Genomic DNA, 224,402 nt, shown 5'->3' on the forward strand with positions numbered 1-224,402 from the left:
GCCGGCCAGGGCGACGGCCAGCACACCGGCCCCGGCCGGCGCGGTCCGCGGCGCGCGCCACCGGGCACGACGGCCGACGGCAGTGGGGGCGGCGGTCCCGGCGCCGACGGCGCTGCCGGCGCGGTGCGGGTGACCGGGCGGCCGCGCGGAGGGCAGCCGCAGCGTCATCGTCCCCGGTTCGTCCGGCGACGGCTCCGGCAGCGCCGCGGCGAACTCCCGGGCCAGTGCGTCCGGTACGGGCCGGTCGGCGGGCTCCTTGGCGAGGCAGCGCTCCAGCACCGCGCGGACGGCTCCGGTCACCCCGTCGAGGACGGGCGGACTGTGGACCACCCGGTAGCCGGCCAGATAGGGGCTGTCGGCGTCGAAGGGGCCGCGTCCGGTGACGCAGTACACGAGCAGCGCGCCGAGGGAGAAGACGTCCGAGGCCGGGCCGACCGTCCGGGCGTCGGTGAACTGCTCCGGGGACATGAAGGGCGGGGTGCCGATCACCTGCCCGGTCTCGGTGAGGGTGTGGTGGCTCTCCGCCGCCCGGGAGATGCCGAAGTCGATGACCCGGGGGCCGTCCTCGGCCATCAGCACGTTGGCCGGTTTCAGGTCGCGGTGCACCACGCCGGCCCGGTGTATGTCCCGCAGCGCCTCCGCCAGGCCCAGCGCCAGCGGCCGCAACTCCGCGACGCGCAGCGGGCCCTGGTCGCGGATGCGGGCGGCGAGGGACTGGCCGGGCACGTACTGGGTGGCCATCCAGGGCGACTCGGCTTCCGGGTCGGCGTCCACCACGGCGGCGGTGAAGGCGCCGCTCACCCGGCGCGCGGCGTCGACCTCCTGCCGGAAGCGGGCACGGAAGACGGGATCCTGGGCGTACTTGGCGTGCACGACCTTGACGGCGACCTCGCGCCCGGAACGCGATCTGCCCCGGTAGACCATGCCCATGCCGCCGGCCCCCAGCCGGTCGACGAGCCGGTAGCCGCCGACGGACCTCGGGTCTTTCTTGTGCAGCGGCACGGCGCCCCCTAGCTGCCCCAGTGGTTCCAGGCGCCAGAATACGGAACGGCGACGCGAGGCCGGCCCGGCGGAAGGGGCGTCCGCGCGCCCTTTCACAGAAGCGTCACACGGACCCCCGCCGCCACGCGCTTCGGCTACCGCGTCCCGGCCGAGCGCGGGAACATGCCGTATGGACCCCTACGAGATGGACCCCTACGGGACCCCGTCCGACGAGCCGGCCGAGCACCGCCGCTTCGCCGCCCACCTGAAGCGGCTCGCCGAGGCCGGGGCGGCCGACGAGATGTCGGTGATCAGCGCCGTCCTCCGCGATCCCGACCGCACGATGGCTCAGTCCGCCGTCGTGCGGCACCTGGACCTGAGGGCCGAGCGCCTTCACCTCGAACCCGCCTACGAACCGTGGCGGGAGTCGATGGCGCTCGCGGTCGTCCACCATCCCTTCCTGACCCGCCGCCTGGAGGAGTGGACCCTCCTTCGCGTCATCGTGCTGAAGCGGCCCTGGAGTCCGGACGCCCTGCTCGCCTCGTCCGACTGGCTCCAGCGCAAGGTGGCCGCCGCGTCCCGTGCCGACGCCGACGCGGTCGGACTCCTGGCCGAGCGCGGCCGCACCCGGCGCGTCCGCCACCTCGCCAGGACCACCGGCCGGGACCAGCGAAGGGCGGTCGTCACGCCAGCCACGCCCCGTCGCGCATGACGACTCGCCCGCGCAGTTCCCGCTCGCCGCGCCAGGCGCGCACCGTCCTCGGGACCACGCGCACGTACACGAAGGAGCCCTCCTCCCCGCGCGGGTCCCACCCGAACGTGTCGGCGAGGGCCCGCGCGCCGTCCGCGGGCGCCTCCTGGTCCGGAAAGCACTCCGCCTCGCCCTGGAGGAGCACCACGTCGTAGGTGTCCGGCAGCGACAGGCGCACGCGCGGCTCCGCGCGGACGTTGCGCGCCGTCACGGACGCGGCGTCGGTGCACATCCACACCGCCCGCCCGTCCCACGCGAACCACAGCGGCACCTGGTGCGGCCCGTGCTCAGGATGCGCCGTCGCCACCCACATGTCCCGCTCGACGGCCAGCCGTTCCCGGGTGTCGCGTACGCGCTCCGCCGTCGCGCGGCGGACGCCTTCCGTGCTCTCCATGCGGACCGACCCTAGCCAGCGGCCCCGGGGCGCGCCTGAGGCGCGGGACCTACTCCCGGCGGCCGAGGAACCCGGACCGGCGGAAGTAGGCCGCCCGCCGTCATGGCCGACGAAGCGGCAGCCCGTTCCGTGGACCTTGTAGCGGTACGGGCCGATGCGACCACTCCGCTCGATCCGGCGCGACCGGACCAGGCCGATGACGTCCGTTCCAACGGATGACGGGAGGGTTCTCCCGTGCGCGGAGGCGGAGGCGACCGCCCGTCAGGGCTGCGGCGAGTGCGGCCGATTTCCCCATCCCGCCCATCCGCGGCCGCGGCAGGCCCGGGAACCGCCGGCCCGCGTCCCCGTCGGGGACCCGCCGCCTCGGTTAACTTGCCGCTCCCGGGCATACGCATCCCATGACCTCATCGTGGAGCAGAACCAGCCGCCGGGACCGGGAGCGGGAGTCCCGCCGCGGTGGCCGCGCGGCCCGCGCCGCCGGGTGCTCGCTGGTGGTCGCGCTCCTCGCGCTGACGGCCTGCGGCCACAGCGACGGCGACCGCGACGGCCGGCCGCTGCCCGGAGCCGCCCGCGGCGAGAGCGGCGGGGAGTTCGAGAGGGCCGCCGTCGCGCACGGCAGCCGTCTCGTCATCACCACCGAGGGCGGTGTGCGGGTCGTCGGGACGGACGACGACAGCGTGACGGTGGAGGACGGGACGTTCGCCCACTGGGACGGTGACGGCGACGCGGGCACGCACACCCTCGACCTGCCCTGCGACCAGGGCGACGACCGGACCAGGGACAACTGCGGCGGCATGCCGCTCGTCCACGTGCCGGCCGGCGTCACCCTCACCGTGCGGGCCCGCAACGCCGGGATCGACGTGAGCGACGTGCGGGGCGAGCTGAGCCTGAGCACCGTCAACGGCGACGTCACGGTGCAGGACTCGGGCGCGAAGGAAGCCCGCCAGCACCTGGTGACCCGGAACGGATCGGTCCGCGCGACCGGTCTGGCCGGCCGCGGCGTGGGCGCGGAGACGGTCAACGGCGACGTCGACCTGCTGTGCACGACCTCGCCGGACACCCTCGACGGCGTGTCCCGCAACGGCTCCGTGCGGGTGACCCTCCCGGCCGACGCCCCGCCCTACGCCACCGACACGCGAACCGTCAACGGCCGCTCCACCGTGGACGTCCCGGCCGCCGGTGCGACGGACCACCGGTACCGGCTGACGCTGCGCACCGTCAACGGCGACACCGAGGCCCACCGGGGCTGAGGGACCCGGCGGGCGGCATACGGCGCCCGGCGTCGGCCCGGCGGACCGTCCGCGTCGGCCGGCGGGACCGGCCGGGGAGCGGCCGGCCCCGCCGTCCGGCTACTGCGACACGCGCACGTAGTCGACGAGCATCCTCTGCGGCAGCACGGTGGTGGCGTCCGGCGCTCCGGGCCAGTCGCCGCCCACCGCGTTGTTGAGGATGATGTAGAACGGGTGGTCGTACACCCACGGTCCCCGGGTCTGCTCCACCGTCGAGCGGTCCGCGGTGAAGAAGCTCTTGCCGTCCACCGAGAAGGTCATGCGGGTGGAGTTCCAGTCCAGGGCGTAGGTGTGGAAGGCGGAGGCGAAGTCGCTGCCCGCGACCGTGTACGGCGAGCCGTAGCCGTTGCCGCCGTTGTACGCGGGGGCGTGCAGCGTGGAGTAGACGGAGTCCGCGACCTTGCCGACGTGCTCCATGATGTCGATCTCACCGCAGTTGGGCCACGGCGTACCGGTCTTGAAGTTCGAGCCCAGCAGCCAGAAGGCCGGCCACAGGCCCTGAGTGCCCGACACCTTGATGCGCGCCTCGACGTGGCCGTAGGTGAAGTTGAAGTGGTCCGAGGTGTTGATCCGCCCCGAGGTGTACTGCCCGTTGGCCTCCTTGCGCGCCTCGATGACGAGGTTGCCGTTGCCGTCCATCGACGTGTTGTCGCCGTTGGTGTAGTACTCCAGCTCGCCGTTCTGGCCGTTGCCCGGGTCCTGGGTCCACTTCGCGGTGTCCGGCTTGCTGCCCGCCGGGCCGTTGAACTCGTCGCTCCACACCAGGTGGGTGGGGTTTCCCGGGTCCGCCGGGGGCGCCGGCGGAGCGGTGGGGCTGCCGCCCGTGCCGTACACGTCGAAGGTCCACAGCGAGTAGCCGTAGCCGTTGCTGCGCGCGGTGCCGTACATCCGCACCCAGCGGCCCGTGCCGTCGACGTTCAGCGTCTCCTTGAAGCCCTTGCCGCTGGAAGTCGAGTAGATGCTGGTCCAGTTGACGCCGTCGGGCGAGGTCTGGATCTGGTAGGCGCTGGCGTAGGCGGGGTCCCACTGGAGGACGACCTTGGTGATGTGCGCGCTCGCGCCGAGGTCGACGGCGATCCAGCCCGGGTCCACCCAGCCGTTGACGTCACTGGTCGCCCAGCGGGTGGCCGGATCCTCGTCGAACGCCTTCGCCGGAGTGCAGTCGAGGCAGCTGTTGGCGTTCTGGTACGTCGAGGCGGTGGCCGGCTTCTTGTACGACAGCAAGGTCGCGCCGTCGCCCGGCGGGGTCGTCGTGCCTCCGGTGAAGACCTGGAACTCCCAGAGCGAGTAGCCGTACTGGGTGGCGCGGGCGGTGCCGTACACCCGGACGTAGCGGCCGGTGCCGGTCAGGGAGACCAGTTCGGTGCCACCGGCGCCGCTGCTCGTGCTGTAGACGCCGGTCCAGGAGACGCCGTCGGTGGAGACCTGGATCTGGTACGCCTTCGCGTACGCCGTCTCCCAGCTCAACTGGACGCCACAGACGCTCTGTACGGAGCCCAGGTCGACCTGGAGCCACTGCGGGTCGGCGGCCGCGCTGGACCAGCGGGTGCCGGAGTCGCCGTCGACCGCCGCGCCGGCCGGGGTGCCGGCGTTCTCGGTGGAGGAGGCGGTGGCGGGCCTGCGGAGCGCGGCGTTCGCCGTCGAACACGCGCTGCCGGTGCCGGCCGTGCCGTACACCTGGAACTCCCAGAGGGACACCCCGTACTGGGTCGCGCGCTGGGTGGTGGTGAGGCGGACGTACCGCCCGGAACCGCTGACGGTGAGGTTCTCGGTGCCGCCCTTGCCCGTCGTGGTCGTGTAGAGGCTCTTCCACGTGGTGCCGTCGGTGGAGGTCTGGAGCTGGTACACGGTGGCGTACGCCGTCTCCCAGGTGAGGGTGACGGAGCTGATCGTCGATCCGGTGCCGAGGTCGACCTGGAGCCACTGCGGGTCGCCGGCCGCGCTGGACCAGCGGGTACCGGGGTCGCCGTCGACCGCGGCGGTGGCCGGGGTGCCGCCGTTCTCGGTGGAGGAGGCCGTGACCGGCTTCCCCTGCGAGAGGAGGGTTCCGGCGGCGCGGGCCGGGGCCGGCGTGACGGCCAGGGCGAGCGCGGCGACGAGCGCCGTCACACACGCCAGGACCGTCATGCGGAAGGGTCCGTGAAGGGATCGAGAGGTCCGTGAGGTCCGAGAGGTCCGAGAGGACCGGGAGGATGGAGCCGGGGGTCTGCCGAACACAGCGTCTCCTTGATGTCGCCGAGCGGTGCGGGAGCGCGCGCTCCGGCCGCCGACGGGCATCGAAGCCATCAGGGGCAGGGCAGGGCTTCGCGGGACGTCAGGAGGGCGAGCGGAGAGCGGGGCCAGGAGGGCGCCCTCCGGAACCATGCCCGCCCGCCATGCACCGGTCAAGAAGTTCCACGTCTTTTCTTTTACCTTGACTTAAGTGAGCGGACTTCCCTCCCCCGCGCCGGCCGCCCGGTGCGGCGGCCGGCGGCTGATCCCGGCGGCCGTCAGCGGTTGACCGACCGCATCCCCGCCTCGTCGTAGCGCTCGCCCGCCGCCTGGGGCAGCTCGGCGTCGATGCGGGCCAGGTCCTCCTTGGTCAGCTCGATGTCGACCGCGGCGGCGTTCTGCTCCAGGTAGGCACGGCGCTTGGTGCCCGGGATCGGCACCAGGTCCTCGCCCTGCGCCAGCACCCAGGCGATCGCGAGCTGCGCCGGGGTGACGTCCTTCTCGGCGGCGATCTCCTTGACCTTCGCCGCCAGCCGCAGGTTCGCTTCCAGATTGGCGTCCGTGAAGCGGGGGTTGGCGCGGCGGAAGTCGTTCTCGTCCAGCTCGTCCGGGGAGCTGAAGCGGCCCGCGAGGAAGCCGCGGCCCAGCGGCGAGTACGGCACGAATCCGATGCCCAGCTCGCGGCAGGCCGGCAGCACCTCGGCCTCCACGTCCCGCGTCCACAGCGAGTACTCGCTCTGCACGGCGGTGACGGGGTGGACGGCGTGGGCCCGCCGGATGGTCTCCGCGCTCGCCTCGCTCAGCCCGATGTGCCGCACCTTGCCCTCGGCGACCAGCTCGCCGAGCGCGCCGACCGTCTCCTCGATGGGCACGTTCGGGTCGACCCGGTGCTGGTAGTAGAGGTCGATGTGGTCGGTGCCCAGACGCTCCAGCGAGCCGTGGACGGAACCGCGCACGTGCTCGGCCGAGCCGTCCTGGCGGCCGATGCTGCTCATGTCGCCGGGGACGGCGTCGTCCATCCGGTAGTTGAACTTGGTGGCGATGACGTACTCGTCGCGGTGGCCCCTGATCGCCTCGCCCACCAGCGACTCGTTGGTCAGCGGACCGTAGAGCTGGGCGGTGTCGAGGAAGGTGACGCCGATGTCCAGGGCCCGCCGGATGGTCGCGATGCCCTCGTCCTGGTCGGTGGTGCCGTAGAAGGCGGACATCCCCATGCATCCGAGCCCGATGGCCGATACCTGGAGGTCCCGCAGACTGCGCTCCTGCATGAGGGTCCTTTCCCGCACTGTCGATCGTCGTCCGTCCGGCGCGAGGGCCTGCTTCCATCCAGCGACGGTTTCCGCCGCCCCGCATCCCGTGGCGGGCGGCCCGCCACGCGCCCTCGCGAGCCGTACGTCCGCGACGCTACGAGTTGAAGTGCGCTCCAAGTCAAGCGGCGCGGATCGGTGGGTGCGATCTGTGGTGCCACGTGGCGCGGTCGATGGCTCCGCGTGGTGCCACTCGGTGCGCCAAGTGGTGCCACCATGAGGATGCGAGGGGGTGCGAGAGCCTCAGGAGTGCTATTCGGAGCCAACTTGTTCTGTGTATTTCCGCAGTTCAACGGGGTACGTGTCGGATCGCTCGCGGACTCGGTGCCAAAAAGACTTGCGGATGATGCCACTTTGACGCCATGATGGCGTCATGGATCTCACCCCGTACGTCGACACCCTCCGCCGCGAACTGGCGGTGGCCGCCGAAGCCGGCGGCGACGAAGCCCGCGAGCTGGCCGAGCGGCTCACCGCGCCCCTGGAGTCGGCGACCCGGCTGACGCTGCTGCACGTGCTCTCCGCCGCGATGGACGAGATCACCCGCGAACTCGCCCCCGGCTCGGTCGACGTGCGGCTGCGCGGGCTCGACCCCGACTTCGTGGTGACGCCGCCGCCCGCCGACCGCGTCCCCATGGACGAGGCCGCCGCCGTACCCGCCGAAGCGCTCGGCTCCCCGGCGCCGGCCGACGGCGACGAGGGCGGCACCGCCCGCGTCAACCTGCGTCTGCCGGCCCATCTCAAGGCCCGCGCGGAGGAGGCCGCCGCCCGCGAGGGCCTGTCGGTCAACGCGTGGCTGGTGCGCGCCGTCTCCGCCGCGGTCGAGGGCGGCGCCCGGCCCCGCACCGCGGAGCGGGCCAAGAACACCGGACACAGCTTCACGGGCTGGGTGCGCTAGCCGGACCGCGCTCCTCCCGCGCCCCTTCCTTCCCCTCACGTCCCTGCGCGCCGCCTCATCCACAGCACGCTCCCGCGGCCGGGACGCCCCAAGACTCACGAGGACGGTACAGCCATGCCTTCTTTCGACACTCCCGGACCGATCGCGGTGACCGCCCACGTCGGCGCCGGATCCCTCCACCTCACCGCGGGCGACCGCACCGACACGGTCGTGGAGGTGCGCCCCGGCGACCCGAAGCGGGACAAGGACGTGCGGGCCGCCGAACAGACGGAGGTCGGCTACGCGAACGGCGTCCTGACCGTCCGGACGAAGGAGCGCGTGTTCATCGGCCCCTCCGGCGTCGTCGCCGTGACGATCGACCTGCCCACGGGCTCGCACGTGGACATGACCGGCTCCTGGACCCAGGTGCTCGGTGAGGGCCGGCTCGGCGAGGTGCGGGTGAAGACCTCGGGCGGCGACGTCCGCCTCGACACGGCCGGCCCACTCCAGCTGACCGCCTCCCACGGCTCGATCACGGTGGACCGGGTCGAGGGCGCGGCCGAGATCACCACCAGCTCGGGCAGCCTGCGCGTCGGTCACGTCGACGGCTCCGCCGTCCTGAAGAACTCGCACGGCACCACGGTCGTCGGCAGCGCGACCGGCGAACTCCGGGTGAGCGGCGCCAACGGCGACATCGACATCCGGCGCGCCGAGGACTCCGTCACCGCCACCACCGCCCACGGCACCCTCCGGGTCGGCGAAGTGGTGCGCGGCGAGGTCCAGTTGAAGACCTCCTACGGCGCCATCGAGGTCGGCATCCGCGAGGGCACCGCCGCCTGGCTCGACGCCCACTCGGACTCCGGGCAGGTGCGCAACACGCTCACCGCCTCCCGGACCCCCGCGGAGACCGAGGAGACCGTGAAGATCCACGCCCGCACCCGGTACGGCACCATCGACGTCCGCCGCGCCCGGCCCTGACCGCCGGCCCGTCCGCGGCGGACCCGTCCGCGCCCCCGGTGACGTCAACCTCCCGCAACCAGTGACTCCGGCCTCCTGAAAGGGGAGTGCTCCATGCCTACATCTGTCATGCCCACGTCCAAACGAAACGGTCCGCGGCCGCCCGCCGCCGTCTTTGCCGTCGGTCTGCGCAAGTCCTACGGCGACAAGGCCGTGCTCGACGGCATCGACCTGGCGATCCCGGCCGGATCCGTGTTCGCGCTGCTCGGACCCAACGGCGCCGGCAAGACCACCACCGTCAAGATCCTCTCCACGCTGATCGCCGCCGACGGCGGACAGGCCCAGGTCGCGGGCCACGACCTCGCCGGCGATCCGCAGGCCGTGCGTGCCGCGATCGGCGTCACCGGACAGTTCTCCGCCGTGGACGGCCTGATCACCGGCGAGGAGAACATGCTCCTCATGGCCGACCTCCACCACCTCACCCGGCGCGAGGGGCGGCGCGTCAGCGCCGGCCTGCTGGAGCGCTTCGACCTGACCGAGGCCGCCAAGAAGCCCGCCGCCGCCTACTCCGGCGGCATGAAGCGCCGCCTGGACATCGCCATGACCCTGGTCGGAAGTCCGCGGATCATCTTCCTCGACGAGCCCACCACCGGCCTCGACCCGCGCTCACGGCACGCCATGTGGCAGATCATCCGCGAACTCGTCGCCGGCGGCGTCACCGTCTTCCTCACCACCCAGTACCTCCAGGAAGCCGACGAACTCGCCGACCGCATCGCCGTCCTGAACGACGGCCGGATCGTCGCCGAGGGCACCGCCGACGAACTCAAGCGGCTCGTCCCCGGCGGCCACGTCCGCCTCCGCTTCACCGACCCGGCCGCCTACCGCGCCGCCGCCTCGGCCCTGGGCGACGCCACCCGCGACGACGCGTCCCTCACCCTGCGACTCGCCGGCGACGGCAGCCAGCGCGCGCTGCGCTCCGTCCTCGACCGGCTGGAGTCGGCCCGCGTCGAGGCCGACGAACTGACCGTGCACACCCCCGACCTCGACGACGTCTTCTTCGCCCTGACCGGCGGCGCCGACGTCCCCGACCAGCACGAGGAGACCGTCCGATGAACTCCCTCCCGCTCGCCGCCCGCGACGCCTCCACGATGCTGCGCCGCAACCTCCTGCACGCCCGGCGCTACCCGTCCCTGACCCTGAACCTGCTGTTCACACCGGTCATGCTGCTGCTGCTCTTCGTCTACATCTTCGGTGACGTGATGAGCGCCGGCATCGGCGGCGGGGCGGGACGCTCCGAGTACCTCGCCTACCTCGTGCCGGGCATCCTGATGCTGACCATCGGCGGCACCACGATCGGCAGCGCGGTGTCCGTCTCCATGGACATGAACGAGGGCGTCATCGCCCGCTTCCGCACGATGGCGATCCACCGCGGGTCGGTGCTCATCGGGCACGTCGTCGGCAGCGTCCTCCAGTGCGTGCTGAGCGTGGTCGTGGTCGGGGCCGTGGCGGTGGCCATCGGATTCCGGTCCGTGGACGCCACCGTCCTCGACTGGGTCCTGGCGGTGGGGCTGCTGACCCTCGTCTCCCTCGCCCTCACCTGGATCGCGGTCGGCATGGGCCTGTCCAGCCCGAACGCGGAGGCGGCGAGCAACAACGCCATGCCGCTGATGGTCCTGCCGCTCCTGTCCAGCGCCTTCGTGCCGGTCGACGCGATGCCGGGCTGGTTCCGGCCGATCGCCGAGTACCAGCCGTTCACCCCGGCCATCGAGACGCTGCGCGGGCTGCTGCTCGGCACCGAGACCGGCCACAACGCGTGGCTGGCCGTGGTCTGGTGCCTGGCGCTGGCCGTGCTCGGCTACGTGTGGTCCCGGTCGCTCTTCGAGCGCGAGCCGAAGTAGCGGCCACCGCGCCACCGCGCCACCGCGCGCGGCCGTTTCGGGTGCCGGCCTGCCGGGCCGGCCGACGAAACGCGCGCACCTGACGTGAGTGCGTCGTCGCTCCGGCCGGCCGTGCTCGGCGTGCTGATTGATCTTCGAACGAGGTATCTTCCTCTCGCGGCGCGTCGAGCGTCTCTCCGCGCCGCGACAGGGAGGGAACACATGCGCGTATCACCGCTTCGGCGTCTGGCCACGTTGGCCACGACACTGGGGCTCGCCTCACTCGGGCTGCTCGGCGCGGGCGGCGCGCCCGCACAGGCCGCGACCGGCGACTGCCCGTCGGGCTACTTCTGTGCCTGGAAGACCGAGAACGGCACCGGCACCATGTTCAAGACCAACACCGACAAGGCGACGCTCGGCGCCTGGGACAACACGTTCAAGTCGGTGGTGAACCACACGTCCAAGTACGTCTGCCTGTACGACGACCCGGGCTACGGTCAGGCCGGCTCCGTCGACGTGTGGGCGCCGGACCCCGCGGGCACGGAGTGGGGCCACGCGTTCGGCGCCACCAGTTCGGTGAAGTTCGTGTCCACCGAACGGGAGTGCTCCCTGGGCCCCTACCCGCAGTGGTACTCCTCGCCCGCGCCCAAGGCGGCGGGCTTCGGCGACCTGGACGGCGACCGCCGGGCCGACGTCCTGGTCCGCGACAAGGCGGGCCGGCTGTGGTTCCTGCCCGGGGACCAGTCCGGCAAGCTGGTCGGCACCGGCGGCTGGAACGCGTTCAACGCCCTCGTCCGGCACGGCGACTTCAGCGGTGACGGCCGCGAGGACGTGATCGCCCGCGAGAAGTCCACGGGCAAGCTGTGGCTGTACCCGGGCACCGGCACCGGCGCTCTCGGCGCGCGCAAGCTCGTCGGCACCGGCGGCTGGAACGCCATGAGCCGGATCGCCGGCGTCGGAGACCTCTCCGGCGACGGCCGCGCGGACCTGCTGGCCGTCGAGAAGTCCACGGGCAAGCTGTGGCTGTACCCGGGCACCGGCACGGGCGCTCTCGGCGCGCGCAAGCTCGCCGGCACCGGCGGCTGGAACGCCATGAACGCGCTGGTCGGCGCGGGCGACATGAACGGCGACGGCCGTGCCGACCTGGTCGGCCGCGAGGCGTCCACCGGCAAGCTGTGGCTGTACCCGGGCAAGACCGGTTCCCTCGGTTCCCGGAAGCTGATCGGCGCCGGCGGCTGGAACGTCATGGACACCATCCTCGGCCTGGGCTACGTCAACGGCGACGCACACGTCGACCTCGTCACCACGACCACCAGCGGCTTCGTCGGCGACGGGTGCCGGGGCGCCGGCTGCCAACTGGTGTACGACGGCCGCGGCGACGGCGCGCTGAACGCCGGAGCGGTCACGGGCGACGACTGGTGGAAGCTGAACGGCGTCTTCTGACCGGGCACGACCACTGATCGAGCGAAGGGCCTCCGCCGTCGGGCGGGGGCCCTTTCGCCGTCCCCTGGGGTCCGCCGTCGCCACCGCACCGGCGCGGGCCATGGTGCCGGGCCCCCGGGAGGAGAAACGGGGAGTGCTCCCCACTTCATGCTAGGGTCGTCCGACGCCTGTGCGGGGAATGGTCCCCGCTTCTGTCCCGGGAGCCGCCGATGTGCCCGCAGCACCAGCACCCCACCGTTCGACTCGCCGATCTCACCCACGACTTCACCGCCGATCCCCACTCCGCCTTCACCGCGCTGCGTTCCCGCGGGCCCGTCCACCACGTGCGTTTCCCCACCGGGGACGAGTCCTGGGCGGTGGTCGGGCACGAGGAGGTGCGGGCCGCGTTCGTCGACCCCAGACTGCGCAACGACGTGCGCCACTCGGCCGAGTTCGAGGACGACGGGCTGTACGCCGTGGGCCGCAACATGCTCCAGGTCGATCCGCCCGACCACACCCGTCTGCGCACGCTGGTGGCGCGCGAGTTCACCGCCCGCCGCGTCCAGGCGCTGCGCCCCCGCGTCCAGGAGGCGGCCGGCGCGCTCCTGGACGCCGTGGCCGCCGACGGCCGCGCGGACTTGGTGGCCGCGTACGCCCACCCGCTGCCGCTCACCATCATCTGCGAGCTGCTCGGCGTGCCGGAAGCGGACCGGCCCGTCTTCCAGGCGTGGTCCGTGAAGGTCGTCGCCCTCGACGAACCGGAGGAGTCCGGCCGCGCCTCGCGGGAGATGGCCGCGTACCTCATGGGGCTGGCGGAGGAGAAGCGGCGGCAGCGCGAGGCGCCGGAGAGCGATCTGCTGCACGCCCTGGTCCGCAGTCACGACGGGGACCGCGCCGACGGTCACGACGGGACGGACGGGAAGGACGGCAGGAACGGAAACGCCGGTGACCGCGCCGACCGGCTCAGCTCCGAGGAACTGCTCGGCATGGCCTTCCTGCTGCTCGTCGCCGGGCACGAGACCACCGTCAACCTGATCTCCGGCGCCGTCCACCTGCTGCTCGGCCATCCCGAGCAGCTCGCCGCCCTCCGCGCCGACCCCGGCCTGCTGGAGGGCGCCGTGGAGGAGACGCTCCGCTTCGAGCCGCCCGTGCCGGCCGGCGCCTACCGCTACGCCGCCGAACCGGTCACCCTCGGCGGCGTCCGGATACCCGCCGGCGCGCGCGTCGTGCTCTCCATCGCCGCCGCGAACCGCGACCCCGCCCGCTTCCCCGCCCCCGAACGGTTCGACATCCGGCGCGATCCGGCCGAGACCCGCGCCCACCTCGCCTTCGGGCGCGGACTGCACCACTGCCTGGGCGCCCCGCTGGCCCGCCTGGAGGCGACCGCGGCCCTGCGCCTCCTGCTGGAGCGCTTCCCCCGCCTGGCCTTCGACGGCGACGGCGCCCCGCGGTGGCGCACCAGTCTCATGCGGGGACTGCGGGAGCTGCCGGTGCGCTGGTAGACGCACCGCCTCCCCGGCGCCGGCTCCCTCCCGGCACGGAGCCGGCGCGCCCGGGGAGGCGTCCCCGGCCGCTCGACCGGCGGTAGCATGCGGTCCGGGGAGTGCTCTCCGCCGCGGGGAGAGGACGAGGACGATGGAGTCGGGGATGGGTGGCCACGCGCCGACCGGGCGCCGCGACGCGCTGCGCAACCGGACACTGCTGACGCGGACGGCCCGCGAGGTGTTCGCCGAACAGGGCTTGGACGCCCCGCTGGACGTCATCGCCCGGCGCGCGGGGGTGGGCAACGCGACCCTCTACCGTCACTTCCCGACCCGCGCCGCGCTCGTGGACGAGGTCTTCCGGGACGCCCTCACGGAGACCATGGCCGCCGGCACCCGAGCCCGCGCCGCCGAGGACGCCTGGACCGGGCTGACGCGGTACCTGCACGCCGTGTTCGCGACGCTCGCCGCGGACCGCGGCACCAACGACCTCATGACCACGAGCCTGGAGGGCGTGACCTCGCTCGACGCCGTCCACGCCCACAACCGCGCCACCGTCGAGGAGTTGCTCCGCCGCGGTCAGGCGCAGGGCACCGTCCGCGCGGACCTCACCACCGAGGACGTCCTCCTCGCCCTGGCGGCGCTGGGCCGGGTCGTCCCCGCGCTGAGCGCGGCCGGCCCGGACGCCTGGGCCCGCCCGCTCGCCCTGCTCCTCGACGGCTTCCGCGCCCGTCCGGCCGCGCCCGCGCTGCCCGCGCCGCCCCTGACCGAGGCTCAGCTCGGCACCGTACTCCTCGCACTCGGTCCGCACCGGCGGCGTTGAGGACGGCCGCCTTCGCCGCACGGAAGGACCGGGCGTACCGCTCCGGGCGCCCGCACCGTGCGTAGGGTCACCGGTATGACGATCAACGTACGCCGATCCCGTCCGGAAGATCACGCGGCGATCCTGTCGCTCATGGACGCGGCCCGCGGAGCGGGGCTCAGCGACGAGGAACGGGCGCGTCGCGGATTCGTGCAGGGCAACCTGACCGGCGAACTCCTCGACCGTTTCGAGGAGGGGCCGGGCGTCTTCGTCGCCGACGCCGCGGGAGAGCTGGCCGGGTTCGCGATCACGAGCGAGCCGAGCCGCCTCCCGCCGCACCATCCGGCCGCGGCGGCAGTCGCCGCGGTCCTCGGGGCGGCGGACGGGCGCGACCTGGGCCGCCTCTTCCTCTACGGCCCCGTCGCCGTCGACGAACGCTTCCAGGGGCGCGGGGTGCTGACGCGGCTGCTCACCGCGCTCTGCCGCGCCCTGGCGGACGACTTCGACCTCGCGGTCGCCTTCGTGGAGACGGCCAACGAGCGTTCCCTGGACGTCCACCGGCACTACGGGATGACCGAGGCCGCCCGCTTCGAGGCGGCCGGACGCGCCTACGTCGCCTTCACCTTCTCCCCGGCGGCCTTCGCGCGGGCACGGCCCTGAGGCGCGCCTGCCGGGCGCGCGGACGTCGCCCGGCCGGCGGGTGACCCGCTAGCGGGCACGGCTCGCGACGAGCTGGGCGAGGCCGTCCAGGACGCGCTCCAAACCGAAGGCGAAGGCGTGCTCGGGGTCGTGCATGCCCTGGTGGGCTTCGCCCGCGGCGCTTCCCACCCGGGCCGCGAGGGGGAACCGGGCAGGGTCGAACACCTTGGCCAGAAGGGGTGCGTGGGCCGCCCACCACTGCCCGTCGGACAGGGCGCTGTCGCGGACGGCGGCCTGGGTGTCGAGGTCGGCGCGGGCGACGGACTGGACGAAGCCGAGCAGGAAGGTGAGGGCTGCGTCCCGCTCGACGTCGTCGAGGCCGAGGCCGTCGAACGCGGCCAGTTCGTGTTCGTACTTGGTCATGAGTCCCGGACCCAGCGGCGGGCGCGCGGTGGGCAGGGTCGCCACCCAGGGGTGGCGCCGGTAGAGGTCGCGGTTCTCGTGCGCGACGGCCGCCACCCTCGTACGCCACGGCGCGGCCGTGTGATCGGTGCGCGGCATCCGCCAGTAGGCGGCGTCCAGCATGAGAGCGAGCAGTTCCGCCTTGCCCGGGACGTACGTGTACAGCGTCATCGGCGTGACGCCCAGCCGCTGGGCGACGCCGCGCATGGTCAGCGCGTCCAGCCCGCCCGAGTCGGCGAGTTCGACGGCGGCCCGGACGACCGCGTCGACCGTCAGACCCTGCTTGGGGCCGCGCCGGGGGCCGCCTCGGTCCGGCTCGCGCCACAGCAGTTCCAGGGTGCGGGCCGGATCGTCCGCGCCGCTTCGTTCCTTGACCATGCGCCCATCCTCCCCCCTGGGAGGCCGGGTCCTCAGCCCACCCCTTCCACTCTGTACGTTGTATAGAGTACTTTGTACAGAGTTTGTTGGTCCCGAGCGCCAGGAGAAGCCATGAAGATCACTTCCACCGCCGTCTCCCTGACCGTCGACGACGTCCCCGCCTCCGCCGCGTTCCTGACCGCGCACTTCGGCTTCCAGGAGGCCATGGCCGCTGAAGGCTTCGCCTCGCTGGTCCGCGAGGACGCCGCCGATGTGATCTTCCTGCGGCGCGGCATCGAGGTCCTCCCCGAAGACGTCCGGGACCAGCGCGCCGCGGGGGTGCTCATCGCGTTCACGGTGGCCGACCTGGACGCCGAGTACGAGCGACTGCGGGCCGAGGGCGTCCGCGTCACCATGCCGCTGCGGGAGGAGCCGTGGGGCGAACGCCTCTTCCAGGTCACCGACCCGAACGGCGTGATCCTCCAGCTCGTGTCCTGGACCGCACCCGACGGGCGGTGAGCGCGTTAGCCTTGCGGGGTGATTACCTGCGTAGTCGAGTACGTGATCGATCCGTCCGAGATCGAGGCGTTCGAGCGGTTCGGTAACCGCTGGATGCGGCTGGTGGCCCGACACGGCGGAACGCACCACGGGTACTTCCTGCCGGCCGAGGGGGCCAGCGACAAGGCGCTCGCCCTGTTCAGCTTTCCCAGCCTCGCGGCCTACGAGCGGTACCGGACCCTGTTCGGCAACGATCCGGAGTTCATCGAGGCGGACCGCATCAGGGACGACAGCGGCTGCGTACTGCGCTACGAACGCACCTTCATGCGCCCGCTGCTCCCCGAGCCCCCGCGGGAGGGCACCGGGGACCGCTGACCGCGCCCGCGCGTCCCGGCCGCCGCGTGGGAGGCGGCGCTACGAACGGGGGCCGGGAGACGGCGCGGAGAGCTGGTCGCGCACCCAGGCGGGATCGGGGTTGGTGTGCGGCCGGCCCGCCACGACGACGGTCGGCACGGTCTCGTTCCCGTCGTTGGCGGCCCGCACCGCCGCCGCTCCCGCCGGGTCGCGCCAGATGTCGACCCAGTGCGCCGCGCGGGCGGCGCGGCCCAGCCGGAGGCGCAGGCGTACGCAGTACGCGCAGCCCGGCCGCCAGAAGACAATGGGCCGGCCGTCGGCCGCACTGCGCCGCTGCGCCTCCCGCGCGCCGACCGAACGCGGGAAGACCAGGGGCGAGTTCACCCCCGCGAGCGCCAGGAACGCCAGCAGGAGTGCGGTGGCCCCGCCCGGGTCTCCCGCGAAGAACTCTCCCGTCGCGGCGACCGAGCCGCAGAGCGCGAACAGGGTCGGCACAGTCCACACGCGCATCATGGTGACGCAGGCTACCGGTGATCCGAGGCGTTCGCTTAGGCGGCCAGGTCAGGTCAGGCCGGGCCGGTGCGGATGCGGATGCGGATGCGGGGGAGCGCACGGCGCCGGCCGGACGCCGGCGCTGCCCGCGGCGGAATCGCGACATCGGTCGGCGGGCCGGCCCGTGGCGCGGGCCGCCCCGCCGCAGGAGGGTGGATCCATGCCATGGATCAGCTACCGGGCGGACGACGCCTGCCTCCTGCACGCCGCCGCCATCGGCGCCGGACCCACGGTGGTCCTCCTGCACGCGGGCGGCCCCGACCACACCAGCATGCTGCCGCTCGCCGAACGGCTCGCCGACCGGCACCGCGTCGTCCTGCCGGACCTGCGCGGCTACGGCCGCTCGGTTTGCACCGACCCGGCCCGCCACACCTGGGCCCGCTACACGGCCGACGTGATCCGCCTCCTGGACCACCTCGGCGTCGCGCGTGCCGTACTCGCCGGTGCGGGCCTCGGCTCCACGATCACGCTCAGGACGGCCGCCGCCCACCCGGACCGGGTGCGCGCCGCCGTGCTGATCGGGGTGGAGGACATCGAGGAGGACGACGCCGCCAGGGAGGCGGAGGTCCGCTTCCTCGACGCGTTCGCCGCCCGGATCGCGACCGGGGGGCTGGAGGCCGCCTGGGCGCCGATCCTCGGCCGACTCCCGCCGATGGTGGGCGCCATGGTGCGCGACGCCCTGCCCCGCTGCGACCCGGCGAGCATCGCGGCCGCCGCGGCCATCGGACGCGACCGGGCCTTCCGAAGCGTCGCCGACCTCGCCGCCGTCACCGCGCCGGCCCTGGTCTTCCCCGGCGCCGACCCGCGTCACCCGACGGCACTCGCCCGCCGGGTGGCCGCCACCCTGCCCGGCGGCCGGCTCGCCGCGCCCGCCCTCGACGCCCGGCTGCGCACCGCCGAGGACCTGGCCGCCGCCGTCGCCCCGGCCGTCCGCGCCTTCCTGAACGCCTTGGACACGGACCCCGACTAGCGGCGGACGACCGAGCGGATCCAGGCCAGTTGCCGGCTGATCTCGCCGGCCTCGGCGACGTGCTCCCGGTCGGAGCCGTCGAAGACGCCGAGGAGGACTTCGGCGCCGCGCGGGGCGGTGCTCATCACCGGGCCGCCGGAGTCGCCGCCGGCGGGAATGCCGGACACCTTCTCCATGCAGAAGTCCGAGCCGCCCGGGGCGGTGTGACCCGCGCAGCGCGGATCGTCCTGCCGTACGACCCGCAGCGTCGACTGCTTGAGCACGGGGGACTGGCACGTGTTCTCGTCGCCGGTACAGGTGGCGCCCCAGCCGTACTGCCGTACGACCTGGCCCGGACGGACCCCGGTCGCAGCCAGGCGCGCCGGGCGGATCTTCATGGGCGTCACCTTGATCAGCAGCATGTCGGCGCGCGCGCTCCCGACGCGCTTGCCGGGCAGCGGCCTGACCGTGACTCCCTTGCGCATGTCGAGGCTGCCCACCCGGAACGAGATCCGTTTGTCGGCGACCGGCTGCCCCTGCTCGTAGAAGCAGTGCGAGGCGCTGATGATCCACTGGGCGGTGACCGCCGTGCCGGTGCACGCCGGTTTCCCGTCGACGAGCATGCGCACCGCCCACGGGCCGTAGTCGCTCCTGGCTCCGCCGATGACGGCGGAGGCCGGCGCGGCGGACAGGGCCCCGCCCGTCACCAGCAGGAAGAGGGTCAGCAACAGGACACGAACTCGACGCACCATCAAAACGGCTCCTCTCGTCGGCGCACGGGCCGTACGCCCGGGGAGAGGGGCCGGAAGGCCGGAAAGTTCCCTTTCGTACGCGAAAAGCCGCTGGAGCGCCGCGTGTTCACCCGCCCGTGCGCGGCCGCCGCCGGGGAGGTCACCGGGCGCGTCGCGCGGCCCACAGCGGCAGCCGTTCGAAGAAGTCGACGGCCTCCGCGCGCCACCGCGGCCGCCAGCCGGCCGCGATGGCGGCCGCCTCCTCGGCGGTACGGCGGATGTCCGCGCGCATCCGTGCGTCCACGCCGTGCCGGCCGGCGAGGCCGCGGACCTGCTCGACGGTGCCGGCCGGGCAGCCGGGGTCGGCGAGCGCCGACTCCACCAGCTCGCGTTCCGGGCCGGTCGCCGCCGCCAGGACCGCGCACACCGCGTAACTGCGGCGGCCCGCGCGCAGATCCGACCCGGCCGCCCGGCCGGTCGCGTCGGCGTCGCCGAACAGGTCCAGGTAGTCGTCGCACATCTGGCCGCCGATCCCGACCAGCGTCGCGTACCGCGCGAGTTCGCCCTCGTGGGCGGCCGGGTCCGCGCCCGCCGCGAGCAGGCCCAGCCGCAACGGGGCGAGCACCGAGTACCGGGCGCTCTTGTACTCGGACACCAGGTCCAGCAGCGCGCGGTCGGGCAGCGGGCCGAAGTCGCGTTCGAGGTCGAGGAACTGTCCGACGACGGTGTCCGCGCCCACCGTCGCCTGCACGGCCGCCATCGCCTGCCGCAGCTCACCGGGCACGGGCGCGGTGAGCAGCACCCGCACCGACAGGAACGCGGCCAGGTCCCCGGCGAGGACCGCCAGCCCCAGCGCCGTCTGCGGACGGTCGGCGAAGCGCTCGCGGTAGGCGTAGTACACCGACGGCGCTCCCCGGCGCACCGGGGAGTCGTCGACGATGTCGTCGTGGATCAGGCCGTGGGTCTGGAGCAACTCGACGCTGAGCGCGGCCTCCTCCAGCCCGGCCACCGCCTCGGAGGTCACCAGCCGGGCCGCCTCGTACAGCAGCGCGACGCGCAGCCGCTTCCCGCCGCGCAACGACATGTCCCGCACCAGTGCCAGGGCCTCGGGCGCGAACGAACCGAGCGGGGACAGCTGGTGGGCGACCGTGTCGAAGTAGTCGGCGAACCGGGCGTCGAAGCGGTCCCGGTGTGCGGTGAGCCGGTCACGGACACCGGTCTCGGTCTCGGCGGGCATGGCTCTCTCCGGGGCGCTCGGCAAAAGCGGGACGGCGCCGGCGGGCACCGTCGGTCCGCATTCAACACCACCGCGCCGAACGCGCCCGCACCCGCTCAGGCCGACTGGATCAGTCCGGCCCGGTAGGCGAGCGAGACGAGCTGGACGCGGTCGCGCACGTCGAGTTTGCAGCGCAGCCGGTAGAGGTGGGTGCGTACGGTGGTCACTCCGATCGACAGCTGCTCGGCGACCTCCTCCGTGGAGTGGCCGTGTGCCAGCAGGGTCAGCACCTGGCGCTCGCGGGCGGTGATCTCCTCGGTGGGGATGCGCAACGCCTCGCTGCGGCCGCGGCTGTCGCGCCGGTACCAGTCGACGAGCCGGGTGGCGATCTGCGGAGCGAGTGTCGTCTGGCCCTTGGCGGCGGACCGTACGGCGGCGCTCAGCTCCTGCCCCGTGGCGCCGCGGACCAGTACGCCGTTGACACCGAGGTGCAGCAGGCTGACGAGGGTCTCGTCGTCGTCGTTCATGGCCAGCGCCACGACGCGGGGCGGCGTCTCTCCGGGCTCACGGAGGAGTCGGCGGATCATCTCCGTGCCGTTGATGCCCTGGAGGTCCAGACCGGTCACGACCACGTCGGGCCGCTGGGCGCGCGCCATCATGATCGCTTCCATACCGCTGTTGGTGGTGCCAATGACCAGCATGTCCGGTTCGGCCTCGATGAGACTGCGAAGCCCGTCAAGAACGATCGGCAGGTCGTTGCAGACCAGTACTCGAAGGGACATTTGTCATCCTTGGGTCGGGGATGGTGACACCCTCTTCGTTCAGCCGCATCACGCTATCAGCATCTGATCTGCACATGACCCTTTCATATCAAGGGAGATGGCATCTCTTGACGTGCGACAACAAGGCTTCGGCTCCTGTCGGTCCTGTCAAGACGTCCTCCATGAACATCCCGTGGCGCCGGCCCCGCGCCCGGTGCCCCGGCCGGAACGGACGCGCGCCGTCCGCACCGCTGTGAGCCGGGGTAAGCGCAGCGTTGAACAGCCCTGCGACGCAGGTCAATGCGGCGCGGACGACCGCCCGGAAAGCGGTGGGTAGGTTCGGCCGTCGGTGGCGCCCGCAGCCACCGCATCCGAACCGGTTTCAGGAGGTCCCCATGGTCGTCTGTCCTGAGTGCGAGGAGGGGCTGGCTCTCCCGGCCGGGTCCAGGAAGGGCGAGATCCTCGACTGCTCCGGGTGTGCGAGCGAGCTCGAAATCCTCGCCCTCGACCCGGTCCTGGTCGCCCTGGCGCCCGAGGTCGAGGAGGACTGGGGCGAGTGACCGGGCACCGCTCCCTCCTGGGCAACCGTGACTTCATGGTCTTCTGGGCCGGAGACACGGTTGCCCAGTTCGGCAGCCAGGTCACGCTCCTGGCCGTGCCGCTGACCGCCGCGGTCACCCTGAAGGTGGACGCGAAGGCGATGGGTGTGCTGAACGCCGCCTCCTACCTTCCGTTCCTGGTGCTGACCCTGTTCGCCGGCGTCTGGGCCGACCGCTACCGGCGCCGGCCGGTGATGCTGGCGAGCACCCTGTGCCGCGCCGCCCTGCTCGCCCTCATCCCCCTGCTGGCCGCCCTGGACGAGCTGAACCTCGGCTACCTGGTCGCGGTCGCGCTCGCCGTCGGCGTGTTCACGGTCCTGTTCGAAGTGACGTACCAGTCGTATCTGCCGTCGCTGGTGGACCGCGACAACCTGATGGAGGGCAACAGCAAGCTCCAGGTCAGCGCGTCGGCGGCACAGGTCGGCGGTCCGGCCCTGGCGGGCTGGCTGGCGGGCTGGCTGACACCGCAGACGGCGATCCTGGTCAGCGCGATCGCGTTCGCCGTCTCGGCCGGCGGACTCGGTCTGGTCCGCAAGCGGGAGCCCGCCCCGCCCCGGCCCGTCGAACACCCGCCGGTACGGGGGCAGATCGCCGAGGGACTGCGGTTCACCTTCGGCAACCGGGTCCTGCGCGCCTGCGTGCTGGAGGCCGCCACGTACAACATGTTCTGGCTGGTGCTGGAGACCGTCTTCCTGCTCTACGCCACCCGGGAACTGGGTTTCTCGCCCGGGACGGTCGGTCTGGTCCTGGGCGGCGGCGCGGTCGGCTCGCTGGCCGGTTCGCTGATCGCCAAGCGGATCTCCGAGCGCCTCGGCCTCGGCAACACCGTCACGCTCGCGATGGTGCTGGGCTGCGCCGCGCCGGTGCTGGTGCCGCTCGCGGGCGGTCCGCGCCCCGTGGCCCTGGGGCTTCTCCTGCTGTCGTTCTTCATCGGCGGGGTGGGCACCATGGTCGCCAACATCCAGGTCGTGAGTCTGCGGCAGACCATCACACCCAACGCGATGCTGGGCCGGATGAACGCCAGCTACCGCTTCCTGTCCTGGGGCGTGGTGCCGCTGGGCGCGCTGCTGGGCGGCTGGCTCGGCGACTCGATCGGACTGCGCCCGTCGCTGTTCGTGGGCGCGGCCGGCCTCTTCGCCTCGGCGCTGTGGATCGTGTTCTCCCCGATCCGCGCGATGAGCGAACTCCCGCCGCCCGCCGACGACATGGCGGCGGACGCGGCGGACGACGGCGGCACGGACGACGCGGTCGAGGCGAAGACCGGCGATCCGAACGCGGAAGCGGTCGCCGACCACTGAACGGACCGAGAGGCGGAACTCGTGAACACGTTGCCGGTGCAGGAGTTGGTGTCGAGGGCCGCCGAGGCCCGTCCCGAGGCGATCGCCGTCGTCCAGGGAACCCGCCGCCTCACCTATCGGACCCTGGTGCGCCGGGCCGAGTCGCTGGCGCTCCGGCTCCAGGAATCGGGAGTGTCGCCGGGCGACCGCGTGGTGCTGGCCACGACCCGGTCGCCCGAGATGGTGGTCGGCATGCTCGCCGTGCTCCGGGCGGGCGCGGCGTACGTCCCGGTCGACCCCGGCTATCCGGCCCAGCGGCTGGAGTTCCTGATCAGGGACGCCGGCGCCCGCCTGGTGCTCACCGAGCCGGAGGTGCGGCCCGCGCTGCCCGCACTCGACTGCCCGGCCCTCGACGTGCCGCGTGACGAGGACGGCGGCGAGCGGCGAGCGGCCCCCGTGCACACGGACGGGTCGGACCTCGCCTACTGCATCTACACCTCCGGCTCCACCGGCCTGCCCAAGGGCGTGGAGATCGTGCACGAGGGCCTGTCCCACCTGGTCGCCTGGCACCGTGAGGCGTACGGACTGACCCCGCGGGACCGCACCACCCAGATCGCGGGCACCGCCTTCGACGCCTCGGTGTGGGAGATCTGGCCGACGCTCGCCGCCGGCGCCGAACTGCACCTGGCCGCCGAGGAGCACAGCTCGGCGGCCGAACTGGTGGAGTGGCTGACCGGGGCGGGGATCACCGTCTCGTTCCTGCCCACCCCCCTGGCCGAACTGGTGATCGCCGAGAAGTGGCCGACCGGAACCCGGCTGCGCTACCTGCTCACCGGCGGCGACCGGCTGCACCGCCACCCGCCCGCGGGACTGCCGTTCACCCTGGTCAACCACTACGGCCCGACCGAGTGCACCGTCGTCGCCACCGCGGGCGAGGTGCCCGCGGGCGACGAGGACCGCGAGCCGTCCATCGGGCGGCCCATCCGCGGCATCGAGGCCCGGCTGCTCGACGACCGGGGCGCGGACGTGCCCGACGGCGCCGAGGGCGAGCTGTTCCTCGGCGGCACGGGACTGGCCCGCGGCTATCTGAACCGGCCGGAGCTCACCGCGGAGCGCTTCGTCACCCTGGAGCCCGACGGCTCGCGGTACTACCGCACCGGAGACCTCGCCGTGCGCGACCCGGACGGCAGCCTGCGGTTCGTGGGCCGCGCCGACGGCCAGGTCAAGCTGCGCGGCTTCCGGATCGAACTCGGCGAGATCGAGTCCGCGCTGTGCGCCCACCCGCGGATCAGCGGCGCGGCGGTCGCCCTGCGCGAGGACGTCCCCGGCGACCCGAGGCTGGCCGCCTACCCGGTGTTCCGGCCCGGCGAGCGGCCGGACGCCGCCGCACTGCGCTCCTGGCTCGCCGAACGGCTCCCCGGACACCTGGTCCCCGCCTCCTTCACGCCGCTGGACGCGCTGCCGCTCACCCGCAACGGCAAGGTCGACCGGTCCGCCCTGCCGGCCCCCGCCGCGGGCCGCGACGAGCTGGCCGGCGCGTACGTGGCGCCGGCCGAGGGCGTCGAGGCCGACCTCGCGCGGCTGTGGCAGGAGGTGCTCGGCGTGGACCGGGTCGGCGCGCTGGACGACTTCTTCCTGCTGGGCGGCAACTCCCTATCGGCGGCCCGGGTGACGGGACGGCTGCGCGAACGCCTCGCCGTCGAACTGCCGCTCACCGCGGTGTTCGCCGAGCCCACCGTCCGCGGACTGGCCGGCGCGGTGGCCGCCGCGCCCCGGCGCGCGGACGCACGGCCCGAGCCGGCGACCGCCGACCGTTCCGGGCCGCTGCCGCTGTCGCCGTCCCAGCGCCGGATGTGGCTGATGCACGGCCTCGACGACTCCGGCACCACCTACAACGTGCCGCTCGCCTTCGAGCTGACCGGACCGCTGGACGAGGCGGCGCTGCGGCAGGCGCTGCGCTCGGTGGTGGAGCGCCACGAGGCGCTGCGCACACGTTTCGTGGTCGAGGGCGGCACACCCCTCCAGGTCGTCGGCGCCGTGCCCGACCTCGACCTCCCGGTGGTCGAGGTCCGCGACGACGCGGAACGGCTCGGCCGCGCGGAGCGGATCGCCCGGCACCGCTTCGACCTCACCACCGGTCCGCTCATCCGCTGCGAACTGCTGCGCCTGGGGGAGGAACGGCACGTCCTGCTGGCGGTCCTGCACCACATCGTCTTCGACGGCTGGTCGCTCGGCGTGTTCAGCCGCGACCTCGCCGACTGCTACGAGGCGGCCCGCGCCGGCCGCGCGCCCGCGCCGCCCCCGGCCGTGCAGCCCGCGGACCTCGCCGGACAGCTCCAGCACGCGGCGGACGCGGCGGCGCAGGGCCCCCACGCGGAGTACTGGCGCGGCGCGCTGGAGGGCGCGCCGCAGGACCTCGCACTGCCCACCGACTTCGTACGCCCGTCCCGGCCCACCAACCGCGGCGGCCGGGTGAGCCTCGACATCGAGCCCCGGACGCTGGACGCGCTGCGGACCCTGTGCCGGGCCGAGGGCGTCACCCTGTTCATGGCCCTGGCCGCGCTCTGCCAGGCGTATCTGAGCCGGATCACCGGCGCCGAGGACGTGGTGATCGGCAGCCCGGTGGCCGGCCGCGACGCGCCCGGCAGCGAGCCGCTGGTCGGCTGCTTCATCAACACCCTGCCGCTGCGCACCGACCTGAGCGGCGAGCCCGGTTTCCGCGACCTGCTGCACCGGGTCCGCGCCGTCGTCCTGGGCGCGTTCGAGCACCAGGACACGCCGTTCGAGCGGATCGTGGAACTGGCCGCGGCCGGCCGCTCCGCCGACCAGAACCCGGTCTACCAGGTGGTGTTCGCCCTGGAGGACGCGCACCGCGCGGAGTTCGGCCTCGGCCCGCTCAGCGCCACCGTGACCGAACTGGACGCCGGCACCGCGCGCGCGGACCTCAGCTTCTCCGCCACCCCGCACAGCGGCGGCCTGCGGCTCACCGCCGAGTACCGGTCCGACCTGTACGCCCCGGACACCGTCCGCGGGACGCTCGCGACGATCCGCACCCTGCTCGACGCCGCGCTGACCGAGCCCGACCGGCCCTTCACGCTGCTGCCGCTGCTCGACGCGGACGAGTACCACGACCAGGTGCACACCTGGAACGACACCGCGCGCCCCTTCGAGGACGCGGCGACCGTGCACGAGCTGATCGAGCGCCGGGCGGACGCCGCCCCGGACGCGGTCGCGGTGGTGTTCGAGGACCGCGCCGCGCTGACCTACGGCGAGCTGGACCGCCGCGCCAACGCGCTGGCGCACCGGCTGCGCGACCTCGGCGTCGGCCGGGAGAGCCGGGTCGGACTCTGCGTGGAGCGCTCGCCGGAACTGGTGGTCGCCGTCCTCGCGGTGCTCAAGGCCGGCGGCGCGTACGTGCCGCTCGACCCGGCCTACCCCGCCGACCGGCTCGCCTTCATGCTCGCCGACAGCGCCGCCCCGGTCGTGGTGACCCAGTCCGCGGTGCGCGGGCGGCTGCCCGGGACGACGGCCGCGGTGATCGAGCTGGACACCGACGAGACCTGGACCGCGCTGCCCGACACCCGGCCCGAGCCGCTCTCCGGGCCGGACGATCTCGCCTACGTGATCTACACCTCCGGTTCCACCGGACGGCCCAAGGGCGTGCTGATCGAACACCGCTCGGTCTGCAACTTCATGGCCAACGTCCACGAGATGTTCGGCCTCGGCCCCGACGACCGGATGCTCCAGTTCGCCTCGCTGAGCTTCGACGTCTCGGCGTTCGAGATCTTCGGCGCGCTCACCAGCGGCGCCCGGCTCTGCCTCGCCCGGCAGGAGACCCTGCTGTCGGTGCGCGCGCTGAGCCGGTTCATGACCGAGCAGGGCATCACCGTGATGGACATGCCGCCCGCGGTGATGAAGCTGCTGCCCGGGCAGGAGTTCCCGGCGCTGCGGATCGCCTTCGTCGGCGGCGAGGCGTTCTCCGGCGGCCTGGTCGACGACTGGTCGGTCCCCGGCCGGCGCTTCATCAACGGCTACGGACCCACCGAGGGCACCGTGACGGTGATCGCCGAGGAATGCCGCCCCGGCGCCTACGAGGGATCACCGCCGATCGGACGGCCGATGGGCAACATGCGGGCCTACGTCCTGGACCGGCGCCGGCAGCTGCTGCCGACCGGGACACCGGGCGAACTGTGGATCGGCGGCGCCGGACTGGCCCGCGGCTACCTGGGACGGCCCGAGCTGACCGAGGAGCGCTTCAAGCCCGACCCGTTCCTGCCCGACCCGGACGCGCGGATCTACCGGACCGGCGACCTGGTCAGACTGCTGCCCGACGGACGCCTCGACTTCCTCGGCCGGGTCGACGACCAGGTCAAGCTGCGCGGCTTCCGGATCGAACTGGGCGAGGTCGAAACGGTGCTGGCCGAGCACCCGGGGGTGCGCGCCGCCGCCGTGCTGCTGCGCGAGGACAACCCCGGCCACCCGAGGCTGGTCGGGTACGCGGTCGCCGCGGACGACGCCCTCACCGCGGCCGAACTGCGCGCCCACCTGGCGGACCGGCTCCCGGCGCACATGGTGCCGGACGCCTTCGTCCTGCTGGAGGCGCTGCCGCTCAGCCCCAGCGGCAAGATCGACCGCCGCTCGCTGCCGGCTCCCGCCGCGGCCGACCTCACGGCGGCCCGCGCCGTCGTCAAGCCCCGCAACCGCCGTGAACGCACGCTCGCCGAACTCTGGTGCGCCCTCCTGCACGTACCGGAACTCGGCGTGCACGACAACTTCTTCGAACTGGGGGGCAACTCCATCGCCGCGGTGCAGCTGGTGTGGGACATCCACAAGAGCTTCGGAGTGGAGCTCGCGCTCCGCGAGGTGTTCGACCATCCCACCGTGGCCTCGCTCACCCCTCGCATCGAGGCGGCGATGCTCGCCGCGCACGCCGCCCGAGCCTCGTTGGCCGTGGACCCGAAAGGCAGCGCCCGATGACCGAGAACCTTGCCGACCTCTCCGCCGAGGAGCGCGAACGGCTCCTCGACCTGCTCCAGGACGAGGCGGCCGACGGCCCGTCCGACCGGATACCCGCGGCCGCGGCCCACGGTCCCGCCCCGGCCTCGTACGCGCAGCGCCGCCTGTGGTTCGTCGACCGCTTCGACCCCGGCAACCCGGCCTACAACGTGCCGCTGGCGGCCCGGATCACCGGTGACCTCGACCTGGACGCGCTGGCCGCGGCGCTGCGGACGGTGGTGGACCGGCACGCGGCGCTGCGCACCGCCTTCCGCGAGGCAGACGGCGAACCGGTGCAGGTCGTCGCCGGGCGGGCCGAGGTCGAGCTGACCGTCCTGGACCCGGAGCAGGCCGGACCGGTGGACGAGTGGATCACCGCCGAGACGCACCGCGTCTTCGACCTGACCGAGGGCCCGCTGCTGCGCGCGGCGGTGCTGCGCGAGGCGGCCGACTCGCACGTGCTGCTGCTGGTGGCGCACCACGCGGTCGTCGACGGCTGGTCGCTGGGCGTGGTGATGCGCGAACTCGGCGACTACTACGCCCAGTCGAGCGAAGGCCGTACGGTCGAGCAGGCCGCGCCGCCGGTGCAGTACGCGGACTTCGCCGCCTGGCAGCGCGGCCGCCTGGACGACGGCGCGCACCGCGCCGACCTGGAGTACTGGCGTACGTCGCTGCACGGCGCGCCCCCGGTGCTCACGCTGCCCCGGGACCGCCCGGCGCCCGGCGCCGAGCGCTACGCCGGAGAGGTGTGCTCGGCCCGCGTCCCCGCCGGGACGCTGACCGGGCTGCGCGCGCTGGGCGCCTCCGGCGGCGCCTCCACGTTCATGATCACGCTGGCCGCCTTCCAACTGCTGCTCGGCCGGCTGGCCGGCACCGAGGACGTGGTGGTCGGCGTCCCCACGGCCGGCCGCTCCCGGCCCGAACTCGCCGACGCGGTGGGCTGCTTCCTCAACACGCTGGCCCTGCGCGCGGACCTCGGCGGCGAGCCGACCTTCCGCGGCCTGGTGGAGCGGGTCAGCCGCTCCACCCTCGCCGCCTACGAACACCAGGAACTGCCCTTCGAACACCTGGTGGAGGAGCTGCGGCCGGAGCGCGGCGCCGCGCACACCCCCTTCTTCCAGGTGATGTTCAACCACACCAACACGGTGGAGACCGCCGACCGGCTGGGCCCGCTGCCCCTGGAGTTCCTCGAACCGTCCCGCCCGCCCGCCAAGTTCCCGCTCACCCTCTACGCGCGCGAGACCGGCGACGAACTGGTGCTGCAAGCCGTCTTCCAGACCGCGCTGTACCGCCCGGAGCGCGTCGAACACCTCCTCGGCCAGCTCGTCCGGCTGCTGGAACAGGCCGCCGCCGCCCCCGACACGCCGATCTCGCGCCTCTCCCTGGTCCTCCCCGCCGGCGAGCGGACGCTGCCCGATCCCGCGCGGACGCAGAAGGCCGAGCCCCAGCCCACCGTGCGCGACCTGGTGCACGCGCAGCTGGTGCGCGCCCCCGACGCGACGGCCGTGGAGTGCGGCGCCCAGCGCTGGAGCTACGCGGAGCTGTGGGAGCGGGCGGAGGCCATCCGCACCGCCCTCGGCCTGCGCCCCGACAGCGCGGAGCGGCCCGTGGTCGCGGTCTCCGGACACCGCAGCCCGGCCCTGGCCGCGGCGATGCTCGCGGTGCTCGCGGGCGGCGGCGTGCTGGCCACCGTCGACCGGCAGCTGCCCCGGCTGCGCCAGCAGAGCCTGCTGAGCCGGTCCGGCGCCACCCGGGTGGTCCTGGTCACCGCGCCGGAGGACGGCGAGGACTCGCCGCTGCGCCGCGACGGACTGGGCGTGCTGGAGGTGCCCCGGGACACCGGGCTCCCGCTCGGCGACCTCGGGCCGTGCGAGCCGGGCCGCACCTACGGCAGCGAGGCCGGATACCTGTTCTTCACCTCCGGCACGACCGGCGTCCCCAAGGGCGTCCTCGGCCGGGAGAGCGGACTCGCCCACTTCCTGACCTGGCAGCGCGACACCTTCCAGGTCGGCGCCGGCGACCGGACCGCCTTCCTCACCGGGCTCTCCTTCGACGTCGTGCTGCGCGACCTGCTGCTCCCGCTGGTCTCCGGCGCCACCCTGTGCGTGCCCGAGCGGGGCGACGAGCTGCTGCCCGGCGAACTGCCCGGCTGGCTGGCGCGGGAGCGGATCACCGTGCTGCACACGGTGCCCGCGCTCGCGACCGCCTGGCTGGCCGAGCGCCCCGCCGAGGACACCGGGCCCACCGCCCTGCGGCTGGCCTTCTTCGCGGGCGAGCCGCTCACGGACACCTTGGTGGAGCGCTGGCGGGCGGCCCACCCGGACAGCACCGTGGTCAACCTGTACGGCCCGACCGAGACCACCCTCGCCGCCTGCTCCTGGACCGTCCCCCAGCCGCCCGCCGCCGGCGTGCAGCCGGTCGGCCGCCCGCTGCCGGGCGGCCAGGCGCTGGTGCTGAACGCCTCCGGGACGCCCTGCGGGATCGGCGAGGTGGGCGAGATCGTCCTGCGCACCCCGTACCGCAGCCTCGGCTACGTCTGCGTCGAGGAGGAGGAGACGGGCGCACGCACCGCCTTCCGGCCCAACCCGGCCACCGGCGACCCCGACGACCTGCTCTACCACACCGGCGACCTGGGCCGGCACCGGCTGGACGGCACACTGGAGATCCTGGGCCGCAGGGACCGCCAGGTGAAGATCCGCGGCGTGCGCGTCGAACCCGACGAGGTGGCGGCGGTGCTCGCCCGGCACCCGGGCGTCCGCCGGGCCGTCGTCGCGGGCACACCGGCACGCGACGGGGAGGTCCGGCTGACCGCCTACGTGGTGGCCGCCACCGAACCCGCCCCGACCGCCGCCCAGTTGCGCGGCTACCTCGGCAAGCGGCTCCCGGCCGCCGCGGTGCCCGCCGGCTGCCTCTTCCTGGACGCCGTGCCGGTCACCGCCAACGGCAAGACCGACTGGGCGGCGCTCCCGAAGCCGGAGGCGGCCGCCGAGGAGGAGTGGGTGGCGCCCCGCACCGGCACCGAACAGCGGCTGGCCGCGCTGATGGCCGAACTGCTCGGCGTGGACCGGGTCGGCGCGCACAGCGGCTTCTTCGCCCTCGGCGGCCACTCGCTGCTCGCCATGCAGCTGGTCTCCCGCATCGCCGACGCCTTCGGCGTCACCCTGCCGCTCAAGGCGGTGTTCGAGAACCCGACCGTGGCCGGACTCGCCGAGCTGGTCGACGCGGAAGCGGTGCGTGCCGATGGCGACTGACCACCCGGCCGTCCAGGAGCACCCCACCTCGCCGACCCAGCGCCGGCTGTGGCTGGTGGACAGGATCGCGCCCGGCGGCTGCGCCTACACCGTGCCGCTCGCGGTACGCGTCCACGGCGCGCTCGACGAGCGGGCGCTGCGCGCCACCCTGGACCGGATCGTCGCCCGGCACGAGGTGCTGCGCACCACCTTCCACCTCGTCGACGGCGAACCGGTGCAACGGGTGCACCCGGCCCGGCCGCTGCCGCTGGCCGTGCGCGACCTGACCGGCGAGTCCGACGCGCGGCGGTGGGTGGACGAGGCGGTCGAGCGTGCCTCCCGGCAGGTGTTCGACCTGGCGACAGGCCCCCTGTTCACCGCCGAGCTGCTGCGGATCGGCCCGACGGAGCACGTGCTCTCGCTGGCCGCGCACCACATCGTGATCGACGGCTGGTCGCTGGGCCGGCTGCTGTCCGAACTGGAGACCCTCTACGCGGACTTCGCCGCCGGCCGCCCCGACTCGCTGCCGCCGCTGCCGCTCCAGTACGGCGACTACGCGCGCCGCCGAAGCGGCCCGGACGGCGAGGGGTCCGGCGAACGCGAGCGCGCCTACTGGCGCACCGCGCTCGACGGCGCCCCACCGGTGCTGGAACTGCCCTCCGTCCACCCGCGCACCGGCGCCGCCGGGAGCGGAGCCGGAGCGCTGCGCACCGCGCGACTGCCGGCCGCGCTCGCCGAGGACCTGGCCGAGCTGGCGGAGCTGCACGGCGGCACCCTCTTCATGACCCTGCTGACCGCCTTCGACGTGCTGCTCCACCGCTACACCGGACGCACCGACCTGGTCGTCGGCACCCCGGTGGCCGGACGGCTCAGCGCCGACGTCGAGCCGATGATCGGCTGCTTCATCAACACCCTGCCGCTGCGCGTCCGGATCGACCCGCGGCGGACCTTCACCGACCTCCTGGGCGACGTCCGCGAAGTGGCGCTGGGCGCCTACGACCACCAGGCCCTCTCCTTCGAGGAGATCGTCGACGCGGTCCAGCCGGACCGCTCCGCCCCGCTCGCCCCGCTGTTCCAGGTGATGTTCGCGGTCAACAACACCCCGCCGCCCGCCGCGCCCCGCGGTCCGCTGCGTGTCGAGCCGCTGCCCGCGCGGCGCAGCGAGGTGAAGTACGACCTCAACATGTCGGCCGCGTACGGCCCCTCGGGGATCGACCTCGCGGTCGAGTACCGCACCGACCTGTTCGACGAGGGCTGGGTGGACCGGTTCCTCGCCCAGCTGCGCACCCTGCTCCAGGCCGTGGTGGAGGACCCGGACCGGCCCGTCGGGGACCTGCCGGTGCTGCCCGCGGCCGAACGCCGACTGCTGCTGCGCGAGTGGAACGCCACCGCCGTCGACCACCCGCCCGTGGACGCCGTGCACGAGCTGATCCACCGGCAGACGGACCGGACGCCCGAGGCCGTGGCGGTGTCCTTCGAGGGCGCCGAGCTGACCTACCGGGAGCTGGAGGGGCGCGCCAACCGCCTGGCCCACCGGCTGCGCGCGCTCGGCGTGCGGCCGGGTGAGCTGGTGGGCCTGTGCCTGCACCGCTCGACGGAACTGGTGATCGCGCTGCTCGCGGTGCTCAAGGCGGGCGGCGCCTATGTGCCGCTCGACCCGGACCACCCCGAGGAGCGGCTCGCGTTCGTGTGCGAGGACGCCGGGGCGAAGGTGGTGCTCACCCACGCCGCCGCCCGCGACCGGGTGCCCTCGGCCGCCCCGCTGGTGATGGACCTGGACGAGGAGGCCGCCGCCCTGGAACGGTGCACGCCGCACCGGCCCGAGCCGGTCAACGCACCGGACGACACGGCGTACGTCATCTACACCTCCGGCTCCACCGGAACGCCCAAGGGCGTGGTCAACAGCCACCGGGGCATCGTCAACCGGCTGCGCTGGATGCAGGACCGCTTCGGCCTGCGCGGCGACGACACCGTGCTCCAGAAGACGCCGTACGGCTTCGACGTCTCGGTCTGGGAGTTCCTCTGGCCGCTGATGACCGGCGCCCGGCTGGTGGTGGCCCGCCCGGACGGCCACAAGGACCCGCGCTACCTGGCCGGTCTGATCCGCGCCGAACGGGTCACCACCGCCCACTTCGTCCCCTCCATGCTGGAGGTGTTCCTGGAGGTGGAGGAGGTCTCGGACCTCACCTCGCTGCGCCGGGTGGTGTGCAGCGGCGAGGCGCTGCCGGCCGCCCTGGCCCGCCGCTTCCTGGCCGAGGCCGGCCACTGCGGCCTGCACAACCTGTACGGCCCCACCGAGGCGGCCATCGACGTCAGTCACTGGGAGTGCCGCCCCGACGAGCCAGGGCCGGGCGTCCCGATCGGGCGCCCCATCGCCAACACCCGGCTGTACGTGCTCGACGAGCGCGGCGCGCCCGCCCCGGTCGGCGTCCCCGGCGAACTGTGCATCGCCGGCGTCCAGGTGGCGCGGGGCTACCTCAACCGGCCGGAACTCACCGCCGAGCGCTTCGTCACCGACCCCTTCCACGGCGGCCGCATGTACCGCACCGGCGATCTGGCGCGCTGGCGGCCGGACGGCGCGCTGGACTTCCTCGGCCGGCTGGACGACCAGGTGAAGCTGCGCGGCTTCCGCGTCGAACTCGGCGAGGTGGAGGCCGTCGCCGGGGCCGTGGACGGGATCCGCAACGCCGTCGCGCTCGCCCGGGACCAGCGGCTGGTCCTCTACGCCGTCGGCGACCGCGAACGGGTCGACACCGCGCGGCTGAGGGAGGCGATGGGCCGCTCGCTGCCCGAGTACATGGTGCCCGAGACCGTGGTGTGGCTGGCGGAGATCCCGCTGTCGCCCAACGGCAAGGCGGACCGCAAGGCGCTGCCCGACCCCGGCCCGGTCACCGACGAGAGCGAGCACGTCGCGGCCCGGGACGGTCTGGAACTGGCGCTGGTGGCCCTGTGGGAGGACGTCCTCGGCCGTCGTCCCGTCGGCGTCACCGACGACTTCTTCGACCTGGGCGGGACCTCGCTGCGCGCCGTGCGGCTGCTGTCCCGGGTGGCCGCCGAACACGGCCGCGAGCTGCCGCTCTCCTCGCTGTTCGCCGGCGGGGCGACCGTCGAGCGGATGGCCGCCGAGCTGCGGACCGGCCCGTCCGGCGCCTGGTCGCCGATCGTGCCCATCCGGGCCGCCGGCTCCCGGCCGCCGCTGTTCTGCCTGCCGCCCGCGGTCGGCAACGCCCTCAGCTACCTCGACCTGACCCGGCACCTGCCCGAGGACCAGCCGGTGTACGGCCTCCAGTCCTTCGGCCTGGACGCCGGACAGCACCCGGTGGACCTGCTGGAGGAGGCGGTGGAGCACTATCTCGACGCCATCGTCGGCGTGCAGCCGGACGGCCCGTACCACCTCGTCGGCTTCTGCGTCGGCAGTGTGGTCGCCTACGCCGTCGCCCAGCGGCTGCGCGGGACCGGGCGCGAGGTGGCCTCGCTCACCATGCTCGACGGCGGCCCGCCGAACCTCGACAACGGTCTGGAGCAGGCGGACGAGGCCGACCTCGCCGCCTGGTTCGGCTGGGAACTGGGCCGGGCCGCCGACCGGCGCCTGGAGATCGACCCGGACGAGCTGCGCACGGTGCCGCCGGAGCGGCTCACCGAGGAGCTGCTGTCCCGGGCGGCCGCCGCCGACGTCCTGCCCCCGGACACCGCGACCGGCCAGCTGTCCCGGCTGATGGCGGTGTTCAACGCGAACGTCAGGGCGGTGCGCGGGTATCCGCTCACACCGTGGGACGGCCCGCTGACCGCCGTACGCGCCGCCGAGGAGCCGCACAGCCCGGTCACCGGCTGGCAGCGGCTGCTCGACCGGCCGCTGCGGATCCACGACGTCCCCGGCGACCACTACACCATGATGCGACCCCCGCACGTGCCCGCGCTCGCCGAGCTGCTGGCCCGGGCGACCGACCCCGACACCCCCGGCGGTGCCCGATGACCACCACCGACCAGACCGCCACCGACCCGGCCGCCACCGACCCGGCCGCCACCGACCCGGCCGCCACCGATCCGGCCGCCACCGATCCGGCTGCCCCGGAGCCGGCCGCCGCCGATCCGGCTGCCGCAGAGCCGGCCGCCACGGTGACCGATCCGGCCGCCACGGCGACCGCCCGCGCCGGTCTTCCGCTCGCCGAGCGGGCGCTGCGCGTACGGCAGCACATCGTCGCCATGGCGGCGAGCCCCGAGGGGGCGCACATCGGCGGAGCGCTGTCCGCCGCCGACATCCTCACCGCGCTCTACTTCGACGTGCTGCGCGTGCGGCCCGAGGAGCCCGAGTGGCCCGGACGCGACTACTTCCTGCTCAGCAAGGGCCACGCCGCCGCCGGCCTGTACGCGGTGCTCGCCGAGCGCGGCTTCCTGCCCGTCGAGGAGCTGGACACCTACGCCCGCAGCGGCAGCCGCCTGGGCGGCCACCCGCTGCGGACGGTGCCCGGCGTCGAGTTCCCCACCGGCTCGCTCGGCCACGGACTCGCCCTGGGACTCGGACTCGCCCTGGCCGCCCGGCGGGACGGCAGGGACAACCGGGCCTACGTCCTGCTCGGTGACGGCGAACTCCAGGAAGGCAGCGTGTGGGAGGCCGCCGACTCGGCGGCCCGACTCGGCCTCGACAACCTGACCGCCGTGGTGGACCGCAACCGCCTCCAGATCAACGGCAGTTCGCACCGGGGCAACCTGGCCGACCGCTGGCGGGCCTTCGGCTGGCGGGCCGTGGAGATCGACGGCCACGACCTGGACGCGCTGAGCGCCGCACTGCGCGAGCCGCCGGCCGAGCCGGGCGTCCCCACCGTGCTGCTCGCGGACACCGTCAAGGGCAGGGGAGTGCCGTTCCTGGAGAACCGCGCCAAGAGCCACTACGCCCTGCTGTCGCCCACCCTCAGGCACCGGGCCCTCAAGGCCCTCGCCGCCGCGTCGAGGACGGAGCAGGACCGATGACCGCCCACCCGCAGGACCTCGCCGCGACGACGGGCCGCGACGCCTTCCGCCAAGCCCTCACCGAGCACGCCGGACAGGATCCCCGGATCTGGTGCTGCGACTCCGACATGGGCGGCGTCGCGCAGGGCTTCGGCGCCGCCCACCCCGAGCGCTACGTGGACCTCGGCATCGCCGAGGCCACCATGATGACCACGGCCGCGGCCCTCGCCGCCGCCGGCAAGGTCCCCTTCGTCCACACCATGGCCTCCTTCGCCGCCCTGCGCGCCGGCGAGCAGGTCAAGGTGGACATCGCGTACAACAACCTGCCCGTGCACATCGCCGCCACCCACGGCGGCCTCTCCGGCGGCCACTTCGGGCCCACCCACCAGTCCCTGGAGGACATCGCCGTCATGCGGGCCCTGCCCCACATGACGGTCGTCGTCCCCAGCGACTCGGCCACCGCCGCCCGGCTGGTCCCGCTGCTGGCCGGCCTCCCCGGCCCCAGCTACGTACGGCTCGCACGACGTGCCACCGCCCCCGTCGGCCCGGCCGGCCGGCCGTTCGCCCTCGGCCGGGCCGACGTCCTGCGCGAGGGCGGGGACGTGACCCTGGTGGCCTGCGGACCGCAGCCGGTGCTCGCCGCCCTCGGGGCCGCGGACCGGCTCGCCGCCGACGGCCTCGCCGCCACCGTCCTGGACATGGCGACCGTCAAACCGCTCGACGTGCCGGCCCTGGTGGCCGCCGCCGAACGCACCGGCCGGGTGCTCACCGTCGAGGACCACAGCGTCATCGGCGGCCTGGGCAGCGCCGTCGCCGAGGCGCTCGCCGAGCACTGCCCCGTGCCGCTGCGCCGGATCGGCGTGCCCGACCGGTTCTGCGACCGGGTCGGCGGCCACGACGAACTGCTCGCCCACTACGGCATCACCGACGAGCGGGTGTACGAGACCGCGCTCGCCTGGCACAAGGGAGTTGACGTCCTGTGATTTCCGCTCGGCTGCCCCGCACCTACGACCCCGCCCGCCTGGCGGAGGACCTCGACCGGCTGCGCACCCTCCCGCAGGCCCCGCAGCCAGGCCCGTACCACGACGGCGAGTGGACCGGCGTCGACCTCTACGCCCAGGGCGGCGGCAGCGGCCCCGCCCCCCAGCTCGAACCGTTCCGGCCCACCCCCGCGCTCGACCACGCCCCCTACCTCGCCGAGCTGCTGGCCGGCCTCGACGTGCCCAAGCTGATGGTCCGGCTGCTCACCCTGCCGCCGGGCGCCGACATCGGCGAGCACAACGACGCCGGCTGCAACCCCCAGTTCGGCTCCGTGCGGCTGCACGTGCCGATCCGGACCCACCCGGACGTGGTCATGGTCGTCGACGGCGAGCGGATGCGCTGGCAGCCGGGCGAGCTGTGGTGGGGAGACTTCTCCAAGCGCCACTGGCTGCGCAACGACAGCGAGGTCACCCGGGTGCACCTGGTGATCGACGTGCTGATCAACGACTTCGTGCTCGGTCTCTTCCCGCCCGAGCTGGTCGCGCGCTGGCGCGAGGAGGGCACGGGCATCTCGGCGTACCGGCCGCCGCTGCCCCGCGACGACGCCGCGCTGGAGCGGTTCACCGGCGGCTTCCTGCTGCCGAACCAGCTGATGCCCCTGTTCGGCGGCGGCAAGGGCCTGGAGTCTCTGGTCGACGGGGCGGTCGCCGAGCTGACCGCGCGGGACGGGCGCCTGGTCGTCGGACTGAACGGCGAACCGGCCTGCGCGCTGGAGCGGGTGGCCGGGAGCACCTTCTCCGTGGTGGGCCAACCGGCGGGCGTCGCCTGGGAGTTCGACGAGTCCGCGGTGCCCACCGTGGTGGTGCGGGGAGTGCCGGAGGACCTCTACGCGGCCCAGCTCGGCTTCCAGCGCGGCCCGGTCGTCGCCGAGCAGCGTTTCCCCCTCGAACGGGTGGCGAAGGCGGTCTCCTGAACCCGGCCCGGTAGCCTGCCCTGCGGGCAGCGGAACCAGGCGCGGAGGAAGCCGTGAGCGAACCAGGCAAGGCGGCGGCCACGGTGGCCGGCCCCGCCGCGTGGGCGGACGTCGAGACGCTGCTCGGGCAGCGCGGATCGGTCAAGGGCTGCTGGTGCATGTTCTTCCGGCAGACGCCCCAGGAGCGGCGCACCGAGTGGGGCGAGGGCAACCGGCGGGCGCTGAAGGAACTGGTGGACGGCGGGCGCGCGCCCGGACTCGTCGTCCACCGCGACGGCGAACCGGCCGGCTGGTGCTCGGTCGCCCCGCGCGCCGAGTACTCCCGGCTGGACCGCTCCCCGGTCACCAAACCGGTGGACGACACGGAGGTGTGGTCGCTGGTCTGCCTCTACGTCCACCCCCGGCACCGGGGCGCGGGCGTCGCGCGCGAACTGGTGCGGGCGGCCGTCGAACACGCCCGCGGCCGGGGCGCCGCCGTGCTGGAGGCGTATCCGGTCGACGAGGCGCTGGGACCCGTGCCGACGGACGCCGCCTACCACGGGCTGGTCGGACTGCTCGCCGCCGAGGGCTTCGAGGAGGTCGCCCGGCGCACCCCGAAACGGCCCGTGATGCGGCTGCGGCTGCGGCCGGCGGACCGGGACGCGCGCTGAGGTTCAGGCCCCGCGCTCGCGTGCGTCCAGGGCGCTCTCCAGTGCGCCCGTCACCATGTCCACCAGGGTGCGGACCAGGTCGCCGCCGGGGTCACGGTCCGGGTTGACCTCGGTGACGACCAGCCCGGCCAGGTGCGCGGCCGAGCACAGTTCGGTGAGGCAGTCCCGGGCGACGTCCAACGGCAGCCCCTCGTTGAAGTGCGGGAAGTTGGCCAGCGGGAAGTCCACCGAGTCGATGACGTCGACGTCGAAGTGCAGCAGGAAACCGTCGTGGCCGGCGGTCAGCTCCTCGCGGGCCGCCCGGGCCGCCGACACCGGGTCCGCGCCGGGCGCCGTGATCTCCGTGCACGGGTGGGCGCGCAGCCCGTGCCGCGCCATCCGCTCACGGGCCGGGGCGCCCAGCTCCGCCGGCTCGTGCCCGAACGCCACGATCGCCGAGGCCGGCAGCAGCGGTGTGCGCGGCCCCGCCCGGTACAGCTCGGGCGCGCCCTCGCCGAGCAGATGGGAGAGGACCATCGTGTCCAGGACGCCCGAGCGGGTCGTCTCCGGGACGGAGAGGTCCAGGTCGCCGTCGAAGTACAGCAGTCCGGTCCGCGGCCGCCGGGCGACCTGGGCCGCGACCACGCCCAGGGTGACGGTGCAGTCGCCGCCCATCACCAACGGGAGCGCGCCCGCGTCGACGATCCCGCCCACCGCGACGGCGACCGCCTCGACGACCTCCACCACCCGGTCGAGGTTCTGGCTGGTGCGGCGGGCCGGGTCGGTGCGGAACGGGACCACGGGCAGGTCCCCGTGGTCCGTCACCTTCCACCCGGCCGCCGCCAGCCGCTCGGGCAGTCCCGCCGCCCGCAGGGCCGCCGGGGCCTTCTCCTGACCGGGGCCGTGCGTCCCGGCGCAGGACGGGACACCGAGCAGTGCGATCTCTGCGGCCACGGGCTCTCCCGGTCGTCTCGTCAGCGGCCCGAGACCCCCGGCACCGGCATCCGGTCGGCCTTGAGCGCCAGATAGTAGGGCAGATGATAGTCGGCGAACTCGGCCAGCAGCGGGTTGTTGTCCACGGTGTCCGCGTACGAGGAGGCCACCTTGGTGAAGCCGCTGGTACGGCTGGTCGACTCGTGCCAGGCGCTGGTGGAGCGCCACTCCTCGCGGAGCCCCGGCTGCCAGCTCAGCGCCTCGGCGCGGAAGTCGATGCCGACGGCCGCGCAGTAGGCGCGCACGGTCTCCTCGGGCGCGGCGAGCAGGTCGTCGGAGTCCACCACCACCGGGGTCCGGGAGGTGTGCGCCGCCACCGCGTCGTGGATCTCGCCGAGCCGGGCGACGCCGATCTCGTCCCGGGTGAGGGCGGGGTTGAGCGCGTAGTGCGAGGCGACGATCTCCGCGGGGTGCCGGATGATGAACGTGTGCTCGGCCTCGGCGAGGAACTCCGTGTCGGCGAGCAGCCCCGGGTAGTGGAAGTCGGTCGTGTCCTTGAAGAACACCGGTGTCCGCGCGGACAGTTCGCGCAGCGCGGCGATCAGTTCGGACTCGCTGTGCACCGTCCGTCCCGCGACGTCGGCCTTGCCGAAGTCGGCGACGTGCGAGAACGGCTCGTGCACCACCGTGTAGTCGCCCCGCTCCGCCATCATCCGGAGGAAGGCGGTCGAGCGGGAGCGCGGGGCGCTCCACAGGGCGAGGATACGGGAGGGTTCTCGGTCGGTCATCGGCTGCCCTTCCAGGTGGGGACGACGGTGCGGCCGATCGTAGGGCCATCGCGTCCGGCGCGGGCGGGGCCCCGGGGGTTTCGCGGCCCCGTCGTCCGGCCTCGTCATCGTCCTCGTTACGCGGCCGTCAACGGCTGTAGTCACGGCGTTGATCCGGCCGCTGCTGGGGTCAACGCGGCGGACCGGCGGCGCTCCTCATTCGAGCGGACGTGCGGGTGACCGCCGGCCCGTAGCGTGCTGGCATCAGGGCGCCGCGGTTGCGATCCGGTCGGCCGGGCGCGGAGGACGACCGTGGACGGAGATCGGGTGACAGCCTCGGCCATCGAACGTCCGGCCGGTGGAGGCGGGGAGACGGCGCTGCACGCCGTCAAGCGCTTCCTGCCGGTCCGGTTGGACAAGCACTGGAACAACCGGGCCGTCTCCGCGGTGGGGGAGACCGGCGCGGGCCGGTTCAACGTCTGGCGCAATTCCTTCCCCGCCGAGCACCTGCCCGCCCCGGGCGGCGAACTCGTCGTCGGCGACGTGCCGTACCGGTTCCCGCAGACCACCGCGGACGGCGACAACATCCGCTGTGCGGGCCAGTACCTGCCGCTGCCCGAGGGCCGCTACGACTGGATCCACCTGCTGGCCTCCGGCGAGCGGCGGGTGGAGAGCGAGCTGGCGCTGCACTTCGCCGACGGCGAGGTCGACTTCGAGGCGGTGCGCGTCTCGGACTTCTGGGCCGCTCCGGCCCGCTTCGGCGAGCGCGAGGCCGCCCGCACCCCGGTGATGCACTACCCGCACCACGTCCAGCAGGGCGTGGCGGCGGTGCTGTGGTCGCAGCGGGTGCCGGTCACCCGGATCGCGACCCTGCACGGCGTGCGCCTGCCGCGGCACATCGCCCTGCACGTGCTCGCGCTCACCCTGGAGTCGGTGGGCCCGGCCGCCCTGGACGGTGACCGGTGACCACCGCCCTCCTGCCCACCGCCGCCGGCCTGTGGTACCGCGATGTGATCAGCTGCCTGTGGGCCACCCTCGCCGAGAACATCGCCCGCGCCGGGGGCGCACCCCTCGACGTGCTGGGCCTGCACTGGGAGTTCCGCTTCCGGCCGGGCGACGTGCGCTCGGAGGAGTTCTACTTCGCCGGCGCCCACCCCGACGACGTGGCCCGCAGCATCGCGCCGTACCACGGCATCTCCTCGCGCTGGCACCGCGCGGCCGACGACGACGACCCGCTGGCGGAGCTGGCCGCTCTGACCGGCCGGGGGATGCTCCCCGTCGCGGCCGTGGACAACTTCCACCTGCCGTTCCGGCCGGCCTACGGGGACGTGCACGCCGCACACCTGATCGTCGTCCACGACGTGGACCGGGCGGCGGGCACGGTCACCGTCTCCGACGCCATGCCCCCGGCGTTCTCCGGGGTGATCGACGCCGCCGCCTTCCGCAGGTCCTGGGAGTCGGCGAACCCGAGCGACGAGCAGGACGCGTTCTTCAGCGACTCGCGGATCGACCGCCGCTACCTCACGGTCACCGTGGACGAACTGCCGCCCCTGGACCGCGGACTCCTCAAACGGGCGCTCGCCGCCGACGGCGAGCGGTTCGCCGAGGGCGACGAACGCGGCCCGGCGGGCGACTGGACCGGACTGCCGGGTCTGCGCCGCTTCCTGGACGACCTGCGCGAGGGCGCCGCCGCCGGCGAACCCGGCGCGCTGCGCGACGCGTATCCGTTCGGCTGGGGGATGCAGGCCCAGGCCGGCCTGCACGGCGAACTGCTGCGCCGCCTCGGCGTCGAGCACGACGTCCCGGAGCTGCGCGAGGCCGGCCGCCGGGTGGAGGCGGTCGCGCACGCCTGGACCGGCGTCCGGCTGTGCGCCGCCCACGGCCACCCCGACCCCCGCGCCGCCCTGCGCGAACTGCACGGGCACGCCGCCCGCCTGGAGGAGGCCTACCATCGCGGGGTCGCCGCGGTACACGATGCCTGGAGGGCCCTGTGAGCAGCGCCGACACCGCCCCCGCCGCCGACGCCAAGGCGCGTCGCCTGGCCGCGCTCGGCGGCCGCCCCGCCGTCCCGCGCGACCTGCGCAACCTGCCCTGGCCGGTGGTGACGGACGACGACCGCAAGGCCGTACTGGACACCCTGGACGGTGAGTCGCTGGTCTCCAACGCCGACGGGGAGACGCCCGTCAGCCGGCTGGAGCGGGCGTGGGCCGACCGCTGCGCCACCCGCTGGTGCGTGGGCACCTCCAACGGCACGACCGCGCTCCAGCTCGCCCTGGCCGCGCTCGGCGTCGGCCCCGGCGACGAGGTGATCGTGCCCGGGCTCAGCTTCATCGCCAGCGCGCTCGCCCCCGTCCACCAGATGGCGGTACCGGTCTTCGCGGACGTCGACCCGGTCACCTTCACCCTGGACCCGGCGGCGGTGCGCGCCGCGATCGGCCCCCGCACCGCCGCGATCCTCCCCGTCCACCTGCACGGCCACCCGGCCGACATGGACGCCCTCGGCGAACTGGCCGACCGGCACGGCCTGGCCGTACTGGAGGACGCGGCGCAGGCCCACGGCGCCCGCTACCGGGGCCGCCCGGTCGGCGGTCTGGGACGCGCGGGGGTGTTCAGCCTCCAGGTCACCAAGAACCTGCCCACCTGCGGCGAGGGCGGACTGCTGGTCACCGACGACGAGGAGGTGGCCCGCGCGGCACGGATGGGCCGCCAGTTCGGCGAGGTGATGGAGCCGGGCCGCGACCGCGACTACGTCTCCTACCGGCTCGGCTGGAACCACAAACTCAGCTCCGTGCAGGCCGCGTTCACCCTCAGCCAGCTGGACCGCTTCGACCGCTACGAGGCCGACCGGACCCGCAACGTCGAGGCGTTCCTCGCGCGCCTGGCCGAACTGCCCGGCCTGACCGTCCCGACCGTCGCCGAGGGCAGCACGCACGCCTGGCACATCCTGCGCTTCCGCCTCGACCCGCGGGCGGCCGGCCTGCCCGAGGAGGTCACCCCCGGCGCGTTCCGGGCCGCGGTGCACCGGCTGCTGCGCGCCGAGGGCGTGCCGGTCTCCCGCTACCAGCTGATGCCGCTGTCCGAGCAGAAGGTCTTCCAGGACCGCGTCGGCTTCGGCTCCGGCCACCCCTGGGCGGCACTGGACGGACCGCCGGCCGAGAACGGCGACCTGCCCGTCACCCGCGCCGTCGTCGAGGACTCCCTCACCCTCCAGAAGCGCCACCTCAACCCCGACGCCGGCGAGGCGCTCCAGCGGTACGCCGACGGCATCGAGAAGCTGTGGGCGAACCTGGACGTCGTGGCCCGGATGGCGGGCGCCTCATGACGTACGAGGTCCCCGAGGTCGCCGTGCTGGTCTCCCGGGTACGGGCCGAGGAGAAACGGCTGTTCGAGGCGCTGGAGCGCCGCTCGGTGCCCTGGGTGCAGCTCGACGCCCGCACCCTGCGCGGCTCCGCGCACCCCGGCCGGCCGCGCCCGCTGCCCGTCGTGCTGAACCGGGAGATCTCCCACACCCGGGCCTGCTACGGCGCCGAACTGCTGGAGGCAGCCGGACACGAGGTGGTGAACTCGGCCGCCGCGACCGCCCTGTGCGGGGACAAGTGGCGCACCAGCGTCGCGCTGGCCCGCGCCGGGCTGCCCACCCCGCGCACGGTGCTCGCCCTCACCCCCGAGGCCGCGCTCGACGCGCTGGACGAACTGGGCGGCCCCGCCGTCATCAAGCCGCTGGTCGGCTCCTGGGGACGGCTGGTCACCAGGATCATGGACCGCGCGGCCGCGGAGGCGGTGCTCGAGTACGTCGCGGCGCTGCCCTCACCCCAGTCGCACGTGGTGTACGTCCAGGAACTGGTCGAGAAGCCCGGCCGGGACATCCGGGTGGGCGTCGCGGGCGGCGAGGTGATCGGCGCGGTGTACCGCCGCTCGGACGGCTGGCGCACCAATGTGGCCCGCGGCGCGCACGTCGAACTGTGCGAGGACGCCGAGGAGTTCGGGCCGCTGGCGCTCGCCGCGGCACAAGCGGTCGGCGCGCGGATCGCGGGGGTCGACCTGATCGAGGACGCAGACGGGAGGCCGCAGGTGCTGGAGGTCAACGCCGGGCTGGAGTTCTCCGGACTCCAACGGGCGCTGGGGGAGCGGACGTCGGTCGCCGACGCGCTGATCGACGTGGTGCTGGGGAGGCGGCGGTGGTGACCCGGGTCGCGGTGGTCGGCGGCGCCGGCTACATCGGCGGAGACCTGATCCGCATCCTGCTGGGCCACCCCGAGGTGGAGCTGGTGGCGGCCACCTCGCGCACCCTGGCCGGCCGCAGGGTCGACGGCGCGCACCCCAACCTGCGCGGTCTCACCGACCTGACCTTCGTGGAGCCGGACCGGCTCGGCCGGTGCGACGTGCTGTTCACGGCCGTGCCGCACCGCGAGAGCATGGGACAGCTGGGCCGGTTCGCCGCCCTCACGGACCTGCTCATCGACCTCTCCGGGGACTTCCGGCTGCGTGACCCCGAGGTCTTCGCCGCGTACTACGGAGTCGAGCACACCGCCCCCGGCGAACTGGCCTCCTTCACACCGGGACTCCCGGAGCTGCACCGCAAGGAGCTGATCGGCGCGGACCGGATCAGCGTGCCCGGCTGCATGGCCACGGCCGCCGTCCTCGCCCTGCACCCGGCCGCTGTGGAGGGCCTGGTCACCGGTGAGGTGACGGTGGACGCCAGGACCGGTTCGAGCGGCTCCGGAGTCTCCGCGGGCGCCGAGAACCTGCACGCCGAACGCAGCGGCGCCCTCCGGGTGTTCGCACCGCACGGCCACCGCCACGAGGCCGAGATCGCCCAGGCGACCGGTCTGCCGACGCGGATGACGGCGACCGGCGTCGAGGCGGTGCGCGGCGTGCAGGTGCTGTGCCGGGTCGCGCTGGCCGACGGGGCGGACGAGCGCGCGCTGCGGGCCGCCTACCGGCGCCACTACGCGGACGAGCCGTTCGTCCGGGTCGTGGCGCACAAGCGCGGCCAGTACCGCTACCCGGAGCCCAAGCTGCTCTCCGGCTCCAACTTCTGCGACGTCGGCTTCGCCGTCGACCCCGCCGCCCGGCACGCCCTGCTGATCGGCGCGCTGGACAACCTGGTCAAGGGCGGCGGCGGAGGCGCGGTGCAGTCCATGAACGTGCGCATGGGCTGGCCGGAGCGGACCGGACTCGGCTTCCCGGGGCTGCACCCGTGACGTCCCAAGGGAGAACACCCGTGCCCGAACCCCTTCGGCCGCCCGCCCCCTCGGACCCGGCCGCGCCGCTGGTCGTGAAGGTCGGCGGCAACGCCTCCGTCGACCTCGACGCGGTCGCCGACGACATCGCCGACTACGCCCGCGCCGGCCGTCCGGTCGTCCTCGTGCACGGCGGCTCCGCGGAGATCGAACGGCTCGCGGAGCGCCTCGGGACACCGCTGCGCACCCTGGAGTTCCCCGGCGGCGTCACCAGCCGCCACACCGACCCGGCCACCCTGGAAGTGGTCCTGCTCGCCCTGGCCGGCGCCGTCAAGCCCCGGCTGGTCGCCCGGATCAACGCGGCCGGCGCCGTCGCCGTCGGCCTCACCGGACTCGACGGCGCCACCCTGCTCGCCAGGCGGAAGCGCAGCCTGCGCGCCCTGGTGGATGGCCGCCCCATGGTGGTCCGCGACGACCACAGCGGCCGGATCACCGAGGTGTCCACCGCGGTGCTCGGCCGGCTGCTCGCCGACGGCGCCGTACCGGTGCTCTCCCCGCCCGCGCTGGACGAGGACGGACACCCCGTCAACGTCAACGCCGACCGGGCCGCCGCCGCCGTCGCGGCCGCCCTCGGCGCCCACGCGCTCCTGCTGCTCACCGGAGCGCCGGGAGTGCTCGACGACCCGGACGACGAGGGCTCGCTGCTCGCCGAGTGCGCCCTGACCGCGTCCGGGCCGGTGCCGCACACCGGCGGCGGGATGGCGGTCAAACTGGCCGCCGCACGCGAGGCACTGCTCGCCGGGGTCCCCACCGTGCGGATCGCCGACGGCCGGGCCGCCCGCCCGGTCGGCGCCGCGGTCGCCGGGGCCGGGACCCGGATCACCCTGGAGACCCGGAGCAAGGAGGAGGCGAACCGATGAAGCTCGTGCACCAGGGTCAGGACGGTTCGGTCAGCGAGACCACCGCCCTCGGCGTGCTGCGCAGAATGCTGGAGATCCCCTCGCCCTCGTACCACGAGGCCGACCTCGCCGACTATCTGGTGAAGGGCCTGGAGGAACTCGGATTCCAGTCCTACATCGACCGCGTCGGCAACGTGATCGGCGAGATCGGCGCCGGCGACGGACCGGTGGTGATGCTCCTCTCGCACCTGGACACCGTGCCCGGGGAGGTGCCGGTGCGCTCGGAGGACGGCCGGCTCTACGGCCGCGGGGCGGTGGACGCCAAGGGGCCGCTGGCCACGATGATCTGCGCCGCCGCCGCACTGGCCGACCACCCCGGCCGGATCGTGGTCGTCGGCGCGGTCGAGGAGGAGACGCCCTGCTCCCGCGGCGCCATGCGGATCAGGGCGGAGATGCCGCGGCCGGACTACGTGGTGGTCGGCGAGCCGAGCGGCTGGTCGACGGTGGTCCTCGGCTACAAGGGCAAGCTCGACCTCCGCTACCGCGTCGAACGCCCGGCGACCCACCCCAGCAACCCCGAGCCCAAGGCGACCGAACTGGCCGCCGCGGCCTGGCGGGAGCTGCTGGACCTGCTGGGCCCGGACGCCGACCACGGCTCCTTCGACCGGCCCGGCGCCACCCTGTGCTCCTTCAACGGCGATCTGGTCGCCGCCGAGGCCGAGTTCAGCATCCGCACCCCGCCCGGCTTCGACTCCGAGGGCCTGGTGGAATCGCTGCGCTCCCGATGTCCCGAAGGGCAGCTGACCGTGGTCAACTCGGTCGCCGCCTGTCACGCCGGACGCGGCAGCGAGGTGGTCAGGGCGCTGTCCGTGGCCATCCGCGACCAGCACGCCCGGCCCACCATGAAGGTGAAGACCGCCACCTCGGACATGAACACCCTGGCCGAGGTGTGGGACGTGCCGATGGCCACCTACGGCCCCGGCGACAGCAGACTCGACCACGCGGACGACGAGCACATCATGATCGCCGACTATCTGCGCGGGATCGCGGTGCTCACCGCCGCCCTGCGCGAACTCGCCGCGCCCCCGGCCAGGACCAGGATGCGGGTGGTGCGATGAACGGCGCCACCGTCTGGCTGACGGGTCTGCCCAGCGCCGGGAAGTCGACGATCGCCCGCGCCCTGGCCGAACGGCTGCGCCCCGGCCGCCGCGTGGAGGTGCTGGACGGCGACGAGATCCGCGCGCACCTGTCGCCCGGCCTCGGCTTCAGCCGCGAGGACCGGATCGAGAACGTACGCCGCGTCGGCTGGCTCGCCCAGCTCCTAGCCCGCAACGGCGTCCTGGCCGTGGTGCCGGTCATCGCCCCCTACGCCGAGGCGCGCCGCGAGGTGCGCGCCGCCCACGAGGCCGCCGGCACCCCCTATCTGGAGGTGTACGTCGCCACCCCGCTCGACACCTGCGCGCAGCGCGACGTCAAAGGGCTCTACGCGCGCCGGGCGCGCGGCGAGCTGACCGGGCTCACCGGCGTCGACGACCCCTACGAGCCGCCGGAGGAACCCGAGTTGACCGTGGACACCCGCGGCTGTGCCCCCGCCGGGACGGCGGCGCAGGTGCACGCCGCCCTGCGGGAGAGGGGGCTCGCATGACGGTGACCGCCGAGGTGCGCACCGGGCTCGACCTGCTGGAGGCCGAGGCCGTGCACATCTTCCGGGAGGCCGTGGGCCAGGGCGAACGTCCGGTGCTGCTGTTCTCCGGCGGCAAGGACTCGATCGTCATGCTCCACCTGGCGCTCCGTGCCTTCACCCCCGCCCCCCTGCCGTTCGGCCTGCTGCACGTCGACACCGGCCACAACTTCCCGGAGGTGCTGGCGCACCGCGACCGCGTGGTGGACAAGCACGGGATACGTCTCACCGTCGCGTCCGTGCCCGGGTACCTGGCGGACGGCCGGCTCCAGGAACGCCCCGACGGCTCCCGCAACCAGCTCCAGACGCTCCCCCTGCTGGACGCCATCGCCGACGGGCGCCACGACACGGTGTTCGGCGGCGGGCGCCGCGACGAGGAGAAGGCCCGCGCCAAGGAGCGGGTGTTCTCGCTGCGCGACGCGTTCGGCCAGTGGGACCCGCGCCGGCAGCGCCCCGAACTGTGGTCGCTCTACAACGGCCGCCACCGTCCCGGCGAACACCTCAGGGTGTTCCCGCTGTCCAACTGGACCGAGCTGGACGTGTGGCAGTACATCGCCCGCGAGGGCATCGAACTGCCCGAGATCTACTACGCGCACCGGCGCCCGGTGTTCCGCCGGGACGGCATGTGGCTGACCCCGGGCGACTGGGGCGGCCCACGCGCGGGCGAGGAACTGACCGAGCGCACCGTCCGGTATCGCACCGTCGGGGACATGTCCTGCACCGGGGCGGTCGAGTCGGCGGCCCGCACCGTCGACGACGTGATCGCGGAGGTGGCCGCCTCCGAACTCACCGAGCGCGGCGCCACCCGTGCCGACGACCGGGTCGGAGACGCCGCCATGGAGGACCGCAAACGCGAGGGGTACTTCTGATGACGACCGTCACGGGCGGGCTGCTCAGGCTCGCCACCGCCGGCAGCGTGGACGACGGCAAGTCCACGCTGGTCGGACGGCTGCTGCACGACTGCCGGGCGATCTACGCCGACCAGTGGGCGGCGGTCGAGCAGGCCAGCCACCGGCGCGGCCACGACGGCGCCGATTTCGCCCTGCTCACCGACGGGCTGCGGGACGAGCGGGAGCAGGGCATCACCATCGACGTGGCGTACCGGTACTTCGCGACCGCCCGCCGCCGCTTCGTCCTGGCGGACACCCCGGGCCATGTGCAGTACACCCGCAACATGGTCACCGGCGCCTCCACCGCCCAGCTCGCCGTGATCCTCCTCGACGCCCGCCACGGCCTGGTCGAGCAGACCCGCCGGCACCTCGCGGTGACCGCGCTGCTCGGGGTGCCCGAGGTGGTGCTCGCGGTCAACAAGATGGACCTGGTCGGCTACGACGAGGACACCTTCCGGGGCCTGGCCGAGGAGTTCGCCCTCCTGTGCGCCCGGCTCGGGGCGGCGTCGGCCGTCGCCGTCCCGATCTCCGCGGTGCACGGGGACAACGTGGTCAACCGCTCGGAGCGGATGCCCTGGTACGACGGGCCGACCCTGCTCCGGCACCTGGAGGAGGCGCCGGTCGTGGAGACGGCGGCGGCCGCCCGGCTCCCGGTGCAGTACGTGATCCGGCCCCGCACCCCGGAGCACCCCGACTACCGCGGCTACGCCGGGCGTCTGGAGTCGGGCGCCCTCGCGGTCGGCCAGGAGGTGGTGGTGCTGCCCGCCGGGCACCGCACCACCGTCACCGGCCTCGACCGGCTCGGCCGGCCGGTCGACCGCGCCGTCGCGGGGGACTCGGTCACCGTGCTCCTCGCCGACGAGCTCGACGTGGCGCGCGGCGACCTGATCGCCCCGGCCGAGGCGGCGCCGACCCCGGTGGACGAGTTCGCCCTGACGGTCTGCCACCTCGCCGACCGGCCGCTCGGCGCCGGCGCCCGGGTCCTGCTGCGGCACGGCACCCGGGTGGTCCGGGCGATGGTCACCGAGCTGGTGGACCGCACCGACATCGGCACCCTGGCGGCCACCGCGCGACCGGCCGAACTGCGGGCCAACGACATCGGCACCGTCCGGGTCCGCACGGCCCAGCCCGTCGCCCCGGACCCCTACGAGGAGAACCGCGGCGGCGGCGCGATGCTCCTCGTCGACGACCAGTCCGGCGACGTCCTCAGCGCCGGGATGACCCGCCGCGAGGGCCTGCCGCACTGACCCGCGGGGAGGGCCCGCCGCACGCGACCCTCCGGGAGACGCCACCGCGCCGGCCCGGGCCGGCCCGCTTCCCGCGACGGACCGACACCGCCGCCAAAAGCGACCGGCCCCGCACCGCACCGGGCACGCACGTCAGCCCTCGCCGTGCGAGCGGGACAGGCGGAGTGCCGAGGCGAGGAAGAAGATTCCGCCGAGCGCGGCGTAGCCGGCGAGGGAGGTCAGCGACGGGGTGTCCTGTGCGGCGCTCCGGAGGAAGGACGCACCGGCCAGCACCGAGATGCCACCGCTGACGATCATGGCCCACTGGCCGCCCATCGATCGGCGCGCCACCCCCACGAGGAGCTGGACCAGGCCGGAGACGACCGCCCAGGCGCCCCAGACGCGCAGCACGTCGGCGACGCCCGAGGCGCCGGCGGCGGCGACGCCGACGGCGGCGAGCGCGCTGACGGCCATGTTGGCGTACAGGCCCTTGACCGGCCCGGCGGCGGTGCGCGCCGACCTGGCGTCGACGACGGCGGCGGCCACGTCGAAGGCGGGATAGAGGAACAGCAGCAGCCTGGCCCCGGCGGTGAGGTCGGAGCCGGACAGCACGAGGAGGACCGCCCAGACGGCGGCGAAGACGAAACGGACGAGATACAGGCGGCGCAGGGCGGGCGCGCCACCGACGTGCTCGGCGGAGCCGACGAATGCCGTGGGTTCCATGGGTTCCATGGGTTTCTCCAGGGGGTTGAGGGCGGATGCGAGCGGTACGACGCTCGGCCGTAGGTAGAGAGACCGTTCTCTCTTTTTGGTAGCCTGGCACATCCCGTACCCGTCACACAAGAGAGACCGTTCTCTCCGTTACGATGGCCGCTATGACACCGACGGCAGCAGGCACCGGCAGGAAAGTCTCCGCGGCCCGGGAGCGGCTCCTGGCGACCGCCGGTCAGCTCTTCTACGCGCACGGCATCCACACGGTGGGCGTCGACCGGCTGGTGGCCCAGGCGAAGGTCACCAACGCCACCTTCTACCGCCACTTCCCCAGCAAGGAGGATCTGGCGGTCGCCTACCTCGACGGCGTCGACCAGGCGATCCGCGCCCAGATCGACGCACTGACGGCCACGGACGCACCGCCCGGCGACGTCCTGCGGGGCATCGGCGCGTCCCTGGTCGAGCAGATCCGCTCGCCCGGCTACCGCGGCTGCGCCTTCCTCAACGCGGCCGCGGAGTTCCCGAGCCCCGACCATCCGGTCCACCGGGCCGTCGTGCGACACCGCGAGTGGTTCCTGCGCACGGTCACCGGACTGTTCGCCGACATCGCGGGCGCTTCCGCCGAGCACGCCGGCCGGCACTTCGTCATGCTCCGCGACGGCGCGATGAGCGCCGGCTACCTCGGCGATCCCGTCCTGGCCGGCGAAACCCTCCTGCGCGGCATCGAGGGCCTGCTGCGCGTGCACACCGCCCGCGGGCTCGACGAGGACGCCGTCCCCGGGTCCGACCTGCCGCCGGCGGCCACGGCGGTGCCCGACGTCGCCTGCTCGCCGCCCCGCGCGTAGCGGTCGGACCGATCAGGCAGGCCGGGCCGCGCCGCCCCGGCCGCGGCGGCCGTGCCTGGGCGGTGACGCGGCCGCGCCCCCGGTCCGCCGGACGCCCGAACCGGGCAGCCGAGGCGACGCACACGGGCAACAGCACGGAGGAGATCCCCGCCGTACGCGCCTGAACAGCGGCTCCGCGCCGCCCGCCCGGGCGACATCGGGCAGCTTCCGGCCCGCTCCGGGCCCGTCCCCGGTGAGGACCGGCCGGTATAAATGTGCGTCAGGACCGGGCGCACCGTGCCCGGACCGGTCGTACGGAAGCCGAGGTGAGTGCGATGAACGCCGCGGAGCGGCAGAGCCGGATCCTCGCGCTCGCGCGTCACCAGGGAAGCGTCGAGGTCACCACCATGGCCGCGGACCTGGCCGTCGCGCCGGAGACCATCCGGCGCGACCTCGGCGTCCTGGAACGCAGGGGCCTGCTCCGCCGCACCTGCGGCGGCGCCTACCCCGTCGAGGGCGCGGGTTTCGAGACGGGCCTCACCGAGCGGGAGACCCTGCACGTCAAGGACAAGCGCCGGATCGCCGCGGAGGCGGTCAGGCTTCTCGGTGACGCGGAGACCGTGTTCGTGGACGAGGGCTACACCCCCCAGCTCCTCGCCGCGCTCCTCCCCGGCGACCGGCCCCTGACCGTGGTCACCGCGTCCCTGTCCACCGCGGCCGCGATCGTGGACTCCCCGCAGCTCACCGTGTTGCTCCTCGGCGGCCGGGTCAGGGCGCGGACCCTGGCCACGGTGGGCTCCTGGGCCTGCGCCATGCTCGGGCGGTTCGTGATCGACCTGGCGTTCATCGGATCCAACGGCATCTCCCGGGAGCTGGGCCTGACCACCCCCGATCCGGTGGTGGCCGACGTCAAGGCCAAGGCGCTGGCCGTGTCGCGCCGGCGCGTGTTCATGGGACACCACAGCAAGTTCGGAGCGAGCAGCTTCTGCCGCTTCGCCGAGGTGGGTGACTTCGAGGCCGTCGTCACCGACACCGGACTGTCCAGCGCCGAGGCGCACCGCTACTCACTGATGGGACCCCGCGTCCACCGGGTCTGACCCGCTCATCCCGCCCCCCACCCGCCGCGTACGGCTCCGCCGAAGCCGTACGGCGACACCGCCGTGCCCGCACGGCCGCGACGCACCGTCCGACGCCCCCACCACCGACCGTCCGACGCCCCCTCCCGCTCACCGTCCGCCGCCCCCACCACCGTCCGACGGCCCCCGCACCTCCTCCTCGCCCTTCGCCGCCCCCACCCGTCCGTTCACGAAAGGGACGATCATGACTTCACGACCGACCGGTCCACGCACCGCCGTGCCGTTGTGCGCGCTGGCCATGTGCGGCGCCCTGCTCACCGCGTGCGCGGGCGCCGGCGGCGCGCAGGGCGGCTCCGGCGCGCACTCCCTCAACGTACTGATGGTGAACAACCCGCAGATGGCGGACCTCCAGAAGCTGACGGCCGCTCACTTCACCAAGGAGACCGGCATCAAGGTGAACTTCACGGTGCTGCCGGAGAACGACGTCCGCGACAAGATCAGCCAGGACTTCTCCAGCCAGGCCGGTCAGTACGACGTGGCGACGATCAGCAACTACGAGACGCCGATCTACGCCCAGAACGGCTGGCTCGCCCCACTGAGCGGGTACGCGCGGAAGGACACCGCCTTCCAGCAGAACGACATCCTGCCCGCCCTGCGGGAGTCCTTGACGGTGTCCGGCAAGGTGTACGCCGAGCCGTTCTACGGTGAGTCGTCCTTCCTGATGTACCGCAAGGACGTCTTCGCGAAGAAGGGGCTGACCATGCCGGCCCACCCCACCTGGCAGCAGGTGGCCGCCCTCGCCGCCGAGGCCGACGGCGCCGAACCCGGCATGAAGGGCATCTGCCTGCGCGGCCTGCCGGGCTGGGGCGAGGTGATGGCCCCGCTGACCACCGTGGTCAACACCATGGGCGGCACCTGGTTCGACAAGGACTGGAAGGCCCAGGTCGACAGCCCCGCCTTCACCAGGGCGACCGAGTTCTACGTCGACCTCGTGCGCGCCCACGGGGAGAAGGGCGCCCCGCAGTCCGGGTTCGCCGAGTGCCTCAACGACGTCGAGCAGGGCAAGGTCGCCATGTGGTACGACGCCACCTCCGCCGCCGGGTCGCTCGAAGCCGGCGGGTCGCCGGTGGCCGGGAAGATGGGATACGCGCCCGCGCCGGTCGACCGGACCAAGAGCTCGGGCTGGCTCTACACCTGGGCCTGGGGCCTGCAGAAAGCGAGCAAGAACCAGGACGACGCCTGGAAGTTCATCTCCTGGGCGTCGAGCAAGAAGTACGAGGAGTTGGTGGGCAAGCAGCTCGGCTGGTCCCGGGTCCCGGCGGGCAAGCGGGCCTCCACCTACGCCAACCCGCGGTACGTCGCAGCGGCGTCCGCCTTCGCCGGGGCCACCGCCGACGCCCTGAAGTCCGCCGACCCCGGCGACCCCGGGGTGCAGCCCCGCCCCGCCCCCGGCATCCAGTTCGTCGGCATCCCCGAGTTCACCGACCTGGGCACGCAGGTCTCCCAGCAGATCAGCGCCGCCATCGCCGGGAGGACCAGCGTCGAGCAGGCGCTGAGGACCAGTCAGGCACTCGCCGAGAAGGTCGCCGCCCGGCACGCGGACAAGTGACCCCTCCCGATCCCCCCGACGTTCCCGGACTCCCCACCCTGCCAGGCGGGTTGCGGACACGGGAGCACAGCGGAGGCACACGATGACCCTCACACCCTCGCTCACCGGGCGCACCCGCACACCGCGGACCGCGCGACGCTCCGCACGCCCGCGCCGGGCCCGTGGGACGTGGGCCCGGCGGGCCCCGCTGCTGCCGGCCCTCCTCTTCATGATCGTCGTCACCCAGCTGCCGTTCGTCGGCACCGTGGCGATCTCGTTCATGCGCTGGAACGCCCTCGACCCCGACGACCGGGCCTTCACGGGCCTGCGGAACTACCAGGAGGCCGTCACCGACCCGGAGTCGCGCTCCGCCCTGCTGACGACCGTCACGCTCACGGTGACCGTGGTGCTGGTCAGCCTGGTGCTGGGCCTGGCGCTCGCCCTGCTGCTCGACCGCCGCTTCCGCGGCCGCGGCATCGTCCGCACCCTGCTGATCACACCGTTCCTCGTCGTGCCGGTGGCCTCCGCGCTGCTGTGGAAGCACGCGCTGTACAACGCCACCTACGGGCTGATCAACGGCTCGCTGACCTGGCTGTGGAGCCTGTTCGGCAGCGACGACCCGCCGCAGCCCGACTGGCTGTCCTCGCTGCCGCTGCTGTCGGTGGAGGCGTCGCTGATCTGGCAGTGGACGCCGTTCATGATGCTGATCCTGCTGGCCGGACTGCAGAGCCGCCCCCTGGACGCCGTCGAGGCGGCCCGCGTGGACGGAGCGAGCACCTGGCAGGTCTTCCGCTACCTCACCTTCCCGCACCTGCGCCGCTATCTGGAGCTGGCCGCGCTGCTCGGCGGCATCTACGTGGTGCAGAACTTCGACGCCGTCTTCACCCTCACCGGCGGCGGCCTGGACACCGCCAACCTGCCCTACGCCGTCTACGAGACCTTCTACCAGGCGCACGACTACGGGCAGGCCTCCGCGGAGGGCGTCCTGGTCGTCCTGTGCTCCCTGCTCGTCGGCAGCTTCGCGCTCCGGACGGTCTCGACCCTGCTCCGAGAGGAGACGCGCTGATGGCCGCGACCCACGCCCCCCGCACCACCGCCCCCCGCGCCCCGTACGGCCCCGGCGCCGCGGCCCGCCGCCGGCGCGGCGCACTCGGTCTGCTGGCCTGGCTCTGCGGCGTCGTGTTCTTCCTCCCGGTGGCCTGGATGGTCCTCACCTCGCTGCACGGCGAGTCCGACGCCGCCACCAACCCGCCGAGCCTCGCGGCGCCGCTGACCCTCCAGGGCTACCGGGAGTTCTTCGGCGCGAGCACCGGCGTCTCCCCCTGGCCGCCGCTGATCAACTCGCTCTCCGCGAGCCTCCTCTCGACGCTCCTGGTGCTGGTGCTGTCCATTCCGGCCGCCTACGCGCTGTCCATCAAGCCGGTGCGCAAGTGGACGGACGTCATGTTCTTCTTCCTGTCCACCAAGATGCTGCCCGCGGTGGCCGGACTGCTGCCGGTCTATCTGATTGCCCGCGACACCGGCCTGCTCGACAACATCGCGCTGCTCGTCGTCCTTTACACCTCGATGAACCTGCCGATCGCGGTGTGGATGATGCGTTCGTTCCTCGCCGAGGTCCCGGTCGAGATCCTGGAGGCGGCCTCCATCGACGGCGCCGGACTGCCTACCGTCCTGGCCCGGATCGTCGCGCCGGTCGTCGCCCCCGGCATCGCGGCCACCTCGCTGATCTGCTTCATCTTCAGCTGGAACGAACTGCTCTTCGCACGGGTGCTCACCGGCGTCGTCGCCGGCACCGCGCCCGTGTTCCTCACCGGCTTCGTCACCAGCCAGGGCCTCTTCCTGGCCAAGGTGTGCGCCGCCGCCGTCTGCGTCTCCCTGCCGGTCCTCGTCGCCGGATTCGCCGCCCAGGACAAACTCGTCCAGGGCCTGTCCCTTGGAGCAGTCAAGTGAAAGCCGCTGTCATCAGCTCACCCGGCCAGGTCGGCGTCGAGACCGTCGACGATCCCGCGCCCGGCCCCGGTCAGGTCGTGGTCGAGGTCGCGGCCTGCGGCCTGTGCGGGACCGATCTCCACATCCTCCAGGGCGAGTTCGCGCCCACCCTGCCCATCGTCCCCGGGCACGAGTTCGCCGGCGAGGTCGTCGCGCTGGGCGCCGGGGTCCGCGGCCTGGCCGTCGGCGACCGGGTCGCCGTCGACCCCTCCCTGCACTGTCACACGTGCCACTACTGCCGTATCGGGCGCGGAAACATGTGTGAGCGCTGGAACGCCATCGGCGTCACCGTCCCCGGCGGCGCGGCGCAGTTCGCGGTCGCTCCCGCGGCCAACTGCGTGAAGCTCCCCGAACACGTGCGCACCGAGGACGCCGCCCTCATCGAACCGCTGTCCTGCGCGGTGCGCGGCTACGACATCCTGCGCGGCGCCCTCGCCAGCCATGTGCTGATCTACGGCTCGGGCACCATGGGCCTGATGATGCTGGAGCTGGCCAAGCGCACCGGGGCGGCCACGGTCGACATGGTCGACGTCAACGCGGACCGGCTCGCCACCGCCCGCACCCTCGGCTGCACCGACGCGGCGACCTCCGCCGACGCCCTCGACCGCCCGCGCGGCTGGGAGGTGGTCATCGACGCCACCGGCAACGCCCAGGCGATCCAGGACGCTTTGGGCCGGGTCGGCAAGGGAGGCACGTATCTCCAGTTCGGCGTCGCCGACTACGCGACCCGGGCCACCATCGACCCGTACCGGATCTACCACGAGGAGATCACCATCACCGGCTCGATGGCGGTCCTGCACAGCTACGAACGCGCCGCCGAGCTGTTCGCCGGCGGTGTGCTCGACCCGGACGTCTTCATCAGCGACCGGCTGCCGCTGGCCGACTACGCCGAGGCCCTGCGGCAGTTCCAGGCCGGCAAGGGCCGGAAGATCCAGGTCCTGTGCCGCTGACGCCGGAACATCGCGGTCGTCCCGCACGTTGGCCGTGAACATGAAGATCGGTGAGGCTTCGCGTGCCAGCGGTGTGAGTGCGCGCTCGTTACGGCACTACGAGGACGAGGGCCTGATCGTCCCCGGCCGGTTCGGCAACGGGTTCCGCGACTACTGCCAGTCCACCGTCGACCGGGTGCTCGTCATCCGCTCACTGCTGGAGTCCGGGCTGCCCGTGCGGCTGATCAGGGAGGTCCTGCCCGGCCTCACCGACCCGCCGGACGCCGGCGCCGACGTGGTGTGCGCGGAGTTCCTGCACGAGGTGCGCGACTACCGCGACCGGCTCGCCGCCCGCATCGCCGCGCTCGGCGAGCAGCAGGCGGCGCTCGACGCCTACCTCCGGCAGGCCGACGGCACCGGTCCGCGGCCGCCGCTTGACCTTGACACCAGTGTCAGGCTTCTACGTTCGGCCCATGGAGATCACAGAGATCACGCAGATCACGGAGACGACGGAGATCGACGGGCAGCGGCACAGCGCTGAGCGGACGATGCGAGCACTGGTCCAGCGGTCGCACCGGGGCCCGGGGGACCTGACCCTGAGGACCGATCGGCCCCGTCCGGTCCCGGGGCCCGGCGAGTACCTCGTCCGGGTGGGCGCCGCCGGGGTCAACTTCGCCGACGTGACGCAGACGCACGGAACGTACGGCGGGGGCCCGCGGGCACCCTACCCGGCGGGCTTCGAGGCCGCGGGCGAGATCGTGGGCGTCGGCCCGGACGTCGAGGACCCGCTCCCGCTCGGCGCCCGCGTCGTCGGCACCGGCCCCGGCGCCTTCGCGCAGTACATGACGATGCCGGCCGCGGGCGTGCTCCCGGTGCCCGCCGGCTGGAGCGACGCCGAGGCGCTCGGCCTGGTGCTGAACTGGGCCACCGCCCTGGCCGCGCTGAAGCCGCTGGGCGAGATCAAGGCGGGTGAGGCGGTCCTCGTGCACGCCGCGGCCGGCGGCGTGGGGCAGGCCGCCGTCCGCCTCGCCCGCCACTACGGCGCGCGGGTGATCGCCACGGCGTCACCGGCCAAGCACGACACCGTCAGGGCGCTCGGCGCCGACGAGGTCCTGGACAGCCGCCGCCCCGACCTGGCCGAGGAGATCGCCCGCCTGACCGGCGGCGTCGACCTGGTCCTGGAATCAGTGGGCCGGGCCACGTTCGAGACCAGCCTGTCGGTCGCCAAGCCCTTCACCGGACGCGTCGTCGTCTTCGGCGCCGCGTCCGGCGAGGCCACGGTGACCACACATGAGTTGATCTTCACCCATCAGGTGCAGATCAAGGGCCTGCACATCGGCGCGCTGGCGACCGCGGCGCCCTCGCTCCACCGGTCGCTGCTCGCCGAGATCGATACCCTCATCGCCCACGGCGTGTACCCGCCCGGCAAGCCGCACGTCCATCCCCTGGCCGAGGGCCCGGCGGTGCTGCGTCAGCTCGAAGCCGGCCGGACCAGCGGCAAGCACGCCCTCGACCCCTGGCGTTGAACGCGCGGCCGTGCGACGTTTCCTGACGGCCTATCAGGGAATTCGCGGGACATGGATCACGGTATGACAGTGCGGACGGCGTCCGAAGGCGGTACGTCCGGTCCTGTCCTCATCCCCATTCTGTGTCTGCTCCTCGTCATGGGACTGGTGCAGGTCATACGGCCGCAGTTGCTGTGGCGGTTGAACAGCCGGCTCCAGCGGGGATGGGTGAAGAACCCCGAAGCGACCGAGCCCACCCGTAAGGGGTACGCGGTGCAACGGGTGTCGGGAGTGCTGTTCCTGGCCGGCGTCGTGTGGATGCTCGTCCTGCAGTTCTGACGCGACGCCGGAACACTCAGCTCCTCTTCAGTTCCTCGGCGAGCATCACGATGATGCCGCTGGGACCGCGGACGTAGGTGAGCTTGTAGACGTCCTGGTAGTTGGCCACGCCGCGCAGCGGACGGCATCCGTGTCTCGCGGCCGTCTCCAGGGCCGCGTCGATGTCGTCGACCTTGAACGCGACGCGATGCATGCCGATCTCGTGGGGGCGGGTGGGCTCCGACTCGATCGCCTCGGGGTGGAGGTACTCGAAGAGCTCCAGGCGGCCGTGCCCGTCCGGCGTCCGGAGCATCGCGATCTTGGCGTGATTGCCGTCGAGGCCGACGGCGGTGTCGGTCCACTCACCGCTGACCGTGTCACGGCCGACGACCGTGAGGCCGAGATCGGTGAAGAAGGAGATCGCTGCCTCGATGTCGCGCACGGCGATGCCGACGTTCTCTAAGGTGATGGCCATGCGCCGCATGCTATCGAGCCGGGCCGACCGGACGCCGGCAAGGACGCGGCCGCGCACCGGACGTCGTCGGCCCCGGCACGGAGAGCCCCCCGCCGATACGTCCGCCGAGACGGCGGGAAGAGAGCGGGCGCGGACCGATGAGTTCCTCCGTGATCGGCGGTCACAGCTCATGGTCGGTGCGCCGCGGCCGCGGGAGCGGTCGAGGCGTGCACCGGCCCGACCCGCGAGAACCGCCACGAGACACCGAGGAACCCTTCATGCGCACCCTCATCAGCACCGCCTTCATCTCGCTCGACGGCGTCGTGGAGGCCCCGGGCGGCGAGCCCGGCTACCGGAACTCCGGCTGGACCTTCAAGGACGTCGCGTTCCTCCCCGAGGCGTTCGAGCTCAAGGGCCGGGAGCAGAGCGAAGCCACCGCGATGCTGCTGGGCCGGACCAGCTACGAGTCGTTCAGCCAGGTGTGGCCTGACATGGCGGACTTCGCCGACTACAAGGCGATGCCGAAGTACGTCGTCTCCACCACCCTCGCCGAGGGCGACCTGGTGACGAACTGGGGCGAGACGACGATCCTGCGCTCGCTCGACGAGGTCGCCGCCCTGAAGGAGACCGAGGGCGGCCCGATCATCGTCCACGGCAGCGCCGCCCTGAACCGGAGCCTCTCGGACGCCGGCCTGATCGACCGCTACCACCTGCTCGTCTTCCCGCTGCTGCTCGGCGCGGGCAAACGCCTGTTCAGCGCCACGGACAAGGACACCCAGAAGCTGAAGCTGGTCGAGCACGAGGCCTACGCCAACGGCCTGCAGAAGAACGTGTTCGACGTCGTCCGCTGACACGGCTCCCGCATCCGCCCGGCCGTCCCGTCGCCGGCCGGTCCGCCCGCCCGCCTTCTCCGAGCGGTCGCGCCCCGACCTATAGTCGGGCGCATGAGCCGTTGGAACGAGCTGACCGGAGCCACGTCCGGGGAAGAGTACGCCGCGCGGTTCGCGGCCCTGGCCCGCGGCGGCGAGGACGTGCACGGCGAGGCACGGTTCTGCGCGGCCCTGGTGCCGGCCGGAGCGCGGGTGCTGGACGCCGGGTGCGGCACCGGACGGGTCATGATCCGGCTCGCGGAACTCGGGTACGACTGCGTCGGGGTGGACCTCGACGCGTCGATGCTGGCGGTGGCGCGCGAGCAGGCGCCGCACCTGCCGTGGTTCCACGCCGACCTGGCCGCGTTCGAGCCGGCCCGGCTCGGCGTCGCGGGCGACTTCGACCTCGTCGTCGCCGCGGGCAACATCTTCCCGCTGCTCGCCCCCGGCACCGAGGCCACGGTGGTCGGGCGGCTGTCCGCGGCCCTGCGCCCGGGCGGTCTGCTGGTCGCCGGTTTCGGCCTGGACCGGGCCCACCTGCCGGTGCCGCCCGGCATCACGCTGCCGGAGTACGACGACCACTGCGCCGCGGCCGGACTCACCCTCGTGGACCGCTTCGCCACCTGGGACGCCGCCCCCTACGACGGCGGCGGCTACGCCGTCAGCGTCCACCGCCGCTGAGGAACGCCCGACCACCCCGAACCCGCCGCACACCCGGAACACCCGGAACACCCCGAACACCCCGGCGCCCGGCCGGACATGCCGTCGCGCGCGACCCGCGCCGGGCCGCCGTCCGGGTCGTTCGAGGCGCCCCGGCCGAGCGGCCCGCGCCCCTCGTCGCCCCGCCGCACGGCGAACGCCTCGGCGACGGTTCGCTGGACCGGGTGACCGCCGCACCGCCGTGACACCGCCCAACGGCCCCGCGCCGCCGCCCCGTTCCCGCTCCGTTCCCGCTCGGTTGGCGCCCCGTTCGATCTGTGCGGCAAGTGTGACGGCCGTATGCGGGTTCTGCGGGCGCCTTGCATCGGCGAAGTGGGTGCGGGACGGTTGCTACGAGGCTTCTCCTCGCCCAGAGCGGAAGGGTGGTGAGGTACGCGCGATGCGTGCCTGTCTTTGTGTCTGCTTCCCGCGGTTCGCCCGTCCGCCCGCGCAGCGCCGACCTCACGGTGGGCGCCACGTGGGATGACGCCCCCTGTCCCGTGCTGGTGATCGACCGGCACGGCGGCCTGGTGCGTCTCAACGAGGCCGCCCGAGCGCTCCTGCCGGACAAGCCCAGCCGTGGCTGGCTGCGCGAGACGGCGCCCTCCTGGTTGTCCGAGGCGCACCTGAGCCTCCTCGCCCGCTCGCGCGCCGGTGAGGACCGTCCCCCGTTCGGGAGCATCGGCGACCGGGTCTTCGAGGCGCACCCCACCGCCTGCGCCGACGGCGACGTGGTGTGGTGGCTCGTCGACGACACGGACCGCCGCCTGGCCGAGACGGCCCTGAAGGTCACCCGGGACCGCGCCGACGTCCTGTCCGACGCGTCCTCGACCCTGCTGTCGACGCTGAACGTGCCGCGCTGCATGGAGGTGTCCGCCGCCCTGGCCGCCGAACACCTCGCGGAGGCCGCCGTCCTGGTCGCCCCGGCGCAAGGGCGGCACCACCCCCTCACCTTCGCCCGGCGCGGCGAACCGGTCACGCAGGTCATGCGGCCGATCGACACCCGCAGCGTCCCCGGCCTGACCGAGGCGCTCCAGGGATTCCCGCCGGTGCCGGCGCGCTGGCTGAACCCCGCCGACCTTCCCGACTGGGTGATCCCCGACGGGTTCACCGGACCGGTCGGCTCGGTGATCGTCACCCCGCTGCCCGGGCACGGGGTGCCCGCCGGCACCCTCGTCCTGCTGCGCTCCAGCACCGAGCAGGTGTTCACCGAGGGCGAGGAGGTCTTCGCCCGGCTCTTCGCGGCCCGGGTCGGCGCCGCCCTCTCGGCCGCCCGCCTCTACACCGAGCAGGCCACGATCACCGCCACCCTGATGCAGGAACTGCTGCCGCCGTCCCTGACCCGCGTCCACGGAGTGGACTACGCCGGCCGCTACCGAGCGGCCGGCGACCGCGAGCGGATCGGGGGCGACTTCTACGACGTCCACCCCGGCGCCGGTCCCGAGCAGGAGACCCTCGTCGTGCTGGGGGACGTCGCGGGAAAGGGGCTGAACGCGGCGGTGCTCACGGGCAAGATCCGCAACACCCTGCACGCCCTGCTGCCCCTGGCCGACGACCACCAACGGGTGCTCGACCTGCTCAACGGGGCCCTGCTCTCCTCCCACCACACCCGCTTCGCCACCCTCGTCCTGGCCTCCGTGCGCCGCCGCGCCCACCAGGCGCGGCTGCGGCTCACCAGCGCCGGCCACCTGCCGCCGCTCGTCGTCCGCGCCGACGGCGCCGTCGAGGAGGTCCCCACCCGCGGCACCCTGGTCGGCGCGTTCCCCCAGGTGTCCACCCACACCGTCGAGACGGTGCTGAACCCCGGCGAGACGTGCCTGCTGTACACGGACGGCATCACCGAGGCGCGCGGCGGTCCCCTCGGTGACGAACTGTTCGAGGAGCACCGCCTGAGGAGGGCGCTGGCCGACTGCGCGGGGATCCCCGCGGAGGCCGTGGTGGAACGGGTGCAGATGCTCGCCGCCCAGTGGCTGGGGTCGGGTCGGCACGACGACATGGCCGTCGTCGCCATCAGCGTGCCCGGCCCGGCGAATTCGACGGAGGAAGGGGAGTGTGGGGACCGGAAAGGCGGGTAACCGTCGGCAACGACAGCCCGTGGACCGACAGGGGCGAGGTCGATCGACTGGGAGGGACATCATGGCGGCGGCGACCGTGCAGACCACCGAACGCACCGTGGACGTACCGCGGATCGCGGATCCGACCAAGGTGGCTCCCAAGGACGCGCGGGAGTTGTCGAAGCTGTTCTTCGACCAGCTGACGGTGCTGGAGGAGGGCACGCCCGAGCACCAGTACGCGCGCAACACGCTGATCGAGATGAACATGTCCCTGGTCCGCTTCGCGGCCGGCCGCTTCCGCAGCCGCGGCCCGGAGGAGATGGAGGACATCGTCCAGGTCGGCATGATCGGGCTGATCAAGGCGATCGACCGGTTCGAGCTGTCCCGCGAGGTGGAGTTCACCTCCTTCGCGGTGCCGTACATCGTCGGGGAGATCAAGCGCTTCTTCCGCGACACCTCCTGGGCCGTGCACGTGCCCCGGCGACTCCAGGAAGCCCGCGTGCAGTTGGCCCGCGCCACCGAGGAACTGCGCAGCCGGCTCGGCCGGACGCCCACGACCCGGGAACTCGCCCAGCTGATGAGCCTGCCGGAGGACGAGGTCGTGGAGGCCCGTCTGGCCTCCAACGGCTACAAGTCCGCCTCGCTCGACGCGGCCCTGGGCGGCGGTGAGGAGAGCGAGGCGGCGCTGGCCGACTTCATCGGCGACGACGACGCCGCGCTCGGTCTGGTCGAGGACTTCCACGCCCTCGCCCCGATGATCGCCGAACTCGACGAACGCGACCGGCAGATCATCCACTGGCGGTTCGTGGAGGAGCTGACCCAGAAGGAGATCGGCGAACGCCTGGGCATCTCGCAGATGCATGTGTCCCGTCTGATCAGCCGTATGCTCGCCCGCCTGCGCGACGGAATGCTGTGCACCGACTGAGCCGGTGAGGCGCGCCCGGACCGGTCCGCGGCGCGCCGCCCGCCTCGTGCGGGGCGTGCCGCACGCCGTACGGACCGGTCCTCGCCCTCCGGTTCTCCGGACTCCGATCCGCCATGAGAATCTGGTCGGGCAAGGGGAGGAGACGGAGTGTACGGAGGGTACGGAGTGTTCCGAGCCGACGTCACCGACGCGGGTGCGGACGACGCACACGACATGAGCGGGCGGGGCGGCCGCGCCGCGTCTCGCGGAGCATCCGATGGCACGGTGAGCGAAGGCCGGGACGTATGACGGGCGTGGCAGGGGAGAGGTTCCCCGACGCGGAAGGCACCGGCCACTGGGCCGACAGCGGGACGGAAAGCGATCTTCGGGCGTTGTTCGGTCAGTCGACGGCCGTCTTCGCGTCCCTGGCGGGACCCGCCCACATGCTGGAGTCGGCCAACACGGCGTTCTTCGAGGCGATCGGCGGCGAGGGGCGCCACCGCCTGGGCGTGCCGCTCGGGCACCTGATGCCGGAACTGGGCAGGCAGGGCTTCCTCGGACTGCTGGACCGGGTCTACCGCACCGGAGTGCCGTACTCCGGCCGGGACGCCCGGGTGATGCTGGGCACCGGCGCCGACGCCCGCGAGGCGTTCTTCGACTTCACCTACGAGCCCCGCCGGGACACCGGCGGCAACGTGATGGGCGTCCGCGTGATCGGGGTGGAGACCACCCAGGTCAAGCAGGCTCAGCGACTGCTGGCCGAACAGCGCGCGCTGCTGGAGCAGATCGCCCGCCAGGCGCCGCTGCCCGAGGTCCTGGAGGGCATGGCCCGCGCCATCGAGGAACTCGCCCCCGAGCAGGTGCTCGTGTCGGTCCTGCTCGCCGACGAGGACGGACGCCACCTGCGGCACGGCGCGGCCCCGAGCCTGCCCGACTTCTACAACGAGGCCATCGACGGCATCGCGACCGGCGAGGGCGTCGGCTCCTGCGGCACCGCGGCGCACCGGCGCGAGATGGTCGTCGTCACCGACATCGGCACCGACCCGTTCTGGGACGACTTCCGGCACCTGGCGGACAAGGCCGGTCTCGGCGCCTGCTGGTCTACGCCCATCCTCGCGCGCGACGGCGGCCTGCTGGGCACCTTCGCCACGTACCACCGAACGCCGCGCGCCCCGCAGGCGAGCGACCTGGCGCTGGCCCGCGTCTTCGCCGGCACCGCCGCCCTGGCCATCGAGCGGCACCGGGCGGAGCGCGGACGGCTGGCCGCCGAGACGCGCGCGCGGGCGGCCCGCGACGACCTCGCCTTCCTCCTCGACGCCAGTACCGCCCTGGCCTCCGACCTGGACTACGGCCAGACGCTCCAGCGCGTCGTCGACGCCTGCGCCCCCGCGCTGGCGCCGCTGTGCGCCATCGACGTCATGGAGTCGGGCCGGGTCCGGCGCATCGCCGTCGCCGCCCCGACCGACCGCCGGCGGGACCTGCTCTCCTCTCACATCCCCGTCTACGACGCGGCCGACGACGCCGTGGCCCGGGTGCTGGCGTCCGGCACCACCGAGGTGGCCCGGCGCACCCCCACCGGCCCGGGCCCCTGGCAGGAGCTGGGGGTGACCGGCTATCTGTGCGCGCCGCTGCTGGAGCGCGGGAAGGCGTTCGGCACCCTGACCCTGCTGAGCACCGGCGGGCACGCCTTCGACGGTCACCGGGTCGCCCTGGCCGAGGAACTCGCCCGCCGCGCGGCCGCCGCCGCGCGCAACGCCCGCCAGTACACCCAGCGGGTGGCGCTGGCCAGGGACCTCCAGGCCGGCCTGCTGCTGCCCGACCTGCCCGAGGTGCCCGGCGTCGACATGGCCGCGCACTACCACCCCGCGGGCGAAGGGCTCGACATCGGCGGCGACTTCTACGACGTCTTCCCGCTGGAGGACGGCCGGTGGGCCTTCATGCTGGGCGACGTCTGCGGGCGCGGGGCCGTCGCGGCCACCACCACCGCCCTGGTGCGGCACACCGCCCGAGCCATCGCCCCGCTGCTGCCCGGGCCGGACGCGGTCGTCAACGCCGTCAACAAGGCGCTGCTCGACCGTCCGCCCAGCCACGGAACGGGCTTCGTCACGCTCGTCCACGGCCATCTGACCCCGACCCCGGACGGCCTGGAGATCGAGCTGGTCCGCGCCGGCCACACCCTCCCGCTGGTCCTCGGCGCCGAGCGGAGCGTCCGCGCCGTCGAGGCGGCCGGCCTGCTGCTGGGCGTGGCCCGCGACCCCCGGGTGAGCACGCACCGTCTGCGCCTGGCCCCGCACGAGAGCCTGCTCCTGTACACGGACGGCATCACCGAGGCACGCGGCGGCGACGGCGAGGAGTTCGGCGAGGAACGCCTCGCCGACGTCCTGGCCCGCGTCGGGCCCCGGCCCGCGGCGCGGGACGTCGTCGCCGCGGTGACCGGGGCGGTGCGCTCCTTCACGGCGGGCCACGACGGCGACGACGACCAGGCGGCGCTCGTCCTGACCGCCACCGGCGCCACGGCCGGTGCGCCGTGACCGATGCGGCGAACCGGGGCGGTGCGCCGGCGTGCGCGGTCGCGTGGCGGGTACACGGAGTGCGTGGAACGGGGGAAACGCCATGCGACAGGTGCGACCAGTCTTCGACGGTGAGGGCGCGACCGGCCTCGGACCCATCCGGGCCGCGACCGCTCCCCAACCTCTGCGGGAAGCGACCGCTCCCCAGCCCCTACGGGAAGCGACCGCTCCCGAACCCCTACGGGACACGACCGGTCCCGAACCCCTGAGGGGGAGGCCCGCGCCCGGGCCCCTGAGGGCCGCGTCCGGCCCCGGGCCCCTGCGGGACGTCGTCGCCCTGGACGGCGACGGCAGCTGCATCTCCCAGGCCCGCCACCGCGCCGCCGACTTCCTCGCGCGCGCCCGGGACGAGTACGGACTGCCGGTCTCCGCGCGGGCGATGGACGTGACCCGGCTGGTGGTCAGCGAACTGGTCACCAACGCCCGCAAGTACGCGCCCGGCCCGGTGCGGATGGAACTGCGCGTCGTCGGCGCCCTGGTGGAAGTGGCGGTGTGCGACGGCGAGCCGGTGCTGCCGGTGGCCCGGACCGCCGACGCCCGGCGGGTCGGACAGCACGGCCTGGAGATCGTCATGGCCGTGGCCCAGGACTTCCACGTACGCCGGGACCGCACCGGCAAGCGCGTCACCGTCCGCATCGCCCTGACGGACGCCCCGGGCGCACCCGCGGGCGGGCGCCGCACGCCCTGAGGCGCGCGGCCCGCCGCCCGCGCCCGCCCGCGCCCGTCCGACCCGCGGACGGGCCCGCTAGCCGAGCGCGGAGGCGACGGCCTCCTCGACGTCGGCGTGGAGGGTGAAGAACTGGTCGAGCCCTGTGATCTTGAACACACGCCCGAGGTCGTCCCGCAGGCCCGCGATGCCGAGCACGGAGCCGGCGGCCTCGGCCCGGTGGTGGGCGTTGATGAACACGGTCAGGCCGGTGGAGTCGCAGTAGAGCAGCTCCGACACGTCGAGGATCACCGCGACGCCGGCGGCGTACGGGACGTCGTCGATCGCCTGACGGAGGGAGGGAGCGGTGTGATGGTCCAGTTCACCGGCGACCTTCAGCACCACGAGGCCGGCGCGGTGGGGCTGTGGGGTGACGGTGAGGGTGCGATCTGTGTCGGTCACTGGGCTTCCTGTCCCGCGGGGTTCTACGAAGCGTCCTCGCGCCGGGGTCGTGGCACGCGGTGCTGGCTTGCGCTGGGCCGGTCGAGTGCACGGTTCAGCTCGTCTATCCTACGGAGTCGCACCGCTCTCGCAGAGAGCGGCACCGGGACTTTCAGGCAGCGGAAGACCGGACTCCCCGTGGCGGCCTCGGCGTCGGCCGGCAGGCCGGCGCAGCCACGCGGATCCGTGGGAACACCGGATCGAGTCCTTCCGCGGGAAGTCGCGTACAGGACGTGGACACGGGTGAGGGCCGGGGCAGGCGACCGGCCGTGAACGAACGAAGGGGAAGTCGCGTGGCGCGGCCCGAGAACGCTGAGCACGAACCACCGGCGGCGGAAGAGCTGTTCGCGGCCGACGCGGTGGTGGGCCGTGACCTCGCCCGGGTGGACTGGGCGGCGACACCGCTGGGAGCGCCGGCCGGCTGGCCGCAGAGCCTGCGGACGACGGTGAGCATCCTGCTGTCCTCGCGCTTCCCGATGTGGATGGCCTGGGGACCGGACCTGACGTTCTTCTGCAACGCCGCCTACCGCCGCGACACCCTCGGCCAGAAGTACCCGTGGGCGCTGGGCCGTCCGGCCGGCGAGGTGTGGGCGGAGATCTGGGACGACATCGGCCCCCGGATCGACACCGTGCTCAGGACCGGGGAAGCGACCTGGGACGAGGCGCTGTTGCTGTTCCTGGAGCGCTCCGGATACACCGAGGAGAGCTACCACACCTTCTCCTACAGCCCGTTGCGCGACGACGAGGGCCGGGTCGTCGGCATGCTCTGCGTGGTCAGCGAGGACACCGAACGCGTCATCGGCGAGCGCCGCATGGCCACGCTGCGCGACCTCGGCTCCGACCCGAGCGTGATCCGCACCGAGCAGGAGATGCTCCACTTCGCCGGACGGCAGCTCGACCGCAACCAGAGCGACCTGCCCTTCACCCTGACCTATCTGCTGGAGGACGACGGCACGGCCCGGCTGGCGGCCGCCACCGGACTGCCCGGCGGACATCCCGCGGCCCCCGCCGCCGTGGCCTTCGAGGACCCCGACGCGGTGTGGCCCGCGGCGGCGCTGTCCCGCTCCGAGGCGACACTCGTACGGCTCGACGGCGCGCCGTTCGCCGGGCTGCCCGGCGGCGCCTGGCCGGAGCCGCCCACGCAGGCGCTCGTGGTGCCGCTGCTGCGCCAGGGCGACACCCCCTACGGGTTCCTGGTGGCCGCTCTGAACCGCTACCGGGCGCTGGACGACGCCTACCGCGGCTTCATCGAGCTGACCGCCGGACAGCTCGCCACCGGCATCGCCTCCGCCCGCAGCTACCAGGCCCAGCAGCGGCGCGCGGAGGAACTGGCCGAGCTGGACCGGGCGAAGACCGCCTTCTTCTCCAACATCAGCCACGAGTTCCGCACCCCCCTCACCCTCATCATGGGCCCGGTCGAGGAACTGCGGACCCGGCTCGCCCCGTCCGACGAGCACGTGCGCGAGGAACTGGACGTCATCCACCGCAACGGGCTGCGGCTGGGCAAGCTGGTCAACACCCTGCTCGACTTCGCCCGCATCGAGGCCGGCCGGATGCAGGCCCGCTACGAACCGGTCGACCTGGCCACCGTCACCGGCGAGCTGGCCAGCGTCTTCCGGTCCGCGATCGACCGGGCCGGACTGGACTTCCACGTCGACTGCGCGGCGCCGGACCGGCCCGTGTACCTCGACCGCGGCATGTGGGAGAAGGTGGTCCTCAACCTGCTCAGCAACGCGCTGAAGTTCACCTTCGAGGGCTCCGTCCGCGTCGCCACCGGCGAGCGGGACGGCCGGGCGGTCGTCACGATCACCGACACCGGCATCGGCGTCCCGGCGGCCGAACTGCCCCGGCTGTTCGAGCGGTTCCACCGCATCGAGAACGCCCGCTCCCGCTCCAACGAGGGCAGCGGCATCGGGCTGGCGCTGGTGCGCGAACTGGTCGGCCTGCACGGCGGCACCATCACCGCCGACAGCACCGAGGGCGAGGGCACCCGCTTCACCATCAGCCTGCCCTTCGGCGCCGCCCATCTGCCGCCCGAGGCGGTCGCCCCGCACACGCCCGCGGGCGCCGTCTCCGCCTCCGCCGACCCCTACCTCCAGGAGGCGCTGCGCTGGCTGCCCGCCGACCCCGGCGCCGCCGCCGGCGCGGACGGCGTGCCGGAGCCGGCCGGGGAGACCGGCGCCGCCCACGTCCCGGGCCCCGCCGCCCGGGCCCGGGTGCTGGTCGTCGACGACAACGCCGACATGCGCGAGTACCTCACCCGCATCCTGACCGGCGCCGGCTACGAGGTCGATGCCGTCGCCGACGGCCAGGAAGCCCTGGACGTCCTGCGCACGGACGCGCCCGACCTCGTGGTCAGCGACGTGATGATGCCGCGCGTGGACGGACTGCAACTCGTGGCGGCGCTGCGCGCCGACGCGCGGACCGCCGCCGTGCCGGTGCTGCTGCTGTCGGCCCGGGCCGGTCAGGAGGCGTCCATCGAGGGTCTGCGGGCGGGCGCCGACGACTACCTCGTCAAGCCGTTCGCCGCGGCCGAACTCCTTGCCCGGGTGCGCGCCAACGTGGAACTGGCCAGGCTGCGCGGTCACCAGGCACGCTGGCGCACCGCCCTGGTGGACTCCCTCCAGGAGGCGTTCTTCGTCTGCGACGACACCGGCGCCGTCATCGAGACCAACACCGCGTTCACTGACATCCTCGGCTACGGACCCGAGGGCCTGCCCTACGCGCCGGTCCACCCGTGGTGGCCGGACGCGGACACCGACCACGAGGCCCACCGGCTGGTGAGCGAGGCGTTCGACCGGCTGCGGACCTCCGCCCGGGGTTCGTACACCATCCCCGTCAAGCACCGCGACGGGCACCGGCTGTGGGTGACCGCCACCTTCGCCCAGGCCCAGGACCCCGACAGCGGCCGCGCCGTCACGGTCGGCACCTTCCGCGACGTGACCGCCGAGCACTACGCCATCCAGCGCGAGAGCGCCCTGGCCGCGCTGACCACCGGCCTGTCCCGGGCCACCAGTCTGCCCGACGCCCTCTCCGCGGCGCTGGGCGAGCTGCGCACCCTCTGGCGGGCCCGGTGCGTGCTGGCCGCCGTGTTCCAGCACGGCGACACGCCGTCGCTCACCGCCACCGACGCCTCCGCCTGGCAGGACCTGACCGCCGAGCGCCGTCGCGCGCTCACCGGCCTGCGCGAGCAGGCCCCGCTCACCCCGGTCGCCGACCACACCGGCGCCGGCATCCTGCTGGAACACCCCGAGGGCCCGCTCGCCCTGTGGATCGACCTCGGCGACGACCGGCCGTTCACCGGCGAGGACCAGCTGCTGCTGTCGCTGCTGTCCGGCCATCTGGCCCAGGGCCTGTCCCGCGCCCACCAGATCGACCAGCAGCGGGAGACCGCCCTCGCCCTGCAACGCGCCATCCTCGGCCCCTCCCGGCTCCCGGACGGCTTCGCCGTGCGCTACGAACCGGCCACCCAGCCGCTGGAGGTCGGCGGCGACTGGTACGACACGATCACGCTGCCCGACGGCCGGATCGGGATCGTCGTCGGCGACTGCGTGGGCCGGGGACTGGAAGCGGCCACCGTCATGGGCCAACTGCGCAGCGCCTGCCGTGCGTTGCTGCTCCAGGACGCCGGCCCCGCCCAGACCCTGATGGCCCTGGACCACTTCGCGGCCGGCATCCCCGGCGCCCCGTGCACCACCGTCTTCTGCGGCGTCCTCGACCCCGGGACCGGCCGCCTGACCTACTCCAGCGCCGGGCACCCGCCGGGCATCGTCACCCACGCCGACGGCACCACCCGCCTGCTGGAGGACGGGCGGTCCATCCCGCTCGCGGTCCGTCCCGGCACGGCCCGCCCCGAGGCGGAGTGCCTGCTGCCGGCCCGCGCGACCCTGCTGCTGTACACCGACGGACTGGTCGAGCGCCGGCGCCGCCCCCTGACCGCCGGTATCGGCCAGGCCAGCGAAGCGGTCCAGGACGGCCGGAACGCCACGGTCGACGACCTCGCCACGCAGGTCATGGACCGCCTCGCCCCGGCGGACGGGTACGACGACGACGTCGCCCTGCTGCTGTACCGTCACCCCGCCCCGCTGGAGGTCTCCTTCCCGGCCGAGTCCTCCCAGCTCGCGCCCGTCCGCAAGGCGCTGCGCAGCTGGCTCGGCCAGTGCGACCTGCCGCCCGGCACCGTGCAGAGCATCCTGGTCGCGGCCGGCGAGGCGTGCGCCAACGCCGTCGAGCACGGACACCGCCACGCGCCCGGCGAGATCGTCCGGCTGCGGGCCGAGGCCCTGGTCGACGATCTGCACCTGACCATCGCGGACACCGGACAGTGGAAGCCCCCGCAGCCCGAGCTGAACGCCCACCGCGGTCGCGGTGTCGCCCTGATGCGTGCCCTGATGCAGCACGTCACCATCACTCCTGGCCCGTCCGGAACCATCGTCGACATGCACATGAGGATCGCCTGATGACCACCCCGCTCTCCCTCGTCCCCGGCCGGTGCGCCGACGGCCGCCCCCGGCTGACGGCCGCCGGGGAGATCGACATGAGCAACATCGGCGCCCTCGCCCAGGCACTCGACGACACCCCCGGCCCGCTCGTCCTGGACCTGACCGAGGTGGAGTACCTCGACAGCGCGGGGCTGAGCGTGCTCTTCGCCCACGCCGACCGGCTCGAACTGATCGCCTCCCCGCTGCTGACGCCGGTCCTGACGATCTCCGGTCTCGCCGATCTGGCCACGGTGCACGCGACGGACGACCCCGACACCCCGGGCGGCCTCCCCGGTCGGCACTGACCCGCGGCGGCGGGCGCCCCCCTGTCCGCCGTGGACCCATAGGCCCCCGATAGACTCCCGCGCATGGTCCGTTCGTCCCGTGGTGCAGCGCATCCCGGGATGTGGCGGCGCGAGAAGGGCACCGAAGTGCGCACGGCCGCCGCGCTTCCCGCGCGCGCCGAGGCCGCCCACGTCATCACGGCCGGACTCCACGTGCCCGCCGTTCCCACGGAGTGGTCACCGCACGCGCACCTCCTGCACGAACTCGTCTGGGTACGCGGGGGAACGCTGACCTCCCGCGTGGCGGACCGCGTCTTCACCGTGTGCGAGGGGCACGGCCTGTGGCTGCCCGCCGGAGTGGTGCACGCGGGCCGGGCGACGGCCGGCGCCCGGTTCCACGACGCCTTCTTCGACCCCGCCCGCACGCCGTTCGCCGGCGAGCGGCCGCAGGCGATCGCCATGACACCGCTGCTGGAGTCGCTGCTGACCCATCTCTCCCGCACCGATCTCGACGCGGCGGCCAGGGCACGGGCGGAAGCGGTCGTCTTCGACGTGCTGAGCCCCTCGCACCGCCAGTTCGCGTTGCCGCTGCCGGGCGACGCGCGGATCGACGTGATCGCCGAGACCCTGCTGGACGATCCCGCCGACGGCCGCTCGCTGGAGGACTGGGCGGGGTGTCTGGGCATCAGCGAGCGCACGGTCACCCGGGCGTTCCGCCAGACGACCGGACTGTCGTTCGCACAGTGGCGGCAGCTGCTGCGCGTGCACCGGGCGCTGACGCTGCTGTCCGAGGGATGCGACGTGCTGACCGTCTCCGAGACGCTCGGCTACGCGCAGCCCAGCACCTTCATCGCGGCCTTCCGGCGGGTCATGGGCACCACGCCGGGCGCGTTCTTCGACGCCGCCGACCGCACCCCCGCGACCGACCCGGTCGGCCCTGACGACCCGGCCGTCCCGAACGACTCGCGGAGCGACGCTGCCTGACGTCGCGTCAGGCCCGACCCGGCGCGGACCGCGTCCCGGCGGTGTCCGGAATCCCGTATCGCGTGTCCAGAACTCCTGATTGTCGACATGGCGAGCGGACTATAGCCTGCACGGAGTTAGGCAACCCTTAGTTCTTGTTCGCCGCGCACGGCGTCGTCCGTGCGGGGGAGACTGCGCTGCCCGGTCGCGGGCGGCCGGACGGAGGGTGCCGCAGCCCCGTGTCCCTCCGACCCTCCGGACTCCCCGATGCCCACGAGCCCCACCCGCCCCGCCGGCCGCCCGGCGCGGCGTCCCGCCCCCGGCACGCCGTCGCCCGCCCTGCACGGGCATGACCTCGTGCTGCGCCACGGCGGCGTCCCGGTCGTCCACGGCGTCTCGCTGGCCCTGGCGGCCGGCCGGGTCACCGCTCTGGTGGGGCCGAACGGCAGCGGGAAGTCCACCCTGTTGCGCGCGCTGTGCCGCCTGCACCGGCTGGACGGCGGCCGGGTCACGCTCGGCGCCGCCGACGGAGGACCCGAGCGGGACGCGGCCCTGCTCAGCGCACGCCGGTTCGCCCGCGAGGTCACGTTGTTCTCCCAGTCCAGGCCCGCGCCGCAAGGACTGACGGTCGCGGAGGTCGTGGCCTTCGGCCGCCACCCCCACCGGCGCGGTTTCGCCGGGCCGACCGACGGGGACCGCGACGCCGTCGACCACGCCATGGGCGTCACCGGCGTGCGGGAGATGGCCGGCCGGCCGGTCGGGGAACTCTCCGGCGGCGAGATGCAGCGCGTCTGGCTCGCCGCCTGCCTGGCCCAGGACACCGGAGTCGTCCTGCTGGACGAACCGACCAACCACCTGGACCTGCGCTACCAGATCGAGACGCTCGACCTGGTGCGCGACCTGGTCGAGGACCACGGCATCGCGGTCGGGATCGTGCTGCACGACCTCGACCACGCCTCCCGCGTCGCCGACACGCTGGTCCTGATGCGGGGCGGCCGGGTGCACGCGGCGGGCGCCCCCGCCGACGTCCTGACCGCCCACAACATCGGCGAGGTCTACGACATCCGCGTCGAGGTCGAGATCGACCCCCGCACGGGCCGGCTCCGCATCGACCCCCTCGGACGCCACCCCGCCTGACGCGGGACACCCCCGCCGCGAGGCGACGCCAGAACGCACGAACGCACGAAAGCAAGAAAGAGGAACCTCCATGAACCGTGCCCACCGCCTGGCGGCGTCAGCCACCGCGGGGCTCTTCGCCTTCGCCGCGACGGCCTGCGGCACGACCGCCGTCGACAAGCCCGAGGCCACCGGCGCCGCCGGAGCTTCGCCCGTGTCCGAGAGCTGCGCCCAGGACACCACGGCCACGTCGACGAAGCCGGTCTCCTTCACGGACGGCGTGGGCCGCACGGTGAAGCTCGACAGGCCCGCCCGGCGGATCGCGGTCCTGGAATGGCAGCAGATCGAGGACGCGCTGACCCTGTGCGTCACCCCCGCCGCCGTCTCCGACGCGAAGGGGTACCGCACCTGGGTCAGCGCGGAGAAGCTGCCCGCCGGCGTCACCGACATCGGCACCCGTGAGGAACCCGACCTCGACACCCTCTACGCCGCGAAGCCCGACCTGATCGTCGTGGAGGCGTTCGCCGCCGACGACGAGATGATCGCGAAGCTGGAGAAGCGGGGCGTCCCCGTGATGGCCACGAAGGGCGCGAACCCCAAGGACCCGATCGGCAACATGCGCGACGTGTTCGGCATGATCGGCAAGGCGACGGGACGCACCGAGCGCGCCGGCCAGGTGCTCAAGGAGTTCGACGACCACCTCGCGAAGGCCAAGCGGCGGGTCGCCGACGCCGATCTGCCGACGAAGGACTTCCTGTTCTTCGACGGATGGCTGGAAGGCGGCAACCTCACCGTCCGGCCCTACGGCGAAGGCGCGCTGTTCACCGAGATAGGCGAGCAGCTCGGCATGCGGCCGGCCTGGACCGACGCCGTCAACAAGGCACACGGGGACGGCGGCGTCGACCCCGCCTACGGCCTCGCCCAGACCGACGTCGAGGGACTCACCGCCGTCGGCGACGCCAACCTCTTCTACGCCAACGACGAAGGCGCCGGGGGATACGTGGCGGCCCTGGCGAAGAACCCGATCTGGAAGACCATCCCGGCCGTGAAGGAAGGCCGCGCGCACGCCTTCCCCGCACGGGTCTGGGGCGCCGGCGGCCCGCGCTCCTGCGAACAGGCGATCGACGCGTACGTCGACGTACTCGACAAGAAGTGAGCACCCGGCAGAAGGCGGCGCCCCGGACGCACACGGCGCCCTCGTCGGACACGGCGACCCCGTCGGACACGGCGCCCCGGGGGGACCTGCCGCGGCGCGCCGAGCGCGGCGGCGGCCCCGCCGGAGCGGCCGTCCTGGCGGTCCTGCTGGCCGCCACCGTCCTGGTCGGCCTGTGGCACCTGACCCAGGGGACGTCGGGCGTCGGCGTCGGCGATCTGGTACGCCACCTCGCCGGGCGACGCGACGGCGGCGGGGCGCCGGTCGGCGAGATCCTCACCGGCTCGCGCCTGCCGCGGCTGTTCGCGGGCGTGACGGTGGGCTTCGCCCTCGGCTGCGCCGGCGCGCTGCTCCAGTCCGTCACCCGCAACCCGCTCGCCTCCCCGGACACGCTCGCGGTCACCGCCGGGTCCTACTTCACCCTGTCGGTCGTCGCGGCCACCGGCCTCACCGTCCCGCTGTGGGCGTCGGGCGCCGTGGCCTTCGCGGGCGGACTGGCCGCCGCGGCTCTCGTCCTGCTCCTGGCGGGCCGGGCCGCCGGCACCACGGGCACCCGGCTGATCCTCGCCGGGTCGGCGACCGCGATGGCGCTGGACGCGGGGACGTCGATGCTCCTCGTCCTGTTCCGGCAGAACACCACCGGCCTCTTCGCGTGGGGCAGCGGCTCGCTCGCGCAGTTGAACATCGACGCCTCGACGCGGGCCCTCCCCCTGGTGGCCGTGGTGCTGTGCGCCGCCCTGGCGCTGTCGAGGAGACTGGACGTGATGGGCCTCGGCGACGACGCCGCGGCCGGCCTGGGCGTGCCGATCCGGTCCACCCGCGTCGCCGCCGTGCTCTGCGCGGTGCTGCTGACCGCCACGGCGGTGACCCTCGCCGGCCCGATCGGCTTCGTCGGCCTCGGCGCGCCCGTACTGGCCCGCCTGCTCGCCGGACGGGTCCGGGCGCTGCGCCGGCACCTGCTCCTGGTGCCCGCGGCCGGGCTGCTCGGCGCGCTGCTCGTCCTGCTCGCGGACGCGTCGCTGCGCGCGGTGCAGGGCGCGGACGGCGCCGCCGCCATCCCGACCGGCGTGCCCACGGCCCTGCTCGGCTCCGTCCTGATCGTGGTCCTCGCGCTCCGCCTCCGCGACACCGGCGGTCCCCGGCAGGCGCCGCCCACCCGGGTCGCCGTACGGTCGCGCCGCGCGTTCGTCCTCGTCGTGTGCGGCGCGGCCTCGCTGCTGGCCGGCGCGGCCCTCGTCGCGGTCCTGGCCGGAAGCCTCTGGCTGCGCACCGGCGACGTCGCGCTCTGGCTCCAGGGCGCGGCCCCGGACCTCATCGGCCAGGCGCTGGACGACCGGGTCCCGCGGGTGACGGCCGCGATCGTCGCCGGCGCGGCGCTCGGACTGGCCGGGTGCGCCGTGCAGAGCGCGGTGCGCAACCCGCTGGCGGAGCCCGGCGTGCTCGGCATCACCGCTGGCGCCGGTCTGGGGGCGGCGGCCGTCGTCACCTCGGGCCTGTCCGGCGGGCGGCCGCTGCTCGTCGCGGCCGCGGTCGGCACGGGGCTGGCCACCTTCGCGTTGATCGCGCTGCTGTCGTGGCGCGGCGGCTTCCTGCCCGACCGGTTCGTCCTGATCGGCATCGGCTGCGGGTACGGCCTCAGTTCCGTCACCACGTTCCTGCTGCTGCGCGCCGATCCGTGGAACACGCCCCGGATCTTCACCTGGCTCTCCGGCACCACCTACGGCCGCACGCTGCCCGACGTCGTACCGGTCGCGGCGGCCCTGGCGCTCGCGCTGCCGGTGCTGCTCGTCCTGCGCGACCGGCTCGACCTGCTCGCCGTCGACGAGGACACCCCGCGCATCGTCGGCGTCCGCCCGCAGCGTGTGCGCTTCGCCGCGCTGGCGATCGCCGCGGTGCTCGCCGCGCTCAGCGTGGTCGCCGTCGGCGTCGTCGGTTTCGTGGGGCTCGTCGCGCCGCATCTGGCCAGGTCGTTGGTCGGCGCCCGGCACGTCCGCGTGATCCCGGTCGCGATGCTGCTCGGCGCGCTGCTGGTCTGCGTGGCCGACGCCCTCGGCCGCACCCTCGTCGCCCCGTCCCAGCTGCCGGCCGGCCTCATGGTCGCCCTGGTCGGCGCTCCGTACTTCATCTGGGTGCTGCGGCGCTCCCGCGCATGACGGGGACGCCGGACCACCGAGAGCACACAGACCGCCGCGACAGCAGGAACCGCCCGTGAAGAAGAGCACCGCCGACCACCACGTCGTCGTCCCGTTCGCGTCCGACGCACCGCCGCCCGCGCTGCTGAGGATCGGCCCCCCGGAGGTCCTGGAGCGCTGGCGCACCGCCGACCGCCTGCCCCACGCACCTCGCCTCGTGGCCGTCCCGGACGGCGACGGCGGCGACTGGACCGCCGCGGCCCTGGCGACGGCCCGCCCGCACACCTCCTATCTGAAGATCGTCGACGCGGTCGGCGACGTGCCGGCCGCCGTCGGCGCGGTGGTCGCCCACGCCCGCCGCCAAGGGCTCGCACAGGTCAAGTGGGAAGGATGGACGGCGAGTCCCGAGGCCGCCGCTGCCGCCGGCTTCACCCCGCTGCGGCCCGCCCGCGCGGAGGCCGAGGACGCGGCGGGCCCCGGCACCGGTTACGTCCGCTGGCTGGGGGGCGAGCCGGTGGCGGAGCCCCCGTACTACCGCCAGAGCACGCACTTCACGTGCGGCGCCGTCACCGCGCTGGTCGCGCAGGCGCACGCGGGCGCGCTGTCGCCGCAGGCCCTGGACCGGGAACGTGAGCTGACGCTGTGGCGCGACGCGACCAACTTCCCCGCCTGCGAGCCGGTGGGGCTGGGCGTCGCCGTGCGCCGGGCCTGGCCGGCGTCCCCCGTCACGGTCCACCTCGACACGGACCGCCCCGTCCTGCTCGACCACTACCCGCGGGACGAACAGGAGTGGCGCGCCCTGCTCCAGCGCGCGTCCCGGACGGACGCCGAACGGACCGGTGTCCCGATCGACCCGCGCCCCCTGCCCCTGGCGCGGATCCGGACCGCGATAGGGCGGCGGGACCAGGTGCTGCTGCTGATCTCGCTGGCCGCGATGCAGGGTTTCGACGTCCCGCACTGGGTGCTCTGCCACGGCGCGGTCCCCGGCGCCGTCGTGATCGAGGACCCCTGGACCCACGCGGCCACCGGCGACACCTGGGTCGACGCACACCTGCTGCCCGTTCCCGACGCGTCGCTCGACACGATGGCGACCCTCGCGCCGGACGGCTTCCGCGGCGCGGTGACGATCGGCGGCCCCGAAGGCGCCGTACGCCCGCACCCCGCACCCGCCCCCGGGTAGTCCGGCGGAACAGCGCGCCGCGCGGCCGCGGACAGCCGTCGTATCCGCTGTCCGCGGCCGCGCTCCGCTCAGCGGACGTGCACCGTCACCACATCGGAGGCGTGCAGGCGCACCGGCTTCTGGTCGTGCTTGCTGGTCAGGCCGTACAGCACCGCACGGAAGCGCAGGTCGCCGCGGCGCGCGGAGGTGCCCTTCGCGGTGACCTTCGCGTCGCCCCGCACGGCGGCGCTGCACGTCTCCTGGTGCCACCCCTCGCCGAACCCGTTCTCCTCCAGGCACAGCTGGTGCAGATAGCCGGCGCTGTCGTCGCCGCCGTGCGCCGTGACCGTGATGGTCTTGCCGACCTGGGCGGTGCGCGGCGCCGTAATCTCCACGGAGCCCTTGGCGAACGCCGGCGCCGCCGCCAGCGCCACCGACGCCAGACCCAGCGCGCCGATCACCGCCGCCCGGCCGCCCCGTGCCGTCATCCCGGTCTTCTTCGTCCTGGTCATGGACGTTCCTTCCTCGGGTCCGCGCAGGTGGCGAGACCCGACCCCGGTACGAGGCGCCCGATGCGCCCCGCTGTCCACCCAGAGGGGCCGGCCGCCCCGCTCGTTGCGCACCGCGCGCTCCGTTACGAAACCTGGACAAACACCTCCTGCCCTACCCGGTCCCTTCGGCGGACGCCCAAAAGCTCACGCCAGGGCGAACTTCTGGGCGGCGGCGCCGTTGCAGTCCCAGATCTGGAGGCGGGTGCCGTTGGCGGTGGCGCCCGAGGGCGAGTCGACGCACCGGCCGGTGGTCGGGTTGGACATCGAGCCGTCGGCGTTCACCACCCAGTTCTGGTAGCCGCCGCCGTTGCAGGTGGCCAACTGGAGCTTCGTACCGGCCGCGTTGACGCCGCCCGCGATGTCCAGGCACTTGCCCAGCGTGCGCAGCGTCTGGCCGCTCCACGTCCACTTCTGGTCGAGCGAGGTCGCCTGCTGGCAGTCCCACAGCTGCACCGCGGTGCCGTCGCCGCCGGTGTCGTCGCCGGCCACGTCCACGCACTTGCCGCCAGGACCGTAGATCGGGGTGCCGATGGCGAACTTCTGCGCGCCGGAGCCGTTGCAGTCCCAGATCTGGAGGCGGGTGCCGTTGGCGGTGGCGCCCGAGGGCGAGTCGACGCACCGGCCGCTGGCCGGGTTGCGCAACGAGCCGTCCGGCTGCCGCACCCACGACTGGTAGCCGCCGCTGTTGCAGGTGGCGAGCTGCAACGGCGTCCCCGCGCCGCTGTTGCCGCCGGCGATGTCCAGGCACCTGCCGAGGGTCCGCAGGGTCTGGCCGCTCCAGGTCCAGTGCTGGTCCTTGGCCGCCTGCTGGCAGTCCCACAGCTGCACCGCGGTGCCGTCGCCACCGGTGTCGTCGCCGGCCACGTCCACGCACTTGCCCCCGGGACCGGTGATCGTCTGACCGCTCACCGAACCGCCGCCACCGCCCCCGGAGCCGGGCGCCTTGTTGTAGACGGCCACCGAGTCGACGACCAGCTTGCCGCCGGAGACCGTCGCCGCGTTCGGGCCGCCGCCGAAGGCGTCCGGGAAGCCGCCGCCGATCGCCAGGTCGTAGATGATGAAGAAGGGGTGGTCGATCGCGTCGGACCAGGTCGTCGCGTCCACCTGATCGGCGCTGACGGTGTAGAAGTTGTTCCCGTCGAGGTAGAACCGGACCTGCTCCGGTGACACCGAGCGGTCGATCTCGGCGGCGTAGTCGTGGAAGCCGGTCTGGCAGCCCGGGCAGGGGCGTTCACCCGAACCGATGCCGGTCGACTCGTTGCACGGCCCGCCCGGGTTCACGCCGCAGTGGATGGTGCTGAAGTCGGAGCTGCGGCCGTTGATGTCCTCCATGATGTCGATCTCGCCGGACTTCGGCCAGGTCACACCGGAGCGCAGCGGCGCGCCGAGCATCCAGAACGCCGGCCAGTACCCCGCGCCGTTGGCGGTGGTGACGTTGGGCTGCTGGAGGACGGACTCGATGCGCACGACGCCGCCGGCCGGGGCGCCGAACGACGCCGACTGGGTCTCCACGCGCCCGGAGGTCCATCCGCCGCGCGGGTCGGAACCGGAGTGCAGGGCCTGGAGCACCAGATGACCCTGGCCGTCGTAGGAGACGTTCGAGGTGCTGTTGGTCATGGTCTCGATCTCACCGGTGCCGAAACTGCTGCCGGGGCCGGTGTCGTACTTCCACAGGCTCTGGTCGATGCCGGTGCCGGACGCGCCGTTGAAGTCGTCGCTCCAGGTGAGGGTGAAGCCCGGCGGCGCCGCGGGCACGGCGGCCCCGGCGTCCGGCGTCGCGGTGAGGGTGGCGGCCACCGTCATCGCGACGACGGGGGCCAGGGTGAGCGCTCTTTGCCGGCCGCCGCGCCGCGACCCCGCCGAGCCCGCCCGCGGGTCCGCAGCGCTGAACAGACGTCTCAGGAATGTCATGTTCACAGCATGTCGACGGGGTGGACGCTCGACAAGACGACCGGCACGCCCGCCTTTCCGGAGCCCCGCGAAAAACCGTTTGGCGGACCTCCGCGGCCGCTGCTACGTTCCCGGAGGCCGTGCCGAAGGACGAGGAGGTGGTACCCGTGAACGCAGTATCGACATGGGTGCTTCCCCCTGGGGTCACGGTCGGGCGACGGGTCGCCCGGGAGCGCCGTTCCTGAGCATTCCCGAAAGGCACGACCATGCACTTCACGTCCGAACAGCGCCTCGAAGACGGCGTCCTGGAGCGCGATTTCACCCTCGGCGACCTTCCCGGCATCCTGTGGACGCCCGCGTCCGCGTCGGCGTCCGCACCGGCGCCGCTGATCCTGCTCGGCCACCCCCCGCTCGGACTGCGCGTGATGCGTCCCCGGCTGGCGGAACGGGCCCGGCACGCAGCGGCGGACGGCTTCGCCGCGGCCACCGTCGAACTCCCCGGGAGCGGTGACCGGCCCCGCTGGGCCGCCCTCGAACAGGCCCGCGCCGACCTGCGCCGGGCGATGCGGGCCGGCGAGCCGGTCGGCGACGAACTCGTCGACGCGCTCGTCCTCCCGCTGGTCGACAAGGCGGTCCCGGAATGCCGGGCCGCCCTGGACGCGCTCCTGGCGCTGCCCGAAGTCGGCGGTCCCGTCGGCTACTCGGGGGGAGTGATCTCCATCGGGATCCGGCTGGCGGTGGTCGAGCCGCGCATCGCGGCCGCCGTCCTGTTCGCCGGGAGCCTCGTCCCGCGCGCCCTTGTCGAGGAGGCCCGGCGGGTCGCCATTCCGCTGCACGTCCTGCTGCAGTGGGACGACGAGGGCAACGACCGGCAGGCGTCCCTGGACCTGTTCGACGCCTTCGGCTCCCCGGAGAAGTCCCTGCACGCCCACCTGGGCGGGCACACCGGCGTCCCGCGGTTCGCGGGCGACGCCGCGGCCCACTTCTTCACCCGGCACCTGAGGTGACGCCGGGGCCCGGGTCCGTACCCGGCAGCTGAGGCGAGACCCCCGGCCCCGGCCCCGGCGTCGGGACCGGGGGTCCCCGTCCTCAGCCGTCCTCAGTCGTCCTCAGTCGTCGTCGGTCGCCCTCGGTCGCCCTCGGTCGCCCTCGGGCGTCGTCGGACCTCGTCAGACCTCGTCGTCCAGCCGGGCCAGCCGGGCCGTCACGTCGTCGGCGAGGCGCGTCAGCAGGCGGGCGAGGTCGTCGCGGTCCTGCCCGGGCCAGTCGGCGATCGCGTCGGCGAACCAGCCGAGGATCGAGGCGACGTACCGGTCGGCCGCCTCCCGGCCGGCCTCGGTCGGTTCGACGAGGCTGGCCCGGCGGTCGAGGGGGTCGGCGACGCGCCGTACCAGACCGCGCTTCTCCAGGGCCTGGACCTGGCGGGTGATGTGCGGTCCGACGACCTGCATGCGCTCGGCGATCTCGCCGATCCGGAGCGCGCCGTCGGCCGTGCGCAGGGACACCAGGACGCCCATGGCGGGCCGGTCGAGGGTGAGACCGGCGGCCTCGACGGCACGGTCGACCAGGCGGCCCTTGCTGAAGGCGGCGCTGAGCTGGGTGATCCGGGGCAGCACGGTGAGCAGGGCGGAGTGGGGAGTCTCCGGCCCGGACGCCCCGGGGGACTCGGGGGCCATGACACCTCCATTTACATACCTGAGTTAGGTATCTATAGTGACGGGGACGGTTCGCGTCGGCCACTGCCGCGCGGCCCGAACAAGGATACCTAAGGTACGCATCTTTACGGAGAGGCTTCGACGCCGTGCACCCCACTTCACGCCCCGCCCGCCGCGTCCTGATCTCCGGGGCGAGCATCGCCGGTCCCGCGCTCGCCCACTGGCTCGACCGCTACGGCTTCGAGGTCACCGTCGTGGAGAAGGCCGCGGCCGTGCGCGGCGGCGGCTACGCCATCGACATCCGCGGCACGGCCCGCGAGGTCGTGGACCGCATGGGCCTGCTGCCGCGGCTGCGGGCCGCGCACGTCGACACCCAGCGCATCACCTTCGTCGACGCGGCCGGCACGACGGTCGGCTCGCTCTCGCCCGAGCAGATGACCGGCGGCGCGGCCGGCCTCGACCTGGAGATCCGGCGCGGCGACCTGGCCGACGCGCTGTACGCGCCGCTGCGCGACCGGGTCGAGTTCCTCTTCGGGGACTCCATCGCCACCCTGGACGACGACGGCGACGCCGTGCACGTCGAGTTCGCGGGCGGCGGCCGCCGCAGCTTCGACCTGGTCATCGGGACTGACGGACTGCACTCGAACACGCGCCGGCTGGTGTTCGGCCCGGAGGAGCCCTTCCACCACTACCTCGGGCACGTCTTCGCGGGCTTCACGCTGCCCAACGAGTTCGGGCTCGGCCACGAGGGCGTGATCTGGAACGAGCCGGGCCGCAGCGCGGTCCTGTACGCCCACGAACCGTCCGAGCGGGTGCACGGCTTCCTCACCTTCACCCGCGCCACACCGCCCTTCGAGGCGTTCCGCGACCCGGGGGCGCAGCGCGACCTGGTGGCGAGCCGCTTCCCGGAGCGGGTGTGGCACCTGCCGCGCCTGGTGGCGGAGATGCGGGAGGCCGACGACCTGTTCTTCGACATCGTCAGCCAGATCCACCTGCCCAAGTGGTCGCACGGCCGGGTGGCGCTGGCCGGCGACGCCGCGCACGCCACCTCGTTCCTGTCCGGGCAGGGATCGAGCGTCGCCCTGGTGGGCGCGTACGTCCTGGCCGGGGAGCTGGCCACGCACGCCGGGCACGCGGAGGCGTTCGCCGCGTACGAACGCCGGATGCGGCCCTTCGCGGAGCGCAACCAGGCGCTGGCCACCGGCGGCGGCACCGTGGTCACGCCGACCACGCGCGAGCAGCTGGAGGCCCGCAACAGGGTGCTGCGGGACGCCGGCGCGACGGCGCGGGCCCTGGTGACGGCGGGCGCGGAGGAGGGGCGCGCGGCGCACTCCGGGCTGGCGCTGCCCGACTACCCCGACTACGCGACCGGCTGAGCCGAGTCGCGCGGGGCGGGTGACGGAGCCGTATGTGCGGGACGCCGGCCGGATCCTCGTGGTTTCCGCCAGGTGTGAGCGGCCGCCCGGCCGGGTGAGACTGCCGACCCGAGGTCGCGCGGGCCCCCGGGACGGGGACCGGGAACGCGCCGGACAGGCTCTAGCCGCACGTGGTCCGCGCGGCGAAGTCGTCGAGCAGGGCGAAGGTGCGCTCCGGCTGTTCGAGGTGCGGCAAGTGCCCCGCCTCCGCTACCACTTCGAAGCGGGCGTCCGCGAACGAGGCGGCGTACTCCTCGCCGTAGGCCGGGGTCACGATGCGGTCGCTCTCGCCCCACAGGACGAGCGTGGGGACGGTGACGGCCGCGAGGCGGGGCCGGAGCGCGGGATCGCTCATGGCGGGGCCGCCCGAGTAGCGGCGCAGGCTCTCCATGTTGGCCTGGAACACGGCGCGTCGCTCGGCCGGGACGGTCGCCGGGTCGACGTAGAAGCGCTCCGCGTCGTGGTACGCGTACGCGGCCACGCCCCGCGCGTCCAGGGCGAAGAAGTCCCGCACCGGTGCGCCGTCGACCTCGATGCCGACCGCGTCGATCAGGGCGATGCCGCTGATCCGGCCCTCGTCGTCGGCGGTCGCCAGCTCCGCGGCGATCCAGCCGCCGAGCGAGGAGCCGACGACCAGGACGTCGACGAGGTCGCGCTCGCGCAGGAGGCGGAGGTAGGCGGCGGCCAGGTCGGCGACGCGGGTGGAGTCGTCGGGCCGGGGCGTGCCGTTCCAGCCCGGGTGGGTGGGGAGCAGGACGCGGGCGGTCGCGGCGAGGTGCTCGGCGATCGGGGCGACGGTGGCCGGCCCGCCGCCGCCGTGCAGGACGAGGACGGGGCGGCCGTCGGCGGGGCCGTACGCGGTGATCATCTGCTGGGTCGTCATGCCGAGGACAGTAACTAAGGATGTTTATATAAGCAAGTTTATTCGCGATGTTAGTCTGGCCGGCATGGCCGTTGAACTGCAGATCCTCGGAAGGGCCGTGAAGGCCGTCCAGTACCGTCAGCACCGGGCGCTGGACAGCCGCCTCGCGTCCGTCGGCAGCACGCTCGCGCAGTGGGACGCGCTGCGGGCGATCAGCCGCACGCCGGGCGCCAGCGCGCGGGAACTGGCCGCGGCGACGTTCCAGAGCGAGCAGGCCTTCGGCACGCTCGCCGGGCGACTGGTGGCCCAGCGGCTCGTCGACCGGCGCCCCGGGCACGGCCGGCGCATCGAACACCACCTCACCCCCGAAGGGCAACGGATGCTCGCGGCCGGCCACGAGGTCGCCGACGCGGTCCTCGCGGAGTGCTTCGAGGCGCTGACGGCGACCGAGCGGGACGCGTTGCTGGGACTGCTGCGCAAGCTCGGAGGCGAGGGGAAGGCCGGGGCCGTCAGCTCCCCGGCGTCCGGGACGCCGGGGCGCTGACGGCCCCGGTCCCGGCACGTACCGGCGTTGTCTCGCCGCCCGCCGGTCCCGGACGTGCCGGCGTCGTCTCGCCCGCCGGTCCGGGGAAACAGCAACGCCGTCTCGCCCGCGGGCCGGTTATCCTGCTTCGTTCGAACAGGCCAGGGAGGTCCTTCAGCATGAGCAGCGCCACGTCCCCGTTCCCCGAGCGGATCCGGCTCGCGGGGGAGGGCCTCGTCCTGCGGGACTGGACGGAGACGGACCTCCCGGCCATGCCGGCGCTGTTCGACCACCCCGACATCGCGTACTGGACCCCGCTCGTCTCGCCGTTCGACGAGCAGGCCGCCCGCGCCCGCCTCGACAAGGACCGGCGGCTGCGCGCGGAGGGCACGGCCATGCTGCTCGCCGTCACCGTGGACGGCGGCGCACCCCTCGGCGAGGTGATGGTCCGGCGCGCCCCCGAGGGCACCGAACTCGGCTACGCGATCGGCCCGGCGCACCGGCGCCGCGGCCTGGCGGCACGGGCGGTGCGCGTCATGGCGGCGTACGCCTTCGAGCACCTGGGCGCGGAGCGGGTCATCCTGGAACTGGAGGCCGAGAACACGGCCAGTGTCGCGGTCGCCACCAAGGCGGGCTTCAGCCTCCTGGACGTGCCCCTGATCACGGGCGAGGAGAAGGGACGGCCCTTCGCCCTGCAGACCTGGGGCCTGGACCGCGGCTGAGGCCGGCCCCCGCCCCGGGCGCGGCACGACGGGGGACGGCGGCGGCCCAGCCGGGGGGAGGGGCGAAGCCGCCCGTCCCACACCTGCGGGCGGTCAGTGGTCGAGGGCGTCGGGGAGGGTGGGGTGGCAGTCGATGACCTCGTCGATCCCGACGATCTGGAGGGTGCGCAGGACGGCGGGGACGGGTGCGGCCAGACGCAGCCAGCCTCCTGTCGCGGCGGCGGCGTGATGGGCGTTGATGAGGATGTTGATGCCGCTGGAGTCCATGAAGGTCACCTGTCCCATGTCGACCGCGATGCGCACGGGGCCGGTGGCCTCGACGTCCAGGGCCCGGCGCAGGGTGTCGCCGGTGTGGTGGTCGATCTCCCCGGCCAGGGTCAGGACGTGAATGCCGTCGGCGGTGGTGGCGGTGACCGACAGCCCGACGTCAGGGCGCGGTGACTGATCAGCAGATTGTGTCTCTGTCATATGTCCTTCGGGCATGTGGGTGATACTGGCACATCAAGACCTTGGCCCGCAGCGCTGCCCTGAACGGTGCGGGCGACGCCCTTGACGCCGCCGGGCAGCCGGGGGAGGGGGTGCGGGCGTGTGCCGCGTGGAGGCGGGCAGGCGCGCGGGGTGCCGACGGGGGAGTGAAGGCGGCAGCATTGGAATCAGTGCCGGTGGATCAGGACGGCGTCACGCCGGACGAGCAGGCCATCCAGACCACGGTCACCCTGGACGGGGACGGCGCCGACATCGCCCACGCCCGCCGTCTGGCCGCCGATTTCCTCGCCCGGGTGCGGGACGGGCACGGCCTGACCGTCTCCCGGCGCGCGATGGACCTGACGCAGCTGGTGGTCAGCGAGCTGGTCACCAACGCCCGCAAGTACGCGCCCGGCCCCGCGCTGCTCGACCTGTGCGTCATCGGCGACATGGTGGAGGTCTCGGTGTGGGACCGCGATCCGGTGCTGCCCGTCGCGCGGGCCGCGGACGCCGGCCGGGTCGGGCAGCACGGCCTGGAGATAGTGATGGCCGTCGCCCAGGGCTTCGAGGCGCGGCGCGAGCCGGTCGGCAAGCGCGTCACCGCCCGCCTCGCCCTGACCGACGACCCCGGCGGCTCCCTGAGCGGCCGCCCGCCCCTTTAGGCGGCTGCCTCAGGGCGGGAGTGCTTCGCCGGCCGCGCCGGGTTCGCCGGGTTCGCCGTCGTAGGGCGCGGCCGCCGGGACAGGAGGACGTCGTGGCCGGAAGAGGTCTGTGTGCCGGAGGACACCTCGACGGCGTGGGCGCCGCTGTCTAGGATCGTGCGCACGCATCGCGTGTCGGTCACCGGTCGGGTGAGGCATGGAGGTGCCGTGAGGTGCCTTGCGGAGGCTCTCCACCTATGTCAGTCGAGTTGAATCACACCATCGTCCATGCCCGGGACAAACGGGAGTCGGCCGAGTTCCTGGCGCACGTACTGGGGCTGGCGACCGGGACCGAATGGGGCCCGTTCATCCCCGTGACCACCGCGAACGGGGTCACCCTGGACTTCGCGTCCGTCCCCGCGGAGTCGATCGTCACGCAGCACTACGCGTTCCTGGTCTCCGACGAGGAGTTCGACGCCGCCTTCGGGCGCATCCGGCAGGCCGGGATCACGTACTACGCCGATCCGCACCTCAAGCAGCCCGGAGAGATCAACCATCACCACGGCGGGCGCGGCCTGTACTTCATGGATCCGGCCGGGCACGGCATGGAGATCATCACACGGCCCTACGGCAGTCCGGAGCAATCGCCGACGGCTTCGTGAGGAGGGGCGGGCCTGGACGGGAAGTGCCCGGGCCCGCTCCTGCCCGGCCCGGTGCACGGCGCGCGGTCCTGGTCGACGCGGCGATCGAGGTACCGGCCCGCGAGGGCGCACGCGGCCTGACGTTCCGGGCCGTGGACGCCGAGGCGGCCGTTCCCGCGGGCACGGCGTCCAACTGGGTCGTCGGTCGGGACGACCTGTTCACGCAGACCGGCGCCCGGGTCTACGAGCGGCTCCGGCCCGACGAGGCCACGATCGCCCGCCAGCAGACGGCCGGCCCGACCGGGACGCCTACGCGGAGCTGATGCGGAAGCGAGCCCTACGGAGCCGGGACCGCCGTCGCTCCCGGGGCCGCCGGTCGCCTCACCGTTCCGTCGGGGACAGCCGCCACAGCGGTGGGGCGTGCCGGGCTGGGGACGCCGCGAGCAGGTGGGCGCGCAGTTCCGCCGACTGCTGCGGGCGCAGCGCCAGTTCCTCGGCGATGCGGCGGGTCGTGACGTAGGCGATCCCGCGGCGCGCGGTCGACCGCTCCCAGTCGGCGAAGCGCTCGGGGAGGGTGGCGCCGCCTTCGGGGGAGGGGGGTGAGGCGGTGCCCTGGTGTGCGCCGGCCGCCCGTGCGCGTTCCCGTGCGATCTCGGAGAAGCCGCACACCTGGAGGCTCGCCCGCTCCGCCGCGTCGAGGTCCGTGGTGCCGGCCAACGCCCGCGCCAGGGTGTTGAGTTCCAGCGCGCGATCCAGGGTGAGCCGGTAGAGGTTGGGGCTGGCGTCGGTGAGGGTGACGGGGTCGGGGGCGTCGCGCGTTCCGCAGACCCCGCGTATGCCCCGCGCCGCGGCGACCAGCAGGGCGCTCGCCTCCGACGGGTGCCAGGCGAAGACGCGCTCCACGACGTGTGTGTCGGCGGCGGTCAGGGCACGCAACGGCGCTCCGAGCAAGGGCAGCAGGGACGCTTCGGGAACCTCCGAGTCGAGCCCCGGCCCGGCCACGTGCACCGAGGTGGAGAGCGGGGCGTGCGCGCAGGCGGCGAGGGCGAGCGCGTCACCGAGCGGACTGCGCAGGGTGGGCTCGCTCCCGTCGGCCAGGACGTCGCCCCCGACGTCCACGATGTCGACGTGATTCGTACCGCAGTACGCGGCGGCCTCCGTGATCTGCCGGGCGAGCCCCACCGCCCCGCCGTACGGGTCGAGCAGCCCCAGTTCCGCCCGCAGATCCGCGGCGAGCCGGGGCAGCAGCGAGCCGGCGGGCGGCCGGGGCGCGGAGTCGGGGGTGACCAGACGCAGCGTGGGGCCCGCGGGGACGGTGCCGGTGAAGTCGGACGGCCGGCGCGGACCCGGCACCGGATCGACCACCAGCCGCTCCCAGGCGTAGGTGAGGATCAGCGCGGGTTCGTCGGGACCGTGGAGGGCGGCGTGCGTCATCGCCGTCGTGATGGCGTCCCCGCCCCCGCCGGCGGCCAGCAGAAGTCGCTTCATGGACGACATACGTATCTCAACGGCCGCGCCGATTCCAGGGTTTCCCGGCACTCGCCGGCCGTCCGGGGCCCCGCCATGTCATGCCAAGTGTGTCCGGGCAAGGCGCGGAAGGTGTCAACTTCGGTAAAGGAACCGCCAATTACTTCGGCGGATCACCTCATGTCGTCCGTCACCCTGTGTCGAGCAAGCTGTCACATGGCGCGACCGTCGGACGGGATCGACCCCCGATCTCGATTCCGATATCGACCTCGGAAGGAAGCATCGCTCACGTGGCAACCTCGTTACCGCTCCGGATTTCCCGCTCCGCCCCCGACGAGCCGACGACCCCGTACAAGCAGTACGTGTACGCCTACCCGCACCAGAAGGCGTACCGGCTCGGCGAGGACCGGCCGCTCCTCACCGATGTGTGGGCCGGTGAGCGGCTGGACGCACTCTCCCTCTACGTCCACATCCCCTTCTGCGAGATGCGTTGCGGTTTCTGCAACCTCTTCACCCGCACCGGGGCGCCCGAGGACGTGACCCGCGGCTTCCTGGACACGCTGGAGCGGCAGGCGGCCGCGACCCGGGAGGCGCTGGACGCCAACGGCACACCCCGCTTCACCCTCGCCGCGTTCGGCGGCGGCACCCCGACGTATCTCACCGCCGACGAACTGCGCCGGCTGTGCGACATCTGCGAGAACGTGATGGGCGCGGATCTGGCGGCCGTGCCCTGGTCGGTCGAGACGTCCCCCGCCACCGCGACCGCGGACCGCATCGCGCTGCTCGCGCAGCGCGGCGCGACCCGGCTCAGCATCGGCGTGCAGAGCTTCGTGGAGGAGGAGGCGCGCGCCGCGATACGGCCGCAGAAGCGCGCGGAGGTGGACGCCGCGCTCTCCCGGCTGAAGGAGGCCGCCTTCCCCATCCTCAACATCGACCTCATCTACGGCATCGACGGCCAGACGGAACAGTCCTTCCAGGTGTCCCTGGACGCGGCGCTGAGCTGGGAACCGGAGGAGATCTACCTCTACCCGCTGTACGTGCGCCCGTTGACCGGCCTCATGGCCAAGCACGACACGAACGGCGAGAGCTGGGACGAACAGCGGCTGCGCCTGTACCGCTTCGGACGCGACCACCTGCTCGCCGCCGGCTACCGGCAGACGTCCATGCGGGTGTTCAGCCGGATCGGCACCGCGGCGGTCGACGGGGCGGACGACAGCAACATCAGCGAGTACAACCAGCAGGCCGGCATGGTCGGACTCGGCGTCGGCGCGCGGTCGTTCACGACGGACCTCCATTACACGACCGACTACGCCGTCGCCGTGCCGGAGGTCCGGCGCATCATCGACGACTACATCGCCACGCCGACCGACGACTTCCGGCGCGCCCAGTGGTCGTTCCGCATGGACGACGACGAGCGGCGCCGCATGTACGTCCTGGGCATGCTGCTGGAAGCGGACGGCCTGAGCCTGGACCAGTACGCGAACCGGTTCGGCGGCCGCCCGCAGGACGACTTCCCGGCTCAGTTCGCCCTCGTCACCGAGCGCGCCTGGGTGCGCGAGGACGCCGGGCGGCTGCGGTTGACCCTGGAGGGCATGGCGTGGGCGGACGCCATCGGCCCGCTGTTCTTCTCCCACCGGGTCAACGAGGCCATGTCGTCCTACCGGGACCGCTGACCGGTCACCGGGGCACGCCGATCGGTCACCGGGGCACGCCGATCAGCCGCCCGCGAGCCGCTGAACGGCCGCCCGTGTCCGCCCCCTCCCGGCGCTCCCCGCGCCGCCCCCGTCCGGGCGGCGCGGGGAGCGTCCTCCCGTCGCCCGGACGAAGGGCCGGCGCGGTCACTCCCGGGACGGCTCACCCGCACGGGCCCACCGGGCCGGCACGGAGACCAGGACGAGCCCGCCGAGCAGAAGCACCGCCCCGGTGACCGCCGGCGCGCCGAGCCGTTCCCCCAGCAGGAGCACCCCGAGCAGGGTGGCGACCAGCGGCTCCGCCAGGCTGAGGGTGCCGGCGGTCGCCCCGCTGATCCGCGTCACCCCCCAGGTGAACAGCAGATAGCCCAGGGCGGTCGTGGCCAGGGCCAGCCAGCCGATCAGGACCAGCGCCCGCGGTTCGCCGAGACCCTCCGCGTGGGCCAGGGCCCACGGCAGCACCAGGAGACCGGCCACGAACACACTCGTCGGGGCGGCGGCGGCGGTGTCCCCGCCGCATCGCCCCAACTGCTTGGTGGCCGCGATGTACACGCCGAAACTGGCCCCGGCCACCACGGCGAGCAGCACGCCCGCGCTGTCGGCCGGCCGTCCGTCGGCCGGGACGAGGAGCAGGGCGATGCCGCCGACGGCGCACGCGGTTCCGCACGCCCACACCCGGCTGAGCCGCTCACCGGCCAGGACACGCCCGCACACCCCCGACACCACCGGCACGGTGCCGAAGGCGACGGCGGTCGCCAGGGCGGCGCCGCAGCGGTCCACCGCCTCCAGGAAGCACACCTGGAAGGCCGCCGTGACCAGGATGCTCACCGCCGTCCAGCCGCGCGTCCGCCGCCGCACCAAGGTACGCAACCCGGCCCGCCGCGCGGTGAACAGCCCCAGGACGAAACCGCCGAGAAGCATCCGGAACCCGCCGATCGACACCGGGGACGCGCTGCTCGCGGCCAGGACCTGCGCGGGTCCGACCGTGCCCCACAGGAAGGCGGCGGTCAGCACCGGCGCCACTCCGCCCCCGCGCACGAAACGGTCCGTCTTGCCCGCTGTGCTCGTCACACTCACTCTCATTCCGCAGAGCCGGGCAGGATCCCGTGGCACAGCACACCTCCGGTGGCACACCCGGCGATTCCTGGCCCCGACGCTAGCCAGCCTCCGGCGGCCGCCCCCATTGGGGGAAGCCACCAACTCGGCCGCTGCCGCTTGGAGTTACCCACTCCCCGCCCTGGCCGACGGATCGAGCGGCGATGCGGGACGGGCGACGCCGGACACCGGCCGACGGCCCGGCTCCCGTGCGGGAGGCCGTGGCGGCGGACAGTGCGGCCGCACCCACCGCCGTGGCGGCGGTCAGTGCGGCCGCACCCACTTCGGCGTCCAGGTGTCCGCGCCGCCGGGGGCGGCCGCCGCGGCGGCGAGGTGGGCGCGCAGGGTGGCCAGCGCCGGGTGGGGGTTGTCGCGGTGCCACAGCAGCGAGTGCGGGTAGACCGGCACCGGGTCGGTCACCGGGATGCGCCGCAGACCGTGGCCCGCGGGCCACACCAGGCGGGTGTGCTCGCCCATGAAGGTGGCCAGGGCCGGTGTGTCGGCGATGGTGTCGAGGAGTGCGTCGGAGCCGAAGTTGGGCCCGGTCGCCTCGATGGTCAGGCCGAACTCGGCGGTGAGGTCGTCGTAGTAGGCGGCCCACTCGGTGCCGGGAACGACGCCGGGCATCCAGATCCGGTGCCCGGCGAGCCGGGCGACGCTCACCGACCGGGCGCGCGCCAGCGCGTGCGCGGGGCCGGTCAGCAGCTGGAGCGGCTCGTCCAGCACCCGGACGGACTCGATGTCCTCCGGCAGCGGCCGGCCCGGCGCGGCGACGGCGCGGAAGGACGCGTCGATCTCACCGGACCGGAGCGCCGCGACGGCCCGGTCGACGTCGAACAGCATCAGCACGTCGAGCTCGATCTCGGGGTGCGCGCGGTGGAAGTCGCGCATCAGGCCCGACGGCGCGACCCGCGAGGCGATCACGTCCACGCGCAGCGGACGGCGGCCGGTGCGCACGGAGGCGACCGCCCGCTCGGAGACGCGCAGCAGCTCGCGCGCGTGCGGCAGGAACGCCTGCCCGTCGATGGTGAGCTCCGCGCCGCGCGCACCGCGGGTGAACAGCCGTACGCCGAGATCGCGCTCCAGCCCGGCGATGCGCTTGGAGACGGCCTGCTGGGTGACCGCCAGCTCGGCGGCGGCCTCCTGGAACTGCCCCGCCTCGGCGGCGGCCACGAAGGTCCGGACGGTGTCGAAGTCCATGCCGACACTTTACGGCCACAACCATCGGTTGTGGATCGGAGCCTCCCCGGTTGTTTGATCACAGGACGGGAGACCCGCTTGGATGCTCCTGATCACTGAACGGTTGTACGGATGAGCGGCGAGGGCATCGAGGATGAGGATCGGACACCGTGCGGGGCAGTCGCCCGGGCGTCGGCTGGGGCGGCGGTTCGGGTGGCTCTGGGCAGCGTACGGGACCAGCGCGCTCGGCACCTGGCTGGCCTTCGGCGCGTTCCCGCTGATCGCCGTCCGCGTGCTGGACGCCGGCCCGGCCGAGGTCGCCGCGCTCGCCTCCGTGGGCGCGGCGGTGGGCGCGGCCGTCGCGGTGCCGCTCGGTCCGTGGGTGGAGTTCCGCGGCAAGCGGCCCGTGCTGATCACGATGGACCTCGCGCGGTGCGCGGCGCTGCTGACGATCCCCGCCGCGTTCGCGCTCGGCGCGCTCACCTTCGTCCAGCTCCTGCTGGTCTCGGTCGTCGTCGCGGCGGCCGACATCACCTTCCGCGCCGCCTCCGGCGCGTACCTGAAGACCCTGCTGCCGCCCGGTGACCTGCTCGTCGCCAACGCCCGCTTCGAGTCCACCGCCTGGACGACCACGATCATCGGACCGCCCCTGGGCGGCGCGGCGATCGGTCTGCTCGGTCCGGTGGCGACGGTGGTGGCCGACGCGGTGAGCTACCTGCTCTCCGCCCTGGGCATCCGCGCGATGGGCGGGCACGAGCCCCGGCCCGAGCCCCGGCGGGGCCCGCGGCTGCGGGCCGGGGACCTGCTCGACGGCTGGCGGCACATCCTCGCCGACCCCACGCTGCGTCCGCTCTTCCTCAACACCGCCCTGTTCAACGGTCTGGTGATGGCCGCCGAACCGCTGCTCGCGGTCCTGATGCTCGGCCGGCTCGGCTTCAGCGCCTGGGAGTACGGCCTCGCCTTCGCCGCACCCGCGATCGGCGGGCTCCTCGGCTCCCGGCTGGCCCGGCCGCTGGTCACCCGGTACGGGCAGCGGCGGGTCCTGACCGTGAGCGGGACGCTGCGCGCGCTGTGGCCGGTCGGTCTGGCCTTCCTGGGTCCGGGCGCCGGCGGGCTGGTGCTGGTGATGGGCGTCGAATGCGGGCTCATCCTCTGCTGCGGGGTCTTCAACCCCGTCTTCGCCACCTGCCGGCTCGAACGCACCGCGCCCGACCTGGCCGCCCGCACGCTGTCCGCCTGGGCGGTCACGACCAAGGCGTCGACCGCCCTCCTGACGGCCCTGTGGGGCGTCCTGGGCAGTCTGCTCGGCCCGCGCACGGCCATCGGCCTGGCCGGCGTACTCGTCCTGGCGACCCCCCTGCTGCTGCCCCGCCGCACGGCGGCGCCCGTCACCGGCCCGGAACCGGACGCGCGGCACGAGCCGGAGCCGGCGCCGCAGCCCGCCTGACGCCCGCCCGAGACGCCCGCCCGAGCGGGCTCAGGACACCTGCGACCCGCGCAGGAGCCGTTCGACCGCCGCCCGGTCCACCTTCCCGTTCGCGTTCAGCGGGAGCGAGGCGACCGCGGTGACCCGGGCCGGGACCATGTACGGGGGCAGGCGGCGGCGCAGCTCCGCGCGAGGGTCCCCGGCGCCGGGAGCGCCGGTGTGCGCCGCGGCGAGGTCGACGCTGCCGTCCGGCGTCGGCAGCGCCACCACCACGGCGTCGAGGACGCCCGGCAAGTTCCGCAGCGCCGCCTCCACCTCGCCCAGTTCGACCCGGTAGCCGTGCACCTGGACCTGCTGGTCGACCCGGCCGAGGTGGGTCAGGGGCGTGCCGGGAGGCAGCGGCCCGTCGACGGCGGCGGCGGACGGCGCGGTCACGCGGTCGCCCGTCCGGTACCAGTGCGCCTGAGTGAGGGGCGTGCTCGGGTCGTACGGGCTCCCGTCGGGGGCGAGGAAGCGGCCCGCGTCATCCGCCGGATCGAGGTAGCCGGCGAAGCGCTGGGGGCCGCGCACGCACAGTTCGCCGTCCAGGAGCCGGCCCTCCAGGGCGGGGTGCAGGGGGCCGATCGGCACCGTGTCGTTCGGGGTGTCCGGCCATGCGTCGAGATCGCGGGGGAGCCGGTGGCCGGTGCAGGTGACGGTGAGTTCCGTGGGGCCGTAGGCGTTGTCCACCGTGCTGTTCCCGGCGGCCCGCGCCCACGCCCGCGCCTGGCGCAGGGTGAGCGGCTCGCCGCAGAACATGCTGCGGCGCAGGCCCGGCAGGCTGCCCGGCTTCAGCGCCCGCAGCCGTTCGGCCAGGGAGATCACCGAGGGCACGGAGTTCCAGTGGGTCAGGGCGCGGGCCGCGGCGAAGCGGACGGGGCGCAGCAGGTCGCCCCGGGTCGCCGCGACCAGGGTCGCGCCGGTGCCCCAGGCCGCGTACAGGTCCAGCACGGACGGGTCGAAGGTCAGGTCGAACGTCTGCGACACGCGGTCGCCGGGGCCGGGGCCGTAGTGCGGCACCGCCTGCTCCAGGTAGGCGCACACGTTGCCGTGCCGGATCGGGACGCCTTTGGGCTCGCCGGTCGAGCCGGAGGTGAACAGCAGGTAGGCGAGGTCGTCGGGGTCGGTGGCCGGCTCGGGCAGGTCCGGCGGCGCGGTGGCGGTCAGGGCGAGCAGGTCCTCGGCGGTGAGCGTGAGGGTGGGCGCCGGCAGGTCGGCCGCGTGGTCGCAGGAGCCGTCCGTGAGGATCACGTCGAGCTGCGCGGCGGCGCTCACCCGGGCGTTGCGCGTGAGCGGGAACGCGGGGCCGAGGGGCACCACGGCCGCCCCGACACGGTGCACCGCGAGATACCCGGCGTACGCGACGACGGTGCGCCCGGTCAGCAGCCCGACGCGGCGCGGAGCGGCGCCGGAGCCGCTCCGCGCCAGCAGTCCGTGGGCCACGTGGCCGGCCAGGGCGGTGAGTTCGGCGTAGGTGAGCCGGGTGTCGCCGATCTCCAGTGCCGTCGCGGCGGGGAAGGCGGCGGCCGTGTGCGCGAACCAGTCGCGCAGCGTCCGGCGTTCGGCTCGCGGGCTCTCCATCACGTGTCGTTCACGCCTTTCGCGGGAGGAGGGAGGGGGTGTGGGGACGTGACCGGCGGGTCACGGGAACGCGGTGGGGTGTGCGCCGTCCGCGCCGTCGGCCCGGACCGGGCCCATCGCGCAACTCAGCGGCGTCGTGGAAGCGCTCCGCAGACAGATCCAGCGGTACGGTCCCCAGCGGCCGCCGAGGCTTCCCGGCGGCACGTCGATCTCCCACGGCCGCCCCGCGAGGCCGGTCCCGGCGGCCTTCACGCACGCCTCCTGGGCCGTCCACACCCAGGCCACCTCCGCCGCCGCCCGCGCCGGCGCCAGCGCGAGGACGCCGGGCGCGTGCGCGCGCAGCAGCCGGCGGGCCAGGGTGGCGCCGACCGAGGCCGCCGGATGCTGGAGGTCCACCCCGACGCGCCCCTCGGCGGCGAAGGCGCAGGCCACCATGGAGTCGCTGTGCGAGACGCTGACCGCGGCCCCGGGGCGCCCGGCGAGGCGGGGCCGCCCGCGTTCGTCGGGCACGATGTCGGCGCCGGCCAGCGGCGGCGCCACCGTGTGCAGCAACTCCCGCAGCAGCCCGCGCCCGTGGAGGAAGCGACGGGCCCGCCACTCGGGCAGGGCGGCGGCGCGGCGCCGGTCGTCACGGTGGGTGCTCGGGACGCCGGAGCCCGCCACCACCCACACGCCCTCGGCGACCGCCAAGGGCCCCACCACCGGCCCGGGGCTCACAGCGGGAGCACCTCGCGGCCCAGGTCGCCGAGAACGCGCTCGGCCCCCTCGGCGACGGTCTCCAGGACCACCTCCGTCGTTCCGCCCCCGATGCCGAAGAGCGCGGCCTGCGCCCGGATCTCCTGCATGCCGCCGTCCGCGAAGCCGGCCGCTCCCCACAGGTGGGCGCACTCCCCGAGGACGTACGGCACGGTGGTGCCGGCGGCGGCCTTCAGGGTGGCGGCGGCCTGGAGGTCGTAGTGCCCGGCCACCGCCGGAGCCGACCGCTCGGTGAGGGCGTGCAGCTCCCGGACGCGCACCAGGGCGGCGGCGAAGCGCTGCCGGACGTGGCCGCGGCTCCACAGGGTGCCCTCCCGGTGCTCCCGCCCGGTCAGTCGGCGCCGCGTGCCGTCCAGCACCCGGCGGCACAGCGCCACGCCCCACAGCGCCCCCGCCAGCCGCTCGACGGCGATGTGCCGCGCGAACACCGGCAGTCCGAACCCGACCCTGCCCACCAGGTGCTCCCGGCCCAGGCGCACCGCGTCGAACGACACATGGCCCGCGCCCGAGCCCGCGTAGAGCGCCGAGCGGGCCGGCCGGACCGCCACACCGGGCGCGTCGGCCGGGACCAGGACCCAGGTGAAGTTCGCGAAGTGCCGGCCTGGGCGGTGCCGGGCCAGGACGAGGAACGACTCGGCGGTGGTGGCGTTCGTGATCCACTCCTTGCCGCCGGTCACGACGACGCCCGTGGCGTCGACGGCCGCCTCGGTGCGCAGCGCGGTCAGATCGGTGCCGGCCGTGGTGTCCGTCGCGGCCAGGGCCAGGGTGGCCGTCCCGCTCAGGGCGCGGGTCAGGACGTGCTCGACGGCGGGGCCGGTTCCGGTGGCCAGGACCGGCAGGGCCGTGGCGAGCTGCACGCTGGCGGACAGCGTCGCGGGGACGGACCAGCGGGCGTCGGCCGTGGCCAGCACGTCGGCGAGGCCGTCCACGTCGATGCCCCGGCGGACGTCGCCGCCCCGGTAGACGCGGGCCAGGTGCCCGGCCGCGCCGAGGGCCGCCCAGGCGGCCGATCCGCTCATGGCGGTGTCGCGCGGGGCGGTGTCGCATGGGGAGGTGTCGCGCGGGGCGGCGTCCTCGGCCGCCGGGGTTCCGGCCGGGTCGGTGGCGGGCAGGTCAGGCAAAGGTGACTCCCTGGTCGCGCAGGGCCAGGCGGCCGTCCGCCAGGTGCAGGCGGTCGTTGTGGTAGTTGAGCGCGGCGGACCGCAGGTCGCGTACGGCCAGTTCGAGCCGGGTGGGCGAGTCCTTGAGGTAGCCGTCGCGCAGCCCGACCGCCTCGACCAGCTCGTCCACGGCGGCCAGACACTGCTCGGAGGCGGTGATCTTGAGGGAGTTGAGCAGGAGCTGCCGCGGCGCACGCGACAGGTCCTCGCCCGACTCCACGACGGACACGGCCTGTTGGAGCAGCGCGTGGACGGCGTCCAGGCGCTGGCGGGCGCGGGACAGACGGGTGAGCAGCAGTTCGGAGGTGATGTCGAAGCGGGCGCGTCCGGCCGGGCCGCGCACCAGGCGCAGGACCCGGGAGAGCGCGCCTGCCGCGGTGCCGAGCCAGGCGGCCGACCAGCCCAGATGGGCGAGCGGGCCGAAGACGTTCGCGGCGATCTCGTGGAACTGGCCCGGCTCGCCCACCACGTGGTGGGCCGGGACGCGGCCGGTCAGGCGCAGGGGCGCGCTGTGGCTGGCCCGCATGCCCATCGGCTGCCAGTCGCCGGACGCCTGGACGGTCAGCCGGCCGCGGTCGGCGTAGACCAGGGACACGTCGTGCGCGGTGGCCTCGCCGGCCGCGCGCATGGTGATGAGGAAGCCGTCCGCGTGTGCGCCGCCGGTGACGACCGGTGCGAACCGGTCGATCTCCAGCAGGCCGTCGGCGTCGGTCAACTGGGCCTCGGCCGTGGTGAGACGGCCGCCCTTGCCGGACTCGGTGGTGACGGAGGCGAGGTAGACCTCGCCGGCCGCGACGCGCGGCAGCACCGCCTTGGCGAGCCGTTCGTCGGCGTGGCGGACCAGCGCGGCCGACTGCTGGCAGTGCATGGCGAAGATCATGGCCACGGACATGTCGGCGCGTCCGAGGATCTCGGCGGCCCGCACCAGATCGCGTACGGACCCGCCGAGGCCGCCGTGGGCGACCGGCACCAGCAGCCCGAGCAGTCGCGTACGGCGCAGCGCGGCCAGCGCCTCGACGGGGAAGACCGCGTCCCGGTCGGCGTCCGCGAGGTGCGCCTCGGTCACCTCGACGACCTCCGCGAGCCGGGCGGCGAGCGCGGGCGCGGCGTCGGCGCTCACGCCGTCACCCGGCCGGACTCCTCGCCGGGCAGCTGCGCGGCGACGGCGCGCCACAGGCTGCCCGCGGTGGCGAAGGTGGCGTCGTTCATGTCCTCGTCGGGCAGTTGGATGCCGAAGCCGTCCTCCAGCTGGAAGAGGAGTTCGATGGCCTGCATGGAGTCGACGCCGAGCCGGCGCAGATCGGTCTCGGGGGTGATGGCGAGGTCGTCGGGACCGGCGTGCTTGAGGAAGGGCCGGAGCAGGTCGGTGAAGCGGGGGTCCACGGGGACGTGTCCTTTCGGTACGGGCGTGCGGCTGCGCGGTGGGAGAGGTCAGCGCCCGGCGATGCGGCAGAAGTCCTCGACGCGGCGCAGCTTCTCGGGGATCAGCTCGTCGGCGTCGAGTTCGAGGCCGAGGTCGCTCTCGATCCGGTCGATGATCTCGACGAGCCGGAAGGAGGTGAAGGAGGGGAAGGAGTCCAGCGGGGCGCCGTCCAGCAGTGCGGCCTCCGGCACGCCGAGCACGTCGGCGACCATGCGGGTGACGGCGGAGCGCAGCTCGTCGCCGCCCGCCGCGGGCGGCGCGTCGGCGGTGAAGACGGCGCGGTCGGCGGCGAGGAGTTCGGCCAGCCGGTCCACGGCGCCCGCCGGTTCGGGCCGGCCGCGGGCGACCCTGCGGTGGGCGAGGTAGGTCTGCTCGACCAGCTTGTCCCAGGCCGCGAGATGGGCGCGTTCGGCCTCGGTGGGCTCGGTGCGGTCGGCGCACCGGGCGCGGTGGGCGGCGTGCAGTTTGCGGGCGCGGGCCAGCAGCCAGGTCTCGGCCGAGAGCTGTTCGAGGGCGCGGACCCGGTCCGGCCAGGTCGCGTACGCGGTGACGTAGGGCTCGGGGTCGTAGTCGGCCACACTCGGCTCGGCGGGCTCGGGCGGTGACGGTGCGAAGGTGACCACCTCGGCCGTTCCGATGCCCGACAACTCCCGCTCACTCAGAACGTGTTCGCCGGGTTCCGCAGCGCCCCACCGGGTCTCGACGCGGTAGGCGTCGGTGACGTGCCAGCCGTCGGGCCCTGCGGTGAGCAGGAAGCTGTGGTCCATGTGGGCGTTGCCGCAGTAGGGCAGCCAGGGCAGGTGGTAGCTGTCGGCGACGGCGTAGTGCGGCTCGGGCCGCCGGGCCGCCTCGGCGAGGAGTTCCGCGGCGGCCAGACGGCGCCTGCCGGCCGGGCGCAGCCCCACCAGGGGCGCGTCGGCCGTGAGGCGCGCGTCGAGGGTGGGGTCGGCGGTGGGCAGCCCGTCCGGCAGGGTGCGCAGCGGAAGGTCCAGGCGGGCGCCCAGCCGCAGATGGGTGCCCGGGCCGTGGAAGTGGTCCGCGAGCACGGCCAGGTTCACCTGGACGCAGTCGAGCACACCGCTGTCGACGCCCTCCAGAGGCAGCGGGGCGGGGGCTGTCGGGGGCAGGGGGATGGGCATGTCGGCGCAGTCCTCGGTCGCTCGGTCAGGGGCGCGGGTCAGATCCATGGCGGCAGCGCCGGCAGGCCGCCGGGCGCGTCGAGCAGGGCGCCGTCGCCTCGGCCGCTGAGCCAGGCGAGCAGCTCGGCCCGCTCTCCCGACACCACCGGCCCGCCGCCCGCGAACCGGGCCAGCTCCACTCCGGCGGCGTCGCTCAGGGTGAAGGCGGGCGCCTTCTCGGCCTCGGCGTAGTAGCCGATCACGTCGGCCAGGACGATGTCGCGCGCGGTCGCCGGGATGTCGGCGACCTCGTGACCGACGTCCAGGTCGACCAGGTGCAGGACGAGTTCGCGCAGCCGGATGACGAGGATGCGGCGCGGGGTGCACCTCTCGCCGGTGAACGGCACGATCGTGGCGTCCCACGCGGGTCCGGGCAGCGTCTCGACCGCGCGCTGCCAGCTCCGGGCGCTCTCGCGGACCCGGGCCACGAGAGCGGCGGCGGGCAGCAGCGACCCGGCCTCGATCTCGGCGTCCCGGGCCGCGCGGTCGGGGTACTGGTCGTTCCGGACGCCGGTGCGCGCCCAGGTGAGCAGGCGTTCCAGCGCCGGTGCCTGGGCGGCGAGATGGCTGAGGACATGGGCGCGGGTCCAGCCGGGCAGCCGGGACGGGCCGGTGACGGCCGCGTCGCTCAGCGGGGCGGCGGCGGTGAGGAGCCGCTCGGCGGCACGGTCGAGTTCGCGGAAGACCGCGGGGGTGGGGTCGAGTTCCTTCATCGGCTCGGCTCCAGGAGGTCGGGTGCGGACACGGGTACGGGTGCGGGACGGCGGCCGGTGAGCTCGGCGAACGCGTCTGCTATGCGGGTGAGTTGGCCGGCGATGTGCGGCAGGCGTACCGGATCGTCGGCCGCCAGGGCTTCGGCCTGCTGGCGCTCGTCCCCGTACAGCAGGCTGGTCGCCGCCTTGAAGCGCAGCGCGTCCGGGGCGTCGCCCAGCAGGTGTCCGGCCAGGACGACGACGCCGGACTCGTCGAGCAGCCGCCGGGCGAGGGAGGCGGAGTCGGTGACGCCGCGGGCGGCCAGTTCCGCGCGGAGCGGGCCGAAGTCGGGGTAGACGTAGAAGGCGCCGGTGGGCGGTCTGCACACGGCGCCCGCGTCGAGCGCGATCCGGTGCACCGCGCGGGCCACGGCGCCGTGCAGACGGGCGGCGGCACGCAGCCGCTCGGCCACCTCGGGAGGTTCGGCGAAGGCGTAGGCGGCGACATGCTGCATCGGGCCCGCCAGCGTCGACCACAGCTCGCTTGCGGCCGACACCACGCCCGCCCGCAGCCGCCGTCCCAGGTCGCCGTCGGGGAAGCGGGCGGCGCCGATGCGCCAGCCGCCCAGGCCCAGGCTCTTCGACAGACCGGTGGTGACCACCGTGCGCTCGGGCACGACCTCGGCGGGGCTGAGGCAGCCGCCCGCCGGATCGTGCAGCACGTCGCGGTAGATCTCGTCGGACACGACGACGAGGTCCTCGGCGCGGGCCACCTCGCAGATCTCCCGCACCAGCGCGGGCGGGGCGAGCGTGCCGGTCGGGTTGTCGGGCAGGGTCAGCACCAGCGAGGCGGGCGTCCGGCCGGCGGCGCGGGACCGGTCGATCGCGGCGCGCAGCGCGGCGGGCTCGGGGACGCCCCCGCACTCCTCGGGCACCGGGACCGCGACGGCCCGCTTGCCGGCGTACGCGGCCTGGGGGGCGTAGGTGTTCCAGGCGGGGGCGGGCAGCAGGACGTCGCCGGGGACGGTGAGCTGGAGGGCCATGAGCAGCGGCTTGCTGCCCGGCGCCAGCACGATCTGCTCGGCCGTGGTGGGCAGGCCGCGGCGCGCGAAGTAGCCGGCGACGGCCTCGCGCGCGTCGGCACGCCCCGCCACCGGGCCGTACGACGTCTGTCCGGCGCCGTCGGCGAGGGCCCGCGCGAGACCGGGCAGCAGGGGCAGCCGGGCCTCGCCGAACGCCAGGTGCACCAGGGACTCGCCGGCGGCCCGGCGCTCGTGCACCAGTTGGTCCAGGGCCAGGTTGGGCGAGGGCGGGCGCTCGGGGAGGCCGGGCACGTGCGGGGTCCTTTCACGGGTGGGCGGGCCGCTCACGCGGGTGGTTCCACGGGCCGGCGGCGACCCGGGGGCGGGGGAGGCGGGGGCGCCGGGCGTCACGCGGCCGCCCCGGACGCCGGCGGTGCGCCGCGCAGCGCGGCCGCCAGGTCCGGCGGGCAGTCCGGCGCGAGCTCCAGGTCGTCCAGCCAGGCCGCCTCGGGGCAGTAGCGGGCCCGGAACGGGCGGCCGACCAGGGCGGGGTCGCGGGCCTGGAGCATGCGCAGCTGGAAGTACGAGCCCTCGGGCGTCTCCTGCACCCCGTCCACGACGACCTTGCCGGGCGTCGCGGACATGACCGGGCCGCGCACGGTGCGGGCCAGGCCCGGCAGGGTGCGGTAGGCGGCCCGGAAGATCTCCGACGCGCGGGCCAGCGGCACCTGGAAGTAGGCGTGCGGGCCGGTGTCGCGTTCCACGAACAGGTAGTACGGGACGGCTCCCGCGGCCAGTTCGGCCTTCCACAGCGCGCTCCAGGTCGCCGCGTCGTCGTTGACGCGGGCGATCAGCGGCGCCTGGCAGTACACGACGGCGCCCGTCGCGCGGATGCGCCGCACCGCCTCCCGCGCGGGCGCGGTCTCCAGTTCGCGCGGATGGCTGAAGTGCGCCATCACGGCGAGCTGCTTGCCCGCCGCCACGACCTGCTCGAACAGGCGCAGCACGTCGTCGGCGTCGTGGTCGGTGGTGAAGCGGTACGGCCAGTACGCCACCGACTTGGTGCCGATGCGCACGGTGTCGACCGACTCCACGGCGAGCAGCGGCTCCAGATGGCGGCGCAGCCGCTCGGTGGTCATCACCATCGGGTCGCCGCCGGTGACCAGCACGTCGCTGACCTCGGGACGCGCGGCCAGATAGGCGAGCAGCCCGGTCGGGTCCGGGGCGGCGAAGCGCAGGTCGGCGTCGCCGACGAACTGCGCCCAGCGGAAGCAGTAGGTGCAGTACGCGTGGCAGGTCTGCCCCTGGCCGGGGAAGTACAGGACGGTCTCGCGGTACTTGTGCTGGAGGCCCGGCACGGGCCGCCCGTCCAGGTGCGGCACGTTGTACTGCTGCTGGCCAGAGGGGTGCGGGTTCAGGCGCGCCCGGATGTCGCCGACCAGCTCGCGCAGCAGCAGTTTGTCGCCGGGGTCGGCGGACAGCTTGGCGAGCCGCCGCTCGTCGTCGGCCGCCAGCATGCCCCGCTGGGGGAAGGTCAGCTGGAACATCGGGTCGTCCGGGGCACGGTCCCAGTCGATCAGCCGGCTCAGGACGTACTCGTTGACCCGGAACGGCAGCACCAGCGACACCCGCCGCACCGTCTCGCGGACCTCCTCGCGCAGGCCGAAGCGGGCGGCGATGTCGTCGAGGTGCTTGGGGCCGTACGCGCGGAAGCGCTCGGGCGCGGTCGGGCCGGCCGTCATCGGGCGTCCCCCTTCGACGGGTTCTTCTTCCGGTACAGGGTGTCTCCCAGGACGAGGAAGTCCAGGTCCATGGAGCGGAACGCGGCCAGCGCGTCGCGCGCGCCGTCCACGACGGGCTCGCCCCGGTCGTTGAAGGAGGTGTTGAGGAGCACCGGCGGCGCCCCCTCGGCCGCCAGGGCGTCCAGGGCCGCGCCGACGGCGGGCGCCTCGTCGCCGTGAAGCACCTGCGGGCGGGTGGTGCCGTCGACGTGGACGACCCCGGGCGCGACCTGCCGGCCCAGCTCGGTGGCGCGGGCGGCGCCCAGCATGTAGCGGCTGAGGTGCTCCTGCCGCTCCCACAGCCGGGCGCCGTAGCCGGGCCGGGTGACGCCGGCGAACGGGCGCCACTGCTCGCGGTTCTTCACCGTGTTCACCCGGGTGTTGACCGAGGCGGTGTCCGGCACGGCGATGATCGAGCGGTGGCACAGGGCGCGCGGCCCCACCTCGGCGCGGCCCTGCGCGACCGCGCCGACCCGCCCGTCCAGCAGCAGCCCGGCCAGCTCGTCGATGTCCAGCGGGCTGCGCCACAGGTCCTCGGTGTCCGCGGCGGTGACCGTCTCGGCGCCGATGTCGCTGCCGAGGTACGGGGAGAGCGGCGCCGTGCGGGAGCGGGGCGGGCACACCGTCCAGGCGGCGCCGAGGGCCACGCCCGCGTCGTGCGGGACCGGCGGTACGTACAGGGGGCCGGGCAGGGTGCCGTTGGTGGAGCAGTTCAGGGCGACGCCGCCGCTCATGCACAGCTCCTCGACCCCGGCCGCCTTGCGGGTCTGCGAGGCCAGGTGGGTGACGGCCTCCTCCACGATCCGCTGGGCGGTGTAGGCGACCAGGACCGCGCCGGGATCGTCGGCGAGCCGGTCCTCCGCGGCCCGCGGCCCGTCGGCGCCCGCGATCCGGGCGTAGCGCTCGCGCCACCGGGCGACCGTCTGGTCGTACTGCTCCTTGATCTCCTCGGCGGTGGCCCGCCCGGTGCGCTCGGCCAGCGGCTCGACGGCGAGCGAGAAGTCGTCGCCGTCGATGTCCACGAGGGTTTCGGTGCGCACGCCCCGGGCGCGGCCGTAGGCGGCCAGGCCCATCGTCTTGCCCGCGTTGAGGAAGGAGAAGCCCAGCCAGGTGGAGGCCGCGTCGTAGGCGTAGCCGAGGGAGGCGGTGCGCTGCCAGGAGCGTTCCAGGCGGGGCGCGCGGCCCTCCTCGTAGGTCCAGATGCTGGAGGACTCGTTCTCGCCGTGTCCGTCGACCACCAGGACGCCCGCCTTGCGGAAGGGCGAGGCGTGGAAGGAGGAGGCGGCGTGCGCCTGGTGGTGGCCGACGCGCACCACCTGGGGCAGCCGTTCGCCGAAGTCGAGGCCGACCGCGTAGGCGAGGAACTCGGCGTCGTCGGCGAACCGGCCGGGGTAGAGCTGTTCGTCGTCCCAGCCCAGCGCGACGACGTCGATCTCGGCGGGGCTGATGCCCGCCCGCTCCAGGCACAGCCGGGCGGCGCCGACCGGCTTGCGGTACAGCGAGTGGCGCCGCCGGCTGAGGCGTTCCTCCTCGCAGAAGGCGACGATCCGGCCGTCGCCGTCGATCAGACAGGCCGCGGTGTCGTGCCAGCCGGCCGGAGGTGCGTTGACGCCCAGGATCCACATGGTCGGACAGCTCCTTGCTTCCTTTTGCGGGGGGAGAGGTCGGCTCGAGGGTGACGTGGGGGTGAGAGGCCGGCGCTCGCGTACGAGGTCGGCGGGGGGCGGCGCGAGGTCAGTGGGGGAGCGGCGTGAGGCGGTGGCGCACGGCCCGCTCGGCGGCGTCCAGGGCCCGGCCGCACTCCTCGGGGCTGTCGCCCGTGGCGATCAGCGCGGCCAGGCGGGGGACGATGCCGTGCGGCGGCAGCCGCAGCTCCGTGCCCGGCGGCGCGAGCGCGACGGCGTCCGCGATGCCGGGCACGGCCGCCGCGGCGGTGACGTCGAGTGCGTGGACGACGGCGTCGTGCGGGGGGTAGACGAAGCGGACCTCGGCGCAGCGCTCGTGGCGCGGTGACACGTCGGGGGCGCGGCCCAGGGCGAGGTCGGCGGCGGCGGCCACCTGGTCGACGCCGGTGGCCAGGCGGCCGAGCAGCGGGATGAAGTCGCCGCCGAGCCGCCCGTTGACCTCGACCACGCGGGGCCGGGACGGGGTGAGCCGCAGCTCGCTGTGGGTGACCCCGGTGCGCAGGCCGAGCGCGGCGTGCGCGGCCGTGACCACGAACTCCACCTCGTCGGCCCAGGGTTCGTGACGCCAGGGCGCCACCAGGTGGCCGATCTCCTCGAAGTACGGGGCGAAGCCGAGGCGCTTGCGGGCCACGTTGACGATGTGCGCCCGGCCGCCGTCGACCGCGCAGTCCACGCTGATCTCGGGTCCGGTCAGGTACTCCTCCACGATGGCGCCGGCCAGCCGGTCGATGCCGGGGAAGGCGGAGGTGGTGGCCGACTCGTAGGCGCGGCCGACCTCGTCGGGTGTGCGGGCGAGGGTGACGCCGATGGAGCCGGCCAGGCCTCGGGGTTTGACCACCACGGGCAGGCCCAGGTCTCCGGCGGCCGCGACCGCCCCGTCACGGTCGTGGACGTGGCGGAAGCCGGCGGAGGGCACCGCGGCCGCGGCGAGGACCTGCCGGGTGGTGAGCTTGTCGCGGCAGCCGCGCACGGCTTCGGGCCCCAGGTGCGGCAGGTTCAGCCGCCGGGCGACCTCCGCGGTCGTGGCGAGCAGCGTCTCGTCCCAGGTGAGGACCGCGCCCGCGCCGTCGGCCGAGGCGAGCAGGTCGGCGACGGCCTCGGTGACGGCGTCGGCGTCGGAGGTGTCGGCGGCCCGGAAACGGTCGCCGATGTAGGGGCGCTGCCACTGCGGCGGTCCGGGCTGCACGAGCGCGGTCTCGACCCGGTCGGCCAGCGCGGCGAGCGCGTACCGGCGGTAGGGCGGGTTGCCGCAGCCCACCACGGCCACCCGGCCGGGCGCCCGCGCGTCGAGGGGCGTGCACACCAGCGCCGTCCCGCGGGCGGTGCGGCGCAGCGCCTCCTCCACCTCGGCGGTGCCGCGGCCCGCGAAGCGGAAGCGCGCTCCGGCGTGCTCGTAGCCGCCCCCGGTCAGCGACTGCCCCCGGTACGGGACGCTGCGGGCGTACGCAGGACCGTCCTCGGGCAGCGTCACCGAACGCACCCGGCACGGCGCGGGGACGGACGGCGGCACCAGCAGCCAGCCGCCGACGCGGCCCGCCGCGGGAGGCGCGGCCGGCGTCGGGTCGGGGGTGTCCGTCTGGTGGGCGAAGGCGGCGGCCATCAGGTCGACGCCGTGCACCTCCCGCCAGACGAAGGGCACTTCGGCCCCGCCGGGCCGCGCCCCGAGTTCCAGCACGGTCAGCGCCCCGGTCCCGCTCTCGAACAGTTCCAGGTGGAAGACGGACGGCCGGGCCAGCAGGGCCCGCGCGGCCCGCGCCGTCAGTGCGCCGATGCGCTCCAGCGCGGCGCCGTCGTCGATCTCCACCGAGCCGAGCGCCTCGCCGGAGGCGAACTCCAGGCAGGTGCTCAGATAGCGCGAGGCCCGCCAGAAGCGGAGGCCGCGGCCGTCGAAGACGCCGTCGACGTGCAGGATCCGATCGGGCACCCACGGCTGGACGATCATGTCGGTGTCGGCGGGGAAGACGTACGCGGCCAGCGCCCGCGGGGAGTCCAGGCGGGTGACGTGGGCGCTCGCGGTGCCGCGCCGGGGTTTGACCAGGACGGGCCAGCCGTGCGCGGCGGCGAAGCGGGTCACGGCGGCGCGGTCGGGGGCGCCGGCGGTCGCCGGGGTCGGGACCGCGTGGGCGGCCAGGCGCTGGGCCATCAGCAACTTGTCGCGCACCGGGCGCAGTTCCTCCGCGCCCGGACCCGGCAGGGACAGCTCGTCGCGCAGGACGGCGGCCAGGTCGAGGTCGGTCTCCTGGAGGGCGACGATGCGCGTCGGCGGACCGTACCGCTCGGCCAGCCGGTCCACGGCCTCGCGCACCGCCTTGGCGTTCTCGGTGCTGTCCACCAGCTCCACCCCGGCGGCCTGGGCCGACGGCAGGTGGGTCAGGGCCCGTTCGGTGGTGACGTAGCTGACCCGGTGGGCGGTGTGGTCGAGGTAGCGGGCGTAGTCGGCGTACCGGTCGCTCCAGCGGTGCAGGACGACGACGTGGCCGGGGGCGGCGCCGCCTCGGCGGGGCGGGGCGGCGGGTCGGCCGAGTGGGTGGGTGGAGCCGGGCACGGGACCTCCAGGGGGCGCGGGGCGGACGGTGGGGGCCGGGGCGTCAGGCGGCGGCGAGCAGCGTGTCGTGCACCTCCCACAGCAGGGCGGCGCACTGGGCGCGTCCGGTGTCCCGCGCGGTCAGCCGCACGGTCAGGGTGTGTCCGTCCTCCTGGGAGCGGGCGTAGCAGCGCGGTCCAATGGTGGTGAACGGCGTCTCGAAGGAGACGGCCGGCGCGACCGGCGCGGCCTCCCGCGGCATCGCGCCGCCCGGGTCGGCGGGCGGTACGGCCACGTGGTTGAAGGCGCAGGCCGCCTCGGGCGCCCCCGGCGGGCGGGCGCGCAGCGCGGCGACGGCCGTCACGTCGTGCATGCCGTGCCGCACGGCGCGCAGGCTGCCCCAGTGCACGGTGCGGGCGAGCGTCGTGAGGTCCGCGTCCACCCCGTCCACGAGAGCGGGAACCCACTCGTTCATGGAGGTGACGAGGTCCTTCCAGCGTCCGGAGAACCGGTTGGCGCTCATCAGCTGTACCAGCAGCGCGCCGCTCGCGCACCGGCGGCCCACGGCGCGGACGTAGGCGGCCAGCACGGCGCTGGCGACGGAGACGCCGGCCCGGTCGGCGAGCGCCCGGGCCGCGGGGAGCGCGGGCGACGAGCGGAGCGTGCCCTGCACGACCTCGCCGGGCACGTCGCCCGTCGCGGGCAGCCGGGCGGCCGGGGCCCGGTCGAGCACCCGGCGCCAGTACTCCAACGCGGCCTCCTGGCGCCGCAGTCCGTCCGGCCCGTACTGCTCGGCGGCCAGGTCGGCGGGGCCGGGCGCCGGTTCGCCGAGCGAGCCGGGCGCGGCCAGCTCGCGCAGGAGGTCGCGCCGTAACACCTCCTGGGCCCAGGCGTCGGCCAGGATGTGGTGCTTGACGAAGACGAGCCGGCCCGGCGCCCGCCGCCCGTCCGCCGTGCGCCCCTCGGTGGTCACCCGCGCCCGCCAGCCGTCCTGGCGGCCCAGGTCGAAGGGTTCGGCGGCCAGCCGCAGGGAGAGCTCCGCCGCCTCGCCCTCCCCGGGCGCGACAGCGGTGAGTTCGACCGGTCGCGCGTCGTCCGGCAGCCACTGCCGGGGCGCGTCGGGGTCGCGCAGGTCGTAGCGGGTGCGCAGGGAGGGATGCCGGGCGGCGAGCGCGGTGAGCGCGCCCCGCACGGCATCCGGGCCGGTGCCGGGCGGCAGGTCCCACACGGCCGCGTTGTTGGGCTCGTGGCGGCGGCTCTTCGGCAGGTCGCGGATGTCGTGCCAGACCGAGAGCTGGCCCAGGGAAAGGGGTCCCGCGTCAGTCAGTCGCACACCGCGAACCTCCAAATTCCATAATGCGGAAACTATATTCCGATTCGAGCCACAAGCTGCCACAGCTCGTGGAATCTGTCCAGTGATCATCGGGAGCGGGCGATTCCACTTGGCGTTCGATTCGTCGGCTCATCTCCCGCCCTGATGGCGGGCGTTGGGGGAGGTGGCTGGCGCGTTCGCGGCGGCGTGTGAGAGCGTGGGCGGAAGAACTGGAAAGGTAATTCCGTTATACGGAAATTTGTGTGACGTGTTCGTGAAGTTCGTGAAGAAAGCCCGACCGACACACCGACACCACGAGTACGCCACCCGCAGCGGAAAGGACTTCCTCAGTGAGCCAACGGCCGGACGACACCGCGGCGGCGACCGGTGAGTTCCTCCACGACGTCCTGCTCGACCCCGCCCGGCACACCCCGGACCACCCGGCCGTCGTCGAACCCGCCGCTACCGGCGCGCCCACCGTCACCACCTACGCCGAGCTGACCGCCACCGTCAACGCCCACGCGGCGACCCTGCGCGCGCTGGAACTCGCCCCCGGCACACGTGTGCTGCTGGAGGCCGAACTGGGCGCCGAGTCGATCGCCGTGCTCCTGGCCTGCTCCCGTGCCGGACTCACCTTCGTGCCGGTGAGCCCGGAGACGCCGCCGGACCGGCTGCGCACGCTCATCGACACGGCCCGTCCGGCCCTGCACGTGCGGGCCGCGACCGGAGAGCGCACGGACCTTCCCGCGACGCTCGGCACGGCGCGCTTCGGCGACGGCGAACTGACCGTCGAACGCGCCCCCGCGGCGACCGCCCGCCGACGGCACGTCCCGTGTGTCGCCGACCCCGCCTACATCGTCTTCACCTCCGGCACGACCGGCCGCCCCAAGGGCGTCGTCATGAGCCACCGCGCCGTGACCGCCTTCTACCGCGGCATGCTGGCGCACCGCATCGCCGCCCCCGGCGACCGCGTCGCCGGCACCTCCCCGCTGCACTTCGACTTCTCCCTGCTCACCCTCGGGCTCGCGCTCGGCAGCGGCGCGGCACTGGTCCCGGTGCCCCAGCGACTGGTGCGCTGGCCCCGGCACTTCCTGCGCGCCCTGCGCGACACGAACGCGACCCAGGTCACCGGAGTGCCCTCCGTCTGGCGACAGGTCCTGCGCCACGAAGCGGATCGTCTGAGTGAACTCGCGCATCTGCGCGGGGTGTTGTTCTGCGGCGAGGAGTTCCCGCTGCCGGAGCTGCGCCGCCTTCAGGAACTGCGCCCCGGGATGCGGATCGTCAACTGCTACGGGGCGACCGAGTCGATGGCGGCCACCTTCGAGGACGTCCCCGAACCACTGCCGGCCGATCTGGAACGGCTCTCGATCGGCCACGCCCACCCAGGCGCCGAACTGCTCCTCCGGGACGGCGACGGCGCCCTCGTCGACGCGCCGGGAACACCGGGGGAGATGCTGCTGCGCAGCCCGGCGCTCTTCTCCGGCTACTGGGACGACCCGGAAGCCACCCGCGCCGCCCTCGTACCCGACCCGCTGTGCCCGGAGTCGGGCCAGGTCGTGCTGCGCACCGGGGACCTCGCGGTGCGCGGGGAGAAGGGGGAGCTGTACTTCCTCGGCCGCACCGACTCCCAGGTGCAGATCAACGGCAACCGGGTGGAGCTGGGCGAGGTCGAACGCCGTCTGACCGGCCACCCCGCCGTCACCGCCGCCGCGGCCCTGCGGCTGCCGCTGCCCGACGGGGGCGGCTGCCTGGCCGCGTTCGTGGTCACGGACCCGAGCGGCGGCGCGCGGCAGCCCTCCCGCCCCGGCGCCGCCGAAGCCGCGCCCGGCGAGGACATCGCCGCCACCCTGCGGGACTTCTGCGCCCGCACCCTGCCCGGGTACATGGTCCCCGCCGAACTGCGGGTGGTCGACGCGCTGCCGGTCACCGGCAACGGCAAGGTCGACCGCGAGGCACTGGCCGCGAGCGTCGCCGGGCCCGCCTGACCCGGCCCGGCGCGCGCGGGGCACGCCCGGCTCCACTCGCCGCGCGCGGAGCACGCCCGGCCCGGCGCGTGCCGTGCGCGGAGTACGCCTGGCGCCGCCCGGCGCGCTCCGCGCACAGCGGCGGCACCGGCGTCGACACCCGTACCCGGCACCCCAGATGACCGCCCCACCGAGCCGTACGGCTCCCCCCGGAGGATCACGTTGACCCCCACCCCGTCCGCCGCACGCCCCGCCGGCCGCGTGCGCACCCTCGTCAGGGTCCGCGCCGGCGGTCTGCCCGGCGCGTTCTGGGTCCTGTGGTCCGGCACCCTGGTCAACCGGCTCGGCGCCATGGTCAACCCGTTCCTGAGCCTCTACCTCAGCCAGGTCCGCGACGTACCGCTCGGCACCATCGGCGTCGTCCTCGCCGTCGTCGGCGTCGGCTCGGTGATCTCCCAGCCGCTGGGCGGTCTCCTCACCGACCGGTTCGGCCGCCGGGCCGCGCTGACCGGCGGGATGCTCGCCAACGCCGGCTCCCTGCTGGCGCTCGGCCACGCGCAGTCGCTGGCCGCCCTCACCGCCGCCGGTTTCGCCCTGGGCGTCACCCTCGACCTCTTCCGGCCCGCCGCCCAGGCCCTGGTCGCCGACACCGTCCCCGCCGCCGACCGCACCCGCGCCTTCGGCCTGCTGCTGTGGTCGGTCAACCTCGGCTTCTCCGCCGCCATGGTCCTCGGCGGCCACCTCGCCGACCGCGGCTTCTCCTGGCTGTTCTGGACCGACGCCGCCGCGTGCGCGGTCTTCGGCCTGCTGGTGTGGTGCGCCGTCCCCGAGACCCGGCCGACCGCGGCGGAGCGCGGCGCCGGCGGCGGCTACCGCGCCGTCCTCGCCGACCGGGCGATGCTCGCCTTCGCCGGGGTTGTCGTCCTGTACGCCGTCGTCTTCCAGCAGGCCTTCGCCACCCTGCCCCTGGTCATGGCACGGCACGGACTGTCCGGCGACGTCTACGGAACGGTCATGGCCGTCAACGGCGTCGTCCTCATCCTGGTCCAGCCGCTGATCGGCCACCGGCTCGCCCGGTTCGACAAGAGCCGCGTGCTGGCCACCGGCTTCCTGCTCGCCGCCGCGGGCAACGCCCTGGTCGCCGCCGCGTCCGCGGGCCCCGCCTTCGCGTCGGCCGTCGCGGTGTGGAGCCTCGGCGAGGTCCTGGTGTTCGCCATCACCGCCGCCGTCGTCGCCGACCTGGCCCCGCCCGCCCTGCGCGGCCGCTACAACGGCCTGCTCGGCATGGCCTGGGGCACCGGCTTCCTCATCGCCCCGCTGGCCGGCACCCGCCTCCTGGCCGTCGGCGCCACCGTCCTGTGGCTCTCCTGCGCCGCCCTCTGCGCGACCGCCGCGCTGGCCCAACTCGCCTTGGCGCCGGCCATCAGGAGACGGACCGCGCGACTCGCCCAGGAGACGCCTTCGTTGCGGAAGGCCGCTCACTAGAAGTTCCCGGGAGCCCCTTCCCCGCCCGCCTCCCGCCACCCCCTCAAGGACCTCCACATGCCGAAGATCCTCTTCCTCGAAGCCGGCGTCTCCGCCGGAGAGGCCCTGCTGCGCGCCGCCCACGACCTGGGCGCCGACGCCTGGGTGGCCACCCACGAGGAGATGTACGCCCAGTACCCGCCCGAGACGAGGGCGCTGGTGACCGGCACGGTCCGCCCCGACTTCACCGACCCCGCCACCGCACTGGAGGAGTTGACCGCCTTCTGCCGCCGGACCGGGATCGACGGCGTCCTGGCGTGCTGGGAGTTCCTCACCCCGCTCGCCGCGCGGCTCGCCGACCGCCTGGGCCTGCCCGGCCACGACGCGGCTCTGGCCCCCGCCTGCCGCAACAAGCGCCTGATGGCCGAGGCGTTCACGGCGTACGGCGTGCCGGCCCCGCGCACCGTCAGCGCCCCGGACGCGGACACGCTCGCCCGGCGTGTCGCGGCGGCCGCGCTGACCTACCCGCTGGTGGTCAAACCGGCCGAGAACGCGGCCTCCATCGGCGTACGCGTGGTCGCCTCGCCCGGCGACCTGCCCGAGGCCGTGGCCCTCGCCGGGGCCGAGACGGTCAAACTGCCGCACGGCATCGCCCTGGAGCCCACGCTGCTCGCGCAGGAGTACGCGCACGGCGAGGAGTTCAGCGTCGAGACGGTCGTCGCCCGCGGCGCGATCCACCACCTCGCCGTCACCGAGAAGTTCACCACCCGGGGAGCCGTGCGCGCCGAGACCGGCCACACCGTCCCGGCGGACCTCGCGCCCCCGGCGCGCACGACGCTGCTGGACGCCGCGAGCCGGGCCGTGTCCGCCCTGGGACTGCGCGACGGCCTCGCCCACACCGAGATCAAACTCGACGCCCGGGGCCGGGCGTCCGTCCTGGAGACCGGCGCCCGGCCGCCCGGCGACGGCATCATGGAGCTGGTCGAACGGGCCACCGGCGTCGACATGGCCCGCACGGCCGTCCAGGTCGCCCTCGGCCGCGCGAGCGACCTCGCCCCGACCCGTGCCGGCGCCGCCGCCGTCCGCTTCCTCACCGCCCCCCACGCCGGCACGCTGCTGGCCGTCGACGGCCTCCCCGCCACCGGCCCCGGCCTCGCCGTCACCCTCACCAAACAGCCCGGCGACCACCTCGCCGACCCCACCGACAACCTCCAGCGCATCGGCCGCGTCGCCGTGCACGGCGCCACCGCGGCCGAGGTGAACGAGACGGCGCGCAAGGCGCTGGCAGCGATACGGATCACCGTCGGACCGTGACGCGCACCCCGTGGATCACCTCGGGCGCGCAAGACTTCCCGCCGCCGGCTCAGGCCGAGGTCACCGTTCTCCGCCGCGCGTCGCGGAACGGGCGCCCGACCGGCGCACTCCCCAAGCACCGCGTCACCGCTCCCGCCTGTTAGCAGACAGCGTGGTCTGTATGGAGTTATCGCCCAGCGTGCGCCGCCCGGCAGTCGAGTACTCCGATGTCGGGATGTCCACCGGTCGGCGCGCGGCCGAGCAGGTTCGCTCGATTGACGAGTGCGGTGGACTCCCCGAGAAAACAGGCGCAGTTGTATGCTTTGGCTCGCTGGTGTCGGCGACTTCCGGCGCCTCATGTCGTGGTCGAAGAAGGTAGGAGCGGGTCTGATGCAGACGCGGGCCGAACGGACTCGTGAGGCCCTCGTGCGGGCCACCGCCGAGTTGATAGCGGACGGTCGTCCGTCCGAGGCGGGACTGGTCAACATCTGCCGCCGGGCGGGAGTGAGCCGAGGAGCTCTCTACCATCACTACTCCTCGATCGGGGAGCTGACGGCCACGGTGCGCGAGCAGGCGCGCCGCCGGCTCGTCCATGTGGTCGACGAGGCGTTCGAGGGGACGCCGGCCGACGCCCCCGAACGGTTCTTCGTGGCGCTCGGGGAGGCCCTGCGCAGCGAGACGGTGGTGAGAGCCGGCATGCGGATCGCGGCGGACGGCTCCACCGGACAGCCGCGGCTGCGCGACGAGCTCCTGGCGTCGGTGCGCGAGCGAGTGGCCGGCGTGCACGAGGACACGGGGTTGCCGGCGGGAGCGGCGGACCTGGTCCTCGCGGTGGCCACCGGGATCGAGGCACTGGGGCACACGGATCCCCGGTGGTGGGAGCGCGAGACGCTGGAGCGGCTCAGCGGCCTGCTGCGCCCCCTGTTCGCACCGGCGGGGCAGGGGCCGGACTGAGGGCGGTCGGCGCGGTCCGGGCCCGCGGCGCGGCCCGGGCCGGGGACCGGGGCCAGGCGGGCGTGCCGGGCCGGGGCCCCGTCACGGCGCGGACGCCGGGAGCGGCTGCTCGGTGATCCGCAGGCGGCCGATCAGACCGGGGGTCGCCAGACCGGGGAGCATGAACCGCCAGAAGGCGGTGACGCGGTCGAGCAGATCCTCCCGGTTGGTGTACACCTGGGAGACGATCTGCAGACCGGTGAAGGCGCCGATGATCGTCGACGTGGCCTCCTGCACGTCGACGCCGGGAAGGATCTCACCCTGCTCCTCGGCCTGCCGCAGCAGACGGAGGATGGCGGCGCCGGACTGCTCGTAGGCGGTCTGCCGGGGTGCGTCGAACGAGGTCTGCTCTATGGTGAGGCGCACGCTGGCGCGCAGCACCGGGTCCCGCTGGAGACGCCGGGAGAAGTCCAGGGTCAGGTCGATCACGGACTGGAGCTTCATCGGCTGGTCCGGCACCTCCAGGGCTTCGGCCTGCGCGTCGACCAGGGCCATCGCGATCGCCTTCTTGGTCGGGAAGTGGTGGTACATCGAGCCGCGGGTCAGCCCGGTGCGGGCCAGGATCTCGTTGGTGCTCGCGGCGTCGTAACCCCGTTCGTCGAAGACGTGGGCGGCCGCCTCCAGGATGCTTCGCTTCGACCTCTTGCCGCGTTCCTGCTGTGTCATCCGGATTCCCTACCGTGTACTAACAGACTTGTCTGTATCGTATCGGTAGGATGCGCCGTTCACTCGGAGTTGGCGCTCCGGGTGCCCCCGGGATGGCCGAGCCGGAAGCCGACCCCCCGCACGGTGATGACCCAGGTGCTCGATCCGAGCTTGTTGCGCAGGGTGCCGACGTGCGTGTCCACGGTGCGGCCGTGCGGGGACCAGGTGTCGCCCCAGACCTGCGCCATGATCTGGCGGCGCGGGACGACGGCGCCGGACCGGGAGGCCAGCAGGTGGAGCAGGTCGAACTCCTTGCGGGTGAGGTCCACCGGCTTCCCGTCCAGCGTGGCGAGGCGGGCGTCCGCGTCGATCCGCAGCGGTCCGTGGTGGATGACCTGGGCGGCGGACGGCTGCGCGCGCACCCGGCGCATCACCGCTTCCATGCGGGCCAGCAGCTCGCGGAAGCCGTACGGCTTCGCGAGATAGTCGTCGGCGCCCGCCTGCAGGCCGAGCACCCGGTCGAGTTCGGAGTTGCGGGCGGTGACGGCGATGACCGGTGTGTCGCTGACCGTCCTGATGGTGCGGCACACCTCGAGGCCGTCCAGGTCGGGCAGGTCGAGGTCCAGCAGGACGAGGTCGGCGTCGTGGTGGGCGTGCAGGGCGTGGGCTCCGGTGGACACGCCCTGGGCGGCGTAGCCCTGGCGCAACAGGCTCTTGATGAGGGTCTCGGCGGCGCGGGCGTCGTTCTCGATGACCAGGACGCGCAGGGCGCCCTCCCGCGGGGCGGGCGGCGAGGGGACGGCCGGCGCGGCCGGCGGTGCGACGGTGGGGCGGTGGGAGTGGTAGCGCTCCGATATGGGTCCGAGTAGATCCACGGCCTGCCGGTTCATCTGCTCCTCCTGGGACGCAGCCACGTCATGCGGACGGGCCAGCTGAACGCTCGCACAGCGACCATAGCAAACAGACTTGTCTGATTGTCAATGAAGCTTCTTGATCGGCCCGATGCACCGTCTTTACTCGTCATTTGCCCGCTGAGCTGCGCCTTAGGTGTCCGGAGAGCCGCGCCGACAAGCGCCGGTGACCTTTTGCGTGCCACGAGCCAGGGCTTTCCGCCGTGATCCGCGCCGCTCGGCCGAGCAGGGTTACCTGTTTCTCGGTTCGCGGTGGGGCGGCCGAACTTCGAGGTGTCCGGCAGGGCGGGGCTTGAAAAACCGGACTGACGTGTCTGTATCTTGTTTCGTGCAGAACGTCGGCCCTGGGGGGTGAAGCCGACTCTCACCGTTGCTGCCCCCTGCCCGGAAATGACAGGAGTGCCGCACATGACGTCTCTTGCCGCTCAGACTTCTCCGAAGGCTCTGCTCCCCCGACTGACCACCACGGTCCCGCGCGAGTACGTGCATCGCGCCGCGGTCTCCGAGGTCTTCCTGACCGGCTGGGAGGCCGACGAGTCCACCGAGGCCGACCGGTACGCCTACACGGTCAAGGCCCAGTGGCCGCGCAGCCACGCCCTGTTCGCCCGGGAGGACGGACACCAGGATCCGGTGCTGCTGGTCGAGTCCGTACGCCAGATAGGTTCGCTGCTCGCCCACGCCGAGTTCGACGTTCCCTTCGGGCACCAGTTCGTCATGGCGGACATCACCGTGGACGCGGATCCTCGGCTCTTCGCCACCGACGTCGTGCCCACTGAGGTGGAACTGCGCACTGTCTGCCGTGACACCGTCCGCCGGGGGCGGACGCTCAGCGCCATGCGCTACGACGTCTCCGTGCTCCGCGACGGCAGGCGGCTGGCCACGGCCGGTGCCTCGTTCCGCTGCCTGAGCCCGAGCGTGTACCGGCGGGTGCGCGGCGAACGGCCCACCGCCCCCGACCGCACCGTCCCCCCGGCGATCGACCCGGCCGCAGTCGGGCACGCCAGCGCCCGGCACGTGGTGCTCGCCCGGCCCGAGCCCGGCGCCGGGCACCGCTGGGAGATGCGGGTCGACACCGCGCACCCCACCTACTTCGACCACCCGGTCGACCACGTTCCCGGCATGGTGCTCATCGAGGCCGCCCGGCAGGCCGCCCACGCCTCGACCGGGCTGCCCGACGCCCTCCTGCTGGGCGTGCGCGCCGACTTCGCCCGGTACGCCGAGTTCGACGCGCCGTGCTGGATCGAGGCCGCCCCGGAGCCCGTCGACGGCACGGACGATGTACGGGTACGGGTGCGCGGCTCGCAGCGGGAGGCCACGGTCTTCACCGCCGACCTCGTGGTGAGCCCCGGGAAGCACCTCGCGGTGAGCCCGGGAAAGCGCTGAACGGAGCAGTTCGGGGGAGTGAGGCATGTCCACCATCCTGATCACCGGTGCGTCCGGCTTTGTGGGCCGGCACGTCGTCCGCGAGGCCGGGCGACAGCGATCCGGTCTGCGGCTGATGGCGCACAGCCGTCCGGTCGGCGACGCGGATCCGCGCGTCGTCCGCGCCGATCTGGCCGATCCCGCGACGCTGCGCGGGGTGTGCGACGGCGTCGACGTCGTCGTTCACTGCGCCGCGCGGGTCGGCGGCACGGCGGAGGCCAACGAAGTGGTCAACGCCCGGGGCACCGCCGCCCTGGTGGCGGAGGCCCGCCGTGCGGGCGTCTCCCGCGTGGTCCAGCTCAGCACCGCGTCCGTCTACGGCCGGGGAACCTTCCACGGCAGTCGGCCGGAGCAACTCGTCCGCAACCCCGGCTCGGTCACCTCCCGCACCCGGGCGGCGGCCGAGGACACCGTCCTCGCGGCCGGAGGTGTCGTTCTGCGCCCGCATCTGGTCTACGGGGAGGGCGACACCTGGGTGGGGCCCGGCGTGGCCCGGCTCCTGAGCGCCCTGCCCGGCCGGGTGGAGGGCTGGCCGGCCCGGCTGTCGGTGATCTCTGTGACGGAACTGGCACGACTCCTGGTGGCTACCGCACTCGCCCCGGAATCCGACCTCACCGCGCGGGTCTACCACGCCGCGCATCCGGAGCCGGTCACCGCCCGCGCACTGCTGAGCGCCGTCGCGGAGTGCGCCGGACTCCCTTGGCCCGAGCGGGAACTGAGCCTTCAGGAGGCCCGTGAGGCCCTGGCCGGACAGGACCGGCTGCTGTCCGCACTGGACATGATGACCACCGACCACTTCTTCGACGGCGCACCCCTCAGGTCCGACCTCCGCTGTGGCCCCGGCGGCGACTTCGGCGCCGGGTTCCGGGCCGCCGCACCGTGGTACCGGGCGGCCCTGGCCGCGATCTGACCCGCACGACGCACACCCGGCCCGGCACACCGCCGCTCACACCACCGTTCCCGGCCGCAGGAGCCGGGCCGGGAACGGTGGCCCGCGCGGAGAACGCGCCCGCCGCGCCGGCCATCCCTCACCCCCCGGTGCGGCGGCCGCCGAGGGTCGCCAGCACGTCCTCCCCGTGGTAATACGTACGGCCCCGCCGGTGGTGGCGGCGCCACCCCGCCTCGCTGGCGTGGCGGTACGCGCTGCCGGTCGAAATGCCCCAGAGGCGCGCGACATCGGCCGCGGTCACCCAGCGCACGGCGGGCGCGGGGGTGGCCGGAGACGCACCGGCGGCGCGCGGTTCGGGGGCTGTGGAGCCGGCTGCTTCGGGGCCGGCGGGGCGGCCGGGAGACACGGCGGGGGCCGGGCCCGGGAGGGCGGGCGCCGCTCCGTCGAGCCGGCGCCTGAGGTGGAGCCACTGGTGGCCCGGCCAGTGGTGCGCCGGGTCGCGGTCACAGCGGATCACGGCGGGCAGCCGCGCCGGGTCCGGCCGCACCACGGCGGTCAGCGCCCCGGCGCAGCCCGGCTCGACGCACCCGCCGATCGTCACCCGGTGCCGGACGTCGGGGTCCACCACCCGGCGGGCGCGGCCGACCAGCCGGGCGAGCTCGCCGGAGCATTCGCCGGCGGCGTCGTGTGCGGCGATCCAGTCGAGGTGGCGCCCCAGGAAGACGCTCAGCTGCGGCACCGCACGGCAGGGCGCGGGACCGCCCCGCTCCCCTACGACGGCGCCCGCCCAGGAGCCGAGCACTCCCAGGATGTCGGCCCGCACGTCGGCGGCGAGGGTGTTGAACGGCACGCCGTGCGGAGGGCCGCCGGACGTCTTGGGCCGGGTCGCGTCCCGGAAGCCCCCGTCGAGCAGGCGACCGCACGCCTCGTACAGCGCGGGCAGCCGCCGCAGGTCCAGGGAGAGCTGCTCCCGGCAGAGCGGGCACAGCCGGCGGCCCGCGGTCACGGGACGCGGCGCCTCCCCGGCTGTCCGGCGGCCGACGCAGCCCGCCCCCGCGCACGCCCCGACCACGGCCCCGCGGGCCCTTTCGAAAACCGGCGCACTCATCACTCGATCCCCCACTCGTGAATCCACGGCAACGGTCAGAACTGGTCGGTGCGCCGCGCGGTGCGGGAGTGGACGACCCGGAAGGTGCCGTACTCCCAGGCCGTGGTCAGCCGGCGGGCCCGGTCGCGGGAGGCGCGCACGTCGGGCGGCCACACATGCTCGGGCACGTCGTGGAACGCCCAGTACGCCCGCTCGCTCTCCCACTGCGCGTAATTGATCACGAATGTGCCGTCCAGCCCCCTCAGAACGCTGTGCGACCGGTAGCCGGGCAGCAGGTGGACCCATTCCTCCCGGGGCCGGGTCAGCTCCGTGACCAGAGTGTCCTGGTCCTGCGGCGCCACCCACTGGATGGTGATCGACGTCCAGTCGTCGCGAGCGGTGGTGATGTCCACCCCGCCGGTGACGGACGGCGCGTGCTGCACCGAGACCAGTTCGGCGGTGAGCATCCGGTGCTCGGTGGCCAGCCCGGTCCAGGCGAGCTCCGCCAGCCGGTTCGACTCACCGGCCCGGTGGGCGCGCAGTTCGGCCGCGGTGCGCCACTGGGTGAGGCGTGCGACGCCGGCCCGGGTGTGCGCGGCGTGCAGCGCGGAGGAGACCCAGGCCGGGTCGTCGTCGTCCTCGGCGTCGGCGCGCTGGATGTCGACGATCTTCCGCTGGCCGTCCCGGTCGTGTTCGGCGAGCTCCACCCAGTCGACAACGGTGACGGGGTGGTTCGTGGGATCGAGGGGTATCACGATGCTCCGTTCGAGGTGTCGATGGCGGTGCGCGGCCCCGGTCAGGCCGCGCACGCCGGGAGGCCGCCGTGGAAGGCGACCATGTCGGCGAACAGTTCTTCGATGTCGAGCCAGTGGCCCGGCTCGGCGCCCCGGGCCTCGGCGTACGCCCGGTGGAGGTTGGGCACGAGGCGTTCGCTGTCCAGCAGGCCCGCGTACGGACCGGGGCCGGCCTGCCGGGCCGTCTCCAGCGGGGTCAGTCCGGCGGCGATGCCGTCGGCGGCCAGCCGCTGGACGTGGCGCAGATAGCCGGCGGTCTCCTCCAGCAGCTCGGGTCCGCCCACCGGGCCATGGCCCGAGACGACCGTCTCCGGTTCCAGGACCCGCAGACGCTCGATGACGTCCAGGGAGCCGGCGACCGACCCGGTGAGGCAGAAGGGCGTGGCGCCCGACATCACGACGTCCCCGGTGAACAGCACCCGCTGCCCCGGCAACCACGCCACCGTGTCGTTGCGGGTGTGGGCGGTGCCCAGGTGCATCAGCTCGACCACGGTGTCGTCCAGGTGCAGGGTGAGCCTGTCCCGGTAGGTCAGCGACGGCAGCTCCACGCTGATGTCGCCCCAGCAGACCTCCGGCCACAGCCCGGTCAGGTGCAGTCCCGCGAGGTCCATCTCCGCCCGGGTCGCCTCGTGCGCCACGATCACCGCCTCGTCGGCGAAGAACCGGTTGCCGAAGGTGTGGTCGCCGTGCGGGTGGGTGTTGACCACGAACCCCGGTCCCTGCGGGGCGACGGTGCGCACGGCTTCCCGCAGCGCCCCGGCCCGGGCCTCGGTGGCCGCGGTGTCGATCAGCACCGGCCGCCCTCCCGGAGCGACGAGGCCCGCGTTGTTGAGGCACCAGCCGCCGTCGGGCTGGAGGTAGGCGAACACGTTCTCGGCGACCTCGCGCAGATGCGGCCCGGGAGGCACGGAGGTACGGCGGGTATGAGGGGAAGTCGGGGTCACTGTTCTCTCCAGGTCGGTGCGGTCATGCTGACGACGCAAGAGCCGGACTGCCGCCGGGCCGGGTGAAGAGGCGGTTGTAGTAGACCAGCGGCTCGGCGTCCGACGTCCACACCGCCTCGACGCGTCCGACGAGGATGCTGTGGTCGCCGCCGTCCAGGACGTCGTGCAGGGCGCACGCGATCCGCGCGGTGGCGTCGGCCAGCCCGGGCAGCCCGAACTCGCGGGGCTCCATCGGGGACTGGGTGAACTTGTCCGCGCCCGGACGGGCGAACGCGCCGGCGACCCCGGCCTGGCCGGAGGCCAGCACGTTCACCAGGAAGCGGTCGGCGGAGACGAAGGCGTCGTGGCACGAGGCCGTCCGGGCCGGACACACCAGCACCAGCGTCGGGTCGAGCGACAGCGAGCTGAACGAACTGGCGGTGAATCCCCAGCGGCGTCCGCCGGGGTCCACCGTGGTGACGACGGTGACCGGGGTGGGTACCCGGGCCATGGCGCGGGCGAAGTCCGCGGGGTCGACGGTGGACAACGGTCCTCCTGGCTCTGGGAGTCGGGCCGGCGGCCCGGGAGGCCGGGCCGGCGGGTCGGGCGTCGGGAGGGGCGACTGCCGGGACCGGCGCACGACCCGCGGGGCAGCGGACGGGTGCGGCCCGGGGTCGGCGGGCTCAGTCGGCGGCACGCACCACCATGGCCGCGTTGAACCCGCCCCGGCCGCGGGCCAGGACCAGGGCCGTGCGCAGGCCCCCGGCCGGCCGGCGGACCTCGGTGACCAGGTCGACCGGGCAGTCCGCGGCGGGCGCGGCGACGTGCGCCGTCGGCGGGATCACCTGGTCGCGCAGCGCCAGCAGCGCCGCCGCCAGGTCCAGGGCGGCGCCACCGGCCGCGAGCCGGCCCGTCATGGTCTTGGGAGCGGTCACCGGCACCCGCCCCGGCCCGAAGACCGCTGCGACGGCCTCGGCCTCGGCCCGGTCGGCGTCCCGGCGGCCGGCCGCGTCGGCGAAGACCACGTCGACGTCGCCCGCCGCCAGCCCGGCCTCCGCCAGGGCCTGCTCGGCGGCGGCCCGCAGCCGCGGCGCGCCGCCCGAGCCCGGGGCGGGATCGAAGGTGGCGGCGTATCCCTGGACGGTGCCGTACACCCGGGCGCCGCGCGCCGCCGCGGCGACGGGGTCCTCCAGGACGAGCAGCGCGCCGCCCTCGCCGACCACGTGCCCGGACGCGTCCTCGGAGAATGGCAGGTACGCGCCGGCCGGATCGGTGGACCCGGTCAGCTCGCCGCCCGCCACGTGCGCCACCCAGCCCCAGGGACACAGCGCGGAGTCCACGCCGCCGGTGACCAGCAGCCGGAGTCCCTTACGCAGCTGCCTGCGGGCCTGCGCCACCGCGTCCAAGCCGCCGGCCTGCTCGGTGACCAGCACACCGCTGGGGCCGCGCAAGCCGTTCCGGATGGAGATCTGACCGGTGTTGACCGCGTAGAACCAGGCGAAGGACTGGTACGCGCTGACGAACCGGCCGCCCTTGCCCCACAGCGCCTCCAGCTCGCGCTGGCCGAACTCGAAGCCGCCCGCGGACCCGGCGGTGACCACGCCGGCCGCGTAGTCGGGCAGGGCGGACAGGTCGACGCCGGCGTCGGCGAGGGCCTCGTCGGCCGTGGCCAGCGCCAGCCGGGTCATGTGGTCGGTCTGCGGCAGCAGGCGGCTGGGAACGTGCTCCTCGGCGACGAAGTCCCGGATCTCGCCGGCCAGCTGCGCCGGGTAGCGCCGGGCATCGAAGCGGGTGACCGGTCGGATGCCGCTCTCACCGCGCAGCACCGCGGCCCACCACGCCGGGACGCCCAGACCGTTGGGCGCGGCGACGCCGATCCCGGTCACGGCGGGCGCGGTCCGGGCGGGGTCGCCGCCGGCGGGTCGGGCGGTCGGCTCGGTGACGGGGGCGGTCATGCGGCTTCTCCCAGACGCGGGCGGGTGAGGATCATCGCGCTCTGGAACCCGCCGAAGCCGCTGCCGACGCTCAGCACCGTGTCGGTGCGCTGCTGACGGGCGGTCAGTGGGGTGTAGTCCAGGTCGCAGGCGGGGTCGGGGTGGTGCAGGTTCGCGGTGGGCGGCACCGTGTCGTGCTCGATGGCCAGAGCGCTCGCGGCCACCTCCAGGGAGCCGATCGCGCCGAGCGAGTGCCCGATCATCGACTTGATGGAGCTGACCGGGACCCGGTGGGCGTGGTCGCCCAGGCCGCGCTTGAACGCGGCGGTCTCGTGCCGGTCGTTCTGCTTGGTCCCGGAACCGTGCGCGTTGACGTAGTCGACGGCGGTGGCGTCGACGCGGGCCTCGTCGAGCGCGACCCGGATCGCCTCGGCCATCTCGGCGCCGTCCGTGCGCAGACCGGTCATGTGGTAGGCGTTGCAGCGGCTGGCGAAGCCGGCGATCTCGGCGTAGACGTGCGCTCCGCGGCGGCGGGCGCTGTCCAGTTCCTCCAGCACCATGACGGCCGAGCCCTCGCCGAGCACGAAGCCGTTGCGGGAGGCGTCGAAGGGGCGGGAGGCGGTCTCCGGATCGTCGTTGCGCGGAGAGGTCGCCTTGATCGCGTCGAAGCAGGCCACCGTGATCGGAGAGATGGGCGCCTCGGTGGCGCCGGCGATCATCACGTCGGCGCTGCCCTCTCGGATCAGCTCGACGGCGTGCCCGATCGAGTCCAGGCCCGAGGTGCAGCCGGTGGACACCATCGACACCGGGCCCTGGGCGCCGGTGCGCCAAGCCACCTCGGCGGCCATGGAGCTGGGCACGAAGTAGTCGAACAGATGCGGTACGGCCAGGGTGTGGTCCACCTCCCAGGTGCTGCCCCCCTGGCTGACCGCGTTGTACTCGGTGTCCAGGCCCATCGTGCAGCCGACCGCGCTGCCGAGGGTGACGCCGGTGCGGGTGGGGTCGAGGCGCTCGATCTCCAGACCGCTGTCGCGGACCGCCTCGTCGGCGCTGACCAGGGCGAACTGGGCGGCGCGGTCGAGGCGTCCGGCGTCCGCGGCGGTGAAGCCGTGGAGCAGCGGGTCGAAGTCGGCCTCCGCGGCGATCCGGGAGCGGAACGGGGAGGCGTCGAAGAGGCTGATGGCGCGGGTCGCGGTCCTGCCCGCGGTGAGGAGGGACCAGAACTCCTTGGTGCCCACTCCCCCCGGAGCGACCACGCCTATCCCGGTGATGACGACGCGACGGCTCATTGGGTGTCCTTCACGAGTTAGTCCTCCAGTGCGCGGGGCGGCGGGTGCGCCGCCGCGCTTCATGGGTCCACGTCAGGTGATCGAGCTTCCGAGCCGGCGCTCGATGTCAGGACGAGGCCCGGTGGTGGCGCGGTGTCCGGCGGCGGTGTCGCGGCAGCGGTGCGTGCGACGCTCGCCGACGGTGCTGGAGGAGTGCTCGAGGGCCGGGAGGGGGCCGGGCCGCCGTGACCGGCGTCGAGGCCCCTTCGAGCCGCCGACGAACCTGGTGCCCGACGATCCCCGCCATGAAGATTCTCTTTGTGGCGGGTGGCACGTCGGGTGTCATCTTCTCCCTGGTGCCGCTGGCCCAGGCGGCCAGGAACGCCGGGCACGAAGTCGTCATGGCGGCTCCCGAGGACTGCATGCCCACCATCAACGGCGCGGGGGTCCCGGGGGCCCCGGTCACCTCGAAGACCATGAAGGACTTCCTGCACGATCGGCGGGGCGTCCTCCAGACGATCCCCGAGGACCTCCACGAGCGCTACCTCTTCAACGGGCGCTGCTTCGGCCGGTACGCGGCGGCCTGCCTGGACGGCCTGACCGCGCTGATCGACCGGTGGCGGCCGGACGTGGTGGTGGGCGGGGTGCTGGCGTTCGCCGGTCCGCTGGCCGCCGCGTACGCGGGGGTGCCCTACGTCAAGCACGCGGTGGACATGGGCGAGCCGCGCACCATCGACCTGGCGGCGGCGGCCGAACTCGGGCCCGAACTGGAGGCGCTCGGCCGCTACGAGATGCCCGGCGCCGACCTGTTCGTCGACACCTGCCCGCCGTCGCTGCGGCCGGCCGACGCCCCGCGGGCCCAGCTGATGCGCTACGTCCCGTACACGGCGCAGAGGCCGCTGGAGCCGTGGATGTTCGCGAAGGGGGACGCTCCCCGGGTTCTGGTCAGCGCGGGGAGCCGGGTCACCAAGGACTCCGACTTCGAGATCCTGTCGGGTCTGGTGGCGAAGGTGGCCGCGCTGGACGTGGAGCTGCTGGTCGCGGCTCCGGAGACGGTCGCGGCCGAGCTGGGTCCGCTGCCGGACAATGTGCGGGCCGGGTGGATCCCGCTGGACGTGGTCGCCCGCACCTGCGACCTGACGGTCAGTCACGCGGGGGGCAACACGGTCCTCGGCAGCATGGCCGCGGGCGTGCCGCAGGTGCTGATCCCGTACCTGCCCTACGTGGTGGGCTACACCGAGCGGCTGAGCGCGTTCGGGGCGGCCAGGATGGTCGACCCGCGCGAGGACTCGCCGGAGAACATCGCCGAGGCCTGCCGTGAGGTGCTGGAGGACGGCTCGTACCGGGAGCGGGCGCGCGCGGTGTCCGCGGAGATGGCCCGGCTGCCGCTGCCGGCCCAGGTGGTGAGCGCGGTGGAGGACCTGGTGGCGCCCTCGGCCTGATCCCCGTGCGCGGGCGGCCCGTCCCGCGGTGCCCCGGCCGGATCGTCGTCGATCCGGCCGGGGCCACGGGCGTGTTCAGCCGAGGCCGAGGCGGTGTGCCGCCTCGGTGAACGTGTGCGCGGTGTCCGGCAGGGCGTGCACAGCGTCCCGGTAGGCGGCCCGGGCGGCGGCCAGCCGGTCGCGTTCGGCCTCGTCGTACAGGACGCGTTCGAGGCCGGCCACCAGGGCGTTCTCGTCGAGTATCTCGGCGCGGAGCAGCGTCTCGGTGAACGGGTTGGCCTCCAGCAGCGGGCGCAGCACCTCGTTCCAGCGCAGGGGCCACATGTGGAAGTCCGGCAGCGGTCCCGGGTAGTCGGCCAGCCAGTCCCGCACCCGGTCGGTCGTGCCGCCCGCGAAGGCGCCGCCGAGCCGGTCGGCGTCCCGCGGGCCGTCGACCGGGTGGTTGTTGACGGCGAGCAGACCCGGTACGTCGGCCAGTACCGCTCGCTCCAGGGCGTAGCCCGGCAGGTGGAAGGCGAACACGGCGTCACCGGCTGCGAGCAGTCGGTGGTACTCGGCGGCCGTGCAGGCGGGGCGGTGGTGGACCCGGTCGGCGGGCAGGAGCTCGGCGAAGCCCTCGAACAGCGGGCCGGTCATCAGGAAGTGGGTGTCCCGCGGCAGCCGGCCGAGATACCCGGCGAGCAGGCGGGGCAGCCGGGCGGCGAGTTCCCGGGTGGGCGGGGCGGCGTGCACCTGCATCAACTGTTGCCAGGGCAGTGTGGGCACCATCAGCAGCCGCGCGCCGCCGGGCAGTCCGAGGCAGGCACGGGTCTCCCGCCGGGCGGCCGCGGTCAGCGGGGCGAGGGTCCGGTTCGCGCGGTAGGGCAGGCCGCGGCCCGAGGCGGTGACCTGCGGCCGGTTCATCGGCACCGGCAGCAGCTGCACCGGCATCCGCGTCAGGTTGTCGTCGACCTCCATGGTGGTGCCGAGGATCTCCACGCGCCGGCTCGTGTTCTCCAGGTCGTACAGGTCAAGGGGGATGACCGGCAGCCCGAGGTCCTCCACGAACCAGGGGTCGGTGCGGTAGCCGACCTTGAACGTCATCCAGTGCGCGAGGTAGTCGACGAGGACGACCGCGTCGGCGCGGAACTCCTTCACGACCCGGTGCACGACCTGGCGGACGTCCGCGCCGAGTTCCGGCTCCACCAGGGTGTGGGGGAGCCGGGCGGCGCGCAGCTGCTCCTCGTTGTAGGGGTTGACGACGAAGTGGCTCTCGACGCCGGCGTCGGCGAGCTGTTCGGCGAGGTCGAGGCCGATGGTGACCTCGTGCAGGGTCTTGGCCAGGGCGGCGAGGAAGACGAGGCGCATCCGGGACTCCTAACGGTGGGCCGCGACGGCCTTGCGCAGGGCCGCGCAGACCGTGCGCACGTCGTCGTCGGACAGGCCCGGGTGCAGCGGCAGGCAGAGCGTGCGTTCGGCGGCCCGGTCCGAGCCGGGCAGATCCGGGCCGCCCTCGCGGCGGTAGGCGGAGACCTTGTGCAGAGGGGCGTAGCGGAAGGTGGTGTAGATGTCGGCCGCCAGCAGTTCCCCCGCGATCTCGTCGCGGATACCGCCCTCGAACTGGACCCAGTAGAAGTAGTGCGTCGACTCGTGGCCGGCGGGCGGCGGCGGGGGTGTCAGCACGTCCTCGACCCCGGCCAGTTCGCGGTCGTACAGCTCGACGATCTCCCGGCGCCGGGCGACGAGGTCGGGCAGCCGGCGCAGCTGGACCCGGCCGATCGCCGCGGTCAGGTCGTTGCCGACGACGCGGCGGCCGATCTCCGGCACGTCCAGTTCCCACCATCGGCCGGAGACCCGGGCGTGCCCGAAACCGCTGGACTGGACGAGGCCGTGGTAGGCGAGGCGGCGGGCCCGGTCCGCTCGCGCCCGGTCGCGTACGTACAGCATGCCGCCGTCGCCGGTGACCAGTACCTTCATCGCGTCGAAGCTCCACATGGCCAGGTCGCCGAAGCTGCCGGCGGCCCGGCCGCGGACCCGGGAGCCGACCGAGCAGGCCGCGTCCTCCACCAGCGGGACGCCCCGCTCGCGGCAGAGCTCGGCGATGGCCTCGATGTCGCCCGGGCAACCGCCGTAGTGCAGCACGACGACGGCCCTGGTGCGCTCGGACAGTGCGGCCTCGACGTGCGCGGCGGCCGGGTTGAGGGTGCGGGGGTCGGCATCGCAGAAGACCGGGCGGGCGCCCGCGGCCAGCACGGCGTTGGCGGCGGCCAGGAAGCTCAGCGAGGGCATGACGACCTCGTCGCCCTCCCGCAGGTCGAGGCACTCCAGGGCCAGGAAGAGCCCCGCAGTACCGGAGTTGAGGAAGATCATGTGTTCGGGGTCCACCCCGACGTGGGCGGCGAACTCCGCCTCGAAGGCTGTGGTGCGCGGCCCGTGGCCGAGCCACTTGTCGGCGAACACCTCGGCGACGGCGGCCAGTTCCTCGTCGCCTGTCTGGGGCTGGAAGAGATGAATCACGGGGTCCCCTCTGTTGCGGACGGATGTCCGCAGGGTCGGCCGGGGACCTTGACGCGGCTTCGAGAGCCGGTGGAACGCCCGCCGTGTGGAGGCGGCCTCCACCGGCCTTCGAGAGCGGCTGCCCAGCGTGGTGCCCGACGGATTGTCGTTGGAACGAGGTGCCGGGAACATGACCACGTACGAATCCAAGACGGCCGACGAGGTCGGCGAGTACTTCGACGACCGCAGCTGGCTCTTCGGCCTGAGCGGCTTCAACCTGCACATCGGGTACTTCGATGACGAGAAGCCGGGGACCGACCCCAAGGAACGCCACACCGAGGTGATGATCGAGGCCGCCGAACTGGGCGAGGGCGACCGTCTGCTCGACGTGGGCTGCGGGTTCGGCCGACCGGCCATCGCGGCCGCGAAGGCGACGGGGGCCCGGGTCGTCGGCATCAACGTCAGTGCCGAGCAGGTCGGGCAGGGCGAACGGCTGGCCGCCGAGGCCGGGGTGGCGGGGCAGGTCGTCTTCGCGCAGGCCGACGGCATGGCGCTGCCCTACCCGGACCGCTCCTTCGACGCGGTCTGGGCGTCCGAGGCCATCATGTACATGTCCGATCGACCGAAGGCGCTCCGCGAGATCGAGCGGGTCCTCGTGCCCGGCGGCCGGTTCGTGCTGTCGGACTACGCCGAGCGCACCGGTCTGACACCCGAGCAGCGCGTCGCGCTGAAGGAGGGCTTCACCGTCGAGGCGCTGCCCACCATTGAGGGCTACCGCGAACTGCTCCTGGGCGCGGGACTGGAGATCTCCCGGTTCGAGGACGCCACCGCGCACCTGCACCGCTCCGCCGCCCGCATCCCCGAGGTGCTGGACGAGAAGTACGCCTACATCGCGGAGCGCGGCGGCAAGGAGTTCGCCGACGAGTTCAAGGCCATGCTGTCCAAGGTCGGCGTGCTGGAGGGCGAGGTCCTCGGCTATGTCATCGCGGTCGGACGCAAGGCGCGGGAGCCGCGGGCGTGAGCACCGACGTCGACACCCGGCGCCCGTCCCGGCTGCCCACGCTGACCGGGATGCGGTTCGCGGCCTCCCTGATGGTGTTCGTCTGCCACGCGTTCACCTACGGCGTCTTCACCGACAAGGAGCTGGAGGGGAGCCTGATCGACTACGTCTCCAAACTGGGCTTCGTCGGGGTCGGGTTCTTCTTCGTCCTCAGCGGGTTCGTGCTGACCTGGTCGGCACGCGACACCGACCGGCCGACCGCCTTCTGGCGCCGCCGGCTAGCGAAGATCTTCCCCAACCACCTGGTCACCTGGGCGCTCGGGCTGGTGCTCATGGTGTGGCTCGGCGGCTCCGCGGCCACCGTCGGCAACACCGTCCCGTCCTTCTTCCTGGTCCAGGCATGGTTCCCGGTCGAGGACGTCTTCTTCGGCACCAACGGGCCGAGCTGGTCCCTCGCCGCCGAGTTGCTGTTCTACCTCTCCTTCCCGTGGCTGGCGCGCCGGGTGCGGGCCATCCCGGAGCGCATGCTGTGGCTGTGCGCCGGACTGCTGGTCGCGGGCACGGTCCTGGTGGCGCTCGCCTCGCAACTGCTGCCCACCGAACCGGACATGCCGTACTACCCGATCTCCTGGTACCAGTACTGGTTCGTGTACTGCCTGCCGGTCAGCCGGCTGCTGGAGTTCTCGCTCGGCATCGTGATGGCCCGCATCGTGCTGACCGGCCGCTGGATCCCGCTGGGGCTGGGCCCGGCGCTGCTCACCCTGATCCCGGGCTACGCGCTGACCGTATGGCTGCCCGGCGCCTACGGCGTCGTCGCGCCCACCGTCGTCCCGCTGGCGCTCATCGTGGCCGCCGGGGCCACCGCCGACGTCCAGGGCCGCCGGTCGTCCTTCCGCACCCGCGCCGCGGTCCTCCTGGGCGAGCTGTCCTTCGCCTTCTACATGGTCCACATGCTGGTCATGTGGTACGGCCCGATGGGCCGGGTGCCCGGTCGCACCTGGGACACCCTGCCCGCGCTCGGCGTGATCGTCCTGGACTTCGCCCTCACCCTGCTGGCCGCCTGGCTCCTGTACCGCGCGGTCGAGGTGCCGGCGGTACGCCGCCTGTCCGGTGCGCGCGGGCGGGGCGGCTCACCGCCGCCCGCGCATCCGGGGCGGCGGGACGGGGCGGCCTCGACCCCCGTGGCGGGGTGACGCCGTATGGACCTCGGTCTGAGACACCGCACCGTCCTCGTCACCGGCGCGTCCGGCGGCATGGGCCGGGAGATCGCGGCGGCCTTCGGCGCGGAGGGCGCCGACGTGCTGGTCGGATACCGCTCCCGGCCCGAGGACGCCGCGAGCACCGCGCGCCTGGTCGAGAAGGCCGGCGGCCGGGCCCGCACCGCTCCGTACGACCTGGGCGACCCCGCCACCGCCCGCACCTTCACCGAGGCAGCGCTCGACTGGACCGGCCGCGCCGACGTCCTGGTCAACAACGCGCTGCGTCCCTTCGGCTTCCGACCACCGGGGGACCGGTTCGAGGAGGTCGGCGACGACTGGCAGGGCAAGCTGCGCGACAACATCGAGGGTGCCGTCGAGCTGACCCGGCGGGTCGCCCCATCGATGCGGCGCAGTGGCTGGGGACGGATCGTGCACCTGTCGTCGAGCCTGGTCACCGAAGGGGTGCTGGAGACCGACGGGGGCCGGATCGGTTCCGAGTACTACGCGGCCGCCAAGGCGGCGCTGCACGGCTTCTCCCGCAGTACGGCCTTCAGCCTCGGCCGAGACGGGGACATCCTGTCCAACGTCGTCGTCCCGGGCCTGACCCGCACCTTCCGCAACGAGGAGCGCATCGCCACCGGGTTCGGCGTGGCGGACCGCTACGCGGCCAGGAGTCCGCTGAACCGGTTGCTGGAGGCGACCGAGGTGGCCCGGGTGGTGGTGTTCCTTGCCTCGGCGGCCAACACCGCCGTCACCGGGCAGAGCGTCGCGGTCACCGCCGGCGCCTGACTGCCTCAGGACGGCGCGGAGGGCGGCACCCACGGGGGTGCCGCCCTCCGCGCTGCCGCGGGCCCGCCGTCACCAGGACAGGCCGCCGTTGATCTCCAGCACGTGCCCGTTGACGTACGAGCCGGTGGCGGAGGCCAGGTAGACGGCGGCGTCCCCGACCTCCTCGCCCGAGCCCATCCGGCCCAGCGCGACCTTCGGGGCGTACTGGCTCCAGACGGCCTCGTTGGCCGCCAGCAGCTTGCCCATCCCCTCGTCGATGAAGCCGGGGGAGAGGCAGTTGACGGTGATGCCCCGGGGTGCCAGTTCCAGTGCGACCACGCGCGTGAACATCTCCGTCGCGGCCTTCGTCGAGCAGTACGAGGCCGCCCCGCGGGTGGGACGGCTGCCCAGTGCCGAGGAGAGCGTGATGATCCGCCCGTCCCCACTCTTCTCCAGATGGGGCACGGCCTCCTTCACACAGTGGAAGAGCCCGTTGAGGTTGGTGTCCAGCGCGTCCGACCAGTCCTCGAACGCGAGGCCCGCCACCGGTCCCGGCCGGCTCAGTCCCGCGTTGGCGACCATGATGTCCACCCCGCCGAACCGGTCCGCCGCCACACCGAGCAACGACCGCACCGATGCCGCGTCCCGGACGTCCGCCTGCGCGAAGACAGCCCGCTCCCCAAGGTGAGCGAGGGCCTCGGCCGCCCCCGCGGCGCCCCGCGCGGCGACCACCACCCGGGCGCCCTCGGCGACGAACGCCTCGGTGATCTTCAGTCCGAGTCCCCTGGCGCCGCCGGTCACCACGGCCACCTTGTCCTTGAGCCTCACCATTGCCTCCCTCGTGTGGACGGTCCTGGGGCGGCACCCTGCCGCGAAGGCGTCGCAGGCCGCTGGAGACCGGGTGGAACAGTGCATTTCGAGCCGGTCTCCAGAGGGCGTCCCTAGCTTTCACCGGGCTGCCGCAGCGGCAGCCAGATCCGAGGAGACAGCCTGATGAGCAAGACCACCACCCGCCGGGCGACGGCCGTCGGCGCCCTGGCCCTGGCCGGTGTCCTGGCCGCGTCCGGCAGCGCCGTCGCCGCGCCCGCCACCGTCCCGTTCCTGTGCCGCGTGCCGGAGAACGGCGTGTGGAGTGAGTACGGCAGCAGCCGCCTGTTCGACGTCACGGCGCCCGCGACCGTCTCGCCGCACCAGCGGTTCACGGTGAAGTACGCCCAGGGCCCCTACACCCTGAACGCCACCTACCAGAAGGAGGTCCGGGACATCGCCGTCAGGATCAACCAGCCGGCCGGCGCGCGCCTGGTGAGCCTGAAGCTGACCGACGGCAGCAACCTCGGCGACTCCAGCCGGTCCGTCGTCGCCGCCGACGGCCAGCTCACGCTGCGGGCCGGCGGTCCGTTCTACGGCGGCCAGACCTTCGAACTCCCGGTCGTCGAGGCCGTCTACACCGCTCCCGCGTCCGGCACCCTGGTGACCTCGGCCGGCGGCACCGGCTTCGACGCCCCGGGCCTGTCGATGCGGCGCCTGGACACCACCGTCAACGATTTCACCCCGGTCCAGTGCTATCCGGATCCGGCCACTTCGGTGCAGCTGTCCAGCACCACCGTGCAGTGACGTGTGCGGCCGCCGGCCGCGCACACGTGTGCGACGACGCCGGGTGGGAAGGGGGCCGAGCCCCTTCCCACCCGGCGTCGAGCCGTTCTCGACCGTGTCTCGCGCCACCCCGGGCACGGTGGGCGGGCGCGCGAGGGGCCGACCGGGTCCCCAGAACGGCGCTTGACCTCAAGCGCACTTGAGTTTCTAGGTTCTTCAGTGGGCCCCGCCACGGGCCTGCGACCGCAAAGACGTTGCTACAAAGGGGTGTTGAACATGAAGGCTGCTGCTTTCCACGCGTTCGGAGGGCCTGACGTCCTGGAGCTGATGGAGGTTCCGGCTCCCGAAGCGGGCCCGGGCGAGGTGCGGGTGCGGGTGAAGGCGGCCGGCTCACAGCCCACCGACTGCGCGGTGCGTTCCGGCTGGAACCCGCCCGGGTTCACCATCACCTTCCCGCACATCACCGGCGGCGACTTCGCCGGCGTGGTGGACCAGGTCGGCGAGGGCGTCACCGACTTCTCCGTCGGCGACGAGGTGCTGGGCTACCGCACCCAGCTCACCTACGCCGAGTACGTGGTCGCCCCCGCCGACCAGATCGTGGCCAAGCCCGCCGCGCTCTCCTGGGAGGTGGCCGGCAGCCTCTCCGCCTCCGGGCAGACCGCGCACACGGCGATCGAGCTCCTCCGGGTCGGCGAGGGCGAGACCGTCCTCGTCAACGGCGCCGCCGGCGGCGTCGGCACCATCGCGGTGCAGCTCGCTGTGTTGCGCGGCGCCAAGGTGATCGCCACCGCGCGCGAGGAGAACCACGCGTACCTGCGCGAACTGGGCGCGATCCCGGTCGCCTACGGCGAAGGTCTGATCGACCGGGTGCGCGAGGCGGCGCCCGAAGGCGTGCACGCCGCCCTGGACACCGCGAGCGCCGACGGCCTGCGCGTGGCGGCCGAACTGGTCAAGGACAAGGACCGGGTGGGCACCATCTTCGCCTTCGACGTCTACCAGGAGCTGGGTGTGCGCTGGATCGGCAGCCGGCGCTCCGCCGCCCGGCTCGCCGAACTGGCCGCGCTGGTCGCCGAGGGCAAGGTCAAGGTCCACGTCCGCACGACCTTCCCCCTGGCCCGGGCGGCGGACGCGCACCGCGAACTGGAGACCGGTCACGGCCGCGGAAAGATCGTTCTGCTGGTCGCCTGACACACCGCCGGGCGGTCCCGGGGCACCGCTCCGGGACCGCCCCGCGCCACCCGACCGCCTCCCGTCCGTCCTTTCACCGAAACGAGGAACCCCCCATGTCCCAGGCACCGTTGAAGATCGGCGTGCTCATCGGCAGTGTGCGCACCGGCCGGTTCGCCGACAAGGTCTCGCAGTGGTTCATCTCCGAGATCGACCAGCGCGACGACATGGAGACGCACGTCATCGACCTGTCCGAGCCCGCCCTCGTCGAGGAGCTGAAGCTCACCCTCGACCCGTCCGGCGCCCCGCAGGGCGCCCCCGGTCTGGCCGAGCGCATCGGCGGGCTCGACGGCTTCGTCGTCGTCACGCCCGAGTACAACCACGGCTACCCGGCCTCCCTGAAGCTGGCCATCGACTACGTCTACAGCGAATGGCGGGCCAAGCCGGTCGGCTTCGTCTCCTACGGCGGCATGGCCGGCGGCCAGCGGGCCGTGGAGCAGCTGCGCCAGGTCTTCGCCGAGCTGCACGCGGTCACCCTGCGCGACACCGTCAGCTTCGCCATGGCGTGGGAGAAGTTCGACGACAACGGCCGCCCGCTCGACGAGGGCGGCTGCGCCAAGGCCGCCGCCGTCCTGCTGGGCCAGCTCGACTGGTGGGGCCGGACCCTGCGCGAAGGCCGCGCCGCACGCCCGTACGAGGGCTGACCCATGAGTGCGGAGCGGGTGGCCGCGGAGACACCGGGCACACCGGAGTTCCGGGCCGTACGGGTGGTCATCATCGGGCTGATGCTGGGCCTGATGCTGTCCTCGCTCGACTTCGTCATCGTCGCCGCGTCGATGCGGACGATCGCCGACCAACTGCACGGTCAGACCCTTCAGGCGTGGGCGACCACGGCCTACATGGTCACCTCCACGATCGCGACCCCGCTGTTCGGCAAGCTGTCCGACCTGTACGGCCGCAAGAAGCTGTACCTGCTGGCCATCGGCGTCTTCCTGACCGGTTCGCTGCTGTGCGGCCTGGCCGGGTCGATGTACCAGCTCGCCGCCTTCCGGGCGGTGCAGGGCGTCGGCGGCGGCGGGCTGACCGCCCTCGCCTTCGCCATCATGGGCGACGTCCTCACGCCCGAGCTCCGGGCCCGCTACCAGATCTGGTTCTCCGCCGTGTCGGCCGTCGCCGGCGTGGCGGGGGCGCCGATCGGCGGGCTGTTCGCGGGCGCGGACACGCTGCTGTGGATCGACGGCTGGCGCTGGGCGTTCCTGATCAACCTCCCCATCGGGATCGCCGCCCTGCTGGTGGTGCAGATCAAGTTCACGATGCCCGGCAAACGCCGCGCGCAGCGCATCGACTACGTCGGGGCGTCGTGGCTGATCGTCTGCCTCGGCCCGTGGCTGGTCGTCTCCGAGCAGGGCAGGCACTGGGGCTGGGGTTCGCCCCTCACCCTGTCGCTGCTCGCGATCGGTTCGGTCGGCCTGGTGCTCTTCCTGATCACCGAGCGGCGGATGGCGGACGCGGCCGTGATCCCGCTCAGATTGTTCCGCAACCGCATGTTCGCCGTGATCAACAGTGCCAACGTCATCGTCGGCGTCGGGGTGTTCGGCTCGCTGATCTTCCTTCCGCTCTACCTCCAGCTGGTCAAGGGGCAGACGCCCGGCGAGGCGGGGCTGATGCTGATCCTGCAGACGCTCGGCGTGCTCACCACCAGCCGGGGCCTGAGCAAGGTCATCAACCGATCGGGCCGCTACCGGGACTTCCTGGTGCTCGGCATGGGAGTGGTCGCCGGCACGCTGTTCGTGTTCGCCTCGCTCGACCAGCACTCCTCACTCTGGCTGGTCGGGCTGCTGATCTACGTGCTCGGCGCGGGAGTCGGCATCTGTTTCCCGGTCACCCTGCTGGCCCTCCAGAACACCTCGGCGAAGGAGGACATGGGCGTCTCCAGCGCCGCCTTCTCGTTCTTCCGCGGCATCGGCGGCGCCGCCGGCACGGCGCTGTTCCTGGCGATGATGTTCTCGATGGCGGGCAGCAGGATCGCCCAGTCGGTGCGGCAGGCAGGCCGGGACGCCGGATTCCGGGCGGCGATGGGGGATCCGGCGGTGGTGGCGCACCCGGCCAACGGGCCCATCGTGGACATCGTGCGGGGCAGCGGCGAGCTCAGTCTCGACGACACCTCCTTCCTGCTCACCGCCGACCCGCGGCTCGCCGGCCCGGTGGTGGAAGGCATCGCCCAGGCGATGAGCACGGTCTTCCTGGTCGGCGGCTGCGTGATGCTCATCGGCTTCGCGCTGGCCTTCCTGCTTCCCGGGCGGGCCAAGGACCTCGCGGCCCCGGAGACGAGCGTCCCGGAGCCCGAGCAGGCGGCATCCTGAGCGCCGCGACCCGGCCGACGCGGGAGAACAGGGCGGGGCCCGGCGGACGTACGGTCCGCCGGGCCCCGCCCCGCGCGGTGGCCGCGCTCAGCCCGCGGGCGCCGGCGCAGGACGCGGAGTGACCCGGCGCAGCTCCAGGAAGGCGTCCTCGGCGACCAGCGCGGAGAAGGCGTCCCACAGGACGCCCGCCCGCTCACCGGCCGGGGCCGAGCGCAGGACCGGGCCGAAGACGCCGACCCCGCCGCCCACCGAGATCACCGGCACCCCGATGACCTCCAGTTCCCTCCCGTCCCGCGGAACGGAGTCGTGGGCCGCCCGCAGGTCGTCGTCCCACCGGGGGGACTCCATGGCAGCGGCGAGCTCCGCCGGCAGCGCGCACTCGGCCAGCGCCTCGCCGACCACTGTCCGGGCCCGCTCCAGCAACGTGGCCTGCACCTCGCGCTTCTCCCGGTGCGACAGCCCCCGCACCCGCTCGTGCAGCCCGTCGTACAGACCGCCCGGCTCGTGGAAGCGACGCGCCACCGCCTCGTACAGCGGGCCCACCGCCCCCGGCTCGCGCGCGGCCGCGGCGGCGAGCACCCGCACCGGGCCGGGTGCCAGCTCGCGGAACCGGGCGTGTTCCTCGTCGGAGGCCGCGGGGCCCTGGAAGTAGCCGAGGCCGGTGGGGCGCACCGACACCTTCAGCGGGCGCACCGAGGCCGCCGCACGCAGCCACTTGCAGGTGATCCACGTCCAGGCGCACACCGGATCGACCCAGAGGGTCACCTCCTGCTCGTCCGCGCCGCCGTGTGTGCGGTTGGTCATCGTGCCCTCCATGCGCTCGGTGCTCCCCGGCTCGACTGCCGTTGGCCGCCACCCCAGCACACTCCGCGGGAGCCCCGCACGAGAACGGCTCGAGCGGGGCTCCGGTCGGGAGCGAGGAGTTCACACAGTCGTGGGCAGCGCCAGGCCGCCGTACCGGGGGCCGGCCAGCGAGCCCGCCCGCTCCTGCGGACCGGCGTCCCGCAGCGACCGGGCGATTTCCATGACGTACTGGCCGTAGCCCGAACCGCCCAGCCGCTCACCCAGCCGGAAGCACTGCTCGGCGTCGATGAAGCCCATGCGCAGGGCTACTTCCTCGATGCAGGCGATCCGCAGGCCCTGGCGGTGCTCCAGCGTCTGGATGTACTGCCCGGCGTCCAGCAGCGAGTCGTGCGTGCCCGTGTCCAGCCAGGTGAATCCTCGTCCGAGGTCCACCAGCCGGGCCTTGTCCCGGGCGAGATACTCCTTGTTGACGTCGGTGATCTCCAGTTCGCCGCGGGCCGAGGGGCGCAGACCCCGGGCGATGCCGATCACGTCGTTGTCGTAGAAGTACAGGCCGGTGATGGCCCGGTTGGAGCGGGGCCGGGCGGGCTTCTCCTCGATGGAGAGCAGCCGGCCCTCCTCGTCGGCCTCACCGACCCCGTACCGCTCCGGGTCGCGCACGGGGTACCCGAACAGCAGGGCGCCGTCGGTGTGCGGAGTGTGCTCCTGGAGCAGCAGGGAGAAGCCGGGCCCGTGGAAGATGTTGTCGCCCAGCACCAGCGCCACGGAGCCGTCGCCGATGTGGTCGGCTCCGATGGTGAAGGCCTCGGCGAGCCCACCGGGCCGGGCCTGCTCGGCGTAGGAGAGGCCGATGCCGAGGGAGCTCCCGTCGCCCAGCACCTTGCGGAACTGCGGCAGGTCCCGGGGCGAGGAGATGACGAGGATGTCCCGGATCCCGGCCAGCATCAGCACCGACAGCGGGTAGTACACCATCGGCTTGTCATACACGGGCAGCAGCTGCTTGGACACCGCCAGGGTGATGGGGTGCAGCCGTGTGCCGTTGCCTCCCGCCAGGATGATTCCCTTCACTGACTCCTCACCTCACCTGTCTGTAGGCGCGGGGTCGCCGCACGACGCCCCCCCTCGGACCCGAGCGTGCGGGGCCCCGGTCGAACCCGGGTCGAGAGCCGCCGGGAACCGCCGCCGGACCGTCCCCGGCGGCGACCGTCGAGCCGTGCTCCATCGCACCTGGATCGGGCACGGTCACGGTGGCGTCGTCGTCGCCGCCCACCGGGCAAGGCGTCCCGAGGAACGAGGGAGTGGTCCACGATGCCGAGCCGGCCGAGGTCCGACACGGACCTGGTCTCCACGGCGAGGGAGACGGCCGTCCTGGCCGCTCGTCACGCCGAACAAGCCGACACCCGGCGCCGCCTGCCCGCGGAGGTCGCCGACGCCGTCGTCGGCGCCGGTTTCGCCCGGCACTTCGTGCCCGCCCGGCACGGCGGCGCCGCCGGCACCGCCACCGACCTGCTGCACGCCGTCGCCGCCCTCGCCGAGGGCTGCACCTCCGCCGCCTGGTGCGGCTCGGTGATCGCGGGCGCCGCCCGGATGGGCGCCTACCTGCCCGAGCGGGGACAGGAGGAGCTGTGGGCCGCCGGCCCAGACACCGCGGTGGTAGGCGCGCTCGTACCGCGGGGCACGGCGACCCCGGTGGCCGGCGGCTGGCGGGTGGCCGGTGAATGGGCCAGCACCAGCGCGGTCGACTTCTCCGACTGGGCCCTGGTGTGCGCGCTGGTGCCGCGGGACGGCGCGCAGGTCCCCTGGTTCCTCGCACTGCCGCGGACCGACTACCGAGTGGTGGACACCTGGCACCCCGTCGGCATGCGCGGCACCGGCAGCAACACCCTCGTCGTCGACAACGTCCTCGTCCCCGCACACCGCGGCTTCTGTCGCGACGCCATGCTCCAGGGCCGCAGCGTCGGCTCCGACGCCCGCTGCCACACCGCCCCGCTGCGGCTGCTCAGCGGTCTGCTCTTCGGCGCGCCCGCGCTCGGCTCGGCCCGTGCGGCCCTGCACGCGTGGGCCGGGCACCAGGCGTTCGGCGCCGCCACCGCCGACCCGCGCCGGGCCGGTCAGCTGGCCCGCGCCGCCATCGCCACCGACGCGGCCACCCTGCTCCTCGAACGCGCCGCCCGGGTGGCGGACGCGCCCGGGGCGTCGGCGGTCGAGCAGCTGCGCAACCCCGCGGACTGCGCCTACGCCGTCGAACGGCTGGTGGACGTCGTGGAGGGCCTGCTGCGCACCGCGGGAGGCCCGGCCCGGTCGACGGGGCACCCCCTCCAGCGGATCTGGCGCGACGTCCATGGCCTGGCCGGCCACGTGGCCCTGCGCTTCGACCCGGCCGGCGACGGCTACGGGGCCCGGCTGCTGGCCGACGCCGCTCTGCCGGCCCACCCGTGAACCCGGCCGGCCATCCCCCGCCGGGCGACCGGCGCCCGTCCCGAAAGGCAGACTCCATGAGTGACACCGCCCTCACCCGAGCGGCCGCGGAGCCCTTCGTCTCCGCCGACCTGTACGCACAGGTCCAGCAGTTCTACGCCCGCCAGATGGGCCTGATCGACGACGGCCGTCCCGTCGAGTGGGCCGGGACGTTCACCGAGGACGCCACCTTCCAGGAGGCCAGCAGGCTGGACGCGCCGCTCGAGGGCCGCGCCGCGATCCGCGAGTCGGCCGTCGCGCGGCAGGGCCGGCTGGACGCCGACAAGACCGACTTCCGGCACTGGCTGTCCATGCTCGACGTGCGCCCGCAGCCGGACGGCTCCCTGCGCACCCGCACCTACGCGCTGGCCATGCGCACCCGGCGAGGCGGCCCCCTCGAGATCTTCGCGAGCGTCCTGTGCCACGACCACCTCGTGCCGGCGGACGGCGGGGGCTGGCAGGTCCGCGAGCGTGACCTGTACCACGACGGCTCCGGCCGCGACTGAGGAGTTCCCATGAAATTCGGCATCGTCTTCTTTCCCACCGTGGGCCCCACCGACAAGTCCGGGCGTCAGTACTTCGACGAGGCGCTCCGACTGGTCGACCTGGCCGAGGAACTCGGGTTCGACCACGTCAAGATGGTCGAGCACTACTTCTTCCCCTACGGCGGTTACAGCCCCGACCCGGTGACCTTCCTGGCGGCGGCGGCCGGCCGTACCAAGCGGGTCCGGCTGGGCACCAGCGCGACCATCCCGGCCTTCCAGCACCCGGTGAAGCTGGCCGGCAAGCTCGCCATGCTCGACAACATCTCCGGCGGCCGGGTCGACGCGGCCTTCGGCCGGGCCTTCCTGCCCGACGAGTTCAAGGCCTTCGGCATCCCCATCGACGAGTCCAAGGACCGATTCCTGGAGGGCGTCGAGGCGATCAAGCGGCTGTGGTCCGAGGAGGACGTGGTCTTCGAGGGCCGCTTCCACCGGTTCGGACCGGTCACCCTGCTGCCGCGCCCGGTGCAGGAGCCGCACCCGCCGGTGTTCGTGACCACCGCGCGCAGCGCAGAGTCGTGCGCGGAAGCCGGCCGTGCCGGCCATCACCTGCAGTCCGTGCCCAACGTGATGTCCACCGAGGAGTTGCAGAACCGGCTGGCGGTCTACCGCGCCGAGTGGGCCGACTCCGGCCGCACCCCCGGCACCGAGCGGATCCACTTCAGCTACCCGTGCGTGGTGGCCGAGGACGGAGAGACGGCCCGGAGCAAGGGCCGCCACGACGACGACCGCAACACCGCCGCGATCCGCGACGCGGTCGCCGCCTGGGCCGACACCCGCTCCGACGCCTATCCGGGCTACGAGAACCTGGTCAAGGCCACCCAGAGCTCGCACTTCGACTCAAAGCTGGAGCAGAAGAAGCTGCTCATCGGCTCGCCGGAGCAGGTACGGGCCCAATTGGAGCAGATCGGCGAGTGGTTCGGCGACGACATCACCATCAGCCTGGGAGTGCACTCCGGCCACCTGCCGTTCGAGGTCGCCGCCACCACGATGAGACTGATGGCCGAGCGGGTCATCCCGAAGCTGAAGGAGGGCCGGGCGTGAGCGGGACCGGCACGCGGACCGCGGGGACGGGCGCCGCCGGGCCCCGCACGGTCACCGTCATCGGCCCCGGCACCATCGGACTGGGCTGGATCGCCCTGTTCCTCGGCCACGGCCTGCGGGTGCGGGTCAACAGCCGGCGAGCCGACGCGCCGCGCATCGTCGCCGAGGCACTCGACCTGTTCACGCCCTATCTGCCCGAGGGCACCGCCGACCCGGCGGGCTTCGCCGACCGGCTGGAGTTCGAGCCGGACGTCGAGCGCGCGGTCGCCGACGCCGACGTCGTCGTGGAGAACGCGCCGGAGAACCTCGCACTCAAGCAGGAGCTGTTCGAGCTGATCGGCAAGGCCGCGCCGGTCCGGACACTGATCCTGTCGTCCACCTCCACGCTCAACCCCGACGACATGGGCGCGCGGATGGCCGACTCCTCCCGTCTGGTGGTCGGTCATCCTTTCAACCCGCCCCACGTGGTGCCGCTGGTGGAGGTGGTGGCGGGCGGACGCACCTCCCCCGACGCGGTCCGCGAGGCCGTGGAGTTCTTCGAGTCCGTCGGCCGCGTGCCCGTCGTGCTGCGCAAGCCGGTCCTGGCCTTCGCCGCCAATCGGCTCCAGTCCGCGCTGCTGCGCGAGTCGGTACACCTGGTACGCGAGGGCGTGGTGAGCCTGGAGGAGCTTGACCGGGTGGTGACCCACTCCATCGGTCTGCGCTGGGCCACCGTCGGTCCGTTCCTCGCCTTCCACCTCGGCGGCGGCCACGGCGGCCTGCGCAAGTGGCTGGGCACCCTGGGGTCGGGGCTGGAGCGCGGCTGGGAGGAACTGGGCCGCCCCGCCATGGACGAGGCCACCGTCACCTCCCTCATCGAACAGGCGGAGGCCGCGTACGGGACCCGCAGTTACGAGGAGTGGGTCCGGGTGCGCGACGCCAGGCAGACCGCGATCCTGCGCTCCCTCGCCGCGGTCGACGGCGACGAGTCGTAGCGGGCGCCCCACGGCGGCGGCCCGGCGGGAGCGAGTCCCGCCGGGCCGCCGCCGGATCGGCTCAGGCCGACTTCGCGGCCACGAGGTCACGGCGCGCGGGACGCGACGGGTGCCACGGGGTGCCGTCGGCGGGCTCCGGGTTCAGGATGCGCAACTGGAGCCGCTTCAGCTCCAGCGAGGGCTCCAGACCCAGCTCGTCCGCGAGCAGCCGGCGCACGTTCTGGTAGGCCTGGAGTGCCTCGGCGCGGCGGCCGGTGGCCCCGAGGGCGGCGATGAGCCGGCTGTGGAACCACTCGTTGAGCGGGTGCTCGCTGACCAGCCGGCGCAGTTCCGGGATGGACTCCCGGTGCTGGCCCAGCCGGTCCTTGGCCTCGATCCGGATCTCGTAGGCCCTGATGCGCAGTTCCTCCAGGTGCGCGATGTGTCCGGTGAGCACGTCGCCCGCGGGGAAGTTGGCCAGCGCCGGGCCGCGCCACAGGTCCAGCGCCTCACCGACCGTGCCCAGCGCCAGGGCGGGTTCGTCGTCCGCGAGTTCCCTGCGGGCCTCGTTGACCAGCCGCTCGAAGACCTGGACGTCGACCTCCCCGTCGGCCACCTGGATCGCGTACCCGGGCGGTGAGGTGACGATCAGGGAACGGTCGGGGTCGGTCAGGCGTTCGTTCGCGAACATGCGGCGGGCGTGGTAGACGTACGTCTGGAGGGTGGTGACGGCGCTGCGTGGCGGCCGTTGCCCCCACAGCTCCTGGATGAGGGACTCGGCCGTGATGATCTCGTTCGGCCGGGTGAGCAGCAGCGCCAGCGTCTGGCAGACCTTCGGGGTACCGGGGCGGTAGATCCTGCCGTCGTCGGTCACTATCTCGAAGGGGCCGATGAGATTGAATCGCACGGGAATTGCTCCTCATCAGAAAAGGGAAAGCGCCGAAGGCGGTGTGTCCGTGGCGCGTTTCTGAATGGGTCAGTGGTACGTGCTCGGGATGTATTCGAGTGTCCGCCGAGCGGATGCCGGGCACAACCATCCAACTGTCAGGTGGATGTCAACTTCCGTCAGGGATTCGCGGCGGCGCGGACGGTTCCGCTTCCGGTTCCGGGGCGCGCGCCGTGCCCGGCAGACCGCCGCGCCGCCGGGCGGCCGCCGGTGCGACCACCGCCGCCAGCGTGCACAGCACCCCGGCCCCCACCATCGCCCAGCGGACCCCGTACGCCCCGGCGACCGCACCGGTGAGCAGCGCGCCGACCGGCGTGGTGCCCTGGAACAGCAGTGTGTACAGGGCCATCACCCGGCCCCGGAAGGCCGGATCGGTACCCAGCTGGATGTGGTGGTTGGCGGCCTGGGCGAAGTACACGGAGGCGAATCCCATGGCGCACAGCAGCGCCAGCGCGGTGGGGAAGCCGGGGGCGAGGCCGGCCAGTGCCTGGAACACCCCGAGGGCCAGCGCGGCTCCCGTCACCAGGCGCAGCGGGGGCCGGCCGCGGCGGGCGGTGGTGGCGAACGCGGCCAGCAGGGAGCCGGCCGCGAACGCGGCGGTGAGCAGCCCGAAGGCCGCGGCGTCGGTGTCGAAGACGGTCCGGGCCAGCAGCGGCAGGGTGAGCTGGAAGTTGTAGCCGATCATGCCGGTCACCGCGACGAGGGCCATCGGCGGCAGCAGATCCCGGCGGTCCAGCAGATGCCGGACGCCGGCACGGACCCGGGCGCGTCGGGGCCGGACGGCGGCGCGGTGCAGCTCGGCCGGCCGGATCATCCGGAGACCGGCCACGGTCGCCAGGTAGCTGACCGCGTTGACCAGCATCACCGGTCCGGTGCCCCACCACGCGACGAGCAGCCCCGCGGCGGCCGGGCCGAGCACCCGTGCCAGGTTGAAGTACGCCGCGCTGAGCGCAGAGGCGTTGGGCAGCAGGTCGGCGCCGACCAGTTCACTGACGAACGCCATCCGGGCGGGCACCTCGACGGCGTTGACCGAGCCCAGCAGCAGGGCGAACACGAAGACGTGCCACAACCGCACCCCATCGGTCAGCACCAGTGCCGCCAGGGCCGCCGCGCAGACTCCGGAGACCAGGTTGGCCGCCGTCAGCAGCCGACGCTTGTCGTGCCGGTCGGCGAGTCCGCCCGCGTGCAGGGTAAGCAGGAGCAGCGGGGCGAACTGGAGGGCCGTCACCGCGCCCAGGGCGCCGGCGGAGTCGTCCGTCAGGGACAGCACCAGCCAGTCCTGGGCGACGACCATCATCCAGGTGCCCGCCACGGACACCAACTGGCCGCCGGCGAACAGCCGGAAATTGCGTACCGCGAGGGACGCGAAGGTGCGGTCGAGGACGCCTCGCACCGGGTTTCTCCTTTCTGTTCGTTCTCTGTCCGTTTCCTTGTGCCGGGAGCGTTTCCCGGTGCCGGGACAGCGTGCCGTGCGGGGCGCGGGCGATTCACTGCGTTCACTCCGCGTCCGGACATGGGAAAAGAGGCCGCCCCGCCGGAGATCTCGGTCCGGACGGGACGGCCGTGGGAGGTCGGACGTGGGCGACGCCCGCGCGCCTCAGCGCACGGCCGGGGCGGCGTCCCGGGCCAGCAGGCACTCCTCGAGGAAGGCCAGCGCGCGCAGATGGTAAGTACGGGCGGCCCAGCCCAGACTGATGTTGTGCCCGGCGTCCGGCAACCGGTCCACCACGACTCGGGGAGCGGCCAGCGGCGCGATCAGCGTCCGCACCGCTTCCCCGTCGCACCGCCACCACTGCTCCTGCTCGGCGAAGGTGAACCGGACCGGTACCCGTACCCGGCCCGCCAGGTCCGCGTACACGCCCGGCCAGAGCGCGGTCTCCCGCGCCTCCAGCGTCGGCACCGGCGTCACCAGCCGCTGCCCCAGCCGGAACGCGTCCGGCGGATACAGCCGCAGCGCCCCCCAGTGCCGGCGCCAGGCACCGGCCCGGCCCGGCCCCGGTAAGTCGTCCGGTACGGCGGCGAACGCACTGCCCAGCCCCGAGACGTCCAGGCCGAGCAGGCGTACCGCCGGGTGCGGTGCCGCAGCGGCGGAGAGCGCCAGTCGGCCACCGCTTGAGTGCGCGAGGAGGAAACAGCCCGCGCCGGTGTCGTGGTCCCGGGCGAAGGCGGACAGCGCGGCGTACAGGGCCGCGGTCTGCCCGGCCAGGCTCTGTCCCCGGGGCAGCACCCGGGCCGAGGCGCCGTAGCCGGGCCGGTCCAGCGCCAGGACCGTGCAGCCCAGCTCGGCGCCGAGCGCGAGCAGGGACAGCCCGGGCCGGGCGCGGTTGTCGAAGTAGCCGGCCCGCATGCCGGCGCCGTGCAGGGCGACCACCACGGCCCGGGGCGACCCCTGGGCGGGCTGCGCCAGCAACCCCGACAGCGGGATGCCGTGGGCGTCGAGGACGACGGGCCGCACCTCGTGGCCGGACCCGGCCGGGTACGGGCCGCCGGGCGCCGGGCGGGCCGGCGCGGAGACGGGCGGGGCGGACGGGACGGCGCCCACCGGGACATCGGTCCGGGCACGCGGGAAGTCGGGTTCGTCGGGGTGTACGGACATGGCCTTCGGTCTCTTCTGTCGGGGCCCGCGGCGCCCGGCCGGTGCGGGGTGGGCGGCGGGCTCAGTGGACGGAGGCGGTGGCGCGGATACGGTGCAGCAGGACCGCCTGGCGCATCGCGACGGGTTCCAGCGGTGCGCCCGAGCGGGCCGCGTCGGCGAACTCGGCCACCGTGCGCAGCACCTGGTCGTCGGCCGGCAGGGCGATCTCCCGCACGCCCTCCGAGCGCTCCAGCCGTACACGGGGCGGCAGGCCGGCGGGCGGGGTGAACGCCTGCTCCACGGTCAGCGAGCCCGCACTGCCCCAGATCTCGTACATCGAACGGTAGCCGTGGTCCAGGCCGAAGGTCAGGTGCGCGCCCACGCCGGTCGGCGTGCGCAGCAGGGCCGTCCCGGCGACGTCCACGCTACGGCCGGGTCCGCCGCGCACCAGTGCGGCCCCGAGGACGTCGAGGTCCGCGCCCAGCACGTGCAGCGCGGCCCGGACCGGGTAGACGCCGGTGTCCCAGAGGGCGCCGCCGCCCAGGCGCGGGTCGTGGCGGATGTCGTCGTCCGGCCGCCGGGGCACCGCGAACGCGGCGCGGAAGGCGCGGACCTCGCCGATCGCCCCGTCCGTCACCAGCCGCAGGACCGCGGCGTGCTGCGTGTGATGGACGAACATCACGTTCTCCCGCAGCGCCAGGCCCGCGGCGGTGGCCCGCGCGGCCAGCTCGGCGGTGGCCCGCGGATCGGTGGTGAGCGGCTTCTCGCCCAGCACATGCTTGCCCGCCGTCAGCGCCGCCCGTACCCACCGCTCGTGCAGGGCGGCGGGCAGCGGCACGTACACGGCGTCGACGTCGGTGCGGGCCAGCAGCGCGGCGTAGCCGTGGACGGCCTCGCAGCCGGCCTCAGCGGCCGTCTCCCGGGCCCGGCGGGCATCCCGGGAGGCGACGGCGACGAGTTCCGTGCCGGGGCAGGCGCGGAAGGCCGGCAGCATGCGGCGGCGGGCGATGCCGGCGCAGCCGAGGACGCCGATGCGCAGTGGCTCCATCAGAGGGCGACCGTTCCCGAGGTCAGGCAGGACAACAGGGTGCGAGCCTGCACGTTGAGGTAGTGGTTGTGCCGCAGCAGACCGGTGAGCTGCCCGGCGGTCGCCCACAGATAGCCGGGGGGCGCCTCCAGCGGGGCCTGCGCCTCGTCGGCCTCGACGAACAGGTAGCGGCTCTCCGCGTTCAGGAAACGGCCGCCCTCCTCCGAGTGGACCGCTTCGTAGCGGATCCGCGCCGGGTCGGCGGCGAGCACCGTGTCCAGGAACGGGGGGCGCGCCGGCAGGTGGTCGTAGTTCGACGGCGTGTACTGCACGGTGGGCCCCAGTTCGACGGTGTCGGCGAACCCGCCCTCCACCCGTGCGTGCGCGAGCAGGTGCGGCACGCCGCCGATGCGCCGGGTGAGGAACGCGGTCACGCCGGTGCCGCGCGGCTCGAACAGGGGCTGTGTCCAGCCGGTCACCTCCCGGCTGTCGGCCCGCGCAGAGACGGCCACCACGCGGAAGTAGCGGTCGTCCTCGTGCGCGATGGACCACGCGTCGCGCCGCCAGCCCGGGAGTCCGGCCAGCGCCACGCGCTCCGCCGTCACGTCGTGCCGGGACCGCTCGGCGGTGAACCAGGACAGCAGCTCGGTCTCGGAGTGCAGCGCGGCGCTCTCGCCGCCCGCGAACGGCGCGCAGGCCAGCACGGTCCGGGCGTCCATGTTCACCACGTTGTCCCGGCGCAGCAGCGCGCCCACCTGGCCGAGCGTCAGCCAGCAGAAGTCGTCGTGCGACGGGACGTCGTCCAGCGCCTCCACGATCATGTTGCGGTTGCTCTTGCGGTAGAACCACGAGCCGTGCTCCGACTGGAGCACGTCCGCGAGGACCCGGGTGCGCGAGCGGTCGGTGAAGTACTCGACGTAGCGCACGCCCGCGCCCCGGTGGGCCTTGGTGTAGTTGCTGCGGGTGGCCTGCACGGTGGGGGAGAGCTGGAGCAGATTGCGGTTGCCCGGCTCCATCTTGGCCTGCATCAGCAGGTGCAGGACCCCGTCGAACTCCTTGACGACGATGCCGAGGATGCCGATCTCGGGCTGTTTGATCACGGGTTGGTGCCACTGGCGGAACGGGCCGGACGCGGTCGTCACCCGCAGGCCCTCGACGGTGAAGAACCTGCCGCTGCGATGGACCAGGTTTCCGCTGCCCTCCTGGAACGACCAGCCGTCGAGCCGCGCGAACGGGATGCGTTCGACCTGGAAGCGGTGGGCCGCCCGGCGTGCGTCGAGCCAGCCGGCGATCTCCTCGGTCCGCGGCCCGGCGCCCTCGGCGGTGGCGGCGGAGCGGGCGAGGCGCCGCGCTGTCGCGGGGTCGAGCACGGGGCGCAGCCGGACCGCGTCGGCGTCGCCCGGGGCGGGGCGGCGGGCGGCGGTGGTCATGAGCCGGCCTTCACGAACTGACGCACCGACGCGATCACGTAGGCCAGCATCTCCTCGGTCAGCGCCGGGTAGACGCCGATCCAGAACGTCTGGTCGGTGATGATGTCGCTGTTGGCGAGGTCCCCGACCACCCGGTGCGGCCGGCCGAGGTAGGCGGGGTGGCGGGTCAGGTTGCCGGCGAACAGCCGCCGGGTCCCGATCTTGCGCTGCTCCAGGAAGTCGACCAGCGCCGCCCGGGTGAAGGGCGCCTCGGGGTCGACGGTGAGCGCGAAGCCGAACCAGCTGGGGTCGCTGCGCACGGTGGCCTCGGGCAGCAGCAGGTGCGGCGTGCCGTCGAGCCCGTCGCGCAGCTGCTGCCAGTTGCGGCGCCGGGCGGCGCAGAACGAGTCCAGCTTGTCCAGCTGGGACAGGCCCAGCGCGGCCTGGATGTCGGTGGCCTTCAGGTTGTAGCCGACGTGGCTGAAGATGTATTTGTGGTCGTAGCCTTCGGGCAGCGTGCCCATCTGGTACGCGAATCGCTTCAGGCACTTGTTCGTCTCGCCCGGTTCGCACCAGCAGTCCCGGCCCCAGTCGCGCAGCGATTCCACGATCCGGGCCAGCGCCAGGTTCGAGGTGAGCACGCAGCCGCCCTCGCCCATGGCCAGGTGGTGGGCCGGGTAGAAGCTGACGGTGGTGATGTCGCCGAAGGAGCCGGTGAGCCTGCCGTCGTAGGTGGAGCCGACCGCGTCGCAGTTGTCCTCGATGAGGAACAGGTCGTGCTCCTCGGCGAGCTGGGCGATCTCGGTCGCCTCGAACGGGTTTCCCAGGGCGTGCGCGATCATGATCGCCCGCGTCCTGGGGCCGATCGCCTCGGCGACCCGCGCCGCCGTGGTGTTGTACGTGCCCAGCTCGACGTCGACGAAGACCGGCACCAGCCCGTTCTGGATGATGGGGTTGACGGTGGTCGGGAAGCCCGCCGCGACCGTGATCACCTCGTCGCCGGGGCGCAGCCGGCGGTCCTCCAGCAGGTGCGAGGTGAAGGCGGACAGCGCCAGCAGGTTGGCGGAGGAGCCGGAGTTGGTCAGGTGGGCCTTGCGGTGGCCGAGCTTACGGGCGAACCGCGACTCGAACCGGCGCGAGCTGGGCCCGGCGGCGATCCGCATCTCCAGCGCTGCCTCGACGATGGCCGTGCGGTCCGCCTCGTCCAGCACCGCGCCGGCCGGCCAGATCTCCGTCGTCCCCGGCACGAAGGGCCCGTCGTCCTGGAGATCCTGGTGGTACTTGACGGTCTCGTCGAGGATCAGTCCCTTGTGCGGGTTCATGACGTGCTGCCTTCCACGCGCGGTCGGGCGAACTGTTCGCTGGGGTGCTGGACGGCCTTCCACCAGCCGGGGTTGTCGCGGTACCAGGCGACGGTCGCGGCGAGCCCCTGCTCGAAGGGGACGCGCGGGGCGTAGCCCAGTTCGTCGCGGATCTTCGTGTCGTCCAGCGCGTACCGCAGGTCGTGACCCTTGCGGTCGGTCACCCGGCGCACCCGGGACCGGTCGGCGCCGCACAGGGCGAGCAGCCGCTCGGTGATGTCCCGGTTGGTCCGCTCGTCGCCGCCGCCGACGTGGTAGACCTCGCCGGCCGCCCCGCGGTCGAGCACCAGGGCGACGGCCCGGCAGTGGTCGTCGACGTGCAGCCACTCGCGGACGTTGCGGCCGTCGCCGTACAGCGGCACCGGCCTGCCCTCCAGCAGGTTCGTCACGAACAGCGGGATAAGCTTCTCGGGATGCTGGTACGGGCCGTAGTTGTTCGAGCAGCGGGTGATCGACACGTGCAGGCCGTGCGTGCGGTGGTAGGCGCGGGCGATCAGGTCGGACGCCGCCTTGGATGCCGCGTAGGGCGAGTTGGGCAGCAGGGGCGAGTCCTCCCGCCAGGACCCCTCGGCGATCGAGCCGTAGACCTCGTCGGTGGAGATGTGCACCACCCGGTCCACCCCGGTCGCCAGGCAGGCGTCCAGCAGTGTCTGGGTCCCGCCCACGTTGGTGCGGACGAAGTCGGCGGCGGAGCGCACCGACCGGTCGACGTGGGACTCCGCGGCGAAGTGGACCACCGCGTCGTGGCCGGGCAGGACGCGGGCGAGCAGTTCCGCGTCGCAGACGTCGCCGCGGACGAAGTCCAGCCGTGGATGGGCGGCGGGCAGGTTGCCCCGGTTGCCGGCGTAGGTGAGCTTGTCGACCACGGTGACCCGGGAGGACTCGTGGCCCGGGTAGCGGCCGTCGAGCAACGTGCGGACGAAGTGCGAGCCGATGAAGCCGGCTCCGCCGGTGACCAGCAGTCTCATTCCGGTGCCTCCGGGCCGGTGCGAACAGGTGGGCGCTGTGTCATGGGTGCTCCTCGCGCGGACGGACGGGTGAAGGGTTTGGCAGGTGGGACACGGCGGGCGGACTCAGGCGCCGGGTGCGGCCGGGGGCCGGTGCCGCCAGGTGCGCGGGCCCGGGAAGCCCCGCACCCGCTCCGGCCGGCGCCACCCGGCCGGCGTACGCCCGGTGGGGGCGGTCCCGGCGTGCTCGGCCTCGGCGGCCGCCGCACGGGCCAGCACGACGGCCGTCAGCGCGGCCAGTTCCACGGCATCGGGCTCTCCCCGCACCACCCGGATCACCTGGGGGACCTCAGGCACGCCGGTGCCGTTCGGCAGGATGGTCACCGTTTCTCCGTCCTCACTGCGGGGGGTTCCCGTGTTTGCGCGCGGGCAGGTCGGCGTGCTTGGCGCGCAGCATCTCCAGCGAGCGGATCAGCACCGAGCGCGTCTCGCGCGGATCGATCACGTCGTCGACCAGCCCTCGCTCGGCCGCGTAGTAGGGGTGCATGAGCTGCTCCTGATACTCCGCGATGCGTCGCTCCCGCAGCGCCCCCGGGTCCTCGGCGTCCTTGATCTCCCGGCGGAACACGACGTTCGCCGCGCCCTCAGCGCCCATGACCGCGATCTCGTTGGTCGGCCAGGCCAGCGCCAGGTCCGCGCCGATCGAGCGGGAGTCCATCACGATGTAGGCCCCGCCGTAGGCTTTGCGCAGCACGAGCGAGATTCGGGGCACGGTCGCGTTGCAGTACGCGTACAGCAGCTTCGCGCCACGCCGGATGATGCCGTTGTGCTCCTGGGCCACGCCCGGCAGGAAGCCGGGTACGTCCACCAGCGTCACCAGCGGGATGCTGAAGGCGTCGCAGAACTGGACGAACCGCGCGCCCTTCTCGGACGCTTCGATGTCCAGCACGCCCGCGGACGCCGATGGATTGTTCGCGACGACGCCGACGACGTGCCCGTCCAGCCTGGCCAGCGTGCACACCAGGTTCGGCGCCCAGCCCGGGTGCACCTCGAAGTGGTCGCCGTCGTCGACGATCTCCTCGATCACCGCGCGCATGTCGTACGCCTGTCCGGCCTGCGCCGGCACCAGGTCCAGCAGCCGGTCGTTCGGCCGTTCGGCCGGATCCCCGCAGTGTTCGACCGGGGGCATCTCGCGGTTGTTCGACGGCAGCAGCGACAGCAGGTGGCGCACGTCCTCCAGACACTCCTCCTCGGTGTCGTAGGCCAGGTGTGCCACGCCCGAGGCGGTCGCGTGCACGTCCGCGCCGCCGAGGGCGTTCTGGGTGATCTCCTCGCCGGTGACCGCCCTGACCACGCCCGGTCCGGTGATGAACATCTGGGCGGTCCCGCGGACCATGAACACGAAGTCGGTGAGCGCCGGGGAGTACGCCGCCCCACCGGCGCAGGGCCCGAGCATCACCGAGATCTGCGGAATCACACCGGAGGCGCGGGTGTTGCGCCGGAAGATCCCGCCGTACCCGGCGAGCGCGGTGACCCCCTCCTGGATGCGGGCGCCGGCCCCGTCGTTGAGGGAGACGAGCGGGGCGCCGGCCGCCTCCGCCAGATCCATCACCTTGTGGATCTTCGCGGCGTGTGCCTCGCCGAGTGCGCCGCCGAATACCCGGAAGTCGTGCGCGTAGACGAAGACGGTCCTGCCGTGGACGGTGCCCCACCCGGTGACGACGCCGTCACCGGCCGGTTTGCGTCGCTCCAGGCCGAAACCCGTCGCGCGGTGCCGGCGCAGCCCCTCCACCTCGGTGAAGGAGCCCTTGTCCAGCAGCAGCGCGATCCGTTCGTGCGCGGTCAGCTTGCCCCTGTCGTGCTGTCGGCGGGTGGCCTCGGAATCGCCCTCGCGCGCCGCGTGCCGGAGAGCGCGGAGGGCGTCGACACGGTCCTGGACCGTGTCCGCCGGGCCGGTCGTGTCCTGAGTCGTGGGCATCGGATGGATTCCCCTCGTCCGGTGGTCAGGGTGGCGGGCCGCCGTGCGGCCCCGTTCGGACGGCGGCGCCGTCGGCCGGCGGCTCGGCCAGCAGCCACGCGCCGGGCACCCGGCGCACCCGGGCCACGGCCGGAGCCGCGCCGTACACGGCCGTCGACGCGGCGTGGCCGGCGTCGCAGGGGGTGTCGAGCACCGTCCAGCCGGCCGGATGCCGGGCGGCGTCCGCGCCCAGGTAGTCCTCGGCGGGTGAGCGCCTCAGTCCTGTCCCCAGGCCCTTGAGGTAGGCCTCCTTGCGGGTCCAGATCCGCGCGAACAGCCGAGCCCGCTCCTCGCCCGCCGGTACGGCGGCCAACTCGGCCCGTTCGTCCGGGTGCAGGGCCCGGGAGCAGAGGTCCACGGTCTCGGCGCCGGGCAGTTTCTCCACGTCGACGCCGACGGGCCGGGCGGCCACGCCGACGAGAGCCAGGTCGCCGCTGTGCGAGAGCGAGAAGTGCAGCGGCGGTGGCGTCGGGGCCACCGCCGGCCGGCCGTGCGCCTCCCCGCACGTCGGGCACGGCTCCCGCGTGAACCGCACCTCCTCGGGCCGGGTCGCGGTGTAGCAGCCGATCAGTCGGCGCAGAGCCACGTGCGCGGCCGTGTACAGCAGCCCGTCGGAGCGGCGCACGAAGGCGTCGGCGCGGGTGCGTTCGCGCGCGTCCAGCTCGGTACGGGCCAGGGAGTCGGCGACGGCTCCGTCCGGCCGGTGCACCAGCCACAGGTCGACACGGTCGGCGCCGACGCCGAAGACGGCCGGCCCGGCAGCGACGGCCGTGGGTGTGCGGATCGCGGCGGCCGCGGAGGGCGACGCGGGGAGGGGCGACTCGGGCGGTTCGCCGTCTTCCGTCTCGTACGTCCGCGAGGACGGGGATGTCGTCATGCTGTCTCCCGGGTCGAGGAGGACCGCGGCGGTCGGCGCCGCGGCCGGCCGCCGCGGACCTGCGAGCGGCGGCCCGACGGGCCCGGCGCCGACGACGGGCGGCGCGGCCCCTCGTGCGTCAGTCCCGCCGGCCCGCGGCGCGCTCCTCGGCGTACCGTTTGGCGTGGCCGAGCGTGGCGGTGCTGTTGGTGGACAACGCCGTGCGCACGTACGCCCGTGCGTCCTCGACCGTGGCCCCGGTGCCCAGGACCCGGGCGATGTTCGCGGTGTTCAGGGTGACGGTGTGCTGCGAAGAGGCCACCGTCCCCCCGTCGTCCTCGGTGAAGGTCCAGTAGCCGGTGTGCAGCGTCATCAGGGCAGGCAGCGTGACCTGCTTGTAGGCGATTCGGTGCGGGGGGAAGGTGACCCGGTAGGACTTGGTGGTGTGGGTCGAGCCGTCCTTGGCGCGGGTGTCCATCTCCAGGGTCTGCAGGCCGGGCGTGTCCTCCTCCAGCCGCACCTTCGCCACGTGCGGCAGTCGTTCGGACCACCGGTCGGCCTCGTTGACGAAGTCGTACACGTCCTTGGCGGAGCCCGCGATCCGCACGGTGTCCTCGAAGGAGAACGTCAGGTCCTCGGCGGCGTGGGCGAGCTCCACGTTCTCCTTGAGGGCGGCCAGCTCGGAACGGGAGTTGCGGTCGACGGCCCGGTCGATCCACTCCAGGGAGTCCGGGGCGTCGTCGATCGCCCGGTAGTCGTGCAGCAGCCGGACGCGGGACTCCGTCTCCGAGCGGGGCTCGATGATCCAGGCGCCGCCCATCGCGGCGACCGGTGCGGCGGGGACCTCCTGGCGGAACCCGACCCGCAGCCGCACGGGGTCGAGGGTGCGGCGGGACGTCCAGTCCTTGGCCTCGCCGTTCGCGCTGGCCCAGATCCTGATGCGTTCGGTGTCGCCGTCCCGCTCGACCTGGTCGACGTAGATGGTCGGCGGGAAGATCCGCGGCCAGTTGCCCACCTCGGCGATCAGCCGGTAGACGGCCTCGGCCGGGGCCGAGACGGTGATCTCGTGCTCCACCTCACGGGTGGTCATGGTGAACTCTCCTTGTGTGGACGGTGGTCAGGTTCGGCCCGGTCAGAAGTTGCCGAGTCCGCCGCAGACGTTGAGGGCCTGCGAGGTGATGGAGGCGGCGACGTCGGAGGCCAGGTAGCCGACCAGGCCGGCGACCTCCTCGGGAGTGGAGTAGCGGCCGAGCGGGATCTTCGCCCGGAACTTCTCCAGGATCTGCTCCTCGGTCGCGTCGTAGGCGGCGGCATAGCCCTGCCGGACGCGCTGCGCCATCGGCGTCTCCACGTACCCGGGGCACACGGCGTTGACGGTGATGCCGGTCGGCGCCAGCTCGTTGCCGAGTGCCTTGGTGAAGCCGACCACCCCATGCTTGGACGCGGAGTAGGGAGCGCCCAGCACGACGCCCTGCTTGCCGGCGGTGGAGGCGATGTTGATGATCCGGCCGCGGCTCTTGGCCCGCAGACCGCCGGTGTTCAGCGCCGCCTTGGTGACACGGAAGACCGAGTTGAGATTGGTGTCGATGACGTCCTGCCACAGCTCCGCGTCGATGTCGGCGGTCACTCCGCCACCGGAGCGGCCCGCGTTGTTGACGACGACGTCGACGGCGCCGAAGCGGTCCACGGCCGACCGGATCCACGCCTGCACGCTCTCGTCGCTGCGCACGTCCAGCGGGGCGCCGTCGACCTCCAGGCCCTCGGCGGTGAGTTCCTTGACGGTCGCGGCGACGTTGTCGGCGTCGCGCGCACCGATGAACACCTTGTGGTTCCGGGTGGCGAGCAGGCGGGCGACGGCCAGCCCGATGCCGCTGGTGGCACCGGTGACGACGGCGACGCGCTGGTCCTGTTCCTGGTCCGGCATGTGTCTGGTCTCCCAACGGAAGGAAAGGGGGGCGAAGGGGTGGGAAAGGGCGCGGCGGGGCCGCCGCCCACCGGGCGGCGGCCCCGCCGAAAGGGGCGCGGGCGAAACGGGCGAGGGCGAGTGGCGCGCGGCGCCGTCAGGCGGCGTCGACCAGGCCCTTGAGGGTGGCGTTGATCGCCGCGACGAGGGCGCGCGGCGTGCGGTTGTCGTTGAACACGTCGTCGTCGAGGGCGACGCCGAACTCGCGCTCGATCCGGCCGCCGGTCTCCAGGAGCGCCAGCGACTCGTAGCCGAGTTCCTCGAAGTCGGTGTCGAGGATGTCGCCGTCGAGGTCGACGCCCTCGTCCGCGCCGGCTCCCTCCAGGAGGATGCGCTTGAGGTCGTCCATGGTGAATTCCTGCTCGAGCACGTTCGATCCCTTCATAGGCCGCCGTGCGTCCGGTCGGAGCACGGCCGAACAGAGCGCCCGCGGCCGCCACGGGGGAGGGGACGGCCACGGGCGCGGTCCAGGGGGTGCGGGCGCGGGCCGCGGGGAGGGTTCGGTCCACGGCGCGCGGCACCACGGCGGAGTCGGGACCGCCGTGGCCGCGGGCCGGTACGAGCGCGGTACGCACCGACGCGGTCACGGTCCCGGAAGCCGTCCACGCCGATGCCCCCGGGAGCCGGCACGCCGAGCCCCGTGATCAGCACGCGGCGCGGCGCGCCGGTCACCGCTCGGCCGACCGGTCGGGGAGGCGGCCGCCCACCTCCCCGACGCAGTGCACCGGATCCTGGACTCAAGGTTCTTCGGCCGCGCCGCCCCGTGCAACGGCCGTGGTTCAAGGCTTGCGTCAAGTTCACCAAGGGCCGGTGCGGTGCGTGCCGGCAGCGTCAGACGCATGTCAGGAGAAGGTCAAACCTGCCGGACGCGCCGCCGGCCACCGGCCGCGGCGAGCGGCCGGCGGCCGGCGCGTGTCACGTCCCGCGGATCAGGTCTTGCGGAGGTCGGGGGCGGGTACGCCGATGAGCAGGCGGCGTACCGCGTCCCAGGCGGTGCGCAGGGCGCGGGTCACGGTGGGGGAGTCGCTGCCCATGATCCGCGCCCACGCTCCGCAGTCGTCGGGCAGTACGCTCACGCCGAACGCCGTCCCACTGGCGCGCAGCGCCTCGTGCAGGGTGTCGGCGACCTCGGCCGCGGGTGCGAGCCCCGTGACCGCGTAGAGCGTGGCCATCAGGTCGTGGCCGGCGAACACCGCCGGCCCGCTCACCGAGCCGGGCTCCCGCGGATCCAGGCGGACGGTGTCCACCACGAGCGGTTCGCCGTCGGGACGCGCGATCTCCAGATCGCTGAACAGCATCCGGTAGGCGTGCCGTTCGCCGCGGGCCAGCCGGCCGGCCGCGATCGTCTCGCCCAGCAGCACGGTGGCCGTGGGGTCGACGGTCACCTGTGTCTGCTGGTAGAAACGCGCGTCCCGGTAGGGGATCAGCGGGTCGGGCAGGTACTCGACGTAGCTGCCGGCCTCGGCGGTGAGCCGGACGACCTGGGTGGCGTGGTCGAACTCCATGCGGTGCAGCTTCGTCGCGGCCTGGGTCGTCAGGTGCACCGCGGTGCCGGGTCCGCACCGGATGTCGAGGCGGTTGCGGTCGGCCTGGACGATGCCGCCGCCGGTGGACATCAGATAGGTCACCGGCATGTCGGGCCGCCCCGGGTCCACGTACAGCGGCCGCATGATCTGCAACGGCGACTTCTGGTAGCGGTCGACGAGTTCGGTGCGCTCGCCGGCCCGCGCGTAGCGCAGTTCGAGCAGGCCGACCTTGCCGGGGCGCCCGGCGGCCAGAGTGTCCGCGGCGCCGGCCAGCTCCAGCATCGGGGCCGGTACCCGCCCCGGTTCGTAGTGTGCGGGGTCCAGCCGCGCGGGCGCCGGGCTCACGCGGACGCCGCCGGCGCGCCGGGCAGCTGGGCGGCCTCGTGGGCGAGGAGGAAGTCGGCGATCGTCTCCAGGCCCTCGCCGGTCAGGGAGTTGGTGAGCACCACCGGACGCCCCTGCCGGACCTCGTGGGCGTCGGACTCCATCCGGGCCAGGTCGCACCGCACGTACTGGGCGATGTCCACCTTGTTGATCACGAGCAGTTCGCACTCGGTGATCCCGGGACCCCGCTTGCGGGGCATCTTGTCGCCCTCGGCGGTGTCCAGCACGAACAGGAAGAGGTCGACGAGCGCCGGGCTGAAGGTGAGGGTCAGGTTGTCGCCGCCGCTCTCGAACAGCAGCGTGTCCACGTCGGGGTGGCGTTCCAGGATCTCGTCGGCCGCGGCCTGGTTCATCGTCGGGTCGTCGCGGACCGCGGTGTGCGGGCAGGCACCGGTCTCGACGCCGACGATGCGGTCCGCGGCCAGGATGCCGTCGAGGGTCCGCCGCACGTGGGCGGCGTCCTCCGAGGTGTAGATGTCGTTGGTGATCACGGCGGGGGTCCGGCCGCGCTGGAGCAGTACGGGGACGAGCGCCTCGATCAGCGCGGTCTTGCCGGAGCCGACCGGCCCGGCGACGCCGACGCGCAGCACGCCGTCGGCGGGGCGCCGGGTGAGGCCGTCGTGGTCGTGGTGGTGGGAGCCGCGTACCTGGGTGGGGTCGTGCATGGTGGGTCCTTGTCGTGAGAGGGGTGTCTGGCGGTGGTGGGCGCCGCGGCGTCAGCTCGCGAACAGCCGGGCCTCGGCGCGTTCGTGCGTGCCGGCCATGACGTCGGCCATGGGCACGCACCCGCCGAGGTCGGCCAGTTCGCGGTGCAGGGCCGCCGTCACGGCCTCCTCGATGACCGGTGCGGCGCCGTGCAGGACGACCTGGGCCCGGCGGTGGTCGGTGAGCCGCAGCCGCAGGGCGGCCCCGACGAAGCTGGCCGCGAAGGCGAACAGCTCGCAGGTGACCGCCTGCCGCGCGGTGAGGCCGTTGCCGGCGTGGACGACGCCGGCGACGACCGGCTGGCAGCCGCGCACCGCGCCGTCCCGGTACAGCGTCCGGTAGCGCGCGATCGGCGCGGTGCCGTAGACCTCGTCGGCCAGGTCGAGCAGCTGCCGTCCGGTGCGCACGACGGCCTGCCGGGCCTCCCGGCCCAGCTTGGTGGCGTGCAGCCGGCGCTCCACGGCCACCACCTCGTCCCAGTCGCCCGCGCTCACCGCGCGGTGGGTGAGGGCGAGGGCGGTGGCGTCGGAGGGCCCCGCGCTGTGGCGGAGCAGGTCGTTCAGGAGCGCGGGCAGGCCGCGCGGGGTGACCGCGCGGGCCTGCTGGAAGCCCTCGAGACCGTGCGAGAGGGTGTAGTAGCCGCTGGGGAAGGCCGAGTCGGTGAGCTGGAGACCGGTGAGCAGCGCCGGGATCGGCATCGCGTCGTTCACGCCGGGTGTCCGTTCCTGCCGGGTGGCCGTCCGTCGCCAGCCGGCCGTGGAGGTCCGCGGGGCGCGCGGGGCGCCCTGCGGACCGCTGTGGAGAGGTGTGGAGAGGTGTGCCGAAGGTGTGTCGGGCGACGCGGCGGAGCCGCTCGCGCGTCGGACGCGGAGAAGGGCCGCTCGCGCGTCGGGCGACGCAGCCGGTCCGGTCCCGCGTCAGACGATGTAGAAGAGCTGGTTGAGCGGAAGGCGCTCGGCCGGCTCGATGGTGGCGGGCTCGCCGTCGACGGTGACCTTGTACGTCTCCGGGTCCACCTCGATGCGCGGCAGCGCGTCGTTGCGGACCATGTGCTGCTTGCCGACGGTCCGGCAGCGCCGCACCGGCTCGATCCGCCGCCCGAGGCCCAGCTCTCCGGGGACTCCCGCGGCGATGGACGCCTGGGACATGAAGGTCACCGAGGTATGCTGCCGGGCCCGGCCGTAACTGCCGAACATCGGCCGGTAGTACACCGGCTGAGGCGTCGGCAGGGAGGCGTTGGGGTCGCCCATGAGCGCCCAGTTCACCATGCCGCCCTTGATGATCAGCTTGGGTTTGGCGGCGAAGGAGTGGATCGGCCAGAGCACGATGTCGGCGAGCTTGCCGGGCTCCAGCGAGCCGATCACGTCGGACGCGCCCACCGCGATCGCCGGGTTGACGGTCAGCTTCGCCAGGTAGCGCAGCACCCGCGCGTTGTCGTTGCGGGAGCTGTCCTCGGGCAGTGCGCCCCGCACCTCCTTGCAGTGGTGCGCGGTCTGGAAGGCCCGGGAGAACGACTCGCCGACCCGGCCCATGGCCTGGGAGTCGGAGGAGAAGATGCTGATCACGCCGAGGTCGTGCAGCACCGTCTCGGCCGCGATGGTCTCCGCGCGCACGCGGCTGTCGGCGAACGACACGTCCTCGGGGATGTCGCGGGACAGGTGGTGGCAGACCATCACCATGTCCAGCAGCTCGTCCACCGAGTTGACGGTGTAGGGCAGGGTGGGGTTGGTGGAGGCGGGCAGGACGTTGGGCTCGCCGGAGACCCGCATGATGTCCGGGGCGTGACCGCCGCCCGCGCCCTCGGTGTGGAAGGTGTGGATGGTCCGGCCGTCGATCGCGGACAGGGTGTCCTCGAAGAAGCCGCCCTCGTTGAGGGTGTCGGTGTGGATGGCGAGCTGCACGTCGTGCTCGTCGGCGACGCGCAGCGCGGTGTCGATGGTGGCCGGGGTGGCGCCCCAGTCCTCGTGCACCTTCAGGCCCGCCACACCCGCCTCGACCTGCTCGCGCAGCGCCTCGGGCAGGCTGCCGTTGCCCTTGCCGAGCAGCCCCACGTTGACCGGCAGGTCCTCGACGGCCTCCAGCATCCGGTGGATGTTCCACGGGCCGGGTGTGCAGGTGGTGCCGTTGGTGCCGTCGGTCGGCCCGGTGCCGCCGCCGAAGAAGGTGGTGATGCCGTTGGACAGCCCTTCCTGCGCCTGCTGGGGCGAGATGAAGTGGATGTGGGTGTCGACGCCGCCCGCGGTGGCGATCAGGTGCTCACCGGAGATCACCTCGGTGCCCGGCCCGATGACCAGCTTGGGGTCCACGCCGTTCTGCACGTGCGGGTTGCCGGCCTTGCCGACCCCGACGATCAGGCCGTCGCGCACACCGATGTCGCCCTTGACGACGCCGAGGACCGGGTCGAGCACCACCACGTTCGTGATCACCAGGTCGAGGGCGCCCTCGCGGTGGAGGGCGGCGGGGTCCTGGGCCATGCCGTCGCGGATGGCCTTGCCGCCGCCGTAGACGGCCTCGTCCCCGTAGGAACCGGCGTTGTGGTCGTACTCGACCTCGACCACCAGGTTGGTGTCGGCCAGGTGGAACCGGTCGCCCACGGTGGGGCCGAACAGGTCCGTGTACTGCTTGCGGGGGATGATCGCCATCAGTTGGCCGACCCTTCGTGCTCGGCGCCGGCGGTGTCGGCGGCGGTGGTGGCGGTGGTGGCGAATCCCAGCTGCCCGGCGCGGCGCAGGGCGGCGCGCCGGGTGTCGTCGGCGTTGAGGCCGCCGTTGACGAGTCCGGCGAAGCCGACGAGCCGCCGGGTCCCGCCGAAGGCGACCAGCTCCACCTCGCGGGTGTCGCCGGGCTCGAAGCGCACGGCGGTGCCGGACGGGATGTTCAGATGCATGCCGTACGCTGCCTCGCGGTCGAACAGGAGTGCCCGGTTGGCCTCGAAGAAGTGGTAGTGGGACCCGATCTGCACGGCGCGGTCACCGGTGTTGGCGACGGTCAGGGCGACGGTGGCCCGGCCGGGGTTGATTTCCACGGGATCGTCCCCGTAGAGGTAGTGAGCTCCACCCGACATCGTTGTCTCCTAGTCTCAGGCGGTGGGTGCGGCGAGGTTCAGGCGCTGATGGGGTCGTGGCAGGTGACCAGCTTCGTCCCGTCGACGAACGCCGTCTCCACCTGAAGGACGGTGAGCATCTCGCGCACCCCGGGCATGCACTCGTGGGCGGCGACGACCTTGCGGCCCAGCTCCATGCACTCGGCCACCGTGTGCCCGTCGCGGGCGGCTTCGAGGACGGCCTCGGTGATCAGCGCGGCGGCTTCGGAGTAGTTGAGCTTCGTGCCCCGGTTCCGGCGGCGGCGGGCCAGGTCGGCCACGACGTAGACGTGGAGTTTGTCGATTTCGCGCGGTGCGAGGTTCATGGCGTCACTTCGCTTTCTGCAACGAGATTCCGGGCCGGTCCAACGCCGGAGCGGCCGCGAGGAAGAGCCAGGTCGTCACGACGAACGGCCAGGTGAAGGGGGAGCCGCCGGAGGGCTGGACGAAGGACTGCCAGGCGGCGGTGAGGGGGACCGAGGCGACGACGGCGAGCGCGGTGTACCCGGCGGTCCACGGGGTGAGGGTCAGGAAGGTGGCGCCGACCGCGATCGCGACGAGCACCGCGTTGTAGCCGTACAGACCCGCGGCGACGCGGTCGGCGGGCAGGCCCATGGAGCAGGCGACGAGGATCGCGGCGAGACTGCCGCAGGCGGCGGCGACGGCGGCGGTCCGGGAGGCGACCAGCAGCCCGGCGAGCAGGATCAGGCCCGCGTACCACTGGTCGAGGAAGAAGACCTGGCCGACGCCGTCGCAGAAGGCGTGGCCGAACTGGGCGGCCGACAGACGGGTGAACCCGTTCCCGGCGGCGGGCGGCGCCGCCGCCGGCGCGGTGGGCAGGGCGACCGCCAGTGCTCCGGCCACGAGGCAGAAGGGCGCGGTCAGCGCGGGCAGTCCGGCCCGGCCCAGCAGGCGGCCGGCCGCGGCGCGCACCACCGCGCAGACCGCGGCGGCCAGGACGGCGAGCAGAGCGGTCCGCCACGAGGCGCCGAACCTGACCAGGACGGCAAGGGCGGTCAGACAGCCGCAGTAGCCCTCCAGGCCGGCGGCCAGCCCTTCGCGGTCGGCGCCCAGCACCGCGGCGGCCAGGGCGGAGGCCGCCGCGCCGAGCAGCCCGTACACACCGATCCGCCAGCTGTCCGCGAACAGGCCCGCGGTGAAGAGCAGTCCGGTCCACGGACTCGGGCTGAGGGCGACCTGGGCGATGCCGCGCAGCTGTGTCCGCCAGATGTCGGCGGGAATACGGCCCCGTTGCCGTTCCACCCGCCCTTCTGCAGGCATGCGTTCTCCTAGTCCGGGAATACCTCGGGGGTGCGCCAACGTCCGCCGACGCGCGGCGAGATGATGTGCCTTCAACAACTTGTTGAAGGCTACGCCCGCATCGGACGGCCGTGACCGGCGTGCCGTCGGTGACCGTCAGGTCACGTGCTGGAATCACCGCAGGTGTCCGGTGGTCCGGGGCGGCCCGGCGCGGCGAGAACTTGATCTTGCTGTCGAAACCTTGGCGTGGTCTTGGACTGTTCGAGGTGAAAAGACGACCAAAGAGTGGAAGGCCGCCCCCTCGGCGGACCGCCCTCCGCGCGCACGGCGGGATCCGCGGCGCACATGTCGGGTCGTGTGCCGGGGTCGTATACCGGGTTCGACACGTGTGTCCGGCGGAGGTGGTTCCGGTTGCTGCGGCGCGCGCCCCCACGCGGGCCGCTCCGCCCCCGAGGACGTGCCGCCCCGGGCGGTCCCGGCTGCCGGCCGCACCGCCGCGCCCGGGTCCCGCGGCCCGCGCCGACGCGAGGGCATCGGCCGTGCCCCATAGGGCAGTTCACCGTGTCCTCGTGGTCGGTGACAGCCCGTCAACGGCCCGTTAGCGTCGGACCGTGAGTCGATACACCCCGCCCGCGTCCCGCCCCACCGCGGCACCCTCATGGAGCCGGCCCGGCACGTGACCGAGGACAGGGAAGCCACCGGGTACGGAACCGCCGGATACGGAGCCACCGAGTACGGAGCGACCGGTCGGACGGCCGCCGGACACCCGGCCGCCGACGACGCGGCACACCCCGGACCACGGCCGGCCACGACCGGGCCGGCCGCCGCGGAGACCGCCCCCGCACCGGCGCAGGAGCCCCCGCCCGCCGGCGAGCGCGGCGGTCGCGCACCGGCGCGCCGTCGGCGCGGCCCGGGCCCCTTCGCCCTGATCGTGCTGCCCGGACTGGTGACGTCCACCGGGGTCGTCGCCTTCCTCGCCCTGACCGGCGGCCTCGGCACGGACCTGGTGCCGGGCGGCCCGCAGCCGGGCCAGTCGGACGTCGGCAACGTGGACGGCTCCTACGTGCCCTGGCTGCGCAGGGCGACCGCCGACTGCGCCGGCGTCACACCCGCGCTCCTCGCCGCGCACATCGATCAGCTCTCCGGGTGGCAGGACGACAGCGCCAGCCTCTCCGAGCGGGGCATCGCCCGCTTCACGGACGCCGGCTGGAAGACCTGGGGCCGGGACGACGACGGCAACGGCGCCTCCTCACCGCACGACGCGGTGGACGCGATCATGGCGCTGGGGCGGCAGGACTGCTCCCTGGCGCGGAAGATGACCGCGCTGCGCACGAAGGGCGTCGTCAACGGCGACGTCGCCGACCTGACGCTCGCCGCGTACACGGCCGGGACCGACGAGGTCACCAAGGCCGGCAAGGTCCCCGCTCCGGCCCGCGCGTTCGTCGCCGGGGTCGAGAAGCGGCTGCCGCGGTACGAGTCCCTGGTCCGGCGCAACCCCGAACAGGAGAGCGGCGGCCAGCCCTCCGGCGCGCTGCTGAGGCCGCCCGTCACCACGCTCACCGTCACCTCGCCGTTCGGCTCGCGCGTCCACCCGCTGACCAAGGTCACCAAGCTCCACACGGGCGTCGACTTCGGCGCGCCGCAGGGGGCCCAGGTGTCCGCGGCGCGGGAGGGGCGGGTCGAGTTCGCCGGTCTGACGTCGGCCTACGGCAACCGCGTGGTGATCGACCACGGCACGATCGACGGGAAACGGCTGGAGACCACCTACAGCCATCTGTCCGTCCTCCAGGTGAGCGCCGGCCAGAGTGTGACCAGCGGCCAGCCCGTCGGGCTCGTCGGCTCGACGGGCCTGTCCACCGGCCCGCACCTCCACTTCGAGGTCCTCCTCGACGGCCAGTACACGGACCCGCTGCCCTGGCTCACCGGCGGCGGCCGAGGATGACACGGCGGCGCGGCCGTCAGCGCAGGACGGCCGCCAGCAGGTCCGCGCCCAGCGCCGTGATCTCGGGCAGGTTGAGGGTGTGGTGGACGTAGCGCCCGTGCCGCCGGGCGCTGAGCAGGCCCGCGCGGCGCAGGACGGCCAGGTGGCGGGAGACCTCCGGGGGCGAGAGCTCCCAGGCGTGGGCCAGCTCGCCGGTGGTGTGCGGGCCGCGGGCCAGGGTGCGCAGCAGCCGCAGGCGCACCGGATGCGAGAGCGCCTCCAGCCGGTGGCCGACCGTGTCCAGCGGCACCGGCTCGTACGGACCCGGCTCGGCCACGGGGTACTGCACCACCGGCTGCCATCCGGGCGCGTGCACCACCAGCAGGTGCGGGCGGCCGAAGTGGCTGGGGATGAAGGTGACCCCGGCGCCGTGGGCGGCGGTCTCGTTGTCCTGGAGCTTGTCCACGACGATGCGGTCGCCGTCCGGCGCCAGGGCGACGGCGCCGGAGACCGAGGCGAGCGCCGCCCCGATGCCCTGGCGCTTCAGCAGGTCGTTCTTCAGCCGCAGGTCGGCGGCGAGTTGCCCGGCGACGCCGGTCCAGGCGGGGTCGAAGAACGTTTCGGCGCACTGTTCGAGGGTGTCGCGCACCCGCGCCCGCACGGCCGCCGGGTCCGCGAGCAGCCGCTGCGCGAACGCCTCCTGGAGTGCGCCGCGTGCCTGGGCCAGGTCCAGGGCCCGCTCGCGCGCGGCCGCGTCGGCGAGCGGCGACGGCGCGGCGAAGTGGACCCGGTTGCTGCCGCAGGTGGTGGTGAGCGCCGCGGTCACATAGGTCTCGTCGTCGAGCCGGTCCACGTCGTCCAACTCCTCGGCGAGGGTCGGCCGGGGCCGGGCGGGGACCAGGAAGTCGGCGCGTGAGGACCGCCAGAGAAACTCCGCCTCCTTGAGCCGCTCGGCCAGCTCCGGCGGCATCCCGGACCAGACGTCCCCGACCCAGCCGGCCAGCCACGGGTGATGCCCGGGTTCGGCCAGGACGTGCAGCATCGCGGTCAGCTCGGCCAGCGGGGAGGCGGCGAACCGCAGCCGCCCGGCGGGCAGTCCGGTGATGTCGATGCGCAGCGTCATCCCCCCATCATCACCGGCCGCGCGGCCGGCGGCGGCGTCGGTTGACGATGTCCGTCAACCGACGTGCCGCGCCCGGCGGTCCGACCCGAGCGTGGGCGCCATGGCAACCACCACCGGATTCCGTCCCCGCGCCCTCCTGCGTGCCTCGGGAGGCCCCCGCTACGCCGTCGCCCTGGCCGTGGACGCGCTCGGCACCGGCCTGCTGCGGCCCTTCCTGCTGCTCTACGGGGTGACGGTGCTCAGGCTGTCCGCGCCGGTCACCGGCGCCGCCATGACCGCCGGCGTGGTCGCGGGTCTGGTGTGCGTGCCCGCGGTGGGCAGGTGGCTGGACCGGGGCGCGCGCAGCACGGTCGTGGCGGCGTCGATGCTGGTGCGGGTGGCGGGGGTGGCGCTGCTGCCGGCCACCCCGACGGGCGACGTCCGGCTGTTCGCGGCGGCGGCGTTCTTCCTCGGCATCGGCAACCAGGCCTGGCCGGCCGCCCACGCCGCCCTGGTGGCCACGCTCGCGCACGGCCGGGAGCGCGACGCCGCCCTGGCGCAGGGCCGCGCCCTGCGCAACGCCGGCCTCGGGGCCGGTGCGCTCCTGGCCACCGCGTGCCTGACGGGCGGCGCCGCCGCGTTGCAGGCGCTGGCGGCCGTCACCGCTCTCGCCTACGTCGCCGCGGCGGCCCTGGCGTGGTCGGTCCACGTGCACGCGCGTCCGACCGCTTCCGCCGCCGAGGACGGCGACGGAAGCGGGGAGGGCAGCGGCGACGGGAGCGGGGAGGGCAGCGGCGACGGGAGCGGGGACGACGGGCCCGCGCCCCGGATGCGCGCGCTGCTGGCCGCCAACGTGATCTACGTCTTCTGTCTCAACGTCCCCGAAGTCGCGCTCCCGCTGGTCCTGGTGACGCGGATGCACGCCTCCCCGGTGTGGTCGGCGGCCGTGTTCGTGGCCAACACGGTGCTGGTGGTCACCTTGCAGGTGCCGGTCACGGTCCTGATGGCCCGCTTCCGCCGCCGGACCGCGCTGGCCGTCGCCGGCGTGGTGCTCAGCGCGTCCTACCTCGGCTTCCTCGCGGCCTGCTCCCTGGGGCACGGCTGGGGCGCCCCGGCCGTCGCCGCGGTGTCCGTGCTCTGCACCCTCGGCGAGATCATCTACGCGGGCAGCGCCACCGCGCTCGTCACCGTCCTCGCCCCGGCGCCCGTCCTGGGGCAGGCCCTGGCCCGCTTCCAGCTCTCCACGGGCTTCGGCCTCGCCGCCTCCCCGGCGGTCATCACCGCCCTCGCGCCGCATGGTCCGGCCGCCCTGTGGGGCAGCCTCGCCGCCGCGACACTCCTCTCCGCCGCCGCCGTCGCCCGCTGATCCGCCATCGTCTCGCGGAGCGGTACGAGCGGGCCCAGGTGGGCAAGATCCGTTCTCTGAAAGTCGCCCTGGCTGGATTCGGACCACACCGTGAACGCCGGTGACCGGCCGGCCGGGCGCTCGCCGACCAGGTATAGCCTTCCCGAGCGGCGAAATGCGGGAGAAGTGCGCGCCGGCCCGCGCACCCCGGCGCCGGACCGGCCGCCGACGTTCAGGAAACTGACGTGAAATCACCTGTCCGGGAAAGCCGCCTCCCCGTAAATGCACCTACCAAACATATTGATGAGGGTGAGGGCTGGGGCTACGCTCCAGACACCGTGACCGCTCGTATGTCGTCCGTAACCGGAATGGCTGGACGGCGCAGCGAGGGAAGAAAGCCGGCGGAGAAGTCGGCTGGTATTTCGACGGGCCGACTCACGCGGGGGAAGAAGTGGACACACGGCATCTCGAGGCATTCCTGGGCGCCGTGGACGCGGGAAGTGTGACCCGGGCGGCCAGTGTGCTCCAGGTGACCCAGCCCACGGTGACCAACCGCATCAAGGCGCTGGAGCGGTCGCTCGGCCTGACCCTGCTGGAGCGCCTGCCGGACGGCGTCCGGCCGACGAGCGCGGGCCGTTCCATCCTGGAACAGGCCCGCGAGATCGTGCGGCTCAGCGGTCGTGTCCGGCGTATCGCGGACGCCTCACTCGCGCCGCAGGGGAAAATCCGCGTCGGCGCGTCGGAAAGCCTCATAAATCACCGGCTGCTTCCGCTCATCGAGTATTTACTCCTGCGCTATCCGGACATGGATGTGTCGCTCCGGCTTTCCACTCCCCAAGAAGCGCTCGCCATGCTGCGCAACGGACAGCTGGACTGCGTGTTCATGATAGGAAGCGGAGCGCCGCGGGAGGATCTGGACCACTGCGATCTCTGCCCCGAGCCGTTCGCCCTGGTGGCCGGACGGCGGCGGAATCCCGTCCGTCCGGATGCCGAGGAGACCGTGTCGTCGATCCTGGTCACCGCCGACCTCGACGTCCGGCACTGCGGCAGCCTCCTGACCGAGGTCGAGTCGACGTTACGGGCGAGGCGGACGCTGAAGCTCGATTCCATCACCGCGGTCAAGCGCATGGCCGAGAGCGGCCTCGGCGTGGGTCTGCTTCCCGAGGTCACCGTGGCCGAGGACATCGCCGCCGGCCGGCTGCGCCGGGTCGTCGACTGGCGGCCCGCCACCCCCACCTGCACACAGGCCCTGTGGCGGCGCGACGACGGCGGGCACCCGGTCCTCGACGCCGTGCTCAAGGCCGCCTCCGACGTGGTCGGCGCGGGCTGACCGGACTCCGGGCCCCGCGGCGGCGGCCCGGAGCCCGGCGCCCGTGGGCCGGTCAGGCGGCGTCCGTGAGGAGCTGGGCGAGCAGCTGCCGGTGGTCGGTCTTCCCGTGCTGGTTGACGGGGAGACCGCCGACGACGCGCACCACGCCGGGTGCCATGTACGCGGGCATCGACCGCAGGCAGAACGCGATCAGGTCGCTCTCGGCCGTTGTGGCGGCGCCGTCGGCCAGCACGACGAACGCGCTCAACTCGGCGTTCCCGTCCGGCCCTTCGTACACCACGACGGCCGCCTCGCACACCTCGGGGTGGGCCAGCAGCCGTCGCTGCACCTCGGCCGGCTCCACGCGGTTGCCGCGGATCTGCACCTGGGAGTCGCGCCGCCCGCAGAAGCGCAGCGTGCCCTCGGCGTCCCGGAAGGCGAGGTCGCCGGTCCGCAGCAGGCGCTGCCCGGAGCGCGGCTCCAGCGGGTCGGCGACGAGGACGGCGTCCGTGGCCTCCGCGTCCGCCCAGTAGCCGGTCATCAGGGCCGGGCTGCGCAGGTACATCTCGCCGACGACGCCCTCCTCGCGCACGGGCGTGCCCTCGGCGTCCACCAGGAGGATGTCGGTGCCCAGGTGCCCGACGCCGATCGACAGGTGCGTCACGTCCTCGGGCAGCGGGTCGGGCACCTCGGCGAAACTGGCCGCCATGGACTCCGTCGCCCCGTAGCAGTTGATCAGCCGGATGCCGGGCCGCAGGCGCTGGAGGTGGCGCAGTTCGCCCAGCGGGAACTCCTCCCCGCAGAACAGCACGCCGCGCAGGTCGGGCAGGTCGGCCAGCTGGTCGGGGAGGTGGCGCAGGGTCTGCCGCCAGATGGACGGCACTCCGTTGACGTGAGTGGCACGGGTGGCGCGCAGCACCTTGAGGAACCGCGTCGGCCAGCGCAGCAGGGCCCGCGGCACCGGCGCCACCGCGGCTCCGCCGCCCAGCGCCATGCCGATGTCCAGCAGCGAGAAGTCGAACTGGAGCGGCGAGGTCGACGCCACCCGGTCGCCCGCCGACACGAACCCCTCGGCGAGCATGCCCCGGTAGAAGGCGACGACGGCGCGGTGGCTCATCACCACGCCCTTGGGCCGGCCCGTGGTGCCCGACGTGAAGATGATGTAGGCGGTGTCGCCCGGCGTCACGGCGCGTCGCAGCCGCTCACGGCGCACCGGCGGGCGCGGCACCTCGATGCCGCCCCCGCCGAACCGCCCGTGCCCCACGGCCGTACCCGCTTCCCCGCCACCCGCTTCCCCGCCACCCGCTTCCCCGCCACCCGGTTCCCCGCCACCCGGTTCCCCGGCAGCCGCCGTCAGGCACAGCGCGGGCTCGGCGAGCCGTTCGATCGTCTCCCGCCGCTCGGCCGGCGTCTCGGGGCTGACCGGGACGAAGGGCAGACCGCGCGACGAGCACGCCAGCACCAGGGCGACGGCCTCGGCGGACGTGTCGGAGACGATCATGACGCGGTCGTCGATCCGCAGGCCGAAGCGGTCCAGTGCGGCGGCGTACCGCTCGGCGGCCGCGCGCAGGTCGCGGAAGGTCGTCACCCGTTCCGCACCGTCCGCGTACTCCACCACGGCGGGATGGTCGGGGTGCGTGGCCGCGGCGGCCAGCAGGAACTCGTCGAAGCGTTCGTCGGGTCGGTGGGTCACCGTGGGTGCGGGCGTCGCGGGCATCGTCTCTCCAGGTCAGCGCAGGTTGTCGGCCGGGGCGGGCGGTACGGGGGTGGCGATGTGCGGTTCCCCGGCGACGAGCACCAGCGGGGCGCCGGGGGCGGCGGTCAGATGGCGTACGGTGCCGACCACCAGGACGTGATCGACGGCGGAGAAGGTCTCGGCGACGTCGCAGGTCATCACGACGGCGGCGTCCCGCAGGACGGGGACGCCCCGGAGCACGGCGTGCGGCGTGCCCTCGAAGCGCTGCGCCGCGGTGCCGGTGGCGAAGCGCCGCACCAGCGGACCCTGCGTGTGGGACAGCACGTTGACGGCGAACCGGCCGGCGCCGAGCAGGTCGTCCAGGGTGCGTCCGCCGGCGCCGAAGGCGAGCAGCACGCTCGGCGGCGCCACGGACAGCGACATGAGCGAGGTCGTGGTGCACCCCACCGGCCCGTTCGGTCCGAGGGCGGTGGTGACCGCGGCGCACTTGGCCAGCCCCGTCATCGCCGCGCGGAAGAGCGCCTCGTCCACCGCCGCCTCGACCGGCGGGGCGGCCTGGGCGGTCGTCGTCTCAACCCCGAGCACGGCGCGCCTCCCTGCCGGTGGTGAGTGCGGCCAGGGTGTCGAGCGTCCGCTCGACCACACCGGTGCGGGGGCGGCCGCGCCGCGCGGAGTCGGCGGCGAAGCGCAGGGCCTTGGGCAGTTGCGTCCAGGCGTCGGCCAGCTCCGGGTCGGGGTGCGGCCCCAGGCGGTGGAGGTGGTGCCGGGACGCCGCCCACAGGTCGTCGAGGTGCCGCTCCAGCAGGTCCGCGTCACCGGTGAGGCGGTCGCGCAGGTACGCGAACACCTCGCCCGGTGCGCGCAGCCAGACGCCCGGCCACCGCGCCGGGGAGCCGGCCGACGGTCCGGCCGGAGAGGCCGGAGAGGCCGGGGAAGCCGGGGAAGCCGGGGAAGCCGACGGAGCCGGCGAAGGGATCGCCCGGCGCAGCCAGCGGTAGGCGTCCGTCGGACCGGGGTCCACCGGTTCCCCCAGGGCGTGCGCGTCCCGGTTGCGGACGGCCGGGTCGAGCCGCCCGACCGGCGTCAGCGCCCGGCGCAGCGCGTCGTCGTCGAGCACTCCGGCGTAGGGCAGTTGCTCGCCGCCGGGCATCAGGGCGTGGAACGGGTCGGCCACGTGCCACCCCCGCGCGTCGCGGCCCCGCAGCAGGAACCAGTGGGGGATGCTCCGTACCCCGTGGTGCGGCGACCAGAGCAGATGGAAGGCGTTGCCCGACACGATCACCCGCCCCTCCTCGGCGAGCAGCGCGGCCAGCGCCGCGCGGGCCGACGGCCAGTCCGGCCGGTGATCGTGGACCAGGACCCCGTCGTCGATGCGGTCGTGGTGGGAGAAGGCGAGCGCGCCGTCCGGATCGTCGGTGCGCACCCACAGGTGCGCCGCCGCCGCCAGACGGCCGGCCGCCGCGCCTCCCAGGTACTCCACCAGCGCGGTGGAGTAGCAGGACAGTGCAGGTGTCATGGTGTCGCCTCCCAGGCGCAGGCCACGGGTACGTCGATGAGGTCTCGCACCTTGCGCCAGCGCAGGCCGCGCCAGTCGCCGCGGTCGAGGTGCGGGGGCACGTCGATGCTCCAGGGGCGTCCCCCGATGCCGGTGCCGTCGGTCTTCACGCACGCCTCCTGGACCGTCCAGATCTCCGTGAACACGGTGTGCCGCAGGGGCGCCGGCATGCGGTACAGGCGGTCCGCGTACGGGGCGGCGCAGCGCCGGACCATCGCGCGGCCGACGTGCGGCGGCGGCACCTGTACGTCCACGCCGACGCGGCGGCTGGGCGCCACGGCCACGACGGTGTGCTCCCCGTCGTGAGAGACGCTGACGCCGGGCCGGCCGGGGCCCGCCAGGACCGGCTTGCCGTTGGGACCGGCCACGACCGGCTCGCCGGCGTCGCCGGGCGCCACCTCGGCGAGCAGGGCGCGCAGCAGCGCGCGCCCGGCCAGCATCTCGCGTGCGCGCCAGGCCGGCCGGCCGCGTGCCGCGGCCAGGTCGGCGGGGGTGAGGCGGTCGGCGGACGCCGTACCGGCAGCCGCCCACACCCCCGGGACGATCTCCAGGACTCTCACGGCAGCTCCCCGGCAGGGCCGTCGGCGGCCGTCTCGGCCACGATGCTCAGGACGACCTCGGTCGTGCCGCCGCCGATCCCGAACAGGGCCCCCTGCGCGCGCAGTTGCTGCGGTCCTCCGGTGCGGAAGCCGTGCGCGCCCTGGAGGTGCGCGCACACGTCGAGGACGTGCTCGACGGTCTCGGCGGCACTGGCCTTGAGCAGTGCGGCGGATGAGGTGTCGCGGCGGACGGCGACCGCCTCGGTGAGGCTCTCGGTCAGGGCGCGGTGCTGACGGGAGCGCAGCAGCGCGCCCGCCCAGCGCTGGCGGATCCCCTCCCGCTCCCACAGGACCCCGTCGCCGTGCCGGCGCCCCTTGAGGTGGCCGGCGGTCTCCCGCAGCACCCGCTCGCACAGCGCGACCGCCCACAGGGCCCCGGCCAGCCGCTCGGTGGCGATGTGGGCCGCGAAGCCGCTCAGTCCGCGGCCGGTGCCGCCCACGACGTGGTCGCGGGTGAGCCGGACGCCGTCGAAGGCGAGGTGACCGGTCCCGGAGCCGTCGAACAGCTCCGTCCCGGCCGGCCGCGCGCTCACACCGGGCGCGTCGGCCGGGACGAGCACCCAGGTGAAGTTGGTGAAGTGCGGGCCCGGCCGGTGGCGGGCGAGGACGAGGGCGGCGCCGCACGTCGTCGCGTTGGTGATCCAGCGCTTGGCGCCGTCCAGCCGCAGGTGGTCCCCGTCGAAGGAGACGCGTGTGTCCAGTGCCGCCAGGTCGCAGCCGGAGTCCTGGTCGGTGGCGGCGAGGGCGACGACGGTACGGCCGTCGAGGCTGTCGGCGAGCGTCCGGGCGGCCGGGCCCGTCCCCGAGGCCAGCAGCGGCAGGCAGGTGGCCAGCGGGACCGTCACCGCCAGCGTCGAGCCGACGCCGAAGCGGCGGTCCAGGTCCGTCAGCAGCGCGCCCAGCGCGGCCGGGTCGACGCCGCGGCGCGGATCGTCGCCGCGGTAGACCCCGGCCAGCCGGTTCTCCGCGCCGAGGACGCGCCACAGGTCGGCGCCGCTCGCGTCGGCGGGCAGGGCGCCGAGCCGGGAGCCCGCCGCGGTGGCGGGCTCCCGCACAGCGAAGACGCTCATGCCGCCGCCCTGTGGTCTTCCTCGGCGGCGCCGGCCCGGCGCACCGCGGCCCACAGGCTGCCGGCGGTGGCGAAGGTGGTGTCGTTGAGGTCCTCGTCCGGGAGGGAGACCCCGAGCCCGTCCTCGATGGCGAAGAGCAGGTCGATGGCCTTCATGGAGTTCATCCCGAGGTCGTGCAGACGGCTGTCCTCGGTGAGGGGACGGTCCCCGAGGTTGGGGAGGAAGGGCGTCAGCAGGTCGATGAAGGACTGGTTCACGGCTTCTCCGTCGCTTGGGTGGTGGTGTGGTCCGGCAGGGGCGTGGTCGGGGGCAGAGGCAGGGGTGGAGGCGCGGCGCGGTCAGGGCCGGGGCGGCCGTACGGCGAACACCTCGCGGTCGGCGGCGAGCAGGGACGCCAGGTCGGGCAGCAGCGCCTCGGGGACCGGTCGGCCCCGCTCGGCGCGCCGCTGGGCGATGAACGCGGTCGCGGTGAGCTGGTCCCAGCGGCGCAGGTGGTCCGCCGCGTCCAGCCGCTCGCCGAGCTGTTCGCGGTAGGCGGCGTGCAGGTGCCGGGCCCGGGTCAGCAGCCAGGTCTCCGCGGTCAGCCGCCGCAGCGCGGCGAGCCGGTCGGGGTGCGCGGCGTACGCCTCGACGTACGCCGCCGGATCGTCCAGGCGCAGCAGCGGCCGGGGCGCGCGGTGGTCGGGCACGGGCGACAGGGCGCACGCGAAGGAGGCGGTGGGCAGCCGGTCCCAGGGGTACGTCCACCGGCCCGGCCGGGCCGGACCCCACGCCGTCTCGTTGTCGTAGGCGTCCTCCACCTCGGCGCCGTCCGGGTGCGCGCCGACCAGGAAGCTGTGCTCCATGTGCGCCCGGCCCGCGTAGGGCAGCCACGGCATGGCGTAGGAGTCGGCGACGGCGTAGACCACCGGCGCCCGTTCGGCCATGGCGCGCAGCGCGTGCGCCGGGACGCGGTGGGCGACGGCGTCCGGCCGCAGGCCCACCAGCGCGGCTCCCTCGCGCAGCTGCTCCTCGGGCGCGGGGTCCACCGTGGGCAGGCCGTCGGGTCCGGGCCTCGGCTCGAAGCGCAGGCGCGCCCCCAGCGCGAGGTGCCGTCCGGGCCCGTGCAGGCGGTCGGCGAGGACCGCCAGGTTGACCTGTACGCAGTCGAGGATCCCGGTCCGCACGGACGGGGCCGCGGTGGCCGTCACGGGCGCGTCTCCACCCGGGTCAGCCCGGCCACCGCGCGGGCGAGCGCCTCGTCGGGCGGCGACTGGTCCTCCAGCCCGCCGGCGAGGAAGTGCTCGTAGGCCCCGAGGTCCAGGTAGCCGTGGCCGCTGACGCACACCAGGACCCCGCCGGTGGCGTCGGGCGAGGCGGCGATGCGGGCGGCGGCCGCCAGGGCGTGGCCGGACTCGGGCGCCGGCAGGACGCTCTCGTGACGGGCCAGCAGCCGGCCCGCGTCCAGGGCGTCCGCCTGGCTGACCGCCATGGCGTCGACGTCCCCGCTGTGCCGCATCGCGGAGATGAGCTTGGCCGCGCCGTGGAAGCGCAGGCCGGCGGTGTGCGCGTCCGGGATCCGGTAGTCGCTGCCGATGGTGTACATGGCCTCCATCGGGCCGCTGCCGGTGGCGTCGGTCTTGTCGTAGGCGTAGACGCCCCGGGTCAGCTTCGGTGTGCTGCTGGACTCGGCGGCGACCAGCCGTGGCCCCGGCTCGCCGGCCGCGCGGGCGGTGGCGTGGAAGGGCAGCGCGATGCCGCCGAAGTTGGAACCGGCGCCCACGCAGCCGACGACCGTGCCGATCCCGGCGTCCAGCTCCGCCAGCTGCTCCTGCGCCTCCAGACCGATCACGGACTGGTGCAGGATGCTGTACGTCTCCCCGCTGCCGATGCAGAAGGCCACCTGGTCGTGTTCGGCGGCGTACTCGACGGCCTCCCCGATGGCGAGCGAGAGGCTGTTGCCGGCGGCCGGGTCCTCGGTGGCGGAGACCTTGGTCATTCCGCTGGGACTGGCGTGCACCTCGGCGCCCAGCATGCGCATCAGGACCCCGCGGTAGGGCTTGCGCCGCAGGCTGGACTCGACCATGAAGACCCGGCAGCGCAGTCCGAACAGGGCGCACGCCGCGGCCATGGCGGTGCCCCACTGGCCCGCGCCGGTGCCCGTGACCAGCTCCTTCACGCCCGCCTTCTGGTAGTAATACGCCTGCGCGAGCGCCGTGTTGAGCTTGTGGCTGCCCGAGATGTTGACGCCCTCGTTCTTGACGTACACCGGCACGCGGGCGCCGACGGCCTCCTCGAAACCGCGGGCCCGCCACAGGGGCGTCGGGCGGTACTGCCGGTAGCGTTCGACGACCGGGGCGGGGATGTCCCAGTACTCACGGGACGAGACGCTGTGCCGGATCAGCTCCGTCGGAATGTTGATCTTGATCTCGCCGGACCCGGCACCGGAGCGGGGCGGGGTGCGGTCCGGCGGCAGGGGCTCGGACAGGTGGGGCAGGACACTGCGCCAGCGGGTCGGGACAGCGTTCGTCACCGCTGGACCTCCGCGGCCGTCACCACGTCGATCAGGTCCCGGACGGTGCGGAAGCTGCGCCCGACGAAGAGGTCGTCGGGGAGGGTCACGTCGAGCTCGTCCTCGATCCGCACGAGCATGCCGACGAAGCCGAGCGAGTTGACGTTCAGCAGGTCGCCGACGAGCGGTTCGTCGTCGCGGACGCGGTCGGGCGGGAGGGACAGCCGGGACTCGGCGACGACCACCTTCTTGACGACGGTGGCGACGGCGTCCCGGTCGAGGGACAGTTCCTGGGGCATGGCACGCCTTTCGGGGGCCGGGGGAGCGGGGCAGGGGCGGGTCCGGGAGAACGGGGCAGAGGCAGGGGCCGGGGAAACGGGGCAGAGGCAGGGGCCGGGGAAACGGGGCAGAGGCGGGGTCGGGCGTCAGCCGCGCAGCGCGCCGGCGCCGTCGGTGACATAGCTGTGGGTGACCAGGGCGCCGAGCGTCACGGGGCCGCGCACGTGCAGCCGGCCGGTGGCGATGGCGATCTCGGTGCCCAGACCGAGGGTCGGGCCGTCGTGCAGCCGCAGCGAGCCGTTGACCACGACCATCGCGGCGTCGGCGCGGCGGCGGAAGGCGTCGATGACGTGCCGGTCGCGGGCGATGAGGCCCTCGGTGTGCCCGGAGCCGTGGCGGCGCACGTGGTCGAGGGCGGCTCTCTCGTCGTCGACCGGTACGACGGCGACGACCGGGTCGAGGAACTCCCGGCCCAGATCGTGCGCGGCGAGGGGTTGGGTCTTGAGCGCGGCGGGGACGAGAGCGGTCAGTTCGGGGGCCGTGTGCAGGGTCAGTTCCGTCTCGCGGCCCGCCAGCGCGCGGGCCAGGGCCTCGAAGTAGTCCCGGGCGACGGCGCGGTCGAGCAGCAGCGTCTCCACGGAGGTGCAGCCGGCCGGCTCGGGCAGCTTGCTGTCCAGCGTGGCCCGCACCGCGAGTTCCAGGTCGGCGCTCCGGTGGACGTAGAGGTGGTTGACGCCGCCGCCGCTGGCGATCAGCGGGATGGCACTGGTGCGGCAGTGCTCCACGAGTGCGGGACTGCCGCGCGGGATCAGCACGTCCACCTGGTCGGGCCGCTTCAACAAGGCGCGCAGCAGCCGTCGCTGCGGGTCGTCCAGGACCGTGACGAGGCCCGTGGGCAGTCCCGCCCGGGCGAGCGCGGCGTGCACGGCCCGCTCCAGTGCCGCGTTGGTGGCGGCCGTCTCCTTGCCGCCGCGCAGCAGCACGGCGTTGCCGACGGCGACCGGGAGCAGGGCGCCGTCCACGGTGACGGTGGGCCGCGCCTCGTAGACCATCAGGACGACGCCGAGCGGCCGCGGCACGCGGTGGACGTGCCGCGCCGCGCCCGAGACGGGCACCTCCGTCTCGCGCACCTGCCGCAGCTCCTGCCGGGTCATCGCGGTGAGGGCGACCATCCGGTCCCGGTGGACGTCGGTCAGCCGCAGCCGCTCCACCAGCGTGGGCGGCATGCCGAGCCGCTGGGCCGCGGCGACGTCCGCCGCGTTGGCCCCGGCGATCCGCGGCCAGTGCGCGAGCAGCTCCTCGCCGAGGACCTGGCAGTACCGGTCGTAGGCGGCGTCGCCCACGGGCGGGGCCGCGTCGAACGCCGCGCGCGCCCGGCTCAGGAGACCGTCAGGCATGCCGCTCCTCGGTGCTCGCCAGGAAGGACCCGAGGTGGTCCAGGACCAGGGGCAGCCGCTCGCCGTCGAAGGCGGTGAAGTGGTCGCCGGGCAGCGGCCGCACGGTCAGGTTCGGGGCCACCTCGCGCCAGGCCGCCAGGTGTGCGGCGTTGTCCTCGTCCGCGCACGGCATCAGCAGCGCCGGGCAGTCGTGGCGCGCCTCGGCCCGGTAGGAGACGACGGCGTCCAGGTGCGCGTCGGCGGTCGCGGCGACCCGGTCGGCGGGGACGCCACTGTCGTCGGCGGCGAGGGAGGCGCGCACCCGCTCGCGCCACCGGCGTGCCGCCGCCGGGTCCCGGTCGATGCGGGCGGCGGGGCTGTCCACCATCACGACCCGCGGCCGCCGGCCCTCCGCGGCCAGCCGGGCGGCCAGTTCCCAGGCGACGACGCCGCCGAGCGACCAGCCGAACAACAGCTCCGGTGGCTCGGGGAGGTCGGCGAGCAGCGACCAGTAGCGGTCCGTCATGGCGGCGACGCTGCGGTCCGGCTCCTCACCCGGCGCCAGCCCGTAGCCGCGCAGGGCGAAGACCGGGCCGAACCGGCGCAGGGCGAACCCGACGCCCGTGTACGCCCCGACACCGCCGCCGGCGGCGTGGACGAGGACGCTGCACCTCCCGGGCCGGGGCCGGCCCATCGGCATGAGCACCGGCTGGGCGACGTCCGCGCGGCTCATGGTGTGCGTCCGCGCTGCGGGCAACCGATCATCGAAGTTGTTTCCTTCCGCGCTGGGTGGCATTGACGACAAGCGACTTCCGCGCCGGCCACCTTTCAAACGAATTCCGTCCGCACCCCATAGGGAACTCTTATCGCACTCGTGCGCGGGCATTATGAAGGCAGGTCGGCGGGCGGAATTCGGCTCCCTTATCGACGCCATGCGAAGTGTTTATGGCTTCGGGTACGCACTCGAATCAACGAATCCCAGCCGGGTAATCGGCGCTCGACGTCACGACCGCCGACAAGGGCCGCCCTGCCGTCGCCCAGCTATTCCGCCGAATTCAGAGGGACCCCGCATGACACTGATGCTCGACCAACCGGTCGGCACTACCCGCTTCCGTGCCTTCGGTCCGCGGCAGATCGACGACATCGTCCGGCGCTACGGGCTGTCGCCGCAGCTGCGGGACGGCATCGCCCTGCTGGCACACGTCCTGCCGTTCCGCGTCAACGAGTACGTGCTCGACGAGCTGATCGACTGGACAAACCCGGCCGAGGACCCGATCTTCCGCCTGGTCTTCCCCCAGCGCGGCATGCTCCCCGAGGACGACGAGCGCTCCCTGGAGGCGCTCGTGCGCTCCGGGGCGGCCAAGAGCGAGACGGCCGCCGAGGTCGCCCGGATCCGCGCCGGACTCAACCCCCACCCCTCCGGGCAGCGCGAGTACAACGTGCCGGTGCACGAGGGCGAACGGGTGGCCGGCCTCCAGCACAAGTACCGCGAGACGGTGCTGTACTTCCCCACCCAGGGCCAGTCCTGCCACTCCTTCTGCACCTACTGCTTCCGCTGGGCGCAGTTCGTGGGCGACCCCTCCCTGCGCTTCGCCGCCCCCGGCCCGGACCGGCTCGTGCGCTACCTGCACGACCACCCCGAGGTCAGCGACGTCCTGGTGACGGGCGGCGACCCCATGGTGATGAGCACCGACCGCCTCACCGGACACCTGGAGCCGCTGCTCGGCGTGGACAGCGTCGACACGATCCGCATCGGCACCAAGTCCCTGGCCTACTGGCCGCAGCGCTTCGTGAGCGACGCCGACGCCGACTCGCTGCTGCGGCTCTTCGAGCGGATCGCCGCCGCCGGCAAGCAGGTCGCCGTCATGGCCCACTTCACCCACCCGCGCGAGCTGCGCACCGCCCTGGTGGCCGAGGCCGTCCGGCGCATCCGGGCCACCGGAGCCGTCGTCTACTGCCAGGCCCCGATGGTCGCGCACATCAACGACGACGCCGAGACCTGGGCCGCCCTGTGGAAGTCCGAACTGGCCCTCGGCGCGGTCCCGTACTACATGTTCGTCGAGCGCGACACCGGCCCCTACGACTACTTCAAGGTGCCGCTGGCCCGCGCCATGGAGATCTTCCACACCGCCTACCGCACCCTGCCGGGACTCGCCCGCACCGTGCGCGGCCCGGTGATGTCCACGACACCCGGCAAGGTCGTGGTGGACGGCGTCGAGACCCGCGGCGCCGACCGCTACTTCCAGCTCCGGCTGGCGCAGGCCCGCAACCCCGCCCTGGTCGGCCGCCCGTTCCGCGCGCACTACGACCCCAGCGCCACCTGGCTCAGCGACCTGAGGATCGCGGCCGACACACCGCGGGACATCCGGGAGGCGCTGCGGCCGTGAACGCCTCGATGTCCCCCAACCTCGCCCTCAACGAAGAGGTCGCGCGACTGCGGGCCCAGGGCCGCTCCGTCGTCCACCTCGGCTTCGGCGAGTCACGGCTGCCCGCCTTCGCCCCCCTGGTGGAGCAACTGCGCGCCGGCGCCCACCGCAACGCCTACGGACCCGTGGCCGGAGCGCCCGACGCCCTCGCCTCCCTCGCCGGCTACTTCGAGCGCCGCGGCCTGCCCACCGGCCCGCACGACGTCCTGCTCGGCCCCGGCAGCAAGCCGCTGCTCATGGCGCTGAACCTGGTCCTGCCCGGGGACGTGCTCCTGCCCCGCCCGAGCTGGAACTCCTACGAGCCGCAGGCCCGCATGGCCGGAAAAAGGGTCTACGGCGTCCCGATCCCCGCCGAGTGCGGCGGCGTCCCCGACCCGGACGTCCTGCCGGAGACCATCGAGCGCGCCCGCCGGACGGGCGGCGACCCGCGCATCGTCGTGCTCACCCTCCCCGACAACCCGACCGGCACGCTCGCCGGCGCCGAACTGATCGGGCGGGTGTGCGAGATAGCCGAGGCACAGGACCTGATCGTCGTCTCGGACGAGATCTACCGCGACGTCATGCACCGCCCCGACGCCCCCTTCCTCAGCCCCGCCGACGTCATCCCCGAGCGCACCGTGGTGACCACCGGGCTGTCCAAGTCCCTGGCGCTCGGCGGCTGGCGCGTCGGCGGCCTGCGGGTGCCCCCCGGCGCCCGGGGACGCGACCTGCGCGCCCGACTGGTCGCCGTCGCCAGCGACATGTGGTCCACACTGGCGGGCCCGATGCAGCAGGTCGCCGCGTATGCCTTCGGCGACCCGCCCGAGATCGGGCGGCGGCTGGCGGCGAGCGCCCGGCTGCACGGCGCCGTGGCCCGCGCCGTGCACGCCGCCGCCGTCGCCGCCGGAGCCGCCTGCCGGCCGCCCACCGGGGCGTTCTACGTCTACCCCGACTTCGAGCCGCGCCGCGAAGCGCTGGCGGAGCGCGGCGTGGACGGCTCGGCGGCGCTGGCCCGGCACCTGCTGGACGAGCACGGCCTGGCCGTCCTGGCCGGACACCACCTCGGCGACGACCCCGGCGCGCTGCGCTTCAAGGCGGCCACCAGCATGCTCTACGGCGACACCGACGAGGAGCAGGAGGCCGCCCTCGCGGCCCCCGACCCGCTCGCCCTGCCGCACGTCGCCGACGCACTGACCCGCGTCGCCGAAGGCCTCGCAAAACTCGGCGCCTGACCACACCCCGGAGACATCATGGAGACACCCGACGTCCGCGCGGTCGTCACCGGCACCACCGCCGAGGTCCTCGGCGTCGACCAGGCCGACCTGCACGGCGCCGCCGCGCTGACCGACCTGCCCACGTTCAGCTCCTTCCGCATCGTGGAGATCGTCGAGCGGGTCGAGGAGGAACTCGACACCGAGGTCGAGGCGAGCGAACTCACCCCGGACAACCTCAGCCGCCTGGACACGCTCATCGCCCTCTTCGAGCGGACCCTGAACGCCGACGGGGTGCCCGGATGACCGTCACCGACCCGCCCCGCACGGCGTGGCGGCCCGCCGACCTCGAACGCGCCGTGTCCGAGGTCGAGGCGGAGGCCGCCCGGCACGCCGAGGCATGCGACCGCGAGGCGCGCTTCCCCGTCGAGGCGCTCGGGGCCATGCGCCGCACCGGCCTCCTCGGCCTCCTGGTGCCCGCCGCGGACGGCGGCCCCGGCGGCGGCATGGACGACCTGCTGGCCGTGAGCAGCCGGCTCTCCCGCACCTGCATGTCGGTCGGCATGATCTTCACCATGCACTGCCAGCAGGTCGCCGCCGTCGTCCGCGACGGCGGCCCGCTCCGGCAGCGGCTGCTGCCCCGCATCGTCCGCGGCGAGCTCTACCTGGCCTCGGTGACCACCGAGGCCGCCACCGGCGGACACCTGCTGTCCTCCGGGTCCGCGCTGACGGCCGGCGACGACTCCACCGTCCGGGTGGACCGCTTCGCCCCCGTGGTGACCGGAGGCGGCCACGCCGACGCGTTCCTCATCACCGCCCTGGCCCCCGACGCCACGTCACCCTCCCAGCTGTCGCTGGTCTACGCCGAGCGCGACCAGCTCACCGTCACGGTCCGCGGCGACTGGAACCCGATGGGCATGCGCGCCACCCACAGCGCGCCCCTGCACCTGGCCGGCGAGATCCCCCGCGACCAGGTCGTCGGCGCGCACGGGGCGTTCCGGGACATCGCCGTACGCACCTTCGCGCCCCTGGCCCACCTCGGCTGGGCGGCGTGCTGGCAGGGCGCCGCCGACGGCGCGCTCCAGCGCGTGGTGACCCTGCTGCGGGCCGAACGGCGCCGCTACGACCTCGACTCGCCCCTGCTGCTCACCCGCCTCTCGCGGGTCCGCCAGCGCCTGGACACCGTCCACGCGCTGATCACGCACGCCGCGTCCGTCCTGGCCTCGGCCGAGGACCCCACGAGCGCGCCCGTGCAACTCCTCGTCAACGCGGTGAAACTGACCGCCTCCGAGCTGTGCCCGGCGGCGGCCGACGAGCTGACGGACCTGATGGGCATGCGCCACGGCTACCTGCGCGACTCGCCGACCGCCCTGGAGCGGACGCTGCGCGACCTGCGCTCCGCCCCGCTGAACTACAGCAACGACCGCCTGCACGCGGCGGACGGCGTACTGACCCTCATGGACCGGGAGGTCCGCCATGTCTGACTCGCCGTCCGCCATGTCTGACTCGCCGTCCGCCACGTCCGACTCGCTGTCCGGCCTGTTCTCCCGCAGCGCGCGCCGCCACCCGGACCGGCCCGCCCTGAGCGTGGCCGGCGCGACCCTCACCTACCGGGAGCTGGCCCGCACCGCCGAGCGCCTCGCGGCCCACCTCGGCCCTCTCCCGCCGGGAGCACGCGTCGGGCTGCTGGCCTCCCGCTCCCCCCTGGCGTACGCCGGATACCTCGCCGTCCTGTCCGCCGGGGCGACCGTGGTGCCGCTCAACCCGATCTTCCCCGCGCGGCGCAACGCCGCGATCGCCGCCCGGGCCGGACTGCGGACCGTGCTCACCGACACCGCGCTGCGCGACCTGATGCGGGAGAGCGCGGTCCCGCTCGCCCTGGCGACGGCGGACGGCACGCCGTCGGGACACGGCACCCCGGCCGCGCCGCCCGTCCCGGGCCCGGCCGCGCCGCCGCCCGCCGGCGAGGCGCCCGCGTACATCCTGTTCACCTCCGGCTCCACCGGCGTCCCCAAGGGCCTGCCCATCGCGCACGGCAACGTCCTGCCCTACATCGCCCACCAGGTGGAACGCTACGAGGTCGCACCGGGCGACCGGCTGAGCCAGACCTTCGACCTCACCTTCGACCCGTCCGTGTTCGACATGTTCGTCACCTGGGCCGCCGGCGCCACCCTGGTCGTGCCGCAGCGCGAGGACCTCGCCGACCCGGCCGCCTTCGCCCGGACGCACCGGCTCACGCACTGGTTCTCCGTGCCGTCGGTGGTGTCGCTGGCCGCGCGCCTGCGCAGACTGCCGGCCGGATGCCTCCCCGACCTGCGGTGGGGCCTGTTCGCGGGGGAGCAGCTGACCCTCAAACAGGCGGCCGCCTGGCACCGGGCCGCGCCGCAGGCGGTCATCGAGAACCTGTACGGCCCCACCGAACTCACCGTCACCTGCACCGCCTACCGGCTGCCGGCCGACCCGGCCGACTGGCCGAGCACCCGCAACGCCTCCGTCCCCATCGGCCACCGCCTGCCGCACCTGGAGCACGTCGTCCTGGACGGGACGGGCCGCCCCGCGGCCGAGGGCGAGCTGTGCGTACGCGGGGTGCAGCGCTTCGCCGGCTACCTGGACCCGGAGAACAACGCCGGCCGCTTCCTCGACTGGGAGCCCGGCGACGCCGTCGCCCGCGTCCACGACACGCACGACGCCCCCGCGCCGCGCCTGTGGTACCGCACCGGCGACCGGGTCGTGGCGGAGGACGGGGTGCTCACCCACCTCGGCCGCCTGGACGCCCAGGTCCAGGTGCACGGCTACCGGGTGGAACTGGGCGAGGTCGAGGCGGCCCTCGCCGCCCACCCCGGCGTCGAGGACGCCGCCGTCCTCTTCGACGGCACCGACCTCCGGGCCCTGTACGTGGGCGCCTCGGTGCCGGTGGCCGAACTCGCCGGATGGGTGGCGGGCCGGCTGCCTGCCTACATGGTCCCCGGCCGGTTCCAGCGGGTGGACCGCTTCCCGCTCAACGACAACGGCAAGCTCGACCGCAAGAAGCTGGAGACGCTGGCATGCTGAGGAACGACCACGACGCACTCTGGCACAACTCCCTCACCCCGCAGACCGTCCGCGACGGCGGCTTCGACGCCACCGCCGTCGTGCACGGCAAGGGCTGCCGCCTCCAGGACGCCACCGGCGCCTGGTACCTGGACGCGCGGGCCGGCATGTGGAACACGACCCTCGGCTACAGCTGCGACCGCGTCGTGGACGCCGTCACCGAGCAGCTCCGCCGTCTGCCGGTGGCCCAGGTCATCCGCTACGCCGAGCCCGCCGAGATCTCCCTGCGCTACGCCCGCCGACTGGTCGCCGAACTGCCCGACCCGCTCAACCACGTCCGCTTCGGCAGCACCGGCTCCCAGATGACCAGCGCCGCGGTGCTCCTGTCGCGCTTCGTGCGCAAGGTCCGCGGCGAGACGCAGCGCGTCAAGGTCCTCGCCTTCACCAACGGCTACCACGGCACCGGCGGCCTGGCCGGCGCGCTCACCGGCGAACGCCAGATGCACGCACTCCAGGCACCGCTCGCCCCGGAGGTGCACCACGTCCGGCCCTGGGACCTGGACGCCCTGGAACGGGCCGTGCAGCGACGCGGACCGGAGAACATCACCGCCGTGATCGTGGAACCGATCATGGGCACCGACGTCCTGCCCGCCCCCGAGGGCGCCCTCGCCCGGATCCGCGCCCTGTGCGACCGGCACGGCATCCACCTCATCGCCGACGAGGTCACCACCGGATTCGGCCGCACCGGCGCGATGTCGGTGATGGCCGCGCGGGGCGTCCTGCCCGACATGCTGGTGCTGGGCAAGGGCATCACCTCCGGCTACTTCCCGCTGGCCGCCCTGGTCTGCTCGGACGCCGTCCTCGACGAGGCCGTCTCCCGGCCCGAGTACGTCTTCCCGCACGGCTGCACCGCCGACGGGCACCCGGCCGCCATGGCCGCCGGACTGGCCGTCCTGGAGGAACTGGCCGACGGCACACTGCTGGAGCGGGTGCGCACCAGGGGAGCGGAGATCCGCCGCCGCCTGTGCGCCGCGGCCGACGAGATCCCGCTCATCCACGACGTACGCGGCGAGGGCCTGATGATCGGCGTCGAACTGCGCCGCGAGTCGGGCCGGCTGGGCGCGACCGAGATGGCCGGGGTGCGCGACGCCTGCAAGGCCGCCGGGCTGCTGCTGACCAGCACCAACAACACGCTCGTGCTGATGCCCCCGCTCGTGCTGGCCGACGAGGAGGCCGACGAACTGGTGGAGCGGCTGACGGTCGCCCTGCGCACCGTCGCCGGGAATGCCTCATGACCGGCCGTCCCGCCGTCGCGGTCGTCGACGGCTTCGGATCGGCCGCCCGGCTGGCGAAGGCGTTCGACGCCGCCGGACACGACTGCGTACGGGTGCAGAGCACCGTCGACATACCCGCCCACTACCGCAGCGAACTCGACCTCGGCCTGTACACCGACAACCTCGTCCACACCTCGGACGTCGAGGCGACCGCCGCCGCGCTGCTGGCCGGACACCGGCCCGTCGCGGTGATCGCCGGATCCGAGCAGGGCGTCGAACTCGCCGACGCCCTGTGCGAGGCCACCGGCCTGCCCGGCAACGGCACCGCGCTCAGCTACGCCCGGCGCACCAAGGACGTGCAGATCCGGACCGTGGCGGCGGCCGGCCTGCCCACCGCACGCCAGCTGACCGTCGAGGACGCCGACCAACTGGAGGCGTGGCACACCCGGCTGGGCGGGCGGGCCGTGGTCAAACCCGTCCGCAGCGCCCGCAACGACGGAGTGAGCGTCTGCGACAGTCCCGCCGAGTCCGTCGCCGCCTACGAGCGGATCCGCCACGCCGTCAACGAGTTCGGCCTGCGCAACGAGGCAGTGGTGGCCCAGGAGTACCTGACCGGCACGGAGTTCGTCGTCAACACCGTCAGCCGGGACGGGCGGCACCGCGTCACCGACACCTGGCGCTACCAGAAGATCGACGTCAACGGCGTCCGCGACCGCATCAACGGCATCCTCTCGCTGCCGCCGTCGGACCCGCGCTGGAGCCCGCTGCGCGACTACGCCCTCGCGGTGCTCGACGCCCTCGGCATCGCCCACGGACCCGCCCACCTCGAAATCATCCTCACCCCCGACGGGCCCCGCCTGGTGGAGGTCGGCGCCCGCCTGTGCGGCTCGGACGTGGCCCGCTACGCCGTCCTCGCCACCGGTGAGTCGCAGATCGACCGCACGGTGCAGGCGTACACCGACCCCGAGGCGTTCCTCGCCGACGTCGACACCCCCTACCGGGCGAACGGGCACGCCGCGATGGCGTTCCTCGCCTCCCCGCTGGAGGGCCGCCTGAGGTCGTACCCGCTGCTCGGCGAGGTGGAGCACCTCGCCGCCTACCAGGGCATGACGCTGCGCGTCACCCCCGGTCAGCGGCTGCGCCGCACGGTCGACGACAGCACCGAACCCCTCTGCGTCGGCCTCGCGCACGCCGACGCCGCGACGGTCGAGAAGGACTTCCAGACCGTCTGCTACCTCGACGGGCACGGCTTCTACGACGTGGAGCCGGACCACGGCGCATGACCCGCGGCGCCCGGGGCGGCCGGCGCGGCCGGAGCGCCGGCCACCCGGAACGCGCGGCTCCGGGTTCCGCGACGGGGAACCGGGGCACTGAGACAGTCCCACCGCCGCTCCCGGACCGCCGTCCGGGGGCGGCGGCCGGCGCCGCCCGGCGCCGGCGGCAGGAGCGACATCGAGGGAGCATCGTGGCCGGAGGCTGGCGCAGGGACTTCAACTTCGTCTGGGCGGGCGAGACCGCCTCGCTGGTCGGAACCCAGGTGTACCAGCTGGCCATGCCGCTGACCGCGGTGCTCACCCTCGACGCGGACGCGACCCAGCTGGGGCTGCTGGGCGCGCTGACGTTCGCCCCGTACGTCCTCCTCGGCCTGCCCGCCGGCGTCCTGGTCGACCGGTGGCAGCGGCGCGGCGTGCTGATCCTCTCCAGCCTGGGGCAGGCGCTGTCGATCGGCGCGATCCCGCTGCTGGCGGCGCTGGACCTGCTCACTTTCGGCCGGCTGCTGGCGCTGGCCTGCGCGGCCGGGACCGCGCGGGTGTTCTTCACCATCGCCTACCGCTCGTACCTGCCGGCGATCGTGCCACCCGAACACCTCACCGGCGCCAACTCCCGCCTCACGGCGAGCGAGTCGGTGGCGGAGATCGGCGGCCCGGGGCTGGGCGGGGCGCTGACGCAGCTCGTGGGGGCGCCGTTCGCCCTGCTCGTCGACGCGGTCTCCTACCTCGCCTCCGCGCTGGGCGTCTCCGCGGTGCGCCAACGTGAGAAGGCCGCCCGCGTCGACCCCGCGCCGTTACGGTCCCAGGTGTCCGAGGGCTTCCGCTTCACCTTCTCCAGCGCCTACCTGCGGGCCACCCTCGGCGAGGCCGCCAGCTACAACCTGTGCTGGCAGATCGTCCTGACGATCCTCACCCTGTTCGCGGTGAAGGAACTGCGCATGAGCCCGGGCACGCTGGGCCTGACGCTGTCCGTCGGCGCCGTGGGAGCGCTGCTCGGCGCGGCGTTCACCGACCGCCTCGCCCGCCGGGTGGGCCTGGGCCGCACCCTCGTGATCGCGGCGGTGATCGGCGACCTGGCCCCGCTGTTGCTGCCGTCCGCGCACCGCGGCACCTGGGCGGCCCCGCTCCTCGTCTGCGCCTTCTTCGTGCAGGGCTTCGGCATCACCGCCTGCAACGTCCACACCATGACGATCCGTCAGACCGTGACCCCGCAGCGGCTCCTGGGCCGTACCAACGCCGCCTACCTCTTCGTCGCCCTGGGCGTGAAACCGGTCGGCTCGCTGCTCGGCGGCTGGCTGGGCACCCACCTGGGGCTGCGCGGGGCGCTGGGGGTGGGGACCGTGGGGCTGCTGAGCACCTGCCTCTTCCTGATCCTGTCCCCGCTGCGCAAGGTCCGCTCCCTGGACAGCCTCAGGCCCGAACCCCCCGAGGGGGCCCGGGCCGCCGCACCGGCGAGCACGCCCTGAGCGGGACCGCGGTCCGGCGGCCGGTCCTGGACGGGCCGGCTCAGGCCACGTCCACCCGCAGGGCGCGCCCGGCCTCGTCCAGCGCGGCACGGCAGGCGGCGGCGTCGTCGGCCAGGGCGATCGCGTAGGCGACCCTGCCGTCCATCAGCCCGCGCGGCGGCGGCGACTTGACCTCTCCCGCCGCCGCCAGCGGGCCGCAGCGCACCACCCGCTCCGGCAGTACCGACTCCTCGAAGCGGACGTCCGCTATGACGCAGTCGTCCTCGGGCGGATAGTAGAAGCGGATGGCGGCGACCCGGCGGTCCCCGGTGGCCGCCCGCAGCCTGGGCGTTCTGCCGCAGGCGACGTCGGCGGCCGCCGAGGCGAGGTCCGGGCCGCCGCCCATCAAATTCAGCAGGGGGATCATGCCCCCGCCGATCCGGGCGTTGACCTCGATGACCTTCGGCCCGGCCGGCGTCAGCCTGATCTCCGTGTGCGTCACGCCGTCCGTGAAGTCCAGCGCGGCGTGCGTGCGCACGACGACGTCCGTCAGCGTCGTATCGGACCACAGCGGGTCGTCCGGATCGACGACGTGCCCGGTCTCCTCGAAGTAGGGCGCGAAGCCGACCTCCTTGCGGGCCAGGCAGACCGGGGTCACCGTGCCGCGGTGCACCACGCTGTCGACGCTGATCTCCGGCCCCCGGGCGAACTCCTCGACCAGGATGTTGCGTTCGTGCGTCGGAAGGTCGGGCGCCCACGCGCCGCTCGCGTCCGTGAACTCGACGGCCGCCACCAGGGCGGTGGGGGAGTCGGCCCGTACCACGCCGAAACTCCCGGCCAGGGCGCGCGGCTTGACGACGACCGGATAGCCGATGTCCTCGGCCACCGCGAGGGCCTCCGCGCGCCCGCCGACGAGCACCGAGCGCGGCTGGGGCACCCGGGCGGCGGCCAGGGCCGCCCGGGTGAGGTGCTTGTCCCGGCAGCGCTCGACGCACCGCGGGTCCCCGCCCGGCAGGCCGAGGGCGACGGCCACCTGCGCGGTCTGCTCGATCCAGGTCTCGTCCCAGCAGATGACGCCGTCCAGCGCCCGTTCGGCGTCCACCGCCCGGGCGACCCGCACGAGGCCGTCGACGTCGGCCAGGTCCGCCACCACGGTGTGGCCGGCCGTGTACGCCAGTTCCCACGTGGGGGGCCCGGTCAGCACCAGGTGGACGCGGAAGTCGCGGCTGATCGACCGCAGCAGGTACTCGCGGTATGCGCGGATGCCCGGCGTGATCACGAGCAGGTGTCCCATCGTCATGGGCACCGGATACCCGTACGCCGCCGCCATCCACGGCACGCCCGCGAACTCCTCGCGGCTCCCGCGACCCCTTCGGCTCCCGCGACGCCTGCGGCTTCTTGCGGGCTACTCGTCCCGCTCCGTGACGAAGACGCAGAACGGGTGGCCCTCCGGGTCCCGGTAGACCCGGAAGCGCTCCTCGTCGTCGGGATCCGGCCGGTCCCGGTCGCTGAGCAGGGCCCCGCCGAGGGCGAGCACCCGCTCGTGCTGCCTCAGCAGCTCCTCCAGTGAGGCGACGCTCAGGTCGAGGTGCATCTGCTGGGGCACCGGACCGTCCGGCCAGTCCGGTGCGCGCAGCCGCTCCACCTGCTGGAAGGCGAGCCGCGGCGCGCCGTCGGGGCCGCGCAGGACGAGCCAGTCCCGGCCGCGCTCGTCCGGCCGCCCCGGCTCCGGCGGCTCGTCCCCCTCGGCGTACTCCAGTCCCAGCAGGGACCGGTAGAACTCGGCGAGCCGGCGGACATCGGTGCTGTCGAGCACGGTCTGCACCAGCCGGATACGGCGTGTGTCATCGGTCATGATCTCCGGGTTCCCGGCCCGCCCCGGCCCGAACGACCCACCCGGGGGAACGCCCGCAGCGTTCTCCGGCACGGACGGCGGTCGGCGTGCTCGGCGTCGGAGGAGCGACGGCGGCGGGCGCACTCGCCGGCCGTCGTCGCCGGAAGGCGTGACCGTCCCCGCTCATGAAGCGTGCCGCATGCACACCAGTCCGTCCCGCTCGTCCCACGACCGGGTGACGGTGAAGCCGAGCCGTTCGTACAGGGCGATGGCCCCGGTCCGCCAGTGCCACACCGAGAGCCGGACGGTGTGCACGCCGTTCTCCGCGGTGTGGGCGAGCGCGGCGCGGAGCAGGGCGGACGCGATGCCCCGGCCCCGGAACCCGGGGTCGGTCCAGAGCCGCTTGATCTCCGACCGCCCGTCGGCCGGGGAGGTCACCACCAGACAGCCCACAGCGACGTCCCCCGAGACGGCCACCAGGACGACGTCGTCGGCGAACACGCCGTGAGGATCGGTGACTTCGGCCCGGTAACGGTCCGGCAGCCCGTCCACACCGGCGACCGGCGCGCCCTTCTCGGCCTCGGTCGCCAGATGGTAGGCCGCCAGCAGGGCGGCCAGGCCGTCATCGCTCGACGGGTCGTGGCCGGACCGGCGGACGACGACGGCGACCTCGCGGTGTTCAGTCATGACGCCAGCATCACACGACGCGGACCGCGCCCGGCGCGAGCCCCGGGGAGCGCTGCCGACACACGCCCGCGCTTTCCCCCCCATGCCCTGGCCGCGGTGCGCGACGGGACTGGGCCGGGCGCCGCGGCCGTCCCCGACCGGCATGACCTCGTGGGTAATCGCCCCGTGCACCGCGCTCCGCAATCATGGACGACGTACCCGCCCGACGCACCGCGTCACCGGACTCCAGGAGGAGCCATGCCGTACTTCACCAGCCCCGTCGACGGCACCCGCCTGCACTACGCGGACTACGGGCCGGCCGACGGTCCCGTGGCCGTCTTCGTGCACGGCGCCTACTTCGGCACCGAGATGTGGGAGTTCCAGATGCTCCCTCTGGCCGAGAGCGGATACCGCTGCGTGGGCCTGGACCGGCGGGGGCACGGCCGGTCCGAGGACGTGTGGGGCGGCTTCGACCTGGACACGCAGGCCGACGACCTGAACGGACTGCTGGAACACCTGGACCTGCGCGAGGTCACCCTGATCGGTCACTCGCTGGGCAGCGCGGAGATCGTGCGCTGCCTGACCCGGCACGGCGCGGACCGGGTGAGCCGGGCGGCCCTCGTCGCCGGCATAGCCCCGGGACTGATCCGCGCGGCCGACAACCCGGACGGCATGGACCTGGAGACCCTGCGGGCCGCCCACGAGGTGATCCGCAGGGACCGGGCGGCGTTCTACGACGGCGGCGCCCACGACTACTTCGCCCTGGACCGGCCCGGCAACGAGGTGTCGCCGACCTACCTCCGCTACGCCGTCGACTGCTGCCTGGCCTCCACCGCCCGTGCCGCGGACGCCGTCAACGCCGTGGTCCGCGGCATGAACGTGGCCCCCGAGCTGCCGGCGCTCGACCTCCCCGTACTCGTCGTGCACGGCACCCACGACACCTCGGCCCCCTTCGAGGTGACCGGCCGCCGCAGCGCCGACCTGCTGCCCCACAGCACCCTGAAGGTCTACGACGACGGCGGCCACGGCCTGTACGTCACCCACGCCGACCGCCTCAACAAGGACCTGGCCGAGTTCATGACCATGGTCTGATGCGCCGCCACCGAGCGCCCCGGGCGCAGGGGCCGAGACCGCTGACGGCCCCTGCGGGGCCGGATCACGGTGAAGGCTCCGCACGCGTGGGTACGGTGGGCGGATGAACGATGAACCTTTGGCGGCGTGGGATCGCGTCGAGGACTGGCTGAAGGCCAACGCACCTTGTTCGTACGCCTCGTTGCGGCCGCCCGCCGGGCCGGAACGGGTCGCGGCGGCGCAGGCGCGCATGGGGGTGACCTGGCCGCGGGAGGTGGCGGCGCTGTGGCTGCGGCACGACGGCGCGGAGGGCTTCGAGGTCGACGGCGACGAGGAGGGCGAGGTCGATCCGGCGAAGTTCCTGGCCGGATACACCTTCCTGCCGCTGGACGAGGCCGTCCGGGTGCACGCCGCCCGCAGCGATCCGGACACCGGCGCCGTCGGATGCACCGGCTGGGTGCCGCTGTCGGGCGCCGACGACGACTACGCGGGGGAGATGGTGGTGGTCGACGGGCCGGACGCCGGCCGGATGGGCCGCTGGTCCGCCACCGACCGGGCTCGCCTGCACGGTGCGTACACCACCCTCGGCGGGTATCTCACGGCCGTCGCGGAGGCGTTGGAGACGGGCACGGGGCCGCTGGCGGACCGCGACGGAGTGGTGCCGGGGGTGTCCCTGGGCTGCCTGGTGTGGCAGAACCCGCGGGCGGTGTCCGCGGTGGACGCCCCCTGGGAGCCCGTCCACCCGGACCGCTGACACACCGCCGGCGCCGGGCGCGGGGACGCGGGGACGTGGCGACGGCCGGAGGCTACTTCATCGCGCAGTACGCGTCATCGACCAGCCACGGGACAAGGTCGTGGCCGTTGTCGGACTCATCACACGCCCGCCGGGACCGCAGGCTTGGATCGGGAGCCCGGGGGCACGTGGGACTTCATGACGACCGAAGGCATGAGCCAGGGCGGCCTCGCCGACGCGATCGGGTCGGTGAGCGGCCTCGCGGACGCGGACGGCACGAGGGCCGGCGCCCGCGCCCCCTCGGAGGTCCTCGCGGTCATGTACGACGGCGCGCTGCGCGGCTGGTGGTTCGGGGTCGTCGTCATCGCTCTGTTCGTGGTCTGCGCGATCGCCTGGAAAGCGCGCGGCAAGTGACGCGCGCGAAACCGTGGGACCGAAGGACCGAGCCGCTTCGCGAGGTGCCATGGACGACGTGACGACGGCCTACAAGGGATGGCCGTCCGGAACGCCCGTCCCCGTTCTGCTGCTCATCGTCGTGGCCGTCCTCGTGGTCGCGGCCGTCATAGGGCGCTCGCGACGCGGATAGTGCCGCCGTCCGCCCCGACGACCGCGCCCGGGGCGCCCCGGAGGAGGGGCCGAGGCATCGGGCGGGGGTCCGGTCAGGTCATCTCCTCGGTGGGGGCGAAGGGACGCGGGCGCGGCGGACAGCCGTTCAGGGCGTATGGCGCGGGGCCCGCCGCGAAGGTGAGGCCGTCGGCCACGCCTTCCAGGCATCCCGTGCCGAGGTGGGCGGCCCGCTGCAGATCGGCGCCGGTGCCCTCGCTGGCGAGGCGGCCCAGCCAGGCGTCGACGAGGGCGCGGTCCTGGGGGGCGAGGTGGGGCCGGGCGAGGCGGCGCGCCTCGGCGATCTGCTCCGCGGCAGGTACGGACGCCAGGGGTGCGCCGGCCGAGTGGGAGAACATGTCGAGCAGGTGGCCGGTGACGCCGTCGCGGGCCGCCCGCCAGCAGGCCGCGGTGAGCACGTCCTGATCGACGCGCGGTGCGGGGGCCTCGGCGGCCACCGCGGCGCGGGCCCGCGCGACGACGGCTCGGACCAGCAGGGCGTAGGCCACCGTCTGCGTCACGGTGGGCAGGACGTCGGCGACCCGGACCTCGACGGTGGGCACGTGGCGCGAGGGGCGGGCGTACCAGTAGAGCATTCCGGGATCCAGGGCCGCGCCGCTGGTCACGAGGGACCGGACGACCTCTTCGTAGTGCTCGGCCGAGTGCAGGAAGGGCGGCGGCCCGGCGGTGGGCCACCGGCTCCAGACCATGACCCGCCAGCTCGCGTGACCGGTGTCGGCGCCGTGCCAGAAGGGCGAGTTCGCGGTCAGCGCCAGGAACAGCGGCAGCCAGGGCCGCAGGTGGTTGGTGACGGCGACGGCGGTGGCCAGATCGGGAACACCCACGTGGACGTGGCAGGAGCACACGCCCTGATCCTTCACCAGGGGCCCGAAGCGCTCCGTGATCCTGACGTAGCGGGGGTGGTCGCGCACGCGCGGCACACCGGCCGGGTCCCCCTCGGACGCCGGGCCGGCGCGACCGAGCAGCGAGGTCCCCGAGGCCAGCGGAGCGCAGTCGTGCGCCCGCGCCGCGCGCGCCGCGCCCCGGCGCAGCCGTGTCAGTTCCCGTCGCAGTTCCGTGGCGGTGACGCACACCCGGCTGACCGTCTCGATCATCGACTGGGAGATCTCCGGCACCAGGTGACCGGCGCCCAGGAACGGGCGGCCGGTTTCGAGCACTTGATCGCTGCGGGCGACGGGGCGGCGCGTGTGACGGTCGAGGAGAATGAACTCCTCCTCGACGCCCAGCGTCGCCCGCTCGGGTAAGTGTCCGGGCTTCACATGACCCACGGCCTCTCCCCTCATTCGAGACCCGGTCGTCCGAGCCGGGCAATAAGGCGCTTCCCGGAACTCAATATCGTTAAGTCTGCCGGACATCCCGAGAAACCGTTTCACCGAGGAAGGGGTGCATGGGCTCGCTGGGACTCGTGCGCGGTACGGGTCTGACGCGCTCGGTGCGGTCTCGTGATCCGACGTGGAGGAGCGTGCCCGAGCGGCCCGCCCCACCGCGGTCTTGGACGGGGCGGTTCACACCCCGATCCGCTGTGATCATGACCCACCAGGACACACACGTGTGACCCGTACGCCGGACGCCACCCGGGCCCGCGTCGCGCGGCGACGATCGTCTCCGGGCGGCCGCGCCGACGAGCATCCGGAGCGGTGCGTCGGTCACCCCGCGCGGCGGCGGGCGCCCGGAGAGTAGACGGAGGGGCGGCGGTGGCAGCTCCTGTCGGCGTGAATCGGGGACCGCATCGGTGTGATGGGTGGCGTGGGATGTGGCACCCGTCCCGCATGCGGACCTGCGTCCGTCCCCCTCTCGGCCGGCCCATGCGTACGGGCCGGCGGGACCGAAGGAGCACGATCCCCATGCGCTCACACACTCTGGCCGCCGTGGTGGCGGCCGCGTCCCTGACCGGCCTGTGCGCACCCCAGGTCTTCGCGGCCGCCTCCGACACGTCCCAGGACCAGACATCCCAGGACCAGACGTTCCTGGTGCAGGTCCACCAGGGCAACCTGGCCGAGATCGCCGCGGGCAAGGATGCCGGAACGCACGCCACCACCGCCTGCGTCAAGGACGTCGGACGGACCCTGGTGCGCGACCACACCAAGCTGGACGCCTCGGTGCGCAAGCTGGCCGCCGAGACGAACACCACCCTGCCCACCCAGCCGACCGCGGCGCAGCAGCAGCAGCTGAAGGCCGTCCAGGCCGAGGCGGGCGGCTCCGCCTACGACGCGGCGTGGCTGAAGGCGCAGGACACGGCCCACCGCAAGACGCTGGTCGTCATCGACAAGGAGATCTCTCAGGGGAGGAACAGCGGCGTGGTGGCCGCGGCCCGCTCGGCCAGGCCCGTGGTGGCCATGCACCTGGACATGGTCCGCGACGGCGTCTGCGACACGAACCCCGCGCACCACGGCGGTCACACCCACTGACCCCGCGCCACGGCGGTCACACCCACTGACCCCGCGCCCCGGACGGCGCCCCGCTCCCAGGCCGGCGGATCTCCCCCGACGGTGCGGTGGGCCAGTCCGCGGGTAGCTTGTCCCCTTCGGCCGTCCGCGGTCCGTGGCCCCGCCCTGTGGTGTGGCGCGGGTCACGGGAACCCCTCGGTCCGGCCGGAGAGGTAGTGGGTGTGAGATGTGATGAGCAGGGAGATCGGGAGCGCATGCGCGCACGGGTCGGTGCGGGCGACCACGCGGCGTTCACCGCGCTCTACGACGCGTACGCGCGGGAGGTCTACAACCACGCCTACCGGCTGACGGGCAACCCGTCGACGGCCGAGGAGGTGTTGTCCGAGACGTTCCTGGCGGCCTGGCGTACCCGGCACACCGTCGAGCCGGAGGGCGACTCGCTGCGGCCGTGGTTGCTGGGGATCGCCACCAACAAGGCGCGCAACGCCAACCGCGGTATCGGGCGGCGCCTGGCCTTCCTGGCCCGCCGCCCCGCCCCGGAACGGGTGGCGGACATCGCGGACGCCACGGCCGGGCGCGTCGATGACGCACGGCGGCTCGCCGCGGTGCGGCGGGCGCTGGGCGGGCTGCGCCGTCAGGAACGCGAGGTGCTGGCCCTCTGCGTCTGGTCCGGACTGAACTACGCCGAGGCCGCCGAGGCCCTGGGCGTCCCGGTGGGCACCGTGCGCTCGCGGCTGTCGCGTGCCCGGACCCGGCTGCGCCGCCTCACCGACGAGGAACTCGGCTCGGCGCCGGGCGGGCCCGCCGCGCGGGAAGCACACCCGGCGGAACCGGTCCGGTCCGCGGGGGAACCCCGCCCCGGCCGCGGAGAGGTAGAGAGCAGGGCCGCGTTCGTGGCCCTGTCCATCCAGGAGGAAGCCTGATGAACGACCGTACCTCCGGCCCCGAGCGGGCCGAACGAGAGGAACTGGCCCGGCTGTTGCCGGCCCCGGCCGAGCGGGACCTGCCCCCTGGCCGTCATCTCCACCACAGGGAAACCCTGATGCGTCTGATCGACCAGGACGGCGCCCGCACCTCCGCCCGTCCCCGTCTCCTGCGTCCCGCCGTTCTGCTGCCCGCCGCCGGACTGGCTCTGGGCGGAGTGCTGTTGACCACGCTCGCCGTCACCGGCCGGGACGGCGTCCCGGCGCCGTCCGCCGCTGGCTCGCACGCCCGGGCCGAGGCCCCGCGAGGCGCGGCCGTGCTGCTCGACCGGATCGCCGCGGTCGCCGCGGAGAAGGACGAACAGAGGGTCGGCGACGACCAGTTCGTGTACGTCAAGACCCTCCAGAGCGAGAACGAGGGCAGGTTCGGCGGCCCCGTGAAGCTGACCGGCCCCCGCGAGCGCGAGGTCTGGATGGCGCAGCAGCCCGGACCGGTGATCCATGTGGGCCTGATCCACGAGGACGGCTCGTACTACCCGATCGAGGTCGGCGTGCCGGACGGCGAGACCGCCGTCGGCTACCCGGCCGGCCTCGACCGGCCCACGTACCGGTGGCTGGCCTCGCTGCCCACCGACCCCGACGCCCTGCTCCAGCGGCTCACCACCGAGATCACCCGGGACCAGGACCGGCGGGACACCCCGGCGAAGGACCGGGACCGGGCCCAGGACACCTTCGACGCCATCGGCGAACTGCTGCGGGAGACGCTGATGCCGCCGAAGACCGCGGCCGCCTTGTACAAGGCCGCGGCGAGGATCCCCGGCGTGAGCGTGGACTCCGACGCGGTCGACGCGGCCGGCCGGCACGGGATCGGCGTGGCCCGCGACAACACCCGCACCGGCGACCGCACCACCTGGATCTTCAACCCGACCACCCTGGAATACCTGGGCGAACGGACCTACCTCACCAAGGACACCTCCCTGGGCAGGAAAGGCACCCTGATCAACAAGTCCGCGGTCCTGGAACGCGCCGTCGTCGACACCCTCCGCGAGAAGCCGTCCGCCGGGAAGACGTCGACCGAGAAAGCGTCGACCGAGAAAGCGTCTACGACGACCTGACCTCGACCGGGAGCCGCCGGGGTGTGGCGCCCCCGGCGCCCCCGGCCCCACCCCGCCGCTCCCGACCACGACCGGACAACGGGTCGCGCGCCCGCCTTCACGGGCGCGCGCCCGTGAAGGCGGGCGGGATCAGGCGGTGCCGTCGTCGCCGTGGCTGCGGACGATCTCCTTGACCTTGGCCACCGCGAACCCCCAGCCCTGCTCGACGGTCGGCTTGGCCGGGACCGCGACCTCGTCCGGGTTGGTGAGCACGTCGAGCAGCACCGGCCCCGGTGTGTCGAAGGCGCGGCGCACGGCCTTCTCCAGCTCGGCCGGCTCGGTGACGCGGATGCCGGGGATGCCCATCGCCTCGGCGACGGCGGCGAAGTCGGGGTTGTCCAGCACCGTGCCGAACTCCGGGAGCCCGGCCTGCTCCTGCTCCAGTTTGACCATGCCCAGGCGGCGGTTGTCGAAGACGACGAGTTTGACGGGGAGCCGGTGCGTCTTCAGCGTCATCAGGTCGCCCAGCAGCATGCTCAGCCCGCCGTCCCCGCAGAAGGCCACGACCTGCCGCTCCCGGTCCAGGCACTGGGCGCCCAGCGCCTGCGGCATCGCGTTGGCCATCGAGCCGAGGTTGTAGGAGCCGATCAGCCGCCGCTCGCCGCGCATCTCGACGAACCGGGACAGCCACACCGTGGCCATGCCGGTGTCGGAGGTGAAGACGGCGTCGTCGGCGGCGAGCCGGTCCACCACGGCCGCCAGCGCCTCGGGGCGGATGTCGTCGGAGCGGTTGTCGAAGGTGGACCGCAGCCGGCCGATCAGACCCTTGTCGTGCGACGGGTCGGCGAGCCGCGCCTGACCGCCGCGCCACTCCTCGAACCGCTTCCGCGCCTTCTCCAGGTGTGAGCGGTCCCGCGCGCCGTCCGTCCCGGCCGCGGGGGCGGTGAGGTGGGTGAGCAGATCGCGGACGGTCGCGCCCGTGTCGCCGACGAGGCCGGCCTCGACCGGTACCCGCCGCCCGATGTGGGTCGCCTCCGTGTCCACCTGCACGACGGTCTTCCCCTCGGGATACCAGTCCCGGTAGGGGAAGTCGGTGCCCAGGAGGAGCAGGGTGTCCGCGTCCTCCAGGGCCGACGCGGCGGCCGGGTTGCCGATCAGTCCGGTCTGGCCGACCTGGAAGGGGTTGGCGTCGCCCTCGAAGCCCTCCTTGGCCTTGAGGGTGAGGACCATCGGCGCGGCCAGCCGGTCGGCCAGGGCGAGGACGTCCTCGCGGGCGTGGCGGGCGCCCCGTCCGACGAGCAGTGTGACCCGCTCGGCGCGGTCGAGGAGTCCGGCCGCCTCGCGCACGGCGGACTCCTCCGGGCGGGTCACCGGCGGGTTCAGGGAGAAGCGGGCCGGACGGTCCGTGCTCAGCTCGCGTTCGCCGAGGTCGCCCGGCACCGTCAGGACGGCGACGCCCTTGCGGCCGAACGCGTTGCGCACGGCCAGCTCCAGCAGCTGCGGCAGCTGGTCGGGCGAGGTGACGGTCGCGCGGAAGACGGCCACGTCGCTGAAGAGGGCGTCGTTGTCGACCTCCTGGAAGTAGTCGCTGCCCAGTTCGCCGAGCGGCACCTGACCGGCGATGGCCAGCACCGGCGCGTGGCTCTTGGCCGCGTCGTACAGCCCGTTGAGCAGGTGCACGGAGCCCGGTCCGACCGTGCCCATGCACACGCCCAGGGTGCCGCTGAGCTGCGACTGGGCGCTCGCGGCGAACGCCGCCGCCTCCTCGTGCCGGCATCCCACCCACTCCACGCCGTCCGTGGTGCGCAGGGCGTCCGTCAAGGGGTTCAGGGCGTCTCCCACGACGCCGAACACCTGGCGCACGCCGAGTTCGCTCAGGGCGTCCACGATGACGCGGGCGACAGTACGGGCCACTTCGGTCCTCCAGGTCAGACGGTTCAGACGGTTCAGACGGTGAAACGGTCGGGGTCGGCGGTCTTCCAGTCGGCCGCCCAGGCCTCGGGCGGCTCGGCGAGCAGCTGCCCGGGCTCCAGCCACTCGTACAGCTCCTCGTAGGAGCGCTCGGTGTGCGGGTCGATGCGCCGGCGGAGCATGTGCGGGCGCAGTTCGGCGGGGTCGGTGACGCCCATGGACGCCATGATCTCCAGGGCGCTGGCCACGGTCGCCTCCTGGAAGCGCCGCACGCGCGGGGTCTTGTCCCGGACGTCGAGGGCGCGGGCGCGCCGGGGGTCCTGGGTGGCCACGCCGCTGGGGCAGGTGTTGGTGTGGCACCGCTGGGCCTGGATGCAGCCGACGGCGAACATCATCGCCCGCGCGGCGTTGCCGTAGTCGGCGCCCTGGACGAGGCGTTTGACCAGGTCGGTGCCGGTGGCGATCTTGCCGCTCGCCCCGATCCGGACGCGATCGCGCAGACCGGCGCCGACCAGGGCGTTGTGCACGGTGAGCAGGCCCTCGGTCAGCGGGGCGCCCACGTGGTCGGCGAACTCCATGGGTGCGGCCCCGGTGCCGCCCTCTCCGCCGTCCACGATGATGAAGTCGGGCGTGGCGCCCTCTTCCAGCATGGCCTTGCACACGGCGAGGAACTGCTGCCGCGAGCCCACACACAGCTTGAACCCGGTCGGCTTGCCCCCGGACAGCTCCCGCAGCCGGGCGACGGCGCGGACGAGTTCGCGCGGGGTGGAGAACAGCTTGTGGTACGGCGGTGAGATCACCGTCTGCCCCTGGGGCACGTCGCGTACCTTCGCTATCTCCGCGTTGACCTTGGTTCCCGGCAGGACGCCGCCGATGCCGGGCTTGGCGCCCTGCGACAGCTTCAGGGAGACGCACTTGACGTGGTCGTGCGCGGCCTTGTCGGCGAACTCGGCGGGGTCGAAGTCGCCGTCCTGGGTGCGGCAGCCGAAGTAGCCGGTGCCGATCTCCCAGACGAGGTCACCGCCCGGCCGCAGGTGGTACTCCGACAGGCCGCCCTCGCCGGTGTCGTGGGCGAAGCCGCCGGCCGCGGCGCCGCCGTTGAGGGCGAGGATCGCGTTGGCCGACAGCGAGCCGAAGCTCATCGCCGACACGTTCAGCAGGGCCATGTCGTAGGGGTGGCGGCAGTCGGGGCCGCCGATCTGGACCCGCGGGGGCGTGCCCGGCGCCTGACGCGGGGCCATGGAGGGCACCAGGTATTCGTATCCGGCCAGGTAGACGTCGCGTTCGGTGCCGTAGGGCTGCTCGGCGTCCGTGCCCTTGGCCCGCTCGTAGACGATGGTGCGGACGTCCCGGTCGAAGGGGCGGCCGTCGAAGTTCCGCTCGATGAAGTACTGCTGGAGCTCGGGGCGGATTTGCTCCAGGAGGAAGCGGGCGTGGCCCAGCACGGGATAGTTGCGCAACACCGAGTGCTGGCGCTGGAGCAGGTCCCACGCGCCCAGCAGGCCCAGTGCGAGGAGCGGCACGGCGCCGAGGCACCACCACGGCGACGCCAGCACGGCGGCGGCGGCCGCGAGGAGGCCGAGTGTCAGGGTCAGGACGACGATTGCGATGCGGGTCACCCTTGGCGCATTGCCCTCGGTCGGCCTTCCAGTCCTGTGGTTCGTCAAGAAACCCGTAAGGGCGACGCCGTGCGCTCACGGGGCCCTCGGCCGCCGGCGGATCACCACCGCTACGGTGGGCCCCCTCCCCGAACGACAGGACGACACCCATGACCACGGACCTCACCCGTTTCGCGCACCGCATCTTCCAGGCCCAGCCGTTCAGCATGTTCCTGGGCGCCGAACTCACCGCCGTGGGGCCGGACTCGGCCGAGATCCGCGTCGTCAACCGGCCCGAGATCCAGCAGCAGCACGGCTTCGTGCACGGCGGAGTCCTCAGCTACCTGGCCGACAACGCGCTGACCTTCGCCGGAGGACTCGCGCTGGGCGGCGACGCGCTCACCGCCGAGTACAAGATCAACTATGTTCGGCCGGCCGTGGGCGATCTCGTCGTCGCCCGCGCCGAGGCGACCGCCACGACCCGGCGGCAGGCCGTGTGCCAGTGCTCGGTCTACGTCGTCTCGGAGCAGGGCGAGGAGCACCTCGTCGCCGTGGCGCAGGGAACGATCGTCCGGGCGGGCAGCCCGGAGGACTGAGCCGCGAGGAGGACCGGGACACAGAAGGGCCGTCGGGGCGATCCGCCGCTCGACGGCCGTGACCGGCGCACCGCCCCCTCCGCTGGTCCGATGGTGCGCCGGTCCGTCCACCCGTCAGGTCACGCGTACTGGATGCCCCACAGGTTGCTGTTCTTCTTGACCGGGGCGACGTTGTTGGACTTCTTCCAGAGCTTCACCTTCTTGCAGCCGCCGCCGAACTTCGGCTCCATGCGGTACTTGGTGACGCTGAAGCCCTTGGCCTCGTGGTACATCATCAGGCGGCCCCGGCTCTTGCCCTTCTTCTTCTGGACCGCGGCCGCGTACGTCCAGGTGTCGGACTTCGTCCAGGTCTTGCCCAGGGAGACGCTGAACGACGCCGACGCCTTGGCGAAGATGGCGCCCGCCTCGGTGCCGACCGTGGCGGTGCCGGTGGCCGTCCAGGAGCCGGTCACATTCTTCGCGTAACTGATGGTCACGCCCGGCCGCGCCCAGTCGCTGTGCACGTTGGTCGCACTCCACACCGTCTTCTTGTCGCCGATCGAGTAGATCGGCGACGAGTCGCACGCGGCGCCGGCCGCGGCGGGTGTGGCCGAGACCGCCACGGCTCCGGCGCTCAGCAGAGCGGTGGCGAGCGCGGCGCTCATGACACGCTTCACGTAGATCCCCCGTAACTCAAGGTCTGTCAGGAACACCTGCATTCTGTTGGCTGGAATGTGCGCACGGTAAGGGATTTGAGTGACTATTGAGGTTCGGTGGCGCCATGCGTCCCGGACACCTCAAGTGGGCTTCCGCCAGCGGCTCTTCCCCGCGTCATCGAAGTTTCATGGCCCGCGGCCACGGTGGGCGGGACACGACCGAACACCGCCGCGGGCATCGCGCGCACGGCTTGTGCGGCGGGGGAAGGAACACACGTGACGGGGGAAGAGCTCGAACCGTCCGGCGCACGGCCTCGGTGGCGGGAACGCGGGACGCTCCTGCGGTTCGCCGGCGCCCTGGGCGTCGTACTGGTCCTGGTGGCCGGGCTGATGGTCCGGCTGGCGTCGTCGGACGACGGCGGCGGCGGGTCGAAGGCGGCGGAGCGCGACCGGGAGCCGTTCGTCCAAGCGCTGTCCGAACTGGCGCGGGCCCAGGGGCTGCGCTACCAGGACACGGCGCTGGTCGGCATCACCGAACGGGCCGTCACCGTCACCGAGTCCGGCACGGTGTTCGGCTCGACGGGCGATGGCGTGAAGAGCCTGGACCGGGACGTCCTGCGCATCGGCGGCAAGACCTACACCCGCTGGGAGAAGGGCCGGGACTACGAGAGCCCGGACGGGAAGCGGAAGGAACCGGACGCACCGGGCAGGTGGACCATCGGCTCCCCGGGGGAGGCGTACTCCCTCGACCCGGTCATGGCCCAGTACCTGCCTCCGAGCGACCTGGCGTTCCAGCTCTCCGACGCCCTCGACCGGCTGGACGCACTGCCCGACCCGGACGACCCCGGCCTGCCGCCCCTGACCGTGGGCGGCGTGCCCGCGTTGCGGGCCGACACCTCGGCGGGCCGGCTCGTCGTCGCCAAGAACAAGCCCTACCGCGTGCTGCGGCTGGAACCCTACGACCTGCGCGAGCAGATCAAGGACGCCCGCGAGCAGCTCGAAGCGGGCGCGACGCCGTCCGTGGCGCCGCGGGTGACCACCGGGCCGCTGAAGGACGGCGACTCCCAGGGGATGGAGCTGTCCCCGCTCGTCGGCGAGCAGGCCGACACGATGTACGACACCCTGGAGCAGTACGTCAAGCAGCTGAACAGCGCGGTGGACGACGGGGTCGACTTCACGCTGGACGGCTCAGGCAAGCTGGACTGCGGATCCGGCGGATGCTCGGTCCGGCAGAAGTTCACCGGGAAGCTGTCCACCGAGGCCAGGAGCAGGATCACCGGCGGCACGGTCACCGCCACCATGAGCGCGACCATCACCATCGACGGCCGGCCCGCCGGCGGCTGCACGGTCCCCGGCCGTGCCTTCCCCTTCACCGGGAACTCCGTCTCCGGCACCCTGTCCTGTTCCGCCCCCGAGGCCGGTCCCGTCTTCGCCGCGGTCGACGCGCGGTACAAGGCGCGGGCACAGCAGCAGGCGCGGGCATCCGGCGGGCGGGTCACGGTCCGCTTCTCCTCGCGGGCCAACACCCTCATCGACGCCCGCGCCCTGGCCGTGGGCGAGGTGGACCGCCTCGTGGACCAGGTGGGGCGGGAGCGGCGTGGCGAGCCGTGCCTGACCGGCCGCAGCCCCGCCTCCGGTGTTTCGGCTCAGCTCGGCCGCGGCACCCGCCCGATGGCGCAGCCCGTCTCGGCGACCGGCGGCGGAGGGTGCCTTGCCGCCCTCAAGGACTGGAACAGCAGGCGCTTCTCCATCGGGAACCAGACTTTCCTGCTCGACAAGAAGGGAATGCAGCACATCCTCACGCGTCACCACCCGAAGTACTGGGACGGTTCGACCAAGAAGGAGCAGTCCTTCTTCGATTCCCGCATGAGCGTCAAGGACGTGGAGAGCGCGATCGGTGAAGTCCTCCGGCAGAACCGGGAAAAGCTGGTGCGACGCGGCAGCGGGGGGATGTACCAGATCCGGGGAATGGTCGACGGGGTCCGCTATGTGCTCGGTCTGAACCGGGGCCGGGTGGGACAGTTCTATCCGGTGAGCGAGTAGCCGGATAACCTGACGCCATGGTGGAGATCGAGACGTTCCTCAGGGCGCCGGACGGCGGGTTCGTGCGGGTGGAAGCCTGCCACGGCCCGCCGCCGGACCCCGACTACATCGAGGGCGCCATCCGGCTGTCCGTGGACGGGCGTGAGCTGATCGGCCTCCGGGAATGGGACTACGTCGATCAGCTCTGGTGCTACGTCGCGGAGATGGCGTCGCGGTTGCGTTCCACGGGCCGTGCGGAGACGTATTTCCCGGACCAGCCGATCAGGCTGTCCTTCCAGGAATCCGGCTCCCGCGTCGTGGTGACCGTCAAGAGCGGCGGTGAGGTGAAAAAGGCGATCGCTTCCTCCGCCGATCTCCTGAATTCCCTGAGAACCGCCGGGCTGAGTTTCTTCGACAAGATGTCCGAGCTGGTCCCGGGGCTTTCGTACGCCGAGGCGCGGAAGCGCCTGTCGGCCTGAGCACGGCCCGGCGAAGCCGGCTCAGCGGCGGCGGTCGGGCCAGTGCGGATCCTCCCAGCGGGCGGGACCGGTGAGCCCGAGGAGCCGGATCCGGTGCGGGAGTTCCTCGGGCACGTCCTGACCGCGGAGCCGTGCGGGGGCGTGGCGGACCAGCCAGGCCGCCAGTTCGGAGCGCAGGTCGTCCGAGTCGTCGTCCCACGCCGCCCAGGGAAGCCGGTCCTCCAGCAGGTCGTACTCCCACCGGGCGGCCGCTGCGGCCAAGTGCCGGTCGGCGAAGCGGTGTTCGAGGGCCTCCCAGGCGTCGAGCCACGGTCCGAGCACGCCGGACGCCTCGGCGCACAGGGCGAGGAGGTCGTGCGCGGGGACGGCGGGACGCGGTTCGGTGAGGGTGTGCGCCCACCAGGCGTGCAGGAACTCCCACACCGCCGCGCTCTGGTCCGCGGGCCACTGCCGCCAGTGGCCGCGGGAGAACGAACGTCCGACTTCCGCCATGCCGAACCTACGCTCCACGGGGCCATCGACCAGCGCCCTGGCGAGTTGCGGCAGGATACGGCGCAGCACCGCGCCGTGATCGTCCCAGTCGGGCGCGTTCCACGTGCGGCGCAGGAGGTCCGGGGCGAGCACCACGTCCGGGACCTTGAGCTGCGCGAGCTCTTCTCGGCTGCCCCAGTGGCAGTCGCACTGGGTCTCGTGACCGCGGGCGGTCATGCCGCGGAACGTGACGTCCAAGCGGTCCAGCGCACGGTCGAGTCGGAGCCGTACGCGAGTGTCGTCGAGGTCCATCGCTGTTCACTCAACCTCAAGGGGACTCCGGTGGCTTCCGCCGGCCGAAGATCACCACCCTACCTGCCGGGCGGCGTGCCGTCGGCGTCAGGCGCGGTCGTCGGCGGGCTCGGTCGCGTAGCGGCCCATCACCTCGGCGTGGGCCCGCGGCATCAGCGGCCGGCCGGCGGCGAGCGACTCCTGGAGGTCCCGGAAGTACCGCACGTACAGGTCGGGGGTGAACACGCTGAGCAGGACGGCGGGTCGGCCGGTCGGGTTGGCGAAGGTGTGCGGGGCGCCGGGCGGAACCACCACGAGCGTGCCCGCGACGGCGTCGTGGTGCTCGTCCCCGACGGTGAACCGCACGGTGCCGGAGAGGACGTAGAAGCTCTCGTCGTGCCGGGTGTGACGGTGCTGCGGCGGTCCCTGGGTGTGCGGGGCGAGGACGGACTCGGTGATCGCGAGGCGGTGCCCGGTGTGGCTGCCGTCCTCCAGGACCCGCATGCGCGTGGTGCCCAGGACGATCGTCTCGCCGTCGCCCGCGCCCACCACCGATACGGCGGGAGGGGCCTGCGGCCGGCTGGTCTGCGCGTCTTCGGTCATACCCACGAGTCCACCGCGGGCGACCCACCGGTGTCCAAGACCCGTTCCGCGACGCCGATACCCCATGGGTATCGTTGCGGCGTGGAGCTACGGACCTTGCGCTACTTCGTGGCGGTCGCCGAGGAACTCCACTTCGGCCGGGCCGCCACCCGGCTGCACATGAGCCAGCCGCCGCTGAGCCGGGCGATCCGACAGCTGGAGGCCGACGTCGGGGCCCAGTTGTTCGCCCGCTCGCCCACGGGAATCACGCTCACCGCGGTGGGCTCGGTGCTGCTCGACGAGGCGCGCTCGCTGCTCGACCACGCCGACCGCGTCCGGGTCCGGGTGAGCGCGGCGGCCGGCGCCGCGACCCTCACCATCGGCATCCTGGGCGACGGCACCGACTCGGGAACGGCCCGGCTGGCCGCCGCCTACCGCCGAAGCCGCCCCGGCGTCGACATCCGCGTCCGCGACGCCGACCTGACCGACCCGACCTGCGGACTGCGCGCCGGACTGGTCGACGTCGCGCTGACCCGGGCGCCGTTCGACGAGACCGCCCTGACGGTGCGCGCACTGCGGACCGACCCGGTCGGCGTGGTCCTGCGCGCCGACGATCCGCTGGCCCGCCGCGACGGGCTGCGGCTGGCCGAACTGGAGGACCGCCGCTGGTTCCAGTTCCCGCCGGGCACCGATCCCGTCTGGCAGTCGTACTGGAACGGCGGCAGGCCGCGCCAGGGCCCGGTGGTGCGGGCCGTACAGGAATGCCTCCAGGCCGTGCTGTGGAACGGCACGGTCGGCCTGGCCCCGCTCGGACACGACCTGCCCGCCGAACTGGCCGTGGTACCGCTGATCGACATGCCGCCGAGCCGCGTGGTGGCGGTGTGCAACGAGGGCGACACCAACCCGCTGATCCGGTCCTTCCTCGAGATCGCGACCACCGCGTACCGTCGCTGAGCACCGGCATCCGTCAGGCCGGGGCCGGCTCCGGTCCGACACACCCGCTTCGGCCACGTGATCACCTCGTGCTCCGGCACGCGGGCTGGATCGCCGTACGGCGGTGCGCTCGCCTCCAGGGACGCGCCGTGCGCGCTCCCAAGGCGCCCGGCGCACCCCGCGTCGAGCTACGCCCGCCGGTCGAACTCCGGTGTCACCGTGAGCAGTTCGGACACGTCCGAGCCGGAGGCGATCTCCCGCGGCCGCGCACCCCGCAGGAACAGACGGGCCGGACGTTCCCCGCCGACCGCGGCGCTGCCGTCCGCCACCCGCAGCCAGGAACCCTCGCGCAGCCCCAGGACCGGCACGTCGTTCTCCTCCAGGAACTCCGTCAGCCGCTCCTCGCGGGTCTCGCCCTTGTGCGTGGAGCGCGGGTCGGGGTCCAGGTAGTGCGGATTGATCTGGAACGGCACCAGATCCAGCGTCCGGAACGACGGCGGCTGCACGATCGGCATGTCGTTGGTGGTGCGCAGCGTGGGCGCGGCCATGTTCGTGCCCGCGCTGGCCCCCATGTAGGGCAGCCCGCCGCGCACGGCGTCCCGCAGCGCGTCGAGCAACCCCGTCCGGTACAGGGCGCTCAGCAGCCGGAACGAGTTGCCGCCGCCGACGAACACGGCGTCCGACGCGGCCAGTCGCGCCAGCGGGTCGCCGCCCTCGTGCACCCCCCGTACCGCGATCCCGGCGTCCGCGAGCGCGCCGCGCACCTTGGCGGTGTACGCGTCGTGATCGGCGAGCGCGTACGGCACGAACGCCAGCCGCGCTCCGGCGGGCAGGAAACCGGTCACGACGTCCAGGGCGTGTTCCAGGTAACCGCGGCCGTGCTGGGTGGAGTTGGACAGGAGCAGCAGATTCACGAAGGGTTCCTCATCGAACGGGGTGGGACGGTGGTGGCTCACGCCGGGCGGGGCGCGCGCGGACGGCGGTGGTGCTGCGGCGGATGCGTCAGACGCCGTTCCAGCAACTGGGCGGCGCGGCGCAGCGCGTCGAGACGGTCCTCGGGGCCGTCCGGGAAGCGCTCCTTGGCCGCGCCCAGGCTCAGGCTGCCGTAGGGCTCGGCGCCGAGGAAGACGGGCACGGCGACGGTGCCGATCCCGGCGTCGTACTCGCCGACGGTCCAGGCGTACCCCCGCGCGCGCACCTCACGGAACTCGCGCTCCAGCTGGTCGGGGTCGGTGACCGTGCGCTCGGTGAAGCGGGCCATGGGGCGGCCGCGGAACAGCCGGTGGCGCTGGTCGTCGGGCAGGAAGGCGTAGTACGACTTGCTGGTGGCGCCCGCGTGCGCCGGGTACAGCTCGCCGACCAGCGGATAGTAGCGCAGCGGCCCCTCCTCGCCCTCGACTGCGGCCACGCAGCGCATGTGGAAGCTGTCCGGCAGGCAGAACAGCACCGTGTCGCCGGTCACCGCGCGCAGCTCCCGCAGGACCGGTTCCGCCAGCAGCTCCAGGGAGCCCGAGCGCTCCCACAGCCGGCCCAGGCGCAGCGCGGCCGGGCCGATGCGGTAGCGGCGGGTCGCCGGGTCGGAGACCAGGAAGCCGCGGCCCGCGAGCGTGGACAGCAGCCGCTGGGCGACCGAGGTGTCCCAGCCGAACTCGCCGGCCACCTCCGTCACGCCCCAATCGGGCCGCGACCGCTCGAAGGCGAGCAGGACCAGCAGGGCGCGGTCCACGGTCTGCAGGGCTCCGGCCGGGGTCCTGCGGTCGACGGGCTGACCGGACACGGGCCACTCCTCTCACTCACACGTGCAAGCACGCACACCTGCGCGCACGCACACCCGCACTCAATCACGCGCTCGCACACGCACTCAGCCACGCGCTCGCACACGCACTCAGCCGCGCGCTCACGCCTCGCCCGTCTCCGCATCTCGGCATGCAGACGGCAATTGCAGATAGCGGGAAACAGTTGCGGAGAACGTTAACCGCTCCGGAACCTGCTGTCAGCACCGCCCCGGGTGCGGATCAGGAGAACTGCCCATGTTGAAGTACGTCCTGGACCTCGTCGACCTGCTCGACGACCCCGACGTCGACGGCAAGCGCGTCGCCGCCCACCTAGACACCCTCGCGGGCCCCGAGGGCTGCGGCGCCCAGGTCACCACCGTCACCGGCGAGCGCGGCTCGACGGACTTCGTCCTCGTCCGCGTACCCGGCCGCGCCGGCCGGGCCCGCGGCGGCACCGCCCGCACCCTCGGCGTGGTGGGCCGCCTGGGCGGGGTCGGCGCGCGCCCGGAGATGACGGGGCTCGTCTCGGACGCGGACGGCGCGGTCGCCGCGCTGGCCACCGCCGCCAAGCTCCTCGACATGCGCCGCCGGGGCGACGTCCTCGACGGCGACGTGGTCGTCGCCACCCACATCTGCCCGAACGCCCCGACCGCGCCGCACGACCCGGTCCCGTTCATGGACTCACCGGTCGACATCGCCACCATGAACCGGCACGAGGTCACCGCCGACATGGAGGCGGTGCTCTCCATCGACACCACCAAGGGCAACCGGATCATCAACCACAAGGGCCTGGCCCTGTCGCCCACCGTGAAGGAGGGCTGGGTGCTCCGGGTGAGCGAGCAGCTGGGCGAGCTGCTCGCCGTGGTCACCGGTGAGCTGTTGGTCACGTACCCGGTGACCACCCAGGACATCACCCCGTACGGTAACGGTGTACACCACATCAATTCGATCCTGCAGCCGGCCACGGCGACCTCCGCCCCGGTCGTCGGCGTCGCGGTCACCTCCGCGGCGGCCGTGCCCGGATGCCAGACGGGGGCGAGCCACGAGACCGACATCGCGGCGGCGGCCCGGTTCGCCGTGGAGACCGCGAAGGCGTACGGCGGCGGCCGCCTCGACTTCCACGACGAGGCCGAGTTCACCGCGCTCGTCTCCCGCTACGGCTCGCTCGCCCACCTCCAGACGCTCGGCAACGCCTCCAGGGAGTCGTGATCATGGCCACACACGAGAACACGGCCGCGCCCTCGGAGCCGGGCGGCGCCAGAACCGTCGGCAGCGACGACTACGCCCTCTCCCGCGTCCCGCGCGACAAGCGGCTCGGCTTCTGGACCATGCTGCTCCAGTGGCTGGCCCAGTCGGGCTCCATCTCGCAGTTCACCCTCGGCGCCACCATCGGCGTCGGCATGTCCTTCGCCGGCGCGTTCTGGGCCTTCACCCTCGGCGCGGTGATCCTGGAAGTGGTGATCTTCGCGATCGGCCTGGCCGGCATGCGCGAGGGCCTGGCGACCCCGCTGCTGACCCGCTGGGCCGGCTTCGGCCGCAACGGCTCGGCCCTGGTCAGCCTCGTCATCTCGATCAGCCTCGTCGGCTGGTTCGGCGTCCAGAACACGATCTTCGGCGACAGCGTGGCCTCGCTCGTCGGCGGGCCGTCCTGGCTGTGGTGCGTGGTCGCGGGCGCCGCCATCACCGTCCTGGTCATCTTCGGCTTCCGCTACATGGCCGTCTTCGCCAAGATCGTCACCCCGCTGTTCTTCGCGATGGTGGCCTGGTCGGTCACCGACGCCCTGAGCGAGCACTCGCTGTCCGAGCTGATCCACTCACCGGCCCCCGGCCAGGCGATCCCGCTCTCCGTCGCCGCCACCGCCATCGCGGGCGGCTACATGACCGGCGCCATCGTCTCCCCGGAGATGACCCGCTACAACCGCAAGGGCAGCCACGTCTTCCTGCAGAGCGCCTCGTCGATGATCCTGTCGGAGTACATCGTCGGCCTGACCGGCGTCCTGCTCGGGCACATGGTCGGCAACGGCCAGGTCTCCCAGATCGTGCTCTCCACCTCCGGCGTCTTCGGCGTGCTCGTCGTCCTGATGTCCACGGCGAAGATCAACGACTGGAACCTGTACGGCTCCTCGCTCGGCGTCGTCAACTTCTTCCAGGTCGTCTTCGCCAAGCGCCTGCACCGCGGCGCGGTCACCATCGTCCTCGGCATCGCCGGCACCGTGCTGTCCGCCGTCGGCATCATGACCCACTTCACCGACTTCCTGTCCGTGCTCGGCGTCGCCATCCCGCCGGTGGGCGGCATCATCGTCGCCGAGTACTGGGTCGTCCGCCGCATGCGCGCCCCGCTCGACGCCACCCGCGACGCCGGCACCCTGCCCGCCACCTCACCGACCTGGGTCCCGATGTCCCTGGTCATCTGGGCCGCCGCGTTCTGCGTCGGCAAGTTCTACGACGGCGGCATCCCCGCCCTGAACTCCCTGCTCACCGCCTTCGTCCTCTACGCCGTCCTCGGCCTCGCCGGCTGGATCAGGCCGTACGGCACCACCACCGTCGAGGACCACCCCGGCATCGCCGGCACCACGACCCCGGCCGCCTCCGGCACGGCCCCCGTAGGAGCACCATGACCAGCACCGCCCCCGCCCTCGTCCCGGCCTCCGAGGAGGCGCAGAGGGAAGTCGTCGAGCTGTGCGCGGAGCTGATCCGCTTCGACACCTCCAACCCGACCAGCGACGAACGGGCCTGCGCCGACTGGGTCGTGGCCCGGCTCGCCGAGGCGGGCATCGCCTCCGAACTGGTGGAGAGCGCCCCGGGCCGCGCCAACGTCATCGCCCGCATCCCCGGCGCCGACCCGGCCCGCGGCGCCCTCCTCGTCCACGGCCACCTGGACGTCGTACCCGCCGACGCCGCCGAATGGCGGGTCCCGCCGTTCTCCGGCGAGATACGCGACGGCTACCTGTGGGGCCGCGGCGCCATCGACATGAAGGACACGGTGGCCGTCATGCTGGCCACCGCCCGGCACTTCGCCCGCACCGGCGCCCGACCCGCCCGCGAGATCGTCCTCGCCTTCCTCGCCGACGAGGAGGCGGGCGGCAGGTTCGGCGCCCACTGGCTGGTCGAGCACCGGCCCGAGCTGTTCGCCGGGGTCACCGAGGCGATCGGGGAGGGCGGCGGATTCAGCTACGCCCTCGACGACACCCGCCGCCTCTACCCGATCGAGAACGCCCAGCGCGGCATGGCCTGGATGGAGCTGACGGCCACCGGACGCGCCGGGCACGGCTCGTCCCCGAACAGCGAGAACGCCGTCACCGACCTCGCCGAGTCCCTCACCCGCATCGGCCGCCACACCTTCCCCGTCCGGCTGATCGCCCCGGTACGCGCCGTGCTGGAGGAGGCCGCCCGGCTCCAGGGCGTCGACGTCGACCTGGACGCCGAGGACGCCGAGACCCTGGAGGCGGAGCTGGCCAAACTCGGCCATGTCGCCGACTTCCTCCAGGTGGTGCTGCGCAACTCGGCCAACCCGACCATGTTCTCGGCCGGTTACCAGACCAACGTGATTCCGGGCCGGGCCACCGCACGCGTCGACGGCCGCTTCCTGCCGGGCCACGAGCAGGAGCTGATCGACACCGTCGACGCGCTGCTGCTGCCCTCGGTCTCCCGCGCGTGGGTCAACCACGACATCGCGATGGAGACGTCCTTCGACGGCCCGCTCGTGGACGCCATGTGCGACGCCGTACGCGCCGAGGACCCCGACGGCCACCCCGTGCCGTACTGCAACCCCGGCGGCACCGACGCCAAGGCGTTCACCAAGCTGGACATCCGCTGCTTCGGCTTCAAGGGCCTCAAACTGCCCCACGACCTCGACTACGGCCGCCTGTTCCACGGCGTGGACGAGCGGGTGCCGCTGGAGGGACTGCGCTTCGGCGTACGGGTCATGACCCGGCTCTGGCACGACTGCTGACCGCCGCGCCCGCGCGTCCCCCCAGCGGGGGACGCGCGGGCGCGGGCCGGCGCGGGTGAGATGTCCGCGCCGCGTGGTCCCACGAAGGCCGGTGCGATCACTCAGCGAATCCCGCTGGACGGGCCTGCGCGCGGTATCGAGAATCAGCGCATGGACGTTCCCGCGCTGCTCGAATCAGCCTCCCTGCTGGTCTCGGACGAGGAGGCCGCCGAGAACGCCATCACGGTGTCGGACATCTGGGACTACCTCGTCCGCGACGAGTGGGAGATCGCCCTGAGTCTGCTGGAGGACCTCGGGGACGGTCGCTCGATTCCGCTGGATCTGTGGGAGAAGCTCGCCGAAGCGGCTGAGCAGCTCCGGATGGAGCGCAGTGCGGCCTGGTGCCACTGGCGGTGCTTGGAGATCCGCCACGGCGTGATCCGGGCACAGCTGACGCTCCGGTCCGCCGGCGAGGGCCGGCGTACGACACCCTTCTCCGGCGCCGGTGTTCTGCGACCGATGTGGGACATCGGGCACCTCTCGCCCACCGGCGCACGTGCGGTCAGCATCGCCGCGCTCTGGGTGGAGAACACGCCCGTGCTGGAGCCCGGTGGGCAGGCCACGGTGCGCCTCCTGCCCCTCACCCCCTCCGACTGGACACACGTCCGGCCCGGCCGGCGGATCACCATGCACGAGAATCGGACCGTGGCCGGGACCGCGGTGGTGCTGGAGGTGCGTCGCCCCGCAGCCGTGCCCGGAGGATGACTCGCCGGCCGCTCACGGCAAGGCCGGCCGCGGCCGCCCTGCCGCTCGCCCCGGCCGCGACCGGAGTCGAAGTGCGGCTCAGGGCCTACCGGAAGCCGAGGTGCGGCTCGGCGCCGGCCGCCGCACAGCTGGCGGCCCACAGGCCCGCGGCGGTGACCGGATCGGCCATGTGAGCGGGGACGGGCTCCCGGCGCGGCATCCCCCGCAGCCCGAAGACGCGCGGCCCCCACAGCTGTCCTCCCCGCACCCGCGCGTCGAGCACGGCACGGACGACGGGCCAGGCTCCGGCCTCCTTGCCCTGCACCAGGAGCGCGGCGGGCAAGGAAGACAGCCGCCGGCCGGGAGTGGTCGCGCACACCGGCGGGCGGGAGGGGGTGAGCGAGTCCAGTGCGCCGCCGGGGTGGGCCACCACACTGAGCACCGTGCTGCCGGCGGCGCGCAGACGGCGGTCGAGTGCGAAGCCGAAGGACATCTGCGCCAGCTTCGAGCGGCCGTAGGCGCGCTTGGGCCGGTAGTCCCGGGTGGACTCCAGGTCGCCGAGGTCCAGTCGTTCGGACCGCGCCGCGAAGCTGCCCACCGTCACGACGCGGCCCGCCGGGGCCGCCGACAGCAGCGGGGCCAGCCACTGGGTCAGCGCGAAGTGGCCGAGGTGGTTGGTGCCGAACATCAGCTCGTGGCCGTCCGCGGTCTCCCGGCGCGGCGGGTCGTCGAGCGCGACGCCCGCGTTGTGGACCACCGCGTCGAGACGATCGACGTCCAGCCGGTCCACGGCGCTCTTCAGGGACGCCAGGTCGGCGAGGTCCAGGAGAAGGTGCCGCACCTGTGCGCCGGGGACGCGCGAGCGGATCGAGGCCATCGCGGCGTCTGCCTTCGCGCGGTCCCGGCTGCCCAGGACGACGACGGCGCCGGTGGTGGCGAGCTGCTCCGTGACGAAGTAGCCGATCCCGGCGTTGCCTCCGGTGACCAGGAAGACGCGGCCCTCGGCGGACGGCAGCCGGTGAACGTCCCACGGTCGGCTCTGGATGACGGAAGACACGATGACCGGCTCCTTGCGCTCGGCGGCAGTGTGCTCATGAAGAGCACCGACCCGCCCAACGTCGCACCGCCCACCGACATATCACCGACAGATCACGCCGACCGCCGACAGCCCCCCGACACGGCGGCCTGCGGTACGGCGCGTGTCCGGTCGCCGGACACGCGCGGACCGGGGAACTCGGCGACGTCCCCAAGGGCAGGGGCGTCGAAACCGGCCCGGCCCGCCTCGGGAGGCGCGGTTCAGGAAGCGTCCTCGCGCGACGCAGCGATGAGGCGGTCCAGGTCCCCGCGCGCCGAGTACGTACGGATCCACTGCTCCAACAGCGCACGCCTGCTGGGGGAGCGGGGCGTCACCCGAAGGTCGAGCAGGACGCCGGCTTGCCCGAGCGGTAGCCCGTCGTGAACCAGCGCTTGCGCTCCGCCGACGACCCATGGGTCCAGGTGTCGGGGTCGACACGGCCCTGGGAGCCCTGCTGGATCCGGTCGTCACCCACCGCGGCCGCGGCGTCGAGGGCGTCGTCGATGTCGGCCGGGGTCACCTTGTCCAGGAGCGGGCGGCCCGTCTTCTCGTCGGGCGTGGAATCGGCGTGACGGGCCCACACACCCGCGTAGCAGTCCGCCTGGAGTTCCAGCTTCACCGACGCGCTGTCCGCGCCCCGGCGGTCGTCGCCGACCTTGTCCATCGTGCCGAGCAGGTCCTGGACGTGGTGCCCGTACTCGTGGGCGACGACATACGCCTGCGCGAAGGGGCCGCCCTTCGCGCCGAAGCGGGAGCTGAGCTCACGGAAGAAGCCGACGTCGAGGTAGACCTCCTTGTCGCCGGGGCAGTAGAACGGCCCTACGTCGCTGTCGGCGGTCCCGCACGCGCTCTGGGTGCGGGACGTGAACAGCACGGTCTTCGCGGGCTGGTACGTGCGGTTCTCGGCCTTGAACTCGGACGTCCAGTACTCCTGCACGCTGTTGACGACGCCGACGACCCGGCAGTCCGTACGCGCGTCGGCGTCCGCGCCCGAGCGGCAGTCGCCGCGCACGTCCTGCGAGCCGGACGCCGCGGGACCCGCCGGGCTGCCGCCGTCACCGCCGCCGGTCACGTCGATGCCGAAGAACAGCGCGATCAGCAGCCCGACGACACCGACCGCACCGCCGCCCACTGCCAGGCCGCCGCGGCTCATGCCGCGCCGGTCGTCCACCTGTGAGCTGTCCAGCTCCGCGTCGTCATCGAAGTCCATCCGCCGCCACCTGCCCTCTTCCGTCCCCTCCGGTCGAACACCGGATGCCCCGGCACGGCGGTTTCATCGGTCATCCGCCGCTCCGGTCGTACACCAGACGGACGCCTGTCATGCCAGTGCCTGCCGGCCACGGGTGCGCCGCGTTCCCGCGGCGCGGTGGTCCGATGCGGGCGACACGGACGTCCGGGAGTAACCTCTGCTGCTGAAGGACTGTTTGATCGCCTTCGCACGGGACATCGAATGTAAGGCTGCTTCACGGCCGGCCCTGCCGCTGTCGTGCGGGGGCTGTTTCTCTGTCGGTGGAGTGAGTGAAGGTATGCGGATGCGTGAAGTTCAGACGGAACGGCGTGTGGAGACGGTCGGACGACCGCCGGTGACAGCCGCGCCGCAGTGGCAGAACCTGTTCCTGGCACCCGCTTATCGCGGCGACATGGCCGCGGACCTCGACGTGGACATCGACGCGGACTGGGAAGAGGAGACGGCCGCCCCCGCAGCGCTGCGCAGGCGTCGAGGCCGCCGCCCCGCCCACCCCGCCGGCTGAGACCGGATGGCACGAACGGCGCGACGCCGGCACCTCCTGCCCGAGTCGAAGCTCAACTCCCGGGCGGGCCATCCGGACCGGACCGCTCGGCCGGCCGGTGTCAGCGGGCCGCCGCACCGCCCTTGAGTACAGCGAGCGCGGCGTCGCCGTAAGCGCGGCCCCGGGCGGTAGCGCCGTCGGCCTCCCGGCGGCCCCGTGAGGCCCCGAGTTCGCCGCGCCCGATACGGCGCGGCCACGCGTCTCGACGTGCGCCCCCGGCGTCGCCGGGTGCGCCGGTGCTACATCCGGTCGTAGATGCCGGCGGCCTTGCCGAGGACCCGGATCGCGGCCTGCAGTTCTTCGGGCGGGACGTCAGCCATCGCCTGCTGCCACCGCTTCCGCCACCGCTCCCTGGCCTCCTCGGTCAACTCGCGTCCGCGGTCGGTCAGGACGACCTGGATCGCGCGGCGGTCGACGGGGCTGCGGTCGCGCCGGATCAGTCCCTTGGCTTCCAGGGTGTCCAGCAGCCCCGTCATGGTGGCCGGGGTCACGTCGGCGTACTCGGCGAGCCGGCGTGCGGTGGCCTGGCCCGCGTCGGCCAGACCGTCCAGCGCGCGCAACTGGGTTCCGGACAGGCCGTCGCCACTCGCCTGCTCACGGCCGCGCTTGCGCCGGAAGGCGGCGAAGAGATCCGCGACCGCCTGTTCCAGCTGTTCCACCTCACGTGTCATGTATGGAGCCTAACCGTACGGCCCCTAATCATGTTGACGTCATTGATACGCCTCCATATTGTATGGCTCCTAACTACTTCGTCTCCGTCTGAAACACCCGACGATCGGAGCCTCAGCCCATGACCCGCTTCACGGATCTCCTCCAGCCCGCGGCCGGCACCGCCCTGATGAGCCGGTGGCTCACCGGAACCGCCGCACGCTCACGCGCCGCTGCGGCAGCGGTGAGCGAGGAATGGGCCGCCGCTCCGTCACCTCCCAGCCGCCTGTCCCAGCACGTCCTTCTGTCCCTGGACGGCACCGGCCTGCTCTTCTACGCACAGTGGACCAGCGACGACGCCCATCTGACCTGGGCGCGAGCCCACCGCGACGACGTGGTCAGCCGCGTGGACACCCTCGTCCCCGCCATCCAGCGCCCCGGCCTCCACCGCACCCGCCTCGCGCGCAGCGTCATCCATGACCCGGACCGTCCCGCCGAGGTGTTCACCGTGACCCCTCTGGCCGCGCACGACATCGATGCCGCCCTCACACCGCGACCCGGCCTCCTCGCCACCCACGTCCACCTGACGCCCGACCGGCGACGCGCGCACCTCGTCCGTGAGTGGGCCGACACCACCTCCCCCGACGACAACACCCGCATCGGCGGACACGACACCGGGCCCTACACACTCCTCCACGCGCTCGTCGACCGGACCCGCTGAGAACGTTCCCGTACAGAGGGGGTGGAGGCGTTCACGGGCCTTCCCTGCCGTCGGCGAGACGGCGACGCCACCAGAGGTCGGAGCGCCACTGACGTCGATCGGCGAACGGATCCGGCAAAGTGCGCTGGAGGTACGCGGCGTCCAGGCGAGCCACCCGACGCCTCAGTTCCTCGCGCGCACGGGCCGGCAGTTGCCGCAGAACCTCGTCGAGGACGTCCCGCGCGTGCCGCACGTCGTCGAAGGAACAACCACGGCACGAGCACTCGGCGTCCTGGGGATACAGGGGGCGGCGTCCTGGCGACTGCGCAAAGGCTCGGTACCGTCGCAACGCCCGGTCCGTGGCACCGGGGTAGACGTAGTAGTCGGTCGAGAGCCGCTCCACTCGATGGACCGCCAGGCTGGCGCGGGGTGAAAGCCAGGGGATCCGGCCTGGTGGCGGATCGCCCCAGGCACGCGGGCCATGTCGTCGGTCGGCGCGGAGCCTGCCGGGCCGTCTACGCGGCATCGGCCTTTCGGTATGCGGTCATGACGCCATCATGCCAGCAACCCGCCATGACCGTACGCGTACTGACACACCCTCGTGACCGGATACGGCACGGCGGCCCGTGGTGGCCTCGTGCTCTCTCGAACACGGTCCTGTGGCTTCCCTCGACTGCGGGGCTTCCGGCGGACCGGCTCGTCGGCGCTCCGCCGCGGACGGCAGCGAGCCAGGAGCGGTTCATCCGGCGGGGTGCGGCATTCCTCACGGGATGCCATCGGTTGTCCGACCCGGGAATCGGTCGATGATCACATAGCATCCAGGTCGAATTGATCAACTGCCGCGGTCACCCCTCCAGCTGGAGACTTCTCCGCACCTCGACCAAGGGTGTCCGCGCAAGGGGGAGGAAGCACTCAAGATGACGTCATCCATTCTTCGCCGACGTGCCGCGGGAGCCGCGGTCACCGTGCTCCTGGTCGGCGCCGGCGCCCTGGCGACCGCGCCGTCCGCGGCGGCCAAGGCCAACCTGCTCTCCATCGGCAAGGTGTCGCGGAGCAGCGGCGGCCTGCAGGTGAAGGTCACCTACTCCTGCGACGTCGGCATGGACCACGAACTCGTGGCCAACGCGACGACGCTCAACCACAGCTCTCACGACCAGTCCATCGCCGCGGGCACCGTCAAGAAGGACCATCTGGTCTGCGACTACAAGAACCATGCCGCACTGGTGACCATGCGCCCGGCCGCAAGCGCGCACTTCGACAAGGGGGACAAGGTCAAGGTCACCGTCTTCTACTTCGACAACGACGGGTTCAGGTACGGCGACGCGGAGGTGGTCGCCGCCCTGTAGGGCGACCCTTCGCCCGGACGTACGGCGAGTGGCCGCGGAGCCGGACCCCGTGCGCGGCCCACCACCTGACGCCGCCCTCGGACCACGGAGGACCGCCCATCCCGCGAGGCCCTTACGCCCCGGGAACGGCGCCTCCCCGGCCCACTCCAGCCCACTCGGTCACCTGGCCGGCGGCGATCCGCCGCCGGCCAGGCCCGCTCCAGTGCGCCCGCGGTGAAGTCCGCGCCGTCGACGGTGTGTCCGAGCGAGTGCTCGGACCAGTCGGCCCGGGTGTCTGCCACCGCTCGCTCCTCGTTCATGAACGGCGGGGTGGCGGTGCGGTGTCAGGCAGGCCGACGGGGCCGTACAGGGCGGCCGGCTGCTTGGTCCGCATCGCCCAGTACCGGTCGCCGAACGACCAGTGCCACCACTCGGTCCCGTAGTTGATCAGGCCTGCGGAGTCCAGCGCGCGGCGCAGCGTGGCCCGGTTCGTGCGGGCCCGGTCGCTGAGGCCGGGCGCTTCGGTGTAGCAGGCGCCGTCGGACTCCTCCGGGGAGGCGTTGACGTCAGTGCCCATGTCCAGCTCGCGGCCGCGGTGGTCGATCAGTGTCAGGTCGACGGCCGCGCCGGCGGAGTGCGGCGCGATCTCCGGAGGCGAGACGAAGCGGCTGGCGGCGTCCCGCAACTCGGCGGCCTGCCAGTGCGGGTGGACGCGGGCGAGCCGGTCGGAGTACTCCTCGAAGTACCTCCGCTGCAGGGCCGGCGGCCGGAAGCCTTCCACGAAGAGCAACGACGTGCCGGCGGGCAGCAGCGACCGGGCGTGCAGCAGGCGGGGAAGGAGCCCTCGCCGGACATGGGCCCAGGCTCCGGTCCCGTCACGTTTGCGGTCGTCGACCGTCAGGCCGTGCGCGCGGACGTCGACGAGAACCTCGCCGCAGTCCCGCACGGGTATCGCGGCCACCCGCGGGTCGGACATCAACACGACGCTGCTGCTCATGCGTTCCCCTCGTCCCAGATACCAGATACCAGATACCAGATGCCGCCCTAGGCGCCCCGGGCCCACGGCACACGGCTCTTGCCGCGCGCCTACGACGTGTCCGTCCGCGCGATGATCCGACCGACCGACCGACCGACCGACCGGCCGGCCGGCCGACCGCTCCGCGAACGCGACGACCGCGGCCACGGGGTGATCGGCTCATGCCCGGCCGGTCACGTCCGGCACGATGCGCAGACGGTCGGCGCCCGGGGCGAAGGCGATCGAGTCGCCGGGCTCCTGGAAGTGCACGGCCAGCCGCGCGCCGGCCCGGTAGGCGTCCAGCCCGGCCCGGCAGTACGCGACCATCGGCTCCGGCAGGGCGTCGATCGGGAACCAGCCGATGGCGTCGCACACCTGGGGCTCCCTGACCTGTGGGGCGCCGTGCCAGCGCCGCACCTCGAAGAAGACGCCGAGGCGCGCCCCGCCGGCGGGGGAGCGGTGGTGCACGGTGAGGGCCGCGCGCACCTCGGCCGGGTCGACCACGAGGCCGGTCTCCTCGCGGGTTTCGCGCACCAGCGCCGTGACCACGTCCTCCCACGGGCCGTCGAGATGCCCGGACGGCAGGTGCCAGCACCCGGCGGCGTACACGTCACCGGCCCGCCGGGAGAGCAGCACCTCGGTCCCGGCCGTGCCGTCGCGCACCGCGATCAGGTGGACGTCGAGGGGTTCAGTGTGCCGCTGACCGCCGCTCATCCGTTCCCCGTCGCACCCTGTCACCGTCCCCACCCCAGCTCCGTGTAGACGCGGCCGGCCCGGACGCCCTCGATCGCGGCGCGCGCGTAGGGGACGATCGGCTCGGGCAGCTCCTCGGCGTTCCACCACTGCCAGGCCGCGCACTTGTCCGGCTCCCGCAGGCGGGGCGTGCCCTCCCAGCGGCGGGCCCGGAAGAACAGCTGGATCCGGGGCGGGTCCGCGGGCCGCTCCCGCATGTGCACGGTGTGGACGAGCTCGACGCCGGCCGGGTCGATCACCAGCCCCGCCTCCTCGTACGCCTCCCTCAGCAGGCAGGCGGTCGCGGACTCCGCCTCGCAGTGGCCCGCGAGCACGTGCCAGGACCCTCCCGCGTACGCCGAGTCCGGGTGCCGCAGGCCCAGCAGGACTTGGCCGTCGCGTTCCAGGAGGAGGTGGACGCCGACCACGTTCGGCACGGTCCCGGACGGCGCCGCCGCCGCTGCGGGCCCCGCGGCCGCCGCGGGTGCGGCGGCGACGGGGTGCTCGGCGGCATGCCGCTCCAGGAACGCCCTGGTCGACGGCAGCATCGTCGGCGTCTCGCCTTCGACGTGGGGTGGTTCCAGAGGACGGGCGGTGGGCCTCGTGCCGGCGGGTCGGCCCACCGTCCCGTGCTCGGGCGGCCGGGCGCAGCGGGAGCCGGCCGCGGGCTTCGGCGGGTCGCCGGCTCCACCGCTGCCTCGTTCGACGGGCGTCAACGCGTTCCCCCTTCTGGACGTCATGGTGGTGTCGCCGTGCTCAACGACGCCGCACCGGTTTCGAACACCTGCGCTTTCGGACGGGTCGCGCACCCTGGAATGGAGCGGATTTTCGAAGGTGTGCCATGCACCGACCCTTGCGGGGCAAGAGCACACGTCCGATGGCGTCATGGCCGAAACGCCGATGCTCAGCCAGTACCCGTACCGGCTCGGGCCGGGGCGGGGCGGGGCGGGTTCGTCAGCGGTCGTCGTCCGAGGCGCCGTCGGGACCGGGTGGAGCCGGGCAGCGGCCGGGCGCGGGCTGACCGGCGGGTTCCAGCGCCACACCCGAGACCCGCTCGACCAGCAGGACGAACTCCCTGCGCACGGCCTCGTCTGCGCCCGTCTCGGCGAAGTGGCGCAGGCTCGTCGCGGCCAGTCCGGCGATCTCCGACTCGACGACCGCCCGCGCCCCGGTCCGCTCCATCGCCGCCCGCATCCGCCGTACCGTCTCGTCCGACCGGTCGGGTCCCGCCGCGGTGAGCGCGGCGAGCGCCTCTTCGTCGCCGTCGGCGCGGGCGAGCCGGACACCGGTGGCGAGCAGGTAGGTGAGCTTGCGCGTGCGCAGGTCGTCGTCGGCCGACTTGCCCGTCACCAGCGGGTCGCCGAAGGCGCCGAGGAGGTCGTCGCGGAGCTGGAAGGCCAGTCCCGCGCACCGCCCGGCGCAGCGCAGCGCCGCCAGGACGGGCGCGTCGGCGTCGGCCAGCGACGCGCCCAGCGCCAGCGGACGCTCGACCGTGTACAGGGCGCTCTTGAGCGTGGCGATGGTCAGCGCTTCCTCGACGTCGGTGGTCCCGGACGCCTGCGCCCGGAGATCCCGGTACTGGCCGGCGACCATCTCGCCCCGCATCGCCTCCCACTCACGGTGCAGCCGCTGACCGTACGGCGAGCCGAGTGCGGTCCGGGTCAGCAGATCGTCCGCCCAGGCCAGCGCCAAGTCCCCGGCGAGCACGGCGGCGGCGGTCGCGAACGCCTCCGGGGAGCCGGTGAGCCGCGCGGCCCGGTGCATACGGGCCACGGCCACGTGCATCGCGGGCGAGCCCCGTCGCATCGACGATCCGTCCATGACGTCGTCGTGGATCAGCGCGCAGGCCTGGACGAGTTCGAGTGCGGCGCCCGTACGGATCACCGCCGTGGCGTCGCCCGCGCCCCCCGCGGCACGCCACCCGCACCACGCGAACGCGGTGCGCGAACGCTTCCCGCCCTGTCCGACGAACGCGGCGATCCGGTCGGCGACCTCGCGGGCGAACAGCGCGTCCACCTCGCGGGCCCGGGACAGCGCTTCGCCGAGCACCCGGTCGAGCTCCGTCTCCACGGCGTCGATGGCGTCCCGGGCCGTGAGCGGGCCCTCGGCGGGGCTGATCGGCTCAGTCGGGGCGGGCCGCGATCCCGGCATGCCCGCTCCTTCCCACTCCCGGTCGCCCGCGCGGGCGATCCCCGGCCGCACGGCGGTGTGCGGATGCGGTGATGTCTGCCCGATGTCCGGCCCGTCCCCTGAGGCACTCACCCCATCGGCCGAGGCACTCACGCCATCGGCCGAGGCACTCACCCCATCGGCTCAGTGGTCCGGGCCCCGCCGGTCAGGCGGCTTCCTCGTCCCGAGCCGGTGGCTGCCGGGTCCGGTGCCTGCGGACGGGAACACGTCGCCCCCTCACTTCTCCGCGCCGTGGGCGGCCCTGGTCAGCTCGCGGAGACGCTGCCGCGCCTCCTGGCGGGCGACCTCCTCGGGATGCCGGCTGCGCCAGTACGGATTGTCGTGCGGCAGGCCCCCGGTGACGCGCCCGTACATCCCGAAGGTGAGCACGATCAGTCCCATGACGAAGCTGAACATGACGTTGCTCAGCCTGAAGTCCAG

Annotated in this window: 207 protein-coding genes and 1 pseudogene (1 of these 208 running past the window's edge); 110 read left to right on the forward strand and 98 right to left on the reverse strand. The window is 73.8% G+C overall.

All coding sequences use genetic code 11. The features are described from left to right. Positions 1 to 1,002, reverse strand: a 1,002-nt coding sequence (locus tag ABEB07_RS31350; protein ID WP_345671424.1) for a serine/threonine-protein kinase, incomplete at its 3' end; no start/stop codon positions are given. A 169-nt stretch (positions 1,003 to 1,171) separates the two neighbouring features. Between ABEB07_RS31350 and ABEB07_RS31355 the strand changes: the two genes are divergently transcribed. Beyond that, a complete protein-coding gene (locus tag ABEB07_RS31355; RefSeq protein ID WP_345671425.1) occupies positions 1,172 to 1,693 on the forward strand; it encodes a hypothetical protein in 522 nt (173 codons plus the stop codon). Here the strand turns inward: ABEB07_RS31355 and ABEB07_RS31360 are convergent. Next, positions 1,665 to 2,126 carry a pyridoxamine 5'-phosphate oxidase family protein gene (locus ABEB07_RS31360; protein ID WP_345671426.1) on the reverse strand — a complete coding sequence of 154 codons (462 nt, stop codon included), beginning with the start codon at positions 2,124 to 2,126 and terminating at the stop codon, positions 1,665 to 1,667. The genes ABEB07_RS31355 and ABEB07_RS31360 overlap by 29 nt on opposite strands. Before the next feature lie 398 nt (positions 2,127 to 2,524). On the opposite strand from ABEB07_RS31360, the gene ABEB07_RS31365 reads away from it, so the two are divergent. Next, positions 2,525 to 3,376, forward strand: a complete 852-nt coding sequence (locus ABEB07_RS31365; RefSeq protein WP_345671427.1) for a DUF4097 family beta strand repeat-containing protein — start codon at positions 2,525 to 2,527, stop codon at positions 3,374 to 3,376. A 99-nt stretch (positions 3,377 to 3,475) separates the two neighbouring features. On the opposite strand, the gene ABEB07_RS31370 is transcribed toward ABEB07_RS31365, so the two are convergent. Together ABEB07_RS31370 and ABEB07_RS31375 are read right to left on the reverse strand one after the other, a co-directional pair. Then, positions 3,476 to 5,524 (reverse strand): discoidin domain-containing protein, encoded by a 2,049-nt coding sequence (locus ABEB07_RS31370; RefSeq protein WP_425589120.1) that lies wholly within the window; start codon positions 5,522 to 5,524, stop codon positions 3,476 to 3,478. A gap of 380 nt (positions 5,525 to 5,904) precedes the next feature. Then, on the reverse strand, positions 5,905 to 6,894 hold the full coding sequence (locus tag ABEB07_RS31375; protein WP_345671429.1) for an aldo/keto reductase: 990 nt from the start codon (positions 6,892 to 6,894) through the stop codon (positions 5,905 to 5,907). A gap of 412 nt (positions 6,895 to 7,306) precedes the next feature. On the opposite strand from ABEB07_RS31375, the gene ABEB07_RS31380 reads away from it, so the two are divergent. From ABEB07_RS31380 to ABEB07_RS31415, 8 genes are all read left to right on the forward strand, one after another. Beyond that, on the forward strand, positions 7,307 to 7,828 hold the full coding sequence (locus tag ABEB07_RS31380) for a toxin-antitoxin system HicB family antitoxin (RefSeq protein WP_345671430.1): 522 nt from the start codon (positions 7,307 to 7,309) through the stop codon (positions 7,826 to 7,828). A 114-nt stretch (positions 7,829 to 7,942) separates the two neighbouring features. Further along, on the forward strand, positions 7,943 to 8,785 hold the full coding sequence (locus ABEB07_RS31385; RefSeq protein WP_176146900.1) for a DUF4097 family beta strand repeat-containing protein: 843 nt from the start codon (positions 7,943 to 7,945) through the stop codon (positions 8,783 to 8,785). Between the two features lie 108 nt (positions 8,786 to 8,893). Then, on the forward strand, positions 8,894 to 9,877 hold the full coding sequence (locus tag ABEB07_RS31390; RefSeq protein WP_345671624.1) for an ATP-binding cassette domain-containing protein: 984 nt from the start codon (positions 8,894 to 8,896) through the stop codon (positions 9,875 to 9,877). Further along, a complete protein-coding gene (locus ABEB07_RS31395) occupies positions 9,874 to 10,662 on the forward strand; it encodes an ABC transporter permease (RefSeq protein WP_176146899.1) in 789 nt (262 codons plus the stop codon). Before ABEB07_RS31390 ends, ABEB07_RS31395 begins: the two co-directional genes overlap by 4 nt. 201 nt (positions 10,663 to 10,863) lie before the next feature. Further along, entirely contained in the window at positions 10,864 to 12,084 is a 1,221-nt protein-coding gene (locus tag ABEB07_RS31400; protein WP_345671431.1) for an FG-GAP-like repeat-containing protein, read from the forward strand. A gap of 209 nt (positions 12,085 to 12,293) precedes the next feature. After that, positions 12,294 to 13,565 carry a cytochrome P450 family protein gene (locus ABEB07_RS31405; RefSeq protein WP_345671432.1) on the forward strand — a complete coding sequence of 424 codons (1,272 nt, stop codon included), beginning with the start codon at positions 12,294 to 12,296 and terminating at the stop codon, positions 13,563 to 13,565. A 133-nt stretch (positions 13,566 to 13,698) separates the two neighbouring features. Then, entirely contained in the window at positions 13,699 to 14,367 is a 669-nt protein-coding gene (locus ABEB07_RS31410; RefSeq protein WP_425589113.1) for a TetR/AcrR family transcriptional regulator, read from the forward strand. A 75-nt stretch (positions 14,368 to 14,442) separates the two neighbouring features. Then, positions 14,443 to 15,006, forward strand: coding sequence for a GNAT family N-acetyltransferase (locus tag ABEB07_RS31415; protein ID WP_345671433.1), 564 nt, complete (start codon positions 14,443 to 14,445; stop codon positions 15,004 to 15,006). A 48-nt stretch (positions 15,007 to 15,054) separates the two neighbouring features. On the opposite strand, the gene ABEB07_RS31420 is transcribed toward ABEB07_RS31415, so the two are convergent. Continuing rightward, positions 15,055 to 15,825 (reverse strand): TetR/AcrR family transcriptional regulator, encoded by a 771-nt coding sequence (locus tag ABEB07_RS31420; RefSeq protein WP_345671434.1) that lies wholly within the window; start codon positions 15,823 to 15,825, stop codon positions 15,055 to 15,057. A gap of 111 nt (positions 15,826 to 15,936) precedes the next feature. Between ABEB07_RS31420 and ABEB07_RS31425 the strand changes: the two genes are divergently transcribed. Then, complete coding sequence (locus ABEB07_RS31425; RefSeq protein WP_345671435.1) at positions 15,937 to 16,323, forward strand: VOC family protein; 387 nt, start codon at positions 15,937 to 15,939, stop codon at positions 16,321 to 16,323. Positions 16,324 to 16,341: 18 nt separating this feature from the next. After that, on the forward strand, positions 16,342 to 16,677 hold the full coding sequence (locus ABEB07_RS31430; protein ID WP_345671436.1) for an NIPSNAP family protein: 336 nt from the start codon (positions 16,342 to 16,344) through the stop codon (positions 16,675 to 16,677). A gap of 39 nt (positions 16,678 to 16,716) precedes the next feature. On the opposite strand, the gene ABEB07_RS31435 is transcribed toward ABEB07_RS31430, so the two are convergent. Continuing rightward, positions 16,717 to 17,169 (reverse strand): glutaredoxin domain-containing protein, encoded by a 453-nt coding sequence (locus tag ABEB07_RS31435; protein ID WP_345671437.1) that lies wholly within the window; start codon positions 17,167 to 17,169, stop codon positions 16,717 to 16,719. Between the two features lie 199 nt (positions 17,170 to 17,368). On the opposite strand from ABEB07_RS31435, the gene ABEB07_RS31440 reads away from it, so the two are divergent. Beyond that, complete coding sequence (locus ABEB07_RS31440; RefSeq protein ID WP_345671438.1) at positions 17,369 to 18,178, forward strand: alpha/beta fold hydrolase; 810 nt, start codon at positions 17,369 to 17,371, stop codon at positions 18,176 to 18,178. Here the strand turns inward: ABEB07_RS31440 and ABEB07_RS31445 are convergent. The 3 genes from ABEB07_RS31445 to ABEB07_RS31455 all read right to left on the reverse strand — a co-directional run bounded on the left by ABEB07_RS31445 (position 18,175) and on the right by ABEB07_RS31455 (position 20,886). Then, positions 18,175 to 18,909: a S1 family peptidase gene (locus tag ABEB07_RS31445; protein WP_345671439.1), complete on the reverse strand. Its 735-nt coding sequence runs from the start codon at positions 18,907 to 18,909 to the stop codon at positions 18,175 to 18,177. The two genes, ABEB07_RS31440 and ABEB07_RS31445, sit on opposite strands and share 4 nt — an antisense overlap. A gap of 139 nt (positions 18,910 to 19,048) precedes the next feature. After that, complete coding sequence (locus ABEB07_RS31450; RefSeq protein ID WP_345671440.1) at positions 19,049 to 20,125, reverse strand: polyprenyl synthetase family protein; 1,077 nt, start codon at positions 20,123 to 20,125, stop codon at positions 19,049 to 19,051. A gap of 95 nt (positions 20,126 to 20,220) precedes the next feature. Then, the gene (locus ABEB07_RS31455) at positions 20,221 to 20,886 is read right to left on the reverse strand and encodes a response regulator (protein ID WP_176146887.1); all 666 of its coding nucleotides are present in this window, start codon (positions 20,884 to 20,886) and stop codon (positions 20,221 to 20,223) included. Positions 20,887 to 21,260: 374 nt separating this feature from the next. On the opposite strand from ABEB07_RS31455, the gene ABEB07_RS31460 reads away from it, so the two are divergent. Genes ABEB07_RS31460 through ABEB07_RS31500 form a run of 9 tightly spaced genes read left to right on the forward strand, consistent with a single transcriptional unit; the run spans position 21,261 to position 38,517 of the window. Next, on the forward strand, positions 21,261 to 21,425 hold the full coding sequence (locus ABEB07_RS31460) for a lysine biosynthesis protein LysW (protein WP_164584908.1): 165 nt from the start codon (positions 21,261 to 21,263) through the stop codon (positions 21,423 to 21,425). Then, on the forward strand, positions 21,422 to 22,762 hold the full coding sequence (locus ABEB07_RS31465) for an MFS transporter (RefSeq protein WP_345671442.1): 1,341 nt from the start codon (positions 21,422 to 21,424) through the stop codon (positions 22,760 to 22,762). Before ABEB07_RS31460 ends, ABEB07_RS31465 begins: the two co-directional genes overlap by 4 nt. A gap of 21 nt (positions 22,763 to 22,783) precedes the next feature. Continuing rightward, positions 22,784 to 27,718: an amino acid adenylation domain-containing protein gene (locus tag ABEB07_RS31470; protein WP_345671443.1), complete on the forward strand. Its 4,935-nt coding sequence runs from the start codon at positions 22,784 to 22,786 to the stop codon at positions 27,716 to 27,718. Next, on the forward strand, positions 27,715 to 30,987 hold the full coding sequence (locus tag ABEB07_RS31475) for an amino acid adenylation domain-containing protein (RefSeq protein WP_345671445.1): 3,273 nt from the start codon (positions 27,715 to 27,717) through the stop codon (positions 30,985 to 30,987). Before ABEB07_RS31470 ends, ABEB07_RS31475 begins: the two co-directional genes overlap by 4 nt. Further along, complete coding sequence (locus ABEB07_RS31480) at positions 30,977 to 34,939, forward strand: non-ribosomal peptide synthetase (protein WP_345671446.1); 3,963 nt, start codon at positions 30,977 to 30,979, stop codon at positions 34,937 to 34,939. Before ABEB07_RS31475 ends, ABEB07_RS31480 begins: the two co-directional genes overlap by 11 nt. Continuing rightward, positions 34,936 to 35,934 (forward strand): transketolase, encoded by a 999-nt coding sequence (locus ABEB07_RS31485; RefSeq protein ID WP_345671447.1) that lies wholly within the window; start codon positions 34,936 to 34,938, stop codon positions 35,932 to 35,934. The genes ABEB07_RS31480 and ABEB07_RS31485 overlap by 4 nt, the downstream gene beginning before the upstream one ends. Beyond that, the gene (locus tag ABEB07_RS31490) at positions 35,931 to 36,896 is read left to right on the forward strand and encodes a transketolase family protein (protein WP_345671448.1); all 966 of its coding nucleotides are present in this window, start codon (positions 35,931 to 35,933) and stop codon (positions 36,894 to 36,896) included. Before ABEB07_RS31485 ends, ABEB07_RS31490 begins: the two co-directional genes overlap by 4 nt. Next, a complete protein-coding gene (locus ABEB07_RS31495) occupies positions 36,893 to 37,867 on the forward strand; it encodes an aspartyl/asparaginyl beta-hydroxylase domain-containing protein (RefSeq protein ID WP_345671449.1) in 975 nt (324 codons plus the stop codon). The genes ABEB07_RS31490 and ABEB07_RS31495 overlap by 4 nt, the downstream gene beginning before the upstream one ends. A 53-nt stretch (positions 37,868 to 37,920) precedes the next feature. After that, positions 37,921 to 38,517 carry a GNAT family N-acetyltransferase gene (locus tag ABEB07_RS31500; RefSeq protein ID WP_345671450.1) on the forward strand — a complete coding sequence of 199 codons (597 nt, stop codon included), beginning with the start codon at positions 37,921 to 37,923 and terminating at the stop codon, positions 38,515 to 38,517. A gap of 3 nt (positions 38,518 to 38,520) precedes the next feature. Here the strand turns inward: ABEB07_RS31500 and ABEB07_RS31505 are convergent, their stop codons facing one another. Together ABEB07_RS31505 and ABEB07_RS31510 are read right to left on the reverse strand one after the other, a co-directional pair. Next, positions 38,521 to 39,450 carry an arginase family protein gene (locus ABEB07_RS31505; protein ID WP_345671452.1) on the reverse strand — a complete coding sequence of 310 codons (930 nt, stop codon included), beginning with the start codon at positions 39,448 to 39,450 and terminating at the stop codon, positions 38,521 to 38,523. Positions 39,451 to 39,470: 20 nt separating this feature from the next. Continuing rightward, positions 39,471 to 40,217: a sulfotransferase-like domain-containing protein gene (locus tag ABEB07_RS31510; RefSeq protein WP_345671453.1), complete on the reverse strand. Its 747-nt coding sequence runs from the start codon at positions 40,215 to 40,217 to the stop codon at positions 39,471 to 39,473. Between the two features lie 306 nt (positions 40,218 to 40,523). Here ABEB07_RS31510 and ABEB07_RS31515 point away from each other — a divergent pair, with 306 nt between their 5' ends. Genes ABEB07_RS31515 through ABEB07_RS31560 form a run of 10 tightly spaced genes read left to right on the forward strand, consistent with a single transcriptional unit; the run spans position 40,524 to position 50,096 of the window. After that, positions 40,524 to 41,162, forward strand: a complete 639-nt coding sequence (locus ABEB07_RS31515) for a hypothetical protein (protein WP_345671454.1) — start codon at positions 40,524 to 40,526, stop codon at positions 41,160 to 41,162. After that, a complete protein-coding gene (locus ABEB07_RS31520; RefSeq protein ID WP_345671455.1) occupies positions 41,159 to 42,190 on the forward strand; it encodes a BtrH N-terminal domain-containing protein in 1,032 nt (343 codons plus the stop codon). The genes ABEB07_RS31515 and ABEB07_RS31520 overlap by 4 nt, the downstream gene beginning before the upstream one ends. After that, a complete protein-coding gene (locus ABEB07_RS31525; RefSeq protein WP_176146876.1) occupies positions 42,187 to 43,518 on the forward strand; it encodes a DegT/DnrJ/EryC1/StrS family aminotransferase in 1,332 nt (443 codons plus the stop codon). The genes ABEB07_RS31520 and ABEB07_RS31525 overlap by 4 nt, the downstream gene beginning before the upstream one ends. Then, positions 43,515 to 44,381, forward strand: coding sequence for a RimK family alpha-L-glutamate ligase (locus ABEB07_RS31530; RefSeq protein WP_176146875.1), 867 nt, complete (start codon positions 43,515 to 43,517; stop codon positions 44,379 to 44,381). Before ABEB07_RS31525 ends, ABEB07_RS31530 begins: the two co-directional genes overlap by 4 nt. After that, complete coding sequence (gene argC / locus ABEB07_RS31535) at positions 44,378 to 45,400, forward strand: N-acetyl-gamma-glutamyl-phosphate reductase (RefSeq protein WP_345671625.1); 1,023 nt, start codon at positions 44,378 to 44,380, stop codon at positions 45,398 to 45,400. Before ABEB07_RS31530 ends, argC begins: the two co-directional genes overlap by 4 nt. A 20-nt stretch (positions 45,401 to 45,420) precedes the next feature. Then, positions 45,421 to 46,299 (forward strand): [LysW]-aminoadipate kinase, encoded by an 879-nt coding sequence (locus tag ABEB07_RS31540; RefSeq protein ID WP_345671457.1) that lies wholly within the window; start codon positions 45,421 to 45,423, stop codon positions 46,297 to 46,299. Continuing rightward, entirely contained in the window at positions 46,296 to 47,396 is a 1,101-nt protein-coding gene (locus tag ABEB07_RS31545) for a [LysW]-lysine hydrolase (protein WP_345671459.1), read from the forward strand. The genes ABEB07_RS31540 and ABEB07_RS31545 overlap by 4 nt, the downstream gene beginning before the upstream one ends. Further along, the gene (gene cysC / locus ABEB07_RS31550; protein WP_345671460.1) at positions 47,393 to 47,923 is read left to right on the forward strand and encodes an adenylyl-sulfate kinase; all 531 of its coding nucleotides are present in this window, start codon (positions 47,393 to 47,395) and stop codon (positions 47,921 to 47,923) included. Before ABEB07_RS31545 ends, cysC begins: the two co-directional genes overlap by 4 nt. Then, complete coding sequence (gene cysD / locus ABEB07_RS31555; protein ID WP_176146871.1) at positions 47,920 to 48,828, forward strand: sulfate adenylyltransferase subunit CysD; 909 nt, start codon at positions 47,920 to 47,922, stop codon at positions 48,826 to 48,828. Before cysC ends, cysD begins: the two co-directional genes overlap by 4 nt. Then, entirely contained in the window at positions 48,828 to 50,096 is a 1,269-nt protein-coding gene (locus tag ABEB07_RS31560) for a sulfate adenylyltransferase subunit 1 (RefSeq protein WP_345671463.1), read from the forward strand. The genes cysD and ABEB07_RS31560 overlap by 1 nt, the downstream gene beginning before the upstream one ends. 132 nt (positions 50,097 to 50,228) lie before the next feature. Here ABEB07_RS31560 and ABEB07_RS31565 read toward each other — a convergent pair whose 3' ends face one another. Further along, positions 50,229 to 50,798 carry a hypothetical protein gene (locus tag ABEB07_RS31565; RefSeq protein ID WP_345671464.1) on the reverse strand — a complete coding sequence of 190 codons (570 nt, stop codon included), beginning with the start codon at positions 50,796 to 50,798 and terminating at the stop codon, positions 50,229 to 50,231. A 152-nt stretch (positions 50,799 to 50,950) separates the two neighbouring features. Between ABEB07_RS31565 and ABEB07_RS31570 the strand changes: the two genes are divergently transcribed. From ABEB07_RS31570 to ABEB07_RS31610, 9 genes are all read left to right on the forward strand, one after another. Further along, positions 50,951 to 51,631, forward strand: a complete 681-nt coding sequence (locus tag ABEB07_RS31570) for a TetR/AcrR family transcriptional regulator (RefSeq protein WP_425589114.1) — start codon at positions 50,951 to 50,953, stop codon at positions 51,629 to 51,631. Positions 51,632 to 51,945: 314 nt separating this feature from the next. Beyond that, positions 51,946 to 52,707 carry a DeoR/GlpR family DNA-binding transcription regulator gene (locus ABEB07_RS31575; RefSeq protein ID WP_345671466.1) on the forward strand — a complete coding sequence of 254 codons (762 nt, stop codon included), beginning with the start codon at positions 51,946 to 51,948 and terminating at the stop codon, positions 52,705 to 52,707. 223 nt (positions 52,708 to 52,930) lie between these two features. Continuing rightward, positions 52,931 to 54,295 carry an ABC transporter substrate-binding protein gene (locus ABEB07_RS31580; RefSeq protein WP_425589115.1) on the forward strand — a complete coding sequence of 455 codons (1,365 nt, stop codon included), beginning with the start codon at positions 52,931 to 52,933 and terminating at the stop codon, positions 54,293 to 54,295. Positions 54,296 to 54,377: 82 nt separating this feature from the next. After that, positions 54,378 to 55,340, forward strand: a complete 963-nt coding sequence (locus ABEB07_RS31585; protein ID WP_345671468.1) for a carbohydrate ABC transporter permease — start codon at positions 54,378 to 54,380, stop codon at positions 55,338 to 55,340. Beyond that, positions 55,340 to 56,224, forward strand: a complete 885-nt coding sequence (locus ABEB07_RS31590; RefSeq protein WP_345671469.1) for a carbohydrate ABC transporter permease — start codon at positions 55,340 to 55,342, stop codon at positions 56,222 to 56,224. The genes ABEB07_RS31585 and ABEB07_RS31590 overlap by 1 nt, the downstream gene beginning before the upstream one ends. Next, on the forward strand, positions 56,221 to 57,213 hold the full coding sequence (locus ABEB07_RS31595) for a zinc-dependent alcohol dehydrogenase family protein (protein WP_164583436.1): 993 nt from the start codon (positions 56,221 to 56,223) through the stop codon (positions 57,211 to 57,213). The genes ABEB07_RS31590 and ABEB07_RS31595 overlap by 4 nt, the downstream gene beginning before the upstream one ends. Positions 57,214 to 57,253: 40 nt before the next feature. Beyond that, on the forward strand, positions 57,254 to 57,733 hold the full coding sequence (locus ABEB07_RS31600) for a MerR family transcriptional regulator (protein WP_345671470.1): 480 nt from the start codon (positions 57,254 to 57,256) through the stop codon (positions 57,731 to 57,733). After that, a complete protein-coding gene (locus ABEB07_RS31605) occupies positions 57,666 to 58,718 on the forward strand; it encodes an NADPH:quinone oxidoreductase family protein (RefSeq protein ID WP_345671471.1) in 1,053 nt (350 codons plus the stop codon). The genes ABEB07_RS31600 and ABEB07_RS31605 overlap by 68 nt, the downstream gene beginning before the upstream one ends. A gap of 63 nt (positions 58,719 to 58,781) precedes the next feature. Beyond that, positions 58,782 to 59,036 (forward strand): DUF6199 family natural product biosynthesis protein, encoded by a 255-nt coding sequence (locus ABEB07_RS31610; protein ID WP_345671472.1) that lies wholly within the window; start codon positions 58,782 to 58,784, stop codon positions 59,034 to 59,036. Positions 59,037 to 59,052: 16 nt separating this feature from the next. Here ABEB07_RS31610 and ABEB07_RS31615 read toward each other — a convergent pair whose 3' ends face one another. Then, entirely contained in the window at positions 59,053 to 59,490 is a 438-nt protein-coding gene (locus tag ABEB07_RS31615; RefSeq protein ID WP_176146861.1) for a VOC family protein, read from the reverse strand. Positions 59,491 to 59,747: 257 nt separating this feature from the next. Here ABEB07_RS31615 and ABEB07_RS31620 point away from each other — a divergent pair, with 257 nt between their 5' ends. From ABEB07_RS31620 to ABEB07_RS31645, 6 genes are all read left to right on the forward strand, one after another. Then, positions 59,748 to 60,320 (forward strand): dihydrofolate reductase family protein, encoded by a 573-nt coding sequence (locus ABEB07_RS31620; protein ID WP_345671473.1) that lies wholly within the window; start codon positions 59,748 to 59,750, stop codon positions 60,318 to 60,320. Positions 60,321 to 60,413: 93 nt separating this feature from the next. Continuing rightward, a complete protein-coding gene (locus tag ABEB07_RS31625; RefSeq protein WP_345671474.1) occupies positions 60,414 to 61,019 on the forward strand; it encodes a class I SAM-dependent methyltransferase in 606 nt (201 codons plus the stop codon). 422 nt (positions 61,020 to 61,441) lie between these two features. Continuing rightward, positions 61,442 to 63,112, forward strand: a complete 1,671-nt coding sequence (locus ABEB07_RS31630; RefSeq protein WP_425589116.1) for a PP2C family protein-serine/threonine phosphatase — start codon at positions 61,442 to 61,444, stop codon at positions 63,110 to 63,112. Between the two features lie 61 nt (positions 63,113 to 63,173). After that, positions 63,174 to 64,016, forward strand: coding sequence for an RNA polymerase sigma factor SigF (locus ABEB07_RS31635; protein ID WP_345671475.1), 843 nt, complete (start codon positions 63,174 to 63,176; stop codon positions 64,014 to 64,016). A gap of 284 nt (positions 64,017 to 64,300) precedes the next feature. Next, entirely contained in the window at positions 64,301 to 66,526 is a 2,226-nt protein-coding gene (locus tag ABEB07_RS31640; protein WP_345671476.1) for a SpoIIE family protein phosphatase, read from the forward strand. A gap of 82 nt (positions 66,527 to 66,608) precedes the next feature. Next, a complete protein-coding gene (locus ABEB07_RS31645; protein WP_425589117.1) occupies positions 66,609 to 67,253 on the forward strand; it encodes an ATP-binding protein in 645 nt (214 codons plus the stop codon). Positions 67,254 to 67,310: 57 nt separating this feature from the next. Here ABEB07_RS31645 and ABEB07_RS31650 read toward each other — a convergent pair whose 3' ends face one another. After that, positions 67,311 to 67,673 carry an STAS domain-containing protein gene (locus tag ABEB07_RS31650; RefSeq protein ID WP_345671477.1) on the reverse strand — a complete coding sequence of 121 codons (363 nt, stop codon included), beginning with the start codon at positions 67,671 to 67,673 and terminating at the stop codon, positions 67,311 to 67,313. A gap of 332 nt (positions 67,674 to 68,005) precedes the next feature. Between ABEB07_RS31650 and ABEB07_RS31655 the strand changes: the two genes are divergently transcribed. The 7 genes from ABEB07_RS31655 to ABEB07_RS31685 all read left to right on the forward strand — a co-directional run bounded on the left by ABEB07_RS31655 (position 68,006) and on the right by ABEB07_RS31685 (position 79,021). Next, positions 68,006 to 72,172 carry a SpoIIE family protein phosphatase gene (locus tag ABEB07_RS31655; protein WP_425589118.1) on the forward strand — a complete coding sequence of 1,389 codons (4,167 nt, stop codon included), beginning with the start codon at positions 68,006 to 68,008 and terminating at the stop codon, positions 72,170 to 72,172. After that, positions 72,172 to 72,498, forward strand: coding sequence for an STAS domain-containing protein (locus ABEB07_RS31660; RefSeq protein ID WP_345671478.1), 327 nt, complete (start codon positions 72,172 to 72,174; stop codon positions 72,496 to 72,498). The genes ABEB07_RS31655 and ABEB07_RS31660 overlap by 1 nt, the downstream gene beginning before the upstream one ends. A gap of 63 nt (positions 72,499 to 72,561) precedes the next feature. Then, the gene (locus tag ABEB07_RS31665) at positions 72,562 to 73,461 is read left to right on the forward strand and encodes a helix-turn-helix transcriptional regulator (protein ID WP_345671479.1); all 900 of its coding nucleotides are present in this window, start codon (positions 72,562 to 72,564) and stop codon (positions 73,459 to 73,461) included. Positions 73,462 to 73,707: 246 nt separating this feature from the next. After that, positions 73,708 to 74,577, forward strand: coding sequence for an ABC transporter ATP-binding protein (locus ABEB07_RS31670; protein WP_345671480.1), 870 nt, complete (start codon positions 73,708 to 73,710; stop codon positions 74,575 to 74,577). Positions 74,578 to 74,647: 70 nt separating this feature from the next. Then, on the forward strand, positions 74,648 to 75,712 hold the full coding sequence (locus ABEB07_RS31675; RefSeq protein WP_345671481.1) for an iron-siderophore ABC transporter substrate-binding protein: 1,065 nt from the start codon (positions 74,648 to 74,650) through the stop codon (positions 75,710 to 75,712). Then, positions 75,709 to 77,862 carry an iron ABC transporter permease gene (locus ABEB07_RS31680; protein ID WP_345671482.1) on the forward strand — a complete coding sequence of 718 codons (2,154 nt, stop codon included), beginning with the start codon at positions 75,709 to 75,711 and terminating at the stop codon, positions 77,860 to 77,862. Before ABEB07_RS31675 ends, ABEB07_RS31680 begins: the two co-directional genes overlap by 4 nt. Positions 77,863 to 77,917: 55 nt before the next feature. Next, entirely contained in the window at positions 77,918 to 79,021 is a 1,104-nt protein-coding gene (locus tag ABEB07_RS31685; RefSeq protein ID WP_345671483.1) for a peptidase C39 family protein, read from the forward strand. Positions 79,022 to 79,089: 68 nt separating this feature from the next. Here ABEB07_RS31685 and ABEB07_RS31690 read toward each other — a convergent pair whose 3' ends face one another. After that, on the reverse strand, positions 79,090 to 79,512 hold the full coding sequence (locus ABEB07_RS31690) for a hypothetical protein (RefSeq protein ID WP_345671484.1): 423 nt from the start codon (positions 79,510 to 79,512) through the stop codon (positions 79,090 to 79,092). Between the two features lie 183 nt (positions 79,513 to 79,695). Then, complete coding sequence (locus tag ABEB07_RS31695) at positions 79,696 to 81,462, reverse strand: ricin-type beta-trefoil lectin domain protein (RefSeq protein ID WP_345671485.1); 1,767 nt, start codon at positions 81,460 to 81,462, stop codon at positions 79,696 to 79,698. Positions 81,463 to 81,707: 245 nt separating this feature from the next. On the opposite strand from ABEB07_RS31695, the gene ABEB07_RS31700 reads away from it, so the two are divergent. Beyond that, entirely contained in the window at positions 81,708 to 82,448 is a 741-nt protein-coding gene (locus ABEB07_RS31700; RefSeq protein ID WP_345671486.1) for a dienelactone hydrolase family protein, read from the forward strand. Positions 82,449 to 82,610: 162 nt separating this feature from the next. Here the strand turns inward: ABEB07_RS31700 and ABEB07_RS31705 are convergent, their stop codons facing one another. Continuing rightward, positions 82,611 to 83,117 carry a MarR family winged helix-turn-helix transcriptional regulator gene (locus ABEB07_RS31705; protein ID WP_164586249.1) on the reverse strand — a complete coding sequence of 169 codons (507 nt, stop codon included), beginning with the start codon at positions 83,115 to 83,117 and terminating at the stop codon, positions 82,611 to 82,613. Between the two features lie 125 nt (positions 83,118 to 83,242). On the opposite strand from ABEB07_RS31705, the gene ABEB07_RS31710 reads away from it, so the two are divergent. Then, positions 83,243 to 84,472 carry an FAD-dependent monooxygenase gene (locus ABEB07_RS31710; RefSeq protein ID WP_345671488.1) on the forward strand — a complete coding sequence of 410 codons (1,230 nt, stop codon included), beginning with the start codon at positions 83,243 to 83,245 and terminating at the stop codon, positions 84,470 to 84,472. A gap of 160 nt (positions 84,473 to 84,632) precedes the next feature. Here ABEB07_RS31710 and ABEB07_RS31715 read toward each other — a convergent pair whose 3' ends face one another. After that, positions 84,633 to 85,394 (reverse strand): alpha/beta fold hydrolase, encoded by a 762-nt coding sequence (locus ABEB07_RS31715; RefSeq protein ID WP_345671489.1) that lies wholly within the window; start codon positions 85,392 to 85,394, stop codon positions 84,633 to 84,635. Between the two features lie 64 nt (positions 85,395 to 85,458). Between ABEB07_RS31715 and ABEB07_RS31720 the strand changes: the two genes are divergently transcribed. After that, positions 85,459 to 85,917, forward strand: a complete 459-nt coding sequence (locus tag ABEB07_RS31720) for a MarR family winged helix-turn-helix transcriptional regulator (protein ID WP_345671490.1) — start codon at positions 85,459 to 85,461, stop codon at positions 85,915 to 85,917. Between the two features lie 158 nt (positions 85,918 to 86,075). Next, a complete protein-coding gene (locus tag ABEB07_RS31725) occupies positions 86,076 to 86,618 on the forward strand; it encodes a GNAT family N-acetyltransferase (RefSeq protein WP_176146843.1) in 543 nt (180 codons plus the stop codon). A 93-nt stretch (positions 86,619 to 86,711) separates the two neighbouring features. On the opposite strand, the gene ABEB07_RS31730 is transcribed toward ABEB07_RS31725, so the two are convergent. Further along, positions 86,712 to 87,086 carry an STAS domain-containing protein gene (locus tag ABEB07_RS31730; protein ID WP_345671491.1) on the reverse strand — a complete coding sequence of 125 codons (375 nt, stop codon included), beginning with the start codon at positions 87,084 to 87,086 and terminating at the stop codon, positions 86,712 to 86,714. A 194-nt stretch (positions 87,087 to 87,280) separates the two neighbouring features. Between ABEB07_RS31730 and ABEB07_RS31735 the strand changes: the two genes are divergently transcribed. From ABEB07_RS31735 to ABEB07_RS31745, 3 genes and pseudogenes are all read left to right on the forward strand, one after another. Continuing rightward, positions 87,281 to 87,745 (forward strand): ATP-binding protein, encoded by a 465-nt coding sequence (locus tag ABEB07_RS31735; protein ID WP_425589121.1) that lies wholly within the window; start codon positions 87,281 to 87,283, stop codon positions 87,743 to 87,745. A 236-nt stretch (positions 87,746 to 87,981) separates the two neighbouring features. Beyond that, positions 87,982 to 88,386, forward strand: coding sequence for a VOC family protein (locus ABEB07_RS31740; RefSeq protein WP_176146840.1), 405 nt, complete (start codon positions 87,982 to 87,984; stop codon positions 88,384 to 88,386). A 23-nt stretch (positions 88,387 to 88,409) separates the two neighbouring features. Next, positions 88,410 to 88,696: pseudogene (locus ABEB07_RS31745) on the forward strand (TetR/AcrR family transcriptional regulator); the annotation flags it as partial. A gap of 50 nt (positions 88,697 to 88,746) precedes the next feature. On the opposite strand, the gene ABEB07_RS31750 reads toward ABEB07_RS31745, so the two are convergent. After that, positions 88,747 to 89,853 (reverse strand): DUF1152 domain-containing protein, encoded by a 1,107-nt coding sequence (locus ABEB07_RS31750; protein ID WP_345671493.1) that lies wholly within the window; start codon positions 89,851 to 89,853, stop codon positions 88,747 to 88,749. A 269-nt stretch (positions 89,854 to 90,122) separates the two neighbouring features. Here ABEB07_RS31750 and ABEB07_RS31755 point away from each other — a divergent pair, with 269 nt between their 5' ends. Beyond that, complete coding sequence (locus ABEB07_RS31755; RefSeq protein ID WP_345671494.1) at positions 90,123 to 91,505, forward strand: STM4012 family radical SAM protein; 1,383 nt, start codon at positions 90,123 to 90,125, stop codon at positions 91,503 to 91,505. A gap of 165 nt (positions 91,506 to 91,670) precedes the next feature. Here the strand turns inward: ABEB07_RS31755 and ABEB07_RS31760 are convergent, their stop codons facing one another. Further along, positions 91,671 to 92,594 carry a DMT family transporter gene (locus ABEB07_RS31760; protein ID WP_345671495.1) on the reverse strand — a complete coding sequence of 308 codons (924 nt, stop codon included), beginning with the start codon at positions 92,592 to 92,594 and terminating at the stop codon, positions 91,671 to 91,673. Between the two features lie 288 nt (positions 92,595 to 92,882). Then, a complete protein-coding gene (locus ABEB07_RS31765; RefSeq protein ID WP_176146824.1) occupies positions 92,883 to 93,818 on the reverse strand; it encodes a LysR family transcriptional regulator in 936 nt (311 codons plus the stop codon). A gap of 133 nt (positions 93,819 to 93,951) precedes the next feature. Between ABEB07_RS31765 and ABEB07_RS31770 the strand changes: the two genes are divergently transcribed. After that, entirely contained in the window at positions 93,952 to 95,244 is a 1,293-nt protein-coding gene (locus tag ABEB07_RS31770) for an MFS transporter (RefSeq protein WP_345671497.1), read from the forward strand. A gap of 30 nt (positions 95,245 to 95,274) precedes the next feature. On the opposite strand, the gene ABEB07_RS31775 is transcribed toward ABEB07_RS31770, so the two are convergent. The 12 genes from ABEB07_RS31775 to ABEB07_RS31830 form a co-directional block, all read right to left on the reverse strand. Beyond that, positions 95,275 to 96,843: an AMP-binding protein gene (locus ABEB07_RS31775; RefSeq protein ID WP_345671499.1), complete on the reverse strand. Its 1,569-nt coding sequence runs from the start codon at positions 96,841 to 96,843 to the stop codon at positions 95,275 to 95,277. 60 nt (positions 96,844 to 96,903) lie between these two features. After that, entirely contained in the window at positions 96,904 to 97,560 is a 657-nt protein-coding gene (locus tag ABEB07_RS31780; RefSeq protein ID WP_345671500.1) for a 4'-phosphopantetheinyl transferase family protein, read from the reverse strand. Next, a complete protein-coding gene (locus tag ABEB07_RS31785) occupies positions 97,557 to 98,720 on the reverse strand; it encodes an acyl-CoA dehydrogenase family protein (protein ID WP_345671501.1) in 1,164 nt (387 codons plus the stop codon). Before ABEB07_RS31785 ends, ABEB07_RS31780 begins: the two co-directional genes overlap by 4 nt. Beyond that, positions 98,713 to 99,879, reverse strand: a complete 1,167-nt coding sequence (locus tag ABEB07_RS31790) for an acyl-CoA dehydrogenase family protein (protein ID WP_345671504.1) — start codon at positions 99,877 to 99,879, stop codon at positions 98,713 to 98,715. The genes ABEB07_RS31785 and ABEB07_RS31790 overlap by 8 nt, the downstream gene beginning before the upstream one ends. Continuing rightward, a complete protein-coding gene (locus tag ABEB07_RS31795; RefSeq protein WP_345671505.1) occupies positions 99,876 to 100,142 on the reverse strand; it encodes an acyl carrier protein in 267 nt (88 codons plus the stop codon). Before ABEB07_RS31795 ends, ABEB07_RS31790 begins: the two co-directional genes overlap by 4 nt. A 48-nt stretch (positions 100,143 to 100,190) precedes the next feature. Beyond that, the gene (locus ABEB07_RS31800; protein WP_345671507.1) at positions 100,191 to 101,321 is read right to left on the reverse strand and encodes an acyl carrier protein; all 1,131 of its coding nucleotides are present in this window, start codon (positions 101,319 to 101,321) and stop codon (positions 100,191 to 100,193) included. A 38-nt stretch (positions 101,322 to 101,359) separates the two neighbouring features. Continuing rightward, entirely contained in the window at positions 101,360 to 102,073 is a 714-nt protein-coding gene (locus ABEB07_RS31805; RefSeq protein ID WP_345671508.1) for a maleylpyruvate isomerase N-terminal domain-containing protein, read from the reverse strand. Then, positions 102,070 to 103,386: a pyridoxal phosphate-dependent aminotransferase gene (locus ABEB07_RS31810; RefSeq protein WP_176146817.1), complete on the reverse strand. Its 1,317-nt coding sequence runs from the start codon at positions 103,384 to 103,386 to the stop codon at positions 102,070 to 102,072. The genes ABEB07_RS31805 and ABEB07_RS31810 overlap by 4 nt, the downstream gene beginning before the upstream one ends. 95 nt (positions 103,387 to 103,481) lie before the next feature. After that, positions 103,482 to 104,816 carry a KamA family radical SAM protein gene (locus ABEB07_RS31815; RefSeq protein ID WP_345671509.1) on the reverse strand — a complete coding sequence of 445 codons (1,335 nt, stop codon included), beginning with the start codon at positions 104,814 to 104,816 and terminating at the stop codon, positions 103,482 to 103,484. Further along, the gene (locus tag ABEB07_RS31820; RefSeq protein ID WP_345671510.1) at positions 104,813 to 106,480 is read right to left on the reverse strand and encodes a carbamoyltransferase C-terminal domain-containing protein; all 1,668 of its coding nucleotides are present in this window, start codon (positions 106,478 to 106,480) and stop codon (positions 104,813 to 104,815) included. Before ABEB07_RS31820 ends, ABEB07_RS31815 begins: the two co-directional genes overlap by 4 nt. Before the next feature lie 109 nt (positions 106,481 to 106,589). After that, positions 106,590 to 109,085: an ATP-grasp domain-containing protein gene (locus ABEB07_RS31825; protein WP_345671511.1), complete on the reverse strand. Its 2,496-nt coding sequence runs from the start codon at positions 109,083 to 109,085 to the stop codon at positions 106,590 to 106,592. 43 nt (positions 109,086 to 109,128) lie between these two features. Continuing rightward, the gene (locus ABEB07_RS31830; RefSeq protein WP_345671512.1) at positions 109,129 to 110,397 is read right to left on the reverse strand and encodes a condensation domain-containing protein; all 1,269 of its coding nucleotides are present in this window, start codon (positions 110,395 to 110,397) and stop codon (positions 109,129 to 109,131) included. Between the two features lie 329 nt (positions 110,398 to 110,726). Here ABEB07_RS31830 and ABEB07_RS31835 point away from each other — a divergent pair, with 329 nt between their 5' ends. From ABEB07_RS31835 to ABEB07_RS31850, 4 genes are all read left to right on the forward strand, one after another. Further along, complete coding sequence (locus ABEB07_RS31835; protein WP_345671514.1) at positions 110,727 to 112,361, forward strand: AMP-binding protein; 1,635 nt, start codon at positions 110,727 to 110,729, stop codon at positions 112,359 to 112,361. Positions 112,362 to 112,562: 201 nt separating this feature from the next. After that, a complete protein-coding gene (locus tag ABEB07_RS31840) occupies positions 112,563 to 113,825 on the forward strand; it encodes an MFS transporter (protein ID WP_345671516.1) in 1,263 nt (420 codons plus the stop codon). A 57-nt stretch (positions 113,826 to 113,882) separates the two neighbouring features. Beyond that, positions 113,883 to 115,118, forward strand: coding sequence for an ATP-grasp domain-containing protein (locus ABEB07_RS31845; protein ID WP_345671517.1), 1,236 nt, complete (start codon positions 113,883 to 113,885; stop codon positions 115,116 to 115,118). 369 nt (positions 115,119 to 115,487) lie between these two features. Further along, on the forward strand, positions 115,488 to 116,051 hold the full coding sequence (locus ABEB07_RS31850; protein ID WP_176146810.1) for a TetR/AcrR family transcriptional regulator: 564 nt from the start codon (positions 115,488 to 115,490) through the stop codon (positions 116,049 to 116,051). A gap of 81 nt (positions 116,052 to 116,132) precedes the next feature. Here the strand turns inward: ABEB07_RS31850 and ABEB07_RS31855 are convergent, their stop codons facing one another. Together ABEB07_RS31855 and ABEB07_RS31860 are read right to left on the reverse strand one after the other, a co-directional pair. Continuing rightward, on the reverse strand, positions 116,133 to 116,756 hold the full coding sequence (locus tag ABEB07_RS31855) for a ScbR family autoregulator-binding transcription factor (protein ID WP_164582726.1): 624 nt from the start codon (positions 116,754 to 116,756) through the stop codon (positions 116,133 to 116,135). Between the two features lie 59 nt (positions 116,757 to 116,815). Then, positions 116,816 to 117,625, reverse strand: coding sequence for a response regulator transcription factor (locus ABEB07_RS31860; protein WP_345671519.1), 810 nt, complete (start codon positions 117,623 to 117,625; stop codon positions 116,816 to 116,818). A gap of 429 nt (positions 117,626 to 118,054) precedes the next feature. Between ABEB07_RS31860 and ABEB07_RS31865 the strand changes: the two genes are divergently transcribed. Then, positions 118,055 to 119,029, forward strand: a complete 975-nt coding sequence (locus tag ABEB07_RS31865; RefSeq protein ID WP_345671521.1) for a ScbA/BarX family gamma-butyrolactone biosynthesis protein — start codon at positions 118,055 to 118,057, stop codon at positions 119,027 to 119,029. Between the two features lie 25 nt (positions 119,030 to 119,054). Continuing rightward, complete coding sequence (locus ABEB07_RS31870; protein ID WP_345671522.1) at positions 119,055 to 119,978, forward strand: NAD-dependent epimerase/dehydratase family protein; 924 nt, start codon at positions 119,055 to 119,057, stop codon at positions 119,976 to 119,978. A 118-nt stretch (positions 119,979 to 120,096) separates the two neighbouring features. Here the strand turns inward: ABEB07_RS31870 and ABEB07_RS31875 are convergent, their stop codons facing one another. The 6 genes from ABEB07_RS31875 to ABEB07_RS31900 all read right to left on the reverse strand — a co-directional run bounded on the left by ABEB07_RS31875 (position 120,097) and on the right by ABEB07_RS31900 (position 125,984). Then, positions 120,097 to 120,963, reverse strand: a complete 867-nt coding sequence (locus ABEB07_RS31875) for a hypothetical protein (RefSeq protein WP_345671523.1) — start codon at positions 120,961 to 120,963, stop codon at positions 120,097 to 120,099. 137 nt (positions 120,964 to 121,100) lie between these two features. Beyond that, complete coding sequence (locus ABEB07_RS31880) at positions 121,101 to 121,799, reverse strand: antibiotic biosynthesis monooxygenase (RefSeq protein WP_176146805.1); 699 nt, start codon at positions 121,797 to 121,799, stop codon at positions 121,101 to 121,103. A 41-nt stretch (positions 121,800 to 121,840) separates the two neighbouring features. After that, on the reverse strand, positions 121,841 to 122,746 hold the full coding sequence (locus ABEB07_RS31885) for an MBL fold metallo-hydrolase (protein WP_345671526.1): 906 nt from the start codon (positions 122,744 to 122,746) through the stop codon (positions 121,841 to 121,843). Positions 122,747 to 122,804: 58 nt separating this feature from the next. Then, entirely contained in the window at positions 122,805 to 123,308 is a 504-nt protein-coding gene (locus ABEB07_RS31890; RefSeq protein ID WP_345671527.1) for a flavin reductase family protein, read from the reverse strand. 136 nt (positions 123,309 to 123,444) lie between these two features. Further along, positions 123,445 to 124,716: a ketosynthase chain-length factor gene (locus ABEB07_RS31895; RefSeq protein ID WP_345671528.1), complete on the reverse strand. Its 1,272-nt coding sequence runs from the start codon at positions 124,714 to 124,716 to the stop codon at positions 123,445 to 123,447. Beyond that, complete coding sequence (locus tag ABEB07_RS31900) at positions 124,713 to 125,984, reverse strand: beta-ketoacyl-[acyl-carrier-protein] synthase family protein (protein ID WP_176146803.1); 1,272 nt, start codon at positions 125,982 to 125,984, stop codon at positions 124,713 to 124,715. The genes ABEB07_RS31895 and ABEB07_RS31900 overlap by 4 nt, the downstream gene beginning before the upstream one ends. A 284-nt stretch (positions 125,985 to 126,268) precedes the next feature. On the opposite strand from ABEB07_RS31900, the gene ABEB07_RS31905 reads away from it, so the two are divergent. After that, complete coding sequence (locus tag ABEB07_RS31905; protein ID WP_176146802.1) at positions 126,269 to 127,405, forward strand: glycosyltransferase; 1,137 nt, start codon at positions 126,269 to 126,271, stop codon at positions 127,403 to 127,405. A gap of 75 nt (positions 127,406 to 127,480) precedes the next feature. On the opposite strand, the gene ABEB07_RS31910 is transcribed toward ABEB07_RS31905, so the two are convergent. Continuing rightward, complete coding sequence (locus ABEB07_RS31910; RefSeq protein ID WP_164582919.1) at positions 127,481 to 128,752, reverse strand: DUF6365 family protein; 1,272 nt, start codon at positions 128,750 to 128,752, stop codon at positions 127,481 to 127,483. 9 nt (positions 128,753 to 128,761) lie between these two features. Beyond that, positions 128,762 to 129,901, reverse strand: a complete 1,140-nt coding sequence (locus tag ABEB07_RS31915) for a DegT/DnrJ/EryC1/StrS family aminotransferase (protein ID WP_176146800.1) — start codon at positions 129,899 to 129,901, stop codon at positions 128,762 to 128,764. Between the two features lie 169 nt (positions 129,902 to 130,070). Here ABEB07_RS31915 and ABEB07_RS31920 point away from each other — a divergent pair, with 169 nt between their 5' ends. The 3 genes from ABEB07_RS31920 to ABEB07_RS31930 are packed head-to-tail and all read left to right on the forward strand — an operon-like array spanning position 130,071 to position 132,868. After that, on the forward strand, positions 130,071 to 130,901 hold the full coding sequence (locus ABEB07_RS31920) for a class I SAM-dependent methyltransferase (protein ID WP_164582921.1): 831 nt from the start codon (positions 130,071 to 130,073) through the stop codon (positions 130,899 to 130,901). Continuing rightward, positions 130,898 to 132,073, forward strand: a complete 1,176-nt coding sequence (locus tag ABEB07_RS31925) for an acyltransferase family protein (RefSeq protein ID WP_176146799.1) — start codon at positions 130,898 to 130,900, stop codon at positions 132,071 to 132,073. Before ABEB07_RS31920 ends, ABEB07_RS31925 begins: the two co-directional genes overlap by 4 nt. 6 nt (positions 132,074 to 132,079) lie before the next feature. Continuing rightward, complete coding sequence (locus ABEB07_RS31930) at positions 132,080 to 132,868, forward strand: SDR family NAD(P)-dependent oxidoreductase (RefSeq protein ID WP_176146798.1); 789 nt, start codon at positions 132,080 to 132,082, stop codon at positions 132,866 to 132,868. A gap of 69 nt (positions 132,869 to 132,937) precedes the next feature. On the opposite strand, the gene ABEB07_RS31935 is transcribed toward ABEB07_RS31930, so the two are convergent. Then, complete coding sequence (locus ABEB07_RS31935; RefSeq protein WP_345671531.1) at positions 132,938 to 133,678, reverse strand: SDR family NAD(P)-dependent oxidoreductase; 741 nt, start codon at positions 133,676 to 133,678, stop codon at positions 132,938 to 132,940. A 162-nt stretch (positions 133,679 to 133,840) separates the two neighbouring features. On the opposite strand from ABEB07_RS31935, the gene ABEB07_RS31940 reads away from it, so the two are divergent. The 4 genes from ABEB07_RS31940 (at position 133,841) to ABEB07_RS31955 (ending at position 137,970) form a co-directional block, all read left to right on the forward strand. Further along, positions 133,841 to 134,461 carry a hypothetical protein gene (locus ABEB07_RS31940; RefSeq protein ID WP_345671532.1) on the forward strand — a complete coding sequence of 207 codons (621 nt, stop codon included), beginning with the start codon at positions 133,841 to 133,843 and terminating at the stop codon, positions 134,459 to 134,461. Positions 134,462 to 134,716: 255 nt separating this feature from the next. Further along, a complete protein-coding gene (locus ABEB07_RS31945) occupies positions 134,717 to 135,628 on the forward strand; it encodes an NADP-dependent oxidoreductase (RefSeq protein WP_164582929.1) in 912 nt (303 codons plus the stop codon). 95 nt (positions 135,629 to 135,723) lie between these two features. Then, entirely contained in the window at positions 135,724 to 136,311 is a 588-nt protein-coding gene (locus tag ABEB07_RS31950; RefSeq protein ID WP_164582931.1) for an NADPH-dependent FMN reductase, read from the forward strand. A gap of 3 nt (positions 136,312 to 136,314) precedes the next feature. Further along, a complete protein-coding gene (locus tag ABEB07_RS31955; RefSeq protein WP_176146796.1) occupies positions 136,315 to 137,970 on the forward strand; it encodes an MDR family MFS transporter in 1,656 nt (551 codons plus the stop codon). An 87-nt stretch (positions 137,971 to 138,057) separates the two neighbouring features. On the opposite strand, the gene ABEB07_RS31960 is transcribed toward ABEB07_RS31955, so the two are convergent. Together ABEB07_RS31960 and rfbA are read right to left on the reverse strand one after the other, a co-directional pair. After that, positions 138,058 to 138,774, reverse strand: a complete 717-nt coding sequence (locus ABEB07_RS31960; RefSeq protein ID WP_345671533.1) for a mycothiol-dependent nitroreductase Rv2466c family protein — start codon at positions 138,772 to 138,774, stop codon at positions 138,058 to 138,060. 120 nt (positions 138,775 to 138,894) lie between these two features. Further along, a complete protein-coding gene (gene rfbA, locus ABEB07_RS31965; protein WP_176146794.1) occupies positions 138,895 to 139,842 on the reverse strand; it encodes a glucose-1-phosphate thymidylyltransferase RfbA in 948 nt (315 codons plus the stop codon). Between the two features lie 240 nt (positions 139,843 to 140,082). Between rfbA and ABEB07_RS31970 the strand changes: the two genes are divergently transcribed. The 4 genes from ABEB07_RS31970 to ABEB07_RS31985 are packed head-to-tail and all read left to right on the forward strand — an operon-like array spanning position 140,083 to position 143,791. Continuing rightward, positions 140,083 to 141,213, forward strand: a complete 1,131-nt coding sequence (locus tag ABEB07_RS31970) for an acyl-CoA dehydrogenase family protein (protein ID WP_345671534.1) — start codon at positions 140,083 to 140,085, stop codon at positions 141,211 to 141,213. Positions 141,214 to 141,269: 56 nt separating this feature from the next. Next, a complete protein-coding gene (locus ABEB07_RS31975) occupies positions 141,270 to 141,737 on the forward strand; it encodes a nuclear transport factor 2 family protein (protein WP_164583951.1) in 468 nt (155 codons plus the stop codon). A 9-nt stretch (positions 141,738 to 141,746) separates the two neighbouring features. Beyond that, the gene (locus ABEB07_RS31980; protein ID WP_164583950.1) at positions 141,747 to 142,817 is read left to right on the forward strand and encodes an LLM class flavin-dependent oxidoreductase; all 1,071 of its coding nucleotides are present in this window, start codon (positions 141,747 to 141,749) and stop codon (positions 142,815 to 142,817) included. Next, positions 142,814 to 143,791: a 3-hydroxyacyl-CoA dehydrogenase NAD-binding domain-containing protein gene (locus ABEB07_RS31985; RefSeq protein ID WP_345671536.1), complete on the forward strand. Its 978-nt coding sequence runs from the start codon at positions 142,814 to 142,816 to the stop codon at positions 143,789 to 143,791. Before ABEB07_RS31980 ends, ABEB07_RS31985 begins: the two co-directional genes overlap by 4 nt. Before the next feature lie 61 nt (positions 143,792 to 143,852). Here ABEB07_RS31985 and ABEB07_RS31990 read toward each other — a convergent pair whose 3' ends face one another. From ABEB07_RS31990 to ABEB07_RS32085, 20 genes are all read right to left on the reverse strand, one after another. Beyond that, positions 143,853 to 144,677, reverse strand: coding sequence for an AfsR/SARP family transcriptional regulator (locus tag ABEB07_RS31990; protein ID WP_345671537.1), 825 nt, complete (start codon positions 144,675 to 144,677; stop codon positions 143,853 to 143,855). 148 nt (positions 144,678 to 144,825) lie between these two features. Then, positions 144,826 to 146,109, reverse strand: coding sequence for an MFS transporter (locus ABEB07_RS31995; protein WP_345671539.1), 1,284 nt, complete (start codon positions 146,107 to 146,109; stop codon positions 144,826 to 144,828). A gap of 204 nt (positions 146,110 to 146,313) precedes the next feature. Then, positions 146,314 to 147,171, reverse strand: a complete 858-nt coding sequence (locus tag ABEB07_RS32000) for an alpha/beta hydrolase (protein ID WP_345671630.1) — start codon at positions 147,169 to 147,171, stop codon at positions 146,314 to 146,316. A 202-nt stretch (positions 147,172 to 147,373) separates the two neighbouring features. Then, complete coding sequence (locus ABEB07_RS32005; RefSeq protein WP_345671541.1) at positions 147,374 to 148,339, reverse strand: Gfo/Idh/MocA family protein; 966 nt, start codon at positions 148,337 to 148,339, stop codon at positions 147,374 to 147,376. Then, positions 148,339 to 149,748 (reverse strand): NDP-hexose 2,3-dehydratase family protein, encoded by a 1,410-nt coding sequence (locus ABEB07_RS32010; RefSeq protein WP_345671542.1) that lies wholly within the window; start codon positions 149,746 to 149,748, stop codon positions 148,339 to 148,341. The genes ABEB07_RS32005 and ABEB07_RS32010 overlap by 1 nt, the downstream gene beginning before the upstream one ends. Beyond that, complete coding sequence (rfbH, locus tag ABEB07_RS32015) at positions 149,745 to 151,049, reverse strand: lipopolysaccharide biosynthesis protein RfbH (protein ID WP_345671543.1); 1,305 nt, start codon at positions 151,047 to 151,049, stop codon at positions 149,745 to 149,747. Before rfbH ends, ABEB07_RS32010 begins: the two co-directional genes overlap by 4 nt. After that, on the reverse strand, positions 151,046 to 152,056 hold the full coding sequence (gene rfbB, locus ABEB07_RS32020) for a dTDP-glucose 4,6-dehydratase (RefSeq protein WP_176146785.1): 1,011 nt from the start codon (positions 152,054 to 152,056) through the stop codon (positions 151,046 to 151,048). The genes rfbH and rfbB overlap by 4 nt, the downstream gene beginning before the upstream one ends. A gap of 105 nt (positions 152,057 to 152,161) precedes the next feature. Further along, complete coding sequence (locus tag ABEB07_RS32025; RefSeq protein ID WP_345671545.1) at positions 152,162 to 152,419, reverse strand: acyl-CoA carboxylase epsilon subunit; 258 nt, start codon at positions 152,417 to 152,419, stop codon at positions 152,162 to 152,164. A 13-nt stretch (positions 152,420 to 152,432) separates the two neighbouring features. Further along, positions 152,433 to 154,013: an acyl-CoA carboxylase subunit beta gene (locus ABEB07_RS32030; protein ID WP_345671546.1), complete on the reverse strand. Its 1,581-nt coding sequence runs from the start codon at positions 154,011 to 154,013 to the stop codon at positions 152,433 to 152,435. Positions 154,014 to 154,038: 25 nt separating this feature from the next. Next, entirely contained in the window at positions 154,039 to 154,929 is an 891-nt protein-coding gene (locus ABEB07_RS32035; RefSeq protein ID WP_345671547.1) for a 4'-phosphopantetheinyl transferase family protein, read from the reverse strand. 118 nt (positions 154,930 to 155,047) lie between these two features. Next, positions 155,048 to 155,998: an aromatase/cyclase gene (locus tag ABEB07_RS32040; RefSeq protein WP_345671549.1), complete on the reverse strand. Its 951-nt coding sequence runs from the start codon at positions 155,996 to 155,998 to the stop codon at positions 155,048 to 155,050. A gap of 42 nt (positions 155,999 to 156,040) precedes the next feature. Further along, positions 156,041 to 156,832, reverse strand: coding sequence for a 3-oxoacyl-ACP reductase FabG (gene fabG / locus ABEB07_RS32045; RefSeq protein ID WP_164585607.1), 792 nt, complete (start codon positions 156,830 to 156,832; stop codon positions 156,041 to 156,043). Between the two features lie 136 nt (positions 156,833 to 156,968). Beyond that, positions 156,969 to 157,256: an acyl carrier protein gene (locus ABEB07_RS32050; protein WP_425589119.1), complete on the reverse strand. Its 288-nt coding sequence runs from the start codon at positions 157,254 to 157,256 to the stop codon at positions 156,969 to 156,971. A 544-nt stretch (positions 157,257 to 157,800) separates the two neighbouring features. Beyond that, positions 157,801 to 158,679 carry an urease accessory protein UreD gene (locus ABEB07_RS32055; protein ID WP_345671631.1) on the reverse strand — a complete coding sequence of 293 codons (879 nt, stop codon included), beginning with the start codon at positions 158,677 to 158,679 and terminating at the stop codon, positions 157,801 to 157,803. A 59-nt stretch (positions 158,680 to 158,738) separates the two neighbouring features. Further along, positions 158,739 to 159,446, reverse strand: a complete 708-nt coding sequence (ureG, locus tag ABEB07_RS32060) for an urease accessory protein UreG (protein ID WP_345671550.1) — start codon at positions 159,444 to 159,446, stop codon at positions 158,739 to 158,741. Between the two features lie 51 nt (positions 159,447 to 159,497). Beyond that, complete coding sequence (locus tag ABEB07_RS32065; RefSeq protein ID WP_345671632.1) at positions 159,498 to 160,184, reverse strand: urease accessory protein UreF; 687 nt, start codon at positions 160,182 to 160,184, stop codon at positions 159,498 to 159,500. Positions 160,185 to 160,403: 219 nt separating this feature from the next. Further along, positions 160,404 to 162,128, reverse strand: coding sequence for an urease subunit alpha (ureC, locus tag ABEB07_RS32070; protein WP_345671551.1), 1,725 nt, complete (start codon positions 162,126 to 162,128; stop codon positions 160,404 to 160,406). Next, positions 162,128 to 162,550 (reverse strand): urease subunit beta, encoded by a 423-nt coding sequence (locus ABEB07_RS32075; RefSeq protein WP_239146537.1) that lies wholly within the window; start codon positions 162,548 to 162,550, stop codon positions 162,128 to 162,130. The genes ureC and ABEB07_RS32075 overlap by 1 nt, the downstream gene beginning before the upstream one ends. A gap of 38 nt (positions 162,551 to 162,588) precedes the next feature. After that, positions 162,589 to 162,894, reverse strand: a complete 306-nt coding sequence (locus tag ABEB07_RS32080) for an urease subunit gamma (protein ID WP_164585613.1) — start codon at positions 162,892 to 162,894, stop codon at positions 162,589 to 162,591. A 4-nt stretch (positions 162,895 to 162,898) separates the two neighbouring features. Continuing rightward, on the reverse strand, positions 162,899 to 163,849 hold the full coding sequence (locus ABEB07_RS32085) for an urea transporter (RefSeq protein WP_345671552.1): 951 nt from the start codon (positions 163,847 to 163,849) through the stop codon (positions 162,899 to 162,901). Positions 163,850 to 164,504: 655 nt separating this feature from the next. Between ABEB07_RS32085 and ABEB07_RS32090 the strand changes: the two genes are divergently transcribed. Then, positions 164,505 to 165,770 (forward strand): M23 family metallopeptidase, encoded by a 1,266-nt coding sequence (locus ABEB07_RS32090; protein WP_345671553.1) that lies wholly within the window; start codon positions 164,505 to 164,507, stop codon positions 165,768 to 165,770. A 16-nt stretch (positions 165,771 to 165,786) separates the two neighbouring features. Here the strand turns inward: ABEB07_RS32090 and ABEB07_RS32095 are convergent, their stop codons facing one another. Continuing rightward, entirely contained in the window at positions 165,787 to 166,872 is a 1,086-nt protein-coding gene (locus tag ABEB07_RS32095) for a helix-turn-helix domain-containing protein (RefSeq protein ID WP_345671554.1), read from the reverse strand. Positions 166,873 to 166,972: 100 nt separating this feature from the next. Between ABEB07_RS32095 and ABEB07_RS32100 the strand changes: the two genes are divergently transcribed. Both ABEB07_RS32100 and ABEB07_RS32105 read left to right on the forward strand, forming a co-directional pair. Continuing rightward, the gene (locus ABEB07_RS32100; RefSeq protein ID WP_345671555.1) at positions 166,973 to 168,217 is read left to right on the forward strand and encodes an MFS transporter; all 1,245 of its coding nucleotides are present in this window, start codon (positions 166,973 to 166,975) and stop codon (positions 168,215 to 168,217) included. A 430-nt stretch (positions 168,218 to 168,647) separates the two neighbouring features. After that, on the forward strand, positions 168,648 to 169,526 hold the full coding sequence (locus ABEB07_RS32105; RefSeq protein WP_345671556.1) for a LysR family transcriptional regulator: 879 nt from the start codon (positions 168,648 to 168,650) through the stop codon (positions 169,524 to 169,526). Between the two features lie 52 nt (positions 169,527 to 169,578). Here the strand turns inward: ABEB07_RS32105 and ABEB07_RS32110 are convergent, their stop codons facing one another. From ABEB07_RS32110 to ABEB07_RS32160, 11 genes are all read right to left on the reverse strand, one after another. Further along, positions 169,579 to 171,222, reverse strand: coding sequence for an AMP-binding protein (locus ABEB07_RS32110; protein WP_345671557.1), 1,644 nt, complete (start codon positions 171,220 to 171,222; stop codon positions 169,579 to 169,581). A 12-nt stretch (positions 171,223 to 171,234) separates the two neighbouring features. Beyond that, a complete protein-coding gene (locus ABEB07_RS32115) occupies positions 171,235 to 171,786 on the reverse strand; it encodes a flavin reductase family protein (protein ID WP_176146777.1) in 552 nt (183 codons plus the stop codon). Next, positions 171,773 to 172,717, reverse strand: a complete 945-nt coding sequence (locus tag ABEB07_RS32120; protein WP_345671559.1) for a hypothetical protein — start codon at positions 172,715 to 172,717, stop codon at positions 171,773 to 171,775. The genes ABEB07_RS32115 and ABEB07_RS32120 overlap by 14 nt, the downstream gene beginning before the upstream one ends. Continuing rightward, on the reverse strand, positions 172,714 to 173,316 hold the full coding sequence (locus tag ABEB07_RS32125; RefSeq protein WP_345671560.1) for a 4'-phosphopantetheinyl transferase family protein: 603 nt from the start codon (positions 173,314 to 173,316) through the stop codon (positions 172,714 to 172,716). Before ABEB07_RS32125 ends, ABEB07_RS32120 begins: the two co-directional genes overlap by 4 nt. Continuing rightward, positions 173,313 to 174,425 (reverse strand): acyl-CoA dehydrogenase family protein, encoded by a 1,113-nt coding sequence (locus ABEB07_RS32130; RefSeq protein WP_176146775.1) that lies wholly within the window; start codon positions 174,423 to 174,425, stop codon positions 173,313 to 173,315. The genes ABEB07_RS32125 and ABEB07_RS32130 overlap by 4 nt, the downstream gene beginning before the upstream one ends. After that, the gene (locus ABEB07_RS32135) at positions 174,422 to 174,682 is read right to left on the reverse strand and encodes an acyl carrier protein (protein ID WP_176146774.1); all 261 of its coding nucleotides are present in this window, start codon (positions 174,680 to 174,682) and stop codon (positions 174,422 to 174,424) included. The genes ABEB07_RS32130 and ABEB07_RS32135 overlap by 4 nt, the downstream gene beginning before the upstream one ends. 81 nt (positions 174,683 to 174,763) lie before the next feature. Then, positions 174,764 to 175,615, reverse strand: a complete 852-nt coding sequence (locus ABEB07_RS32140; protein WP_345671561.1) for a hypothetical protein — start codon at positions 175,613 to 175,615, stop codon at positions 174,764 to 174,766. Continuing rightward, entirely contained in the window at positions 175,612 to 176,937 is a 1,326-nt protein-coding gene (locus ABEB07_RS32145) for a TrpB-like pyridoxal phosphate-dependent enzyme (protein ID WP_164583152.1), read from the reverse strand. Before ABEB07_RS32145 ends, ABEB07_RS32140 begins: the two co-directional genes overlap by 4 nt. Beyond that, on the reverse strand, positions 176,934 to 177,215 hold the full coding sequence (locus ABEB07_RS32150) for an acyl carrier protein (protein WP_164583153.1): 282 nt from the start codon (positions 177,213 to 177,215) through the stop codon (positions 176,934 to 176,936). The genes ABEB07_RS32145 and ABEB07_RS32150 overlap by 4 nt, the downstream gene beginning before the upstream one ends. Positions 177,216 to 177,341: 126 nt before the next feature. Next, positions 177,342 to 178,592 (reverse strand): glutamate-5-semialdehyde dehydrogenase, encoded by a 1,251-nt coding sequence (locus tag ABEB07_RS32155; RefSeq protein ID WP_345671563.1) that lies wholly within the window; start codon positions 178,590 to 178,592, stop codon positions 177,342 to 177,344. Beyond that, a complete protein-coding gene (locus tag ABEB07_RS32160; RefSeq protein WP_176146770.1) occupies positions 178,585 to 179,304 on the reverse strand; it encodes a thioesterase domain-containing protein in 720 nt (239 codons plus the stop codon). Before ABEB07_RS32160 ends, ABEB07_RS32155 begins: the two co-directional genes overlap by 8 nt. Before the next feature lie 337 nt (positions 179,305 to 179,641). On the opposite strand from ABEB07_RS32160, the gene ABEB07_RS32165 reads away from it, so the two are divergent. The 8 genes from ABEB07_RS32165 to ABEB07_RS32200 all read left to right on the forward strand — a co-directional run bounded on the left by ABEB07_RS32165 (position 179,642) and on the right by ABEB07_RS32200 (position 189,228). Beyond that, positions 179,642 to 180,958, forward strand: coding sequence for a KamA family radical SAM protein (locus tag ABEB07_RS32165; protein ID WP_345671564.1), 1,317 nt, complete (start codon positions 179,642 to 179,644; stop codon positions 180,956 to 180,958). An 8-nt stretch (positions 180,959 to 180,966) separates the two neighbouring features. Further along, positions 180,967 to 182,208 (forward strand): pyridoxal phosphate-dependent aminotransferase, encoded by a 1,242-nt coding sequence (locus tag ABEB07_RS32170; RefSeq protein WP_345671633.1) that lies wholly within the window; start codon positions 180,967 to 180,969, stop codon positions 182,206 to 182,208. A gap of 18 nt (positions 182,209 to 182,226) precedes the next feature. Next, positions 182,227 to 182,493: a phosphopantetheine-binding protein gene (locus ABEB07_RS32175; RefSeq protein WP_164387793.1), complete on the forward strand. Its 267-nt coding sequence runs from the start codon at positions 182,227 to 182,229 to the stop codon at positions 182,491 to 182,493. After that, entirely contained in the window at positions 182,490 to 183,671 is a 1,182-nt protein-coding gene (locus ABEB07_RS32180; protein WP_345671565.1) for an acyl-CoA dehydrogenase family protein, read from the forward strand. Before ABEB07_RS32175 ends, ABEB07_RS32180 begins: the two co-directional genes overlap by 4 nt. After that, on the forward strand, positions 183,664 to 185,238 hold the full coding sequence (locus tag ABEB07_RS32185; protein WP_345671567.1) for an amino acid adenylation domain-containing protein: 1,575 nt from the start codon (positions 183,664 to 183,666) through the stop codon (positions 185,236 to 185,238). Before ABEB07_RS32180 ends, ABEB07_RS32185 begins: the two co-directional genes overlap by 8 nt. Next, positions 185,232 to 186,512, forward strand: coding sequence for an aminotransferase family protein (locus ABEB07_RS32190; protein ID WP_345671568.1), 1,281 nt, complete (start codon positions 185,232 to 185,234; stop codon positions 186,510 to 186,512). Before ABEB07_RS32185 ends, ABEB07_RS32190 begins: the two co-directional genes overlap by 7 nt. Further along, positions 186,509 to 187,774 carry an ATP-grasp domain-containing protein gene (locus tag ABEB07_RS32195; protein ID WP_345671569.1) on the forward strand — a complete coding sequence of 422 codons (1,266 nt, stop codon included), beginning with the start codon at positions 186,509 to 186,511 and terminating at the stop codon, positions 187,772 to 187,774. Before ABEB07_RS32190 ends, ABEB07_RS32195 begins: the two co-directional genes overlap by 4 nt. Before the next feature lie 182 nt (positions 187,775 to 187,956). Then, positions 187,957 to 189,228, forward strand: a complete 1,272-nt coding sequence (locus tag ABEB07_RS32200; RefSeq protein ID WP_345671571.1) for an MFS transporter — start codon at positions 187,957 to 187,959, stop codon at positions 189,226 to 189,228. A 40-nt stretch (positions 189,229 to 189,268) separates the two neighbouring features. On the opposite strand, the gene ABEB07_RS32205 is transcribed toward ABEB07_RS32200, so the two are convergent. The 3 genes from ABEB07_RS32205 to ABEB07_RS32215 form a co-directional block, all read right to left on the reverse strand. After that, positions 189,269 to 190,507 (reverse strand): ATP-grasp domain-containing protein, encoded by a 1,239-nt coding sequence (locus ABEB07_RS32205; protein ID WP_345671573.1) that lies wholly within the window; start codon positions 190,505 to 190,507, stop codon positions 189,269 to 189,271. Between the two features lie 105 nt (positions 190,508 to 190,612). Further along, complete coding sequence (locus ABEB07_RS32210) at positions 190,613 to 191,062, reverse strand: VOC family protein (RefSeq protein ID WP_345671575.1); 450 nt, start codon at positions 191,060 to 191,062, stop codon at positions 190,613 to 190,615. A gap of 162 nt (positions 191,063 to 191,224) precedes the next feature. Next, a complete protein-coding gene (locus ABEB07_RS32215; protein WP_345671577.1) occupies positions 191,225 to 191,728 on the reverse strand; it encodes a GNAT family N-acetyltransferase in 504 nt (167 codons plus the stop codon). A gap of 237 nt (positions 191,729 to 191,965) precedes the next feature. On the opposite strand from ABEB07_RS32215, the gene ABEB07_RS32220 reads away from it, so the two are divergent. The 4 genes from ABEB07_RS32220 (at position 191,966) to ABEB07_RS32235 (ending at position 194,097) form a co-directional block, all read left to right on the forward strand. Further along, positions 191,966 to 192,799, forward strand: a complete 834-nt coding sequence (locus ABEB07_RS32220; RefSeq protein ID WP_345671578.1) for an alpha/beta fold hydrolase — start codon at positions 191,966 to 191,968, stop codon at positions 192,797 to 192,799. 103 nt (positions 192,800 to 192,902) lie between these two features. Continuing rightward, complete coding sequence (locus tag ABEB07_RS32225; protein ID WP_345671579.1) at positions 192,903 to 193,532, forward strand: SMI1/KNR4 family protein; 630 nt, start codon at positions 192,903 to 192,905, stop codon at positions 193,530 to 193,532. 177 nt (positions 193,533 to 193,709) lie between these two features. Continuing rightward, positions 193,710 to 193,925 carry a hypothetical protein gene (locus ABEB07_RS32230; protein ID WP_345671580.1) on the forward strand — a complete coding sequence of 72 codons (216 nt, stop codon included), beginning with the start codon at positions 193,710 to 193,712 and terminating at the stop codon, positions 193,923 to 193,925. Between the two features lie 49 nt (positions 193,926 to 193,974). Then, positions 193,975 to 194,097, forward strand: coding sequence for a hypothetical protein (locus ABEB07_RS32235; RefSeq protein ID WP_345671581.1), 123 nt, complete (start codon positions 193,975 to 193,977; stop codon positions 194,095 to 194,097). Positions 194,098 to 194,170: 73 nt separating this feature from the next. Here ABEB07_RS32235 and ABEB07_RS32240 read toward each other — a convergent pair whose 3' ends face one another. Continuing rightward, positions 194,171 to 195,403: a carboxylate-amine ligase gene (locus ABEB07_RS32240; RefSeq protein ID WP_345671582.1), complete on the reverse strand. Its 1,233-nt coding sequence runs from the start codon at positions 195,401 to 195,403 to the stop codon at positions 194,171 to 194,173. A gap of 576 nt (positions 195,404 to 195,979) precedes the next feature. Between ABEB07_RS32240 and ABEB07_RS32245 the strand changes: the two genes are divergently transcribed. The 3 genes from ABEB07_RS32245 to ABEB07_RS32255 all read left to right on the forward strand — a co-directional run bounded on the left by ABEB07_RS32245 (position 195,980) and on the right by ABEB07_RS32255 (position 198,560). Then, the gene (locus tag ABEB07_RS32245; protein ID WP_345671583.1) at positions 195,980 to 196,543 is read left to right on the forward strand and encodes a DUF4142 domain-containing protein; all 564 of its coding nucleotides are present in this window, start codon (positions 195,980 to 195,982) and stop codon (positions 196,541 to 196,543) included. Positions 196,544 to 196,776: 233 nt separating this feature from the next. Next, positions 196,777 to 197,445, forward strand: coding sequence for an RNA polymerase sigma factor (locus ABEB07_RS32250; RefSeq protein WP_345671584.1), 669 nt, complete (start codon positions 196,777 to 196,779; stop codon positions 197,443 to 197,445). Continuing rightward, positions 197,445 to 198,560, forward strand: coding sequence for a CU044_5270 family protein (locus ABEB07_RS32255; RefSeq protein WP_345671586.1), 1,116 nt, complete (start codon positions 197,445 to 197,447; stop codon positions 198,558 to 198,560). Before ABEB07_RS32250 ends, ABEB07_RS32255 begins: the two co-directional genes overlap by 1 nt. 129 nt (positions 198,561 to 198,689) lie before the next feature. Here the strand turns inward: ABEB07_RS32255 and ABEB07_RS32260 are convergent, their stop codons facing one another. Together ABEB07_RS32260 and ABEB07_RS32265 are read right to left on the reverse strand one after the other, a co-directional pair. Next, positions 198,690 to 200,453 carry a thiamine pyrophosphate-dependent enzyme gene (locus ABEB07_RS32260; protein WP_345671588.1) on the reverse strand — a complete coding sequence of 588 codons (1,764 nt, stop codon included), beginning with the start codon at positions 200,451 to 200,453 and terminating at the stop codon, positions 198,690 to 198,692. A gap of 32 nt (positions 200,454 to 200,485) precedes the next feature. Then, positions 200,486 to 202,069: an FMN-binding glutamate synthase family protein gene (locus ABEB07_RS32265; protein ID WP_345671589.1), complete on the reverse strand. Its 1,584-nt coding sequence runs from the start codon at positions 202,067 to 202,069 to the stop codon at positions 200,486 to 200,488. 149 nt (positions 202,070 to 202,218) lie between these two features. Between ABEB07_RS32265 and ABEB07_RS32270 the strand changes: the two genes are divergently transcribed. Next, the gene (locus ABEB07_RS32270; protein ID WP_345671590.1) at positions 202,219 to 202,644 is read left to right on the forward strand and encodes a PaaI family thioesterase; all 426 of its coding nucleotides are present in this window, start codon (positions 202,219 to 202,221) and stop codon (positions 202,642 to 202,644) included. 119 nt (positions 202,645 to 202,763) lie between these two features. Here ABEB07_RS32270 and ABEB07_RS32275 read toward each other — a convergent pair whose 3' ends face one another. Then, positions 202,764 to 203,288, reverse strand: coding sequence for a hypothetical protein (locus tag ABEB07_RS32275; RefSeq protein ID WP_239146761.1), 525 nt, complete (start codon positions 203,286 to 203,288; stop codon positions 202,764 to 202,766). Between the two features lie 267 nt (positions 203,289 to 203,555). Between ABEB07_RS32275 and ABEB07_RS32280 the strand changes: the two genes are divergently transcribed. Both ABEB07_RS32280 and ABEB07_RS32285 read left to right on the forward strand, forming a co-directional pair. Beyond that, positions 203,556 to 205,322, forward strand: a complete 1,767-nt coding sequence (locus ABEB07_RS32280) for a hypothetical protein (protein WP_345671592.1) — start codon at positions 203,556 to 203,558, stop codon at positions 205,320 to 205,322. Positions 205,323 to 205,339: 17 nt separating this feature from the next. After that, a complete protein-coding gene (locus tag ABEB07_RS32285; protein WP_176146752.1) occupies positions 205,340 to 205,780 on the forward strand; it encodes a hypothetical protein in 441 nt (146 codons plus the stop codon). 21 nt (positions 205,781 to 205,801) lie between these two features. Here ABEB07_RS32285 and ABEB07_RS32290 read toward each other — a convergent pair whose 3' ends face one another. Both ABEB07_RS32290 and ABEB07_RS32295 read right to left on the reverse strand, forming a co-directional pair. Next, entirely contained in the window at positions 205,802 to 206,563 is a 762-nt protein-coding gene (locus ABEB07_RS32290) for a hypothetical protein (protein WP_345671594.1), read from the reverse strand. Between the two features lie 87 nt (positions 206,564 to 206,650). Next, entirely contained in the window at positions 206,651 to 207,145 is a 495-nt protein-coding gene (locus tag ABEB07_RS32295) for a cupin domain-containing protein (RefSeq protein WP_345671595.1), read from the reverse strand. A gap of 81 nt (positions 207,146 to 207,226) precedes the next feature. Here ABEB07_RS32295 and ABEB07_RS32300 point away from each other — a divergent pair, with 81 nt between their 5' ends. Next, positions 207,227 to 208,078 carry a LysR family transcriptional regulator gene (locus ABEB07_RS32300; protein WP_345671597.1) on the forward strand — a complete coding sequence of 284 codons (852 nt, stop codon included), beginning with the start codon at positions 207,227 to 207,229 and terminating at the stop codon, positions 208,076 to 208,078. Between the two features lie 167 nt (positions 208,079 to 208,245). Here the strand turns inward: ABEB07_RS32300 and pepE are convergent, their stop codons facing one another. After that, positions 208,246 to 208,971 carry a dipeptidase PepE gene (pepE, locus tag ABEB07_RS32305; protein WP_176146748.1) on the reverse strand — a complete coding sequence of 242 codons (726 nt, stop codon included), beginning with the start codon at positions 208,969 to 208,971 and terminating at the stop codon, positions 208,246 to 208,248. Positions 208,972 to 209,009: 38 nt separating this feature from the next. Continuing rightward, a complete protein-coding gene (locus tag ABEB07_RS32310) occupies positions 209,010 to 209,834 on the reverse strand; it encodes an IclR family transcriptional regulator (RefSeq protein ID WP_345671598.1) in 825 nt (274 codons plus the stop codon). Between the two features lie 253 nt (positions 209,835 to 210,087). On the opposite strand from ABEB07_RS32310, the gene ABEB07_RS32315 reads away from it, so the two are divergent. From ABEB07_RS32315 to ABEB07_RS32330, 4 genes are all read left to right on the forward strand, one after another. Next, positions 210,088 to 211,041 carry a DUF1177 domain-containing protein gene (locus ABEB07_RS32315; RefSeq protein WP_345671600.1) on the forward strand — a complete coding sequence of 318 codons (954 nt, stop codon included), beginning with the start codon at positions 210,088 to 210,090 and terminating at the stop codon, positions 211,039 to 211,041. 2 nt (positions 211,042 to 211,043) lie between these two features. Beyond that, positions 211,044 to 212,450 (forward strand): cytosine permease, encoded by a 1,407-nt coding sequence (locus ABEB07_RS32320; RefSeq protein ID WP_345671601.1) that lies wholly within the window; start codon positions 211,044 to 211,046, stop codon positions 212,448 to 212,450. Continuing rightward, positions 212,447 to 213,784, forward strand: coding sequence for a M20/M25/M40 family metallo-hydrolase (locus tag ABEB07_RS32325; RefSeq protein ID WP_176146744.1), 1,338 nt, complete (start codon positions 212,447 to 212,449; stop codon positions 213,782 to 213,784). The genes ABEB07_RS32320 and ABEB07_RS32325 overlap by 4 nt, the downstream gene beginning before the upstream one ends. A gap of 150 nt (positions 213,785 to 213,934) precedes the next feature. Continuing rightward, positions 213,935 to 214,528, forward strand: a complete 594-nt coding sequence (locus ABEB07_RS32330) for a hypothetical protein (RefSeq protein WP_345671602.1) — start codon at positions 213,935 to 213,937, stop codon at positions 214,526 to 214,528. Positions 214,529 to 214,613: 85 nt separating this feature from the next. Here the strand turns inward: ABEB07_RS32330 and ABEB07_RS32335 are convergent, their stop codons facing one another. After that, positions 214,614 to 215,564 carry an SDR family NAD(P)-dependent oxidoreductase gene (locus ABEB07_RS32335; protein WP_345671603.1) on the reverse strand — a complete coding sequence of 317 codons (951 nt, stop codon included), beginning with the start codon at positions 215,562 to 215,564 and terminating at the stop codon, positions 214,614 to 214,616. A 349-nt stretch (positions 215,565 to 215,913) separates the two neighbouring features. Continuing rightward, positions 215,914 to 216,792: a KPN_02809 family neutral zinc metallopeptidase gene (gene ypfJ, locus ABEB07_RS32340; protein WP_176146741.1), complete on the reverse strand. Its 879-nt coding sequence runs from the start codon at positions 216,790 to 216,792 to the stop codon at positions 215,914 to 215,916. Positions 216,793 to 217,114: 322 nt separating this feature from the next. On the opposite strand from ypfJ, the gene ABEB07_RS32345 reads away from it, so the two are divergent. Then, on the forward strand, positions 217,115 to 217,333 hold the full coding sequence (locus ABEB07_RS32345; RefSeq protein ID WP_164588145.1) for a hypothetical protein: 219 nt from the start codon (positions 217,115 to 217,117) through the stop codon (positions 217,331 to 217,333). Positions 217,334 to 217,611: 278 nt separating this feature from the next. On the opposite strand, the gene ABEB07_RS32350 is transcribed toward ABEB07_RS32345, so the two are convergent. Further along, positions 217,612 to 218,043, reverse strand: a complete 432-nt coding sequence (locus ABEB07_RS32350) for a MarR family winged helix-turn-helix transcriptional regulator (protein WP_164588144.1) — start codon at positions 218,041 to 218,043, stop codon at positions 217,612 to 217,614. A gap of 119 nt (positions 218,044 to 218,162) precedes the next feature. Here ABEB07_RS32350 and ABEB07_RS32355 point away from each other — a divergent pair, with 119 nt between their 5' ends. Then, complete coding sequence (locus ABEB07_RS32355; RefSeq protein WP_345671604.1) at positions 218,163 to 218,741, forward strand: hypothetical protein; 579 nt, start codon at positions 218,163 to 218,165, stop codon at positions 218,739 to 218,741. A gap of 896 nt (positions 218,742 to 219,637) precedes the next feature. Then, a complete protein-coding gene (locus ABEB07_RS32360; RefSeq protein WP_345671606.1) occupies positions 219,638 to 220,066 on the forward strand; it encodes a hypothetical protein in 429 nt (142 codons plus the stop codon). Positions 220,067 to 220,361: 295 nt separating this feature from the next. Here ABEB07_RS32360 and ABEB07_RS32365 read toward each other — a convergent pair whose 3' ends face one another. The 5 genes from ABEB07_RS32365 to ABEB07_RS32385 all read right to left on the reverse strand — a co-directional run. Then, on the reverse strand, positions 220,362 to 221,042 hold the full coding sequence (locus tag ABEB07_RS32365; RefSeq protein ID WP_345671607.1) for a M15 family metallopeptidase: 681 nt from the start codon (positions 221,040 to 221,042) through the stop codon (positions 220,362 to 220,364). A gap of 198 nt (positions 221,043 to 221,240) precedes the next feature. Next, on the reverse strand, positions 221,241 to 221,774 hold the full coding sequence (locus tag ABEB07_RS32370) for an NUDIX hydrolase (protein WP_345671609.1): 534 nt from the start codon (positions 221,772 to 221,774) through the stop codon (positions 221,241 to 221,243). Between the two features lie 20 nt (positions 221,775 to 221,794). Beyond that, positions 221,795 to 222,340 (reverse strand): NUDIX hydrolase, encoded by a 546-nt coding sequence (locus ABEB07_RS32375; protein WP_345671610.1) that lies wholly within the window; start codon positions 222,338 to 222,340, stop codon positions 221,795 to 221,797. A gap of 406 nt (positions 222,341 to 222,746) precedes the next feature. Beyond that, positions 222,747 to 223,943 carry a polyprenyl synthetase family protein gene (locus ABEB07_RS32380; RefSeq protein WP_345671611.1) on the reverse strand — a complete coding sequence of 399 codons (1,197 nt, stop codon included), beginning with the start codon at positions 223,941 to 223,943 and terminating at the stop codon, positions 222,747 to 222,749. Between the two features lie 255 nt (positions 223,944 to 224,198). Next, a protein-coding gene (locus ABEB07_RS32385; RefSeq protein WP_164588139.1) for a DUF4383 domain-containing protein crosses the window boundary here: on the reverse strand, positions 224,199 to 224,402 show its 3' portion. 327 nt of this gene lie beyond the right edge of the window; only the last 204 of its 531 coding nucleotides appear in the window; the start codon falls outside the window, past its right edge — the gene reads right to left on this strand; its stop codon occupies positions 224,199 to 224,201.

Origin of the sequence: Streptomyces similanensis, assembly GCF_039543625.1 — a bacterium.
Classification (GTDB): Bacteria; Actinomycetota; Actinomycetes; order Streptomycetales; family Streptomycetaceae; genus Streptomyces; species Streptomyces similanensis.

What these genes read in the sequence shown, in the direction of transcription:
- ABEB07_RS31935 (WP_345671531.1), bottom strand. Translation starts at nt 133,678, where the DNA reads ATGGTGAGGCTCAAGGACAAGGTGGCCGTGGTGACCGGCGGCGCCAGG.
- ABEB07_RS31660 (WP_345671478.1), top strand. Translation starts at nt 72,172, where the DNA reads ATGACCACCCCGCTCTCCCTCGTCCCCGGCCGGTGCGCCGACGGCCGC.
- ABEB07_RS32270 (WP_345671590.1), top strand. Translation starts at nt 202,219, where the DNA reads ATGACCACGGACCTCACCCGTTTCGCGCACCGCATCTTCCAGGCCCAG.
- ABEB07_RS32130 (WP_176146775.1), bottom strand. Translation starts at nt 174,425, where the DNA reads ATGAGCGTCTTCGCTGTGCGGGAGCCCGCCACCGCGGCGGGCTCCCGG.
- ABEB07_RS32165 (WP_345671564.1), top strand. Translation starts at nt 179,642, where the DNA reads ATGACACTGATGCTCGACCAACCGGTCGGCACTACCCGCTTCCGTGCC.
- ABEB07_RS31390 (WP_345671624.1), top strand. Translation starts at nt 8,894, where the DNA reads ATGCCCACGTCCAAACGAAACGGTCCGCGGCCGCCCGCCGCCGTCTTT.
- ABEB07_RS31740 (WP_176146840.1), top strand. Translation starts at nt 87,982, where the DNA reads ATGTCAGTCGAGTTGAATCACACCATCGTCCATGCCCGGGACAAACGG.
- ABEB07_RS32005 (WP_345671541.1), bottom strand. Translation starts at nt 148,339, where the DNA reads ATGGAGCCACTGCGCATCGGCGTCCTCGGCTGCGCCGGCATCGCCCGC.
- ABEB07_RS32245 (WP_345671583.1), top strand. Translation starts at nt 195,980, where the DNA reads ATGCGCTCACACACTCTGGCCGCCGTGGTGGCGGCCGCGTCCCTGACC.
- ABEB07_RS31665 (WP_345671479.1), top strand. Translation starts at nt 72,562, where the DNA reads ATGGTCCGTTCGTCCCGTGGTGCAGCGCATCCCGGGATGTGGCGGCGC.
- ABEB07_RS31445 (WP_345671439.1), bottom strand. Translation starts at nt 18,909, where the DNA reads ATGGTGCGTCGAGTTCGTGTCCTGTTGCTGACCCTCTTCCTGCTGGTG.
- ABEB07_RS32350 (WP_164588144.1), bottom strand. Translation starts at nt 218,043, where the DNA reads ATGACACGTGAGGTGGAACAGCTGGAACAGGCGGTCGCGGATCTCTTC.
- ABEB07_RS32035 (WP_345671547.1), bottom strand. Translation starts at nt 154,929, where the DNA reads ATGACGACATCCCCGTCCTCGCGGACGTACGAGACGGAAGACGGCGAA.
- rfbB (WP_176146785.1), bottom strand. Translation starts at nt 152,056, where the DNA reads ATGAGACTGCTGGTCACCGGCGGAGCCGGCTTCATCGGCTCGCACTTC.
- ABEB07_RS31865 (WP_345671521.1), top strand. Translation starts at nt 118,055, where the DNA reads ATGACGTCTCTTGCCGCTCAGACTTCTCCGAAGGCTCTGCTCCCCCGA.
- ABEB07_RS32215 (WP_345671577.1), bottom strand. Translation starts at nt 191,728, where the DNA reads ATGACTGAACACCGCGAGGTCGCCGTCGTCGTCCGCCGGTCCGGCCAC.
- ABEB07_RS31530 (WP_176146875.1), top strand. Translation starts at nt 43,515, where the DNA reads ATGACGTACGAGGTCCCCGAGGTCGCCGTGCTGGTCTCCCGGGTACGG.
- ABEB07_RS31870 (WP_345671522.1), top strand. Translation starts at nt 119,055, where the DNA reads ATGTCCACCATCCTGATCACCGGTGCGTCCGGCTTTGTGGGCCGGCAC.
- ABEB07_RS31690 (WP_345671484.1), bottom strand. Translation starts at nt 79,512, where the DNA reads ATGACCAGGACGAAGAAGACCGGGATGACGGCACGGGGCGGCCGGGCG.
- ABEB07_RS31855 (WP_164582726.1), bottom strand. Translation starts at nt 116,756, where the DNA reads ATGACACAGCAGGAACGCGGCAAGAGGTCGAAGCGAAGCATCCTGGAG.
- ABEB07_RS32255 (WP_345671586.1), top strand. Translation starts at nt 197,445, where the DNA reads ATGAACGACCGTACCTCCGGCCCCGAGCGGGCCGAACGAGAGGAACTG.
- ABEB07_RS31600 (WP_345671470.1), top strand. Translation starts at nt 57,254, where the DNA reads ATGAAGATCGGTGAGGCTTCGCGTGCCAGCGGTGTGAGTGCGCGCTCG.
- ABEB07_RS31715 (WP_345671489.1), bottom strand. Translation starts at nt 85,394, where the DNA reads ATGACGACCCAGCAGATGATCACCGCGTACGGCCCCGCCGACGGCCGC.
- ABEB07_RS31405 (WP_345671432.1), top strand. Translation starts at nt 12,294, where the DNA reads ATGTGCCCGCAGCACCAGCACCCCACCGTTCGACTCGCCGATCTCACC.
- ABEB07_RS31605 (WP_345671471.1), top strand. Translation starts at nt 57,666, where the DNA reads ATGGAGATCACAGAGATCACGCAGATCACGGAGACGACGGAGATCGAC.
- ABEB07_RS32285 (WP_176146752.1), top strand. Translation starts at nt 205,340, where the DNA reads ATGGTGGAGATCGAGACGTTCCTCAGGGCGCCGGACGGCGGGTTCGTG.
- ABEB07_RS32155 (WP_345671563.1), bottom strand. Translation starts at nt 178,592, where the DNA reads ATGCCTGACGGTCTCCTGAGCCGGGCGCGCGCGGCGTTCGACGCGGCC.
- ABEB07_RS31705 (WP_164586249.1), bottom strand. Translation starts at nt 83,117, where the DNA reads ATGGCCCCCGAGTCCCCCGGGGCGTCCGGGCCGGAGACTCCCCACTCC.
- ABEB07_RS32075 (WP_239146537.1), bottom strand. Translation starts at nt 162,550, where the DNA reads ATGTCGGGTGGAGCTCACTACCTCTACGGGGACGATCCCGTGGAAATC.
- ABEB07_RS31800 (WP_345671507.1), bottom strand. Translation starts at nt 101,321, where the DNA reads ATGCCCATCCCCCTGCCCCCGACAGCCCCCGCCCCGCTGCCTCTGGAG.
- ABEB07_RS32170 (WP_345671633.1), top strand. Translation starts at nt 180,967, where the DNA reads ATGTCCCCCAACCTCGCCCTCAACGAAGAGGTCGCGCGACTGCGGGCC.
- ABEB07_RS31620 (WP_345671473.1), top strand. Translation starts at nt 59,748, where the DNA reads ATGCGCACCCTCATCAGCACCGCCTTCATCTCGCTCGACGGCGTCGTG.
- ABEB07_RS31670 (WP_345671480.1), top strand. Translation starts at nt 73,708, where the DNA reads ATGCCCACGAGCCCCACCCGCCCCGCCGGCCGCCCGGCGCGGCGTCCC.
- ABEB07_RS32175 (WP_164387793.1), top strand. Translation starts at nt 182,227, where the DNA reads ATGGAGACACCCGACGTCCGCGCGGTCGTCACCGGCACCACCGCCGAG.
- ABEB07_RS32330 (WP_345671602.1), top strand. Translation starts at nt 213,935, where the DNA reads ATGGACGTTCCCGCGCTGCTCGAATCAGCCTCCCTGCTGGTCTCGGAC.
- ABEB07_RS31545 (WP_345671459.1), top strand. Translation starts at nt 46,296, where the DNA reads ATGAAGCTCGTGCACCAGGGTCAGGACGGTTCGGTCAGCGAGACCACC.
- ABEB07_RS31590 (WP_345671469.1), top strand. Translation starts at nt 55,340, where the DNA reads ATGGCCGCGACCCACGCCCCCCGCACCACCGCCCCCCGCGCCCCGTAC.
- ABEB07_RS32065 (WP_345671632.1), bottom strand. Translation starts at nt 160,184, where the DNA reads ATGCCGATCCCGGCGCTGCTCACCGGTCTCCAGCTCACCGACTCGGCC.
- ABEB07_RS31365 (WP_345671427.1), top strand. Translation starts at nt 2,525, where the DNA reads ATGACCTCATCGTGGAGCAGAACCAGCCGCCGGGACCGGGAGCGGGAG.
- ABEB07_RS32055 (WP_345671631.1), bottom strand. Translation starts at nt 158,679, where the DNA reads ATGCTGGAGCTGGCCGGCGCCGCGGACACTCTGGCCGCCGGGCGCCCC.
- ABEB07_RS31730 (WP_345671491.1), bottom strand. Translation starts at nt 87,086, where the DNA reads ATGACAGAGACACAATCTGCTGATCAGTCACCGCGCCCTGACGTCGGG.
- ABEB07_RS32185 (WP_345671567.1), top strand. Translation starts at nt 183,664, where the DNA reads ATGTCTGACTCGCCGTCCGCCATGTCTGACTCGCCGTCCGCCACGTCC.
- ABEB07_RS31615 (WP_176146861.1), bottom strand. Translation starts at nt 59,490, where the DNA reads ATGGCCATCACCTTAGAGAACGTCGGCATCGCCGTGCGCGACATCGAG.
- ABEB07_RS31425 (WP_345671435.1), top strand. Translation starts at nt 15,937, where the DNA reads ATGAAGATCACTTCCACCGCCGTCTCCCTGACCGTCGACGACGTCCCC.
- ABEB07_RS32205 (WP_345671573.1), bottom strand. Translation starts at nt 190,507, where the DNA reads ATGACGATGGGACACCTGCTCGTGATCACGCCGGGCATCCGCGCATAC.
- ABEB07_RS32010 (WP_345671542.1), bottom strand. Translation starts at nt 149,748, where the DNA reads ATGACCACCGCCGCCCGCCGCCCCGCCCCGGGCGACGCCGACGCGGTC.
- ABEB07_RS31640 (WP_345671476.1), top strand. Translation starts at nt 64,301, where the DNA reads ATGACGGGCGTGGCAGGGGAGAGGTTCCCCGACGCGGAAGGCACCGGC.
- ABEB07_RS32360 (WP_345671606.1), top strand. Translation starts at nt 219,638, where the DNA reads ATGACGTCATCCATTCTTCGCCGACGTGCCGCGGGAGCCGCGGTCACC.
- ABEB07_RS31645 (WP_425589117.1), top strand. Translation starts at nt 66,609, where the DNA reads ATGCGACAGGTGCGACCAGTCTTCGACGGTGAGGGCGCGACCGGCCTC.
- ABEB07_RS31380 (WP_345671430.1), top strand. Translation starts at nt 7,307, where the DNA reads ATGGATCTCACCCCGTACGTCGACACCCTCCGCCGCGAACTGGCGGTG.
- ABEB07_RS31385 (WP_176146900.1), top strand. Translation starts at nt 7,943, where the DNA reads ATGCCTTCTTTCGACACTCCCGGACCGATCGCGGTGACCGCCCACGTC.
- ABEB07_RS32095 (WP_345671554.1), bottom strand. Translation starts at nt 166,872, where the DNA reads ATGACGCTGCGCATCGACATCACCGGACTGCCCGCCGGGCGGCTGCGG.
- ABEB07_RS32225 (WP_345671579.1), top strand. Translation starts at nt 192,903, where the DNA reads ATGAACGATGAACCTTTGGCGGCGTGGGATCGCGTCGAGGACTGGCTG.
- ABEB07_RS31480 (WP_345671446.1), top strand. Translation starts at nt 30,977, where the DNA reads ATGGCGACTGACCACCCGGCCGTCCAGGAGCACCCCACCTCGCCGACC.
- ABEB07_RS31460 (WP_164584908.1), top strand. Translation starts at nt 21,261, where the DNA reads ATGGTCGTCTGTCCTGAGTGCGAGGAGGGGCTGGCTCTCCCGGCCGGG.
- ABEB07_RS32180 (WP_345671565.1), top strand. Translation starts at nt 182,490, where the DNA reads ATGACCGTCACCGACCCGCCCCGCACGGCGTGGCGGCCCGCCGACCTC.
- ureG (WP_345671550.1), bottom strand. Translation starts at nt 159,446, where the DNA reads ATGCACGACCCCACCCAGGTACGCGGCTCCCACCACCACGACCACGAC.
- ABEB07_RS31475 (WP_345671445.1), top strand. Translation starts at nt 27,715, where the DNA reads ATGACCGAGAACCTTGCCGACCTCTCCGCCGAGGAGCGCGAACGGCTC.
- ABEB07_RS31815 (WP_345671509.1), bottom strand. Translation starts at nt 104,816, where the DNA reads ATGACGGCCGGCCCGACCGCGCCCGAGCGCTTCCGCGCGTACGGCCCC.
- ABEB07_RS31375 (WP_345671429.1), bottom strand. Translation starts at nt 6,894, where the DNA reads ATGCAGGAGCGCAGTCTGCGGGACCTCCAGGTATCGGCCATCGGGCTC.
- ABEB07_RS31485 (WP_345671447.1), top strand. Translation starts at nt 34,936, where the DNA reads ATGACCACCACCGACCAGACCGCCACCGACCCGGCCGCCACCGACCCG.
- ABEB07_RS31675 (WP_345671481.1), top strand. Translation starts at nt 74,648, where the DNA reads ATGAACCGTGCCCACCGCCTGGCGGCGTCAGCCACCGCGGGGCTCTTC.
- ABEB07_RS31440 (WP_345671438.1), top strand. Translation starts at nt 17,369, where the DNA reads ATGCCATGGATCAGCTACCGGGCGGACGACGCCTGCCTCCTGCACGCC.
- ABEB07_RS32210 (WP_345671575.1), bottom strand. Translation starts at nt 191,062, where the DNA reads ATGACCGATGACACACGCCGTATCCGGCTGGTGCAGACCGTGCTCGAC.
- ABEB07_RS31950 (WP_164582931.1), top strand. Translation starts at nt 135,724, where the DNA reads ATGTCCCAGGCACCGTTGAAGATCGGCGTGCTCATCGGCAGTGTGCGC.
- ABEB07_RS31415 (WP_345671433.1), top strand. Translation starts at nt 14,443, where the DNA reads ATGACGATCAACGTACGCCGATCCCGTCCGGAAGATCACGCGGCGATC.
- ABEB07_RS32370 (WP_345671609.1), bottom strand. Translation starts at nt 221,774, where the DNA reads ATGAGCGGCGGTCAGCGGCACACTGAACCCCTCGACGTCCACCTGATC.
- ABEB07_RS31455 (WP_176146887.1), bottom strand. Translation starts at nt 20,886, where the DNA reads ATGTCCCTTCGAGTACTGGTCTGCAACGACCTGCCGATCGTTCTTGAC.
- ABEB07_RS31565 (WP_345671464.1), bottom strand. Translation starts at nt 50,798, where the DNA reads ATGGAACCCACGGCATTCGTCGGCTCCGCCGAGCACGTCGGTGGCGCG.
- ABEB07_RS31575 (WP_345671466.1), top strand. Translation starts at nt 51,946, where the DNA reads ATGAACGCCGCGGAGCGGCAGAGCCGGATCCTCGCGCTCGCGCGTCAC.
- ABEB07_RS32275 (WP_239146761.1), bottom strand. Translation starts at nt 203,288, where the DNA reads ATGAGCGCCGCGCTCGCCACCGCTCTGCTGAGCGCCGGAGCCGTGGCG.
- ABEB07_RS32315 (WP_345671600.1), top strand. Translation starts at nt 210,088, where the DNA reads ATGTTGAAGTACGTCCTGGACCTCGTCGACCTGCTCGACGACCCCGAC.
- ABEB07_RS31400 (WP_345671431.1), top strand. Translation starts at nt 10,864, where the DNA reads ATGCGCGTATCACCGCTTCGGCGTCTGGCCACGTTGGCCACGACACTG.
- cysC (WP_345671460.1), top strand. Translation starts at nt 47,393, where the DNA reads ATGAACGGCGCCACCGTCTGGCTGACGGGTCTGCCCAGCGCCGGGAAG.
- ABEB07_RS32380 (WP_345671611.1), bottom strand. Translation starts at nt 223,943, where the DNA reads ATGCCGGGATCGCGGCCCGCCCCGACTGAGCCGATCAGCCCCGCCGAG.
- ABEB07_RS32375 (WP_345671610.1), bottom strand. Translation starts at nt 222,340, where the DNA reads ATGCTGCCGTCGACCAGGGCGTTCCTGGAGCGGCATGCCGCCGAGCAC.
- ABEB07_RS32250 (WP_345671584.1), top strand. Translation starts at nt 196,777, where the DNA reads ATGCGCGCACGGGTCGGTGCGGGCGACCACGCGGCGTTCACCGCGCTC.
- ABEB07_RS31360 (WP_345671426.1), bottom strand. Translation starts at nt 2,126, where the DNA reads ATGGAGAGCACGGAAGGCGTCCGCCGCGCGACGGCGGAGCGCGTACGC.
- ABEB07_RS31845 (WP_345671517.1), top strand. Translation starts at nt 113,883, where the DNA reads ATGCCGAAGATCCTCTTCCTCGAAGCCGGCGTCTCCGCCGGAGAGGCC.
- ABEB07_RS31905 (WP_176146802.1), top strand. Translation starts at nt 126,269, where the DNA reads ATGAAGATTCTCTTTGTGGCGGGTGGCACGTCGGGTGTCATCTTCTCC.
- ABEB07_RS32365 (WP_345671607.1), bottom strand. Translation starts at nt 221,042, where the DNA reads ATGAGCAGCAGCGTCGTGTTGATGTCCGACCCGCGGGTGGCCGCGATA.
- ABEB07_RS31900 (WP_176146803.1), bottom strand. Translation starts at nt 125,984, where the DNA reads ATGAGCCGTCGCGTCGTCATCACCGGGATAGGCGTGGTCGCTCCGGGG.
- ABEB07_RS31850 (WP_176146810.1), top strand. Translation starts at nt 115,488, where the DNA reads ATGCAGACGCGGGCCGAACGGACTCGTGAGGCCCTCGTGCGGGCCACC.
- ABEB07_RS31980 (WP_164583950.1), top strand. Translation starts at nt 141,747, where the DNA reads ATGAAATTCGGCATCGTCTTCTTTCCCACCGTGGGCCCCACCGACAAG.
- ABEB07_RS32290 (WP_345671594.1), bottom strand. Translation starts at nt 206,563, where the DNA reads ATGGACCTCGACGACACTCGCGTACGGCTCCGACTCGACCGTGCGCTG.
- ABEB07_RS31955 (WP_176146796.1), top strand. Translation starts at nt 136,315, where the DNA reads ATGAGTGCGGAGCGGGTGGCCGCGGAGACACCGGGCACACCGGAGTTC.
- ABEB07_RS31450 (WP_345671440.1), bottom strand. Translation starts at nt 20,125, where the DNA reads ATGCCCGCCGAGACCGAGACCGGTGTCCGTGACCGGCTCACCGCACAC.
- ABEB07_RS31580 (WP_425589115.1), top strand. Translation starts at nt 52,931, where the DNA reads ATGACTTCACGACCGACCGGTCCACGCACCGCCGTGCCGTTGTGCGCG.
- ABEB07_RS31420 (WP_345671434.1), bottom strand. Translation starts at nt 15,825, where the DNA reads ATGGTCAAGGAACGAAGCGGCGCGGACGATCCGGCCCGCACCCTGGAA.
- ABEB07_RS31725 (WP_176146843.1), top strand. Translation starts at nt 86,076, where the DNA reads ATGAGCAGCGCCACGTCCCCGTTCCCCGAGCGGATCCGGCTCGCGGGG.
- ABEB07_RS31770 (WP_345671497.1), top strand. Translation starts at nt 93,952, where the DNA reads ATGAGGATCGGACACCGTGCGGGGCAGTCGCCCGGGCGTCGGCTGGGG.
- ABEB07_RS32030 (WP_345671546.1), bottom strand. Translation starts at nt 154,013, where the DNA reads ATGCCCACGACTCAGGACACGACCGGCCCGGCGGACACGGTCCAGGAC.
- ABEB07_RS31930 (WP_176146798.1), top strand. Translation starts at nt 132,080, where the DNA reads ATGGACCTCGGTCTGAGACACCGCACCGTCCTCGTCACCGGCGCGTCC.
- ABEB07_RS32220 (WP_345671578.1), top strand. Translation starts at nt 191,966, where the DNA reads ATGCCGTACTTCACCAGCCCCGTCGACGGCACCCGCCTGCACTACGCG.
- ABEB07_RS31895 (WP_345671528.1), bottom strand. Translation starts at nt 124,716, where the DNA reads ATGACCGCCCCCGTCACCGAGCCGACCGCCCGACCCGCCGGCGGCGAC.
- ABEB07_RS31560 (WP_345671463.1), top strand. Translation starts at nt 48,828, where the DNA reads ATGACGACCGTCACGGGCGGGCTGCTCAGGCTCGCCACCGCCGGCAGC.
- ABEB07_RS32345 (WP_164588145.1), top strand. Translation starts at nt 217,115, where the DNA reads ATGCGTGAAGTTCAGACGGAACGGCGTGTGGAGACGGTCGGACGACCG.
- ABEB07_RS31960 (WP_345671533.1), bottom strand. Translation starts at nt 138,774, where the DNA reads ATGACCAACCGCACACACGGCGGCGCGGACGAGCAGGAGGTGACCCTC.
- ABEB07_RS32080 (WP_164585613.1), bottom strand. Translation starts at nt 162,894, where the DNA reads ATGAACCTCGCACCGCGCGAAATCGACAAACTCCACGTCTACGTCGTG.
- ypfJ (WP_176146741.1), bottom strand. Translation starts at nt 216,792, where the DNA reads ATGGACTTCGATGACGACGCGGAGCTGGACAGCTCACAGGTGGACGAC.
- cysD (WP_176146871.1), top strand. Translation starts at nt 47,920, where the DNA reads ATGACGGTGACCGCCGAGGTGCGCACCGGGCTCGACCTGCTGGAGGCC.
- ABEB07_RS31975 (WP_164583951.1), top strand. Translation starts at nt 141,270, where the DNA reads ATGAGTGACACCGCCCTCACCCGAGCGGCCGCGGAGCCCTTCGTCTCC.
- ABEB07_RS31395 (WP_176146899.1), top strand. Translation starts at nt 9,874, where the DNA reads ATGAACTCCCTCCCGCTCGCCGCCCGCGACGCCTCCACGATGCTGCGC.
- ABEB07_RS32195 (WP_345671569.1), top strand. Translation starts at nt 186,509, where the DNA reads ATGACCGGCCGTCCCGCCGTCGCGGTCGTCGACGGCTTCGGATCGGCC.
- ABEB07_RS31970 (WP_345671534.1), top strand. Translation starts at nt 140,083, where the DNA reads ATGCCGAGCCGGCCGAGGTCCGACACGGACCTGGTCTCCACGGCGAGG.
- ABEB07_RS32085 (WP_345671552.1), bottom strand. Translation starts at nt 163,849, where the DNA reads ATGCCTGCAGAAGGGCGGGTGGAACGGCAACGGGGCCGTATTCCCGCC.
- ABEB07_RS32160 (WP_176146770.1), bottom strand. Translation starts at nt 179,304, where the DNA reads ATGAGCCGCGCGGACGTCGCCCAGCCGGTGCTCATGCCGATGGGCCGG.
- ABEB07_RS32110 (WP_345671557.1), bottom strand. Translation starts at nt 171,222, where the DNA reads ATGCCCGCGACGCCCGCACCCACGGTGACCCACCGACCCGACGAACGC.
- ABEB07_RS31625 (WP_345671474.1), top strand. Translation starts at nt 60,414, where the DNA reads ATGAGCCGTTGGAACGAGCTGACCGGAGCCACGTCCGGGGAAGAGTAC.
- ureC (WP_345671551.1), bottom strand. Translation starts at nt 162,128, where the DNA reads ATGGCGATCATCCCCCGCAAGCAGTACACGGACCTGTTCGGCCCCACC.
- ABEB07_RS31910 (WP_164582919.1), bottom strand. Translation starts at nt 128,752, where the DNA reads ATGCGCCTCGTCTTCCTCGCCGCCCTGGCCAAGACCCTGCACGAGGTC.
- ABEB07_RS31355 (WP_345671425.1), top strand. Translation starts at nt 1,172, where the DNA reads ATGGACCCCTACGAGATGGACCCCTACGGGACCCCGTCCGACGAGCCG.
- ABEB07_RS31765 (WP_176146824.1), bottom strand. Translation starts at nt 93,818, where the DNA reads ATGGACTTCGACACCGTCCGGACCTTCGTGGCCGCCGCCGAGGCGGGG.
- ABEB07_RS31410 (WP_425589113.1), top strand. Translation starts at nt 13,699, where the DNA reads ATGGAGTCGGGGATGGGTGGCCACGCGCCGACCGGGCGCCGCGACGCG.
- ABEB07_RS32100 (WP_345671555.1), top strand. Translation starts at nt 166,973, where the DNA reads ATGGCAACCACCACCGGATTCCGTCCCCGCGCCCTCCTGCGTGCCTCG.
- ABEB07_RS32040 (WP_345671549.1), bottom strand. Translation starts at nt 155,998, where the DNA reads ATGACCACCCGTGAGGTGGAGCACGAGATCACCGTCTCGGCCCCGGCC.
- ABEB07_RS31820 (WP_345671510.1), bottom strand. Translation starts at nt 106,480, where the DNA reads ATGTGGATCCTGGGCGTCAACGCACCTCCGGCCGGCTGGCACGACACC.
- ABEB07_RS32050 (WP_425589119.1), bottom strand. Translation starts at nt 157,256, where the DNA reads ATGAAGGGATCGAACGTGCTCGAGCAGGAATTCACCATGGACGACCTC.
- ABEB07_RS31695 (WP_345671485.1), bottom strand. Translation starts at nt 81,462, where the DNA reads ATGACATTCCTGAGACGTCTGTTCAGCGCTGCGGACCCGCGGGCGGGC.
- ABEB07_RS31860 (WP_345671519.1), bottom strand. Translation starts at nt 117,625, where the DNA reads ATGAACCGGCAGGCCGTGGATCTACTCGGACCCATATCGGAGCGCTAC.
- fabG (WP_164585607.1), bottom strand. Translation starts at nt 156,832, where the DNA reads ATGCCGGACCAGGAACAGGACCAGCGCGTCGCCGTCGTCACCGGTGCC.
- ABEB07_RS31635 (WP_345671475.1), top strand. Translation starts at nt 63,174, where the DNA reads ATGGCGGCGGCGACCGTGCAGACCACCGAACGCACCGTGGACGTACCG.
- ABEB07_RS32355 (WP_345671604.1), top strand. Translation starts at nt 218,163, where the DNA reads ATGACCCGCTTCACGGATCTCCTCCAGCCCGCGGCCGGCACCGCCCTG.
- ABEB07_RS32295 (WP_345671595.1), bottom strand. Translation starts at nt 207,145, where the DNA reads ATGACCGAAGACGCGCAGACCAGCCGGCCGCAGGCCCCTCCCGCCGTA.
- ABEB07_RS31940 (WP_345671532.1), top strand. Translation starts at nt 133,841, where the DNA reads ATGAGCAAGACCACCACCCGCCGGGCGACGGCCGTCGGCGCCCTGGCC.
- ABEB07_RS32120 (WP_345671559.1), bottom strand. Translation starts at nt 172,717, where the DNA reads ATGACACCTGCACTGTCCTGCTACTCCACCGCGCTGGTGGAGTACCTG.
- ABEB07_RS32150 (WP_164583153.1), bottom strand. Translation starts at nt 177,215, where the DNA reads ATGCCCCAGGAACTGTCCCTCGACCGGGACGCCGTCGCCACCGTCGTC.
- ABEB07_RS31805 (WP_345671508.1), bottom strand. Translation starts at nt 102,073, where the DNA reads ATGAAGGAACTCGACCCCACCCCCGCGGTCTTCCGCGAACTCGACCGT.
- ABEB07_RS31750 (WP_345671493.1), bottom strand. Translation starts at nt 89,853, where the DNA reads ATGAAGCGACTTCTGCTGGCCGCCGGCGGGGGCGGGGACGCCATCACG.
- ABEB07_RS32235 (WP_345671581.1), top strand. Translation starts at nt 193,975, where the DNA reads ATGGACGACGTGACGACGGCCTACAAGGGATGGCCGTCCGGAACGCCC.
- ABEB07_RS31920 (WP_164582921.1), top strand. Translation starts at nt 130,071, where the DNA reads ATGACCACGTACGAATCCAAGACGGCCGACGAGGTCGGCGAGTACTTC.
- ABEB07_RS31435 (WP_345671437.1), bottom strand. Translation starts at nt 17,169, where the DNA reads ATGATGCGCGTGTGGACTGTGCCGACCCTGTTCGCGCTCTGCGGCTCG.
- rfbH (WP_345671543.1), bottom strand. Translation starts at nt 151,049, where the DNA reads ATGAACCCGCACAAGGGACTGATCCTCGACGAGACCGTCAAGTACCAC.
- ABEB07_RS32190 (WP_345671568.1), top strand. Translation starts at nt 185,232, where the DNA reads ATGCTGAGGAACGACCACGACGCACTCTGGCACAACTCCCTCACCCCG.
- ABEB07_RS31775 (WP_345671499.1), bottom strand. Translation starts at nt 96,843, where the DNA reads ATGGAGAGCCCGCGAGCCGAACGCCGGACGCTGCGCGACTGGTTCGCG.
- ABEB07_RS31570 (WP_425589114.1), top strand. Translation starts at nt 50,951, where the DNA reads ATGACACCGACGGCAGCAGGCACCGGCAGGAAAGTCTCCGCGGCCCGG.
- ABEB07_RS31585 (WP_345671468.1), top strand. Translation starts at nt 54,378, where the DNA reads ATGACCCTCACACCCTCGCTCACCGGGCGCACCCGCACACCGCGGACC.
- ABEB07_RS31700 (WP_345671486.1), top strand. Translation starts at nt 81,708, where the DNA reads ATGCACTTCACGTCCGAACAGCGCCTCGAAGACGGCGTCCTGGAGCGC.
- ABEB07_RS32320 (WP_345671601.1), top strand. Translation starts at nt 211,044, where the DNA reads ATGGCCACACACGAGAACACGGCCGCGCCCTCGGAGCCGGGCGGCGCC.
- ABEB07_RS32230 (WP_345671580.1), top strand. Translation starts at nt 193,710, where the DNA reads ATGACGACCGAAGGCATGAGCCAGGGCGGCCTCGCCGACGCGATCGGG.
- ABEB07_RS31490 (WP_345671448.1), top strand. Translation starts at nt 35,931, where the DNA reads ATGACCGCCCACCCGCAGGACCTCGCCGCGACGACGGGCCGCGACGCC.
- ABEB07_RS32325 (WP_176146744.1), top strand. Translation starts at nt 212,447, where the DNA reads ATGACCAGCACCGCCCCCGCCCTCGTCCCGGCCTCCGAGGAGGCGCAG.
- ABEB07_RS31720 (WP_345671490.1), top strand. Translation starts at nt 85,459, where the DNA reads ATGGCCGTTGAACTGCAGATCCTCGGAAGGGCCGTGAAGGCCGTCCAG.
- ABEB07_RS31945 (WP_164582929.1), top strand. Translation starts at nt 134,717, where the DNA reads ATGAAGGCTGCTGCTTTCCACGCGTTCGGAGGGCCTGACGTCCTGGAG.
- ABEB07_RS31610 (WP_345671472.1), top strand. Translation starts at nt 58,782, where the DNA reads ATGACAGTGCGGACGGCGTCCGAAGGCGGTACGTCCGGTCCTGTCCTC.
- ABEB07_RS31510 (WP_345671453.1), bottom strand. Translation starts at nt 40,217, where the DNA reads ATGACCGACCGAGAACCCTCCCGTATCCTCGCCCTGTGGAGCGCCCCG.